The following is a 229459-nucleotide window of genomic DNA, read 5'->3' on the forward strand; positions in this document are numbered from 1 at the left end:
CGGCAGCACGGGCGACATCTTCGTCGAGCCGAGCGCCGAGAAGCGGGCGGAGCTGACGGCGGCCGCCGCCGCGCGGAAGGCCGCGCTGTCCGCGTCGTCCGGGCCGGGGGCGACCTCGGACGGGCACAAGGTTCCGCTGCTCGCCAATATCGGTGGTCCCTCCGATGTGCCGGCGGCCGTCGAGGCGGGTGCCGAGGGGGTGGGGCTGTTCCGTACGGAGTTCCTCTTCCTCGACGACAGCAAGCAGGCGCCGTCGGAGGAGAAGCAGATCGCCGCGTACCGCGCGGTGCTGGAGGCGTTCCCCGAGGGCCGGGTGGTCGTGCGGGTGCTCGACGCCGGAGCCGACAAGCCGCTGGACTTCCTGACGCCCGCCGACGAGCCGAATCCGGCGCTCGGTGTGCGCGGGCTGCGCAGTCTGCTCGACCACCCGGATGTGCTGCGGACCCAGCTGACGGCGCTGGCCAAGGCCGCCGCCGGGCTGCCGGTCTATCTGGAGGTCATGGCGCCGATGGTGGCCGACCGTACCGATGCGAAGGCGTTCGCGGACGCCTGCCGGGAGGCGGGGCTGAGCGCCAAGTTCGGGGCGATGGTGGAGATTCCGTCGGCCGCCCTGCGGGCGCGGTCGATCCTCCAGGAGGTCGAGTTCCTGTCGCTGGGCACCAATGACCTGGCCCAGTACACCTTCGCGGCCGACCGGCAGGTCGGTGCCGTGTCGCGGCTCCAGGACCCGTGGCAGCCGGCGCTGCTGGACCTGGTCGCGCTGTCGGCCGAGAGCGCGAAGGCCGAGGGCAAGAGCTGTGGTGTGTGCGGTGAGGCCGCCGCGGACCCGCTGCTGGCCTGTGTGCTCACCGGACTCGGGGTGACCTCGCTGTCCATGGGCGCGGCGTCGATCCCGTACGTACGGTCGACGCTGGCGAAGCACACGCTGGCGCAGTGTGAGCGTGCCGCTGCCGCCGCGCGGGCCACGGACACGGCGGAGGAGGCCAGGGCCGCCGCCCAGGCCGTGCTCTCCGGCGAGTAGGGGTTCTGTTCCGAGGGGGCTTTCTCCCGCACCTTGTTTCGTGGGTGCGGGAGAAAGCCCCTTCGCCGTTTCCGGTACCGGTCAGTGGTGTGTGCCGGTCTCCTCCTGTCCCAGGTCGAAGCCCGCGCGGTACTCCACGCCGGGCTCGGGGGCGACGGGCTCGCCGGTGTCGGCGTCCGTGCAGTAGGCGCTGAAGACCTCGCCCTCGGTGAGCGCGACCAGGCCGCCGCGTTGGAGGCGCCAGCCGTGCAGCCGGTCGGGGGCGCCGGGGGTGGTCGTACGGAGCACTACTCCCCCGGCGGTTTCGAGGGCGATTCCGGTGGCGAGCACACTGACGAACTCGGCGCACTCCGTCGCGTCCAGCCCGGCCGGTGCCTGTTCGGGGTGGTGGACGAGGAGTACCGCGAGGAGTTGTCCGTCGGCGGCCGGGACGCTGCACACGAGATGGTGGGTGCCGGGTCCGGCCGTGGCCAGCAGCCGGGTGAGCAGGTGGGAGGCGCGGTCGAAGGCGGCGTGTCCGATGTCCTGGCCGCAGTCGGCGCACTCTCCGAGGTCGGCCAGGAGTGTGGTCGCGTACTCCCAGGTGGCTCTGCGGACGGCGGTGTTGATGAGCTGCGGGACCAGGGTGTCGAGGGGCTGGCCGGTGTAGCGGACGGCGGCTCCGGTCGCGGGGAGGGTGGCCGTGTAGCGGGTGCGGCCGGCCGGGGTGTCGGGGTCGAGTCCGGTGTCGGCGCAGAACTCCTCGTACGCCTCGGGGTCGAAGAGGGCGACGGTGGTGTGCAGGCCCCGGGATGCCAGGGATCTCAGCAGCCCGTCGATCTCGCGCAGATACGCCGCGTGGTCGTCGAAGGTGAAGGTGCGGTAGCGCCGCATCGCGTCGAAGTCCCGTTCGTCGGCCAGCAGGCCGACGACGCCGGGGACTTCGCGCCGTAATCTGCCGCGCGCGCTGGTGCGCGGCGGCGGCTGGTCGCGGTGGTCGGTGTGTGCCATGGCTCCCCCTGAGCACGGTCGATCATTGCTCACTCAGAGTAGCCAAGGGGTCTGACAGTGGGGTCGGCAAGGCGGTGGGATCAGCCGTCGGTGCGGGGGTGGGTCCGGGCTCTCGCCAGGTTCTCGTAGAAGGGGAGCAGGCCGAGGTTGTCCACGGATCCGGCGTTGACCGCCCGGTCCAGCGGCGCGCCCTGGAGGAGGCGTTTGACCGGGACTTCGATGCGTTTGCCGGTGAGGGTGTGCGGGATGCCGGGGACTTCGAGGATCTCGTCCGGGACATGGCGCGGGGAGAGCTGTTCGCGGATGGTGCGGCGGACGCGGTCGCGCAGCGCGTCGTCGAGGACGGCGCCTTCCGTGAGCTGGACGAAGAGCGGCATCCAGTAGCCGCCGTCGGGCTCTTCGACGCCGATGACCAGGGATTCCCTGATCTCGGGGAGCCGTTCGACGGCTTCGTAGATGTCGGCGGAGCCCATCCGGACGCCCTGGCGGTTGAGGGTGGAGTCGGAGCGGCCGTGGATGATCACGGAGCCGTGGTCGGTGAGGGTGATCCAGTCGCCGTGGCGCCAGACGCCGGGGAACATCGTGAAGTAGCTGTCGCGGTAGCGGCTGCCGTCGGGGTCGTTCCAGAAGCGGATCGGCATGGACGGCATGGGGTTGGTGACGATCAGTTCGCCGACCTCGCCGATGACGGGTGTGCCCTCCTCGTCCCATGCCTGGAGGTCGGTGCCGAGGCAGGGGGCCTGGAGTTCGCCGATATGGACGGGGAGGGTGGGGACGGCTCCGGCGAAGCAGCTGCACACGTCGGTGCCGCCGCTGACGGAGGCGATCCAGAGGTCCTCGGCGACTTCGTCGTGGAGCCAGCGGAAGCCGTCGGGGGGCAGGGGGGATCCGGTGGTGGCGACGCAGCCGATCCGGGAGAGGTCGTGGTCGCGGCCGGGGTGTACGTCCGCCTTGCGGCAGGCCATCACATACGCGGCCGAGGTGCCGAAGAAGGTGGCGCCGGTGCGTTCCGCGACGCCCCACTGGGCGTCGACGGCGGGGTGGCCGGGGCTGCCGTCGTACAGGATGACGGTGGTGCCGGTGAGCAGGCCGGAGACGAGGAAGTTCCACATCATCCAGCCGGTGGAGGTGTACCAGAAGAAGCGGTCCTCGGGGCCGAGGTCGCAGTGCAGGCCGAGCTGTTTGAGGTGTTCGAGCAGGATGCCGCCCTGGGACTGGACGATCGCCTTGGGCAGGCCGGTGGTGCCGGAGGAGTAGAGGACCCACAGGGGGTGGTCGAAGGGGACCTGTTCGAAGACGGGTCCGGGGTCGTCCTGGCCGGCGCCGGAGGCTTCGGCCGGTTCGGTCAGCCCGGTCCAGGTGAGGGCGCCTTCGGGGGCGGGTGTGCCCAGCAGCGGGATGTGGACGAGGGCGCGCAGGGTGGGCAGTTCGCGGCGGAGTTCGGCGACGGTCTCCGTACGGTCGTGTTCCTTGCCGCCGTAGCGGTAGCCGTCGACGGCGAACAGGACGACCGGTTCGACCTGCTGGAAGCGGTCGAGGACGCTGCGGGCGCCGAAGTCGGGGGCGCAGGAGGTCCAGACGGCGCCGACGGCGGCGGTGGCGAGGAGCGCGGTGACGGCCTGCGGGATGTTGGGGAGGTAGCCGCTGACGCGGTCGCCGGGGCGGACGCCGAGGGCGCGCAGTTCGCGGGCGAGCGCGGCGACCTGACGGCGCAGTTCGTGCCAGCTGACGGGGGTCTGTTCCTGGGTCTCGTCGACGTACAGGAGCGCCGGTTCCTGGGCGCGGGCCGGGTCCTCGGCGGCGCGCAGGGCGTGTTCCGCGTAGTTGAGGGTGGCGCCGGGGAACCAGTGGGCGCCGGGCATGGCGCGGTCGGCGAGGACGCGTTCGTACGGGGTGGTGAACCGGACGTCGAACCAGTCGGCGACGGCGGTCCAGAAGGTCTCCAGCTCGTCGACGGACCAGCGGTGCAGGGCCGGGTAGCCGCCGTCGGCGGGCGCTCCGTACCGCGCGGCGGCCCAGCTCTGGAAGCGGGTGACGCCGGCGGTGGCGATGCGCTCGGGGTCCGGTCGCCAGAGGGGTTCGGGGGTGGCGCTGGTGGGCATGGCGGCGTCTCCCGGACGGCTCGGCTCTGATGCGTGCGGCTGACACGGACGATGCCATGTGATCGTCTCCGGCACCAGAGGTGGCCATCCGGCGGCGCCTGTCTGTCGGGCCGGCGAATTCCGGCTTGCACAGCGGGTGAACGGGAGTTGAACGGTGCTTCGGCGTGCCCGGACGGGTGGCAGGGTGAGCGTCATGGACGGTCGTGAGCTGGTGCGTTCGATGAAAGCGGTCGGTTCGGTGCGGGGGCTGCGGTCCGTACGGTCGGCCTGGCGCGGTCGCCGCGCGGACGCCCTGGGACTGCCGCCGCGCGGTCCTGAGCGGGCGCGGGTGCCGGGTCCGGTGGCCGGTGCGGAGCCGCTGCCCGGGGGCGGGATCGTACGGTTCGCGCGGGCGGAGCTGCGGGTGTGTGTGGCGGTGGGCGGCGCTGTGTTCTGGGGGTGGGACGGGGCCGGGCCGCTGCCGTCGTACGCGCTCGACGTAGACGCGCCCGAGGCGGATCCGCGGGCGGGTCTGGAGCCGGACAAGGGCGGCGGCTGGCGGGTGGTGTCGGAGCGGGTGACGGTGGCGGTGTCGCGGCACGGCGGGGTGGAGGTGCGTACGCCGGGCGGGGTGGTGCTCCGGCGTGAGCTGCCGCCGCGCTGGTGGGAGCCGGTGGGGGGTGGTCCGGCGCGCTGGGTGCAGCGGTCGGAGGTGGCGGCGGACGCGCGGTTCTTTGGACTGGGCGGGCGGGCTTCGGGGCCGCGGCTGCGGGGTGGTACGTACCGGCTGTGGAACACGGATCCGGGCGGTGGGTTCGGTCCGGGTGACGATCCGCTGTACGTGACGATGCCGGTGGAGCTGGTGGTGGCCGACGCGGGGACGCATCTGGCGTTCTACGACAACTCCTGGGACGGCCGGGTCACGCTCGCGGAGGGTGAGGAGGGGGCGGGTTCCGGTCATGACCGGCCCGGTACGGCGGAGCTGCGGATGGAGGGCGGGCCGCTGCGCTGCTGGGTGGTGACGGGGACGCCCGCGCGGGTGCTGCACGGCTGGACGGCGCTGACCGGGGCGCCCGTACCGCCGCCGGCCTGGGCGCTGGGGCCGCAGCACGCGCGGTGGGGGGCCGGTGGGGCGGAGGAGGTGCGGCGGGTCGTGGCGGGGTACCGGGAGCGGGGGCTGCCGCTGTCGGCGGTGCATCTGGACATCGGCCATCTCGACGCGCATCGGGTGTTCACGGTCGACCGGGAGCGTTTTCCCGATCTGCCGGGGCTGGCGGGCGAGTTGCGCGCGGCGGGGGTGCGGCTGGTCTCGGCCGTCGGTCCGGGGGTGCGGGCGGAGCCGGGGGACGCGGTGTACGACGGTGGCCGTGCGGTGGGGGCGGCGGGCGCGTTCGTGCGGGACGCGCGGGGGCGCGAGGTGCGGGGGGTGGGGTGGCCCGGGGAGTGCGTGTATCCGGATTTCACGGATCCGGCGGTACGGGAGTGGTGGGGCGGGCTGTACGGGGAGCGGCTGGCGCAGGGGTTCGCCGGGGTGTGGCACGGCATGAACGAGCCGGTGTCGTTCGCGCCGTTCGGGGAGGCGACGCTGCCGCGGTCGGCCCGGCACGCGCTGGAGGGCGCGGGCGGCGATCATCGCGCGGCGCACAACGTGTACGGGCTGGGGATGGCGCGGGCCGGCTATGAGGGGCTGGCGCGGCTGCGGCCCGGTGAGCGTCCGTTTCTCTTCTCGCGTGCGGGGTGGGCGGGGATGCAGCGGTACGGGGGCACATGGTCGGGCGAGGTGTCGACGGGGTGGCCGGGGCTGCGGGCGTCGCTGTCGCTGGTGCTGGGGCTGGGGTTGTGCGGGGTGCCGTACTCGGGGCCCGAGGTGGGGGGCCACGACGGAAGTCCGTCGGCCGAGCTGTATCTGCGCTGGTTCCAGCTGGGGGCGTATCTGCCGCTGTTCCGTACGCACGCGGCGATCGGGGCGGGGCGGCGGGAGCCGTGGGAGTTCGGGCCCGAGGTGCTGGAGCACGCGCGGGCGGCGCTGGCGGGGCGGGAGCGGCTGGGGCCGTACTTCGTGACGCTGGCGCAGTTGGCGCGGCTGACGGGTGCGCCGTATGTGCGGCCGGTGTGGTGGGGGGCGCCGGAGGACCGGGCGCTGCGTGACTGCGAGGACGTGTTTCTGCTGGGGGACGCGCTGCTGGTGGCGCCGGTGCTGGAGCGGGGGACGGACCGGCGGGCGGTGCGGCTGCCGGCCGGCCGGTGGTACGACACGGTGTCGGAGGTGGCGTACGAGGGTCCGGCGCAGGTGCTGCTGGACGCGCCGGCGTCGCGTATTCCGGTGCTGGCGCGGGCGGGGGCGGTGATTCCGGTGCGGGGCGCGGACGGTGGGCCGGTGCTGGAGGTGTGGGCGCCGGCGGCGGGGCGTACGGGCGGGGGTCTGGTGGTGCGGGATCCGGGCGACGGGTGGGGGCCGGCGGAGGTGGAGCGGTATACGTCGCGGCTGGTGGACGGGGAGGTACGGGTGGAACGGCTGCTGGAGGGCGGGGGTGTGCTGGCGCCGGAGTGGCCGGTACGGGTGCGGGGTGCGGCCCGGTGAGCGCGCTCGGCACCTGGGCGGGGCGGGCGGTCGTGTGCCGTACGTACTACGTACGTACGCGTGGAGCGGTGGGTCAGGTGGGGAGGGCCGGGTCGTAGGCGCCGGCGAACCAGGACCGTACCGCCTGGGTGTGCAGGGGGAACGCCAGCTCGGCGGGGGCGCGCAGCAGGTGCCATCCGGTGGTCTCGTCGGTGCGGACGGAGGGCGGCAGCCGGTCGGCGGGGCGGGCGGGGAGGAGCCCGAAGAGGAGCAGATGGCCGTCCGGTGAGCTGAGCGCGTCGGCGAGCCGGACGTCGTGCTCGGGCGCTTCGATGCCGGTCTCCTCGTACAGTTCCCGTACGACGGCGTGGCGCCAGTCCTCGGTGTGGTCGACGAAGCCGCCGGGGAGGGCGATGCCGCCGTACGCGGGGTGGATGGTGCGGGTGATGACGACGAGTGAGGTGCCGCGGTCGCCGTGGCCGGACCCGTCGCGGTCGCCATCGGCCCCCCGGTCTCCGTCGTCGGCCCGGTCTCCGTCGGTGACCGGCAGCAGGGCGACGGCGACGGGCAGCGGGTTGCGGTAGGCGGTGGCGCCGCAGGCCGCGCAGGTGCGGGGCCAGTCGGCGGGCGCCGGGTAGGGGGTGCCGCAGCTGCCGCAGTGGGAGTGCGGGGCGGATCTCTTCGCGGGGTGCGCGGCGCTCTCGCGCGGGGGCCGGGACACCCGCGGACTGTATCCGATCGCTCTTTCCTCCGGGTCCGGAAGCTGGTAGATGACAGTGCTCATGACAAGATTGAGGTTTCTGCCGCGCGCCCTGGCCGCCGCTGCCACCGCCCTGCTGCTCGCCGTCACCGCCACCGTGACCGCCGCCGTCACCGCGCCCGGCGCCCAGGCGCGGACGCGTCCGGCGGCCCCGGCGGAGTTCGTGGCGCTGCGCACCGTCGCGCCGACGATCATCCAGGAGATGCGCTATCTGACGCCGCACAACTTCCTGGGCAGGCCCGTGGACGGCTACCGGCAGCCGGTCTGCATCGTCACCCGCGCCACGGCGGAGGCTCTGCGCCGGGCCCAGTCGGGGCTGCTGAAGCGGGGCTACTCGCTCAAGGTGTACGACTGCTACCGGCCGCAGCGGGCCGTCGACCACTTCGTGCGGTGGGCGGAGGATCTCGGGGACGAGCGGATGAAGGCGGAGTTCTATCCGCGGGTGGAGAAGTCACGGCTGTTCGAGGACGGTTACATCGCGGAGAAGTCCGGGCACAGCCGCGGCAGTACGGTGGATCTGACGCTGGTGAAGCTGCCCGCCCTGCCGACGCGGCCGTACCGGCCGGGAGAGCGGCTGACGCCCTGTTACGGGCCGAAGGCCGGGCGGTTCCCCGACAACTCGGTGGACATGGGAACGGGCTTCGACTGTTTCGACACGCTGGCGCACACGGACGATCCGCGGATCACCGGGCGGCAGCGGGCGAACCGGGAGCTGCTCAGGTCGGCGCTGGGCGCGGTCGGGTTCACCAATCTGCCCGAGGAGTGGTGGCACTTCACGCACCGGCCGGAGACGTTCCCGGACACCTACTTCGACTTCCCGGTGGCGTGGGACGCGGTGCTCGGCCGCTGACGCACACCGTGCCGTACACCGGTGCCGTACGCCTTGAGCGGCCCTGGCGCGGAAGGGGACGGACGGCCGGGACCACCCCCGTGGGCTCCGGCCGGCCGTCTCCCGATGGGACGCGGCCGGCCCGGATCCGGTTTCGCCCTCGGGCGATTACGGGCCTTTGTTCACGACAAACATCCCGAACGGGGGACATCGGCCGGGTGCGCGTCCGGGCGGCCCGAAGATACGGCCGACCGGACGGGCCGTCAGGTGGGCGCGTGTTCGCGGGCCCGGGCCGCGCGGGTCATGGCGTGTTCGACCACCGACACGAGGACTTCCTTGACGGACTCGCGGTCGCGCGCGTCGCACATCACCAGCGGGACCTCGGGATCGAGGTCGAGCGCCGCGCGTACGGTCTCGCCCGGGAAGCGGTCCGCGCCCTCGAAGCAGTTGACGGCGACGGTGAACGGGATGCCACGCCGTTCGAAGTAGTCGACCGCCGCGAAGGAGTCCGCGAGCCGCCGGGTGTCGGCCAGCACGACGGCGCCCAGGGCGCCCTGGGCCAGCTCGTCCCAGAGGAACCAGAACCGGTCCTGGCCGGGGGTGCCGAAGACGTACAGCACCAGGTCCTCGCGGAGGGTGATCCGGCCGAAGTCCATGGCGACCGTGGTGGTCGTCTTGTTCTCCACGCCGTCGACGTCGTCGACCGGCCGGCCCGCCTCGCTGAGCATCTCCTCGGTGCGCAGCGGCCTGATCTCGCTGACCGCGCCCACCAGAGTGGTCTTGCCCACCCCGAAGCCGCCCGCTACCAGGATCTTCAGCGTTACCGGATCGACCGGACGCGGCCTGTGGCTAGAGCGCCCGAAGACCATTGATCACCTCGCGGAGAATGCTCACGTCCGGCAGCTCGGCCGGCGGAACGGGACGGGTTACGTGGACGATTTCATCCTCGACGAGATCGCCGACGAGGACCCGGACCACCCCGACGGGGAGGTCCAGGCTCGCGGCGAGTTCGGCGATCGACTGGGGGCTCGTGTAGCAACGGTCGACGATCTCCACGTGTTCCGGGGAGAGCGTCTGGTCCCGGCCGGGGTCGCCGGCGGCGGGTTCGCACACGACGAGCGCGATCAGGTCGAGCCGGTGGCGCGTCGCGCTGCTGGTGCGGCCGCGCGTCATCGCGTACGGGCGTACGACCGGTCCGGCTTCGCCGTCGAACCAGTGCTGCTGATCCTGATCAGATTCACTCATGTCCGCCCGCTCACCCTCCGGTGGTCAGGCCGGTCCGGGGTGCCGTGCCGAGATGCACGCCGACCCTCTTGACCATCAGCGTCATCTCGTAGGCGACCTGTCCGACGTCGGAGTCGGAGTCGGACAGTACGGCGAGGCAGCTGCCGTCGCCCGCGGCGGTGACGAACAGGAAGGCGTCGTCCAGCTCGACCACGGTCTGGCGGACCCGGCCGGCGTCGAAGTGGCGGCCCACGCCCTTGGCGAGGCTGTGGAATCCGGAGGCGACGGCCGCCAGGTGCTCGCCGTCCTCGCGGGTGAGGTCCTTGGACGTACCGGTGGCGAGTCCGTCACCGGAGAGGACCACCGCCTTGCGGATGCTGGCGACCCGCTCGACGAGTTCGTCGAGGAGCCAGTTCAGCTCTCCGGCCGCGTTGGGGTCGGTGGAATGGCGTAGTGATGCGTGCGGTGCGGTCATCGACCGTCCCCCTCCGATGTGGTTCCTTGTGTCTCGCCGGAGCCGGTGGTGTCCTCGGCATCGTTCTGCCGGCGACCGCGCTGCCAGCCCCGCTGGAGCGAGGCCATACGGTTGCGGACCGCGTCCGCGTCCCGCTCGCTGTCGTAGGGCGTGGCGGGCGCCGGGTCCGTGGCACCGTCCTGGGTGACGTCCCGCAGCTGGGGGGCGAGGCTGGCCTGCCGGACCCGGCGGGGCAGCCCGTCGAGCAGCGACGGGGTGTCATGGGACGGCGCACGGCGCGAGTTCTGGGTCGGTACGCCCGAGACGGCGCGGCCGGGGGTGCCGGCGGCGGGTTCCCGGTCGGGGCGGGTGCGGGCCCGGTCGTCCACGCGCCGGCCGCGGTCCGCGACGAGGGTCGGGGGCTTGCGGCGGGGCAGCTCCGGGTCGCCGCCGTCGTGCTCGGGTCCGGCGTCGGGGATGCCGCGGCCCGGTGCGGGGCGTACGCGCGGCTCCGGGGCCGGGCGGCCGTCGCGGCGGTCGCGGAGTTCGCGGGCGCTGTCGTCGCGCAGCTCGCGGACGTCGTCGCGGCCGGCCCGGGAGGTGCGGACCTCGTGCGGCTCCTGGCCGCCGGTGTCGCGCAGATGTTCCCGGGCGCGGAAGAGTCCGCCGCGCTCGCTCTCGGTGTCGTCGATGTCGCCGATGCCGTCACCTCCGCCGAGGCCCGGGCCGCTCTCGGTACCGAGGGCGGAGACCGGGGGTTCCAGCTCGACCGGGCCGTCGAGCACGGACGGGCCGGTGCCCAGTCCGGTGGGGACCTGTGCCAGTGCGGTGCGTCTGCCGCCGCCGTTCTCCGGCCGGCTCCGGCCGCGCTCCCGCTGCTCGCGCTCGATGGCGTTCTTGCGGTCGAGCCGGAAGCCGGTGCCCTCGGTCTCGGGGGCGTCGGTGAGCAGGGCGACGGGCAGGAAGACGATGGCCGTCGTTCCGCCGTACGGGGAGGGCTGGAGCGAGACGCGGACGTTCTGCCGCTGGGCGAGCCGGCTGACCACGAAGAGGCCGAGGCGGTCGGTGTCGGACAGCTCGAACTCGGGGGTCTCGGCGAGCCGCAGATTGGCGTCGAGCAGCAGCTCGGGCGCCATGCCGAGGCCGCGGTCGTGGATCTCCAGCGTGAAGCCGTTGGCGACCCGCTCGCCGTGCACCTGGACGGCAGTGTGCGGGGGTGAGAACACGGTGGCGTTCTCGATGAGTTCGGCGATGAGGTGGGTGAGGTCGGCGACGGCCGGTCCGCCCACGCCGATCCTCGGGAGCCTGCGGACCTCGATGCGCTCGTAGTCCTCGACCTCGGCGACGGCGGCGCGGACCACGTCCATGAGCTGGACCGGCTTGCGCCACTGCCGCGACGGCGCGGCGCCGGAGAGGATGACGAGACCCTCGGCGTGCCGGCGCATACGGGTGGTGAGGTGGTCGAGCCGGAAGAGGTCGGCCAGCTCCTCGGTGTCCTCTGTGCGGCGCTCCATGGTGTCGAGGAGCGTGAGCTGGCGGTGGAGCAGGACCTGGTTGCGGCGGGCGAGGTTGACGAAGACCTCGGAGACGCCGCGGCGCAGGTCCGCCTGCTTGACGGCGGCCTCGACGGCGGCGCGCTGGAGCGTGTTGAGCGCCTGGCCGACCTGGCCGACCTCGTCCTTCTCGTAGTCGAGACGGGGCGCCTCGGTCTCCACGTCGACGGGTTCACCGGCGGCGAGGCGGCGCATGACGCTCGGCAGGCGGACGCCGGAGACCTCGTGGGCCTCCTTGCGGAGCTGGGAGAGGTCCCTGATCAGGTCGCGGCCGACGCGTACGGAGATGAAGAGGGAGAGGAGGACGGTGACCAGGCCCAGCGCGGCGGCGATACCGACGCGGACGAAGACGCTCTCGCGGACGGGGTCGATGTGCTTGCGGTAGAGCGTGGCGGCCTGTTCGCTCTCGTTGGTGAGGTCGCCGAGGACGGAGACCGTCATCGCCTGCCAGCTCTCGGCGGTGACCGTCCTGACCTTGTCGGCGGCGCCCGCCGCGATCAGGCGGTCCTCGGCCTCGCGGAGTTCGAGGGTGGCCGGGGTGCGCCAGTACTGCTCCAGCGTGGCGCGGTCGGAGAGCGGCAGGTCGGCGAGGTTCGACTCGTACAGCAGGACGCGGTTGGCGACCAGGTCGGAGGTGCCGCGTACGTCCTCCGCGGTCATCCGGCCGGCGATCAGCGCGGAGGCGACGAGCGCGTCCTCGCGGGAGAGCATCTCCTTGGCGCGGTCGAGACCGATGAGCGCGCGGCCCCAGTTGTCGCCGTCCACGTCCTCGGCGCCGTAGAGGGAGGCGAGGACGTTGTGGCTGGGGTCGACGAGCCGGTTGTAGAACTCCAGCGCGCCTTCCCGGGTGACGGTGCTCTCGTCCACGGAGCTGCGCATGAGCGCGAGGCCCTCCATGGAGTCCATGAGGTGGGTCAGCCGGTCGGAGGTGATGTCGTCCATCCGGTCCCGGACGTCCGATTCGGCGTTGCGCCGGACGCGGTTGAGCGCGCGGTCCGTGTCGCCGCGGCGGCTGCGCAGCTCGGTGAGCGAGTCCGCGGCGCGCGGGTCGGCGAGATAGATCAGCGTCTGTCTGCGCTCGCTCTGGAGGCCCTTGATCGATTCCTCGATGGGGCGGCCGATCCGCTCGATGGCGTTACTGACGTCCATGAGCTGCTTGGCTTCGGAGCCGGCGAGCGTGGTGGCCAGACCCCAGAGGACCGTGAGTCCGATGAGCGGCACGAGCAACAGCGCCACGATCTTCCGGCGGATGGACTTCCCGCGAAAGCGCATGGCCTCCCCCTGGTCGAACCCCGCCCGGGGCGGGAGTTGCGTGGAACCCCGCCCGGTGCGGGGGATACTCCGTCAGCAAACGGCGCGAGCCTACTACTGTCACACCGGCAACTCGAAGACACGTCCGCATGTTTTTCGGCCGCCCTCAGCCGACTTGATCATGTGTTGTCCGGGTTTTCCACCAGTTGGTTTCCGGCGCGGAGAGCCGGAAGATGGGGCAGTACGTACGGTATCGGTCACCGGGGATGGCCGAAATCATTCGATCTTCGGTTCTGTGGGAATCTTTCCGTGCGGTCATTCGTCCTTGTGTGCGGGGATGCGGGGGAAGTTGAGGGCACTGCGGGCGGTTCGGCCATCACATTCGGCTCTATTTCGTTTCTGTGGCCGGCGTTGAAGGGATCGAACCGGGGCAGTCACCCTTGAGTCGGACAGTGGTTGGGGAGTGACGGTCCATGGACACGGACGAACGGCGGGGCGCCCCTGCGGGGAACGGGGCAGCGGGCGGGTTCGAGCGGGTCTCCCGCGGGCTCTGGGTCGAGGAGCCCGCGGCGCGTTACCGGATGCCGGACCCGGTCAGGACGGCCGCGGTACGGGCGGTGATCATCGCGTCGGTGACACTGATTCAGGCCACGATCGCGTTTCTCAGTACGCTCGCGGAATCCTGGCTGGCCTTCCCGATGGTGCTGAGCAGTGTGGCCTCCACCGTGGTGGCGACCTGGGGCGTGCTGGACGTGTGGGTGACCCGCCAGGTGTGGAACCAGCGCCATGGCGTGGTCTCCGTACCCAGCAGCACGGCACGCCGGCTGCGGCGCGAGCGGCGCAGGGCACGGCGCGAGGACCGCGCCGCGGCGCGCCGGGAGACCCGGATACGGCGCGAGGGCGGGACGCCGGGACGCGGCGGCGCCCCGGGGGCGTACGCGGCTCCCGGGGCGCCCTCCGGGGCGTCTGTGGCTTCTGCGGCTTCCGCGGCCTCTGTGGCTTCTGCGGCCTCCGGGGTCTCTGCCGCTCCCGGGGTCTCTGCCGCTCCCGGGGGCTCAGGGATCGAGGGCGCGGGAGCGGGCGGGCAGTCCGGGGTCACTGGCTCGTGGCAGGCTCCGGCGTCCGTTTGAACATCCGTGTCGCGGTGATCTCGCCGTGCACGGTCTCGCCGTCCGGGTCCTGCTGCGGCAGACCGGGCCGCAGATGCTCCTCGACGCTGATGTACTTCAGCCCCGCCCTCAGGTCGGCGTCGTTGCGCAGCCGGATGACGAGGGGGAACTCGGCGAGCGCCGTCGTGTCGAAGAGGCCCGTCGTGTAGAGGAGCTGCACCCCGAGCGCGTCGGAGACCGCGCGCTGGAGTTCCAGCAGATAGGTGGCGTTGGCCCGGCCGATCGGGTTGTCGAGGAAGAGCGTCCCGGCGTGCCGGTGCTTGTCCCGGCCCCGGTCGTTGCTGCGCAGCGCCGCCATCGTGCAGTAGAGCGCGATCGCGGCGGTGAGCAGCTGGCCGCCGGAGAAGACGTCGCCCATCTGCCCGACCGGGACACGCTCGGCGCGCAGGACGGCGTCGGGCTTGAGGATCTCGACGGCGATGCCCTTGGGGCGCAGCGCCGCCTCGACCCCGCGCAGCAGCAGCGACATGCCGTCCCTGCGGAGGTCGGAGTTCCTCTTCAGGGCCGCGCGGGTCGCCTCGTCCACGACCTCGCCGAGCCGCTCGGTCAGCGTGGCCCGGTCCGGCTCCTCGAAGCGGATCCGCAGGAACTCCTGCCCGGACCACTCCCCCAGTCCTTCGGGCAGCCGGGAGAGCCGCTGTGCGGAGCGCAGCGTCGTCAGCGCGGACTCGACCAGCCCGCGCAGCCGGTCGACGATCGATTCGCGGTTGCGCTCCAGCTGTGCCAGCTCGTCCGTGAGGACCCGCAGCCGGGGCGCGAACGCCAGGGCCCAGGGCGCCGCGTGCTCGGGCAGCGCGGCGGCGGGCAGTTCGCGGATCTGCTGCCGGGCCGGGGTGCGGACCTGCTCGTACCGGGTGGAGTTGGCGTGCCGTACGAGTACGTCGCACGCCTCCCGTACGGCGGCCTCCGCCGCGCTGAGGTCGGACGCGCAGCCGCGCAGGGAGCGGCGGGCCTCGGCCGTGGACTGCCGCGCCTCCTCCAGGGTGCCCGGGTAAGGCTCCGGCTCCCGGGCCGCCTCCTCGTCGGCGGTGTCGTCCGCCACGGCGCCGCGCAGCAGGTCGCGCAGCTGGGCGGCGGTCTCCTCGAAGCCGCCGACGGCGTCCTCGGCGGCCCGGTGGGTGTACAGCAGCTCGCTGTGGGCGGCGCGCGCCGTCTCCAGCGCGTCGGTCCGTACGGCCAATTCGGTGGTCGCGGTACGGAGCAGGGCCTGCGCCTGCTCGGCGTCGGCGGGGATCCGCTCCTCGGGCAGCTCGGTGTGCGCCTCGCCGTCCTCGGGGGCGAGCCGCTCGGCCTCGCCGCGGAAGCGGCCCAGCTGCTCGCTGGCGGTGGAGGCCCGGGACTCCAGCATCTGGACGAGCGCCTCGGCGCGGGCGGCGGCGGCCTGCCGGGAGGGGCCGTCGGCGCCGTCGGTGGATTCGAGGAGCTGGGCAGCGCGGGTACGCACCTTGTTGGTGAGCCGGTCCAGCTCGGCCAGCGCGGCGCTCTCGTCGCTCTCCGCGCGGGCCTGTTCGGCGCGCAGGTCGGCGCCGACGCCGACCTTCTCGTACAGCTGCGAGGCCGCGCGGTACGCCTCGCGCAGGGCGGGCAGCGCGGCTCGCGGCGCGGCCGGGTCCGGCTCGGGGAGGGTCTCCGGCGCGCCGGCGATCTCGGCGCGCTCCGCGCGCAGGGCGCGGGCGGTGCGGCGGGCGTCGTCGCCGGCGCGCTGGGCGGCCCTGCGGTCCTCGTCGGCGGCGCGGGCGCGCTCCAGGCAGACGGCGGCGCGGGCCTCGAACTCGGCGGCGTCGTCGGTCAGTTCACGGAGCTTGGCCTGCCAGCCCGCCCGCTCGCGCAGCCGGTGGGCGAGGCCGGACAGGACGTCGGCGGCGCGGCGGGCACGCTGGGCGGTCTCCTGCCGTTCGTCGCGGACGCGGGCGGTCTCGGCGGCGGCCTCCTCGGCCTCGGCCCGTACCGTACGGGCCTCGGTGAGCACCGCCGCGGCGGTACGGGCGGACTCGGCGGCGCTCGCCGCGGCGCCCGCCAGTTCGCCGAGCATGCCGGGCGGGCAGTCGGCGCGCCAGGAGCCGAGGCGGGCGGCGAGCGAGCGGTCGCCGGTGAGCCGGGCGGCGAGGACCCGGATCTCCTCGTCGCGGGCGGCGGCCCGGCTGCGCAGCGCGTGGCGCTCCTCGTCGGCGGCGAGTTCGTCGTGCATCGCGGGGTTCGGCGGTACGAGGAACACGTCGTGGTCAGCGGTGCCGGCCGCCGGTACGGGCGCCAGCAGGGCGGCGGCGGTGCCCACCGCGACCGTGGAGCGCGGCAGCAGGGCGGCGCCGGCGAGGGCCTCGCGGGCGCGGGCGTGCGAGTCGGGGTCGGTGATCACGACACCGTCGACCAGCTCGGGCCGGGCCGCCAGCACGGCGGCGTGGTCGGCGGGGGCGACGGACTGGGCGAGATAGCGCCAGCCGGACAGCGCGGGGATGCCGTGCTCGCCGAGGAACTCCACCGTGGCGAGCACATCGGCGCCCGGCGGCAGCAGCCCGCCGTCACCGAGCGCGCCGAGGATCCGGGAGTCGTCGGCGGCGGCGGTACGCAGCTCGAAGAGCTGCCGCTCGGCGGCGGCGACATTCCGGTCGAGCAGCTCGCGCAGCTCGTCGGCGTACCGGTCGAGATCCTCGGCGCTCAGCGGGCCGTCCGCCCGGCGCCGGGACGCGCGCGCCGGGGGCGCGTCCGTACGGGCGTCCGTCCGGGCGTCCGGGCCGGCGCCGGCGCGCGGGCCGGGGACCGAACCGGCGGGAGCCGCTGGGGCGGGCAGGCTCAGCAGCTCGGCCAGGCGCTCGTTGCCGGCGATCGAGTCGGCGGCGCGCCGCTCCGCCTCGTACGCCTGCTCGGCGGCCCGCTCGGCGTCGGTGGCGCGGGCGGCGGCCAGTTCGGCGCGGGACTCGGCGGAGGCGGTCTCCCTGGCCAGCTCGGCAGCCGTACGGGCGGCTTCGCGCGCCGTGTCCCAGGCCGCGACGGCGCTCTTCTCGGCGTCGCTCGCGGCGAGCGCGGCCCGCGCCGGGTCGGCGTCGGGCGCGGTGTCGTCCAGCCAGCCGGCCCGGACCGCCTCGGCGGTCTCCTGCGCCACCTCCGCGAGCCGCTGGCGCAGATGCCCGGCCTCGCTGCGGGCGCGCTGGGCGTCGGTGGCGGCGGAGGTCGCGTCGCGGTGGGCGGCCTCGCCGGTCTCGTGGAGGAGGGCGGAGCGCTCCTCCTCCTCGTTGGCGAGCCGCTCGCCCTCCTCCGCCGCCGCGTGCAGGGCCCGTACGAGATCGGCGGCGGCGGTCGCGCGCGCGGCCAGCGCCGGGGCGGCGTCCCGCTCCGCCTCGCGGATGGCGACGGCCACGCGCGCGGAGCGGTCGGCGGCGGCGCGGTGGCGCAGCACGTTCTCGGCGGCCTGCCAGGCCGAGTGGAGCGTACGGGCGTCGGTCAGCTCGCGCCGCTGGGCGGCGGCGCGCTTCTCGGCGGCGGTGAGGGCGAGGGAGGCGTGCCGGTAGGCGAGTTCGGCGGCGATCAGGGCCCCTCGGCCACGCTCCCGCTCGGCGTCGGTCACCGTCCCCGCGGCGGCGGTGACCCGCTGCGCGAGGTCGGCGGCGCGGCCCCGCTCCTCGCCGGAGCGGGCCGTCAGCCGCCGTACGAGCGTACGGGCCCGGCGCTCGGCGCCCGCGTGGACATCGCGGGCCCTGGCGCGGGTCGCGGTGGCCTCCACGATCCGGCCGAGGAGGTCGACGGAACCGGCCGTGAAGTCGCGCTCCGCGGTGAGTTCGGCGCGGCGGCCCAGCTTGTTGCCGAAGCCGCCGACGAGGTCGGCCAGCCCGTCCGTGTCGCGGGTGTCGGTCACCGCGCGCAGCAGGAGATCCGTGAAGTCGGAGTCCTTCTTGACCGCGAAGAGCCCCGCCGCCTCGCCCTCGTCCGCGTTCATCTCCCGCTGGTAGCGGAAGAGTTCCGGGTCGAGGCCCAGCTCGGTGAGGTGCTCGTTCCAGCGGTCGTGGATCTCCTCCCAGTGGATGTCCAGATGCGGATAGACCTTGCCGGCCTCGGTGATGGCGTCCCGGAAGCCCTTCATCGTGCGGCGCCGTCCCCGGGCGCCGGAGACGCCCTCCACCGGCGGGCGCACACTCGTCGACTCCGCGACGGGCAGCGAGTCCAGGCTCAGCCCGGGGCCGGGGCGGAAGGAGTACCAGCCCTCGGCGAACTTGCGCGGGTCGTTGGAGACCTGCCGGCCGCGCCACTCGCTGGCCTTGCCGACGACGACGAGTTCCCCGGTCAGCGTGTGCTGCCACTCCAGCGCCACATGGCCGCAGTCGTCCGCCAGCAGGAACTTGCGCAGCACACCGGAGCTGGCGCCGCCCAGCGTGTTGCGGTGGCCCGGCAGCATCACCGAGAAGATCAGCTTGAGCAGAACGGACTTGCCGCCGCCGTTCTCCAGGAACAGCACACCGGCGGGGGCGGGCCGGCGCGGCGGCCCCACCGGTTCCTCCTCGAAGAACTCCGCCTGGGTCGGGGCGGGATGGGGCACGGGCGCGCCCACCCCCCGCAGATCGAGCACGGTGTCGGCGTAGCGCGCACCGGCGGGACCGATGGAGTAGAGGCGGACCCGGGACAGCTCGTACATTTCGGCGGACTCTCGTCGTGAAGGAGTGGGGGAAGGGATGACGGTGGTGCTGGTGGGGGGTGGTGTTCTCAGCCCGCGTGGAACGGCAGGCCGGCGTCGGCGACCAGATCCAGGTCGTCCCCGTCGGGCGGTGGCAGCAGGGTCGCCGAGCCGCTGCCGACGGGCACGACGCCCAGCTCCAGCAGCTCGGCCATGGCGGCGTGCCCGGCCAGGTCGCGCACCTGGAGCTGGTAGCGCGCGGTCGTACGGTACGAGCCGCCCGCGTCGTCGCCGGTCCGCTGGAGGAAGCCGGAGTCCATCAGGAACACGACGGCCTTCCCGATGATCCCCGTGGTCGAACCCGCCAGCCGCCGGGCGTCCTTGGTCGCCCCCGTCGCACTGCGCCGCGCGTACGTCCGCCAGGCGGCCTCCAGCCCCGGCGCGTCCGTCGACGGGTCGGTGTTCTCGCCCTCCGCCTCCGCGCGCTCCTCCAGCCGCCGGCACGCCTGCCGGACGAACGCGTCGACCCCGTTCACCGTGATCCGGCCGATGTAACCGTCGTCGGCGAGATCCTCGGGCCGGGGGAACGCCAGCGCCGCGACCGCGAGATGGGCGAGGCCGTGCAGGAAACGGTCGGCGGAGTCGGGCGCGGCGCGGCGCGCGTAGTCCCCCATCCGTACGGCGAAGACGGAGTCCTCGCCCGCTGTCACCGCCATGCCCGCGCGCGCGGAGACCTCCAGCACGACCAGCCCGAACCCGGTGGCGACGGCGTCGGCGACGCGCGCGAAGGCGGGGTCCTCGCGGTAGCGGCGCAGCAGCTCGGCGTACTCGGCGTCGCGCGCGGGCAGCAGCTTGGGCTGAAGCCCGAACGACACGAGGCGCGCGGCGTCGGCGGCGTCGGCGGGTGTGACGTGGCCACCGGAGGTGGCGGGGTTCGTGGGTACGGCTGGTGTGGCGGCCTCGGCGTGCTCGACGACGCCGGGGTCGTCCCAGGCGTCGGGGGACGCTGCCTGCGGATCACTCACGGGGTGCGGCGCTCCTTGGGGGTTGGGGGGCGTGGTTCGGGGCGGTGCGGGGGCGCCTCCCGGCTGGGGGGCCGTGGGGCTGGCGCGGGCCGGTGCGGCCCGTGCCGGGGGCCGGGGCACTCCGGAGGCGCATCCCCGGATGCATGATTTACGCCGCCGCGCGGCAGAGTTTTTCGACTGCGGGTGCGTTCAGCGGCACAAATCACGCTCTACATCCGGGGACGTCACCTCCTGCGACCCCGGCCCCCTCCGGTCGTGGTCGGCCGACGCCCAGACGTCCCGGGCTGGGGTGGGTGGGTCTGTGCAGGGACGCGTGTCCCCGTAGGGACCCCGGCGACAACCCGCAGGTACTCACCGGGCCCCGCCCACGACATCCGGACCACGGCCCCCGGCAGGGAGACGCATCATGCCGAGTATCAGGTCGGCGCCGCCGAATTCCTCGTCCTCCAGTGTCGTCCCGTCGTCCACCGCGAACACCAGCCGCTCCTCGCCCTGCCGGTACGCCGTGCCGACCGGGGGGCTTGCCGCGTGGATGGCCAGGAGGGCTACGAGGTAGGGGAGTTCGGGGTCGCGGAGGCGGGCTTCGGCGAGGAGGCCCGAGAGGCGGCGGGGGGCGTCGTACTCCAGGTCGAGGAGTTCCTTGGCGTTCGCGAGCTGTTCGTCGGTGAAGCGGCTGTCGTCCGGGGTGGCGATGAGGTCGGGTTCGGGCATCTCCGCGCCGAGGTTCTCGCGTTCGACGAGGGGGGTCAGCAGGAGGTCGACGAGGTCGCCGACGCGGACGGAGGCGGGGGTGCGCAGGCCGGTGCCGTGGGTGAAGAAGGCGTCGGTGACGCGGGTGGCGCGTTCGACGGGGAGCGGGAGGAGGGGGGCGACGAGCTGGCCGTACAGGTCGAGGCCGGTGTGGCCGGTGGGCGGGGCGAACGCCTGCCGGTCCTGTTCGGCGCGGAAGAGCGGGCCCGCTTCGAGCAGGCGGGACTGGAGCTGGGTGTGGCGGCGGATGCAGTCCTTGACGATGTCGACGAGTTCGGCGGCGCGGCGTTTGTGCTCCGCGGTTCTGGGGTCGGTGCCGGTCTCGGCCTCGTCGCGGGCCTTGCGGATGTTGGTGAGGATCGCGTTCTCGTGGCGGTAGCGGTCGGCGACGTGGTCGAGCGCTTCGTCGATCATGTCCGGGACGGCGTTGAGCCAGTCGACCGCGCGGACGTTGCGGCGGGTCGCCTCCAGGGTGCGGCGGAGGGTCTCCGCGTACTGGACGGTGCGGTAGCGGGCCTGTTCGGCGGCGAGTTGGGCGTCGGCGAGGCGGCCTCTGTTGATGAGGACCTCCAGCTTGACCTCGGCGGCGATCTGCGCGCTGGTGACGTCCGTGTCGAGCGCGCCGACCAGGACGTTGACGGCTTCGTCGGTGGTGCGCAGGAAGACGTCACCGCCGTGGCCCGGGACTTCCTCGATGAGCTTGAAGTCGTAGTCCCTGCGGGTGTAGACGCCGTCCGTGCCGAACGTGCCGTAGACCGCGCGGAATCCGCGGTCGACGCTGCCTACGTTGATCAGGTTCTCAAGGACCCAGCGGGCGACGCGTTCGTGTTCCGCGGCGGGGCGCTGGGGGGCCTGGGCGGCGACGCGGGGGAGCAGTCTGGCGACTATCTGCTCGTGGTCGGCGCCGGTGTCGAAGTCCATGTTGAGTGTGACGAGGTCGATGGCGGCGAGGGCGACCTCGGCCATCGCGTACACCGAGTACTCGCCGGCGAGATTCGCCTTGCGGGTGTCCAGATCGTGCAGCGGCGCGGTGCAGGCGAGCGCGCGGAGCCGCCGCGCGAGCCCTTCGTCGGCGGCCGGGCCCTGGGCGGGCCGCGGCCCCGCGCTGAGCTGGGGCGGAACGTATTCCGTCGAGGCTGGCGATGTCACATCGCACAGATTAGGTCCTCGGACTGACAACGGTCGAAACGGTGCTGAACCGGCCGTGGCCGAATCCGGGGTGGCCGGGCGTCAGAGTTCGGTGGCCGGGGCGCCCGGGGAGAGCCGGTCGAGCGCGCCGGAGAGGGCGTGTTCGGCGCGGTGGTCGAGGCGGGCGCCGCTGCCCCGGGCCCAGTGGACGGCCTCGGCGCCCGCCAGCCGCAGCAGTTCGGGCAGCAGGTCCCGGCAGCGGCGCGCCACCCAGCCGGTGCCGGAGACGGCGAGCCAGCGCAGGGAGGCCGCGCGGCCGGGCGGGGGCCGGTCGGGGGCGAGGGCGGGCCGGGGGCCCAGCTGGCGGCCCCGGGCGGCGAGTGCGGTGTGGAAGTGCGCGGCGATCATCCGGTGGCCGCGTTCCGCCGGGTGGAGCCGGTCGACGCTCCAGAGGGAACGGTCCGCGGTCCAGGCCGGGTCGGCCAGGTGCAGATGGACGGTGTCGTAGCGGTCGGACAGGGCGTGGACGACGGCGTTGACGGCGCGCTGGCGGCGGGCCAGCGGGCGGGCCAGCGGCGCGGGGAGGGCGAGCATCGTGCCGGGGTCGGGCAGACAGGCGGTGAGGAGTACGGCGCCGTCACCGGCCAGGGCGCCGCAGACCCGGTCGAGCCGGGTGGCGAGGTCCTGGATGTCGAAGGCCCGGCGGAGGGTGTCGTTGACGCCGACGACGACGGCGGCGAGGTCGGGTGCGAACGCGACGGCGTCCGGCGTCTGTTCGTCCTCGACGTCCCGGGTCAGCGCGCCGCTGACGGCGAAGTTGCGGAAGACGACGCCCGTTCCGTCGCCGGCGAGCAGCGCGGCCCAGCCGCGCCAGCCGCCGTCGACGGGGTCGCCGATCCCGGCGGTGAGCGAGTCGCCGAGCGCGGCGAAGCGGACCGGGTGCGGCGCCGGTGTTCCGTACGCCGGGTCGCCGGTCATCCCAGGGCTCCGTCCCGGTGGTGCGCCGGGTGCGGGATGCCCGGCAGTGAGGCGATGTCGTGGGCGGCCAGGAAGGCGGTCACCGCGCGGTCCCAGCCGAAGAGTTCGGCGCGGGCGCGGGCCGCCGCGCGGCGCTCCGGCTCCGGCCTGCGGAGCAGCCGCTGTACGGCGTCGGCGAAGGCCGGGCCGTGGTCGGCGGCGGCGGCTCCGGCCGAGCCGATCACCTCGGGCAGCGCCGAGGTCGCGCTGACGACGACCGGGGTGCCGCAGGCCAGCGCTTCGAGGGCGGACAGGCCGAAGGTCTCGGCGGGGCCGGGTGCCAGGCAGATGTCGGCGGTCGCCTGGAGGCCGGCCAGGGTGTCGCCGCCGGTGACATGGCCGAGGAAGTGCGCGGGCAGCCGCCGGGCCCGCGCCCGCCGGGTCAGTTCGGCGCGCAGCGGCCCCTCCCCGGCGACGACGAGGGTCGCCTTTACGCCGCGGTCGCGCAGTGCGGCGAGGGTGTCGAGCGCGGTGCCGGGACGTTTCTCCACGGAGAGCCGGGAGGCGAGCAGCAGCAGGACGTCCGCGCCGGCCGCGTACCGCTCCCGTACGGCCGCGTCCCGCCGGCGCGGCGCGTACCGCACGAGGTCGACGCCGAGCGGGGCGCGCACCACGTTGCGGGCGCCGATGCGCCGGAACTCGCGCTCCGCCCACTCGGTGGTGCAGACGATCCGCGCGTACGCCAGCGCGCTGCGCCGGTTGAGCCGGTCCGCGGCCCGCCCGGCCGCCGCGGCGGGGACGCCCCAGGTGCGCAGGACGCCGTCGGCCGTCTCGTGGGAGACCATCACGGCGGGGATCCGGCGGCGTCTGGCCCATTCGCCGGTCCAGCGCAGGGTGGTGCGGTCGGACACTTCGAGCCGGTCGGGCGCGAGCGCGTCGAGGACCTCGGTGAGCTGTCGCCGCGCGGTCAGGACGCGGTAGCCGCCGGTGCCGGGCAGAACGGGCCCGGGCAGGGTGATCACCCGGCCCTGATCGGTCTCCCGGTCGGACGCGTGGGCGCCGGGCACGATCAGCACCGGCCGGTGTCCGGCGGCGAGATAGCCGCGGCCCAGCTCGTGGAGGGCGGTCCGCAGCCCGCCCGAGACCGGGGTGACGAAGTTGGCGAGCCGGACGATCCGCAGGGCGTTCACGCGACCACCGCCGTGCGCGCGCCGAGCACCTCGGCGTAGTGGCCGAGCAGTTGGTCCCCGACGACGGCCCAGGTCCGGCCCTCGACCGTGGCCCGGCCGGCGCGCCCCTGGGCGGCCCGGACATCGGGCGCCTCGGCGAGTCCGGCCACGGCGGCCGTGACGGCGGAGGCGTCGTGCGGGGTGACGAGCAGGCCCGTACGGCCGTGGTCCACGAGGTCGAGCGGTCCGCCCGCGGCGGGCGCGACCACGGGAACGCCGCTGGCCATGGCCTCCTGCACGGTCTGGCAGAACGTCTCGTAGGGGCCGGTGTGCGCGAAGACGTCCAGCGAGGCGAAGGTCCGCGCGAGCGCGTCGCCGGTCGTCCGGCCGAGGAAGACCGCGCCGGGCAGCGCGGCCCGCAGGGACGGCTCGCTGGGGCCGTCCCCGACGATCACCACCCGGACACCGGGCAGCGCGCAGACCCCGGCGAGGAGTTCGACGTGCTTCTCGGGGGCCAGCCGGCCGACGTAACCGACGATCAGCTCGCCGTCCGGCGCGAGCCGCCGGCGCAGCGCCTCGTCCCGCAGCTCGGGCCGGAACCGTACGGTGTCGACGCCGCGCGGCCAGAGCCGTACGCGCGGCACGCCGTGCTCGGCGAGGTCGCGCGCGGCGGCGGCGGACGGCGCGAGGGTCAGATCTGCGGCGGCGTGCACGGCCCGCAGCCGCCGCCAGGCGGCGGCCTCGCCGACGCCGACGTAGGTACGGGCGTAACCGGCCAGATCGGTCTGGTAGACGGCGACGGCGGGGACGCCGAGCCGGGCGGCGGCGGTCATGCCGCGCACCCCGAGCACAAAGGGGCTGGCGAGGTGGACCAGGTCGGCGCGGTGCTCGGCGATGGCCGCCGCGATGCGCCGGCTGGGCAGCGCGACACGGACCTGGGGGTAGCCGGGGAGGGGGAGGGAGGGGACGCGCACCACGGGGCAGGGTGCGTCGGCCGGGTCACCGCCGGACACCGCCGGGGCGATGACGAGCGGGTCGTGGCCGCGCGCGGCGAGATGCCGGGCGGTCTGGAGGGCGCAGTGGGCGACCCCGTTGACATCGGGCGGGAAGGACTCGGTGACGATGACGACACGCATAACCGTGTTGTCGTCCGTCCGGACGTGTCCCCGTCAACGTGGATCTTTCCGCGTGGGGAACGTCCCGTGAGCATTGGACGCGGGCGCTCCGCGGGCCCGCGCCCCCTCCTACCGGGCCGCCGCGTCCGGGCCCATCCGGCTCCGTACGGCGGTCTGCACCTCGGCCTCCTCGGCCGGGTCGGCGGCGAGCCGCCGCAGCCGTTCCGCGACGCGTACGTCGGCGGTCTCGGCGTGCAGCGCGGCGACCTCCCGGGTGGTCTCCTCGCAGTCCCACAGGCATTCGACGGCGAACCCGGTGGCGTAGGAGGGGTCGGTGGCGGCGAGGGCGCGGGCGGCGCGGCCCCGGAGCTGGGAGGAGGCGGTCTCGCGGTAGATGTGGCGCAGGACGGGGGCGGCGCAGACGATGCCGAGGCGGCCGGCGCCGTCGACGAGCGTCCACAGCCGCGCGGCGTCGGGCCCCTCGGACCGTACGGTCTCGCGCAGCGCGCCGAGGACCAGCTCGGTGTCCTTGGTGGTGCCCCGGGTGGCGAGGACGCCGGCCGCGCAGGCGCCGAGGGCGTCGGGCCGGTGCACCCAGCCGCGGGCCCGGTCGACGGCCGCCGCGCCGGTCATCCGTTCGAACGCGGCGACGGCGGCTTCGGCGACGGTACGGTCCGGGCCCGAGGCCGCGCTCTCGATGAGGTCGAGGACGACCGGGTCGCGGACCTCGGCGAGGTAGTGGAGCGAGGCGCAGCGCGCGCCGTCGGGGCCGCCACGGGCCGCCCGGACGATGGTGGCGCGGTCGTCGGGTCCGGCGACGGCGGTGAGGCAGCGCGCGGCGGGGACGTGCAGCGCGGTGCCGCGGTCCAGTGCCTGCTGCGCCCAGTCGAAGACGGCCTGGACGCTCCAGCCGGGGCGCGGGCCGCTCGGCCGCAGCTGGCGCTGCCATCGGTCGAAGGAGCCCTGTTCGCCGGCGGCCCTGATACGGGCGCCGATGGTGGCGCGCGGGTCGTCCGCCCACAGCCGCCAGGGCCGGGGTTCGAAGGCGTCCCGCACGGTGGCGGCCAGCTCGGCGTCGCCCTCGGGGCCGGCGGGGAACCGGGCGAGGACGGGGGCGGCGAGCGCGCGCAGACCGGAGTCGTCGTCGCGCAGCGCCAGCTCGTCCAGCGCCCAGGCCCAGTTGGTGCCGGTGGCGGCGTAGCGCCGGAGGAGTTCGAGCGCGTCGGGCCGGCCGTACGAGGCGAGGTGGCCGAGGACGGCGAGGGCGAGCCCGGTCCGGGACTCCTCGGTGTCGAAGTGGTCCTCGGCGCCGAAGAGGTGCCGCTCGATGCCGTCGAGTCCGCCGTGGATGTCGAGGTAGAGACGGGCGTAGTACAGCGAGCGGTTCTCGACCTGCCAGTCGCGCCGGGGGTCGTTCAGCACGCAGTGGTCGAGGGCGGCGCGCGCCTCCGCCCGGGGCGCGGCGAGCGCGTGCAGGGTGCCGTCGCCGCGGCCCCGCTGCAACAGACCGAGCAGGGTACCGCTCGGCGCTATGACTGGATCGAACATGGGGATAGCCTCACATCAAGCTGTCGACGCGACCGGGGTGTGTGATTCCGGGACCCGCCGGCACCAGGGCCCGTGCGGCACCTGGGACCGGGAACCCGTCCTCCTAGACCGCGCGGCAACATGTGCGGCCGACCGTCGTCTCTCGCTCAGCGCGGACCATCTTCCCTGCCTCTCGTCGGTTGGCACCCTTCCGGGCCCGACGTCATGATGACCCAGCCATTTCGCCACCGCGACCACATTTTGCCGCTGGGCCCTCAGTGGGCCGCGAACAGCTCCAGAAGGTCCGTCTTCCCAAACATGCGCGCGGTATCCACGGCGGAAGGATTTCCTCCGTTTGGATCGGCGCCGCCGGCGAGCAGCGCCCGGATCACCGCGTCCGCGCCCTTGAAGACCGCGCCGGCGAGCGGGGTCTGGCCGCGGTCGTTGGCGCGGGCCGCGTCGGCGCCGCGGGCGACGAGCGCCTCGACCGTCGCGGCGTGGCCGTGGTAGGCGGCGAGCATGAGCAGGGAGTCGCCCCGGTCGTTGGTGAGGTTGGCGGAGACGCCCGCGTCGACGTACGCGGCGAGCGCCTCCGTCTCGCCACGCCGGGCCAGGTCGAAGACCTTCGTGGCCAGTTCGATCACCTCGGGGTCGGGTGTCTCGGGGGCCGGGAGGGTCTCGGGGGTCTCGCTCATCGCTGGGCCGCCTCTCTCATCACGTCACGCGCACGTCGTTTGACCTCGCGAAATCGTACTGCCCGGGCCTCGTCGCGCCAGTGCGCCCGCTCCGCCGCCCGAAGCGCGCCCCCGTATAGGCCAGTTCAGTGAAATAGCTGACATTTAGGCCATTTGCACCTTTTATCGCATAGATACTTCTGGTGATCCTGGAAGAACTCACGGTGACTGTCCCCACAAACCAGGAGAATGCTCATGATTCTGTCCATGTCCGGCGTCGTACTGCTCGGAATCATCGTCTTCCTCTTCTTCCGGAAGGACGGGCTCAAGGCGTCCCACGCCATGGTCTGCGCCCTCTTCGGCTTCTATCTCGCGGGCACCGCCATCGCACCGAGCATCACGGCGGGCGGCGCGAGCCTGGCCGGACTCCTGGGCGGGATCAAGTTCTAGGGCCTTCCGGCAAGAGAGACGGCCCGCCCCTTCCCTTCCCCACCCGCATCAGGAGACACACGTGGCCCGGCGACCACTCCCCCGCATCCTCACCAGCGGCAGCGTCCAGATCGCTCGCGGTCGCGATATGGCCCGCACGGCCGCCGACAGCGCCACCGACGTGCTCCATCCGCTGATCACGGTCACCCGCGGTCTGCGGATGCTCGCCACCGCCGGACGCCGGCGGTGGGCCGGGACGCCCAAGGACCGGCGCGGTCCCGCGCTGTTCCTGGTGGCGGCCTGCGTGCTGATGATCGCGCTCGTCCCGTACGGGCCGCTGCTGGCCCTGATCGGGGTGATGGCCGCGGCGGCCCGGAAGGGGCGGGACCGTACACCCGTGGACACCGGGCCCGACGAAGCGGAGGTACGGCGCCTCCAGTCCCTCTACGAGGCGCTCGTACCGCACTTCTCCGTGCCGGAGGACCCCAGCCCGCTCTTCGCGCACGGCGGCGAGTGGAGTACGGCGTTCGACGGATACGCCTTCGACGACGGGGGCCGGCTCACCCGGCTCCGGCTGACGTACCCCCCGTACTTCCCGGACGGCGAGCCCCGGGCGCGCGCCCGGGTCGAGCAGCTGCTGCACGCCAAGTCCGGGCGGGGCCGCGAGTACCTCTTCGACTGGGACGAGGAGGCCAATCAGCTGGTGATGACGGTGCTGTCCCCGCTCCCCACCACCATCGCGGCCCAGCGTTTCGTGACCGGCCCCGGCGAGTGCGTGCTCGGCTTCACCGACGAGGGCGCCGTACGCCGCACCGTGCCGGTCGTGGCGGACGGCGAGACGCGGGACGCCTCCCCGGTGCTCTGGCGGACCGGCCCGCGCGCCACCGCGCCACATCTGCTGGTCCTGGGCCGGCCGGGCAGCGGCGCCACCGGTCTGCTGCGCTCCCTCGCGCTCCAGGCGCTGCGCCACGGCGACGTACTGATCGTGGAGGGCAGCGGGACCGGCGAGTTCGCCTGTCTGACCGGCCGCGACGGTGTGCTGGCCGTGGAGTGCGGGCTGTCCGGCGCGCGGGCCGGGCTGGAGTGGGCCGCCCACGAGACCCAGCGCCGGCTGATCGCCGCCGACCGGGCCCGGCAGTCCGGCCACCCCGCGCCCCCGGACACCCGCAGACCGCTGTGGATCCTGCTGGACCGGCCGAGCGCCCTCGGCCATCTCGCGGCGGCCGACGGGCGGCCCGATCCGCAGGAGCTGCTCCAGGTCCCGCTGCGGCACGGCGGGGCCGTGCGGGTGACCGTGGTCGTCGCCGACCAGCTGGACGCGCCGGCCGGGAGCGCGGTCGCCGAGACGGTACGGGCGCACACCCACGCCCGGGTCGTGCTCGGCCCCGTCTCCCCCGCGCAGGCGGAGGCGGTCCTCGGGGCGCCACCGCACACCACCCCCACCCCGGACGTCCCGCCCGGGCGGGGATACGCGCGCCTCGGCGGCGGGCCGGTGCTCAGGCTCCAGGTCCCGGCCACACCCGACCCGTACGACGAGACGACGAGCGAGACGCACCGGCGCGCGGTCCTGGAGCTGCTGCCGCCCAGGTCCGCGCCGGCTGCGGCTCCGGCGGAGGCGCAGGATGTACAGGAAGTGCCGGACGTACGGGAAGCACGTGACGTACGGGAAGCACGTGACGTACGGGACGTACCGGACGCGCCCGTGGAGCAGGCGCCCGTGGGAGCCCCGGCCGAGGGCTGATCCGCGCCGTCAGGCGACGAAGGTGCGCGGCGCGTCCGTGCCCGTGGCCGCACCGGTCGCCACCAGCCGCGCCGCCGTCGCCAGCCGGGCCGCCGCCTCGACGGCGACCGGGCCGCCGACGGTGAACGGCAGCCGTACGTACCCCTCGAAGGCCCCGTCCACCCCGAAGCGCGGCCCGGACGGCACCCGGACCCCGGCCCGCTCCCCCACCTCGGCCAGCCGCGAGCCGGACAGCCCGCCCGTGCGCACCCACAGCGTCAGCCCGCCGTGCGGTACGTGGAACTCCCAGTCGGGCAGCCGCTCCCGTACGGCGGCGACCAGCGCGTCCCGGTTCTCGCGCGCCTGCGCCCGGCGCAGCGCGACGGCCTCCTCCCAGCCGCCGGTCCGCATCAGCCAGTTGACGGCGAGCTGTTCGAGGACGGGGGTGCCGAGGTCGGCGTAGGCGCGCGCGGAGATCAGGGAGCGGATCACATCGGGGGCGGCGCGCACCCAGCCGATCCGCATCCCCGCCCAGAACGCCTTGCTGGCCGAACCGACCGTCAGGACCGTGCTGCCCGCCGGGTCGAAGGCGCAGACACGGCGGGGCATCTCGACGTCCGCGTCGAGCCGCAGCTCGGACATGGTCTCGTCGACGACCAGCACGGTGCCCGCCGAGCGCGCCGCGTCGACCAGCTGCCGGCGCTGGTCCTCGTCGGCCAGCGCGCCGGTCGGGTTGTGGAAGTCGGCGACGACATAGGCGAGCCGGGGCGCGGCGTCGCGCAGCACCTGGCGCCAGCGCGGCAGGTCCCAGCCGGTCAGCCCCTCCGCCATGGCGACCGGTACGAGCCGGGCGCCCGCCTCGCGCATCAGCTGGAGGATGTTGGCGTACGAGGGCGACTCGACGGCGATCCGCTCACCCCGGCCCGCGAAGAGATGGCAGATGGCGTCCATCGCGCCCATCGCGCCGGTGGTGACCATGATCTGTTCCGGCATGGTCGGGATGCCGCGCTCGGTGTAGCGGTCGGCGAGCATCCGGCGCAGCGCGGGCAGTCCGGCCGGGTAGTCGCCGTGGGTGTGCGCGTACGGTGCCAGCTCCTCCAGCGCGCCCCGGACGCCCCGGGTGAGCCAGGGTTCGGGGGCGGGCAGGGCGGCGGTGCCGAGGTCGATCATCGAGCCGAGGGATTCGGGCGGCAGCGGTTCGAGGCCGCGCGCGGGCAGCGGGTTCCCCGCCGGGACGGCGGTCCAGCTGCCGGCGCCCCGGCGGGACTCCAGGAATCCCTCGGTGCGCAGTGTCTCGTAGGCGGCGGCGACCGTCGTACGGCTCATGGAGAGCGAGAGCGCGAGTTCGCGTTCGGCGGGCAGTCGGGCGGCGACGGGGACGCGGCCCTCCAGTACGAGCAGCCGGATGCCGTCGGCGAGGGCGCGGTAGGCGGGCGGGCGCCGGGTGCCGGGGCCGGTGGGCGCGGCCCGCTGGGCGTCGAGCTGCCGGGCGAGCTGCGCCGCCCCGACCGCGGAGGTCCACTGGGCCATGGAAATCAGTCCACCTTCCCCGGATTGGCCATGGTTGGCACGGGCGAGCCAGCCACAGAGTGGTTTCTACCAGTCCACCATGGATCGGTCCAGCGGGGATATGTCCGTGAGATCCTCATCCGGCACCCCATCCGGCACCCATACCGTTACGTCACCTCAGGGGGCAGCTCCATGTCCAGCCCACATCTCGCCCGGCGGCTCGCCCAGCTGTACATCGGGCTCTCGCTCTACGGGGCGAGCGCGGCGCTCATCGTGCGCGGCGGGCTCGGGCTCGAACCGTGGGGTGTGCTGGGGCAGGGGCTGGCCAAGCTGACCGGGCTGTCGCTGGGCGTGGTGTCGATCGTCGTGGGCGCGGCCGTGCTGCTGCTCTGGATACCGATGCGGCAGCGGCCGGGGCTGGGCACGGTCTCCAATGTGTTCGTGATCGGCATCACGATGGACGCGACGCTGGCGCTGGTCCCCGGCGGCCACGGCCTGGCCGCCCGGATCCCGCTGCTGGTCGCGGGGATCGTCCTGAACGGGGTGGCGACCGGGCTGTACATCGCGGCCCGGTTCGGCCCGGGGCCGCGCGACGGGCTGATGACCGGGCTGCACCGGCTGACCGGCCGCTCGGTGCGGCTGGTCCGGACGCTGATCGAGGTGACCGTCGTCGCCGTCGGCTTCGCGCTGGGCGGTTCGGTGGGGGTCGGCACGGTCGCGTACGCGCTGGCGATCGGACCGCTGGCCCAGCTCTTCCTGCGGCTGTTCGCCATCCCGGAGCCGGCCGGTGGTGGGGCCGCCGTCGCCACAGGGTCACCGGAAGGCGCGATACTGCCGCGGTGACCCGACTCCACCATCCTCATCTCGACGGTCCGGGCGCCGTCCGGCATCCCTATCTCGACCGGCCGGGCGCCGTCCGGCCGGGGCCGATCGCGTTCGCCCACCGCGGCGGCGCGGCGGACGGCCTGGAGAACACGGCCGCCGCGTTCCGCCGCGCCGCCGCTCTCGGCTACCGCCACTTCGAGACCGATGTGCACGCCACCGCGGACGGCCGGCTGGTCGCCTTCCACGATCCGACCCTGGACCGGGTGACGGACGCGCGCGGCCGGATCGCGGATCTCCCGTGGGCCGCGGTCCGGCGGGCCGCGGTGGCCGGGCGCGAGCCGCTGCCGCTCTTCGAGGAGCTGCTGGAGGAGTTCCCCGAGGCCCGCTGGAACGTGGACATCAAGGCGGCGCCCGCGCTGGTCCCGCTGGTCGAACTGATCCGCCGGACGGACAGCTGGGACCGGGTCTGTGTCGGCTCGTTCTCCGAGGCCAGGGTGGCGCGGGCGGCCCGGCTCGCCGGTCCCCGGCTGGCCACCTCGTACGGCGTACGGGGCGTGCTGGGGCTGCGGCTGCGCGCGTACGGACTCCCCGCGCCGGTCCGGCCCGGCGCGGTGTGCGCCCAGGTCCCCGAGACGCAGAACGGGCTCCGGGTGGTGGACGGGCGCTTCGTCCGGACGGCGCACGCGCGCGGTCTTCAGGTGCATGTCTGGACGGTCAACGACGCGGACCGGATGGAGGCGCTTCTCGATCTCGGCGTCGATGGCATCATGACTGATCAACTGGAGACGCTGCGGGCCGTGTTGACCGCGCGGAACGCCTGGAACTGAGGGTACGGGGAAGGACGCGCGGGTGAGCGCCGACACATTGGAGGCGGCCGGGGAGACGGCCGCCCGCAGACGCGAGCAGCGCGGCTGGTACTTCTACGACTTCGCGTGCTCGGTCTACTCGACGAGTGTGCTGACCGTGTTCCTCGGTCCGTATCTGACCTCGGTGGCGAAGGCCGCGGCGGACGCCGACGGCTATGTCCATCCGCTGGGCGTGCCCATCCGGGCGGGCTCGGTCTTCGCGTACACGGTCTCGCTCTCGCTGGTGGTGGCCATCCTGGCGATGCCGCTGGCGGGCGCGGCGGCGGACCGTACGGGACGGAAGAAGCCGCTGCTGGCGGTCGCCGCGTATCTGGGCGCGAGCGCCACGGCGGGGATGTTCTTCCTGGACGGCGACCGCTATCTGCTGGGCGCGCTGCTGCTGATCGTGGCGAACGCCTCACTGGCGGTCTCGATGGTGCTCTACAACGCCTATCTGCCGCAGATAGCCGGGCCCGACGAGCGGGACGCGGTCTCGTCCCGGGGCTGGGCGTTCGGCTACACGTCGGGCGCGCTGGTGCTGCTGCTCGATCTGGTGCTGTACACCGGCCACGAGTCGTTCGGGGTGTCGGAGTCGGAGGCGGTACGGATCTGTCTGGCCACCGCCGGTCTGTGGTGGGGCGCCTTCACGATCGTCCCGCTGCGCCGGCTGCGCGACCGCCGGGTGGAGCGGACGGCCGGCGAGGGGGCGGTGGGCACCGGGTGGAAGCAGCTGGTGGCCACCTTGCGGGACATGCGCCGCCATCCGCTGACGCTCTCGTTCCTGCTGGCGTATCTCCTCTACAACGACGGCATCCAGACGGTGATCTCCCAGGCGTCGATCTACGGCTCCGAGGAGCTGGGCCTCGACCAGACGACCCTGATCACGGCCGTACTGCTGGTGCAGGTCCTGGCGGTGGCCGGGGCGCTCGGGATGGGCCGGCTGGCCCGGTCGTACGGGGCCAAGCGGACGATTCTGGGCTCGCTGGCGGTGTGGACGCTGATCCTGGCGGCGGCGTACTTCCTGCCCGCCGGCGCGCCGGTCGCGTTCTACGGGATGGCCGCGGCGATCGGGCTGGTGCTGGGCGGCAGCCAGGCGCTGTCGCGCTCGCTGTTCTCGCATCTGGTGCCGCGCGGCAAGGAGGCCGAGTACTTCTCCGCGTACGAGATGAGCGACCGGGGGCTGAGCTGGCTGGGACCGCTCGTCTTCGGGCTGGCTTTTCAGCTCACCGGCAGTTACCGCGACGCGATCATCTCCCTTGTGGTCTTCTTCGCGCTAGGGTTCGGCCTGCTGGCAAGGGTCCCGATCGGACGGGCGATCGCGGCCGCGGGAAACCCCGTACCGGAGCGTATTTAGACGTTGAACTCAAAGGGCGGTAGTGTACGCGTTTGGCCTGCCAGGCGGACCGTTACTGCGTACTCGACAAACGAAATCGCTGGGTGACATCTCCTGTTAGATGTGACAAACCGGGCGCTGGTGGGTACGCAATCCTTGAAATAGCAACGGCACGACGGGCGACGCAGACCCGCAACGGGAATCTTTACCGCCGACCGGACGTTGACCGGATGACGACGACAGCGACACCTGTCCTGTGGGCGACAAGCCCGGGAGGCACGATTCATGAGTGAGCGAGCTCTCCGCGGCACGCGACTCGTGGTTACCAGCTACGAGACGGACCGCGGCATCGATCTGGCCCCGCGCCAGGCGGTGGAGTACGCATGCCAGAACGGTCATCGATTTGAGATGCCCTTCTCGGTAGAGGCAGAGATTCCGCCGGAGTGGGAGTGCAAGGCGTGCGGCGCCCTGGCACTCCTGGTGGACGGGGATGGCCCCGAAGAGAAGAAGGGCAAGCCCGCACGTACGCACTGGGACATGCTCATGGAGCGACGCACCCGTGAGGAGCTGGAGGAGGTGCTGGCCGAGCGGCTGGCCGTCCTGCGCTCCGGCGCCATGAACATCGCCGTGCATCCGCGGGACAGCCGCAAGTCCGCCTGACCGCGTACCCCGCACGGCCAGACAACCGCATACGCACCACAGCTACGCACAACAGCACAGAGCCGCGGGCCGCACCACACCTGATGTGGGCGGCCCGCGGCTCGTGCTTTTCCGCTGCTCTATACCGGTCGCGGCCGCTGGGGGCCGCCTGCCCGGGGCCGCCTGCCCTCGGTCGGGCAGGCGGCCCCCAGCCGGGTCAGGGGGTCAGCGGCGGGCGCGGGCCGTCGTCGCCGGGGCGGGGGCCGCTGCCCCGCTCGTCGTTCTTGATGACCTCGCCCTGGACGACCTTGCCGTCGGGCTGGTGCATCCTGGCCTGCTGGTAGGCGTCGGAGAAGCTGCCGGGCACCGCCGCCGCCCGGACCCGCCGCTCCAGCGACTTCTCCGCGTAGCGGCCGAGCATCGTCCGGACGAACGGGATGAGCAGGAGCAGACCCAGGACGTCGGTGAGCACACCCGGCACGATCATCAGCAGGCCGCCGAGCATGAGGAACCCGTTACCGGTGGTCGGGGTGGCGCCGCCGACCTCCGGGGTGCCCTGCTGCTGGCGCTGCTGGCGCTGGATGGTCTCGGTCAGATTACGGAAGGCACGGCGGCCGGCGCTCTTGATCACGACGGCACCGAGCACGATGGAGCCGGCGATCAGCAACAGGAGGGCGAGGGGGCCGGCGGTGTCGGCCACCACGGTCAGCAGCCAGATCTCCAGCACCAGCCAGGCTGCGATGGCCAGGGGAATCAGGGTGCGGGCGCGGGAGCGCTTCGGACGGGGACTCTGCGGCTGCGCGGTCGTCATACGTCCAGTGTGCCCGCTGCCGGATCCGGACGGCGTAAACGCGGGATCAGGGCAGGCCGGAGGGCCTGGACAGCGGGCCCAGGGTCCGGGGTCCGGGACAGCAGGGCGGTCAGGGGCGGGCGGGGCCGGGCGGGCCCGCGGGTTTGCGGCCCAGGAGGCGGTTGGCCCGGGACTCGACGCCCCAGGCGGTGACCCGCCAGAGCGCCTCGACGAAGATGTCCTTGCTCATCTTCGAGTCGCCCAGCTCGCGCTCGACGAAGGTGATGGGCACCTCGACCACATGGCAGCCCGCCGCCACCGCGCGCCGGGCCAGATCGACCTGGAAGCAGTAGCCCTGGGAGGCGACGGCGTCGAGGCCGAGGTGCTCCAGGGTCTCGCGGCGGAAGGCGCGGTAGCCGCCGGTGACATCGCGGATCGGGACCCCGAGCAGGACCCGGGAGTACGTGGAGCCGCCGCGCGAGATCATCTTGCGGGTGGTGGGCCAGTTGACGACCCGGCCGCCCGGCACCCAGCGCGAGCCGAGGACGAGATCGGCGCCCTTGAGGGCGGTCAGCAGACGGGGCAGCTCCTCCGGCTGGTGCGAGCCGTCCGCGTCCATCTCCACGAGCACGCCGTAGTCGCGCTCGATGCCCCAGCGGAATCCGGCCAGATAGGCGGCGCCGAGCCCTTCCTTGCCCTTCCGGTGCAGCACATTGACCTGGTCGTCCGCGGCGGCCAGCTCGTCGGCGATCTTGCCGGTGCCGTCGGGGCTGTTGTCGTCGGCGACGAGGATGTCGGCGGCCGGCACGGCGGCCCGCACGCGGGAGACGATCGACGCGATGTTCTCGGCCTCGTTGAAGGTCGGGATGATCACCAAGGCCGTGCCGAGGGGGCCGTATCGCCTCTGGTCACCGTCGTTCACTGCTGCCCCTATTGGATCGCCGTACGCAGAGCCGTACGCAGATGCACCAGCTTAGCGAGCACGCCGGGCCCCCCGACCACCTCGGTGACCGGGTGTCGGGCGGGCGGCGGGCCCGGGCCCCGTCCGCCCGAGGGGCATGTCACGAGATGACGGGAGAAACCGGTCGGACCCGCACCCGGAGCTGCGGATCGGGACCCGGCGTCCTTCGGGCCGACCTGGGACCCGCTGGCTGCGGGTCGACCGAAAGCCGTTGTCTACTGAACGCCGGGGCCCCATCCGGGTCGCACCGGCCGGCCGGCCGAATCCTTCCTTCGCCGACGAGACGCGGGCGCTGGACCTGGCTCCCAGTGGCGGTGCGCCGGTGCGGCACACCGTCCCATGACCCAGCGGCGTTCGAGACTGCGGGAAGTTGCCGGACGGACATCCGTGGTGGACGCGGCCGAACCTACCCGCCGGTGGCGGCTCACTGTCAATAGCCGTTTGACCTGCGTTGTTGACCCGAATCACCAGGTCAGCGGGGAAGATCCGCAGGTCGTGGCGGAGGGTGGCGGACATCGATCGGCGGTACGAAATATCCGTACGTCACTCGTTCGGTCCCACAAACACCGTTTGTCCGGCTACTACGGTCCGCAGGGCCTCGGGCAGCGGGCGGCCGGGGGTGAGATCGGGCAGTCCCGGCGTACCGGAGCGCGGATCGGTGGACCAGCGGGCGACCCGGTCGTCCGGCGCCTGGACCACCAGCTCCTCCGTACGCCAGACCGCGTAGTCGGCGGGCGCGCCCGGCACCAGCGTGCCCGCGTCGTCGCGGCCGATGGCGCGCCAGCCGCCGCGGGTGTGCGCGGTGAAGGCGGCGCGGACCGAGATCCGGTGCTCGGGGGTGCGGTGGAAGGCGGCGGCCCGGACCGTGCCCCACGGGTCCAGCGGGGTGACCGGGGCGTCCGAGCCGAAGGCCAGCGGCACTCCGGCGCGCAGCAGCGCGGCGTACGGGTTGAGCGCCGCGGCGCGCCCGGCGCCGAGCCGGCGCGCGTACATGCCGTCGGGGCCGCCCCAGGCCGCGTCGAAGGCGGGCTGGACGGAGGCGGTCAGCCCCAGGTCGGCGAAGGCGGCGAGGGTGGCGGGGGTGAGCAGCTCGGCGTGCTCGACGCGGTGCCGGGCGGCGCGGATACGGGCGATGCCGAGGCGCTCGGCCGCCGCCCGCACCCCGGCGGTGACGGCGGCGGTCGCCGCGTCGCCGATGGCGTGGAAGCCGGCCTGGAGCCCCGCCTCGGTGCAGGCCACGACATGGGCCTCGATCGCGGCGGCGTCCAGGTGGAGGGTGCCGGTACGGTCCGCGGCGGTGTCGGCGCGGTCGGCGTACGGAGCGCACAGGGCGGCCGTGTGGGAGCCCAGCGAGCCGTCGACGAAGAGATCACCCGCGGCGCCCATGGCGCCCAGCCCACGGACGCGCAGGGCGCCCTTCTCGTCGCTGATGTGCTCGGCCCAGTAGCCGTGGATCCGGGGGCCGGGCTCCGCCTTCGCGAGCGCGAGGAGCGCGGTGAAGTCGTCCTCGTCGGAGATGTCGGGGCCCGCGCACTCGTGGAGCGTGCCGATCCCGAGCGAGGCCGCCCGCCGCCGGGCCGCCCGCTGTGCCTCGGTGCGCTGCTCGGGGGAGACCGCGCGGTGGGCTGCGGCGCGTACGGCGTGGTGGGCGGCGTCGGTCAGCGGGGCGTCCGGGCGGTAGCCGGGCAGCGCGGTCACCCCGGGGACCAGGTCGAGCAGGGCGGTGGTCACGACGGCGCTGTGCACGTCGACGCGCGGCAGGTAGAGCGGCCGGCCGCCGGCGGCGTCGTCGAGTTCGGCGCGGGTCGGGGGGCGGCGCTCGGGCCAGCTGTCGGCGTCCCAGCCGTGGCCGAGCAGCACACCGTCCCCGGCGGCCGGGCGGGCCTCGCGGTGGGCCCGTACGAGGGCGAGCGCCTCCGGCAGGCTCCGCGCGGCGGACAGGTCCAGGCCGGTCAGCGCGAGGCCGGTGGCCGTGGTGTGCACATGCGCGTCGGTGAACGCGGGGGTGACCAGGGCGCCTTCGAGGTCCATGACCTCGTCCACCCCCTCGGCGAACGAGTCCGCGGCGCCCTCCGAGCCGACCCAGGCGATATGGCCGCGTTCGACGACCATCGCGGTGGCGAAGGGGTCGGCGGGGCTGTGGACTTCTCCCCCGCGGAGCAGGACGGTGCGGTGGCTGTCGCCGGGGGCGGTGTGCGAGGTCATGGGGACCAGTGTCGTCGGTGCGGGCGCGGCAGCCGGTACCGGGGGCGCCGGAGGCTTCGCGAGGTCAGAAGGACGGGGGCCGGGACTCGTACGGGGTCGAGAGCACCACCGTCGTCCGGGTGGAGACGCCCGCCAGGGAGCGGATGCGGGTCAGCAGGTGCTCCAGCTCCAGGGGGGTCGCGACGCGGACCTTGAGGATGTAGTTCTCGTCCCCCGCGACGCTGTGGCACGCCTCGATCTCGTCCACCACCGCCAGCCGTTCCGCGATGTCGTCCGGGGCGCTCGGGTCGAAGGGCTTCGCCGAGATGAACGCGGTCAGGGGCAGCCCGACCGCCTCCGGGTCGACGACCGCCGCGTACCCCCGGATGACCCCGCGCTGCTCCAGCCGCCGTACCCGCTGGTGCACCGCCGAGGTGGACAGGCCGGTGGCCTTGCCCAGGTCGGTGTAGCTCGTCCGGCCGTCCTTGACGAGCAACGCCACGATCTGTCGATCCAACTCCTCCATGCGGTTCAACCTATTGCCCCGGGTCGCCTCCGGCACAGTCGGCGGGCGTGCGCGGGGGCACCTGCGGCAGGCATGTGACGAAGACCACAAGCCTGTGGCCCGGTCCATCGAGACCCTACGGTTACCTGCCGCGCGCGACGGGAATTGCTTGCTGTGGTCGAGACCACAAGTGCCTGGTCGGCCCACCCGAGGGGGAATGTCTCCATGCAGAGCCTGAAGCACGAGTCCGCCGAACCCGTCGAGTCCCTCGACGGGTTCGAGGCCGACGAGTACGACACATTCGAGATGTACCGGGTCGTCTGCCCGGACTGCGCGCAGCCGATCGCGCTGCTGGCGGACGAGGACACCCTGCCGGAGCACGCGCTGTGCCCGTCCCCGTGGAATCCGTTCGTGCTCTCGGTCTGCGCCGGTACGGGCCGCGCGGCGGCGGAGGCCACGCCCGCCGACGAGGCGCCGGGCGTCCAGGAGCAGGACACCGCGCTGCTTCTGACCCTCCCTCAGGGGCTCGACTGGCGCACCCAGCCGTTCTCCCATGTCGGCGGACCGGGCTCGCGGCCGGTCAAGGCCGCGAGGGTGCCGGCGCAGCGGCGGCACGCGGCCTGACCGGCGCGCCGCCCGGCCGTCGGGCGGCGCGGCGCCCGGGCGGGCCGCCCGGGCGGGCCCGGCCCGTTCGCCGGCCTCAGCGGCTCTCCGGGCCCATCAGATGGCGCGCGATCACCATGCGCTGGATCTGGTTGGTGCCCTCGACGATCTGGAGCACCTTCGCCTCGCGGAGGTAGCGCTCCGCCGGGAAGTCGGCGGTGTAGCCGTAGCCGCCGAGCACCTGGACCGCGTCGACGGTCACCTGCATCGCGGTGTCCGTGCAGAACAGCTTGGCCATGGCGGCCTGCTGGGAGAACGGACGTCCCGCGTCGCGCAGCCGCGCGGCGGCGAGACAGAGCGCGCGGCCCGCCTCGATCCGGGTCGCCATGTCCGCGAGCAGGAAGCGCAGCCCCTGGAAGTCGGCGACGGGCCGGCCGAACTGGCTGCGCCCGGCGGCGTACGCGACGGCCGTGTCCAGCGCCGCGCGGGCCACTCCGACGGCGCAGGCGGCGATCCCGAGGCGTCCCGAGTCCAGTGCGGACAGCGCGATGGCGAAGCCCTGTCCCTCGTCGCCCAGGCGCCGGTCGTCGGCCACCCGTACGCCGTCGAAGTGGAGTTGGGCGGTGGGCGAGCCGTTCATGCCCATCTTCCGCTCGGGCGCGGACGCGCTGAGTCCGGGGGCGTCGCCCGGGACGAGGAAGGCGGTGATGCCGCGCGCGCCGGGGCCGCCGGTGCGGGCGAGCACGGTGAGGAAGTCCGCGATCCCGCCGTGGGTGATCCATGCCTTGGTGCCGGTGATCACCCAGTTGTCACCGTCCCGTACGGCCTTGGTCCGCAGGGAGGCGGCGTCGGAGCCCGAGGCGGGCTCGGAGAGGCAGTACCCGCCGAGGAGGCCCCCGCCCAGCATGGCGGGGAGGTGTTCGGCCCGCTGGGCCTTGGTGCCGTAACCGGCGAGCGCGTGGCAGGCGAGGGAGTGCACACTGACGCCGAGGCCGACGGTGAGCCGGGCGGCGGCCAGCTCCTCCAGCACCTGGAGATAGACCTCGTACGGCTGGTCCCCGCCGCCGTACGCGGAGTCGTAGGGGAGCCCGAGGAGGCCCGACTCCGAGAGCAGGCCGAAGAGTTCGCGCGGGAAGCGGCCCGCTTCCTCCTCCTCGGCGGCCACGGGGACGATCTCCCGGCGGGCGATGTCGTGCACGAGCGCGAGGAGGTCCTCGGACTCTTCGGTGGGCAGCTGACGTTCCACCGGTCGCGGGGCACGGTCGGACATGGCGCTCTCCTCCCTGTCGGGCGCTACGGCGGTCGCGCGCGCAGGGTGAGGCGGCGCCGCCCACTGGAGTCCGGGAGCCTTCCCGGACAGCGATTCTGCCCGTCCGATGCTGCCGTCCCGGATCGCGGGAACGGATGATCGAACAGGCCGTGGCGCGTCGAGTATGCCCGATCGGGGCCGGGGCAACCGGACGGGTCCTGGCCGGCCGTCAGTCACCGTCCGGGAGGCCGGTGAAGGGCTTCCAGTCCGGGTCGGGAGGCGGAGCCGGGCATTCCGGGGCGAACTCCTCGATCGTGTTCAGGGTGTGCCGCAGCATCCGTACCAGCAGGTCACGCGGTATCTCGCGGCGCAGCTCGTCCTGGTGCGCCAGCCATTCGAGGGTGAGCCACTCGACGCTGCTGAGCCAGCCGAGCAGCGCGAGCCGGGCGATCGGCGGGATGTCGTGGTGGCCGTACGCGCCGTCGGCGACGGTCGAGACCAGTCCGGTGCGGACGGCGTCGCGGATCTCCTGCACCTGGGTGTCGAAGCCGACTCCGCCGGTGACGATAGTGCGGTACGCGGCCTCGTTGTACTGGGCGAAGCGCAGATACGCCTCGACGGTGCGCTGTACGCGCTGGGCGCGCGGGAGGTCGGCGCCGGCGGAGGCCAGCGAGACAAGCTCCATGACGGAGTCCTCGACAATGGCGAGGTAGTAGCCGCGCTTGTTCTTGAAGTAGTAGTAAATAAGCCCTTTGGCGACCCCGGCGTGCTGGGCGATGTCATCGACCGACAGCGCGTCGTAGGAGGTGTTGGCGAACAACTTCCGCCCGGTCGCGATGAGTTCGGACCGTCTCACCTGCGATCGTATGGATGAGCCGCGCTGTTGCCCGCTCTTTAAATTCAACGTCCTGGTCTCCGGCCGCAACGGAATTCCGCAAGAATTCCCGCAGTATCGCAGAGACCCGGAGAGCCTTCGCGCGGCGGCTACAGAAGTCCGGCGTGGGACACGAACATGGCGAGCAGGACGACCAGGGTCCAGCCGAGCAGGTGCTCCAGCAGCTGCGGCTCGTCGTCCTTGGGGCCTCCGGTACGGGCCCGGTCGCGGACGCGGTCGAGCGCGCCGGAGACGGTGGTGAGTGCGGCGGTGGCGGTCATGGGTATCCGTTCGCTCGTCGGCGGCCCGGTCTGGTCCGGTCCGGTGCGGTCTGGTCTCCCACGGTGCCAGCGTCCCCGGCCGCCGGGTAGAGACCTAAGTCACCGCGGGGCGGGCCGGGCACGCCGGGGCCGGTGAATACGGGGGTGTACGGCATGAAATGTGCCGCACACCACACCGCGTCCGGCCCGTACCGCGTCGTCCGTACCGCGTCCGGTCAGAGCAGCCCCACGGACCGCAGGGCCCGGCGCTGGGCGGCGGACGGTTCGGCCGGCCAGTAGACGTAACAGACACCGCCCGTGCCCGACACGACCCGGCCCGCGGCGTTGTACCGCTTGGTGCGCAGCCAGACCGTCTCCCACTCGGCCCGGCGGTAGACCCGGCGGACGGCCGGATTGTCGGGCGAGGCGGGGTCGTTGGCGATCACGTCGCCGTCGGCGGTGAAGCCGATCAGTGTCATCAGATGGCCCGCGGTGCCGTATCCGGCGCCGGTCAGCTCCTCCTCGCGGAAGGACTGCGAGGTGATGAGGGGGATGCCGGCGCGGACAAGGGTCTCCGCCTCGGTGAGCGAGCCGAGCCGGGTGACGGCGGCGGACAGGTCCCGGTAGGTCGCGGCGTACGCGGCGCTGAACGGCCAGTTGCCGCATCCCCCGTACTGGTGGTCGTAGCTGAACCGGGCCGCGTGACAGATCTGCGGATCGGCGAAGTCCGGGTTCACCCAGGCGAGTTCGGCGGCGGTGGGCCCGCGCCCCCAGTACTCGACGATCATCTGTGAGGAGGTGGGGCTGCACCACGCCTCGCCGCCGTTGTCGTACTCCGGGTACTGCCCGAGATGGGTGTGCTGCGAGTAGCGAGGCACGGTCAGCTCACGGGCGGGGCCCGGCACGGAGGCCGGGACGGTGAACCGGTCGGGGACGGCGGAGGCCATCGCGCCGATCCGGTACACCGTGGGGGTGAGCCCGCTGCCGGGCCTGCGGTGGAGGGTGAGCCGCAGCCGGTACGAGACGATCCGGGTGCCGCCCGCGGCGTCGTCCACGGCGAGGGTGTCGGTCCAGACGCCGCTGCGGCCGTCGCCCTGGCCGTCGACGGAGGTGCGCCGGATGTCGCCGTCCCCGTCCGCGGCGGTCCAGCGGCCCATCACGTACCAGGGGGTGTCGGTGCCGTCGGCGTAGCGCCCGCGCAGCTCGATCTGGAGCCAGGTGCCGGCCGGGGCGGTGGCGTTCCAGGAGGCGATCAGCTCGGTGGCGGGGACCCGGGAGCGGTGGGCCGGGCCGGTCCAGGTCGCGTACTCCCAGGTGGTGACCGTCCCGGTGTGCGGGTCCCGGTAGTCGGTGGTGCCCGCCGGGGTGCCGATCACCAGCGCGGGCCGGGCGCCGGGGACGGCGAGGGTGCCGCGGCCGGTGCCGGCGCGCCAGTCGGCGTACGAGGCCCAGAAGGCGTTCTCCACGAGGGGCTCCGGGCCGGGCGCGGACGGTGGGGCGGCGGCGGCCGTTCCCTCCCCGGCGCCCGCGCCCGCGGAGACGGCGAGGGCGGCAGCGGCGGCGAGTACGGTCCTGCGCGAAGTGGGACGGGGCATGGGAACCTCCGGATCGACGGTGGGGACAGAAACGGCGGTGGGGGACGGGAACGGGGGTGGGGACGGAAACGGCGGTGGGGAACGGGAACGGCGGCGGGAAGGAGACAGCGGGCGGGGGCGGAAACGGCGGTGCGCGGCAGTCGTCCACTATCGCGGCTTCCGCCCGGCTCCGGCGGGCGATTCGTGCCGCGTCGTCCGGCGGATTCGGGCCTCGTAGGGTGGACGGTATGGACGACCCGACCGATCACCCGGCCGAGCAGGCCGGCCCGGCCGCCGGTCTCGCGGGCCCGGCCGCCGCGCTGCGCGCCCTGCCGCCCTCCTGCGGTCCCGTCCGGCTGGTCGCCGTCGACGGTCACGCGGGCTCGGGCAAGAGCACCTTCGCCCTGCGGCTCGCGGCGGCGCTGGGCGGCGCCCCCGTCCTGCGCATCGACGACCTGGCCAGCCACGAGCAGCTCTTCGCGTGGACACGGCGGCTGACGGAGCAGGTCGTGGAGCCGCTCTCGCGGGGCGCGTGGGCGCATTACGGGGTGTACGACTGGACCGCGCGCCGGTTCAACGCTTCGCGCGCCCTGGAGCCGGCGCCCGTGGTCGTCATGGAGGGGGTGGGGGCCGGCCGGCGGGCGCTGCGGCCCCGTCTCGCCCGGCTGTTCTGGATGGACCGGGGCCCCGAGGAGTCCTGGCAGCGGGGGCGCCGGCGCGACGGGCCCGCCCAGTCGGCGTTCTGGGACGGCTGGACAGTGGCGGAGACTCGCCATTTCGCGGCGGATCCCTCCCGGCCCTTCGCCGACGCTCTGGTACGGGAGGGATCCACGGGGTACGAGTTGCTGCCGGGCCCCCGGATCACCGCCGGAACCGGCCGTTCCATCACCCACGGTGATCACCGGGAATCGACGCGTTGAGCCGAACCGGCCTCCTCCGAGAGAGTGCCCAACTCGGCTTGACCCAGGGGCCGTACAGGTCTTACGTTCTCAATGTGCGGCTTTTCGGAGCCGTAGCGGACGCGAAGCCCCCGATTGTTCCCCCGTGATCGGGGGCTTCGTTCTGCCCTTTTCACCGGTTTTTCGACTGCCCGCGCGTCCACTGCTGATCACGGTGGGTCACTGCCCGAAGCGCCGCATCCGCCCTTAGTCGCACACACTCTGCGCAGGTACGATGCCTCTCAGTGCGGTCAATTCCCGTCCGCGACACAGTGGTTCGGTCCGCCGCCGACGGGCGTCCGCCCGGCGGGACATCGCGGGGCACGGTTTGTGGGGGACCTGATGGAGAGCGGCACGCAGGGTACGGGCGCCCCGGCCGATCTCGCCTGGGCGCGCGGCGTGGACGCGTACACCATGGGGGCGTACCCGCAGGCGGAGGACGAGTTCCGGACGGCCGTCCGGCTCGACCCCGGGATGGCCGACGGCTGGCTCGGGCTGCACGCGCTGCGCGTCGACACCACCGCCGCCCTGCTGCACATGTACCGGCACCGCGACCGCTTCGGCGAGCAGCGCTCCCGTCACCGCCGTACCTTCAACTCCTGGTACTGGCTGGGCTGGTGGGTCCAGCCGGTGCTGGAGAGCGGCCGGGATCTGCTGCTCGCCCACGCCTCGCACTGGCTGGACGGCCGTCATGTCCCGGAACTGGACCGGGCGTTGGCCGGGCTGCCGCCGGTCGACGCGGACCCGCAGGTGCGTTTCCTGCACGCCTGCCGGGCCTATCTGGTCAAGGACTGGGAGCAGTTGGTGCGCCACACCGAGCCTCTCGTGCACGATCCGCTGCTGGGAATCGAGTCGGGTCTCTTCGGCGGGATGGCCCGGGTCCGGCTGGAGATGTACGGGCAGGCCGAGCCGCTGCTCGCGACCTCCCTGATGCGCTGCCGCAGTGAGCAGCCCCAGCGCAAGGAGCTGCGCTACTGGCTGGCGCGCGCCCATGAGGGGACCGGGCGCTCCGCCGCCGCGCTGCCGCTCTACCGGGCGGTCCACCGGCTGGATCCCGCGTTCATGGACACCGCCGCCCGGCTCGCCGCGATCACCGACTCCGACGGGTACGAGGGCCCCGACGACCCGATGGGACTGGCCTCCGCCTCCGTGGCGCCGGCCCGGTTCGGCCAGGATCTCGCCGACGCGGAGGGCGCGCCGCCGCCCGAGCGGAGCGAGAGCGAGGGCCCGCCGCCGGGGCCCGACCCGCTGTTCGGCCGGGAGGCGCCGCCGTATCCGCAGAGCGGCGGCGGCCCGGCGGGAAGTGGCCCTGCGGGAAGCGGCCCGCCCGCCGCCGTACCCGACCCCATCCGGGAGAAGGCCCCCTCGCCCGCGCCGTCCGCCGGGCCGCCGTCCGCGCCGCGCTTCCCCGAGGGGCCGACCGATCCGGCGCTGCTCGCGCAGGCGCTCGCGGAGCTGGAGCGGATGGTCGGCCTGGAACCGGTGAAGCGGCAGGTCAGGGCGGTCTCCGCGCAGCTGAACATGGCCCGGCTGCGGGCCGGCGAGGGGCTGCCCGTACAGCCGCCGAAGCGCCACTTCGTCTTCTCGGGCCCCTCGGGCACCGGCAAGACGACCGTCGCCCGCATCCTGGGACGGATCTTCTACGCGCTGGGGCTGCTCGGCGGCGATCATCTGGTGGAGGCCCAACGGGCCGATCTGGTCGGCGAGTTCCTGGGCCAGACCGCCGTCAAGGCGAATGAGCTGATCGACTCGGCGATCGGCGGGGTGCTCTTCGTCGACGAGGCGTACAGCCTCTCCAACTCCGGTTACAGCAAGGGCGACGCGTACGGCGACGAGGCCCTTCAGGTGCTGCTGAAGCGCGCGGAGGACAACCGCGACCATCTGGTGGTCATACTCGCGGGCTATCCGGAGGGCATGGACCGGCTGCTCGCCACCAATCCGGGGCTCTCCTCGCGCTTCACCAGCCGGGTGGACTTCCCCAGCTACCGGCCGCTCGAACTGACCGCGATCGGCGGGGTGCTGGCCGCCGAGAACGGCGATGTGTGGGACGAGGAGTCCGCCGACGAGCTGCGCTCGATCAGCGGGCATGTGGTCGACCAGGGTTGGATCGACGAGCTGGGCAACGGCCGCTTCGTCCGCACGCTGTACGAGAAGAGCTGCGCCTACCGCGATCTGCGGCTCTCCGGCTACAGCTCCCTGCCGACCCGGGACGATCTCGCGACGCTGCGGCTGCCGGATCTGATGCAGGCGTACGGCGAGGTCCTGTCGGGCCGCGGCCCGGTGGACCGCGGCCCGCAGGAGTAACGACCCGCGGGGGTAAGGGCCGCAGGAGTGACGGCCGTAGGGGGCGACGCTCCGGGAGCGTCGCCCCCGGTGTCAGCGGGCCAGCACCTGGCCCGCCCGGTCGGTGCGCGGTTCGCCCACGAGGGACGCCGGCGCGGTCGCCGCCCGGTGGGAGGGGTCCCGTACCTCTCCGACGAGCATTTCGAGGACGTCCTCCAGCGCGACCAGCCCGAGCACCCGCCCGGACGCGTCCGCGACCTGGGCGAGATGGGTGGCGGCACGCCGCATCACGGTCAGCGCGTCGTCGAGCGGCAGCTCCGCCCGCAGGGTCGCCATCGGCCGCCATACGCGCTGCGGTACGGCCTTCTCGGCGGCCTCCAGATCGAGGACGTCCTTGACGTGCAGGAAGCCCATGAAGGCGCCGCTGCCCTCCGCGCAGACCGGGAAGCGGGAGAAGCCGGTGCGTACGGTCAGCTCCTCGATCTCGCGCGGGGTGACCGCGGGGGTCACCGTGACCAGGGAGGCGCGGGTGAGCAGGACATCGGTGACCGGGCGGCTGCCCAGCTCCAGCGCGTCCTCCAGCCGCTCCTGCGCCTCCGGTTCGAGCAGGCCGGCCTGGCCGGAGTCCTCGACGAGCCGGTTGAGCTGCTCGCTGGTGAAGACCGCCTCCACCTCGTCCTTCGGCTCGACCCGGAAGGCCCGCAGCACCAGCCGGGCACAGGCGCCGAGGCCCGCGGTGACCGGGCGGCAGAGCCGGGCGAAGCCGACCAGCCCGGGGCTGAGCCAGAGCGCGGTCTTCTCCGGGGCGGCCATGGCGAGGTTCTTGGGGACCATCTCGCCGATGACCAGATGGAGGAAGACCACCAGCGCCAGGGCGATGACATAGCCCAGCGGATGGATCAGGCCGTCCGGCAGCCGGACCGCGTGGAAGACGGGCTCCAGCAGACGCGCCACCGTGGGCTCGGCGACGGCGCCGAGCGTCAGGGAGCACATGGTGATGCCGAACTGGGCCGCCGCCATCATCTGCGGCAGGTTCTCCAGCCCGTACAGCGCCTGCCGGGCCCGGGCCGAGCCGCGCGCGGCGTGCGGCTCGATCTGGCTGCGGCGTACGGAGACGAGGGCGAACTCGGCGCCGACGAAGAAGCCGTTGGCGAGGACCAGCAGCAGGGCGAGGGCGAGTTGCAGGACGCTCATCGGACCCCCTCCGCCATCGCCGGGGCGGGCGCCCGGTCCGCGCCGGACAGGGCGCCGGCGGGTACGTCCACCGCCGCGTCGGCCGGAGCATCGGCCGGTACGTCCGCCGGTACGTCCGTGGGCCGCTCCGGCAGGGTGCCCGCCGGGGCGTCGCCGGTGCGGACGAGCCGGACCCGTTCGGCCCGGTAGCGGTCCACCTGGCGTACGGAGAGCCGCCAGCCGGGCAGCTCCGCCCGGTCGCCGGGGGCCGGAATCCGGCCCAGCAGGTCGGCGACGAGGCCGGCCAGGGTCTCGTAGGGCCCCTCTGGCACATCGAGTCCGATCCGCCGCAGGGTGAGCACCCGGCAGCTGCCGTCGGCCTCCCAGGCGGGCCGGCCGTCCTCGGGGGCGACGGGGGCCAGGTCGGGCCGGCCGTCGCCCTCGGCGTCGTGCTCGTCGCGTACCTCGCCGACCAGCTCCTCGATGATGTCCTCCAGGGTCACGACCCCGGCCGTACCGCCGTACTCGTCGACCACGACGGCTATCGGCTGCTCGCTGCGCAGCCGCTCCAGCAGCTGCTGTACGGGCAGCGTCTCGGGGACGAGCAGCGCCGGTACGGCGATCCGTCCGGCGGGGGTGCGCTGCCGCTCGGCCACGGGTACGGCGAGCGCGTCCTTGAGATGCACCATGCCGACGATCTCGTCGATGCGCTCCCGGTAGACGGGGAAGCGCGACAGTCCGGTGGCCCGGGTGAGGTTGAGGACATCGGCGGCGGTCGCGTCGGTCTGGAGGGCGCTGACCTTCACCCGGGGCGTCATCACGTGCTGCGCGGTGAGCCGGCCGAGGGAGAGGGTCCGTACGAAGAGGTCGGCGGTGTCCTGTTCGAGGGCGCCGGCCCGCGCGGAGTGGCGGGCCAGGGAGACGAGTTCGCCGGGGGTACGGGCCGAGGCCAGCTCGTCCGTCGGCTCGACGCCGAAGAGCCGGACGAGCCGGTTGGCCACGGCGTTGAGCAGCGAGATCACCGGCCGGAAGACGGCGGAGAAGCGGTGCTGCGGGCCGGCCACGAAGCGGGCGACCTGGAGCGGCCGGGAGACCGCCCAGTTCTTGGGCACGAGTTCGCCGATCACCATCTGGACGGCGGAGGCGAGCAGCATGCCGATCACCACCGCGACCCCGGAGACGGCCCCCTGGGGCAGCCCGGTCGCTTCGAGCGGCCCGTCGAGCAGCTGGGCGAGCGCGGGCTCGGCGAGCATGCCCACGACGAGCGAGGTGATGGTGATGCCCAGCTGGGTTCCGGAGAGCTGGAAGGAGAGTTCCCGCAGGGCCTTGACGACGGTACGGGCGCGGCGGTCGCCCGCCGCGGCCGCGCGCTCGGCGTCGGGACGGTCCACCGTGATGAGGCCGAACTCGGCGGCCACGAAGAAGCCGTTGGCGAGGATCAGAAGGAACGCTGCGGCCAGCAGCAGAAGGGGGATGATCATGCCGCCGCCTCGTCGAAGGGGGCGGCGCAGGTACTACCGGACGATCCGTCCATTGCTGGAGGGAGTCACTCCTCGGGTCGCAGGATGCCCCGCCGGCCGGACGTGGCCGTCGAGTGCGGGGCGGGGCGCGCTCGGCGCCTCCGCCACAAGAGTAATCACGAGGGGGCGGCGTGGGCAGTGCCGTGGGCCACGGGCGGGGAGCCTCAGGGGCGCGGTCCGCCGTCGACGGCGGTACGGGACTCCGTCAGGGCGCGCAGCGCGCGGGCGTCGCGGAGGGCGTGGTTCCGGGCCACACCGGGCTGGATGCCCAGCACGGGCAGGCTGCTGCCGTCGTTGAGGTCGAGAAAGACCCAGGCGTCGCCGGGGCGCAGATTGACGCGCAGGATCTCGGCCCACTCCAGCCGCCGGGTGCGCGTGATGTTCACGACAGTCACCCCGGTCTCGTCGGCCATGACCTTGGGACGGCTGAGGAGGGCCAGCACGGCGAAGAAGAGCAGCGCCGTGAGGATGAACGTCAGCCGCTCCCCCGTGCCCAGCTGTTCGAGCAGCAGGCCGATGGCCGAGATGACGGCGAACATGACCGCCCCGACGCTCAGCAGGACGGCCCGGGTCCGGGTCGGCCGGAAGGTGACCGGCAGGGCCGGCAGGGCGGGCGGAGCCGGCTGGGGCGCGGGAGCGGCGTCGGACGCGGACATCAGTTCTCGGGCTTCCCGGTGGAGGTGGGCGGGCGCGGGCGGGGCGTCAGAGGCGGCAGGCGTGGATGGCCGTGGTGAGGATGGCGCGGGCGCCCAGCTCGTACAGGTCGTCCATGATCCGCTGCGCCTCCTTGGCGGGGACCATCGCGCGGACGGCGACCCAGCCCTCGTTGTGCAGCGGGGAGATGGTCGGGGACTCCAGGCCGGGGGTGAGGGCGACGGCGCGCTCCAGGTGCTCGGCGCGGCAGTCGTAGTCCATCATCACGTACGTACGGGCGACGAGGACGCCCTGGAGCCGGCGGAGGAACTGGCGCACCTTGGGCTCTTCGGGGTCGGCGCCGGTGCGCCGGATGACGATCGCCTCGGAGGTCATGATCGGCTCGCCGATCACTTCGAGGCCCGCGTTCCGCAGTGAGGTGCCGGTCTCGACCACATCGGCGATGATCTGGGCGACGCCCAGCTCGATGGCGGTCTCGACGGCGCCGTCCAGGTGGACGACGGAGGCGTCGACGCCGTGGTCCGCGAGGTGCTTGGCGACGATGCCCTCGTACGAGGTGGCGACGGTCATGCCGCCGAACTCCTCGACGCCCGCGGCGGTGCCGGGCCTGGTGGCGTACCGGAAGGTGGACCGCGCGAAGCCGAGCGGGAGGATCTCCTCCGCCTTGGCCTGCGAGTCGAGCAGCAGATCGCGGCCGGTGATACCGATGTCGAGCCGGCCGGAGCTGACGTAGATCGCGATGTCCCGGGGGCGGAGGTAGAAGAACTCGACCTGGTTGTCGGGGTCGACGAGGACGAGTTCCTTGCTCTCCTTGCGCTGCTGGTAGCCGGCCTCATGGAGCATCGCCGACGCAGGCCCGGAGAGTGAACCCTTGTTGGGGATGGCGATGCGCAGCATGAGGTCGGCTTCCTTCGTGCGGGTTCTCAACGGTTCGCGTGCGAGGTGGGGATACGTGCTCGTACAGGCTCAGAGATGGGCGTACACGTCGTCAAGGGAGATTCCGCGCGCGACCATCATCACCTGGACGTGGTAGAGGAGCTGCGAGATCTCCTCGGCGGTGGCTTCCTTGCCCTCGTGCTCGGCGGCCATCCAGACCTCGGCGGCCTCTTCGACGACCTTCTTGCCGATGGCATGGACCCCTTTGCCGACCAGTTCGGCGGTGCGGGAGGTGGCGGGATCGCCGTGGGCGGCCTTGTGCTGGAGCTCGGTGAACAGCTCCTCGAACGTCTTCTTCGGCATGGTGGCGCCTACTTTACGCGGCCCGCCGGGGCCTGCCTGCGCCAGGGCTCCGCGACGGTGCGCAGGGTGGTGGCGGTGGCGACGGCGGCGGTGACGGCCTCGTGTCCCTTGTCCTCGTGCGAGCCTTCGAGGCCCGCCCGGTCAAGGGCCTGCTCCTCGGTGTCGCAGGTCAGCACGCCGAAGCCGACCGGGACTCCGGTGTCGACGGAGACCTGGGTGAGGCCCTGGGTGACGCCCTGGCACACATACTCGAAGTGCGGGGTGCCGCCGCGGATGACGACACCGAGGGCCACGACCGCGTCGTACCCCCGGTCCGCGAGGACCTTGGCGACGACCGGCAGCTCGAAGCTGCCGGGGACGCGCAGCAGGGTCGGTTCGTCGATGCCGAGGTCGTGCAGGGCGCGCAGGGCGCCGTTCACCAGGCCGTCCATGATCTTCTCGTGCCACTGCGCGGCGATCACGGCGACCCGGAGGTCTCCGCAGTTCTCCACGCTCAGTACGGGTGCGCCGTTGCCGCTCACGTCGTCTCTTCTCCTCGGGTGTCGTACGGGGTGGGGATGGGGGTCCGGCCGGTCGGGGTCCGGACGGTCACTGGTTGCCGCAGGTGGTGGCCGCGGCCGGGTCGAGCCAGGGCAGGTCGTGGCCCATCCGGTCGCGCTTGGTGCGCAGATAGCGGAGGTTGTGCTCGCCCGCCTGTACGGGCATCGGCTCGCGTCCGAGGACCCGCAGCCCGTGCCGGACCAGTGCGTCGGTCTTCTCCGGGTTGTTGGTCATCAGACGCAGGCTGCGGACCCCGAGGTCGTCGAGGATCCGCGCGCCGGCCGCGTAGTCGCGGGCGTCGGCGGGCAGGCCCAGCTCCAGATTGGCGTCGAGGGTGTCCCGGCCGCGCTCCTGGAGTTCGTACGCGCGCAGCTTGGAGAGCAGGCCGATGCCCCGGCCCTCGTGGCCGCGGAGATAGACGACGATCCCCCGGCCCTCGGCGTGCACCCGGTCCATGGACGCCTGGAGCTGGGGGCCGCAGTCGCAGCGCTGCGAGGAGAAGATATCGCCGGTGAGGCACTCGGAGTGGACCCGTACCAGCAGATCCTCGCCGTCGCCGATCTCGCCGTGGACGAGGGCGACATGCTCGACGCCGTCGACGGTGGAGCGGTAGCCGTACGCGGTGAACTCGCCGTGCGCGGTGGGGAGGCGGACCTCGGCCTCGCGCCGTACGGACGGCTCGGAGCCGCTGCGGTAGGCGATCAGATCTTCGATGGAGATGATCGTCAGGCCGTGCTTGCGGGCGAACGGGATCAGTTCGGGCAGCCGCAGCATCACCCCGTCCTCGCCGGCGATCTCCACGATCGCGCCGGCCGGCCGCAGTCCGGCGAGACGGGCCAGATCGACGGCCGCCTCGGTGTGGCCGTTACGGGCGAGGACACCGCCGGGCTTGGCGCGCAGCGGGAAGACATGGCCCGGCCGGACGAAGTCGCCGGGCCCGGCGTCGCCCGCGGCGAGCAGCCGGAGCGTGGTGGCGCGGTCGGCGGCGGAAATACCGGTGGTGACGCCATGCTCGGCGGAGGCGTCGACGGAGACGGTGAACGCCGTACGCATCGACTCGGTGTTGTTGCCGACCATCTGCGGGAGTTCGAGCCGGTCCAGCTCCGGGCCCTCCATGGGCGCGCAGATCAGTCCGCGGCACTCGCTCATCATGAACGCGATGATCTCGGGGGTGGCCTTCTCGGCGGCGATGACGAGGTCGCCCTCGTTCTCGCGGTCCTCGTCGTCCACGACGACGACGGGGCGGCCGGCGGCGATGTCGCGCACGGCGTGCTCGACCGGGTCGAGGGAGAGATCCTCGGCGTTGTCGGTGGAGTACCACCGGACGGGACGGGGGCTGGTGGTCATGCTGCTGCTCCTTCCAGGGACGGGGCGCCGGCGCGGGAGCGCTGCCACCAGTCGCGCATGCCCCACAGGACGAGGGCGAGGTAGATCACGTACACCAGACCGGAGAAGGCCAGTCCGCTGCTGAAGGCGAGCGGGACGCCCACGAGGTCGACGAGCAGCCAGGCGAACCAGAACTCGACCAGTCCGCGGGCCTGGGCGACCATCGCGGCGAGGGTGCCGACGAAGATGTACGCGTCGGGCCAGGGGTTCCAGGAGAGTTCGGGTACGGCGGTGAACAGCCCGCCGACGGCGAGGGTGCCCACGGCCGTGCCGCCGAGCAGCACCCCGCGCTCGCGCCAGGTGGCGAACCGGACGGCGATCGAGCCGTCCTGCGCCTGCTGCCGGCCGCGCTGCCACTGCCGCCAGCCCCACAGCGCCACGCCGATGACCAGGAGCTGCTTGCCGATCCCGCCGCTGAGGTGGGCGGACGCGTAGGCGCCGACCAGGATGACACCGGAGAGGAACTGGGCGGGCCAGGTCCAGATCGAGCGGCGCCAGCCAAGCGCGAGAGCGGCCAGACCGATGGTGTTGCCGATCATGTCGGACCACAGGATGTGCTGGCCGAAGGCGGCGAACGCCTCGCCGTTCAGCCACGAGAGGGTGCTCACCGTTCGGACTCCTCGGCGGATCGGGCGCCGAGCAGGCGCTCCACGTGCTTCGCGATGATGTCGACTTCGAGGTTGACCGGGTCGCCGGGTCCCTTGAGGCCGAGCGTGGTCAGCGCGAGGGTGGTGGGGATGAGGCTGATGGTGAAGTGGTCGTCGGCCGCGTCGACCACGGTGAGGCTGACGCCGTCCACGGTGATGGAGCCCTTCTCCACGAGGTAGCGGCTCAGACCGGCGGGCAGCGCGATCCGGACGATCTCCCAGTGCTCGGACGGGACGCGTTCGACGATGGTGCCGGTGCCGTCCACATGGCCCTGGACGAGATGTCCGCCGAGCCGGCCGCCGAGGGCCATCGGCCGCTCCAGGTTGACCCGGGAGCCGGGTACGAGGGCGCCGAGGCTGGAGCGCTTGAGGGTCTCGGCCATCACATCGGCGGTGAACTCGCCCCCGGCCAGCTCCACGACCGTGAGACAGACGCCGTTGACGGCGATGGAGTCGCCGTGCTTGGCGCCCTCGGTGACGACGGGGCCGCGCAGCCGGAAGCGGGAGGCGTCGCCGAGGTTCTCGACGGCGGTGACCTCTCCCAGCTCTTCGACGATTCCCGTGAACATTCAGTGCTCCTTGGTGACAGGGGTGGTGACGGGGGCCGTCTCGGGGACCGCGGTGATCCGCAGATCGGGTCCGATCCGTACGGTCTCGGTCAGACGGAGTCGCAACGCCTCGGTGATCGTGGTGATTCCGGCGTCGGTCAGCGCCGCGGGTCCGGCGCCGAGCAGGACGGGGGCGAGATAGCCGATGACACGGTCGACGGCGCCCGCGGCGACGAAGGACCCGGCCAGCGCCGGGCCGCCTTCGAGGAGTACGGAGCGCACCCCGCGCGCGTGCAGGGCGGCCAGCAGCGCGGGGATGTCGAGACCGCGGGCGGCGCGGGGCAGCCGTACGGTCTCGGGCAGCGCGCCGGCGTCCGCGTCGTCGGCGATCGCGATCAGGGTGGGCGCGGCCGCGTCGAGGACGCGGGCGCCGGGCCGTACGGCGGTGCCTTCGGTGTCCACGACGACCCGCAGCGGCTGGACGGCGCCCTCGACGCCGCGCGCGGCGAGGTGCGGATCGTCGGTCCGGGCGGTGCCGGAGCCGACCACGACGGCGTCGGCCTCGGCGCGCAGCCGGTGGACGTCGGCGCGGGCCTCGGCGGAGGTGATCCAGCGGCTGGTGGCGTCGGCGGCGGCGGTGCGGCCGTCGAGGGTGGCCGCGTACTTCCAGGTGACATGGGGGCGGCCGAGCCGTACGGAGGTGAGCCAGGCGGCGTTGCCGGCCGCGGCCTCCTCGGCGAGGAGGCCCTGTTCGACGGCGACCCCGGCGGCCCGCAGGGTGGCGGCGCCGCCCCGGGCCTGCGGGGTCGGGTCGGCGACCGCGTACACGACCCGGGCGATGCCCGCGTCGATGAGCGCGCGGGCGCAGGGGCCGGTGCGGCCGGTGTGGGCGCAGGGTTCGAGGGTGACGTACGCGGTGCCGCCCCTGGCCAGGTCGCCGGCCGCGCGCAGGGCGTGGACCTCGGCGTGCGGGCCGCCGGCGCGGCGGTGGAATCCCTCGCCGGCGGGGCGCCCGGAGGCGTCGAGGACGACACATCCGACGACGGGGTTGGGGCTGGTGGAGCCGAGCCCGCGGGCGGCCAGCGCGATCGCGCGGCGCATGGCGTCCGCGTCGGTGACGGCGTCCGCGGTCCCGGCCGTGCCGGGGTACGCGTGGGCGTCACTGCTGGGTGCGGCTTCGGTGGCCACCGGGTCCTCCTGCCTCTTCGGGCACGGACTCCGGGGCCTGTCGATGACGACAGATGAAGCGGGCACGCACGGAGGAACGCCAGGGCCGGGCATCCGGACGGTCCGCTGAGGGACCGGCGAATCACCGGCATCGACGTGCCCATGAGGACCCGCCGCGCACTGCCTCCCATCCGGACTTTCACCGTCGGTCCAGGAATCTCACCTGGTCAACCGGCCACTGGATGCGGACGGGTCGCGGACTATAACCGCCGGTTCGGAATTGCACCGACCCCGGAGTGCGCTGCTGCTGATACCCGACCAGTGTGCCACGGGCGCCCGTCGGCCATCCGGGTGAGCCCTGTGGCCTCGCTCACAGTGATACGGCCGTCTCGAAGCGTGGACACGGTACGGGGCGCGGCCCTCGGATCAGGGGGTGAGCGACGCGGGGCTCGGGGGTGAGCCGCGCCGGGTTCAGGGGGTGAACAGCTCGTCCTGCGCCGCCTCCCGCGCCGTCAGCAGCGCGCCGCGCAGAACGGCCGCGCCCCCGAGCGAACCGGCCCTGACCTCGGTACGCAGCGGCGACATGACGGCGAGCCGCTCCTCGACCCGGCCGGCCAGGGCGGCGCCGCCCGCGTGGCCGACCTCGCCGGCGAGCACGATCCGGCCGGGGTCCAGGACCGCGGCGACCGCCGCCGTACCCTGGGCCAGCCGGTCGGCGAGAGCATCGAGAAACGCGCCGGAGGCGCCGGGCGTACTGGAGGCGGCCTCGGCCACCGCCGCGCGCACCAGGGCGGCGGCGGGCGGCTCCTGGGGCCCGGCGACGGCCGACAGACCGTGTGCGGCGGCGAGTTCGCACACGGCAGCCGAGCCCACCAGGGAGTGGAAGCCGCCGTCGCAGCCGGTCGCCGAGGGCAGCCGTACGGTGCCGGGCACGGGCAGGAAGCCGATCTCTCCCGCGCCGCCCGAGGCGCCCCTGCGGAGCCGGCCGTCGAGCACGACGGCCGCGCCGACGCCGTGGCCGAGCCAGAGCAGGACGAAGGTCTCATGCCCCCGGGCCGCGCCGAGGCGCTGTTCCGCTAGGGCGGCCAGATTGGTCTCGTTCTCCACCACGACGGTGGCGGGCAGCCGTTCCTGGAGGGCGGCGGCCAGCCGCCGGTGCCAGGCGGGCAGTCCGGTGGTGTCGCGCAGCTCACCGGTGCCGGGGTCGACGAGCCCGGGGGCACCGATCCCGACGCTGTGCAGGGGGACGGCGCCGGCCTCCCGCGCCGTACGGTCGAGCAGCGCGACGGCGCGGTCGACGGCGGCCTCGGTCGCGGTGTCGGCGCCGATGGGCGCGACGGCCTCCGCGAGAGGGGTGCCGAGCAGGTCGGCGACGACGACGGCGACGCTGTGGGTGCGTACGTCGAGGCCCGCGAGATGGGCGCGGTCGGCGGCGATCCCGTACAGCCGGGCGTTGGGGCCCCGGCGCCGGTCGCCGGTCTCACCGACGACACGGACCAGACCGGAGTCCTGGAGCCGCTCCACGAGATCGGCGACCGTCGGCCGGGAGAGCCCGGTGAGCGTCTTCAACTGCCCTGCTGTCAGGGGACCTTCCCGCTGGAGCAGCCCGAGGGCGAGCCGGTCGTTGATGACCCTGGCGGTGCTCGGGGATGCGGCCATGCCGGGATCCTTCCAGATCGGGAGCGCGAGTGGCTCTATTTATCAGGCAGGCTTCCTGATAATTTACGGCGGCGCCGGGCGACGGCGGACCGGCGCGACACGGCGGGACCACGACGGGACACGGCGGGACACCGCGCGACACGAAGGACGGAACGGGATGGCGGCCGAAGTGGACGACGACACAGCGCGGTTGCGGCGGGCCAGGATCGCCGTCGCCACCGTCTTCTGCGCGCACGGAGCGGTCACCGGCAGCTTCGCCACCCGTATCCCCTGGATCCAGGACCACGCGGGGATCAGCGCGGGCCAGCTGGGGCTGGCGCTCGCGTTCCCCGCGCTCGGCGCGTCGCTGACGATGCCGGTGGCCGGGGCCATCAGCCACCGCTTCGGCGCGCGGAACGCGCTGCGCGGGCTGCTCGCGCTGTGGACCCTCTCGCTGACGCTGCCGGCCCTGGCGCCGAATCTCCTCACGCTCTGCGCGGCGCTCTTCGTGTTCGGCGCGACCTCCGGCATGTCGGACGTCGCGATGAACGCGATCGGGGTGGAGACCGAGGAGCGGCTCGGCAAGTCGATCATGTCCAGTCTGCACGGCATGTGGAGCGTGGGCGCGCTGATCGGGTCGGCGGCCGGCACGGTGGCCGCGCATCTGCGCAGCGACGCCCGGCTGCACCACCTGATCGCGGCGCTCGCGCTGACCCTGCTGGGAGTTCTCGCCTGCCGGGGCGTGCTGGACCCGCCCGCCGCGCCCGACGCCCCGGCGCCGCCCGCCTTCGCGCTGCCGCCCAGGTCGGCGCTGCTGATCGGGGCGGTCGGGTTCTGCGCCGTCTTCGCGGAGGGCGCGAGCATGGACTGGTCGGCCGTCTATCTGCGGGACATCCTCGGCACCTCGCCCGGGGTCGCGGCGGCCTCGACCACGGCCTTCGCGCTGACCATGGCCGTGGCGCGGCTGGTGGGCGACAAGGTGGTCGACCGGTTCGGCGGCGTACGGACCGTCCGGGCGGGCGGGGTACTGGCCGGGGCGGGCGGGCTGCTGGTCGTCGTGGCTCCGCATCCGGCGCTCGCGATGGCCGGTTTCGGGCTGATGGGGCTCGGTGTGGCCGTGGTCGTCCCGCTCGCCTTCTCGGCGGCCGGGCGGTCGGGGCCGAACCCGAGCCAGGCGATCGCGGGGGTGGCGACGATCACGTACACCTCGGGTCTGATCGCCCCCTCGGCGATCGGCGCGATCGCCGAGGCGACCTCGCTGGTGGTGTCCTTCGGGCTGGTGACCGTGCTGGCCTGCGGGCTGGTGGCGGGCGCCGGGGTGCTGCGTACGGGCGACCGGCGGGCGGCCTCCGGGGCGTCCTCGGCGGCGAAGTCCGGCGCGGCGGGCCCGGCCTGACGCTCCGTCAGCCCTTCGCCAGCGCGTAGGCGTACTCCGGGGTGAACGAACCGGCCGCGCCCGCGCAGCCGTCCGCCTCCCCCGGCAGCTTGACCCAGAGGTACGCGTCGATACGGGCCTCGCCGGTGTCCGTCGTCGGTGCCCGGCCGAGCGCGCGGCCCGCCGGATCGCACCACTCGCCGTCGGGCGGCGCGCCGTTGCCGTTGCGGCTGGTGTCGATGACGGCGCCGAGCCGGGCCGGACCGCCGAGCGCGCCGAGCACCCGGCGGGCGTAGGCGGCCTCGTCGGCGGTGCGGTGGAAGTTGGAGACGTTGGTGAAGATGCCGTCCCCGCTCTCCGCCGCGCCGGCCGCGCGCAGCAGGGCTGCCTGCTTCGGCGCGGCGTGCCAGCCGGAGTGGCCCGCGTCGAAGTAGACCTTCGCGCCGGGGGCGGCGGCGTGGATCGTACGGCCCGCGCGGGCCAGGGACGCGTACCGCGCGGCGCGCGCCGGGCCGTCGAGGCAGTCGGAGAGCGCGACGGAGTCCGGTTCGAGGATCACGATGGCGGGTCCGTCGCCGAGCCCGGCCGCGAAGTCCCGGATCCAGCCGTCGTACGCGGCGGTGTCGGGCGCCCCGCCCTGCGAGGCGCCGCCGCAGTCCCGGTCGGGGATCGCGTACGGCACGAGCACCGGCACCCGCCCGGCCGCCGCGGCCCCCGCCGTCACCTCGCGGACCTCGCGGGTGACGGTCCCGGGGTTGTACGAGGCGAACCAGACGGCGGCGGGCCGCGCCGCGATCCGGGACTCGATGAGCGGGCGCCGGGGGTCGTCCCGGTGCGCGCCGACCCAGTCGAGCACCTGGGACTCGGGGTGGCGGTAGAGCGGGCCGGCGGCCGGTTCCGTACGGGCCGCGGGCTTGGCCGTACGGGCCGCCGGGGGCGGCGCGGACGCCACCGAGGGGGCCGGGGCCGACCCGGGCGACGGGACCAGGCGCGCCGGTGACGCGGACGCGGCGGAGGACGCGGCGGACGGCTCCGGGGCCGGGTGCGACGGGGTGGCCGCGGGCGCCGGGATCCCGGGCAGCGGAACGAACGACGGCGTCGCCAGAGCGACCTCCGGCGTCTCGGAGCCGCGCGCGGACCGGTCGCCCACCGCCGACATCATGCCGCTGACCGTACCGACCACGACCACGGCCGAGGCGGCGACGGCCATGGCGTTCCGGCGGACCGCACGCCGCCTCTCCCGTCGTTCGGCCCGGCGCCGCGCACGCGTTCCCGCCACGGATGTTCCCCTCCTCGTACCGGCCGCCGCCCGGACACACCCGGACAACACTCCGGTCCGGCGGCACCCGCGAGAGCCTACGTGCGGCGGACCGCCCGGACGGGCCGGGAGCGGAACGCCCGCCCCCATATCGCCCCCGTTCCCCGCACGGGCGCCGATCACGCTGGACATCTGGCGTAGGCGCGCCACCGCATCGCCAGGGGACGCGCCGGAACCGCGCCGGAAACCGCCCCCGCCTGCCGCCCCGGAAGCCCCGCCAATCGGCCTCAGTCCTCCGGGAGTTCGACCGGCGCGAGCGCGTCGTACAGATCGCCCGGCCCGGGGTTGGTCGCGTCCGTGGCGCCCCCGAAGTGCCGCATCACGCCCCACACCGCGTTGAGCGCGGTCTGTACGGCGCCCTCGGCCCAGCCCGCCGTCCACGAGATGTCGTCCCCGGCCAGGAAGATCCCCCGCTTGCCCACGGGCAGCCGGTCCTGCATGAAGTGGGTGAACAGGCGCCGCTGATAGCGGTAGTGGCCGGGCAGGTTCGCCTTGAACGCCCCCATGAACCAGGGCTCGTTCTCCCAGGAGACCGTCACCGGGCCGCCGATCACATGACTGCGGATGTCGACCTTCGGATAGATCTCGCGCAGCGACGCGAGCATGACCTCCATCCGCTCCTCGGCCGACAGCGGCAGCCACTTCAGGCTGTCGTCGCACCAGGTGTACGAGAGACAGATGACGGCCGGCCGGTCCGGTCCGTCGTCCAGCAGATACGTCCCCCGGGTCATCCGGTCGGTGAGCGTCATCGACATCACGTCCCGCCCGGTCTCCGGGTCCGTGTCCCGCCAGAACGGCCGGTCCACCGGCACGAACAGCTTCGTCGACTCCATGTAGTGGGTGCGCTCCATCGCCGTCCAGTGGTCGATCGGGAAGAGCGTGTCGTCGCAGGTGATCCGGGAGAGCAGCAGCCAGGACTGCGCGGTGAAGACGGCGGCCCGGTACGTACGGATCCGCCCCGAGGCGTCCGTCACGGTGATCTGGTCACCGGCCGTGCGGCGCAGCCCGGTGACGGCGGGCAGCGGGACGCCGTCGTGCAGCGAGGACAGCGACGTACCGGCCGGCCAGTGCGTGATCTTCCCGGGCGCCCGCTCCCAGAGCCGCAGCGGGAGCTGCGCGCTGCCGCCGACGATGGAGCGGTGGTGGTCGTCGGCCTCGGTGTAGACGACCCGCAGGATCTCCAGGATGGAGTGCGGGAAGTCGGTGTCCCAGCCGCCGGTGCCGAAGCCGACCTGGCCGAAGATCTCCCGGTGCCGGAACGAGGCGAACGCCGGGGAGTCGCAGAGGAATCCGTAGAAGGTCTGGTTGTCGAGCTTCTCGACGAGCCGCGCCCAGATCTCCCGGATACGCGGCACATTGCGCTCGCGCAGCGCGCGGTTCATGGCGGAGAAGTCGGCGCCCTCCTCCAGACAGGTGTGCCAGGCGTCCATCACTTCGCGGTAGACCGGCGGCAGTTCACCGGCGGTCCGCGCGTAGTGGGACTCGCCCTTCAGGTCCACGACGGTCGACGGGGTGCCCGGGGCCAGCGGGTTGGGGAACGGCCGGGTCTCCAGGCCCACCAGATCGATGTAGTGCTGGAGGGCGGTGGAGGAGGGCGGGAAGCGCATCGCGCCCATCTCGGCGGTGAGCCCGGGGTCGCAGCCGTCGAAGCCGACCGTACGGAGCCGGCCGCCGATGCGGTCGGCCTCGTACACCACGGGCTTGAGCCCCATCTTCATCAGCTCGTACGCGGTGACGATGCCGGAGAGCCCGCCGCCGATGACGGCGACCTCGGCGCCGTGCTCGGTCGCCGGTATCTGGCCGAGCCCGGCGGGATGGGCGAGGAAGTCGTCGTAGGCGTAAGGGAAGTCGGGGCCGGCCATGGTGATGGGCGGCGGCGCGGACGTCATGGGAGGTGCTCCTGGCGGAAGATCGGACGCTACGGGGAGGAGGGAGGTACGCGGAGGACGGTGAGGCCGGCCGAGGAGAACCGGCCGCCGGAAGGGTCAGCCGAGGGAGCCGTACAGCCCCGGGCGCCGGTCCAGGAGGTACGGATTGGCCGCGCGCGAGGCGCTCAGCAGCTCCGGATCGACCTCGCCGAGGAGCAGTTCCTCCCCGCGCCCCGCGCGGACCCGGGTGGCGCCGTCGGGCGCGGCCAGACAGCTCAGCCCGACGAACTCGAACTCGCCTTCCTGGCCGGTCCTGTTGACGTACGCGACATACAGCTGGTTCTCGAAGGCGCGGACCGGGACCATGGATTCGGCGACGAACTGGAACGGATGCATCTGGGCGGTGGGGACGAGCAGCAGATCGGTGCCCGCGAGCGCGTGGGCCCGGACGTTCTCCGGGAACTCGACGTCGTAGCAGATCATGATCCCGATCCGCAGTCCGGCCAGCTCGGCCTGGACGACCGGCTGCTCCCCCGGGGTGAACCACTCCTGCTCGAAGCAGCCGAAGAGATGGGTCTTGCGGTAGTTCGCGAGGCGGGTGCCGTCCGCCGCGACAAGCTGGGCCGCGTTGAAGATCCGCCCGCCGTCCCCCTCGCCCTCCCGCTCGGGGTAGCCGTAGAGCACCGCGAGTCCGTGCCGTACGGCGATCTCGGCGACGGCCGCCGCGCCCGGCCCGTCCGCGGGCTCGGCCAGCCGGGGGACGGCGTCGCCGATGGCATAGCCGGTCAGGAACATCTCGGGGCAGACCAGCAGACCGGCGCCGGCCGCCGCGGCGCGGCCCGCCGCCTCGTCCAGGGCGGCCAGATTCCCGGCGACCGAGCCGGGGCGGCCGGAACTCTGGAGCAGGGCGGTGCGCAACGGCGGCATGGCTGACCTCGGATGGTGCGGAACGGGGGGACACGGGGTCCGGTGGCTGCCTCGACCGTACGGTCCGGGCCGCGCGGCGGACAAGACACGTCTGTTGCGCGCCCGCCGTCGATCCGTTGCGTCTTTCCCGGCCCTCCCGGTGATCCGTTGTCTCAGCTCTCCGACGCCACGTCCGCGGAGATACCCGAGGAGGACCGCCGCAGCAGCGGCGAGAGCACGAGCACGGACTTGGTGCGCTCGACGTATGGCTCCCCTGCGATCCGTTCGAGCACCTGCTCGAAGTGGCGCATGTCGGCGGCGAAGACCTGTACGAGCGCGTCGGCCTCACCGGTCACGGTGGAGGCGGCCACCACCTCCGGCATCCGCTCCAGACCCCGGTGGATGGCCTCCGGCGAGGTGTTGCGGACGCAGTAGATCTCGATGAATCCCTCGGTCGACCAGCCGAGCGCCGCCGGGTCCACCCGTACCGTGAAGCCGGTGATCGCCCCGGCGGCCCGCAGCCGGTCGACGCGCCGCTTCACGGCGGGCGCGGAGAGCCCGATCCGGGAGCCGATGTCGGCGTAGGTGCGGCGGGCGTCCTCGGCGAGGGCGTGGACGATGCGTTCGTCGAGATCGTTGAGTCGCACTGCTGGTGGTTCTCTTCCGCGAGAGCCGGCTACGGAGGGGCCGGCGGGCCGGGGCGGGACGGATGCCGGGGACGGATGCCGGGTCCGGATGTACGGCGCGGACCCGGGCCCGCGCCGTACCCAGTGGACCACACGGGCCCGCTCCCGCCCGGCCCCCGTCCGGTCAGCCCCAGCTGGCGTGCAGCGGCTTGCCCTCGGCGTAGCCCGCGGCGCTCTGGACGCCGACGATCGCGTTCGCCGCGAACTCCTCCAGGGAGTTGGCGCCCGCGTACGTGCACGAGGAGCGCACGCCCGCGATGATCGAGTCGATCAGGTCCTCCACCCCCGGCCTGGCGGGGTCGAGGAACATCCGTGAGGTGGAGATGCCCTCCTCGAACAGCGCCTTGCGCGCCCGGTCGTAGGCCGACTCCTCGCTCGTACGGTTGCGTACGGCGCGGGCCGAGGCCATGCCGAAGGACTCCTTGTAGAGCCGCCCGTCGGACGCCTGCTGGAGATCGCCGGGGGACTCGTACGTACCGGCGAACCAGGAGCCGATCATCACGTTCGACGCGCCGGCGGCGAGCGCCATGGCGACATCGCGCGGGTGCCGCACACCGCCGTCGGCCCAGACGTGCTTGCCGTGCTTCCTCGCCTCGGCGGCGCACTCCAGGACGGCGGAGAACTGCGGCCGGCCGACGCCGGTCATCATCCGGGTGGTGCACATGGCGCCGGGGCCGACCCCGACCTTGATGATGTCCGCGCCGGCCTCGATCAGATCCCGTACGCCCTCGGCGGCGACGACGTTGCCCGCGACGACCGGCACCTTGGGGTCGAGCGCGCGGACCGCCCTGACGGCGGCGATCATCGACTCCTGGTGGCCGTGGGCGGTGTCCACGACAAGGGTGTCGACGCCCGCGTCGAGCAACTGCGCGGCCTTGCCCGCGACATCGCCGTTGACACCGACGGCGGCGGCGGTCCGGAGCCGGCCCGCCGCGTCGGTGGCGGGTGTGTAGAGGGTGGCGCGCAGGGCGCCCTTGCGGGTGAGGACGCCGACCAGCCGGCCGTCCGCGTCCACGGCGGGGGCGAGCTTGCGGTTGGCGTTGTCGAGCGTGGTGAACGCCTCGCCCGGGTCCAGGTCGGCGGAGAGGGACACCAGGTCCTTCGTCATCACCTCGGAGAGCTGGGTGAACCGGTCGACGCCGGTCAGATCGTGCTCCGTGACGATCCCGACCGGCCGGCCCTCGCCGTCCACGACCACGCCCGCGCCGTGCGCCCGCTTGGGCAGCAGGGACAGCGCGTCGCCGACGGTCTGGAGCGGGGTCAGCACGATCGGGGTGTCGAGCACGAGATGGCGCGTCTTGACCCAGGAGATGACGTCGGTGACGACCTCGATCGGGATGTCCTGCGGAATGACGACGAGCCCGCCGCGCCGGGCGACGGTCTCGGCCATCCGGCGGCCGGCTATCGCGGTCATGTTCGCGACCACGAGCGGGATGGTGGTGCCGGTGCCGTCCGGGGCGGAGAGGTCCACCGCCTGGCGGGAGCCCACGGCCGACCGGCTCGGCACCATGAAGACGTCGTCGTACGTGAGGTCGTACGGCGGCTGCTGGTCATTGAGGAAGCGCACGTGCTGAACATCCAGTCGATCGGAGGTACCCCGGTCGGTGGAGCCGGGGAAAACGCACGTACTTGATTCTCCCACGCAGGGGTCCGTAACCGCCCCCGGACGAACATCCAGCGTCGCGGAGCACGCCCTCGTACGATCGACCAGCCCCCGGCTCCACCCGTGCCGGGCCCGCGACGGGCTACTCGGCGTCCGGGTCCACGCGCTCCAGCGCCGGCCGGGGCGCCGGGGTGAACTCCGACAGCAGGAAGTCCGCCGCCGCCGTGTCCGTGACCAGGCTGGTGACCAGCCCGGAGCGGAGTACGGCGCCGATCGCCTCGGCCTTGCGCAGCCCGCCCGCGATCGCCACCACCTCCGGGATCCGGCGCAGCCGGTCGGCCTCGACCGTGATGCACCGCTCGCCCAGATCGCGGCCGACGAGCCGGCCCTCGGCGTCGAAGAGGTGCGCGGACATCTCGGCGGCGACCCCGAGCGTGGAGTAGTGGGTCCGCTCCTCGTCCGTGAGCATGTCGTGGACGGTGGAGATCCCGGGCTCCCAGGAGCCGATGGAGACGGCCGCGACCGTGACCTTGTCGAAGTACGCGAAGGCCCGCGCGATCCCGGGCTGTGCGCGCAGCGCGGCGGCGGTGGCCGGGTCGGGCAGCAGCATCGGCGCGTAGATCGGGTGCGCCTCGCCGCCGGAGACCTGGGCGGCGCGCCGTACGGCCTCGACGGAGCCGCGCTCCGCGGTGCCCGCGTCGTACACGCCGGTGAGCTGGACGACCGTGCAGGGCGGCAGCCGGTCGAGCGCGGCGGCCATATGGATGGTGGAGCGGCCCCAGGCCAGGCCGAGCACATCGCCCTCGACCACCAGTTCGCCGAGGAGTTCGGCGGCGACCTCACCGAGGTTCTCCGGGTCGGGCGACTCGTCCTCGCCCTCGGCGGGCGACTCGACGACCACCGCGTGCCGCAGTCCGTAACGGGCGCGCAGCGCGTCCGAGCGCTCGGCGTCGAGTTCGGCGGGGACCCGGATCTCGATCCGTACGAGATCCCGTTCGAGGGCCGTCTCCAGGACCCGCGCCACCTTGAAGCGGCTGACGCCGAACTCCTCGGCGATCTGGATCTTGGACTTGCCCTCCAGGTAGAAGCGACGCGCCATGGCCGCCGCCTGCACCAGCTCCGCGGGTCCCATCCGCAGGGCCGGCCGACCTGCCGACATACCAGGCACCTCGATCTCCTCACTTCTGTTCGCACTCTGGACTTCGCCGTTCATCCTGTCAGATGGGGCGGTCCTTGATCGGCCCCTGCGGGCCCTGTTCATGTTCCCGTACCCCGGCCGACGCCGCCGGGGCGGGCGGCTCAGTGTCCGCAGGCCCAGGAGGCCGTGCCGGTGGCTTTCGCGGCCTGCTCGCGCAGGGTCCGTACGGCCGCCGCGGGGTCGTCCGCCCCGTACACGGCGGAACCGGCGACGAACACGTCGGCGCCCGCCTCGGCGCACCGTTCGATGGTGGCGGCCGAGACCCCGCCGTCGACCTGGAGCCAGAGTTCGAGGCCGTGCTTGGAGATCAGCTCCCGGGTGCGGCGGATCTTCGGCAGCATGATGTCCAGGAACGCCTGGCCGCCGAAGCCCGGCTCCACCGTCATGATCAGCAGCATGTCCAGCTCGGGCAGCAGATCCTCGTACGGCTCGATGGGCGTCGCCGGCTTCAGCGCCATCGACGCCCGCGCCCCCTTGGCCCGGATCTCGCGCGCCAGCCGTACGGGCGCCGCCGCGGCCTCCACGTGGAAGGTCACGGACCCGGCGCCCGCCTCGACGTACTGCGGGGCCCAGCGGTCCGGGTCCTCGATCATCAGATGGCAGTCCAACGGGGTGTCCGTCGCCCGGCCGAGCGCCTCGACCACGGGGACGCCCAGGGTCAGATTGGGCACGAAATGGTTGTCCATGACATCGACATGGAGCCAGTCGGCGCCTTCGACCGCTTTCGCCTCCTCGGCGAGTCGGGCGAAGTCGGCGGACAGGATGCTGGGGTTGATCTGGGCCATGTGCCAAGCCTGCCATGCTCCGGACGTCCTCCGGACCGCGCGGTGGACGTCCGTGCGAATCCATACCTCGCAATCCGCGCGTCTCGCCGCACACTCCGCGCGGGCTCAGGCGGTACGGCGGAGCACCGCGAGATACATGGCGTCCGTGCCGTGCAGATGCGGCCACAGCTGGACGTCCGGGCCGTCCCCCAGCGCCGGTACGCCGGGCATCAGCGGCCTGGCGTCGATCCACTCGGCCTCGACGGCCGGTCCCCCGCGCCCCTTGAGGACGTCCTCGACGACGGCCCTGGTCTCGGCGAGATGCGGGGAGCAGGTCGCGTAGCCGACGACGCCGCCGACCCGTACCGCCTGGAACGCCTCGCGCAGCAGCCCGCGCTGGAGCGGCGCGAAGCCCTCCAGATCCGCCGGGCGGCGCCGCCAGCGCGCCTCCGGCCTGCGCCGCAGGGCGCCGAGGCCCGAGCAGGGCACATCGACCAGGACCCGGTCGAAGGAGCCGGGCGCCCAGGGCGGCCGGGTGCCGTCCGCCGTGACGACCTGGTACGGACCGGGGTTCCCGGCGAGCGCGCGCTCGACCAGCCGGGCCCGGTGGTGCTGCTTCTCGGCGGCCAGCAGGAAGGCGCCGCGCTCGGCGGCGAGCGCGGCCATCAGCGCCGCCTTGCCGCCCGGTCCCGCGCAGCCGTCGAGCCAGCGCGCGTCGGGGCCGTCCACGGGCGCGTTGGCGACGGCCGCGGCGACCAGCTGGCTGCCCTCGTCCTGGACCCCGGCCCGCCCGTCCCGTACGGCGTCCAGCGCGCCGGGCTCGCCGCCCTCGGCGAGGCGTACGGCATAGGGCGACCAGCGCCCGGGCAGCGCCGAGTCCTCGCCGAGCACCTCCATCAGCTCGTCCACGGTGACCCGTCCCGGCCGGGCGACGAGTGTGACCTCGGGCCGCTCGTTGTCGGCCTCCAGCAGGTCCTCGATCCCGGCGCGCCCGCCGCCCAGCGCGTCCCAGAGCGCTGAGACCACCCAGCGGGGGTGCGAGTGGACGACGGCGAGATGCTCCTCGGCGTCGTCCTCGTACGGCGGGGCGACCCGCTCCACCCAGGTGTCCAGGTCGTCGCGGGAGATCTTCCGCAGGACCGCGTTGACGAACTTGGCGCGGCCGTCCCCGAGCACCACCCGGGCCAGCTCGACACTCGCCGAGACGGCCGCGTGGGTCGGGATCCGGGTCCCGAGCAGCTGGTGCGCGCCGAGGGCGAGCACATCGAGCACCGGCGGGTCGACCTGGCGCAGCGGCCGGTCGATACAGGCCGAGATGATCGCGTCGTACGTGCCCTGGCGGCGCAGTGTGCCGTACACCAGCTCGGTGGCGAGCGCGGCGTCGCGCGCCTCGAACCCGCTCTTCTCGCGGGCCTTCTTGAGCAGCGGCGGCAGGACGAGGTTCGCGTACGCGTCCCGCTCGTCGACCGCCCTGAGCACCTCGAAGGCGAGGAGCCGCACGGGGTCCTTCTTGGGTCGGCGGTACTGCTTGGCGCGAGGGGCCTGCTGGTTCAAAGGTGCTCCGCGGTGAGAAGAGTCGAACCCACCCACCCTACGCCGTCGGACCGACAGCGCCACGCCCCGGCACCGCTGCCCCCGTACCCGCTATCCCACGGTCTCGCCCGGAGCGATCCGCACACCGCGCGCCCAGTCGGCGGCGCGCATCGGCTTCTTGCCCTGGGGCTGGACCCAGAGCAGCTCGACCGCGTGCGACCCGGTGCCCACGTACACCTGGTTCTTGCCCGCGGACAGCTCCCCGGGCGCCAGCTCCGTGCGCTCCGGCACCGGCGCCGCCTGCACCAGCTTGAGCCGCTCCCCGCGGAAGACGGTCCACGCGCCGGGCGCGGGGGTGCAGGCGCGCACCACCCGGTCGACGCGCAGCGCGGGCGCCGCCCAGTCCACGCGCGCGTCCTCGACGCTGAGCTTGGGCGCGAGCGAGACGCCCTCGGCGGGCTGCGGTACGGCCTTGAGGGTGCCGTCCTCGATGCCGTCCATGGTCGCGGCGAGCAGCCCGGAGCCGGCGAACGCCAGCCGGGTCAGCAGGTCACCGCTGGTGTCCGTGGGCCTGACGTGCTCGGTGAGCACCCCGTAGACGGGCCCGGAGTCGAGGCCCTCCTCGATGAGGAACGTGGCCGCGCCGGTCAGCTCATCGCCGTGCAGCACGGCGTGCTGCACGGGCGCGGCGCCGCGCCAGGCGGGCAGCAGCGAGAAGTGCAGATTCACCCAGCCGTGCGCGGGGATGTCCAGTGCTGCCTTCGGCAGCAGCGCGCCGTACGCGACGACCGGGCAGCAGTCCGGGGCGATCTCGCGCAGCCGCGCCAGGAAGTCCTCGTCGCGCGGCTTCGCCGGCCGGAGCACCTCGATGCCCGCCTCCTCGGCACGCTGCGCGACCGGGCTGGCGACGAGCCGGCGCCCGCGCCCCGACGGCGCGTCGGGCCGGGTCACGACGGCGACGACGTCATGCCGGTCGGACGCGATGAGGGCGTCCAGGGCGGGTACGGCGACCTCGGGGGTGCCGGCGAAGACGAGCTTCATCGGTGGCTGACTGCCTCTCGTACGTACTGCGTGCTGACCCGGAACGGCCCACCAGTCTATGGGCCCCGCGCAGGGGGCGTACGACGGCCCGTGCGCCCCGCGCATATGCGCATACGCCTCCGTAGCGTGACCAGATCACCAGGTGGCGCGTTGTCAAGAGAGATTGACCACGCGGACCGCACGGGTGCGGTCCCTCCTTTTCAACGCCGGTTCGAGAGGCTTGTTCATGGCCGACCACGCAACCCACGACGCACAAGCCCGGGCAAGTCTGCACCTGTTGGTGCGGGACATCGAGCGCGTACGTCGGCAGGTGGACGCACTGCGCACGCTCACCGCCCAGTTGGGCAATGTCTACCGCCCGCGCCGTTCGGGCCCATCCACGGGCTTCGTCGTCTACGGCAGGGCGCCCGCCCCGACCGTCCGCCTCGCACAGGAGCTGAGGGACAGTGTCGAGACCCTGGTGACGGCGGCGGTGGACTTCGACCGCTCGCTGGGCTTCTCGTGGGACGCGGTGGGCTCGGCGCTGGGGGTCACCAAGCAGGCGGTGCACCGGCGTTACGGCACCCGGCGGGCCACCCCGCAGCCCACCGTGCCCGACCCGCTGCCCGGCGCGGCCCCGGCGGTCCCGGCCGCCCGCTCCATGCCGCCGCAGCCGACCGCGGCCCTGCGGGAGGAGTCCCGCCCGACGGCCTTCCCGGGCCCCAGAGGAGGCTGACCGGACGCCGGTTCCCCCCTCCCGCCGGACGGCCCCGCCGGCGGGAGGGAGCCCGCCTCAGCCGATGTCCGGCGGATCGATCCGTACGCGGACGGCCGCGACATCCGCAGTCGGCTCCGCGGATCCGCCCGAGCCCTGTGCGCCCCTCGCGCCCCTGGCGCCGCGAGCGCCGCGTGCGCCCCACCCGGCCCGCGCGGCCTTGAGCGCGGCGGCCAGCGCCGCGCCGCTCCCCGGCGGCACCCGCACCAGCGCCCGCTCCCAGGGCTCCCCCGGCGGCGGATCCCCGGGCCGCCGGGCCCGCGCCCGCGCGCCGTCGCCGAGGGGCGGCGCCACCGGCAGCGGTACGGGACCGAGCACCTCCGCGTCCGGGGGAAGCTCCGCCGACGCGAGGAACGGCGCGACCGCGTCCACCGGCCCCGTCACCGCCGCCATCCGCGAGACCGGCGGGAAGCCGAGTTCGGCCCGCTCCGACAGCTCGCGCCGCGCGTGCCCGACGGGATCCCACCGTACGAGCGCCTGTACGGGCCGCAGCGTGGGCTCGGCGACCACGACCACCACCCCGCCCTCGCTCTGCCCGCGCACCAGCGACCCGGCGTGCGTCCAGCGCCGCAGGGCCTCCTCACCGGCGCGCAGATCGGGCCGGCCGAGCATCGCCCAGCCGTCCAGGAGCAGGGCCGCCGCGTATCCGCCCTCGGCGACGGGTTCGGCGCCGGGGGTGCTGACGACGAGCGCGGGGCGGCCGGGCACCGAGTCGAGGACATGGTCCCGGCCGGAGGTGCGCACGGGAACGGCCGGGAAGGCGCGGCCCAGCTCCTCGGCCGTCCGGCGGGCGCCCACGATCTGCGCGCGCAGCCGGAAGCCCCCGCACTCCGCGCAGTGCCACCGGCCGCTCTCCTCCCGCCCGCACCACCCGCACCACAACTCCCCCTCGCGCGGGGCCTCCAGCGGCCCGGCGCACTGCCCGCAGCGGGCAGGGGTGCGGCACCGCTCGCAGGCCAGCCGGGGTACGTAACCGCGCCGGGGCACCTGGACGAGCACGGGCCCCGAACGGAGCCCGTCCCTGACGGCCTGCCAGGCGAGGCTGGGCAGCCGGGCGGCGCGCGCCGCGCCGTCCCGCGCGAGTTCGCCGTCGCCGATCGTCCGGACGAGCGGCGCGGCGGCCCGTACCGTCTCCCGGGACGCGGCCAGCGGCAGCGCCCAGCCGGTGGCGACGAGCTGGGCGGCCTCGACGGTGCACCCCGTACCGCCGACAAGGAAGGCGCACGCGGCGTGCGCGGCGCGCAGCAGCAGCACTTCGCGGGCGTGCGGCTGCGGGGCGTGCGGCTCGCTGTGGCTGCTGTCCCCGTCGTCCCAGATGACGACGAGTCCGAGGTCCCGTACGGGCGCGAACATGGCGGCGCGGGTGCCGACCACGGCCCGGACGGAGCCGCGCCGCACGGCGAGCCACTCCCGGTAGCGCTTCTCGGGCCCGGCGTCCGCCGTGAGAAGCGCGTGCCGGCCGTCCCCGAGCAGTTCGGTGAGCGCGGTGTCGACCCGCGCGGCGGCCCGCCCGTCCGGTACGACGACAAGCGCGCCGCGCCCCGAGGCCAGCGTGGCGGCGACGGCGCGCGCCAGCTCCGCCGCCCAGTGGGGCCCGGGCAGCGCGGTCCATACGGCCCGGGGCGCCCCGCCGGAGGCGAGCGCGCCGAGAAAGGCGGGCCCGTTCACATACCGCTCCCAGGTGCCCGCCTCCGGCGGGTCCGGCGGCGGCAGCGGCTCCGGCGAGGGCTTCGCCTCGGCCCGCGCGTTCCGCGGCGGAACAGCCAGCTGGAGCACATCCGCGAGGCTGCCCGCGTACCGGTCGGCGACGGCCCGCGCGAGCCCGAGCAGCTCGGCACCGAGCACCGGCTCCGGCGACACGACACCGGCGAGCGCGGCGAGCGGCCCGGAGTAGTCCGACTCGGCCCGCCGCTCGACCACGAACCCGTCGATCAGCCGCCCGCCCTCGCGCCGCCCGCCCCGCACCCGGTGCGCCCCGGCCCCGAACCGCACCCGCACCCGCACCCCGGGCCGCGCGGCCTCGTCCAGCTCCTCGGGCACGGCGTAGTCGAAGAACTGATCGAGATGCAGCACCCCCTTGTTCACCACCACCCGCGCCACCGGCAACTCCCCCGCCAGCGCCGCCCCCCGCCATGTCCGCGGCTTGGCCCGCGGCACCTTCGCCTGCCGCACACTCTCCCGAATCAGCGCGAGCTGCTCCGGCCCACCCCCGTCGGGCCCCTCGCCCTGCCTGTCGTCGCCGCTCACAGCCCCATACCTACCAGACCCCTCCGACAACGGCCCCCGCCCACCGGTCCGGCCGTACCCGCCCCGGACGACGGCGTGGGGCCCCGGACACCTCAGCGGTGTCCGGGGCCCCACGGTGTGCCGGGGAACGCCGGGGTGTCAGACCCCCGCGGCCTGTCGCAGCGCGTCCACGCGGTCGCGGCGCTCCCAGGTGAAGTCGGGGAGTTCGCGGCCGAAGTGGCCGTACGCGGCGGTCTGGGCGTAGATCGGGCGGAGGAGTTCGAGGTCGCGGATGATCGCGGCCGGGCGGAGGTCGAAGACCTCGCTGATGGCCTGCTCGATCTTCTCCGTGTCGACCGTGGCGGTGCCGAAGGTCTCGACGAAGAGGCCGACCGGCTCGGCCTTGCCGATCGCGTACGCGACCTGGACCTCGCAGCGCGAGGCGAGGCCCGCGGCGACGACGTTCTTGGCGACCCAGCGCATGGCGTACGCGGCGGAGCGGTCGACCTTGGACGGGTCCTTGCCGGAGAAGGCGCCGCCGCCGTGGCGGGCCATGCCGCCGTACGTGTCGATGATGATCTTGCGGCCGGTGAGGCCGGCGTCGCCCATCGGGCCGCCGATCTCGAAGCGCCCGGTCGGGTTGACCAGCAGGCGGTAGCCCTCGGTGTCGAGCTTGATGCCGTCGTCGATGAGGCCCTTGAGGACATGCTCGACAACGAATTCGCGGACGTCGGGCGCGAGCAGCGAGTCCAGGTCGATGTCGGACGCGTGCTGCGAGGAGACGACGACCGTGTCGAGACGGACCGGCTTGTCGCCGTCGTACTCGATGGTCACCTGGGTCTTGCCGTCGGGGCGCAGATACGGGATGGTGCCGTTCTTGCGGACCTCGGAGAGGCGGCTGGAGAGCCGGTGCGCGAGGTGGATCGGGAGCGGCATCAGCTCGGGCGTCTCGTCGCAGGCGTACCCGAACATCAGGCCCTGGTCGCCGGCGCCCTGCTTGTCCAGCTCGTCCTCATCGCCCTCGACACGGCTCTCGTACGCCGTGTCGACGCCCTGCGCGATGTCGGGCGACTGCGCGCCGATGGACACCGAGACACCGCAGGACGCTCCGTCGAAGCCCTTTTTGGAGGAGTCGTAGCCGATCTCCAGAATCTTGTTCCGGACGAGCTGCGCGATCGGCGCGTACGCCTTGGTGGTCACCTCTCCGGCGACATGCACCAGACCGGTGGTGATCAAGGTCTCCACGGCAACGCGGGAGGAGGGGTCCTCTTCCAGGAGGGCGTCGAGAATGGTGTCGCTGATCTGGTCAGCGATCTTGTCGGGGTGACCTTCGGTCACTGACTCCGAGGTGAAGAGACGGCGGGACACATCGCTCCCTGTGGTTGCAGCGGCTGCTGGCTGATCATTGGCGGACCGGCGGGGGGCTGCGGCCCCAAGACGATCCTCTCGACCACTTTATCGGTCGAATCGGGTCACGGGGGCACGTGTCTCGTTCTGTGGGAGTCACGCTCCGCCCGCGGCACTGCATTATGGTGCACATTCGCCACCCGCGACCAGAGCGTTCCACGCCGTTTTCGGACGTTCCGGCCAATCACCTGCCGGATTTCGCGGAACGTGACGAAGAACGCGTCACAGGGATTCCATACGGACCGCACCGTTTTTCATACGGTCGGATCGGCAGCGGAAGAAGCATCGGCGGAGGCCCCCGCCGGGAGCCGGGGCGCCACCAGATCCCACACCGTGTCGGCGAGGGCCTCCTTCGGTCCGTACGGCACCGGTGTCTCGCCGCCGTCCGCCGCCAGCACGACCGCCTCGCTCTCCTCCGCGCCGAAGGTCTTCCGCTCCCCGACCTCATTGACGACCAGCAGGTCACAGCCCTTGCGGCGGAGCTTGTGCCGGCCGTTGGCGAGCACGTCGTCCGTCTCCGCCGCGAAGCCGACGACGACCTGCCCCGGGCGCGCCCGCTCGGCCGAGATCTCGGCCAGGATGTCCGGGTTACGGACCAGGGCGACCGGCACGGGCTCCTCGCCGTCCTTCTTCTTGATCTTTCCCTCGGCGTAGGAGAGGGGCCGGAAATCAGCCACGGCGGCGGCCATGACGACGGCGTCGGCGTCGGCCGCCGCCTTCAGCACGGCTTCGCGCAGCTGTACGGCGGTCCCCACCCGGACCACGTCGACGCCCGCCGGGTCGGTCATCCCCGTGTTCGCCTCGATGAGGGTGACCCGCGCGCCCCGGGCGGCGGCCGTACGGGCCAGGGCGTACCCCTGCTTCCCCGAGGAGCGGTTCCCGAGGTAGCGCACGGGGTCGAGGGGCTCACGCGTACCGCCCGCGCTGATCACAACATGCCGGCCGGTCAGATCGGGGGCGGCCGCCCCGCGCGCCAGCACCCGGCGGCAGATCTCGAAGATCTCCACCGGGTCGGGCAGCCGGCCCTTGCCCGTGTCGACGCCGGTGAGACGGCCGACGGCGGGCTCGATGACGACGGCGCCCCGGCGGCGCAGCGTCGCCACGTTCTCCCGGGTGGCGGGGTGCTCCCACATCTCGGTGTGCATGGCGGGCGCGAAGACGACCGGACAGCGGGCGGTGAGCAGGGTGTTCGTGAGCAGGTCGTCGGCGAGCCCGTGCGCCGCCCGGGCGAGCAGATCGGCGGTGGCCGGGGCGACCACGACGAGGTCGGCGGCCTGGCCGATCCGTACGTGCGGCACCTCGTGGACGTCCTCCCAGACCTCGGTGGAGACCGGATGGCCGGAGAGCGCCGACCAGGTCGCGGCGCCGACGAAGTGCAGCGCCGCGTCCGTCGGTACGACCCGTACGTCATGGCCGGTCTCGGTCAGCCGGCGCAGCAGCTCGCACGCCTTGTACGCGGCGATGCCGCCCGCGACCCCGAGGACGACCTTCGGCCGGCCGCTCCGCCCCGCCCGCTCCTGTGCCTGCTCCACCACGGCTCCCCTCGACACGTCCTGTCCCTCCCCATGACACACCACAGGCCCGGCGGTCGCGCCGCCGGGCCCGTATGAAGAGTGGTATGTCCTGCTGAGGAGGTCCTACTGAGCCGGGCCCTCGATGGCCTCGGAGGTCAGCAGGCCCGCGTTGATCTCACGCAGGGCGATCGAGAGCGGCTTCTCGTGGACGTGGGTGTCGACCAGCGGACCGACGTACTCCAGCAGGCCCTCACCGAGCTGCGAGTAGTACGCGTTGATCTGGCGCGCGCGCTTGGCCGCGTAGATCACGAGGCTGTACTTCGAGTCCGTGGCTTCGAGCAGCTCGTCGATCGGAGGGTTGATGATGCCCTCGGGCGTGGTGATGGAAGAGGACACTCTCTTGCCTTCCGGAGATAATTCAGGGAAACACAGGGAAATGCGGTGGAACGTGGAGCTGTGGAGCTTGAGAACGGGGATCGCCGTGAGGTGATACCCGATGCGATGCCACAGAAGAGGGCATCATAAATCAAGCAATCGCGACCAAGGCTAGCAGCTCGCGCGCGACGTCCTCGACCGACGTGTTGACCAGCGTCGTATCGAACTCCGACTCGGCGGCCAGTTCCACCTTCGCCGCGGCCAGCCGGCGCTCGATCACCTTGGCCGACTCGGTGCCCCGGCCGGTGAGCCGGCGCACCAGCTCGTCCCAGCTGGGCGGTGCCAGGAAGACCAGCCGTGAATCGGGCAGGGACTCCTTGACCTGCCGGGCGCCCTGGAGATCGATCTCCAGGAGTACGGGTTCGCCCGCCGTCAGCCGGTCGAGGACCGCCTGACGGGGGGTGCCGTACCTGTTGCCCGCGAACTCCGCCCATTCCAGCAGTTCGCCATTGGCGACCAGCTTGTCGAACTCCTCGTCGGAGACGAAGAAGTACTGGACGCCGTGGCGCTCGCCGGGGCGCGGCTTTCTTGTGGTGGCCGACACCGAGAGCCATACCTCGGGGTGGGCCTTGCGCATATGGGCGACGACCGTGCTCTTGCCGACCCCGGAGGGGCCGGAGAGCACGGTCAGCCGCGGTCGTACCTCTGCTGCCATGCAGCGATTATCCAGCTTCCCGGGAGTGCCCGGGAACGTCAGGCCGGCTTACCGCCGAACTCGCGCTCCAGGGAGGCGATCTGGTTGGAACCCAGACCGCGGACGCGGCGGCTTTCGGAGATGCCGAGCCTCTCCATGATCTGCTTGGCGCGGACCTTGCCGACGCCGGGAAGCGATTCCAGCAGTGCGGAGACCTTCATCTTCCCGATGACGTCGTTCTCCTGACCCTGCTTGATCACGTCATGAAGCGACGCGCCGGAGTGCTTGAGTCGATTCTTGACCTCGGCCCGCTCCCGGCGAGCCGCGGCGGCCTTTTCGAGCGCGGCTGCGCGCTGTTCAGGGGTAAGGGGCGGAAGAGCCACGCCTACGTCACCTCGGATGTCGAACTGTCGGATACGGACCGGTGAGGAACTGATCGCCCCACACCTGGGGAGCAACGGGCAACGCACTGCACGTTGGCTCTCGACGGAGACTAGCGGCCAAGGCGGCCCGAGTCAGCGAGAACAGATGAAAAGTCCTGGTCAGCATCGATCGGAGATGACATTTGAGGGATTTTGCCCGAGTTTTTGGGTGAGAACCCGGTCATCGGCCGTCGCCCCGGAACGCCCCGGCGCCGCCGACGGCCGCCCGTACCTCGTCCGCGAAGCGCTCCGCCGCCGACCGCAGGGCGGCCACGTCCGGTCCGTGCCGGAGCACGCCCCGGCTGACGCTGGGCACCACATTGCCGGCCGAGGCGCCGAACACGCCGGGCAGATCGGCGGGGGTCGCGCCCTGCGCGCCGATCCCGGGGGCGAGCAGCGGCCCGTTGACGGCGAGGTCCACACCGGCGTCCCCGAGCGTCGCCCCGACCACCGCGCCGACCGAGCCGAGCGGCTCGGCGCCCGCGTTCTCCGCGGCCATGTGGTCGAGCATCACCTGCGCGAGCGACCGGCCGTCGGCGGCGGTGGCGCGCTGCACCTCGGCGCCCTCCGGGTTGGACGTCAGCGCGAGGACGAAGACCCCCGAGCCGGCCGCGGCGGCGGCGTCCAGCGCCGGACGCAGGGACTCGAAGCCGAGGTACGGGGAGACCGTCACCGCGTCCGAGAAGAGCGGCGCGTCCGGGGCGAGGTAGGCCGCCGCGTACGCGCCCATGGTCGAGCCGATGTCGCCGCGCTTGGCGTCCATCAGGACCAGCGCGCCGGCCGCCCGGGCGTCCGTGACGGCCCGTTCCAGTACGGCGATCCCGCGCGACCCGAAGCGCTCGAAGAACGCCGACTGCGGCTTGAGCACGGCGACCCGGTCGGCCAGCGCCTCCACCACCGTACGGGTGAAGCGCTCCAGGCCCGCGATGTCGTCGGTCAGGCCCCAGTCCGTGAGCAGCGAGCCGTGCGGGTCGATGCCGACGCAGAGCGGGCCGCGGGTGTCCATCGCGTGGCGCAGCCGGGCCCCGAAGGGGGCGGGAAGGGCGGGAGGGGCGGCGGGAGCGGGGGCGGTCATACGGTCACCTTCCGGGTGTCGGCGCCGACGGCCTCGGCGAGGGTCGCGTACGGGCTGACGGCGAGCCGGGCCGCGAGCCCCTTGTGGACGGACCTGCTCCAGAACGGGCCCGCGTAGATGAAGGCGCTGTAGCCCTGGACCAGCGTGGCGCCCGCGAGGATGCGCTGCCAGGCGTCCTCGGCGTTCTCTACGCCGCCGACGCCCACCAGGGTGATCCGGTCGCCCACGCGCGCGTACAGCCGCCGCAGGACCTCCAGGGAGCGTGCCTTGAGGGGCGCTCCCGACAGTCCGCCGGTCTCGGCCGTCAGGGCCGGGTCGGAGACGAGGCCGAGCGTGTCCCGGGCGATGGTGGTGTTGGTGGCGATGATGCCGTCGAGGCCCAGCTCCACGGCGAGGTCGGCGACGGCGTCGATGTCCTCGTCCGCGAGATCGGGCGCGATCTTGACGAGGAGCGGGACGCGCCGCCCGGTGACGGTACGGTCGGCGGCCTCCCGTACGGCGGTGAGCAGCGGCCGGAGCTGGTCGACGGCCTGGAGGCTGCGCAGCCCCGGGGTGTTGGGCGAGCTGACGTTGACGACGAGATAGTCGGCGTGCCGGGCGAGCCGCTCGGTCGACAGCACGTAGTCGCGGACGGCCTCACTCTCCGGGACGACCTTCGTCTTGCCGATGTTGACGCCGACGGTGGTACGGAAGACGGGCCTGCGGGCCGCCAGACGGGCCGCCACGGCCGCCGAGCCCTCGTTGTTGAAGCCCATCCGGTTGATGAGCGCGCGGTCGGGCACGAGCCGGAAGAGCCGCTTCACGGGGTTGCCGGGCTGGGGCTCGCCGGTGACCGTACCGATCTCGACATGGTCGAAGCCGAGCATCGCCATGCCGTCGATCGCCACGGCGTTCTTGTCGAAGCCGGCGGCCAGTCCGAAGGGGCCGTGCATCCGCAGTCCGAACGCCTCGGTGCGCAGCGCGCGGTGGCGGGGGGCCAGGACGGCGGCGGCGAAGGTGCGCAGAACGGGGATCCGGGCGGCCAGCCGGATCCAGCGGAAGGCCAGGTGGTGGGCGCGTTCGGCGTCCATCCGGCGGAAGAACAGCTGGAAGAAGAGCGAGTACATGGGTGATATGTCCTTCGGGACCTCATGAATGAGGGGGACACCGTCCCGGTGTCCCCCTCTGCGAAACGACTAGTCCTGGTCGCGTGCCGCGATGAGATGGTCGGCGTGTTCCTGGAGGGAACGCACGCCCACCTCGCCGTGCTTGAGGGCGTCGATGCCCTGGACGGCGGCGGCCAGCGCCTGGACCGTCGTCAGGCACGGGACGCCGCGCGCCACGGCCGCCGTGCGGATGTCGTAGCCGTCGAGCCGGCCGCCGGTGCCGTACGGCGTGTTGACGATGAGGTCGACGGCGCCCTCGTGGATCAGCTGGACGATGGTCTTCTCGCCGTCCGGGCCCTCGCCCTCGAACTGCTTGCGCACGACGGTCGCCTTGATGCCGTTGCGCTTGAGGACCTCGGCCGTGCCCGAGGTGGCGAGCAGCTCGAAGCCGTGCGCGACCAGCTCGCGCGCCGGGAAGATCATCGAGCGCTTGTCGCGGTTGGCGACGGAGATGAAGGCGCGGCCCTTGGTGGGCAGCGGGCCGTACGCGCCGGCCTGCGACTTCGCGTACGCCGTGCCGAAGGCGGAGTCGATGCCCATGACCTCGCCGGTGGAGCGCATCTCCGGGCCGAGGACGGTGTCCACCCCGCGGCCGTGGATGTCGCGGAAGCGCGACCACGGCATCACGGCCTCCTTGACGGAGATCGGCGCGTCGAGCGGCAGGGTGCCGCCGTCGCCGTGGGCGGGCAGCAGGCCCTCGGCGCGCAGCTCGGCGACGGTCGCGCCGAGGGAGATCCGGGCGGCGGCCTTGGCGAGCGGGACGGCGGTCGCCTTCGAGGTGAAGGGGACCGTACGGGAGGCGCGCGGATTGGCCTCCAGGACGTACAGGATGTCACCGGCCATCGCGAACTGGATGTTGATCAGTCCGCGCACCCCGACCCCACGCGCGATGGCCTCGGTGGAGGCGCGCAGCCGCTTGATGTCGTGTCCGCCGAGCGTGATGGGCGGCAGGGCGCACGCCGAGTCGCCGGAGTGGATCCCGGCCTCCTCGATGTGCTCCATGACGCCGCCGAGGTACAGCTCGGTGCCGTCGTAGAGGGCGTCCACGTCGATCTCGATGGCGTCGTCGAGAAACCTGTCCACCAGGACGGGCCGGCTGGGACTGATCTCGGTGGACTCCGCGATGTACGACGAGAGCCGGGTCTCGTCGTAGACGATCTCCATACCGCGTCCGCCGAGGACGTACGACGGCCGGACGAGGACCGGGTAGCCGATCTCGTCGGCGATGGCCTTGGCCTGGGCGAAGGTGGTGGCGGTGCCGTGCTTGGGCGCGGGGAGTCCGGCCTCGGCGAGCACCCGGCCGAAGGCGCCGCGGTCCTCGGCGGCGTGGATCGCCTCGGGGGGCGTGCCGACGACGGGTACGCCGTTGTCCTTGAGCGCCTGCGCGAGGCCCAGCGGGGTCTGGCCGCCGAGCTGGACGATGACGCCCGCGACCGGCCCGGCCAGTGTCTCGGCGTGCACGATCTCCAGGACGTCCTCCAGGGTGAGCGGCTCGAAGTAGAGCCGGTCGGAGGTGTCGTAGTCGGTGGAGACGGTCTCCGGGTTGCAGTTGACCATCACGGTCTCGTAGCCGCCGACGGGGCTGGGCGCGGCGCTCAGCGCGAAGGAGGCGTGGACGCAGGAGTAGTCGAACTCGATGCCCTGGCCGATCCGGTTGGGGCCCGAGCCGAGGATGATCACGGCGGGCCGCTCGCGCGGGGCGACCTCGCTCTCCTCGTCGTAGGACGAGTAGAAGTACGGGGTCTTCGCGGCGAACTCGGCGGCGCAGGTGTCGACCGTCTTGTAGACGGGGCGGATGCCCAGCGCGTGCCGGACCTCCCGTACGACGTCCTCGCGCAGCCCGCGGATCCCGGCGATCTGCGCGTCGGAGAAGCCGTGGCGCTTGGCGTCGGCGAGCAGCTCGGGGTCGAGCTTGTCGGCGGCGGCCAGCTCGTCCGCGTACTCCTTGATCAGGAACAGCTGGTCGACGAACCACGGGTCGATCTTCGTGGCCTCGAAGACCTCCTCGGGGGTGGCGCCGGCGCGCATGGCCCGCATGACGGTGTTGATCCGGCCGTCGGTGGGGACCTTGGCGGTCTCCAGCAGCGCGGCCTTCTCCTCGGGGCCGCCCGGGTCGCCGGTGAAGTCGAACTGGCTGCCGGCCTTCTCCAGGGAGCGCAGCGCCTTCTGGAGCGCCTCGGTGAAGTTGCGGCCGATGGCCATGGCCTCGCCGACCGACTTCATGGTGGTGGTGAGGCTGGCGTCGGCGGCCGGGAACTTCTCGAAGGCGAAGCGCGGCACCTTGACGACGACGTAGTCGAGGGTGGGCTCGAAGGACGCCGGGGTCTTCTCGGTGATGTCGTTGGGGATCTCGTCCAGCGTGTAGCCGATGGCGAGCCGGGCGGCGATCTTGGCGATCGGGAAGCCGGTGGCCTTGGAGGCGAGCGCGGAGGACCGGGAGACGCGCGGGTTCATCTCGATGACGATGACGCGGCCGTCGTCGGGGTTGATCGCGAACTGGATGTTGCAGCCGCCGGTGTCGACGCCGACCTCGCGGATGACGGCGATGCCGACGTCCCGCAGGATCTGGTACTCGCGGTCGGTGAGCGTCATCGCGGGCGCGACGGTGATCGAGTCGCCGGTGTGCACGCCCATCGGGTCGAAGTTCTCGATGGAGCAGACGACCACGACGTTGTCGTGCTTGTCGCGCATCAGCTCCAGCTCGTACTCCTTCCAGCCGAGGATGGACTCCTCCAGGAGCACCTCGGTGGTCGGGGAGAGCATCAGGCCCTGTCCGGCGATCCGGCGCAGGTCCTCCTCGTTGTGCGCGAAGCCGGAGCCGGCGCCGCCCATGGTGAAGGAGGGGCGGACGACGACGGGGTAGCCGCCGAGCGTCTCGACGCCGCCGATGACGTCGTCCATGGTGTGGCAGATGACCGAGCGGGCGGACTCGCCGTGGCCGATCTTCTCCTTGACGGCGGCGACGACGCCCTTGAAGAGGTCGCGGTCCTCGCCCTTGTTGATCGCCTCCACGTTGGCGCCGATCAGCTCGACGCCGTACTTGTCGAGCGTGCCGGCGTCGTGGAGGGAGATCGCGGTGTTGAGCGCGGTCTGGCCGCCGAGGGTCGGCAGCAGCGCGTCGGGGCGCTCCTTGGCGATGATCTTCTCGACGAACTCGGGGGTGATCGGCTCGACGTAGGTGGCGTCGGCGATCTCCGGGTCGGTCATGATCGTCGCCGGGTTGGAGTTGACCAGGATGACGCGCAGGCCCTCGGCCTTGAGGACGCGGCACGCCTGGGTCCCGGAGTAGTCGAATTCAGCGGCCTGGCCGATGACGATCGGTCCTGAACCGATGACCAGGACGGACTGGATATCGGTGCGCTTAGGCACGCTGGTCCTCCATGAGCTGTACGAAGCGGTCGAACAGGTACGCGGCGTCGTGCGGGCCCGCGGCTGCCTCGGGGTGGTACTGGACGCTGAAGACGGGCCGGTCGAGCAGCCTGAGCCCCTCCACGACGTTGTCGTTGAGGCAGACGTGGGAGACCTCGGCGCGGCCGTAGGGGGTGTCGGAGACGCGGTCGAGCGGGGCGTCGACGGCGAAGCCGTGGTTGTGCGCGGTGACCTCGACCTTGCCCGTGGTGCGGTCCTGGACGGGCTGGTTGATGCCGCGGTGGCCGTACTTCAGCTTGTACGTGCCGAAGCCCAGCGCGCGGCCGAGGAGCTGGTTGCCGAAGCAGATCCCGAAGAGCGGGGTGCCGCGCTCCAGGACGCCCTTGACGACGGTGAGGTCGGCGGTGGCCGGGTCGCCGGGGCCGTTGGAGAGGAAGACGCCGTCCGGGGCGGTGGCGTAGACCTCGTCGAGCGTGGCGGTGGCGGGCAGGACATGCACCTCGATACCGCGCTCGGCCATCCGGTGCGGGGTCATGCCCTTGATGCCGAGGTCGAGGGCGGCGACGGTGAAGCGCTTCTCGCCGATCGCGGGGACCACGTACGCCTCGGTGGCGGAGACCTCGGCGGAGAGGTCGGCGCCGGTCATCTGGGGGGCCTGCTGGACGCGGGCGAGCAGGGTCGCCGGGTCCGCCAGGGACTCCCCGGAGAAGATCCCGACGCGCATCGCGCCGCGCTCGCGCAGATGGCGGGTGAGGGCGCGGGTGTCGATACCGCTGATGCCGACGACGCCCTGGGCGGTCAGCTCGTCATCGAGGGTGCGCCGGGAGCGCCAGTTGGACGGCGTACGGGCGGGGTCGCGGACGACATAGCCGGAGACCCAGATGCGCCGGGACTCGGCGTCCTCGTCGTTGACGCCGGTGTTGCCGATGTGCGGGGCGGTCATGACGACCACCTGGCGGTGGTACGACGGGTCGGTGAGGGTCTCCTGGTAGCCGGTCATACCGGTGGAGAACACGGCCTCGCCGAAGGTCTCCCCCACGGCCCCGTAGGCACGGCCGCGGAAGCTGCGGCCGTCCTCCAGGACGAGTACGGCGGGAGACGCCTGGGCGCGGGCGGTTCCGCGGGCGGTTCCCCTGGTGGAGGTGGTCATCGTGCGGGGCCTTCCGTCGTGATCAAGTGGTTCATGGAGTTGATGGCCTCGACCCAGGCCGGGTGGTCGGCCGAGCGGTCGGAGCGGAAGCCGGAGTCGAGCAGCGTGCCGCCGTGTTCCCACGTGACGACGAGCAGCCCGCCCTCGGCGAGGACCTTGCCGGCGATGCCCTTGTCGAGCCGGGCCTCGCGGAGCTGGTCCGCGGGGACGAAGAAGTCGTCCGCGCCGGGGCGTACGACGTCCAGGCCGGCGTCGGTCAGCGTCAGCTCGACACGGCTGCGGGAGCCGAGCCCGTGGGCGACGATGCGGTCGAGCCACTGTCCGGCGGTGGTGGAGCCGTGGTAGCGGCCGACGAGTACGGGCAGGACCGCCGGGCCGGTGGTCTCCGGCGCGGTGGGCAGCTCCGGCAGCGCGGACTGGAGGGCACCGCGCCACTTCCAGCCCTGCCGCATCAGCCAGTACACCAGCGCGATGAAGAGCAGCAGTCCGACGACCCAGCCGAGCCGTGCGGCCCAGTCCGTCACGTCCGCCGATTTCTGCTCGACGGCCAGCGGAAGGAGGTGCTTCGCGCTGGTCACGCTGGTGATGCCCGTCATGTCCGTCATGCCTGTCACGTCAGATTCCCGTCGACGACCGTGGCGCGGCCCCGCAGGAAGGTGTGGGTGACACGTCCCGGCAGCTCACGGCCCTCGTAGGGGGTGTTGCGGCTGCGGGAGGCGAAGCCCGTGGGGTCCACGGCTCCACGGTATGCCGGATCAACCAGGGTCAGGTTGGCGGGCTCGCCTGCCGAGACGGGACGGCCGTGGCCTTCGAGCCGGCCGATGCGCGCCGGGCGGACCGACATACGGTCGGCGACACCGGCCCAGTCCAGCAGCCCGGTCTCGACCATCGTCTGCTGGACCACCGACAAGGCGGTCTCCAGGCCCACCATGCCCATGGCGGCGGCGGCCCACTCGCAGTCCTTGTCCTCGTGCGGGTGCGGGGCGTGGTCGGTGGCGACGCAGTCGATGGTGCCGTCGGCGAGGGCCGCGCGCAGGGCGAGCACATCGGCCTCGGTGCGCAGCGGCGGGTTCACCTTGTAGACGGGGTTGTACGTCCGGACGAGTTCGTCGGTGAGCAGCAGGTGGTGCGGGGTGACCTCGGCGGTGACGTTCCAGCCCTTGGACTTCGCCCAGCGCACCAGCTCGACGGAGCCGGCGGTGGAGAGATGGCAGATGTGGACGCGGGAGCCGACGTGGGCGGCGAGCAGGACATCGCGGGCGATGATCGACTCCTCGGCCACGGCGGGCCAGCCGCCGAGCCCCAGTTCGGCGGAGACGACGCCCTCGTTCATCTGCGCGCCCTCGGTGAGCCGGGGCTCCTGGGCGTGCTGGGCGATGACCCCGTCGAACGCCTTCACGTACTCCAGCGCCCTGCGCATGATCACCGCGTCGTCGACGCACTTGCCGTCGTCGGAGAAGACGCGCACATTGGCGGCGGAGTCGTGCATGGCGCCCAGCTCGGCGAGGTGCTTGCCCTCCAGACCGACGGTGACGGCGCCGACCGGCTGTACGTCGCAGTAGCCGGACTCCCGGCCGAGCCGCCAGACCTGCTCGACGACGCCGGCGGTGTCGGCCACGGGGAAGGTGTTGGCCATGGCGTGCACGGCGGTGAAGCCGCCCACCGCGGCGGCCTTCGTGCCGGTCAGCACGGTCTCGGAGTCCTCGCGGCCCGGCTCGCGCAGATGGGTGTGGAGGTCGACCAGACCGGGCAGCAGGACCAGCCCGGCCGCCTCGACGACGGTGGCGTCACCGGCGTCGAGTCCGGTGCCGACGGCCGCGACGGTCTCGCCGTCGATCAGTACGTCCTGTACCTCGCCGCCGAGGATCCGCGCGCCCCTGACAAGAGTCTTGCTCATGATTACTTGGTCTCCTCGGTGCGGGCCTCGACGGTGCGGGCCTCGGCGCGGGCTTCGGTACGGATGTCGGTACGGGGTTCGGTGCGGGACGCGGTGACGGCGGGCTCGTTGCCGCCGAGCAGCAGATAGAGCACGGCCATCCGGATCGAGACGCCGTTGGCGACCTGCTCGACGGCGGTGCAGCGGTCGGAGTCGGCGACCTCGGCGGTGATCTCCATGCCGCGGTTCATCGGCCCGGGGTGCATGACGACGGAGTGTCCGGGCATCCGGCCCATCCGGTCGCCGTTCAGCCCGTAGCGGCGCGCGTACTCGCGCTCGGTCGGGAAGAACGCCGCGTTCATCCGCTCGCGCTGGACGCGCAGCATCATCACGGCGTCGGACGTGGGCAGCACCCGGTCCAGGTCGTACGAGACCTCGCAGGGCCAGTGCTCGACGCCGATCGGTACGAGGGTGGGCGGGGCGACCAGCGTGACATGGGCGCCCAGGGTGTGCAGCAGCAGCACGTTCGAGCGGGCGACCCGGCTGTGCAGCACATCGCCGACGACGGTGACCCGGCGCCCTTCGAGGTCGTGCCCGATGCCCGCGTCGGCGCCGACCAGCCGGCGGCGCAGCGTGAAGGCGTCCAGCAGCGCCTGGGTGGGGTGCTCGTGGGTGCCGTCGCCCGCGTTGACGACCGCGCCGTCGATCCACCCGGAGGTGGCGAGCCGGTAGGGGGCGCCCGAGGCGGGGTGCCGGATGACGACGGCGTCGGCGCCCATCGCCTCCAGGGTGAGGGCGGTGTCCTTGAGGGACTCGCCCTTGGAGACGGACGAGCCCTTGGCCGAGAAGTTGATCACATCGGCGGAGAGCCGCTTGGCGGCGGCCTCGAAGGAGATCCGGGTGCGGGTCGAGTCCTCGAAGAAGAGGTTGACGACGGTCCGGCCGCGCAGGGTCGGCAGCTTTTTGATGGGCCGGTCGGCGACCCGGGCCATCTCCTCGGCGGTGTCGAGGATCGAAACGGCCTCGTCGCGGCTGAGGTCGCCGGCGGAGATGAGATGGCCGGGCGTGCGGGGGCTTGCCCCGGGGAGACGCAGCATCGGGAGAGTGCTCCGGTTGTCTGGGGTGTACGGGCGTACGGGTGCGCCGAGGGCGCCTGCGTACCGGGGGCGCGCGGGGACGTCCGTACTCCGTACGGACCTACGGACGTCGACGCGCGCCGGTGACGGTCGGGCGCCCGCTACTGCTCGCCGGACGCGGCGGGGTGCTGGAGGCCGAGCAGCACGGTGTCCCGGCCGTCCTCCTCGGCGAGCTGCACCTTGACCGTCTCCCGCAGGGACGTGGGGAGGTTCTTGCCGACGTAGTCGGCGCGGATCGGCAGCTCGCGGTGGCCCCGGTCGACCAGGACGGCGAGCTGTACGGCCCGGGGGCGTCCGATGTCGCCGAGCGCGTCGAGGGCGGCGCGGATCGTACGGCCGGAGAAGAGCACGTCGTCGACCAGGACAACGAGCCGTCCGTCGACGCCGTCGCCCGGGATGTCGGTGCGGGCCAGCGCGCGGGCGGGCCGCAGCCGCAGGTCGTCGCGGTACATGGTGATGTCGAGGGAGCCGACCGGGATCGAGCGGCCGGTGATCTCGGCCAGTTTTTCGGCCAGTCGCCGGGCGAGGAAGACGCCTCGGGTCGGGATGCCGAGCAGGACGACATCGTCGGCGCCCTTGGCGCGTTCGACGATCTCGTGGGCGATCCGGGTCAGCACCCGCGCGATGTCGGGGGCTTCCAGGACGGCGCGCGCGCCGCTCTCGCCGGTGATGTGGGTGTCCATCGGAAACGGACCTCCTTCTCCGCCTCACGGGACGGCTCTTAAAGGACGTCGGAATTACGCCACCCAGGCTAGCAGCACGTCCGCGCGCCATCCGGCCCCACCCCCGCCCAAAACGCGGTACGGAGGGCGGCGCGGACCCGGTGCGGACCTTGTCACGCCTCCTTCGGCTTGACGCATCCAAGTAACGCTGCGTAACCTCACAGTGAGTTACCAACCACGCGGCGGAGCCGCACAATGTTCCAGCGTCCGGGGAGCTACATGTCCAGCGAATACGCAAAGCAGCTCGGGGCCAAACTCCGCGCCATCCGCACCCAGCAGGGCCTCTCGCTCCATGGCGTGGAGGAGAAGTCCCAGGGCCGCTGGAAGGCAGTGGTGGTCGGTTCGTACGAGCGCGGCGACCGTGCGGTCACGGTGCAGCGCCTCGCCGAGCTGGCGGATTTCTACGGGGTCCCGGTGCAGGAGCTGCTTCCCGGCACCACCCCCGGGGGAGCCGCCGAGCCGCCGCCGAAGCTCGTTCTTGATCTGGAGCGGCTGGCCCACGTCCCGCAGGAGAAGGCGGGACCCCTCCAGCGCTACGCGGCCACGATCCAGAGCCAGCGCGGGGATTACAACGGCAAGGTCCTGTCGATCCGCCAGGACGACCTGCGCACGCTTGCCGTGATCTACGACCAGTCGCCGTCGGTCCTGACCGAGCAGCTCATCAGCTGGGGTGTCCTAGACGCGGACGCGCGGCGCGCGGTCGCCCACGACGAGGGCTGACCGGGCAGAAACGTCACCTCCGGAGGGTGGATCCGTCTCGTACGGATCCACCCTCCGGTGCGTGGAGATCCGGCGCGTGGAGAAGAGACGCGAACGGGCGGCGGGCCCCCGCCGTGGCGGGGGCCCGTCAGGCTCTCAGGCGCGGCGGAGATTCTGCTTGAGGCCCTTGAAGCGGCCGAGCAGGCCGTTGACGAACGCCGGGGAGTCGTCGTTGCAGAACTCCTTGGCGAGCTGGACGGCCTCGTCGATCGCCACCGCGTCCGGGGTCTCGTCCTCCCAGATCAGCTCGTACGCGCCGAGCCGCACGATGTTCCGGTCCGCGACCGGCATCCGGTCCAGCTCCCAGTCCACCGCGTAGGTCGAGATCAGTTCGTCGATACGGGCGACATGCTCCGCGTATCCCTCGACCAACTGCATGGTGTACTCGTTGACCGGCGGCTGGCGGTCGTCGCTCCGGGAGTGCCGTACCCAGTCCGCGAGGACCGTCAGCACGGTTTCCCCGCGCTGGTCCGCCTCGAAGAGGATCTGGAAGGCGCGCTTTCGGGCCTTGCTCCGGGCAGCCACGGTTAGCTGTTCACCCGGCCGAGGTAATCGCCCGTACGAGTGTCGACCTTGATCTTCTCACCGGTGGTGATGAAGAGCGGAACACCGATCTCGTAGCCGGTCTCCAGCGTGGCGGGCTTGGTGCCGCCGGTCGAGCGGTCGCCCTGGACGCCCGGGTCGGTGTGCTGGATCGTCAGCTCGACGGCGGCGGGCAGCTCGACGTAGAGCACCTCGCCCTCGTGCGTGGCGACGCTGGCCTTGAAGCCCTCGATCAGGTAGTTCGCCGAGTCGCCGACCGCCTTGCGGTCGACCATCAGCTGGTCGTACGTCTCCATGTCCATGAAGACGAAGTAGTCGCCGTCCATGTAGGAGAACTGCATGTCGCGGCGGTCGACGGTGGCCGTCTCGACCTTCACGCCGGCGTTGAAGGTCTTGTCGACGACCTTGCCGGAGAGCACGTTCTTCAGCTTGGTGCGCACGAAGGCCGGGCCCTTGCCGGGCTTGACGTGCTGAAACTCGACGACGGACCAGAGCTGGCCCCCGTCGAGCTTGAGCACCAGGCCGTTCTTGAGGTCGTTCGTGGAAGCCACGGTTGCGGAATCTCCTGGACTGGTGGACGACCGAGGGCCCGCGCGGACGCTGCCTTGGTGCCGGGAGGGGCACTAGAGCGCGAGCAGTTCCTTGGTCGTGATGGTGAGTAGCTCGGGTCCGCCGTCCGCCTCGGGGCGGACGACGAGCGTGTCATCGATCCGGACACCGCCCCGGCCCGGGAGGTGGACCCCCGGTCCGACGGTGACCGGCACACAAGCCTCTAGTTTACCCATGGCGGTGGGGGCGAGCTGCGGGTCCTCGTCGATTTCCAGTCCGACCCCGTGCCCCGTCCGGGGCGCGAGCCCGTCCCCGTACCCGGCCGACACCAGCGGCTGCCGGGTCGCGCGGTCCACCGCGCGGCAGGGTACGCCGGGCAACAGCCCCTCCCGACCTGCGCGTTGTGCCGCGAAGACCAGTTCGTACAGATCGATCTGCCAGTCGGCGGGCGAGGTCCCGATGACGAACGTACGGCCGATGAGGCAGCGGTATCCCCGGTATTCGGCGCCGAGGCCGACAAAGAGGAAATCGCCCTCCTCGACCCGTCGGTCCGAGGGCCGGTGGGCCACCCGCCCGGCGTGCGGGCCGGTGGCGACGGTGGTCGGGAAGGCCGGGCCGTCGGCGCCGTGGTCGATGAGCCGCCGCTCCAGCTCCAGCGCGAGATGCCGTTCGGTGCGGCCCACGAGGATCGACTCCAGCAGTTCGCCGAGCGCCTGGTCGGCGATCTCGGCCGCGATCCGCAGACAGCCGATCTCCTCGTCGTCCTTGACGATCCGCTGCTGCTCGACGGCGCCGGCCAGATCCATCAGCCGCAGTCCGGGCGCGACGGAGCCGATCGCCCGGTGCCGGGCGACGGTCAGGTGGTGCTCCTCGACGGCGAGCGAGACGGCGGCCGACGGGACGAGCAGCCCGGCGGCGGCCACCGCCGGATCACCGGTGTCGGTCGGCAGGACGGAGACCCGCACTCCCTCGCCGGCCCGCCCCTCGACGCCGTCCGCGGCGGTACGGGGGCAGAGCAGCGTGTCCGCGTCCGCGTCCGGCCCGAGCAGCAGCACGGCCCCCGGCGGCGCCACGGCCGCGAGATAGCGGACGTTGGCGGGGCGCGAGACCAGGGCCGCCGCGCTGCCCCCCGCGGCGTACCGGTCGCGCAGCCGCGCGCGGCGGGCCGCATACACGTCAGACATGACCCGATCGTATGAGCGCGGCCGTCACCCGGCCGGTTCAGCGCGTCCGGACGGGGGGCACGGGCCCCCGGCGCCGGTAAGCCCCACCCCGTACGCCCGGCTCCGTACGGCCCGGCTCCCGTACGGCCCGGCCGGTCACCAGCTCGGCGGGCTGGCCAGCGCGCGGGCGAGGACATCGTCCAGGGCCCGGGCCGTGGTCTCCACGTCGTAGGTGGAGTTGTCGATGATCGGCAGCCCCGATCCGTACCAGCCCGCCATCCGGCCGTGGATACCGGCCACCTCCTCGTCGGCGAGCCGGCGGTTGCCGCTGCGCTCGGCGTTGCGCTCCAGCACGATCTCCAGGCCGGGGAGCAGGACGACGGGCAGCAGTCCGGGCCCCACATGGCGCTTCCAGCCGCCGAGCCCGACGACCGGGCGGTCGGGGAAGACCGCGTCGTCGAGGATGCAGGAGATGCCGTTGGCGAGGAAGTTGCGCGCGGCGAAGCCGCAGGTGCGGCGGGCCAGCCGGTACTGCGCCTCGGAGTGCTCGTTCCACCCGCTCTGCGGGTCCGCGAAGCCGGCGCAGACCCACTCGCGGACGTCGTCGAGGCTGATGTGGGCCGTGGGTACACGCCGGCTCCGCGCCCAGTGGCGCGCCACGGTGGTCTTGCCCGCGCCGGCCGGGCCGATCAGCAGGACGGCGAGGGTCGCCGCGCCGGTGCCGCTCCCGGCCTGCGGCGGCCCTGCGGGTACGGGGACGGGCCCGCCGGGCGGCAGCGCGACATGGCCGGTGACGTCCTGCGGCGGCCCCGGAGGCGGCGGCGCGACGGGCGGCCGGGGCGGGGACCCCGGCGGCGGCGCGTGCGCGGGAGGCGGCGCGTGCACCGGCGGAGGCGCCTGCCGCGACCCGGGTGTCTGGTACGCGGGACCGGGGGCATGCCCGGGGACCTGGCCGTTGGCCTGCCCCGGCGCCGGGTGGGGATGGGCCCCGGTGGTCCACCCCGGTGTGTACGGCCCCCACCCGCCGGGTCCGGGACTGTGGGGAGGCGGCAGCGGATCCCCCGCTGAATGCTGCATCCGGTGCCACTCCGTCTCGTACGACTGACGCTGGTCGGCGGCCGGGCGGACCTCTCGTCCGAGGGGGCCGGGCCGCGCGCTACCGAACGGTACCGCCCCCCGCCGTCACAGTGGCAACGGACCGGCGCCGCCCAAGGTGCCCGCCGCTCCCGGAGCCGGTCAGGCGGAGACCTCCCCGTACGCCGCGAGCAGCACCGCCGGGTCGGGTCCCTCCAGCACGGTGGGCTTGCCCAGACCGTCCAGCACGATGAAGCGCAGCAGGTCGCCCCGGGACTTCTTGTCGACCTTCATGGTCTCCAGCAGCTTGGGCCACTGGTCGCCCCGGTAGGTCAGCGGCAGCCCGACGGACTCCAGTACGGAGCGGTGCCGGTCGGCGGTCGCGTCGTCCAGCCGGCCCGCCAGCCGGCCCAGTTCGGCGGCGAAGACCATGCCGACCGAAACGGCCGCGCCGTGCCGCCACTTGTAGCGCTCGTTCTTCTCAATGGCGTGCGCCAGGGTGTGCCCGTAGTTGAGGAACTCGCGCGCCCCCGACTCCTTCAGGTCGCTGGAGACGACCTCGGCCTTGACCCGGATCGACCGCTCGATCAGCTCGGCGGTGTGCGGTCCGGTGGGGGTACGGGCGGCCTCGGGGTCCGACTCGACGAGTTCGAGGATGGCCGGGTCGGCGATGAAACCGGCCTTGATGATCTCGGCCAGACCGCTCACGTAGTCGTGGACGCCGAGCGAGTCCAGCGCGGCGAGGTCGCAGAGCACCCCGGCCGGCGGATGGAAGGCGCCGACCAGGTTCTTGCCCTCGGCGGTGTTGATGCCGGTCTTGCCGCCGACCGCCGCGTCGACCATGGCGAGCACGGTCGTCGGTACGGCGATCCAGCGCACCCCGCGCAGCCAGGACGCCGCGACGAACCCGGCGAGATCGGTGGTGGAGCCGCCGCCGACCCCGACGATGACATCGGTACGGGTGAAGCCGGTCTGGCCGAGCGCCTTCCAGCAGTACGCGGCGACCTCGACGGTCTTCGCCTCCTCGGCGTTCGGCACCTGGATGGCGACGGCCTCGTACCCCTGGTCCGCGAGATCCTGCCGCAGCGCCTCGCCGGTCCCGGCGAGCGCCTCCGGGTGGAGGACCGCGACCCGTTTGGCGCGGGGGCCGATCAGGGCGGGCAGCTCCGCCAGCAGCTGCCGACCGACGAGCACCTCGTACGGTTCGTGCCCGGCGCTGCCGCCGACCTGGATCCGGGTGACTGTCTGGTCCGTCATGCCTGCTTCTCCTTGCCGGAACTGCCTGAATCGCCGGAACCGCCGGAACTGCCGGAAATACCGGACTCGGCCGCGTCCTGTGCCGACGACTGCTTCAGTCCCAGCGCTTCGAGGACCGCCTCGGTGACTTCCTCGGCGGTGAGGTCGTCGGTCGGGACGACGACCCGGGCGACATCGGTGTAGTGGTGGCGGCGCGCCTCCATCAACAGCTTCCACTGCTGGCGGGGGTTGACGGCCAGCAGCGGGCGCGCGGTGTTCAGCCCGGACCGCTTGATGGCCTCGCCGACCTCCATCGTCAGATAGACGACGGGCAGACCGGCCAGGAGTTCACGGGTGGTCGCGTCGAGGACCGCGCCGCCGCCGAGCGCCAGCACTCCGTCGTGCCCGGCGAGGGCGGTCCGTACCGCCTCCCGCTCCAGCTCCCGGAAGCGGTCCTCGCCCTCGTCCACGAAGATGTCGGCGATCGTCCGGCCCTGGGCGGCGACGATATCGGCGTCGCTGTCGCGGAAGCGCGTGCCGAGCCGCTCGGCGAGCAGCTCGCCGACGGTGGTCTTGCCGACGCCCATCGGCCCGACCAGCACCACAACGGGCGCGCTCATCGGATCTGGAGATTGTCGAGGTACGAGCGGACGTTGCGGCGCGTCTCGGGGACGCTGTCGCCGCCGAACTTCTCCGCCACCGCGTCCGCGAGGACCAGCGCCACCATCGCCTCGGCGACGATGCCCGCGGCCGGCACGGCACACACGTCGGAGCGCTGGTGGTGCGCCTTGGTGGCCTCACCGGTGACCACGTCGACGGTGGCCAGCGCGCGCGGCACGGTCGCGATGGGCTTCATCGCGGCCCGTACGCGCAGCAGTTCACCGGTGGTCAGCCCGCCCTCGGTGCCGCCGGAGCGGCCCGTCGAGCGGCGGATGCCCTCGGGCGTCGCGACGATCTCGTCGTGCGCCTGCGAGCCCGGCACCCGCGCGAGGCCGAAGCCGTCGCCGACCTCGACGCCCTTGATCGCCTGAATGCCCATCAGCGCGGCGGCCAGCCGCGCGTCCAGCCTGCGGTCCCAGTGGACATGCGAGCCGAGCCCGACCGGCACGCCGTACGCCAGCACCTCCACGACCCCGCCGAGCGTGTCACCGTCCTTGTGGGCCTGGTCGATCTCGGCGACCATCGCCTCGCTCGCGTCCGCGTCCAGGCAGCGCACCGGGTCCGCGTCCAGCCGCGCCACATCGCCCGGCTCGGGGTAGACGCCGTACGGGGCCTTGGCCGCCGCCAGCTCGACCACGTGCGAGACGATCTGGATCCCGGCGGTCTCCTTCAGGTACGAGCGCGCCACGGCGCCGAGCGCGACCCGCGCCGCGGTCTCCCGCGCACTGGCCCGCTCCAGCACCGGCCGGGCCTCGTCGAAGCCGTACTTCTGCATACCGGCGAGGTCCGCGTGGCCGGGCCGGGGGCGGGTCAGCGGCGCGTTGCGGGCCGAGTCGGCCAGTACCGCGGGGTCGACCGGATCGGCCGACATGACCTGCTCCCACTTGGGCCACTCGGTGTTCCCGACCATGATCGCGACAGGTGACCCCATGGTCAGCCCGTGCCGCACCCCGCCGAGGAAGGTCACCTGGTCCTGCTCGAACTTCATCCGCGCACCGCGCCCATAACCGAGGCGCCGCCTGGCCAGGTGGTCGGCCACCATCTCCGTGGTGATCGGCACGCCGGCGGGAAGACCCTCCAGCGTCGCCACGAGTGCGGGGCCGTGCGACTCCCCCGCGGTCAGCCAGCGCAACCTGCTCAACGGTGCTCCTCGATATTCGCGCCCGGATGGATCAACGGCGCGACCGGGTGCGGCCCAGGCCCGCCGTGGCCGATTCTCCCACGTCGGCCCGGGCGTCGGGGAATCAGTCCGCAGGGTGGAGCGCGGCCGTTCCGGCCGCCCGCATCTCGCGCAGCGGCGCGGGCGACAGCCCCGTCATCCGTTCCACCTGGAGGACCGCCTGGTGGACGAGGAGGTCGAGCCCGGAGACGATCGCCCCGCCGCCGCGCGACCACGCGGCGGCCAGCGGGGTCGGCCAGGGCTCGTACAGCACGTCGAAGAGCGTCCCGGGCCGGCCGGGGACGCTCGCGGCGAGGGCGTCGGTGGTGCCCGCCGGGGTGGTCGCGATCACCAGCGGGGCGTCGAAGGCCGCGGGGGCCGCCGCCCAGTCCGCGGTACGGAGGTCCACCCCGAGCCGCTCGCCCCAGCCGCGCATCTCGGCGGCGCGGGCATCGCTGCGGACGTACGCGGTGACCGGGCCCGTACAGATGCGGGAGAGCGCCGCGAGCGCGGACGACGCGGTCGCGCCCGCGCCGAGGATCGCGGCGGAGTCGGCCTTCTCGACGCCGCGCTCGCGCAGCGCCGCGATCATGCCGGGGATATCGGTGTTGTCGCCGGTGCGCCGGCCGTCCGCGCCGATGACGACCGTGTTGACCGTCTCGACCGAGGCCGCCGTGTCCGTGATCGAGTCGAGCAGCGGGATGACGGCGCGCTTGAGCGGCATCGTCAGCGAGAGACCGGCCCAGGAGGCGTCGAGTCCGCCGAGAAAGCCGGGCAGCCCGGCCTCGTCCACCTCGAAACGGTCGTACGACCAGTGGGCGAGGCCGAGTTCGCGGTACGCGGCGCGGTGCAGCGCGGGCGAGAGGGAGTGGGCGATGGGCGACCCGAGCACGGCCGCCCGGCGCGCCTCAGTTCCCCTTGTTCCTGCCATCGAACTTGTCCTTGAGCAGAAGGAATTCGTCGTAGTTCTTGGCGAATTCGGTCTTGTCCTGGCCGTCGGTCGCCACGAAGTAGATCCAGCCGTCCTCGGTGGGATTGAGCACCGCGGCCAGCGCGTCTTCGCCCGGGTTTCCGATGGGGCCCGGGGTGAGTCCCTTGTGCGTGTACGAGTTGTACGGGTCCTGGTTCTTGGTGATCTCGGCCACGCTGATGTCGATCTCGCTCTGGCCCTTGAGGTAGTTGAACGTGGAGTCGAACTGGAGGAACTGGTTCGTCTCCGTGTTGTCGGGCTTGAGACGGTTGTAGATGACTTCCGCCATCTTACGGAAGTCGTCGTGCGTCTTGCCCTCCGCCTGGACGAGGCTGGCGGCCGTGAGCAGTTCCCAGGGACCTGCGAGATCGTGCTTCTTGGCGTTCCCCACCAGGTCGAGCTTGGTGTATTCGGAATTCGCCCGGGCGACCATCTTCTTGAGGACGGCCTCCGGCTTGGTGCCCTTGGCGACCGGATAGCTGGCGGGGAAGAGGAAACCTTCCAGCGGATCCTTTATCGGAGAGCCGTTCTTGGCCCACTTCGGCAGGCCGAGGTTGGCAGTCTCCTTCTTCGCGACCTTCTCCGTGGATCCCTCGGCCAGCCCGAGCTGTTTGTCGATCATCGCGTAGATCTGGACATTCCGCCTGCCCTCGGGAATGATCAGCGCATTGCGGCTGCTCGGGCTGAGCATGGTCTTCACCGCGTTCGCCGCCGACATTTCCTTGCTGAGCGTATAGACACCCGCCTGGAGCGTATTGCCCTTGGGGTTGTTCTTCGTCGCGGAGACAAACGCGCGCTGGCTCTTGACGACGCCGTTCTTGACCAGGATGGCGCCGATCTCGTACCCGCCGGCTCCCTGCGGAATCTCCACCTGCACCGAGCCGGAGCCGACGCCGGAGTAGTCCGGGGGCGGGCCGAATTTGCTCTCCCAGAACTGGTAGCCGACATAGCCGACGCCGCCCGCGCCGCCGAGGAACACCACGGCGACCACCAGACAGGCGACGCCGTTGCGGCCCTTCTTCTGTTTGTTCCGGCGTCCGCCGCGGCCCTCGTCCTCGGTGTCCGCGTCCTTGCCGTCGCCCCCGCCGTCGCCGTCGTCACCGGTGAGGAAGGGGTGGGACTCCTTCTCCGGCCCGTCGGACTCCTTGCCGGCCGCGGCCTGCTCCGCCTCGGGCTCGGGCTCCGGTTCGGCGCGGCGCCGGCCGGGGGGCTGGGGCGGCGGGTAGGCGTCGGGGGTGGCGTAGGGGTCGGGGCTCTCGCCGTAGGTCTCCTGCTGGGCCGTGTACGGGCCGGAGGGGGTGCCCGCGTACGGCATCTCGGCCTGCTGTCCCGCGTCCCAACCGCCGTTGTACTGCGGGTCGTTGTACTGCGGGTCGGCGTACTGGCCCTGCTGGGGCTGCTGCTGGGGCTGCGACTGCTGCTGCTGAGCCTGCTGCTGCTGTTGCTGCGCCTGCTGGTCGAACTGCTGCTGATGCTGGTGCTGGGGCTGCTGCTGAGGCTGCTGCTGCGCGCCGTCGTACTGGCCGTTGCCGTTGCCGTACTGCTGGGCGCCGCCGTACTGCTGAGGGTCGGCGTACTGCTGGGTCGCGTACTGCTGCTGGGCGTACTGCTGCTGGTACGGGTCCTGCCCGCCGCCGTACGAGGGCTGCTGCTGCGGCTGCTGGGCGTACTGCTGCTGATGCTGCTGCTGGTCGAACTGCTGCTGCTGGTGCTGCTGGTGCTGCTGGTGCTGCGGCCCGCCGTAGGGAGCGCCGGCGTCGGTGGCCTGCTGTGCCGCCCACCCCTGGTCCCCGAACAAAGGGTCTTCAGGGTGCCACGGTTCGGAACCGGAGCCCCGGCCATAGTCAGTCATCGTTCCCCTTGAGCCGCGAGGCGAACGGCAGCCGAGCCGGTGGCACCGCGTCCGTTTCGCCTCTCTCTGTGCGGCAGCTGTTCGAACATGCCGCATCGCGCGGAACGTTACCGTATCGCGATCAGATGACCACTTCGACGCCCTCGCCCGGGGCTTTACCCGAGACCCGTTCGGCCTCCAGCGCGCTCTGAAGGATGACAACTGCCGCCACTTGGTCGATAACGGACCGGCCCTTCTTGGATTTAACGCCCGAAGCGCGCAATCCCTGACTCGCCGTCACTGTGCTCATCCGCTCATCGACCAGTCGTACCAACACCGGCGCGATACCCCGCGCGACCTCCTGGGCGAACAGACGTACCTTCGCCGCGGCGGGTCCCTCGCCCCCGTTGAGGGAGCGCGGCAGGCCGATCAGCACCTCGATCGGTTCGTACTCCGTCACGAGCTGCCGGAGCCGCCGGTGGGCGGCCGGGACATCGCGTCCCGGCACGGTCTCCACCGGCGTGGCGAGGATCCCGTCGGGGTCGCACGAGGCGACCCCGATCCGGGCGTCCCCGACATCGATCGCGAGCCGTCGTCCCCGTCTCACGCGAGGTCGGTGACGAGGCGTTCCACGGCGGCCACGGCGTCCCCGATGGCCTCCGGGTGCTGACCGCCGCCCTGGGCGACGTCCGGCTTGCCGCCGCCCCCGCCGCCGAGGGTCTTGGCGGCGGTACGGACCAGCTCACCGGCCTTGAGACCGCGTGCGCGGGCGGCCTCGTTGGTGGCGATGACCGTCAGCGGGCGGCCGTTGGCCGTGGTGAACAGCGCGACGACCACCGGCCGGTCACCACTGATCCGGCTGCGGACATCGAGGACCAGCTTGCGCAGATCGTCGGCCGAGGTGCCGTCCGGGACCTGCCCGGTGACCAGGGCCGTGCCCCGTACGTCCTGGGCGGACTCGGCGAGTCCGGCGGCGGCGGCGAGGACCTTCTCCGCGCGGAACTTCTCGATCTCCTTCTCGGCGTCCTTCAGCTTGCCGAGCATGCCGGCGATCTTCTCGGGCAGCTCCTCGGAGCGGCCCTTGACCAGCTCCTGGAGCTGGGCGACGACGGTGTGCTCCTTGGCGAGGAAGTGGTACGCGTCGACGCCGACCAGGGCCTCGATACGCCGGACCCCGGAGCCGATCGACGACTCCCCGAGCAGCTTCACCAGGCCCAGCTGGGCGGTGTTGCGGACATGCGTGCCGCCGCACAGCTCCTTGGAGAAGTCCCCGATGGTCACGACGCGGACCCGCTCGCCGTACTTCTCGCCGAACTCGGCGATCGCGCCCTGCTTCTTGGCCTCGTCGATGGACATGACCTCGGCCTGGACGTCCAGCTCCCTGGCGAGCACCTCGTTGATCTTCTGCTCGACGTCCAGCAGGACCGTGCCGGGGACGGCGGCGGGCGAGCCGAAGTCGAAGCGGAAGCGGCCCGGCGAGTTCTCGGAGCCGGCCTGGGCGGCCGTCGGGCCGAGCGCGTCACGCAGCGCCTGGTGGGTGAGGTGGGTGGCGCTGTGGGCGCGGGCGATGGCCCGACGGCGCGTCAGATCGATGGCGGCGTGCGCGGAGGCGCCCACCGTCACCTCACCGACCTGCACGGTCCCCTTGTGCACGGAGACGCCGGGGACCGGCTGCTGTACGTCGCGGACGGTGATGACGGCGCCGTTGTCGAGCCGGATCCGGCCCTGGTCCGCGAGCTGCCCGCCGCCCTCGGCGTAGAACGGGGTGCGGTCGAGCACGACCTCGATCTCGTCGCCCTCGGTGGCGGCGGGCGAGGAGACCCCGTCGACGAGAAGGCCGACGACGGTCGACTCGCCCTCGGTGGAGGTGTAGCCGGTGAACTCGGTGGAGCCGCCGGCGTCCGCGACGGCGCGGTAGGCGGAGAGGTCGGCGTGGCCGGACTTCTTGGCGCGGGCGTCGGCCTTGGCGCGGTCCCGCTGCTCCTTCATCAGACGGCGGAAGCCGTCCTCGTCCACGGACAGGCCCTGTTCGGCGGCCATCTCCAGGGTGAGGTCGATGGGGAAGCCCCAGGTGTCGTGGAGCAGGAACGCCTTGTCGCCGTCGAGGACCCGGCCGCCGGCGGCCTTGGTCTCGGTGACGGCGGTGTCGAGGATGTTGGTGCCGCCCTTGAGGGCCTTGAGGAAGGCGGCCTCCTCCGCGAGGGCGACGGTCTCGATGCGCCCGCGGTCGGTCTCCAGCTCCGGGTACTGCTCGCCCATGGTCCTGATGACCACGTCGATCAGCTCCGCGACGACCGGCTCGGTGGCGCCCAGCAGGCGCATGTTGCGGATGGCGCGGCGCATGATGCGGCGCAGTACGTAGCCGCGGCCCTCGTTGCCGGGGGTGACGCCGTCACCGATGAGCATGGCGGACGTACGGATGTGGTCCGCGACGACGCGCAGCGAGACGTCGGAGCCGTGCTCGGCGCCGTAGCGCACCCCGGTCAGCTCGGTGGCCTTGTCCATGACGACGCGCAGGGTGTCGGTCTCGTACATGTTCTGTACGCCCTGGAGGATCATGGCGAGGCGTTCGAGGCCGAGACCGGTGTCGATGTTCTTCGACGGCAGGTCCCCGAGGATCGGGAAGTTCTCCTTGTCCTCGCCGGCACCGCGCTCGTACTGCATGAAGACCAGGTTCCAGATCTCCACGTAGCGCTCGTCGTTGACGGCGGGGCCGCCCTCGACGCCGAACTCGGGGCCCCGGTCGTAGTTGATCTCGGAGCAGGGGCCGCAGGGTCCGGGGACGCCCATGGACCAGAAGTTGTCCTTCTTGCCGAGGCGCTGGATGCGCTCGGCGGGCACGCCGATCTTGTCGCGCCAGATCCGCTCGGCCTCGTCGTCGTCGAGGTAGACGGTGATCCAGAGCTTCTCGGGCTCCAGGCCGTAGCCGCCGTCCGCGACGGGGGTGGTGAGCAGCTCCCAGGCGTAGGTGATGGCACCTTCCTTGAAGTAGTCACCGAAGGAGAAGTTGCCGCACATCTGGAAGAACGTGCCGTGGCGGGTGGTCTTGCCGACCTCTTCGATGTCCGGCGTACGGACGCACTTCTGGACGCTGGTGGCGCGCGGGGCGGGCGGCTTGACCTCGCCGAGGAAGTACGGCTTGAAGGGGACCATGCCCGCCGGGACCAGCAGCAGAGTCGGGTCGTCCGCGATGAGCGACGCCGAAGGGACGACGGTGTGACCGCGCTCCTCGAAGAAGCTCAGCCAGCGGCGACGAATTTCGGCCGACTCCATCAGTGGTCCTCATTCCGGTTGTGCGGCGGGTAGGGGTGTGTGGTGCGGGACGGTGCGGTGCGGGGGTGCTCGATCGCGACGAGGCGCCGGGGCGCGGGCAGTGCCGGGTCGTCGGCCGCCGCTTCCAGGCCGAGCGCCTCGCCGAGTTCGGCTTCGCGCCGGACCATGCCGGAGCGGACGTCGACGGCGAACTCGCGGACCCGGTGTCCCGCGTCGATCGCCTTGTTGGCCGCCTGCGCGGCGAGGCTCTCCGGGGTCAGCTGCTTGAGCTTCTGGTGGGCCTTGGTGGTGGCCCAGACACCGGCCGCGGCGCCCGCGGTGAACCAGAACGTACGGCGGAACATCGCTGTGTCAGCCCTTCTTCTTCCTGCGCCGGGCGGTCGGCAGCGTACGTCCGACGACCACCGGTCCCGGACCGGCGGCCGGCGCGCCCCGGCGGCTCATGGCCTGCCGGACGCCGTAGCCGAACGCCGCGACCTTCACCAGCGGTCCGCCGAAGGTGGTGGCGACGGTGGAGGAGAGAGCGGAGGCGTTGGAGGTGACCTCCTGGACGTCCGTGGCGATGGCGTCGACCCGGTCGAGCTGGGTCTGTGCCGAGCGTACGGTCGCCGAGGCGTCCGCCAGCAGGGGCACCGCCTGTTCGGTGATGTCCGCCACGAGTCTGGTGGTCGCCCTGAGCGTCTGGGCCAGCCGTACCAGCACCACGGCCAGGAAGGAGACCAGGATGGCCCAGAACACGGCCACCAGGATCCCGGCAACCTCTCCACCGGTCACGCCGCACCGCTCCCTGATCGTCGTAGGTCAGCTGGAAAGCGACTGGAAAGTCGTCCCCCGAGCCTATCGCGCCGGTGGTCGCGCCCCGTACCGGATTACAGCGGTGAACGGGTACGGGTGAACGGGTGTGCGGCGGAACGGCGAAGCCCGCCGATCCCCCCGCCCGCGCGGGGCGGAGGGATCGGCGGGCGCGCTCGCCGGTGGATCAGCGGGCGTAGTACTCGACGACGAGCTGCTCGTCGCAGATGACCGGGATTTCCTTGCGGTTCGGGTCACGGTCGAGGCGGAACGCGAGGGCCTTCAGGTTGACCTGGAGGTAGCGCGGGGTCTCGCCGTCCGTGTCGTAGCCACCCTCGCGGGCGACCTGGAACGGGACCTTGTCGCGGCTGCGCTCGCGGACCATCACGACGTCGTCGGGGCGGACGCGGAACGACGGCTTGTCGACCTTGCCACCGTTGACCTCGATGTGGCCGTGGACGACCATCTGACGGGCCTGGTAGATGGTGCGGGCGATGCCCGAACGCAGGACCAGGGCGTCGAGGCGGCGCTCCAGCTCGACGACGAGCGCCTCGCCGGTCTTGCCGCCGGCCTTCTTGGCGCGGTCGTAGGCGCGCGCCATCTGGCGCTCGCTGATGTCGTACTGGGCGCGCAGGCGCTGCTTCTCCAGCAGACGGACCTTGTAGTCACTGTTCTGCTTGCGTCCGCGGCCGTGCTCGCCCGGCGGGTAGGGGCGGGCCTCGAAGTACTTGACAGCCTTCGGCGTCAGCGCGATACCGAGCGCGCGTGACTTCTTGACCTTGGGACGCGACTGGTTAGGCACGTTCTCCAGACCTCCGTTGTAGGTTAGGTTAGGCTCACCTTACTTAAGGAGATCGCATGTCTCGCCCTGGGAACACCACGCGCATCACAGACAGCAGCCTCGACGCCCCCACAGACACGACTGGGAAGGGCGACGATTCGACGGAGGTCCGATCAGCTCATGGTCAGCCGCGTCCCAGCGGGCTTGAAATCGATCGGATGCCGTCAGCAGCCGAGCGCACACGAACTCTCGTACAGAGTACATGCTCGGCCGTACTGATCATTCCGGGCCTGGACGGGGCCCTGCCCCACCAGCTGATGCCGGATCTGCGGTCCGTCGGGCCCGACGGCGAGGTGTTCCTCGTCTTCGCCGCCGACTCCCCCGCGGTGCGCGCCGCCACGCACGCGCAGGACGACGAACTCAACGCGGTGCTGGAGATCACCGATGTCGCGCCCGTCTCCGTACCCCACCGGATCCGCGGCCGGGCCTGGCTCTCCGGCTGGCTCACCCGCGAACCCGAACAGGCCGCGATGGAACCGGGCCGTACGCTGCTGCGGCTGGAGGTCGGCGAAGCCTGCGTGGACGATCTCTGGGGCGCCGACCAGGTCGAGCCCGAGGACTTCGCGTCGGCCGCGGCCGACCCGCTGGTCGAGCACGAGGCGGAGCTGCTCCAGCATCTGCACACGGCCCACAGCGCCGAGGTCCAGTCGCTGCGCGGACTGCTCGGCGAGCGCGGCGAGTCGACCACGGCCGGAACCGCGGCCGTGCCGGTCGCGATCGACCGCTTCGGGCTACGGGTGCGCTTCACCGGGGTGCAGTGCTTCGACGCCCGCTTCGACTTCCCCGAGCCTGTGCGCGATGTGAACGAGCTGCGCTACGCCATGCACACGCTCTTCGACGCGGCGGCCGGCTGAACTCCCGGCCGGGGGCTCTCACCCCGCGTCCCCGCGCAGCCGCTCGCGCACCTTGTCGGCCACATCCGCGTAGCGCGCCTCCGCGCCGTACCGGGTGGGTTCGTAGTAACGGCGGTCCCGCACCGCGTCCGGGGCGTACTGCTGGGCGGCGATCCCGCCGGGCACATCGTGCGGATAGACATACCCCTGGGCGTGCCCCAGCTTGGCCGCGCCCTTGTAGTGGCCGTCGCGCAGATGCGGCGGGATCTGTCCGGCCAGCCCTTTCCGTACGTCCTCCAGCGCCGCCCCGATCGCGGTCGTCGCCGCGTTCGACTTGGGCGCGAGGGCCAGCGCGATGGTCGCGTGGCTGAGGGTCAGCGCGGCCTCCGGGAAGCCGATCATGGCCACGGCCTGGGCCGCGGCGACCGCGAGCGGCAGGGCGGCGGGGTCGGCGAGGCCGATGTCCTCGCTCGCCGAGATCATCAGCCGCCGGGCGATGAACCGGGGGTCCTCGCCCGCGTCGATCATCCGGGCCAGATAGTGCAGCGCGGCGTCCACGTCGGAGCCCCGGATCGACTTGATGAGCGCGCTCGCCACGTCGTAGTGCTGGTCGCCGTCGCGGTCGTAGCGCACGGCCGCCCGGTCGACGGTCTCCTCGACGGTGGCCAGGGAGATGTCCGGCTCCCGTTTGTCGATCGCGGCGCCGGCCGCCGCCTCCAGCGCGGTCAGCGCGCGGCGCGCGTCACCGCCGGCGATCCGCAGCAGATGCGCCTCGGCGTCGTCGGGCAGCGTGACGGCGCCGCCGAGCCCGCGCTCCTCCGTGAGCGCCCGGCGCAGCAGGGCGCTCAGGTCGTCGTCGGTGAGCGGCTCCAGCGTCAGCAGCAGAGAGCGGGAGAGCAGCGGGGAGATGATCGAGAAGTACGGATTCTCGGTGGTGGCGGCGATGAGCGTCACCCAGCGGTTCTCGACCGCGGGCAGCAGGGAGTCCTGCTGGGCCTTGCTGAAGCGGTGGATCTCGTCGAGGAAGAGGACGGTCTCCTTGCCGAACCCGCCGGAGGCCCGGCGCGCCCCGTCGATGACGGCGCGGACCTCCTTGACGCCCGCGGTGATCGCGGACAGCTCGACAAAGCGTTTGTTGGTGGCCTTGGAGACGACATAGGCGAGGGTCGTCTTTCCGGTGCCCGGCGGTCCCCAGAGGATCACCGACGAGGGCCCGGCGGGGCCGCCGCTGCCCTCCCCGACCAGCCGGCGCAGCGGGGACCCCGGCTTCAGCAGATGCCCCTGCCCGACGACCTCGTCCAGGACGCGCGGGCGCATCCGGACGGCCAGGGGGCTGCTGGACGGGTCCTTCTCCTGGCGGTCTTCCGCCGCTGCGGTAAAGAGGTCGGGCTCCACGCGTGAAGCCTATGCCAGACCACTGACAGCGATCGCCCGGCCGGAAAACGCCCGCACTGCCCGGACCGACCGGACTTTCCGGCTCGCGCTCACCCGGTCCAGAAGTCCCACCAGCGGGTCAGGATGAGCATCCCGATGATGCCGATGTGCAGCGCCGGGAGGAGCCAGGTGAACTCGCCGAGGAAGCCGCGCAGCCAGGACGGCGCGGGCAGCACCCCGTTGCGGATGTTGTGGGACGTCACGTACCAGAACATGACGATGGTGCCGACCCAGGCCAGGCAGCACCAGAGGCAGAGCGAGTTGATGCTGTACAGCGACTGGTACTGGAGCCAGGTGCAGAAGCCGACCCCGAAGAGCGTCCCGGCGTTCAGCCCGAGCCAGAACCAGCCCCGGTAGCGCGCCCCGGCCAGCAGCCCCATGCCGATGGCGATGACCACGGAGTAGGTGACGAGCCCCAGCATCGGGTTCGGGAAGCCGAAGACGGACGCCTGCTCGCTCTTCATGATGTTGCCGCAGGAGACGACCGGGTTCAGGCTGCACCCCGGGGTGAAGCCCGGGTCCTCCAGCAGCTTGAACTTGTCGATGGTGATGACCCATGCCGCCAGCAGCCCGGCCGCGCCCGTGATGATCAGCAGGAGCGCGAAGGCCCTGCCGCCGCCCACGGTCCCCGGGTCGCCCTCCTCCCTCCGGGAGGAGGAGACATCGTCCACCGCTGCACTCTTCATATCGCCGTTCCATCACTGTGGGCCTGTGGGGCAGGCTCATTGTGCCGTACGGGACCCCCGCTCCACCGTTCGCGGCGGATAAGACCGACCGTCACATGGGGGGTGGGTGAAGGAGCGGGGGCTGGTGCGTGCAGCTGCAAGGCGGAGGAGGGAGTGATGGCGGAGCCATCGTGACCGACGACAACGCCGCAGATGTGCGTGCCGGCCCCCGTGACGCCGCCCCCCATGTGACGGTCGGTCTAATGGAGAGCGGGCCCGGACCACCCTCGGTCCGGGCCCGCCACCGCACAGGCTCTCAGCCGAGCAGGCGTGTCAGCTCCGTCACCAGGGCGTCGAGCGCGACCGGGGTCTGTTCGCCGGTCTCCATGTCCTTGAGCTGCGCCACGCCCTCGGCGAGGTCGCGCTCGCCGGCCACGACCGTGTACCGGGCGCCGGACCTGTTGGCGTTCTTCATGGCGCCCTTCAGGCCCTTCCCGCCGTACGAGAAGTCGGCGGCGACGCCGGCCCGGCGCAGCTCCGTGACCACGCCGAACAGGGCGCGCCTGGCCTCCTCGCCCAGCGGTACGGCGAAGACGCTGGTCGCGCTCGGCACCTCCAGGGTGATGCCCTCGGCCTCCAGCGCCAGCACCGTACGGTCCACGCCCAGCGCCCAGCCGACCGACGGGAGCGCCGGGCCGCCGATCATCTCGGACAGCCCGTCGTACCGGCCGCCGCCGCCCACCGCGGACTGCGAGCCGAGCCCGTCGTGGACGAACTCGAAGGTGGTGCGCGTGTAGTAGTCGAGGCCGCGCACGAGCTTCTCGTCGTCCTCGTACGCCACACCCGCGGCCGTCAGCAGGTCCCTGACCTCCTCGTGGTACGCCTTGCACGCGTCGCACAGGTAGTCGCGCAGCAGCGGCGCGCCGGTGAGCTGCCTGCGCACGTCGGGGCGCTTGTCGTCGAGGACGCGCAGCGGGTTCAGCTCGATCCGGCGGCGGGTCTCCTCGTCCAGGTCGAGACCGCGCAGGAAGCCCTGGAGCGCGTCGCGGTAGACGGGCCGGCACTCCTTGTCGCCCAGCGAGTTGAGCAGGATACGGAACTGCCGCAGCCCCAGGGAGCGGTACGCCTGGTCGGCCAGGATGATCAGCTCGGCGTCGAGCGCGGGGTCCTCCGCGCCGATCGCCTCGGCGCCGACCTGCGAGAAGTGGCGGTAGCGGCCCTTCTGGGGGCGCTCGTAGCGGTAGTACGAGCCGGAGTACCAGAGCTTGACGGGCAGGTTCCCCGCCTTGTGCAGATTGGCCTCCAGCGCGGCGCGCAGCACGGAGGCGGTGCCCTCGGGGCGCAGCGCGAGCCGGTCGCCGCCCTTGGTCTCGAAGGCGTACATCTCCTTGGAGACGATGTCGGTGGACTCGCCGACGCCGCGCGAGAACAGTTCGACGTTCTCGAAGCCGGGCGTCTCGATGTAGCCGTAGCCGGAGTTGCGCAGGGGCGCGGAGATCGCCTCCCGTACCGCGAGGAAGGTCGCGGAGACGGGCGGGAGCAGATCGTAGGTGCCCTTGGGGGCCTGGAAGGTGCTCATGGGGATCGGTGTGTTCACATTCCTCGTCGCGGAGCGGCGCTCTGGCCGCTTCCATAGCCGGTGGCCACCTCGCGCAGATACGGGTTGGTGGCGCGCTCCCGGCCGATGGTGGTCTGGGGGCCGTGGCCGGAGAGCACCACGGTCGAGTCGTCGAGCGGCAGGCACACACGGCCCAGCGACTCGAGCAGCTCGGCGGGGTCCCCACCCGGCAGATCGGTGCGTCCGACGGAGCCGGCGAACAGCAGGTCGCCCGAGAAGAGCAGCGGCGGCACATCGCCGCCGCCGGCGGACTCGGGCGTCCCGAAGGTCACCGACCCCTTCGTATGGCCGGGCGCGTGCGCGACGGTCAGCTCCAGCCCCGCCAGCGCCAGCGCGGCGCCGTCGGTCAGCTCGTGGACGTCGGACGGCTCCCCCACGGTCAGCTCGCCCATCAGCGGCATCCCGAGCGAGCGGCCGAGGGCCTTCTCGGGGTCGCTCATCATGTAGCGGTCGGCGGGGTGGATCCACGCGGGTACGTCGTGGGCTCCGCAGACCGGGACGACCGAGGCGACATGGTCGATGTGGCCGTGGGTGAGCAGCACGGCGACGGGCTTGAGCCGGTACTTCCTGACCGCGTCCTCGACTCCCCGCGCGGCCTGGTGGCCCGGGTCGATGATCACGCACTCCTCGCCGGCGGCGGGGGCGACCAGATAGCAATTGGTGCCCCAGGCCCCGGCGGGAAACCCGGCAATGAGCACGATCGTCCTTATATGTCGTCGGGCGGGGTGGCCGGCCGGTGGCGGCCGGGTCGGCAAGGCGGCCGTTCGCAGGGTACCGGCGCTGCTCATTCCACAGCCAATCCATATACCGTACGGGGCTGGAGCCTTTCGGTGCCGGGGCGCGCGAGGCCGGCATGATCCAAACGGAGGGCCCCGGGTGCCTGTCTGGTCGGGCGGCACCGATCACACGACATCGAGGAGAAGACCCGGTGGTCAACAGCGATCAGCGGCGGCGGCAGCTCGCCCGGGAAAAGTTCGAGCGGCAGCAGTTGCGCCGGACCGAGGCACGCAAGCGTGCGAAGGTCCGCAACTCGGTCATCGCGGCCGCGCTGGCCGTGGTGGTGATCGGCGGGGCGGGCGCGTACGCGGCGGTGAAGTCGTCCGGCGACGACAAGAAGAGCGACAAGGCCGCGGAGGCCGAGGCGTCGCCGTCGCCCTCGGAGAGCGAGAGCGCCGAGCCCGAGCCGAAGATGACGATCGACAAGTCGGCGAAGTACACGTTCACGCTCAAGACGGACCAGGGCACCTTCGCGATCGCCATGGACGCCAAGAAGACACCGCACACGGTGAACTCCTTCAAGGCGCTCGCGGACAAGGGGTACTTCGACAAGACGAAGTGCCACCGGCTGACCACGGAGGGGATCTTCGTCCTCCAGTGCGGCGACCCGCAGGGCGACGGCACCGGCGGTCCGGGCTACACCATCGAGGACGAGAATCTGGCGTCCCTCGGCAAGGCGGGCGCGGACGGCACCGTCACGTATCCCGCGGGCACGGTGGCGATGGCCAATACCGGCCAGCCGCACAGCGGTGGCAGCCAGTTCTTCCTGGTCTACAAGGACACCAAGCTGGCCCCCAGCTACACGCCCTTCGGGACGCTCGACGAGGCCGGTCTGAAGTCCGTGGAAGCCGTGGGGAAGGCCGGGGTCGAGGGCGGCGGGGGCGACGGTGCGCCCAAGAAGGCGGTCACCGTGGAGAAGGGCACGGTCGACAAGGCGTGACCCCGTGAATTTCGGCCGCGCTGAGTGCGGACAGCCGGGCGGCCGGTCGCCTAGATTGGCCTGGTGCAGGGCGGGCGCGGCCCGCCCCAGGAAACTGTGGATGATGCCCGGGGGCCATTCCCCTCGCGGGTATCAGGTGGAGGAGGCGCTGTGAGCAGCGACCCGTGGGGCCGTGTCGATGAGACGGGCACCGTGTACGTGCGGACGGCCGAGGGCGAGCAGGTCGTCGGATCGTGGCAGGCAGGCTCTCCGGAAGAGGCTCTGGCCTATTTCGAGCGCAAGTACGAGGGCCTGGTTGTCGAGATCGGCCTCCTCGAACGGCGGGTGAAGACCACCGACCTGTCCGCGAAGGACGCGACGGTGGCCATCGACCACCTGCGCGGTCAGGTGGACGAGCACCACGCCGTGGGCGATCTGGAGGCGTTGCGCAAGCGGCTCGACGCGCTGGTCGCCACGGTCGATTCGCGCCGTGAGGAGCGCAAGGCGCAGCGGGCGAAGCAGACCGACGAGGCGCGTAGTGCCAAGGAGGCGCTGGTCGTCGAGGCGGAGGAGCTGGCCGCGAGCGACCAGTGGCGGTCGGCCGGCGAGCGGCTGCGGGCTCTGGTGGACACCTGGAAGGGCCTGCCGAGGCTGGACCGGAAGTCCGACGACGAGCTGTGGCACCGCTTCTCGCACGCGCGCTCCGCGTTCTCCAAGCGCCGCAAGGCCCACTTCGCGGCGCTCGACGCGCAGCGGGAGGAGGCCCGTAAGGCCAAGGAGAAGCTGGTCGCGGAGGCCGAGTCGCTGTCGGGCTCCACCGACTGGGGCGGTACGGCGGCCCGTTACCGCGAGCTGATGACGGACTGGAAGGCGGCGGGCCGCGCTCAGCGCGAGGCCGAGGACGAGCTGTGGAACCGCTTCCGCGGTGCCCAGGACGTCTTCTTCGCGGCGCGCGGTGAGGTGTTCGCCGAGCGGGACGCCGAGCAGACCGAGAACCTCAAGCTCAAGGAGGAGCTGGCGGCCGAGGCCGAGCGGCTGGTGCCGGTCACGGACCTCAAGGCGGCCAGGGCGGCCTTCCGTGCCCTCAACGAGCGCTGGGAGGCCATCGGTCATGTGCCGCGGGACGCCCGGCCGCGGGTCGAGGGCCGGATGCAGGCGGTCGAGCGGGCTCTTCAGGAGTCCGAGGAGACCGAGTGGCGCCGTACCAACCCGGAGGCGCTGGCGCGTGCCGCCGGGCTGACGGGCCAGCTCCAGACCGCCGTGGACAAGCTGCGCGGGCAGATCGACACGGCGCGCGCGGCGGGCAACAACTCCCGGGCGGACAAGCTCGCGCGGGAGCTGGAGGGCCGTCAGGCGCTGCTGGACCAGGCGCTGAAGGGCCTCCACGAGTTCGGCGGCTGATCCGGGCGTCGTTCTTCATGACGGAGGGGCTCCCCGTGCTTCGGTACGGGGAGCCCCTCCGTCATGTGCGGCCGTCACCGCGCGGTCAGGGCCTGCGGGCCGAGGTGACGCGGTAGACGTCGTAGACGCCCTCCACGCCCCGTACCGCCTTCAGGACGTGTCCGAGATGCTTCGGGTCGCCCATCTCGAAGGTGAAGCGGGAGGTGGCGACGCGGTCGCGGGAGGTCTGGACGGCGGCCGACAGGATGTTGACGTGCTGGTCGGACAGGACGCGGGTGACATCCGACAGCAGCCGGGACCGGTCCAGCGCCTCGACCTGGATGGCGACCAGGAAGACGGACGACTGGGTGGGGGCCCACTCGACCTCCTTGATCCGCTCCGGCTGTTGGGAGAGCGCGTCGACGTTGAGGCAGTCGGCGCGGTGTACGGAGATACCGCTGCCGCGGGTGACGAAGCCGATGATCGGGTCGCCCGGGACCGGGGTGCAGCAGCGGGCGAGCTTGACCCAGACGTCGTCGACGCCCTTGACGACCACACCGGGGTCGGCGCTGGAGCGGCGTTTGGAACGGCCGTGGGAGGGCGGGGAGTTCTCCGCGATGTCCTCGTTGGCCGCGTCCTCGCCGCCGAGCGCCTGCACCAGCTTCTGTACGACGCCCTGGGCGGCGACATGGCCCTCGCCGATCGCCGCGTACAGCGACGAGATGTCGGGGTAGCGCATCTCGTGCGCGAGGGTGACCAGCGAGTCCCCGGTGAGGATGCGCTGGATCGGCAGGTTCTGTTTGCGCATGGCCCGCGCGATGGCGTCCTTGCCCTGCTCGATCGCCTCGTCGCGGCGCTCCTTGGAGAACCACGCGCGGATCTTGTTCCGGGCCCGGGGCGACTTGACGAAGCCCAGCCAGTCACGGGAGGGGCCGGCGCCGGACGCCTTGGAGGTGAAGACCTCCACCAGATCGCCGTTGTCCAGGGTCGATTCGAGCGGTACGAGCCGCCCGTTGACCCGGGCCCCTATCGTCCGGTGGCCGACCTCCGTGTGGACGGCGTACGCGAAGTCGACGGGGGTGGCGCCGGCGGGCAGCGCTATGACGTCGCCCTTGGGCGTGAAGACGAAGACCTCGTTGCGCGAGAGGTCGAAGCGGAGCGACTCCAGGAACTCGCTGGGGTCCTCGGTCTCCTTCTGCCAGTCCAGCAGCTGGCGCAGCCACGCCATGTCGTTGACGGTGTCCTGGCCGGCGCCCCGGCCGGAGCTTCTGGGGACGTCGGTGCGGACCTTGGAGGCGCCGGCGACGGCCTCCTGCTTGTACTTCCAGTGCGCGGCGATGCCGTACTCGGCGCGGCGGTGCATGTCGAAGGTGCGGATCTGGAGTTCGACCGGCTTGCCGTTGGGCCCGATGACCGTCGTGTGCAGCGACTGGTACATGTTGAACTTGGGCATCGCGATGTAGTCCTTGAACCGCCCGGGCACCGGATTCCACCGGGCGTGGACGGTGCCGAGCGCCGCGTAGCAGTCGCGGACGGTGTCGACGAGGACACGGATGCCGACCAGGTCGTAGATCTCCGCGAAGTCCCGGCCGCGGACGATCATCTTCTGGTAGACGCTGTAGTAGTGCTTCGGCCGGCCGGTGACGGTGGCCTTGATCCGGGCCGCGCGCAGGTCGGACTGGACCTCGTCGGTCACTATGGCCAGGTATTCGTCGCGCTTGGGGGCGCGCTCCGCGACCAGCCGGACGATCTCGTCGTACATCTTGGGGTAGAGGATCGCGAAGGCGAGGTCCTCCAGCTCCCACTTGATGGTGTTCATGCCCAGCCGGTGGGCCAGGGGCGCGTAGATCTCCAGGGTCTCGCGGGCCTTCTTCTCCTGCTTCTCCCGCTTGAGATAGCGCATGGTGCGCATGTTGTGCAGCCGGTCGGCGAGCTTGATGACCAGGACGCGCGGGTCCTTGGCCATGGCGACGACCATCTTGCGGACGGTCTCGGCCTGCGCGGCCTCGCCGAACTTGACCTTGTCGAGCTTGGTCACGCCGTCCACCAGCAGCGCGACCTGGTCCCCGAAGTCGCGGCGCAGGGTGTCCAGGCCGTACTCGGTGTCCTCGACGGTGTCGTGCAGCAGCCCGGCCATCAGGGTGGCGGGGTCCATGCCCAGCTCGGCGAGGATCGTCGTCACCGCGAGCGGGTGGGTGATGTACGGGTCGCCGCTCTTGCGCTTCTGCCCGCGGTGCCAGCGCTCGGCGACCTGGTAGGCGTTCTCGATCTGCCGGAGCGTCGCCGTCTCGATCTTGGGATCGTTGATCCGTACGGTCCGCAGCAGCGGCTCCAGAACGGGGTTGTACGGGGACGAGCGCTGCACGCCGAGCCGGGCCAGCCGGGCCCGTACGCGATTGGAGGAGCCACCGGAACGCGAGGGGGCCGGGGGCTGCCGGGAGGCGCCGGCGGGGGCCAGGGGGCGCTCGACGGCCGGGACGGGCGCGGGGGTGGCGGGCGGCGCGGGGGGCGTACGCCCGTCGGCGCGGGCGGGTGCGGGGTCCACCGCCGGCTGCGCAGGCTTCCCGTCGGCGGCGACGGCCCTGTCCCGGGGCGCGGCCGACTCCGTCGCGGCGGGGCGGTCGGGCGTCGCGGCGGCCAGTGGCTGGACCTCTTCTGGCAAGGGCGCTCCTCGTGCGGATCCAGGTCCCCCGGTCAGGCCCGGAGGTTCCCATGGTATCGACCTCAGGTGTCCCTCTCGTCCCGGGGACGTAGGCCTTGCGTAACGCGGGACGGGCACCCGGTTGTTCCCGGGTGCCCGTCCTTGTCTGCCGTAATCCGCCGAAGCGCTGCTCAGAGCGTGATCAGGGCCTCCAGCGGAGCCCCGTCGAGCACGGGCTCCAGCCGGGCGCGACCGCCCAGGAAACCCAGCTCCATGAGGACCGCCACACCCACGACCCGGGCACCGGCGCGCCGCACCAGCTCCAGGGACGCCTCGGCGGTGCCGCCGGTGGCCAGGACGTCGTCGATGACGAGGACCCGGTCGCCGCTGTCGAGGTCCTCGGCGTGGATCTCGATCTCGGCGGAGCCGTACTCCAGGTCGTACGACTGCGCGAGCGTGGCTCCGGGGAGCTTGCCCGCCTTCCGTACGGGGATGAATCCGACGCCCGCCCGGACCGCGACGGGGGCGGCCAGGATGAAGCCCCGGGCCTCCAGTCCGACGATCTTGGTCGCGCCGTAACGGGCGCAGAGTTCCGCGAGCGCGTCGGTCAGCGCGGTGAACGCCTTCGGGTCCGCGAGCAGCGGGGTGATGTCCTTGAACACCACACCCGGCTTGGGATAGTCCGCGACATCACGGATGCGGCTGAGCAGCAGCTCCCGTGTGCTGGTGTCGGTCATCGACGCCCCCCCGGTCCCGAGGGACGGCCGCGGCCGCCCCGGGGGCGCTGGCCCGCCGAGGCACCGGCTCCGGCGGGAGCGGGCGTGCCCGGCTCCGTACCGTCGCCGCCGTCCTCGTAACCGCCGTCGCCGCCGTCGGCGTCGTCCGCGGAGCCGTCCGCGGGCTCACCCTTGGCAGCGGCGGCGGCGCGCTTGGCGAGCACGCGCTTCTTCAGGGCCTTTATCTGCGGGTCGCGTTCCTTGAGGTCGGCGACGAGCGGGGTGGCGATGAAGATCGAGGAGTACGCGCCGGCCGCGAGGCCGACGAAGAGCGACAGCGAGATGTCGTTCAGCATGCCGGCGCCGAGGAAGCCGCCGCCGATGAAGAGCAGACCGCCGACCGGGAGCAGCGCGACCACGGTGGTGTTGATGGAGCGCACCAGCGTGCTGTTGATCGACCGGTTGGCGACCTCGCTGTAGGTCCAGCGGGACTGCTTGGTGATCTTCTCGGACCCCTCCTTGAGACTGTCGAAGACGACGACGGTGTCGTAGAGGGAGTAACCGAGGATGGTGAGCAGACCGATCACCGTACCGGGGGTGACCTCGAAGCCCACCAGGGCGTAGACCCCGACGGTGATCGTGAGGTCGTGGATCAGGGCGATCAGGGCCGCGACCGCCATGCGCCATTCGAAGGCGATCGCCAGATAGATCACCACCAGGACCATGAAGATCGCGAGACCGTTCCACGCCTTGTTGGCGATGGTCTCGCCCCAGCTGGGCCCGACGAGATCGGCGGCGATCTTGTTCTCGTCGACGTTCAGGTCCTTGGCGAGCTGGGTCTTCACCTTGGCCGACTGCGCGGTGTCCAGTTCGGTGACCTGGATGCGCATGGTCCCGTTGCCGAGCTTCTGCACGATGGCGTCGTGCCCCGACGCCCGCTCGGCGTCTTCCTGGACCTGGGAGATGGAGGCTTCCGTCTTCGGGATGGTGAAGACGGCACCGCCCTTGAACTCGATACCCATGTTGAGCCCGCGCACCGCCACGGCGACGATGGCCGTGATGGTGATCAGGATCGAGATGGCGTACCAGAACATGCGCTTCCCGATGAAGTCGTATCCGACCTCACCGCGGTAGAGCCGGGCGCCGAGATCGCCGAGCTTCGACATCTCACGCCTCCTTCGGGTCGATGGGGGCGCTGACGCGGACGGCGGTCCTGGAGCGCCGCAGGGGCGGCTTGGCGCCGAGCCGCTGCGGGTCGAGCCCGGACCAGGGGTGGCCGCTGGAGAAGAACTTCGTACGGGCCAGGAGCGTCATCACCGGCTTGGTGAAGAAGAACACGACGACCACGTCGAGGAGCGTGGTCAGGCCGAGGGTGAACGCGAAGCCCTGGACCTTGCCGACGGTGACCACGAAGAGGACCGCGGCGGCGAGGAACGACACGAAGTCGGAGACCAGGATGGTGCGCCGGGCGCGCGGCCAGGCGCGCTCGACGGCCGGGCGGAGCGTGCGGCCCTCACGGATCTCGTCCCGGACGCGTTCGAAGTAGACGATGAACGAGTCCGCGGTGATACCGATGGCGACGATCGCGCCGCAGACGGCGGGCAGGTTCAGCGCGAAGCCGATACCCGGGCCGAGGAGCGACATGATCGTGTACGTCAGGACGCCCGAGGCGCCGAGGCTGATGATGGCGATGCCGGCGAGCCCGCGGTAGTACGCCACCAGGTAGATGATCACCAGGGCGAGGCCGATGGCGCCGGCGATCAGACCGGCCTCCAGCTGCTCGCCGCCGAGCGCGGCGGTGACCGTGGTGACGCTCTGCTCCTGGAAGCTGAGGGGCAGCGCGCCGTAGGACAGGATGTTCGCCAGGTCCTGGGCGGACTGCTGGGTGAAGCTGCCGGAGATCTCGGCGCTGCCGCCGAGGGTCTGGCTCACCGAGGGCGCCGAGACGACGTCACCGTCGAGCACGATGGCGAACTGGTTCATCGGCGCCTGCTGCTGCGAGAGCTTGGCGGTGATGGTCTGGAACTTCTTGGTGCCACCCTTGGTGAAGTCCATGGTGACGATCCACATGCCGCGCTGCGGGTCGAGCACACCCTTGGCGTCGTCGACGTCGGTGCCCTCGATCTCGGCCGGGCCGAGTACGTACTTCTCCCACTCGCCGCCCGAGTTCTTGCCACAGGCCACGATCGTGTCCTCAGGCGCGGCGTCCTGGTTGACCGAGGTGCGCTGGGCCTGCTTGGAGCAGTCGAGGCTGGTGAACTTCTTCTCCAGGGCGGCCGCGGCCGCTTCCTCGGCGGGGTCGGCCGAGGGGCTGGGCGTCGCGGCGTCGCCGGACTTGTCGGCGTCCTTCTTGTCCGCGTCCGAGGCGGCCGAGTCGGTCGGGGTGGGCGTCGTGTCCTTCTTCAGGGCGTCCGTGACGGCCCGGCCCTGAGCGGTGGCACTGGACGTGGGGGTGGCCGACGCCTCGTCGTCACCCGCCTTGCCGTCACCCGCCTTGTCACTGTTGCCGGCCTTGTCCGGACTGGCCGAGGGAGAGGGGGAACCGCTCGGGGAGGCGGAGGGCGCGGCGATCGGAGAACCCGCGGCGACGGTCAGCACGGGCCGGAAGTAGAGCTGTGCCGTGGTGCCGACCTGCTTCTGGGCCTGCTTCTCGTTCGTCCCCTTGGGGATGTTGACGATGATGTTCTTGTCGCCCTGGGTCTGCACCTCCGCCTCGGAGACACCAAGACCGTTCACACGCCGCTCGATGATGCTGACGGCGGTGTCCATATTGGTCTTGTTGATCGCGTTCGGCTTGCCCGGGGTGTTCTTCGCCTCAAGCGTGATGCTCGTACCGCCCGCGAGGTCGATCCCCAGCCGTGGTGTGACATGACCGGACCAGAACATTCCGCCCGTGAGGGCGACCATGGCAATCAGGAACAGTGCCAGGGTACGGCCCGGCCTGCCTGGGGACCCCGCTTGCCTTCGGCCCTTATTAGGTGCTGCCACCTTCTCGTTTCTCCCTGTCCAACCGCCCCACGCCGGGTGTGCGCCGGAGCGGCCACGAAGTGTTGTGGGGACCTGCCCCCGCAGAAATCAGCGCGACCCTGTGCCGTGGAGCCCCGTTGGACGGCCCGTCGGCGAGGACGAGACTACTTCGCGTCGGCCTCGCCGTCGGCCTTGGTGTCCTTGGTCTCGGTCTTGACCTCGGCCTTGGCGCCCTCGGAGCCGGTCTCCGCCGCGGCGTCGGCCTTCGCGTCGGCCTTGTCCTCCGGGGCGGCGTCCTTGCTCTCCGTGACGGCCTTGGTGTCCTCGGCGTCGGCGTCGGCGGCGCTCTCGGGCTTCTTGCCCAGGTCGATACGGGCCTCGTCGGCCGCCAGCTCCCCGGTCAGCGAGGAGGCGTCGTCCGGGACGACCGGAGTGTCCTCGTCGAAGGCGTCCTCGCCGTGCACGATGCGGTTGTACTCGTCGTCGTCCAGCACGGCGCCGATGGCGTTCTTCGCGTAGATCGCGTGAACGCCCGGCGCGACCTCCAGCACGACCATGTCCTCGTGCACCTCCTTGACGGTCGCGTACATACCGCCGATGGTGCGGACGCCCGAGCCGGGCTGCATTTCGTTGCGCATCTGCACAGCGGCCTGCTGCTTCTTCTTGGCGGACCGGGTCATCAGGAACATGGCCCCGATGAGCAGGACGAAGGGGAACAAGGCGGCGAGACTCACGGGAGGGAACTTCCTTCGCACGACCGCGCTGTCGGGCGGCCTGATATACGGGGGTGGGTATGCCGACCTGTAGGTGCGGCATCGGCGGAGTCTAAGCGAGTCCGCATCATTGGAACAACGCCCGGCACCACCCCGGGGTTCCTGGCCCCGCGCACTCCTTCACCGTCACCCCCCGAACAGCCCCGCCTGCCCGCCCGCGCCCCCGGCCGGCGCCGGGGGCACGAGCCCGAGGTGCGTCCAGGCGGCGGGCGTGGCCACCCGGCCGCGCGGGGTGCGGGCGAGCAGTCCCTCCCGTACGAGGAAAGGCTCCGCGACCTCCTCGACGGTCTCGCGCTCCTCCCCCACGGCCACCGCCAGGGTGGACAGCCCCACGGGCCCGCCACCGAAGAGCTTCAGCAGGGCCTGGAGCACGGCCCGGTCGAGCCGGTCGAGGCCCCGGGCGTCGACCTCGTACACCCCGAGCGCCACGGCGGCCACCTCGCGGGTGATGTGGCCGTCGGCCTTGACCTGCGCGTAGTCCCGGACACGGCGCAGCAGCCGGTTGGCGATCCGGGGCGTGCCGCGCGAGCGGCCGGCGATCTCGGAGGCCGCGTCGGCGTCGATCTCCAGGTCGAGGAGCTGGGCCGAACGGTGGATGACACGCTCCAGCTCGGTGCTCGTGTAGAACTCCATGTGGCCGGTGAAGCCGAAGCGGTCGCGGAGCGGGGGCGGCAGCAGCCCGGCCCGGGTGGTGGCGCCGACCAGGGTGAAGGGCGGCAGCTCCAGCGGGATGGCGGTGGCTCCCGGGCCCTTGCCGACGATGACGTCGACCCGGAAGTCCTCCATCGCCATGTAGAGCATTTCCTCGGCGGGCCGGGACATCCGGTGGATCTCGTCGAGGAAGAGGACCTCTCCCTCCTGGAGGGAGGAGAGGATCGCGGCGAGATCCCCGGCGTGCTGGATGGCGGGACCGGAGGTGATCCGGATCGGCGCGTTCATCTCGGCCGCGATGATCATGGAGAGGGTGGTCTTGCCGAGGCCGGGGGCGCCGGAGAGCAGCACATGGTCGGCGGTGGCACCGCGCGCCAGGGCCGCCTTCAGCACCAGGTCGAGCTGCTCGCGCACCCGCTCCTGGCCCACGAACTCGCCCAGCGACTTGGGACGCAGCGCCGCCTCGACGGCCTGGTCCTCACCGTCGGCGGACGCGCCGACGAGCCGTTCGGCCGCGTCGTCCGGCGTCCCGGTCTCGCTGGTGTCGTCCCAGTTCACTCTGATTCACCTCGGGGCGTAGAAACACGGGCGGGCGGAGCGGAAGCCGGTGGCAGGCCGGCTCAGCGCGTCCTGTTCAGGCTCTGGAGCGCGGCGCGCAGCAGCCTCGGCACGGGCGGCTCGGCGCCGTCCGCCAGCGCGGCCTCGGCCTGGGGGGTGACCAGGGCGACCGCCTCGTCGGCCTCCCGGGCGGCGTAGCCGAGCCCGATGAGCGCGGCGTGCAGCTGGTCGTTCCAGGGCGCCGGGCCGTGTGCGCCGGTGCTCTGCCGGCCGACCACGGGGCCGACCGGGGCGCCGAGCCGGTCCTTCAGTTCGAGCAGAAGCTTCTGCGCGCCCTTCTTGCCGATGCCGGGGACGGCGATGAGCGCCTTCTCGTCCCCGGCGGAGACCGCCATCCGCAGCGCGTCCGGGCTGTGTACGGCGAGCATCGCCTGTGCCAGCCGGGGCCCGACCCCGCTGGCGCTCTGGAGCAGCTCGAAGACCTGGCGCTCGTCGTCGTCCGCGAAGCCGTACAGGGTGAGGGATTCCTCCCGGACGACCAGCGAGGTGGCGAGCCGGGCCGGCGCGCCGACACGCAGCCCGGCGAGCGTGCCCGGCGTGCACTGGACGGCCATGCCGACCCCGCCGACCTCGATCACGGCGGTGGTGGGGGCGAGGGCGGCGACCGGGCCGCTGACGAAGGCGATCATCGGGTGACCTTCCGTACGGATGCGGTGCTGGGGATACGGGAGGCGCGCGCCGCGGCCTGCGCCTGCTGGAGGCGGTTCATCGCGGGGGCGCGCCAGATGTGGCAGATGGCGAGCGCCAGGGCGTCCGCCGCGTCCGCGGGCCGGGGCGGCTCGGCGAGCCGCAGCAGCCGGGTCACCATCGCGCCGACCTGCGCCTTGTCCGCGCGCCCGCTGCCGGTGATGGCGGCCTTGACCTCGCTGGGGGTGTGCAGCGTGACGGGGATGCCGCGCCGGGCGGCGCAGAGCATGGCGACCGCGCTGGCCTGGGCGGTGCCCATCACCGTACGGACGTTGTGCTGGGCGAACACGCGCTCCACCGCGACGAGTTCGGGCCGGTGTTCGTCCAGCCAGGCTTCGATGCCGCGCTCGATGGCGACCAGCCGGGGGCCGATCTCGTCGTCGGAGGGGGTACGGACGACGCCGACGCCGAGCATCGTGAGCGGCCGGCCCGCGACGCCCTCGACCACGCCGATCCCGCACCGGGTCAGCCCGGGGTCAACTCCCAGCACCCGCATGGCGCCCCTCCCTCGGTCAGGTGTTCCCGCTGATCAGCACAGTATCGGTCACCTCTGACAACGCGCCGGGCGGACAGGCCGACGGGCCGACGGCAAGCAGCTCCGTCGGCCCGTCGGATGAGGCGGTGTCAGGCGTCGACCTTCTCCATGACGTCGTCGGAGACATCGAAGTTGGCGAAGACGTTCTGCACGTCGTCGCTGTCCTCCAGGGCGTCGATCAGCTTGAAGATCTTGCGCGCGCCCTCCTCGTCCAGCTCGACCTGCATGGTCGGCACGAAGTTGGCGTCGGCCGAGTCGTAGTCGATGCCGGCCTCCTGGAGGGAGGTACGGACCGCGACCAGGTCGGTGGCCTCGCTGAGCACCTCGAACTGCTCGCCGAGGTCGTTGACCTCTTCCGCGCCGGCGTCCAAGACGGCGCCCAGGACGTCGTCCTCGGTCAGCTCGCCCTTGGGGACGATCACCACGCCCTTGCGGTGGAAGAGGTACGAGACGGAACCCGGGTCGGCCATCGAGCCGCCGTTACGGGTCATGGCGACGCGCACGTCGGAGGCGGCGCGGTTGCGGTTGTCGGTGAGGCACTCGATGAGCACCGCGACACCGTTCGGGCCGTATCCCTCGTACATGATCGTCTCGTAGTCGGCGCCGCCGGCCTCAAGACCGGCGCCGCGCTTGACGGCCGAGTCGATGTTCTTGTTCGGCACCGAACTCTTCTTCGCCTTCTGGATGGCGTCGAAAAGGGTCGGGTTGCCGTCGACATCGGCCCCGCCGGTACGGGCCGCGACCTCGATGTTCTTGATCAGCTTCGCGAAGAGCTTGCCGCGCTTGGCGTCGATCACGGCCTTCTTGTGCTTCGTCGTAGCCCATTTAGAGTGGCCGGACATCTGCCTGTCTCCTTCGCGTAACCAATCCTGCTCCGTTCGGCAGCGATCCTACCGGGACCGGGTCACCGTGCGGAGCGCACCATGTCGGTGAAGAAACGGTGCAGCCGATGGTCCCCCGTGAGTTCGGGGTGGAACGACGTCGCGAGCGCGGCGCCCTGCCGTACGGCGACCACATGGCCCCCGTGCTCCGCGAGCACCTCCACGCCCGCGCCCACCGACTCCACCCAGGGCGCCCGGATGAAGACGCCCTCGACGGGACCGCCCGCCACCCCCGCGACCTCCACGGCCGCCTCGAAGGACTCGTTCTGCCGGCCGAAGGCGTTGCGGCGCACGATCATGTCGATCCCGCCGACCGTCTCCTGGCCCGACCTAGGGTCGAGGATCTTCTCCGCGAGCATGATCATCCCGGCGCAGGTGCCGTACACCGGCATTCCGGTCCGTACCCGCGTCCGCAGCGGCTCCAGCATCCCGAAGAGCACGGCGAGCTTGGACATGGTCGTGGACTCGCCGCCGGGGATCACCAGCCCCTCGACGGCGTCCAGTTCCGCGGGCCGCCGTACGGACCTGGCGTCGGCGCCCGCCGCCGTCAGCGCGCCCAGATGCTCCCGGACATCGCCCTGGAGCGCCAGCACTCCGATCACAGGTGCGCTCATGGGTGATTACCAGCCACGGTTCGCGTAGCGCTCGGTCTCGGGCAGGGTGTCGCAGTTGATGCCGACCATCGCCTCGCCGAGGTTCCGGGACGCCTCCGCGATGATCTTCGGGTCGTCGTAGAACGTGGTGGCCTTCACGATCGCGGCGGCGCGCTTGGCCGGGTCGCCCGACTTGAAGATGCCCGAGCCAACGAAGACGCCCTCGGCGCCGAGCTGGCGCATCAGCGCGGCGTCCGCCGGGGTGGCGACCCCGCCCGCGGAGAAGAGCACCACGGGCAGCTTGCCGAGCGCGGCGACCTCCTTGACGATCTCGTACGGGGCGCGCAGCTCCTTGGCCGCCGCGTACAGCTCGTTGTTGTCGTACCCGCGCAGCCGGGCGATCTCGTTCTTGATCTGCCGCAGATGCCGTACGGCCTCCACGACGTTGCCCGTCCCGGCCTCGCCCTTCGACCGGATCATCGCGGCGCCCTCGGCGATCCGGCGCAGCGCCTCACCGAGGTTGGTGGCACCACAGACGAACGGCGTGGTGAACGCCCACTTGTCCGAGTGGTTCACCTCGTCCGCCGGGGTCAGCACCTCCGACTCGTCGATGTAGTCGACCCCGAGCGACTGAAGGACCTGCGCCTCCACGAAGTGGCCGATCCGCGACTTGGCCATCACCGGGATCGAGACCGCGCCGATGATCCCCTCGATCATGTCCGGGTCCGACATCCGCGCCACGCCGCCGTCCTTGCGGATGTCCGCCGGCACCCGCTCCAGCGCCATCACGGCGACCGCCCCCGCGTCCTCGGCGATCTTCGCCTGCTCCGGGGTGACGACGTCCATGATCACGCCGCCCTTCAGCTGCTCGGCCATCCCGCGCTTGACGCGCGCGGTGCCCGTCGCGGCGGTGTCGACGGGCTGGGCGGGGGTGGGAAGCGTAGTGGACACGGAGCGACCTCACTGGCTGAAAACGACAGGGATTACGGCTCCTCAAGGGAACGCCGCGCGCCCGGTCCACTGCAAGGGCCAATGGTTACGCGGTGGCTCGTTCTCCCCCGGCTCAGCCCCCCGGCCGGGCCGCCAGCGCCACCGGGGGCACATCGTCCATCTCGAACGCCAGCGGGAACGGCGCGTGTCCGGCGAGCCGGAACCAGCGCACCTTCCGGTGCCGGCGCAGGGCGCGGGCGGCCCGTACGGCGTCGTTGTGGAACCGCCGCGCCATCGGCACGCGCCGCACCGCCGCGGCCAGCTCCTCGGCGGCCTCCACACCCCCCGGCGCCTCCCTTACCGCCTCCACCTGAGCCGCCTCCCCGAACACGGCCCGCAACGCCTGGCTCAGCTCACTCTCCGCCACCTCCCGCTGCTCCTCCTCCGCCTGCCGCGCGGCATGCGCGGCCTGATACAGCACGATCGACGCGGCCGGATCGAGCACCCCCGACGACGCCAGCTCCTGCGTCACGGACGCCCGCCGCAACAACTGCGCGTCGAGCGCGGCGCGGGCGGCATCAATCCGCGTGTGCAGCCGGTCGAGCCGCCCAGCGGTCCAACTGAGATAGAGCCCCACAGCGATAACGACAACAACAATCCACACAAGAGAGGTCACGCCCGGCAGGCTAGCCGCTAGCCGCCTCCCGGCTAAGAGGCCGTGGGTTTGTCTTTGGGCGGGGCCCGGTGCACACGTGCGGGTTGTCGCCGGGTGCCCCTCCGGTGGCACGCGTCCGGACTGCACGACTTACGCCGCGTGCGGGCCGGACCGTACCCGCAGGTTTCGCTCAGCGGCACAAATCGCGCTTTACGTCCGGACACGCACCCCCTGCGGTGCCCCCTTCAGGACCCGCACAGACCACCGGGCCCGGCCCGGAGGGTTCGTGGCCCGGCCGTCCACCTACCGGAGGGGGCCGGGGTCGCAGGAGGTGACGTCCCCGGATGTAGAGCGTGATTTGTGCCGCTGAACGGTCCGCAGTCGAAGAACCGGCCCGCACGCGGCGTAAATCATGCATCCGGGGATGCGCCTCCGGAGTGCCCCGACCCCCGGCACGGGCGCACCTGCCGCACCCCGTACAACCACAAACCACGGCCCCCTAGCCGGGAGGCGACCCCGCGTTAACGACCGAACCGCGCCCGAAACCCCGTACGTTCGTCCGTCGCCACCGACGCCGCGCCGTCCGTCACCGTCTCGTACACCGCCAAGATGTCCGCGCCGACCGTCGACCAGTCGAAGCGCCGTACATGCGCGCTCCCGCGCCCCCGCAGGGCCGCGCGGCGGGCCGGGTCGGCGAGGAGGCGGGTGGCCGCGCGGGCTAGGGCGGAGGCGTCCTCGTTGGTGAAGAGTTCGCCCGCGGCGCCGTGGTCGAGGACCTGGGCGAACGCGTCGAGGTCGCTGGCCAGGACCGCCGCCCCGGCGGACAGCGCCTCGACGAGGATGATGCCGAAGCTCTCGCCGCCGGTGTTGGGCGCGACGTACAGGTCGACGCTGCGCAGCAGCCTCGCTTTGTCGGTGTCGCTGATCATGCCGAGGAACTCGACGCGTTCGCGCATGTCCTTGGGGAGGCGGGCCACCGCCTCCCGTTCGTCGCCGCGGCCCGCCACCAGCAGACGGGTGCCGGGGCGGGCGGCGAGGATCTCCGGGAGGGCCTCCATCAGGACGGGCAGGCCCTTGCGCGGTTCGTCGATGCGGCCGATGAAGCCGATGGTGCCGCCCTGCCAGGCGGGGTTGACGTCGGCGTCGGCGAAGAAGCCGACGTCGACGCCGTTGGGGATGACGACGGCGTCGCCGCCCAGGTGTTCGACGAGGGTGCGGCGCGCGTACTCGCTGACGGCGATACGGGCGCTGATCTTCTCCAGCGCGGGCTGGAGGATCGGGTACGCCGCGATCATGGCGCGGGAGCGCGGGTTGGAGGTGTGGAAGGTGGCGACGATGGGGCCCTGCGCGGCCCAGCAGGCGAGCAGGCCGAGCGAGGGCGAGGCCGGTTCGTGGATGTGGATGACGTCGAAGGTGCCGTCGTGCAGCCAGCGGCGGACCCGCGCGGCCGACAGGAAGCCGAAGTTGAGGCGGGCGACGGAGCCGTTGTACGGGACGGGGACGGCGCGGCCGGCGGAGACGACGTAGGGCGGCAGGGGGGTCTCGTCGTCCGCGGGGGCGAGGACGGAGACCTCGTGGCCGAGCCGGATGAGATGTTCGGCCAGGTCTCTGATGTGGAACTGGACGCCGCCCGGTACGTCCCAGGAGTACGGGCAGACGATTCCGATCCTCACCGGGGACCCCCGCCCGGGTCGAGATCCGCGAGCCACAGACGTTGCAGCATGTGCCAGTCCTCCGGGTGCTCGGCGATTCCGGTGGCGAAGACGTCGGCCACCGCCTGTGTCATCACAGACGTCTTCTCGGCGCGGGTACCTGTTCCGGGGACCTCGACGGCGGGAAACACCTGGCCGCGCAGGACGGGGGTGTCGTCGAACCACAGGACGGTGGGCAGCAGCAGCGCGCCCGTCCGCTGGGCCAGCAGCGCGGGGCCCGCCGGCATTCTGGCCCGGTCGCCGAAGAAGTCGACCTCGACGCCGGACTCGGAGAGGTCGCGGTCGGCGACGAGGCAGACCAGGCCGCCGGCGCGGAGCCGGCGGGCGAGCGTGCCGAAGGCGGTGCCGCCGGTGTGCGGGACGACCTCCATGCCCAGGCTCTCGCGGTAGGCGACGAACCGGTCGTACAGCTTCTCGGGCTTGAGCCGCTCGGCGACGGTGGTGAAGGGCACGTCGTGGGCGCGGGTGAGCCAGGCGCCCGCGAGGTCCCAGTTGGCCATGTGCGGCAGGGCGAGGATGACGCCCCGGCCGGTGGTGAGGCCGTCGAAGAGGAGGCCGATGTCCTTGATCTCGACACCGTCGCGCACGCGCTCCTTGCTCCAGGCGGGCAGCCGGAACGACTCCATCCAGTACCGCGTGTACGAGCGCATCCCGGCCTTGGAGAGCGCGGCGAGCCGTTCGGGGCCCGCGTCGGGGACCACGCGGGCGAGGTTGGCCTCCAGGCGCCGCACACTGGGGCCGTGCCGCTTCCAGGCGGTGTCCGCGACGGTCCGGCCCAGCGCGTTCGCGAGGGGCTCGGGGAGCGTCTTGACGGCGCTCCAGCCGATCCCGTACAGGGCGTCGGTCACCCGGTCGCCGACGGCGCTCATGAGGCGGCCCCACTCTCCCGGGTGGGACTCTCGGCCGTCTCCGCCGCGGCGTCGGCCTCGGCGGACTCGCGCCGTACGGTGACGACGCGCTGCCCGAGGGTCACGAGACTGCCGGCCGCGACGACCCACAGGGCGATCGGCAGCAGGATGTCGATCCCGGGCACGCCGAAGGCGTGCAGGCCGGCGAGCCCGGCGGCGACGAGGGAGATGACGAGCCGCTCGGCGCGCTCGATGAGCCCGTTGACGGCCACCGGCAGCCCGATGGACTCGCCGCGCGCCTTGGTGTACGAGACGACCTGGCCGCTGGCGAGGCAGAAGATGGCGACGGCGCAGAGGGTGATGCTGTCCCCGTCGCCCGCGTACCAGAGCGCGAAGCCGGCGAAGATCGCGCCGTCCGCGACACGGTCGAGCGTGGAGTCGAGGAAGGCGCCCCAGCGGCTGGTGATCCCGGCCTGTCGCGCCATGTTGCCGTCGACGAGGTCGGAGAAGACGAAAACGGTGATGACGATGGTGCCCCAGAAGAACTCCCCGCGGGGGAAGAAGGCCAGCGCGCCCGCCATCACCCCGGCCGTGCCGATCAGGGTGACCGCGTCAGGACTGACTCCGCGTCGGAGCAGAAATGCGGCGAACGGCGTGAGGACACGCGTGAAGAATGCACGCGCGTACTTGTTCAGCATGGCCTTCCCGAGGTTCGGTTGGCCGCGCGGCCCCGACGGCCACCGGCTGGCCCATCGTAGTCACGACGGCCGCGCGACACCGCCGGGTCCCCGCGCGGGCCGTCCTGTGCCCCGTATGGACGCGCCCCGGGCGGAGTACGGGGTGCGGGAGGACCGGAGCCCGGCCCCGCCGCGGGCCTCGGCGGGGCCCTTTCCGGGCGGGGCGGCAACGGACGGCGGAGAGCGCCTGGTTGGCCGCGCGGCCCGGTTCATGCGCGAGTGGCGAAGACACGCCAGTGTCCTGACGCGGACGGCATGACGCGGTTACGCTGGGGTGACCAGGCCCTGGGTTGCGGGGCACGCGGGCCGGGAAGTAGTCGCGGCAGCGGAACCGTGCGGCGAGGGGCGGCAAGTGGCAAACGACGTATTCGACTTCAGCCCTGGGGCGCAGATCCCGCTCCAGGGCTCGGCGGGGCAGACGGCGGCCACCCAGGCCCTCGCCTCGGCCGCCTATCGGGACAGCCCGATGGAGGACATCCTCAAGGCCGACAACGACTGGCACAAGTCGAAGGTCACCAAGGGCAAGTTCTCGCTCTTCGAGCCCAATCTCGGCGAGGCGTTCGCCCGCGCCGTGCAGTCGCGGACGCTGGGCCCCGGCCGGGGCGCGCTGATCCAGTCGTTCGGCATGGCGCCCCAGACGGTCGTCGAGCACTGCCTGGACGCGACCCATATCCGCCGGGAGCGCGACAAGAAGCTCACGGTGGTGACGGCGGTCGCCGGGGTGGTCTTCCTGCCCGGTGTGCTGATCTGGCTGGGCGTGTTCCAGCTGCGCCGCACCCTGGCGGGGGCGAAGGACCGCCGGGCGGGCGCGGTGGGCACCGCGGCGCTGGTGGCGGTCGCGGTGCTGGCGGTGCTGCTCCTGGTCAAGCTGCCGTTCGACGGGGTGCTCGGCTGGTATCTGCGCGGAGTGATCGTCGCACCGGTCATCGGCTGGTATCTGGCGAAGCGCATCTGCGAGCAGGCGGCGCAGGATCTGCGCGACCACTGGAACGGTCTGCTGTCCGGCGGCGGCACCAGCGTCAAGATCCCCGAGGCGGTCCCCGGCACCCCGGGCGACGCGACCCGGGAGGAGATGCGTCTGGGGCTGGAGAAGCTCAGCGCCGAGCAGCAGTCCAACATGGTCTTCTACGCGGGCCCGAAGGGCATACTCGGGATGGGCACGCGCTGGGGCAGCTGGCAGCTCGCCGAGGAGCTGGTCCCGAAGGATCCCGACAAGGAGATCCACCAGTTCCGCAGTTACGACGTGATACGCGCGATCCACGACCAGATGAAGCTGCTGGAGCGCGGCCCGCTCAACTCCGGTGGGTTCCCGACCCCTTCGGTCAAGCACTGGGTCGTGGCGCCGATCGGTGAAGGCGCGTCCTCGGTCTCCTGGCCGGACGGCGCGGACGTCGAGGCGTATCAGATCAAGAGCCACGAGATACAGCGCATCTGCAACCACCAGCAGTTCGGCAGTGGCAACCGGCACTATCTCGGAGTGCAGTTCACGCTCTGGGACAGCCAGTTGGTCATCACGATGATGATCTCGGTGACCGTTCTGCACGAGACGCTCCGTATCGAGGTCTCGGGCTACGCGCTGGGTCCGGTGCACTCGTTCTTCTTCGCGAAGCCGGCGGCGAAGACCGTGTCCCGCGCCAAGACGGTCCGGTTCTGGGAGACGACCTCGCGGAATCTGCCGCTGGTGGAGCCCAAGGAGGCGGTCCGGCTCGCGGTGCGGGCGCCGTTCACCTGGTATCCGCACATCCTCGACTTCCTCGGCGGCAAGCTGTCGCTGCCGGAGCCGTTCGGTATGCGGCATGTCTGGGCCGAGCAGCCGTGGCGCCACCGCTTCATGGCGGACGACGCGATGCGCGCCGCCACCCCGGTGCTGCGGGTCGCGCACAACGCGGCGATGCGGGTGCTGGACGAGCACGGCGTGAGCACGGCGGGCTTCAGCAGCCGCTCGTCCTCGCTGATAGGAGCCGTGCAGGACCCGTCGCCGAAGAAGATCGACGCGTACGACGCGTAACGCGACCGCCGCTGTGCCCAGGGCCGGGCCCCGGACACAGCGGCGGTGGCGGCGGCGCTCAGCTCAGGAGCCGTCCGGCCAGGTGTCCGCGAGCATCTGGCGGGTGTCGGCGAGCAGCTGCGGCAGCACCTTCGTGTGGCCGACGACCGGCATGAAGTTGGTGTCGCCGCCCCAGCGCGGCACCACATGCTGGTGCAGATGCGCGGCGATCCCCGCGCCGGCGACCGCGCCCTGATTCATCCCGATATTGAAGCCGTGCGCGCCGGACGCCCGGCGCAGCGCCGTCATGGCGTGCTTGGTGAACAGCCCCAGCTCGGCGGTCTCCGCCTCGTCCAGCTCCGTGTAGTCGGCGACATGCCGGAACGGCACCACCATCAGATGTCCGCCGTTGTACGGGTAGAGGTTGAGCACCGCGTACACCTGCTCGCCGCGGGCGATGATCAGCCCGTCCACATCGGATTTGGCGGGGATGGAGCAGAAGGGACAGCCGTCGCCGGCGCCCGGCCCGGTGGGCTTGTTCTCGCCCTGGATATAGGCCATCCGGTGAGGTGTCCACAGACGCTGGAACGCGTCCTGGGTCCCCACGCCGATCTGCTGCTCCGGCTCACTCGTCATGCTGTGCAGCATATGACTTCGTCCCGGAAGCGTGTCGCCGGGCCCGTAACGGCCGCCCGTCGGGATGCTGGGGCGATGCATGTCCGCAACGGCCCGGCCCGGCAGCGGGCCTGGGAGCGGCGCACGGAGCTGCCGCTGCTCGTGGCCTCGCTCCTCTTCCTCGCCTGCTACACGGTCCGGGTGCTCGCCCGCGCCGCCCCGGTCTGGCACGGCCTGGCGCTGGCCGGCACGGTGCTGATCTGGGCGGTCTTCGCGGTGGACTACGGCGTACGGCTGGTGCTGAGCGGCCGGGGGCTGCGCTTCGTACGGTCGCACTGGCTGGACACGGTCGTGCTGGCGCTGCCCCTGCTGCGCCCGCTGCGGATCGTCAACGCGTATGTGGCCCTGCGACACCGCCGGGGCCGCCCGCGGTTCAGTCTGTACGGGCGGGTGATGGCGTACGCCGGAACGGCCTCGGCGCTGCTCAGCTTCGCCGCCTCGCTCGCGGTCTACCAGCAGGAGCGGGACTCGCCGGGCGCCACGATCAGGACCTTCGGCGACGCCGTGTGGTGGGCCTGTTCGGCGATCACCACGGTCGGCTACGGCGATGTCACACCGGTGACCCCGCTGGGGCGGCTGTGCGCGGTGTTTCTGATGGTGTGCGGCCTGGCGCTGCTGGGGGCGGTGACGGGGTCGTTCTCGTCCTGGCTGATCCAGGTCTTCGGCCGCGAGGACCGGGACGGGCGAACGGACCGGGAGGACAGGTAGGCAGGACGGAGAGGACATGGAACGGCCCCCGGGCCGCCCCTGAAGGGCGCCCGGGGGCCGTCCGCCGTCCGGTCGTCAGACCTGGACGCGGTCCTCGACGGCCTTCGCGATCTTCGCGATGGCCTCGTCGACCGGGATGCCGTTCTCCTGCGAACCGTCGCGGTAGCGGAAGGACACCGCGCCGTTGGCCATGTCCTCGTCGCCCGCGATGATCATGAACGGAACCTTCTGCTTCTGCTGGTTCCTGATCTTCTTCTGCATCCGGTCCGACGACGCGTCGACGTCGACCCGCAGGCCCTGCTTCCTGGCCTTGGCCGCGAACTCCTGGAGGTACGGGATGTGCGTGTCACCGATCGGGATCCCGACGGCCTGCACCGGCGCCAGCCACACCGGGAACGCGCCCGCGTAGTGCTCCAGCAGGACCGCGAAGAACCGCTCGATGGAGCCGAACAGCGCCCGGTGGATCATGACGGGCCGCTGCTTGGAGCCGTCCGGCGAGGTGTACTCCAGGTCGAAGCGCTCCGGCAGGTTGAAGTCGAGCTGGACGGTGGACATCTGCCAGGTACGGCCGATGGCGTCCCGCGCCTGTACGGAGATCTTCGGCCCGTAGAACGCGGCGCCGCCCGGGTCGGGGACCAGCGGCAGCCCCTGCTTCTCGGCGACCTTGCGCAGCGTCTCGGTGGCCTCCTCCCACGCCTCGTCGGTGCCGACGAACTTCTCGGGGTCCTTGGTGGACAGCTCCAGATAGAAGTCGGTCAGCCCGTAGTCGCGGAGCAGGTTGAGCACGAAGGTCAGCGTCGAGTCCAGCTCGTCCGCCATCTGCTCCTTGGTGCAGTAGATGTGCGCGTCGTCCTGGGTGAAGCCGCGGGCCCGGGTCAGCCCGTGCACGACACCGGACTTCTCGTACCGGTAGACGGTCCCGAACTCGAACAGCCGCAGGGGCAGTTCACGGTACGACCGGCCCCGGGCGTCGAAGATCAGGTTGTGCATCGGGCAGTTCATGGGCTTGAGGTAGTAGTCGACGCCCTCGTCGAGCTGCATGGGCGGGTACATGCCGTCGGCGTACCAGTCCAGGTGCCCGGACTTCTCGAAGAGCTTCCCCTTGGTGGCGTGGGGGGTGTAGACGAACTCGTACCCCTCCTCCTCGTGCCGGCGGCGCGAGTAGTCCTCCATGGCGCGGCGGATGACGCCGCCCTTGGGGTGGAAGACGGCGAGGCCCGAACCGACCTCGTCGGGGAAGGAGAAGAGGTCCAGCTCGTTGCCGAGCTTGCGGTGGTCGCGCTTCTCGGCCTCGGCGAGGAACTCCAGATGTGCCTTCAGCTCGTCCTTCGAGGGCCAGGCGGTGCCGTAGATGCGCTGGAGCATCGGGTTCTTCTCGCTGCCGCGCCAGTAGGCGGCGGCGTTGCGCATCAGCTTGAACGCCGGGATGTTCCGGGTGGTGGGCAGGTGCGGGCCCCGGCAGAGGTCCTTCCAGCACAGCTCGCCGGTCTTCGCGTCGAGGTTGTCGTAGATGGTCAGCTCGCCGCCGCCCACCTCGACATCCGCGCCGTCGTCGGTGGAGGCGGAGCCCTTGATGCCGATCAGTTCGAGCTTGTACGGCTCGTCGGCCAGCTCCTCGCGGGCGGCCTCGTCCGTGACGACGCGGCGCGCGAAGCGCTGTCCGCGCTTCTGGATCTCCTGCATCTTCTTCTCGATGGCCTTGAGGTCATCGGGGGTGAAGGGGGTCGCGACGTCGAAGTCGTAGTAGAAGCCGTCCTTGACGGGCGGGCCGATGCCGAGCTTGGCGTCGGGGTGCAGTTCCTGCACGGCCTGGGCCATGACATGCGCGGTGGAGTGGCGCAGGATGTTCAGGCCGTCCTCGGAGGAGATCTCCACGGGCTCGACGACCTCGCCCTCGGCGACGCCGTACGCGAGGTCCTTCAGCTCGCCGTTCACGCGCGCGGCGACAACGGTGCGCTCGCCGGGGAACAGCTCGGCCGCCGTAGTGCCCGTCGTCACCACGCGCTCTTCCCGCTCGGAATCGCGTTGGATGATCACACGGACATCTGACACCGGTCTCTCCTGACCTACGGGGTACGACAGCGGACACTGCGCGTGTCGAATCGTACCGAGCCCACCGGGCCCGCCGCGAAACGGTTTCCCGTCGCCGTAAACGAGGCATACCGCACGACCTGTCCGGGTAGCACCGATTCGGGCAGTGCGTGAGCGCCATCTGCCGTCAACGCGCGAGGAGTTCGGGGATGACGTGGTTCGAGGGGCCGCTGGCCGCCTTCGGTACGGCGACCACGGGGGCGGACGCCGAGGAGGACCGGATCGTGGTGGCCTCGCTGGTGGTCCAGGATCTGGCGGGGACGCGGCCCCGGGTGACCCGCTGGCTGGTGGACCCGGGGGTGCCGGTGCCGGCGGCGGTCGTCGGGGGGCTCGGGCTCACCCACGACTGCCTGCACCGCACCGGGCGGTGGCCGGCGCCGGTGGTGGCGGAGGTGGCCGGGGCGCTCGGCGGGCAGTGCACGGCGGGCCGGCCGCTGGTGGTGATGGACGCGCCGTTCGGTCTGACGGTGCTCGACCGGGAGCTGCGGCGGCACCGGGCCACCTCGCTCTCCCGGCTGCTGACGGGGATGCCGTTCCATGTGCTGGACCCGCGCGTCCTGGACGGGCATCTCGACCGCTACCGCAAGGGGCCGCGCGCGCTCACGGACCTCTCCGAGCACTACAAGGCCGAGCGGGCCGATCCGGCGGACGGGACACGCGGCGGGCCGACCACACTGGCCGCGCTGACGGCGATGGAGGTGGTGCGGGCCATCGGGCGCCGGTTCGCCGGGCGGCTGGAGCGGCTCGGGGCGGCGGAGCTGCACGGGCTCCAGACCGGCTGGCACGCGGAGCTGGTGCGGGGGCAGCAGTCCTGGTTCTCGCGGGCCGGCGAGGAGGCGGCCGGGGCGGGCTGGCCGCTGCGCCCCGAGCGGCCGGCCGAGGCGGCCTGACCCGGGCCCGTAACGCGCGAAGGCCGGTCCGTCGATGACGGACCGGCCTTTCCCGGTGGGCGATACTGGGTTCGAACCAGTGACCTCTTCGGTGTGAACGAAGCGCTCTCCCACTGAGCTAATCGCCCGGGAACGCCTGAACCATACAGGCCCCGGCGCCGTTCCTTCAAACCGGATTCCGGCGGCGGATTCCCGTACGGCCACAGGGAAACGCCCGGGGGAACGAGGGGAAACGGACGGGGCCCCGAAAACCTGTCGGTAGGTCTTCGGGGCCCCGATCCGGGTGGGCGATACTGGGTTCGAACCAGTGACCTCTTCGGTGTGAACGAAGCGCTCTCCCACTGAGCTAATCGCCCGGACGCACCGCATACGTTACCCCATGTCAGGGGGTGGCCGATCACCTCCTGGTCACCGGCCGGTCACCTGCGGACGCCGCACAGGGCAAAGATTGACCGCTCAAGCAATCTTCGGCGCCTTGTCCGCGTCACCGCAATGGCGGTATGACCCGAAGTAGTACACCGCCATACGAGCTACCCGAAGGATCACAAAACAGACAGAGGGGTTTACAACGGCACCGTAGGTGGCATGTCGATTTCGCCGACGTGCGAATCCCCGAGCGCACACTGAGCGAAAGGCCCTGGCGCTTATGAACACCACGGTCAGCTGCGAGCTGCACCTGCGCCTCGTTGTATCGAGCGAGTCCTCACTGCCTGTACCCGCGGGCCTGCGGTATGACACGGCCGATCCTTACGCCGTGCACGCCACCTTCCACACCGGAGCCGAGGAGACGGTCGAGTGGGTCTTCGCCCGCGACCTTCTCGCCGAGGGGCTGCACCGGCCCACCGGCACCGGCGACGTCCGAGTCTGGCCGTCCCGCAGCCACGGTCAGGGCGTCGTCTGCATCGCGCTCAGCTCCCCGGAGGGCGAAGCCCTTCTGGAGGCCCCGGCGCGGGCCCTGGAGTCGTTCCTCAAGCGGACCGACGCCGCGGTGCCACCCGGCACCGAGCATCGTCACTTCGATCTCGACACCGAGCTGTCGCACATCCTGGCCGAGAGCTGAGCCAGGCAGCAGACTGCTCGGCGCCGTCCGACTCGGGGAGACGGCGCCGCGCGGACAATCGCATACGGCAGGACATCGGCGCCGGCGCCGCGGAAACCACCGCGACGGCGGCGCCGATGCGTTCCGGGCGGGTCCAACGGCTAAAGTCGGCGGGATTGGCGGGCACCGGCCCGCCGGGCCTGCCAGGGAGCCGACCGTGCTGATTCCACACGACACCCGGATCGCCCTCGACACCGTCGTGGATCTGGTGAACACCGCGCCCGAATCCGGCACGAGCGACGAGACAGGCGACCGGCTCGCCAGCGTCGAGGACCTGTACGGCTTCGTACGGGACCACAACATCAGCGGGGTGAACGCCCTCGGCGACCCGGATCTCCGGGCCGTGCTGCGGGTACGGAGCCGCTTCGCGGACGTGTTCGCGGCGCCGGACACACGGGCCGCGGCCGATCTGATCAACCGGCTGGTGGCCGCCGCGGGAACGACCCCGCAGCTGACCGACCACGACGGCTACGACTGGCATGTCCACTACTTCGCGCCGGGCGCCTCGGTCGCCGACCATCTCGCGGCGGACTGCGGCATGGCGCTCGCCTTCATGGTCGTGGCCGGTGAGCAGGAGCGGCTGCGCCGCTGCGAGGCCCCGGACTGCGGGCACGCGTTCGTCGACCTGTCGCGCAACCGGTCACGGCGCTACTGCGACAGCCGCACCTGCGGCAACCGGCTGCATGTGGCCGCGTACCGGGCACGCCGCAAGGAAGCGGCCGGCTGACCCGCACCGGGCCGCCCACACCTCCGGGCACACCGCGGGTCGCACCGCCGGTCACAGCAGGAACAGATCGTGCAGCGCCGCCATCAGCAGCAGAGCGCCGATCACCGTCAGGAAGATCATCAACGGTGGCTGGGAGAGCGCGAAAAGACAGCCGCGCGGCTCCTCGGTGGGTGCGGGGGCTTCCCCCCGGGTGGTATCCAACATCTCGGGGCGATCATGACGCACCCCGGGACCCGACCCCGCCCCAACCAGGGTGATCAGCCGGGGAGTTCATCATTTCCCGTGGTTTGATCCCCGGAATGCCAGCCGAATCGGGACCGGCCTGGCATGCTGCCGGGCCTCCGCGGTCGGCCCGAAGACCGGGACCGCCGGAAGACCGGGCCGCCGGAAGACCGGGGTCGTCAGGAGGACCCGGGCCGTCAGATGCCGTGCTTCTTGAGAATGGCCTCGATGTCGCTGAAGTCCTCCCCCGCCCGCTCCTCGCGCGCCGCCGGCCTCGGCTGCGCGGCGGGCCTGGTGCCGGGGCCCAGCGAGGGCGCGGACGCGGCGGGCTCCACCGGACCGGCGCCCCGCTCCGCCGCCGCCCGGGCGGCGGCTCTGCGCTCCTTGCGCGTGCCACCGGTGCGCCGCTCGATCGTGCGCGTCGTCATGAAGAGCAGCCACGCCAACGCGAGCACACCGAAGCCGGCCCACGAGGTCAGGCTGAAGGCCATGTGGGAGATCCACTTCACCGCGCCGATCATCACCAGCCCGGCCGGGACCAGCGCGTACGCGGCGATCCTCGTCGCGGCCAGGAAACGCTTGCGGTAGGCCGTGACGGCGGCGATGCCGAGGCCCGCCGCCGACACCGCCGCGCAGATGGTCTCGGCAATCATCAGGTCCTCCAGGCAGTCACTCGTCGTGGGCCGAACACATCGTCCCCTCCATCCTGCACCTGACCAGGGGGTCGAGGCCATGGCCCGGGGCCCCGGGCGGCGGATCTGGGGGAGATCTCGGGGGTGCGCTCCTCCCCAGGTGCCGGTCCGGGGCCCGCGCACCGCGCCGGGCGGGAGCACTCGGGGTTCTCCCGTACTGGGAGACTGACCCCATGAGCGACTCCACCACCACGAGCCCCGCCGTCCTCGACGTCTGGTGCGAACTCCAGTGCCCCGACTGCCGGACCGCGCTGGACGACATCCGCGCGCTGCGCGCCCGCTACGGGGACCGGCTGGAGATCCGGCTGCGGCACTTCCCCCTCGAAAAGAACCGGCACGCCTACGCCGCCGCCCAGGCCGCCGAGGAGGCCGCCGCGCAGGGCGCGCTCTGGCCGTACGTGGAGGCCGTCCTGGCCAGGACCGAGGAGCTGGCGGCCCGGGGCGAGCCCGTCCTGATCGAGGTCGCGCGCGAACTCGGCCTGGACGCCGAGGAGTTCGACACCGCGCTGATCGACGGCCGGCACTTCCTGACCGTCGACGCCGACCAGGCCGAGGGGAAGGCGATCGGCGTGACCGGCACCCCCACGTACGAGATCGCCGGCCGGCGGCTCGACGGCGGCAAGAGCCAGGACGGGCTGCGGGCGCGGATCGAGGAGATCGTGGACGCTCCCCCGGCAGCGGACGCGTAGCGCCCGCGTACCCCGAGTCCTAGAGCAGCCGTTTGGCGAAGTTGCGGGATGTCGTGCGGTAGCCGAGCGACTCGTAGAGCCGGACCGCCGGGGTGTTGTCCGCGAAGACATGCAGCCCGAGCAGCGCCGAGCCGGACTCCAGGGCGACCCGCTCCGCGACCAGCATGAGGGCCCGGCCGAAACCCCGGCCGCGCCGGTTCTCGGCCACCTCCACGTCGTACACGTACGCGGCCCACTCGCCGGGCCGGATCTCGCGGCGCCCGGTCCAGACATGGCCGACGGCGGATCCCTCGTGGAGCAGGACATGGAAGGCCGTGTCGGGGGTGGCGAGGCCCTCGGGCAGGTTCTGCCGGTGGCTCAGCTCCGACTTGGCCCTGGCCGCCGCCGGCTCGGTGCCGCGGTCGATCCAGATCTGAGCGAAGGAGTCGACGGCCGCCGCCAGCCATACGTCGTACTCCGCGCCGGTCATCGGGCGGGCCTCGACACCGGCGGGGAGCGCCGGGGGCGCGGACGGCGGCTCCTTGTCCATGTTGCGGCTGCGCTCGGTGTAGCCGAGCGAGTCCAGCAGGGACAGCGCGGCGGTGGCGTCCGGCGGTACGGAGGCCATCACCTGCTCGCAGCCCCAGCCGCGCAGCACCTCCTCGGCGGCGAGCACGGCGACGGTGGCCCGGCCCCGGCGGCGGTCGGGCTCGTCGACGCGGAGCCCGTCGAGAATGCCGGCGGTGTGGCCGAAGGCGGCGTCCGTGGCGAGGCCGATCGCGCCGACGGGCCTGCTGTTGACGCAGATCTCGTAGGAGCGTGACGTGCCGCCGTCGCGGGTCTGCTGGAGCGGTCCGGTGGGCCGCAGGGTGGTGGTCATCGGGAGAGTTCTACCCGCCGCGCGCCCGGGAGTCATCCGGATTACGGATCGGGCCGGCCTTACGGATCCGGATCGGTCTTACGGATCCGGGTCTGCGCCCGCCCGCTCGGTGAAGACGCGGGCCGCCTCGGCGGTCACCGGGCCGGGGGCGGACGGCAGGGCGCGGTCGTCGATCCGGTGGACCGCCTGGATGTCGCGGAGTGTCGAGGTCAGGAAGATCTCGTCCGCGTACTCCAGTACCGCCAGCGGCAGTTCGGTCTCGCGGGCGCCGCTCCACTCGATGACGAGGGCGCGGGTGATACCGGCGAGGCAGCCGGACGCGAGGGGCGGGGTGTGCGGTTCGCCGTCGAGGACGACGAAGACATTGGAGCCCGTGCCCTCGCAGAGCGCGCCGACGGTGTTCGCGAAGATCGCCTCGGTGGCGCCCCGCCCGGTCGCGCGGGCGAGCGCGACGACGTTCTCCGCGTACGACGTGGTCTTGATCCCGGCCACCGCGCCGCGCTCGTTCCGGGGCCAGGGGACGGTGACGGCCGCGGTGGTGTCGGGGCGGCGCGGGGACGGGTCGGCGGCGACGATCAGGGTGGGGGCCGCGTCGCCGCGGTCGGAGCCGAGCGGGGCGGGTCCGCCGGTGTAGGTGATCCGCAGCCGGGCCGGCTCCGGCGGACCGGCGTCGAGGACGGCCGCGCAGGCCCGGCGTATCTCGTCGGCGTCCGGCTCGGGCAGTCCGAGGCCGCGGGCGGAGCGGGCCAGCCGGTCGAGATGGCGGGTGAGGGCGAAGGGCCGCCCCCGGACGGCCTTGACGGTCTCGAAGACGCCGTCGCCCACGGTCAGTCCGTGGTCGAACACGGACACCCGGGCGTCATCCGCCGTACGCAGTGCGCCGTCGGCCCAGATCAGCATCGCGCGGTCCTTCCGATCGGTTCGCGGGCGTCCGGGCCCGCCGGATCCGTTCCTTGCGTCTCCGGCGTCTCGCGCGCCTTTCCGTACGCTCCCGACGCTATGGCCAGCAGCCGGGACGCCTTCAGCTCGGTCTCGCGCCACTCCCCCTCCGGGTCGGAGCCCCAGGTGATCCCGGCGCCCGCGCCGAAGCGCAGGACGGGACCGGCGGGGGTGGCGCGGTCGATCCAGAACGTACGGATCCCGACGGCCAGCTCGGCGGTGCCCCGGTCGGCGTCGACCCAGCCGATGCCGCCGCAGTAGGGGCCGCGCGGGGCGGTCTCCAGCTCGTCGATGATCCTGAGGGCGCTGGACTTGGGCGCGCCGGTGACCGAGCCGGGCGGGAAGGTCGCCGCCAGCAGCTCCGGCCAGCCCGCCGCCGCGGCGAGTTCGCCCCGTACCGTCGAGACGAGATGGACGAGACCGGGGTGCGGCTCCAGCGCGCAGAGCGCCGGGACGGTGACGGTGCCGGGGGCGCAGACCCGGCCGAGGTCGTTGCGGACGAGGTCCACGATCATCACGTTCTCGGTGCGGTCCTTCTCCAGCAGCTCCCCGGCGGTGCGGGCGGTGCCCTTGATGGGGCCCGACTCGACGGTGCGGCCGGTGCGGCGCAGATACAGCTCGGGGGAGGCGGTGGCGATCTCCACGCCGTGCGCGGGCAGCCGGACCGTCCCCGCGTACGGCGCCGGGTTGTCGCGCGCGAGCAGCGCCGTCAGGGCGTCGATGTCGGCGCCGCCGGTGCCGGTGTCCGGCAGCGGGGCGGAGAGCACCCGGCAGAGGTTGGCCTGGTACACGTCCCCCGCCGCGATGTACGCGCGGATCCGGCGGACCCCCGCCGTGTACGCGGCGTGGTCGAGCGACGACGTCCAGTCCCCGGGCCGGGGTCCGCGCCACCGCCCCGGCACCGGTACGGGGACCGGCTCGCGCCGTACGTCCGCGAACCGTGCGCAGGTGAGACGGCCTTCGAAGTCCGCGGCGACGGCCCAGAACCCGGCGGAGTCGAGTGCCTCCGGATCATGGGTGACATCCCGCAGATCCGAGGCGACGAGGCCGCCGAAGCGGGCCAGTGGAGCGCGATCGTGCACAGTTGCGAGTCTAGAACAGGGGTCATGGAGCCGCTCGGGACCGAACGCGTGGTGAACGCACGCCAGCACGCTGCGGAAACGCGTTTTTGTGCTGGCCCGGTAATCCGCTAGAGTTCAACACGTCGCAAGGCCGCGCAGACGGCCGGAAACGACACGCGGACGTAGCTCAGTTGGTAGAGCGCAACCTTGCCAAGGTTGAGGTCGCCAGTTCGAACCTGGTCGTCCGCTCGATTGTCGGGGATCCCTCACCGGTTCCCCGCACTCCTGGTGGAGTGGCCGAGAGGCGAGGCAACGGCCTGCAAAGCCGTCTACACGGGTTCAAATCCCGTCTCCACCTCTGCGGACGATTAGCTCAGCGGGAGAGCGCTTCCCTGACACGGAAGAGGTCACTGGTTCAATCCCAGTATCGTCCACTGGACCCGATGAGGGTTCCCGCGCGATTAGCTCAGCGGGAGAGCGCTTCCCTGACACGGAAGAGGTCACTGGTTCAATCCCAGTATCGCGCACGCAGTATCGTACGAAACGCAGGTCCCACCCGCGCGATTAGCTCAGCGGGAGAGCGCTTCCCTGACACGGAAGAGGTCACTGGTTCAATCCCAGTATCGCGCACCCTCATCGAAACCCCGGTCGCTTCGGCGGCCGGGGTTTTGTCGTACAACCGGCTGGTCTCAGGGGCCACGGGCCGGGCCCGGACAGCACGATGGCCGGTCAGCTCCCCAGCTGACCGGCCAACCGCTGCCGTCCGCCGCACCCCCGTCCCCACGGGGTTGTTGGCCGGATGTCCCCGACCCGGGCCGCTCTCCCGGGTCCGGAGCGCCGTGTCAGCGCCCCAGCATCACGCCCACGGACGACGCTTGTGTGAGCACCGCTTCCCAGCCGCCGAAGGCGACCGTCAGCAGTACCGCGAGGGGAAGGACCATGGCCGTCGCCACCAGTGGATGGCGCGTGCCCGACCGGCGTCCGCCGAACGCCGCGAAGGCTCTGCGCCCCCGCGTACGGATCGCTGTCCGCGCTGCCGTCCCTGTCATGGTCCCTCTCCTGTCACATCTGACAGCGGCGAGTGTCTGACCTCGGGGGACGAGTGCTGCACCCGCCGCTTGAACTCAACACTAGGGACGCGTGGACGCCCGGGCGTCATGCCGGCGTACCGATTGCCGGGCCTCCCGGAGGATGAGCGGGGGCCGGCTGTGTACACCCCTGGTTGGAGAGGCGGGGCAGGGAAGTCTGAGGGTCTTCCCGGAGAGCACGCGATACGCGCGCGGCGGCGGGCCCGTACGCCGGTACGGGCCCGGCCCGCGGGACCGCCGGCGAGGCGCCCGGAAGCCGGGCCGGCCGGCCGCCCTTCGCGGTGACTTCTCTCACTTCCGCCCCTTTTCCGAAGCGGCGCGGGGGCCTCGGACGGACCGCCGGGACCGCCGCCGGGCCGGGCCGGCGCCACCCGGCCCCGCCGGTCCCGGACCTCGTCTCGGGGTTACCCCTGAGGATCCAACACCCTTTCTGTGCGGGAGCTTTGAGATCTTGCCCGAGCCGGGGTGCGCAGCGGCCGCCGGTCTCCTGACCGCTCCTCAAGTTTGTGCCCCGCACGGACAATCGGTCGCTGCGCGAGGGCGCGGCCTCTGAGCGCGCCGGGGCCCGGGTACGTAAGCTGTGCCACGTCATACGGACGACCGGGCAGCGGGGATGGACATGGCGATGATGCGGCTCCGGCGGGAGGACCCGCGTGTCGTCGGTTCGTTCAAGCTCCACCGGCGGCTGGGCGCGGGCGGGATGGGCGTCGTCTATCTGGGCTCGGACCGGCGTGGCCAGCGGGTCGCGCTGAAGGTGATCCGGCCGGATCTCGCCGAGGACCAGGAGTTCCGGTCGCGGTTCGCCCGCGAGGTCTCGGCGGCGCGGCGGATCAGGGGCGGCTGCACGGCCCGGCTGGTGGCCGCCGATCTCGACGCCGAGCGGCCCTGGTTCGCCACCCAGTACGTACCGGGCCCGTCGCTGCACGACAAGGTCAACGAGGAGGGCCCGCTCTCCGCCGCCGAGGTCGCCTCGGTCGGCGCGGCGCTCTCCGAGGGGCTGGTGGCCGTGCACGAGGCCGGGGTCGTCCACCGCGATCTCAAGCCGTCGAACATCCTGCTCTCCCCCAAGGGCCCCCGCATCATCGACTTCGGTATCGCCTGGGCGACCGGCGCGAGCACGCTCACGCATGTCGGCACAGCCGTGGGGTCGCCGGGCTTCCTCGCCCCCGAACAGGTACGGGGAGCGGCCGTCACGCCCGCCACCGACGTGTTCTCGCTGGGCGCCACCCTGGCGTACGCGGCGACCGCCGACTCGCCCTTCGGGCACGGCAGTTCCGAGGTCATGCTCTACCGGGTGGTCCACGAGGAGGCGCATCTGCACGGGGTGCCCGACGCGCTGGCGCCGCTGGTGCGCGCCTGCCTCGCCAAGGATCCGGAGGAACGTCCCAGCACGCTCCAACTCTCGATGCGGCTCAAGGAGATCGCCGCGCGCGAGGTGCAGGGGCTCATCGACAGCCGGCCGCCCACGCAGCGGAACCGCGGCGGCCAGGAACTGCCCACAGGCCGGCTCCCCGAGCGGTACACGGAGCGCAACGCGGAGCGGGCGGCGTCGGCCTCCGGGCCGCGGCAGGGGCCGGGTCCCGGTCCGGGTCCGGGCGGCGGGTCGCAGTCCGGTCCCGACCGGGCGCCGGGGAACCGTACGGCGGGCGGCCCGGCCTCCCGCTCCGGCCGCTCCTCGCGGGGCGCCGGAGCGCCGTCGTCCCGTACCACCGGCGCACGTCCGCCGCGCCCCCGCGACACGTCCCGTACCGGCGGCGGCGCGCGCAAGCAGGGCGCGCGCACGACCTCGTCCAAGCTGCGTCCCGCGAACCCCCGGCTGCTGCGGCAGCGGCTGATCGTCTTCGTCGTGGTGACGCTCATCGTCGCCCTGGGCATCGCGGCAGCGCAGCAGCTCTGACGGGCCGCGCGCCGTCCGGTCGGGCGGACGGGCGGAGGACGGACGGGTCAGCGGAGCTGGGTGGGCCGTGGGCGCGTCGCGTAGAAGGCCACGGCCGACGCCGCCGCCACATTGAGCGAGTCGACACCGGCGTCCATCGGGATACGGACATGCTCATCGGCCTCGGCGAGCACCCCGGGGGTGAGACCGGCCCCCTCGGTGCCGAAGACCAGGGCGAGCCTGGCGTCGTCCCGCGCGGCCAGCTCGTCCAGGGTGATCGCCCGGTCGCTCAGACAGAGCGCGGCGACCGTGAAGCCCGCCGAGCGCAGCGTGCCCACCTCCCCGGGCCAGGACTCCAGCCGGGTCCACGGCACCTGGAACACCGCGCCCATCGAGACCTTCACGGAGCGCCGGTAGAACGGATCGGCACAGCGCGGCGAGAGAAGGACGGCGTCGACGCCCAGGGCGGCGGCGTTCCTGAAGGCCGCGCCCAGGTTGGCGTGGTCGACGATGTCCTCGAACACCGCGACCCGCCGCGCCGGGCGCAGCACCCCGTCCACCGCCGGCAGCGGCTTGCGCGCCATCGAGGCGAGGGCGCCGCGGTGCACGTGATAGCCCGTGACACGCTCCGCCAGTTCCGGGTCGACTACAAAGACCGGCGCGCTCGCCGCGTCGATGACATCCCGCAGCGGACCGATCCACTTCGCCGACAGCAGCATCGACCGCATCGTGTAACCCGCCTGTGCCGCGCGGCGGATGACCTTCTCCCCCTCGGCGATGAACAGCCCCTCGGCGGGTTCGCGGCGGCGGCGCAGCTCGACATCGGTCAGACCGGTGTAGTCGCGCAGCCGCGGGTCCTCGGGGTCCTCGACGGTGATGAGTTCGGCCACGGGTTGCTCTGCCTCGGGGGTGGTTGGTGGGGTGGGGGTGGGGGGCGTTTTCGGGTGGGCGTCGGTGTCAGCCGCCGTCTCCCAGCGCTACCACCTCGCCGATCACGATGACCGCCGGCGGCCGTACCCCCTCCGCCCGTACCACCTCCGCGACCGTCGCGAGCGTGGCGTCCACACGGCGCTGCGCCGCCGTCGTCCCCTCCTGGATCAGCGCGACCGGCGTCCCGGGCGCCTTGCCGTGCTCGACCAGCGCCCGCGCGATCGGGCCGATCTTGTCGACCCCCATCAGCACGACGAGTGTGCCGCGCAGCCGCGCGAGCGCCGCCCAGTCCACGAGCGAACGGGCGTCGTCCGGCGCGACATGGCCGCTGACCACGGTGAACTCGTGCGCCACCCCCCGGTGTGTGACCGGAATCCCCACGGCGCCCGGCACACTGATCGAGCTGGAGATCCCCGGCACGACCGTGCACGCGATCCCCGCCGCCGCGAGCGCGTGCGCCTCCTCCATACCCCGGCCGAACACGAACGGGTCCCCGCCCTTGAGCCGGACCACGGCCTTGCCCGCCCTGGCATGCTCGATCAGCGCCTCATTGATCGCCTCCTGCGCCATCGCCCGGCCGTACGGGATCTTCGCCGCGTCGATCACCTCGACGTGCGGCGGCAGTTCATCGAGCAGATCGCGCGGGCCGAGACGGTCCGCGATGACCACATCCGCCTGGGCGAGGAGCCTGCGGCCGCGGACCGTGATCAGATCCGGGTCGCCGGGGCCTCCGCCGACGAGGGCGACCGTGGGGGGCTGGGGGTTCTCGGGGGCCTCCCCGGCGCCGGTGCGGGTGTTGGTGGGAGTGGGGGCGCGGTGGCGCGGTGCCGCGAGCGTGCCGTCCCGCAGGCCCTCCACGACGGCGTCCCGCACCGCGGCGGAGCGGCGCGGGTCGCGGCCGGTGAGCACGGCGACGGTCACACCGTCGCTGCGGCCCGTCGCCGGGGTCCACGCCGTCGCGGCCTCCGCGTCGTCACTCCGTACGCACCAGACCCTCGCGCGCTCGGCCTCGGCGGAGGCGGTGCGGTTCGCGTCGGGGTCGCTGGACGCGACGAGCACGTACCACGCGCCGTCGAGGTCGCCCTCCTCGTAACGCCGCCGCTCCCAGCGGATCTCGCCGGCCGTCGCCATGGCCTCGACGGAGGGCTTCGCGGACGGCGACACCAGCACGATGTCGGCGCCGGCCGCGATGAGCGCCGGAAGCCTGCGCTGCGCGACCTGACCCCCGCCGACGACAACGACGCGCCGCCCGGCCAGACGGAGTCCTACGGGGTAGGCGGGGTGCGGGTCACGCGTGGGCGCGGTCTGGACGTGCTCGGCCATGTCGGCGGGGGCTCCTTGGGGGCGGGTCTGTTGGGGTCACTTTACGGTGGGGGGTCGCGTCTTGCGCCTCCCGGCTGGGGCCGTGGGTGCGGTGGTACCGGGGTGCGGCCGGTCGTTTCGTGCCGGGGGCCGGGGCGGGGTCGCCTCCCGGCTACGGGGCCGTGGTTTGTGGTTGTACGGGGTCCGGGCCGGCACGTCTGGTGCCGGGGGCCGGGGCACTCCGGAGGCGCATCCCCGGATGCATGATTTACGCCGCGTGCGGGCCGGTTCTTCGGCTGCGGACCGTACAGCGGCACAAATCACGCTCTACATCCGGGGACGTCACCTCCTGCGACCCCGGCCCCCTCCCGCCGGTGGGGGCGGGCGCCCAGACGTCCCGGGCTCGGCCCGAGGGGTCTGTGCGGGTCGTGAAGGGGGCACCGCAGGGGGTGCGTGTCCGGACGTAAAGCGCGATTTGTGCCGCTGAGCGAAACCCGCGGGTACGGTCCGGCCCGCACGCGGCGTAAATCGTGCAGTCCGGGCATGTGCCACCGGAGGGGACCCCGGCAACAACCCGCAGATTCCCCGCCGAGCCCCGCCCAAGACGTCCGAACCACGGCCCCTCGCCGGAAGGCGGCCCCGTGCAGTCCGGGCGCGTGCCACCGGAGGGGCACCCGGCGACAACCCGCACGTGTGCACCGGGCCCCGCCCAAAGACAAACCCCACGGCCCCGACCGGAGGTTATTTCTCTGTGACGCCTGCCGAGTCGAACGTCGCCACCTCGTGCATTGCGCGGGCCGCGCTCTGGATGACCGGGAGTGCCAGCAGCGCGCCCGTGCCCTCGCCCAGGCGGAGGTCCAGGTCGACCAGGGGGCGGAGGCCGAGTTTGTTGAGGGCTGCCACGTGGCCGGGTTCGGCGCTGCGGTGGCCCGCGATGCAGGCGGCAAGGGCCTCGGGGGCGATCGCCCGGGCGACCAGGGCCGCCGCGCCCGCGCTCACGCCGTCCAGCAGGACCGGCGTACGCATGGACGCGCCGCCGAGGAGGAAGCCGACCAGCGCGGCGTGCTCCAGGCCGCCGAGCGCGGCGAGGACGCCGATGGGGTCGGCCGGGTCCGGCTGGTGGAGGTCGAGGCCGCGGCGGACGACGTCGACCTTGCGCGCGTGCATCTCGTCGTTGATGCCGGTCCCCCGGCCGGTGACCTCCGCCGGGTCCTGGCCGGTGTAGACGCAGATCAGCGCGGCGGACACGGTGGTGTTGGCGATGCCCATCTCACCGGTGAGGAGCGCCTTGTTGCCGGCGGTCACCAGGTCGCGGGCGGTCTCGATGCCGACCTCGATCGCGGCGAGGACCTCCTCGCGGGTCAGCGCGGGGCCCGTCGTGAAGTCGGCGGTGCCGGCGCGGACCTTGCGCGGCAGCAGGCCGGACGTGGCCGGGAGGTCGCCCGCGACGCCGACGTCGACGACGCAGACCTCCGCGCCCACCTGGTTCGCGAAGGCGTTGCACACCGCGCCGCCGCCGAGGAAGTTGGCGACCATCTGGGCCGTGACCTCCTGGGGCCACGGGGTGACGCCCTGGGCGTGCACACCGTGGTCGCCGGCGAAGATCGCGACGGCCGCGGGCTCCGGGATGGGCGGCGGGCAGGTCCGGGAGAGGCCGCTGAGCTGTGCGGAGATGATTTCCAGCATGCCGAGCGCGCCGGCGGGTTTCGTCATGCGCTTCTGCCGCTCCCACGCCTCCCCCAGCGCCTTGGCGTCCAGCGGGCGGATCCCGGCGACCGTCTCGTTGAGCAGGTCGTGCGGGTCCTCGCCGGGCAGGGCACGGCGGCCGTACGTCTCCTCGTGGACAACCCAGGACAGCGGGCGCCGCTTGGACCAGCCGGCCTGCACCAGCTCGGGGTCCTCGGGGAATTCGTCGACGTAGCCGATGCACAGGTACGCCACGACGTCGAGGTGTTCGGGCAGTCCGAGGGCGCGGACCATCTCGCGCTCGTCGAAGAAGCTGACCCAGCCGACGCCGAGTCCTTCGGCGCGGGCCGCGAGCCAGAGGTTCTCGACGGCGAGCGCGGAGGAGTACGGGGCCATCTGCGGCTGGGTGTGCCGGCCGAGGGTGTGCCGGCCGCCGCGGGTCGGGTCGGCGGTCACGACGATGTTCACCGGCGTGTCGACGATCGCCTCGATCTTCAGTTCCTTGAACTGCTTGGCCCGCCCCTTGGGCAGCGACTTGGCGTACGCCTCGCGCTGCCGCTGCGCCAGTTCGTGCATGGACCGCCGGGTCTCGGCGGACCGGATGACGACGAAGTCCCAGGGCTGCGAGTGGCCCACGCTGGGGGCGGTGTGCGCGGCCTCCAGGACGCGCAGCAGCACCTCGTGCGGGATCGGGTCGGGGCGGAAGCCGTTCCGGATGTCCCGGCGCTCGCGCATCACCCGCAGGACCGCCTCGCGGTCGGCGTCGTCGTAGCCGGGCGCGGCGGCCGGGCGGGGTGCGGGGGCTTCCGCCTCCGCCTCCGCCTCGGGCTGGGGTTCAGTCTCGGGCTCGGCTTCGGGCTCGGCCGCAGGCTGTGCTTCCGCTTCCGGCTGCTCCTCGGCTACGGGCTCGGGGTCCGCGGGGGCGGCGAGTTGCTGTACGGGCTCGGGAGCGGGTTCCGGAGTGGCGGGCTGCTCCGGCTCGGGCGCGGGCGCGGCTTCCTGCGCGGGCTCGGGCTCGGGCTCGGGGGCCGGTTCGGGTACGGGCTCGGGCTCTGGGGCGGGCTCAGGGGCCGGTTCTGCCACGGCCGCGGGCTGCTCGGGCTCGGGGGCGGGCTCCTGCGCGGGCTCAGGGGCGGGTTCCGGCTCCGGCGCGGACTCGGCCTCGGGCGCCGGGGCGGGGGTCGGCTCGGGTTCCGGGGTCGGTTCCGGTTCCGGCTCGGGCTCGGGGGCCGGGGTCTCCTGTACGGGGGCCGGCTCCTCCGCCGGGGTCGGCTCCTCGGGTGCGGCTTCCGGTACGAGCACGGCTTCCGGCTCGGGGGCGGCTTCCGGCTCCGGCGTCGGGGCGGGCTCGGGCTCCGGGGCGGGCGCTTCGGCCGGGGTTTCCTGTACCGGCTCGGGTACGGGCTCCGGCTCGGGCTCGGGTTCGGGGGCCGCCGGGGGTGCCACCCGTACCGCCTGGGTCGGGGCGTCCGCCGGGCCGCGGTCGGCCAGCGAGCGCACCACGCCGCCCGTCGGGTCGGGCAGCGGCGGGCCGAGGTGCAGCGGCCTGCGGGCCGGGGCCGGTGTCTGCGGGGCCACCGGTGCCGGTGCCGGGGGCGGGATTCGGACGCCGGTGAGGTCCACCGAGCCGGTGTCCCGGCCGCCGGCCTCGTGCGCGTCCTGCTGCTGCTCCGCGACGGGCTCCGGGGCCGCCACGGGCTCCGGCGCGGGCACGGCCTCCGGGGCCGGTACGGGCTCGGGCGGCGCCACGGGGGCGGGCTCGGGCTGGGCCGCGTACTCGGGCTGGGCCTGGAACGCCTGCGGCGCCTCGTACATCTCCGGCGCCTGTTCCGCCGGCTGTTCTATTACTTCCGCCGCGGGCTGTTCGGGGACCGCGTACGCCTCGGGGGGCGCGTAGGCCGCCGGAGCCGGCGCGTATCCGTCCGGGGTTCCGTAGCCGGCCGGCGCGGCGTAGGCGGGTGCCTCGGCGGGGACGACCTGGGGGTCGTTCCAGCCGCCCTGCGCGCTCGGCATCAGCAGGATGTCCTCGTGCTCGGTCGTGGGCTCGGAGGGGTCGAGGTAGGTGTACGCGCCGGCGGCCGGGATGCCCGGCTGCTCCACCATGCCTGCGTTCTCCGGCAGTCCCTCGCCCGGGACCTGGCCGGTGTCAGTCATGCGTACCCCTCGCCCATGTGGTTGTGCTCCTTCGGCCCTTCAACCGGGGCGCCCGATCCGCGACGCTTCCGGCGCCCGTCATCAACAACGAGCGTGGGCGCCGCGCGGCACGCATGACGGCCTGCTGTGGGCCGCGCCACGTCGCGCGTCCCCCCGGTTACCGCTGTATCACATCAGCGGCCAAAACGGGCCCCTTTTCCGGACATTGACGAACGAAGCGACGAACGCCCGGCTGCGGTACAACGACGGGCCAGCCTACCTCGCGCGGCCCGGCGGCGGGGTCAGGGGCCGCTGTCCGGTCGTTGGCCGGAGACCAGGAAGACCACGGAGCGCTCGCGTTCGGACCAGGCGCCGGTGTCCAGCGCGACGGACTGGAGCAGGGCGCACTCCACGGTGTAACCGCCCTCCGCGAGGGCTCGTCCGACGGCCTCCGCCTCGTCCCTGGTGGCCGCGTGGGTGACGATGCGTTCGGGCCGGCGGTCGGCGCAGGCGATGACGACGTCGATGCCGCCGCCGCCGATCCGTACGACATCCGGCTCGGGCAGCCGCTCCAGTACGTGCGGCGCCCGGCCCTGGACCACCTGGAGCTGGACCCCGGCGCGGCGGGCCGCGGCGGCGGTGCTGGCGCAGGCGCCCGGTTCCTCGTCGACGGCGATGACGGCCGCGCCGAAGCGGGCGGCCTCGGCGGCGAGCGCGCCGCTGCCGGAGCCGATGTCCCAGATCAGGTCGCCGGTCCTGGCGCCGATCCGGGCGAGCTGGGCGGCGCGCAGCCAGGTGGACTCGCCCTCGTCGAGGGCGATGCCGTACTCCTCGGTGGGCAGGGCCCAGCCGCGCGCGGCCGGCGGGTAGCCGGGGTCGTGGCCCGCGATCCAGCCACCGGTCGGGGAGACGACCGTACCGACGCCGCCGATGACGATGACCACGTTGGGGTCGCGCCAGACGTGGTCGGCGACCTTGTCGGAGGTGAGGACGGCGACCTTCTCGCGCTCGGTGCCCAGCTCCTGGCAGATGACGAAGGTGCGGTGGATCCCGTCGAGGAGCAGCGCGAGTTCGGCGGGGCCGGCGCCCGGGGAGGTGAGGACGGCGACCTTGGTGTGCGCGCGGCACACGTTGACGACACGGCGGAGCGTACGGCGGTGGGCGACGACGACCTGGGCGTCGTCCCAGGCCATGCCGGCCCGGGCGAAGGCGCTGGCCACGGAGGAGACCGCGGGGACGACTTCGACCTCCAGGCCGTGTTCAGGGGCGCGCAGGGTCCGTACGACGCCGAAGAAGCCGGGGTCGCCGTCGGCGAGGACGACGGCGCTGCCGCGGTGGCCGGCGATCCGGCGGGCGGCGAGGCCGATCGAGCCGAGGCGTACGCGCTCCGCGTCGGCGGGTACGTCGGCCAGGGCGAGGTGGTGTCCGGCCCCGGCCACCAGGGTGGCTGCCGCGAGGGCGGACCTGGCGGCGGCGCCGAGGGGCGAGCCGTCCCAGCCGATCACCGTGACGCGGTCGGCCATGGTTGTCGGTCTCCTGGAGTCGCGGGCGGGTCGTCGCTGGTGAGAGTACCCGGCGACGGACGGGTAAGTCCGACGTAACGGCGTCCGTCCCTCGGCGCTTCCCCGCGGACGGGACTTCGGGCGTGTCCGTCCAGGAAAGTGCGGGTCAGTTCCAGTCGGTGAAGGAGGCGTAGCCGCCGGCGTCGGCCATCTGTTCGGCGATGCCTTCGAGGTCCTCGGGCAGCAGGCTCCAGACGATCAGGTCGGTGCGGATGTCGGTCCAGCCGCCGTCCTCGGTCTGGGTGCGCGCTATCCAGGCGTTGCGCAGGACGCCCTCGCTGATGCAGCCGATCTTCTGGGCGACCTGCTGGGAGGCGGTGTTGTCGGCGGCGGTGCGCACTTCGATGCGTTCGAACTTCTGGTCGCGGAAGAGCCATTGGGCGACGGCGAGCGCGGATTCGGTGGCGTAGCCCTCGCCGCGGGCCCAGGGGGCGGTGACGTAGGCGGCCTCGGTGGCGAGCGCGTGCCAGTTGGTGTTGCGCAGCCGGACGACGCCGACGAGGCGCTGGGTGAGGAACTCGGTGACGGCCCAGGCGATGCCGTGGCCGCTGAGCCGTTCGGCGGGGGCGATGGTGTCGACCCATGCCTCGGCGTGCCGCTGGGTGTACGGGTGGGGCACGGGGGTCCAGGCGGTGACCATCTCGTCGTTCATCATCTCGATGTGCGCCGGGATGTCCGCCGCTTCGAAGGGGCGCAGCACCAACCGCTCCGTACTGATGGAGATGTTGGGGAAGGTGCCAGCCATGCGCCGCTCCGTAACCTCGGGATCGTTCGGGCCCGCGCAGTTCCTTCGGGCCTGCTGAACTGCCCAGCATGGCAGTACGCGTGAGCCGGACGTGCCACGGGGTCCGCACCGGGTGAGGGCGCGGACCCCGTACGGTGACAAAGGTGGTCAGCCTGTGCGGGTCAGCCCGAAGTGACCGGCAGGACCGAGCCCTTGTAGGTGTCCTGGATGAACTTCTTGACCTCGGGCGAGGTGAGGAGCTTCACGAGTTTCGCGACGCGCGGGTCGTTCTCGTTCCCCTTCTTGACGGCGAGGACGTTCGCGTAGGGGTTGTTCTTCGGGGACTCCACCAGGATGGCGTCCTTGGCGGGGCTGAGTCCGGCGTCCTGCGCGTAGTTGTTGTTGATGACGGCGGCGTCCACGTCGTCGAGGGAGCGCGGCAGCTGGGCGGGTTCCAGCTCCTTGAACTTCAGCTTCTTGGGGTTGGCCGTGATGTCCGCGGGGGACGCGGTCGTGCCCGCGCCGTCCTTGAGCGTGATGAGGCCCTTGGCGGCGAGGAGTTTGAGGGCCCGGCCCTCGTTGGTGGTCTCGTTGGGTACGGCGACGGTGGCCCCGTCCGCGAGCCGGGCGATGTCGGTGATCTTCTTCGAGTACAGGCCCATGGGCGGCAGATACGCCTGGACGACCGGCACCAGGTCGGTGCCCTTGGAGCTGTTGAACTCGTCGAGGAAGGGCTCGTTCTGGTAGAGGTTCGCGTCGAGCGAGCCCTCCTGGAGCGCGGTGTTCGGCAGGACGTAGTCCGTGAACTCCTTGATCTCCAGCTTGAGTCCCGCCTTCTCGGCGAGGTCCTTCTTGATGTACGAGAGGACCTCGCCGGCCGGCACGGCGGTGGCACCGACGACGAGGGTGTCGCTGTCACCGCCGCCCGCTCCGGAGCCGGAGTCCGAACCGCAGGCGGTCAGGCCGAGGCCGAGGGCCAGGGCGGCGGCTGCCGCCGGGATGACGGACTTGCTGCGCATGGTGGGCCTTTCTCCGGAGTCGGCGGGGTGGGTCAGAAGGACGGGATGACGGAGCCGTCGTACTTGTCCTCGATGAACTTCTTGACCTCGGGCGAGGTGAGGAGCTTGGCGAGCTTCTCGACGCGCGGGTCCTTCTCGTTGCCCTCCTTGACGGCCAGGAAGTTGCCGTAGGGGTTGTCCTTCGGGGACTCCAGGACGAGGGCGTCCTCGGCGGGCTTGAGGTCGGCGGAGATGGCGTAGTTGCCGTTGATCACCGCGGCGTCCACGTCGTCCAGGGAGCGCGGGGTCTGGGCCGCCTCCAGCTCCTTGAACTTGAGGTTCTTGTCGTTCTTCGCGATGTCCTTGATGGTCGCGTCGTTGCCCGCGCCGTCCTTGAGGGTGATGATCCCGTTGGCGGCGAGGAGCTTGAGCGCGCGGGCCTCGTTGACCGTGTCGTTCGGGACGGCGATGGTGGCGCCGCTCTTCAGCTCGTCCACACTCTTGATCTTGCTGGAGTAGAGGCCGAGCGGCTCCAGGTGGACCGTGACGACGGGCACGATGTGGGTGCCGTTCTTCTTGTTGAAGTCGTCGAGGTACGGCTGGTTCTGGAAGTAGTTGGCGCCGACGGAGCCGTCCTCGGTGGCGGTGTTCGGGAGGACGTAGTCGCTGAACTCCTTGACCTCCAGATCGAGTCCGGCCTTCTCCGCCAGGTTCTTCTTGACGAAGTTCAGGATCTCGGCGTGCGGGGTGGGGCTCGCGGCGACGATGAGCGGGCCGCTGCTGTCGGAGGCGGAGCCGGAATCCTTGTCCGAGCCGCAGGCGGTGAGGCCGAAGGTCAGGGCCCCGGCGGCGAGAACGGCTGTGGTGATCTTGGCAGCATTACGCACGAAAAGTGCCTTTCCTGAGGATGTGTCGGCCCAGCGCTCGGCGGGACCCGGCGCGGCGCGCCGTCGTGGAAGGTGTGAGAGGTGGGGGGTGGGGGCGGGGAGGGAGGAGGGAAGAGGTGGGAGGTGTGAGGGGCCGGGCGGCGGTCAGGCCGCCTTGCCGGCGTCCGCCGTGGCCGGCTCCCCGGCCTTGAGCGGCCGGAGCTTCGGCGCCTTCCCGGCGTGTCCGCCGCGTCGGCGCAGCCTGCGGGCGGCGTAGTCCCCGGCGAACTGGATGAGGGAGATGACCACGGCGAGGATCGCCACGGTGATCCACATCATTCCGGTCTCGAACCGCTGGTAGCCGTAGCGGATGGCGATGTCGCCGAGTCCGCCCGCGCCGACGGTGCCCGCCATCGCCGAGTAGCCGATGAGGGCGACGACGGTGGTGGTGGCGGAGGAGATCAGCGAGGGCAGCGATTCCGGTACGAGGACCTTGCGGACGATGGTCCAGGTGCTGCCGCCCATGGACTGCACGGCCTCGACGAGCCCGCCGTCCACTTCGTGGACAGCCGTCTCGACCAGGCGCGCGAAGAACGGGATGGCGCCGACCGCGAGGGGGACGATGGCGGCCTCGCGGCCGATCGTGGTCCCGGTGATCAGCCGGGTGAAGCCCATCAGCGCGACCATCAGGATGATGAAGGGCATCGAGCGGGCGACGTTCACGATCTGCCCGATGATCCGGTTGGTCACGGTGTTCTGGAGCAGTCCGCCGCGGTCGGTGAGGACGAGCAGGATGCCGAGCGGCAGTCCGCCGACGACCGCGATGACGGTGGACCAGCCGACCATGTAGAGCGTGTCCCAACACGCCTGCGTGAGCAGGGGCTGCATCTCGGACCAGGTCACTGGGCACCGTCCTTCACGGGTTCGGGCGCCTGGCCCGGGACTTCGATCTGGAGCCCCTGCTCGCGCAGGAATCCGATCGGCACGACGTTCTCCTCGAAGCGGCCGGGCAGCTCGATGCGCATCCGGCCGATCTGCTTGCCACCGACGGTGTCCATCGCGGCGCCGAGGATCGAGATGTCGATGTTGTAGACGCGCGCGAGCTGTGAGATCACGGGCTGGGTCGCGGCGTCGCCGTGGAAGGTCACATCGACGACGGTGCGGTCGTCGCCGGATGCCTCGCCGCTGACCGGGAAGAGCGCCGCGGCCAGCGCGGAGCCGGGGGTGGCGAGCAGTTCGGCGACCGTGCCCGACTCGACGATCCGGCCCTGCTCCATGAGCGCGGCGGAGTCGCAGATGGTCTTGACGACGTCCATCTCGTGCGTGATGAGCAGCACGGTCAGGCCCAGCTGCCGGTTGAGGTCGCGCAGCAGCTGGAGGATCGAGCGGGTGGTCTCGGGGTCGAGGGCGCTGGTCGCCTCGTCGGAGAGAAGCACCTTGGGGTCGCCGGCCAGGGCGCGGGCGATACCGACGCGCTGCTTCTGGCCGCCGGAGAGCTGGGCGGGGTAGGCCCCGGCCTTGTCGGCGAGGCCGACCAGGTCGAGCAGTTCGAGGGCGCGGCGGGAGCGCTCCTGGCCGGAGATGCCGAGGATCTCCAGCGGGAGTTCGATATTGCCCTTGACCGTGCGCGAGGACAGCAGGTTGAAGTGCTGGAAGACCATGCCGATCGAGCTGCGGGCGCGGCGCAGCTCCTTGCCGGCCCGGCGGCCCCGGCCGGCGAGGGCGGTGAGGTCCTGGCCGGCCACGGTCACCGTGCCCGAGGTGGGGCGTTCGAGGAGGTTGACGCAGCGGATGAGCGAGGACTTCCCGGCGCCGCTCTGTCCGACGACGCCGAAGACCTCGCCCTCGCGGACGTGCAGGTCGACTCCGTCGAGGGCGATGACCTCACGGTCGCGCGCGGCGGACCGGTAGACCTTTGTCAGGCCCGTAGTGGTGATCACAGGGTTTCCGTCACTGTCGAGTGCGCGGCGAGGGGTGTGCCGGGCACGGGGCATTCGTCATGGCCACGTCGCACGCTGATGCGGTGGGTGACCGTGGGCAGCGGTACGCGGGTCGGGCCGGTTCGCGGGCGGCCGGGCGCGGAAGCGCGGCCGGGCCCTCGACGCGTACGGGCCGACGCGACCGCGGGGGCGGCGTCGGGCGGCTCGCTTCGGGGCGCGAGGCTCAGGCGGGGGCCCTCAGCGGGCGCACATTCGACACAGACAACGAGCACCGGGCGTGGTGATCGCCTCGGTCGCGGAAGCGCGGTAGCTCGTCGTGGTCATGGGGTAAGTAAATCAGACATCAGGACCGCCGATCGAGGGTTGTCCATATACCGGGACCATTTGTCGCGGTATATGGACAGGGGCTGGGGTCGCCGGCCTCGGCGGGCGCGTTCAGCCGGCCGTTCGGATCTCCACTCCCCCGGCGGTGACCCGCACCGACAGGGCGGAGAGGTCGGGGACGACCAGATCGGCGAGCAGCTCGGCGCGCTCGTGCGTTGTGGTCAAGGCCACGCTCCTCATTCCGGCCGCGCGCGCCGAGGCCAGCCCCGCCGGGGCGTCCTCGAAGACCACACAGCGGGCCGGGTCCACACCGAGCCGCGCGGCCCCGAGCAGATACGGCTCCGGGTCGGGCTTGCCGCGGGTGATGTCGTCGGCGGTGATCAGCGTCTTGGGCCGGATACCGGCCTCGGCGAGCCGTGCCTCGGCCAGCCGCCGGCCCGCGGAGGTGACCACGGCCCAGCGCTCGGCGGGCAGGGCGGCGAGCAGCTCGGCGGTGCCGGGGAGCAGCTCCACACCGCCCGCGACATCGTCGACCTCCAGCTGCTCGATCCGGGCCACGGCCGCCGCGACCCCGGCGGCGGGCACCAGATCGGCGACTATCTCGGCGGCGGGCCGGCCGTGCAGCCCGACCCGGGCGAAGTCCTCGGGCGTGACGCCGTACTCCTGTGCCCACCGGCTCCAGCAGCGCGTCACCGAGGCCAGGGAGGAGACCAGCGTTCCGTCGTTGTCGAACAGCAGGGCTTCGGCGTGGATCGTCATGTGCACCGACCTTACGGGGACGGGCCCGGCAGAAAACGCGCGGACGGGACCTAATACCCTCGGGGGCATGCTTGTCGCTCTGACGGTCACGCTCTCCGTGGCCGCGCTCGCCCTCGCCGCCTGGTGCGGTCACGCCGCCTACCGCGACCAGGCCACCAAGGACTGGCACTTCATCGGAATGGCCGTCGTGACACTGCTGGCGCTGGTCCAGCTGGTGGTCGGGATCGTGGCGCTGGCCCGGGGCGAGCAGGCGCACGACGGATCGGTGATCTTCGTGTCGTATCTGCTCGGCGCGCTGCTCGCGGTGCCCGCCGCGGGCTTTCTGTCCCTCTCCGAGCGGACCCGCTGGGGCTCCATCACGGTGGCGGCGGGGGCGGTCGTCCTGGCCGTCCTCGAAGTACGGCTCCACGACATCTGGAAGGGCTGACCCATGACGACCGAGGTGCCCGGATCCCGGGATTCCCGGCTGGTCAAGGGGCCGGGCCTGCTGCTGGTCTGGCTGTACGGCGTGATGTCGGTCGGCGCGGTCTCCCGTTCGGCGTACCAGATCGCCACCGAGTTCGACCGCGCGCCGCTGGCCTACACGCTCTCCGCGGTCGCGGCCGTCGTCTACGTGTTCATCACGTACACCGTCGTCCGGGGCGGCGAGACCGCGCGCCGGATCGCGCTGGCGTGCTGCGGCGCCGAGCTGGTGGGGGTGGTGAGCGTCGGTACGTGGACGCTGGTCGAGCCCTCGGCGTTCTCCGACGCGACCGTCTGGTCGACGTACGGGATGGACTACCTCTTCATTCCGGTGCTGCTGCCCGTCACCGGCATCCTGTGGCTGCGGCGGCGGGTGACCGCGCCGGTCCGGTAAGGAGTGCGGGCCCGGGAGGCCGGGCTGTCCGGTGGCGGAATCCCCTGCGCCGTACGGTGGCGTTTACGCCGCCGTGACGCGGGGATTCCGCCCGCACCTCAGGCGCTGGCCGCGTACGCCCCGGCGCCGGCCTGCTTCTCCAGCGTGACGAGGCGCAGCCGCGCCCCCGTCTCCTCGGTCGCCACGGGCGCGTAGCCCCGGCTGCGGTAGAGCCGGAGGTTGCCCTCGTTGCGGTGGCCGGTGAAGAGCTGGAAGCGCTGCGCGGCCGGGTCGTCCGCGAACCGCGCCTCTATGGCGTCGAGGAGCCGCCCGCCGAGGCCGTGCCGGCGGAGCCGGGGATGGACGATGAGTTTGGCGATCCGGGCGGTGCCGGCCGCGTCGACCGAGCCGCGCACCGAGGCCACCACTTCGTCGCCGAGGCGCGCCACCAGGGCGTGCCCGCGGTCGAGTTCGGCCCGTAGGTCGTCGAGGGTCTGTGTCAGCGGCTCGATGGTGTAGTCGCCGTACAGCTCTGCCTCGTTCTGGTAGCACAGGTACTGGAGCTTGAGGATCTGTTCCGCGTCCTGCGCACTCGCCGCTGAGATGGTCACGCTCATGCCCATGTGTGCATGCCTCCCGCTCACTTGTCCGCCGATTGTCTACCGCTCCTTTCCCCCGGGTTCAGGAGCCGCAACCTCGGCCGCGAGCATTCTGCGGAGGCATCCCAGACATCTGGAGCGCAACGGCCCCAAACTCCCCTGTGACATACCCAACTCGCCGGCCATCTCGCGGTAGGTGGGGTCCCTCGGCGAGAGCATCGCGGTCAGGACCAGCGGGCAGCGGCCGGGCGTACGGTCGACCGCCGCGCGCAGGGCGCGGCGCCGGTCGGTGCGCAGCGCGGCGCGTTCGGGGTCGGAGTCCGGTCCGGCGGCGGGTTCGTCGCGGCGGCGCAGCAGCCGCTCCCGGGCGGCGGTACGGCGGGCGCGGCGCGCCTCGGCCCGTACGACGTCCCGGACCCAGCGCGCGGGGTCGCCGGGCGCGCCCGCGGCGGCCGGGCGCTCCAGCAGCCGGAGCCAGACGCCCTGTTCGAGGTCGCCCGGCTCGATCCCGGCCGACGGCGCCTCGGCCGCCGCCTCCGCCCGTACGAGCGGAAGCAGCGCGCTGACGAGGTCGGGCAGCCCGGGCGCTTCAGGGACGTCGGGCGCTGCTGGGGCGTCGGGTACGGGCGGGCGGGACGGGGTGGCGCGTACGGGCGTCATGCCCGGCGGGACGACAGGGACCGCCGGGCGGTTGCTCCCCGGCCGGACAGTCACCCGACCGGGGCACCCGCGCTCAGCGGCTGACGAAGTCCGCGCGGGCCAGCAGCGCGGTGTCCGGGTGGTCGGCGAAGATGCCGTCGATGCCCTGTTCGAAGTACGCGCGGAACGCGCCGAAGGCGTCGCCGTACGCGTTCGGGTCCGTACCGCGCCGGAAGTCGGCGGGCAGGAAGGCGTTCTCGTTGCGCAGGGTGTACGGGTGGAGGACGAGCTTCTTCGCGTGGGCGTCGCGGACCAGCGTGGTGGGCGTGGCGAGCCGGCCGGCCGCGTCCTTCGGGATGATCAGGTCGAGCGTGGGGCCGATGCCCTGCGCGAAGGACGCGATCCACTTCAGGCCCTCGGGGGTGACGAGGTCGGCGACCGTGCGCGGGTCGCCGCTCGCGACGAAGTCCCAGGGCCGGCTGCCGGCGCCGCCGAGCAGGACGACGCGCGGCGAGGAGACCAGCTGGGCCATCCGCCGCATGCTGGTGGGCTCGAAGGACTGGAGGAAGATCGCGGAGTCGGCGCGGTCGCGTCCGTACCGGCGCAGCAGCCTGGCGAAGGGCTCTTCCAGGCCGAGGCCGAGGGAGCGGAAGTAGGTGGGGTGCTTGGTCTCGGTGTAGAGCCAGACGCGGCGGCCCAGCCGGCGGCCCTGCTCGTCCGCCCAGCGCAGCACCTCCTCGAAGGTGGGGATGGTCCAGCGGCCGTCGTAGAGGGTGTTGTGCGGGCGGATGCCGGGGATGCGCTCGGTGGCGCGGAGCGTCTTCAGCTCGGCGAGGGTGAAGTCCTCGGTGAACCAGCCGGTGAGGGCCGTGCCGTCGATGGTTTTGGTGGTCCTGCGGCCGGCGAACTCGGGGTGGTCGGCGACATCCGTGGTGGCGGTGATGTCGTTCTCGTGGCGGCAGACGAGATGGCCGTCCTTGGTGGGTACGAGGTCCTGCTCGATGACATGCGCGCCGAGGTCCAGCGCGTGCTGGTACGAGCCGAGGGTGTGCTCCGGTCGGTAGCCGCTGGCGCCGCGGTGGCCGATGACCGTCGGCACGGGCAGGTCCCGGCGCGCCGGGCCGCCGGCGCCGCGGCCGGTGGCGGCGGTGACGGCGGTCGCGCTGCCGGGAGCGGCCTCCGCGGCCCGCGCCGCCGCGGCGGGCAGTGCCAGTGCGGCGGCCGGGCCGAGCACCGCCGCGCCGAGGACGGTCCGCCGGCCGGGCGTGTTCCGCGCACCCTGTGTCATGAACTCTCCTTGGTCCCGTGGTCCGTTGACATCGCGTGGTTCCTTGATCGGGGCCCGAGCGTAGGCGGCTCCGCCGTCCGTCCGGGAGATCTCCGACGAACGCGGCGGTAACAGAGGTCAACAGCGCGTATCCACTCCGTGAACCCGATGTGCGCCGGCCCCGCGCCGCGAGTACCGTACTCACCTGCGTGGATTTAGTAGGCCATCCAACAACCGCCCGACCATCGCCCCATCGACACGGAGGACCCGTTGTCCCGCTTCGCGCTCATCAAGGCAGTGCTCGCACCGGTCATGCGCTTGATGTTCCGCACCCGAGTGGAGGGCGCCGAGAACATTCCGGGGGACGGTCCGGTGATCCTCGCCGGGAACCATCTGACGTTCATCGACTCGATGATCCTTCCGCTGGTCTGCCACCGTCAGGTGTTCTTCATCGGCAAGGACGAGTACGTCACGGGCAAGGGGCTCAAGGGCAAGTTCATGGCCTGGTTCTTCACCGGCGTCGGCATGATCCCGGTGGACCGCGACGGCGGCCGGGGCGGGGTCGCGGCGCTGATGACGGGCCGCCGGGTGCTGGAGAAGGGGAATGTCTTCGGGATCTACCCGGAGGGCACCCGCTCCCCCGACGGCCGGCTCTACCGGGGCCGTACGGGCATCGCGCGGCTGACGCTGATGACGGGCGCGCCGGTGGTGCCGTTCGCGATGATCGGTACGGACAAGCTCCAGCCGACCGGTGCGGGCATGCCGCGCTTCGGCAAGGTGACGGTCCGGTTCGGCAAGCCGATGGAGTTCTCCCGCTACGAGGGCATGGACCGGGACCGGTATGTGCTGCGCGCGGTGACGGACTCGGTGATGACCGAGGTGATGGGGCTGTCGGGGCAGGAGTACGTGGACATGTACGCCACGAAGGCGAAGGCGGCGTAACACCGCTGACGGGAGCGGGGCGGCGTACCCGGGTGGTATGCCGCCCCGCTCCCGTCGTACGTCTCGCGCTCAATGCTGGACGCCCTCCTCCAGCCGCTGGCCGCGCAGCAGGAACCAGGCCGCGACCGCCGTGGCCAGCAGGACCACCGCGCCGATGCCCGAGGCGAGGCGCAGTCCGTCGACGAACGCGTCCTGGGCCGCCGCCATCAGCTCCGCGCCGCTGTGGCCGGGGAGTCCGGACGCCGCGTCGACGGCGCCGCCGAGGGATTCATGGGCGGCCGCGGCCGCGTCGGCCGGGATGCCGGGCGGGGTGGGGAAGTCCCGGTAGACGCCGGTGACGATCGAGCCGAGCAGCGCGATCCCGAGGGCCGCGCCGAGTTCGTACGCCGTCTCCGAGACCGCGGAGGCGGCGCCGGCCTGTTCCTTGGGGACGCTGGAGAGGATCACATCGGCGGTGACGGTGAAGGAGAAGCCCGCGCCGACGCCGACGGTCAGCAGGACCGCGCCGAGCAGCGGATAGCCGGTCTGCTGGCTGATGCCGGTCAGGACGGCGAGGGACAGCCCGATCGCCCCGAGACCGCCGGCCACCACGGCCCGTACGGAGAACCGGCGCGCGGCCCGCCCGGCGAGCAGCCCGGTCACCACCGCGCCGACCGCGGCGGGCAGTTCGGCGAGACCGGCCTCCAACGGGCCGCGGCCCTGGACCAGTTGCAGATACTGTGACAGGAAGAAGACCAGTCCGGAGAGTCCGAGGATGGTCAGCAGGTCGGCCAGGACCGCGCCGGAGAAGCCCCGGTGGTGGAAGAGCCGTACGTCCAGCAGCGGGGACGGCAGGGTGAGCTGGCGCCGTACGAACCAGTACAGCGCGCCCGCGCCCAGCAGCCCGGTGACGGCGACGTCCCAGCGGACCCCGTGCGCGGCGCCCTCCTTGATCGCGTACACCACGCCGACGATGCCGATGAGGGAGAGCAAGACGCTGACGAGGTCCCAGGGGCCGGGGGCGGGGTCCTTGGACTCGGGCAGGGTCTTGTGTCCGACGATGACCAGCACCGCCATCACGGGCAGGTTGATCAGGAAGACCGAGCCCCACCAGAAGTGCTCCAGCAGGAACCCGCCGACGACCGGGCCGACCGCCGCGCCCGCGGAGGCCGCCGCGCCCCAGATGCCGATGGCGAGACTGCGTTCCCTGGGGTCGTGGAAGAGGTTGCGGATCAGCGCGAGGGTGGCGGGCATCAGGGTCGCGCCCGCGACACCCAGCAGCGCCCGGGCGACGATCATCATCTCGGCGCTGGTCGCGTAGGCGTTGAGCACGGAGAGCCCGCCGAACGCGACGGCGCCCGTCAGCAGGAGCTTCTTGCGGCCGATACGGTCGCCGAGGCTGCCCATGGAGACCAGGAGTCCGGCGATGACGAAGGAGTAGATGTCGCCGATCCAGAGCAGCTGGGTGCCCGACGGCTTGAGGTCCTCGCTGAGGAACGGGGTCGCCAGGCCCAGGACCGTGGCGTCCACGGCCACCAGCAGCACGGCGAGCACCAGCACGGACAGCGCGATCCACCGCCCGGGGCGGGGGGTCTGTTCGCTCTCCGCCGCGGTCCGGTAGGTGCTGGTCATCACTTCACACTCCGGTGTACTCCGCCGAGCAGCAACTCGACGATCATGTGCTGGAAGTCCTTGCGGGCGACCCGGCCGTCCTGGATCGACCAGGAGGCGGAGCTGATCAGCCCGTAGAGGGCGTCGGTGAGCCAGACATGGCTGAGGTCGATACGGAAGACGCCCTCCTCCTGGCCACGCTGGAAGAGCGCGGAGAAGCGGGCGTCGATCCGGGCCCAGCCGTCGTAGACCTCGCCCTCGAAGAGCTGGTTCTCGGTGAGCAGGAAGCTGAGCAGCCCGGCGGCGGGCTCCACACACGCGACGAGCCGCCGCAGCGCCTCGTCCGCCGAGCCCTCGTCGAGCCGGGCGGCGTCCAGCGCGGTCTCCATCTCCTGGATGCCGAGCCTCTCCAGCGCCCTGATCAGCGCCTCCCGCCCGGCGAAGTGCCGGTGCAACGTCGCCCGCCCCATCCCGGCGGCCCGCGCGACCTCGTCCATCGTCGCGGTGGGCCTACGGGTGAGCAGCGCGGCGGCGGTGCGCAGTATCTGTTCACGGTCGAGCGTCATGAGCCGACCATAACCCAAATGAGACATCAATGTCTCATCCCATACGAGCCCGCTTCCCTCAGGAGCCCTGGTGAAACCCCTTCTCCTCATCGACGTCGACGGCCCGCTCAACCCGTACGAGGCCCTGTCCTCGGTCCACCCGCCGGCCGGCTACGCGCGGCACCTGATGCGGCCGGCGGCCTGGACCGGGCCGGGGCCCCTGCCCGTACTCCTGGCTCCGGCGCACGGCGCCGCGCTGCGCGCGCTCAGCCGCCGGTACGACCTGGTCTGGGCGACCACCTGGGAGGCCGACGCCAACGTGTGGATCGGGCCCCGGCTCGGACTGCCGGAGCTGCCCTGCATCGCCTGGCCCCCGATACGCGAAAAGGCCCCTCGCGGGACCTTCTGGAAGACGCGGTACGTCCTGGAGTACGCGGCCGGGCGGCCGTTCGCGTGGGTCGACGACGAGATCACCGCGCACGACCGCGAGTGGGTCGCCCAACGGCATCTCGCCGCCGCCCACTTGGTGCGGGTCGATCCCGGGACCGGGTTGGTCCGGCGGGACTTCGACGCGCTCGCGCGGTGGGCGGCGGCGCTGTAGCCGTGGGGGTGCGTCCGGGGACGTTACTTCTTGGCGTCGGCCCAGGCGTGCTGTATCACCAGGTCGGCCTTGACCTCGGAGAGCTGGACGGCGACGGCGGAGGGGGCGGTGCCGCCGCGGCCGTTGCGGGAGGCCAGGGCTCCGGGGACGTTGAGGACCGAGCGGACGTCGGGGGTGAGGTGCGCGGAGATCTTGGCGAACTGCGCGTCCGTCAGCTCGTTCAGCTCGATGCCGAGCGCCTCGCACTCCTTGACGCACTCGCCCGCGACCTCGTGCGCGACCCGGAACGGCACCCCCTGCCGGACCAGCCACTCGGCGATGTCCGTGGCGAGCGAGAAGCCGGCCGGGGCCAGCGCCTCCATGCGCTCGCGGTGGACGGTGAGGGTCGCCATCATGCCGGTGAAGGCGGGCAGCAGGACCTCCAGCTGGTCGCAGGAGTCGAAGACCGGCTCCTTGTCCTCCTGGAGGTCGCGGTTGTACGCGAGCGGCAGCGCCTTCAGCGTGGCCAGCAGCCCGGTCAGATTGCCGATCAGCCGGCCGGACTTGCCGCGCGCCAGCTCCGCGATGTCCGGGTTCTTCTTCTGCGGCATGATCGACGAGCCGGTGGAGAACGCGTCGTGGAGGGTGACGAAGGAGAACTCCTTCGTGTTCCAGAGGATGATCTCCTCCGCGATCCGCGACAGGTTGACGCCGATCATCGCCGTGACGAAGGCGAACTCCGCGACGAAGTCGCGCGAGGCCGTGCCGTCGATGGAGTTGCCCACCGAGCCGCGCTCGAAGCCGAGGTCCGCGGCGACCGCCTCCGGGTCGAGACCGAGCGAGGACCCGGCCAGCGCCCCGGAGCCGTACGGCGAGACCGCGGTGCGCTTGTCCCACTGCCGCAGCCGCTCGGCGTCCCGGGAGAGCGACTGGACGTGCGCCAGCGTGTGGTGGGCGAAGAGCACGGGCTGCGCGTGCTGGAGGTGCGTACGGCCCGGCATGGCGACGTCCGCGTGCGCCTCGGCGAGGCCGACCAGCGCGTCCTGGAGGTCGGCGATCAGACCGCCGATGATCCGGGCGTGGTCACGCAGATACATCCGGAAGAGCGTGGCGACCTGGTCGTTGCGGGACCGGCCGGCCCGCAGCTTGCCACCGAGGTCGGCGCCGAGCCGCTCCAGCAGCCCGCGCTCCAGCGCCGTGTGGACGTCCTCGTCCGCGACCGTACCCACGAAGGAGCCGTCGGCGACATCCGCCTCCAGCCGGTCGAGCCCGGCCAGCATGCGGGTCAGTTCGTCGGCGGTGAGCAGCCCCGCCTTGTGCAGCACCCGCGCGTGCGCGCGGGAGCCGGCGATGTCGTACGGCGCGAGCCGCCAGTCGAAGTGGACCGAGGCCGAGAGGGCCGCCAGCGCGTCCGACGGGCCGTCGGCGAACCGGCCGCCCCACAGCCGGACATCACCGTTGTTGCTGCTCACTGCTGCTCCTTGGAGAGGTCGGGGACATGCGACCGCCTCCCCGCCGTGCGGGACGGGGAGGCGGACTGTCGAACGAGTGGGGATCAGCTGAGGTCACGCCGGGCGGCGATCTTGGCCGAGAGGCCGAAGATCTCGATGAAGCCCTGCGCCTTGGACTGGTCGAAGGTGTCGCCCGAGTCGTACGTGGCGAGGTTGAAGTCGTACAGCGACTGCTCGGACTTCCGGCCGGTGACAACGGCCCGGCCGCCGTGCAGGGTCATCCGGATGTCGCCGGTGACGTGCTGGTTGGCCTCGTTGATGAAGCCGTCCAGGGCCCGCTTGAGCGGCGAGAACCACAGGCCGTCGTAGACGATCTCGCCCCAGCGCTGCTCGACCTGCCGCTTGTAGCGGGCCAGCTCGCGCTCGACCGTGACGTTCTCCAGCTCCTGGTGCGCGGTGATCAGCGCGATGGCGCCGGGCGCCTCGTAGATCTCGCGGGACTTGATGCCGACGAGCCGGTCCTCGACCATGTCGATCCGGCCGATGCCCTGGGCGCCAGCCCGCTCGTTGAGCTGCTGGATCGCCTGGAGGACGGTGACAGGCCTGCCGTCGATGGCGACCGGGACGCCGGCCTCGAAGGAGATGACGACCTCGTCGGCCTCGCGCGGGGTGGCGGGGTTGGAGGTGTACTCGTACACGTCCTCGATCGGGCCGTTCCAGATGTCCTCCAGGAAGCCCGTCTCGACGGCGCGCCCGAAGACGTTCTGGTCGATGGAGTACGGGGACTTCTTGGTGGTCGCGATCGGGAGGTTCTTCTCCTCGCAGAAGGCGATCGCCTTGTCGCGGGTCATCGCGTAGTCACGGACCGGGGCGATGCACTTCAGGTCGGGGCCGAGCGCGGTGATACCGGCCTCGAAGCGCACCTGGTCGTTGCCCTTGCCCGTGCAGCCGTGGGCGACGATGCCGGCGCCGTGCTTCTGCGCGGCGGCGACGAGGTGCTTGACGATCGTCGGCCGGGAGAGGGCGGAGACCAGGGGGTAACGGTCCATGTAGAGGGCGTTGGCCTTGATCGCGGGGAGGCAGTACTCCTCGGCGAACTCGTCCTTGGCGTCCGCGACCTCGGCCTCGACGGCACCGCAGGCGAGCGCGCGCTTGCGGATGACGTCCAGGTCCTCGCCGCCCTGGCCGACGTCCACGGCAACGGCGATGACCTCGGCGCCCGTCTCCTCGGCGATCCAGCCGATGGCGACGGAGGTGTCCAGGCCGCCCGAATAGGCGAGTACGACGCGCTCGGTCACGGGTTTCTCCTTACGATGCATTCGCTGATGAGCATAACTATGCACCCCTCCGTATGATTCGTCAATCCAGCCGGAACTTGATCTTCCAAAAGATGTTTAAGAGATGTTGGGAAAACATTGAACGCGGGGCCCAGCCGCCTCGTACCCCTCACCGAACGCAGGCGCCGCGTTGATCACCCGAGGAGCACCGCCCGGTCACCACCGGGCGGATCCTCTCCCACCTTCTTGAATCCGAGTGAGGTTTCCGCATGTCCAGGGGTCTTGCGAAGTACAACAAGCGCCGTGTCCTCATCGCGGGCGGTGCCGCTGCGGTCGTCCTGTCCGGAGCCGTGATCGCGACCAACGCGATGGCAGGCGAGGAGTCCAACGGGACGAATGCGGCCACGCTCGGCACGGTGAACTGCCCCGCGGTCGCGCCGGCCCTGCCCGCCGCGATCCCCGCCTCGGCCCAGGCCGAGGTGGACCAGAACCTCACCCTGCTCAACACCCAGATCGCCGAGGCGAACCAGCGCCTCGCCACCTCGGTCGGCCAGGGCGGTCCCAACTTCGCGCAGAACGCGATCGTCGGCCCGCTGAAGGACAAGCGCGTCGCCACGATCAACCGCATCGCCACCGCCATCGGCCGTACCGCCGCGAAGCCCGAACTGGCCGTCGACGCCCTCGCCACCTGCACCCTGAACGCGGGAGGCGCGGCCAACCAGCCGGCCGCGGGCTCCCAGACGCCCGCCGCGGGCAACGCCGGGAACGCCGGCAACGGCAACACGGGCAACAGCACCAACGCCGCCGGTACGGTCAACTGCCCCGCGGTCGCGCCGGCCCTGCCCGCGATCCCCGCCTCCGCGCAGGCCGAGGTGGACCAGAACCTCACCCTGCTCAACACCCAGATCGCCGAGGCCAACCAGCGCCTGATCAACACGGTCGGCCAGGGCGGCGCCAACTTCGTCCAGAACGCGATCCTCGGCCCGCTGAAGGACAAGCGCGTCGCGACCATCAACCGCATGGCCACCGCCATCGGCCGCGCCGCCGCCCGGCCCGAGCTGCCGGTCGACGCCCTCGCCACCTGCACCCTGAACGCGGGAGGCGCGGCCGAGCAGCCCGCCTCCGCCGCTCCGGTCACCGGCAACAACGGCAACGCGGGGAACGCCGGGAACAACGGCAACGCCGGTAACGCGGGCAACGGCAACAACGCCAACGCCGGCGCGGCCGGTACGGTCAACTGCCCCGCCGTCGCCCCGAGCCTGCCCGCGATCCCCGCCTCCGCGCAGGCCGAGATCGACCGGAACCTCGCCCTCCTCGACACCCAGATCGCCGAGGCCAACCAGCGCCTGATCAACACCGTCGGCCAGGGCGGCCCGAACTTCGTCCAGAACGCGATCCTCGGCCCGCTGAAGGACAAGCGCGTCGCCACCATCAACCGCATGGCCACCGCCATCGGCCGCACCGCCGCCAAGCCCGAGCTGCCGGTCGACACCCTCGCCACCTGCACCCTGAACAGCTGAACCACCACGGGCCGCTGAGCGGCTGAGCCACCCGCGCAAGGGGGCCGTCTCCGGAGCTTCTCCGGGGACGGCCCCCTTCGCGCACCCGAATGCCGCGCCCGAATGCCGTGCGCCCGGCGGCCCTGTTCCTTGCCGCCGCCCGTACGGACCGATCTCGCCGCGTTCGGCGCAGCGCGCGGGGCCGCCGGGAGGCCGCCGCCGGAAACGGCGCTTACGGTCCGGACCATGCGCACCGCTCTCGCCTTCGCCGCCGCCCTGCTGACCCTCGCCACCGCCGCCACCTCCACCGCCGCTGCCACCACCGCCGTCACCGCCGCCGAGGACACCGAGTACACCCAGCTGATCACCGCCGAGGCCCCCGCCACCACGTCCACCACCGGCGTGCTGACCTGGTGGGACCGGCGCGACGGCGGCTGGGTGGCGGTGGGCTCGGCGCCCGCCCGGTTCGGTGCGGGCGGGCTCGTGGACGGCCCGTCCCGTGTCCAGGGCACCTCCACCACCCCGACCGGGGTGTACGACCTGCCGTACGCGTTCGGCATCGAGCCGAGGCCCGCCGGGACGCGCTACGGCTACCGCCCGGTGACCGGCGCGTCCTGGTGGTGCCAGGACAACGCGTCGCGCTCGTACAACCGCTGGGTGGAGGGCCTGCCCAAGGACTGCCGGGCGGCCGAGGCCGAGCGGCTCGCCGACTATCCGGGGCAGTACGACTTCGGTCTGGTGATCGGCTTCAACTACCGGCAGCCGGTGCGCGGCCGGGGCGCCGGGATCTTCCTTCATGTCAACGGCCGGGGCGCGACCGCCGGTTGTGTCTCCGTATCGGCCGACGCGATGCGCGCCGTGCTGGCCTGGGCGGACCCGGAGCGGCACCCGCGGATCGCGATCTCGGTGGGAGACACCGCCCTGGGCTGATCAGCGCCCCTCCCTCCGTTCCCGGACGAACCACGGATATGGCCCGCATTTGAACCCGCGAGCACTCAAATCCGTATCGCCGGGCACGGAGGAAGAGTTGAGGTGCGGTTCCCGTGGCGATGATGCACAACGGCAGGGCGGCCAGAAGGCAGACCCTGCGCGCGATACGCCCGCAGCGGTCGGGCGCGCTGCCCCTGCTGGTGGCGTGCTGGGCAGGAGCGGCGGCCGTCATGGCGCTGTGGTGGGAGAACACCGCGGTCGTCCATATGGACCTGGCGGAGTGGCTGACCGGGGCGGGCCGGCTGACCGGCCTGCTCGCGGGCTACGGCATCGCCATCGTGGTGCTGCTGATGGCGCGGGTGCCCGCGCTGGAACGGCGGGTGGGCTCCGACCGGGTGGCGCGGTGGCACGCGATGAGCGGACGGTACGCGATCAGCCTGATGATCGCGCACGCGCTGCTGATCACCGGGGGGTACGCGACCCAGGCGAACTCGGGGTTCCTGCCCCAGCTCATCGATGTCGTGACCGACTTCCCCCGGATGATCGAGGCGACGATCGGCACCGTGCTCTTCCTGGTGATCGGCTTCGTCTCGGCGGGGATGGTGCGGCGGAAGCTGTCGTACGAGACCTGGTACTACCTGCATCTGCTGACCTATGTCGCGGTCTATCTGACGTTCTGGCACCAGCTCGCCACCGGTACCGAGTTCGTCGCCAACGCGGCGGCCCGCACGGCCTGGTACGTGCTGTACGGCGGGGCGGGCGCGCTGCTGGTCTGGTACCGGATGCTGACGCCGATCCGGCTGAACCTGCGCCACCGGATGCGGGTCGAGTCGACCGTGCACGAGGCGCCGGGAGTCGTCTCCGTACTGATCACGGGACGCCGGCTGCACCGGCTGGGCGCGGAGCCCGGTCAGTTCTTCCGCTGGCGGTTCCTCACCGACGGGCTCCGCTGGAGTTCCAACCCGTACTCCCTGTCGGCGCCGCCCCGGCCCGATCTGCTGCGGATCACCGTCAAGGCGAACGGCGAGCACAGCGAGGCCCTGTCCCGTCTTGAGCCCGGCACCCCGGTCTGGGCCGAGGGGCCGTACGGCGCGATGACGGCGGCCCGGCGCAGTCAGGAGAAGGTGCTGATGATCGCGGGCGGGGCCGGTATCACCCCGATGCGGGCGCTGTTCGAGACGCTGCCCGGGGAGCCGGGCGATCTGACGCTGCTCTACCGGGCCAACAAGACCGAGGATCTGGCGCTCTGGCGCGAGCTGCGCGAGATCGCCTCGGCGCGCGGGGCACGGCTGCTGTACGCGGTCAACGGCCCGGACGGGGTGCGCCCCGAGATCACCCCGGAGCGGCTGCGCGAGCTGCTCCCGGACATCGGCGAGCACGACGTCTACGTCTGCGGGCCGACCGGGCTGGCCCGCCAGTCGTACGAGGCGCTGCGCGAGGCGGGCGTGCCGACGCGCCATATCCACCACGAGTCCTTCGAGATGTGAGGCAGACGATGAAGAGGAAGCACCCGCTGCGGCGGATCATGATCGGTGTCGCCGCGACCGCGTCGGGCGTCGTTCTGCTGCTCGCCCTGAAGCAGCCCGGCGGCACTCCGCTGGCCGGGGCCGGGACCGGGACACAGGCCGGTACGGGGGTCGCCGCCGCGGTGGGCGGCGCGGCCGGCGCGACGGGCGGCCAGACCGTGCTGGGGAACGCGGTGGACACGCAGTACGGCCCGGTGCAGGTGCAGATCACCCTGGAGGGCGGGAAGATCATCAAGGCGGAGGCGGTGCAGGCGCCGAACTCCGACGCCCGCAGCCAGTCCGTCACAGCGGACGCGGTGCCCAAGCTGAACCAGGCGGCGGTGGCCGCGCAGAGCGCCCAGGTCGACACCGTCTCCGGCGCCAGCTACACCAGCAAGGGCTACCAGGAATCGCTCCAGAGCGCCCTGGACAAGGCCGGCACGGGCGGTGGCGCGGATACGGAGACGCCGCCCGCGCAGGGCGACGGCGCGAACGGGGACGCGACCGGGGGCGCGGAGGCGGGAGCCGACGCGGACGCGGGAGCGGGCGCGGGCACCGACGCCGGTGGCGCGACCGGCGGTTCGACGGGCGACGCGTCGGGCGACGCCCCGGCGACCCCGCCGGAGACCGGCCCGCGGACGGTGCTGGGGAACGCCGTGAACACGCAGTACGGCACCGTGCAGGTGCAGATCACGGTGGAGGGCGGCCGGATCACCAAGGCGGACGCGGTCCAGGCGCCGAACGGCGACGCCCGCAGCCAGTCCGTCTCCGCCGACGCGGTGCCCAAGCTGAACCAGGCCGCCGTGACCGCGCAGAGCGCCCAGGTCGACACCGTCTCCGGCGCCAGCTACACCAGCAAGGGCTATCAGGAATCGCTCCAGAGCGCCCTGGACAAGGCGGGCAACTGATGGCGCCGGAGGCCGTGGACCGGCTGCGCCATGTCGAGGAGTCGATGGGCACGGTCTTCTCGTTCGACATCCGCGGGATACGGGACGAGGCCCGGGTGCACGCCGGGCTCCAGGCGGCCGTGGCCTCCCTGCACCGCGCGGACGAGGTCTTCTCCACCTTCCGGCCCGACAGCCAGATCATGCGGCTGGGCCGGGGGGAGCTGGCCCTCTCCGACTGTGTGACCGAGGTGCCCGAGGTGCTGGACCTGTGCGCGGCGGCGGAGCGGGAGAGCGACGGGTGGTTCACCACCGGGTACGCGGGCGGGCTGGACCCGACGGGCCTGGTCAAGGGCTGGGCGGTGGAGCGGGCCGTCCGGATGATCACCTCGTCCGGCGCGTCCTCGGTCTGCCTCAACGGCGGCGGTGACATCCAGCTGACCGGCGGCCCCTGGCGGGTGGGCATCGCCGATCCGCTGAACCCCGGCGCCCTGGCCCTGGTCGTGGAGAGCCTCGACGGCGGTCTGGGCGTGGCCACCTCGGGCCCGGCCGAGCGCGGCTGCCACATCGTCGACCCGCACACCGGCGAGGCACCGGCCGACGGGCTCGCCTCCGTCACCGTCGTCTGCGGAGCGGGCCTGACCACGGCGGACGTACGGGCGACGGCCGCGTACGCGATGGGCGGGCAGGCCCGGGACTGGCTGGAGTCCCTGCCGGACACGGAGGGCTTCGCGATCGCCACCGACGGCACCACCTGGACGACAAGCGGCTTCCACCGCCACACGGCGACGACGACGGGTGCGCGCGCGTAGCGGTTCGGGCGGCGGCACGTACCGTACGTACGCGGCGCCGTTGCACGCGGCGTCCTGGGCCGCAGCCGGCCGGGCGGCGGCCGACGCCGTACCGCGCGGGCCCGCGCGTCTGCACGCGGCCAGGCCAGTACGTACGGCCCCGAGGCCACCCGGCGGCGTACCGTACGGGCCCGCGCTTCCGGACCGGCGTCCGGCCCGGAGGGCGGTACGCCCCGCACCCGCGCCGCGCCCGGCGGCGTACCGCCCCGAGATCGCCCGCCGGCGCCGGCGGGCACAACGTTCGGCCCGTGGGCCGACGTTCGCGCGTACGGCGCGGACCGGCGACGGGCGGACGGCCCGCGCCGGACCCGCCGCCCGCCGCCCGCCGCCCAAGGCGATCAGCGGTCGTTCTGGGCCAGTTTCAGCATGTGGTCCGCGAGCGCCTGGCCGCCCGCCGGGTCGCGGCTGATCAGCATCAGTGTGTCGTCGCCCGCGATCGTGCCGAGGATGTCGCTCAGCTCGGCCTGGTCGATGGCCGAGGCCAGGAACTGGGCCGCGCCCGGCGGGGTGCGCAGGACCACCAGGTTGGCGGACGCCTCGGCGGAGATGAGGAGTTCACCGGCGAGCCGGCGCATGCGCTCCTCCTTCGCCGACTCGCCCAGCGGCGCGTGCGGGGTGCGGTAGCCGCCCTCGCTGGGGACCGCGTAGATCAACTCCCCGCCGGTGTTACGGATCTTGACCGCGCCCAGTTCGTCCAGGTCGCGGGAGAGCGTCGCCTGAGTGACGCTCAGCCCGTCGTCGGCGAGCAGCTTGGCCAGTTGGCTCTGTGAGCGCACCGGCTGCCGGTTCAGGATGTCAACGATCCGGCGGTGGCGGGCGGTTCTGGTCTGCGGCACGGACTGCCCGCCGTGCTCGTTCCCCTGGGCCTCGGTCATCGTCGTCTCATTCTCCTGATCGTCCGTTCCCCCGCGCGTCGTCGAGGATGCCGGGCAGCGCCCGGAGCAGCGCGTCCACCTCACGGTCACCGGCGATCAGCGGAGGCATCAGCCGTACGACGTCGGGGGCGGGCGCGTTCACCAGGAACCCGGCCTCCTGAGCCGCCTGTTGCACGCGGGGTGCGAGTGGCTCGGTGAGCACGATACCCAGGAGCAGCCCCGCGCCACGGACATGGGAGACCAGCGGGTGGCCGAGGGCCTCGGCTCCGTCCCGTACCTTCTCGCCGAGCCGCTTGACCTCGTCGAGGAGTCCGCCGGCGGCGAGCACGTCCAGTACGGCGAGTCCGGCGGCGGAGGCGACGGGGTTGCCGCCGAACGTCGTTCCGTGCTGGCCGGGCCCGAGCAGGTCGGCGGCCGGGCCGAAGGCGAGGGTCGCGCCGAGGGGCAGTCCGCCGCCGAGGCCCTTGGCGAGGGTGACGACATCGGGCTCGATGCCCTGGTGGGCCTGGTACGCGAACCAGTGCCCCGTCCGGCCGACGCCCGTCTGGACCTCGTCCAGCACGAGCAGGGTGCCGGTCGCGCGGGTGATCGCGCGGGCGGCCTCCAGATAGCCCTTGGGCGGCACGACGACACCGTTCTCGCCCTGGATCGGCTCGATGATCACAAGGGCCGTCTCCTCGGTGACGGCGGCGCGCAGCGCCTCGGCGTCCCCGTACGGCACATGGGTCACCTCGCCGGGCAGCGGCAGGAAGGGGTCCCGCTTGCCGGGCTGGCCGGTGAGGGCGAGCGCGCCCATGGTGCGGCCGTGGAAGCCGCCCGTGGTCGCGACCATGTGCTGACGGCCCGTCAGGCGGCCGATCTTGAAGGCGGCTTCGTTGGCCTCGGCGCCCGAGTTGCAGAAGTAGACGCGGCCCGGCCGGCCGGAGAGCTGGATCAGCCGCTCGGCGAGGGCGATGGGCGGCTCGGCGAGGTAGAGGTTGGAGACATGCCCGAGGGAGGCGATCTGCCGGGAGACGGCCTCGACGACGGCCGGGTGGGCGTGGCCGAGCGCGTTCACCGCGATCCCGCCGACGAAGTCGGTGTACGCGGTCCCGTCGGCGTCCCAGACGGTGGTGCCCTCGCCGCGTACGAGGGAGAGCGCGGGCGTGCCGTAGTTGTCGGCCATGACGCTCCGCCAGCGCCGCGCGAGATCCTGGTTGCCGGTCATTTCGCGCCCCTTTCGTCGGGTGAGCTGTCCTGTACGCCTGTATCCGCGTCCGCGTCCGCGTCGATGTCTGCGTCTTGTCCGTCCGGCACGACCATCGTGCCGATGCCGTCGTTGGTGAAGATCTCCAGCAGGATCGAGTGCTGGACCCGGCCGTCGAGCACGCGCGCGGTGGTGACCCCGTTGCGCACGGCGAAGAGACAGCCCTCCATCTTCGGCACCATGCCGCTGGAGAGTTCGGGCAGCAGCTTCTCCAGCTGGCCGGCGGTGAGCCGGCTGATGACGTCGTCGCTGTGGGGCCAGTCCTCGTAGAGGCCCTCGACATCGGTGAGGACCATCAGGGTCTCGGCGCCGAGGGCGGCGGCGAGCGCGGCGGCGGCCGTGTCGGCGTTGACGTTGTAGATGTACCCGTCGTCGGCGCTGCGCGCGATGGAGGAGATGACGGGGATCCGGCCGTCGGCGAGGAGCGCCTCGATGGCGCCGGTGTCTATGGCGGTGATCTCACCGACCCGGCCGATGTCGACCGCTTCGCCGTCGATGAGCGGCCGGTGCCGGACGGCGGTGATGGTGTGGGCGTCCTCGCCGGTCATACCGACGGCGAGCGGCCCGTGCTGGTTGAGCAGCCCGACCAGCTCGCGCTGGACCTGGCCGGCCAGCACCATCCGTACGACGTCCATCGCCTCGGGGGTGGTGACGCGCAGTCCGGCCTTGAACTCGCTGACCAGGCCGTGCCGGTCGAGCTGGGCGTTGATCTGGGGGCCGCCGCCGTGCACGACGACCGGCTTGAGGCCGGCCTGCCGCAGAAAGACGACATCCTGGGCGAAGGCGGCCTTGAGGTCCTCGTCGATCATGGCGTTGCCGCCGAACTTGATGACGACGGTCTTGCCGTTGTGGCGGGTGAGCCAGGGCAGCGCCTCGATGAGGATCTGGGCCTTGGGCAGCGCGGTGTGCTTGCGGGCCGTCATGAGCTGTACGCGCTGTTCTCGTGGACGTAGTCGGCGGTCAGGTCGTTGGCCCAGATGACCGCGGAGTCCTGGCCGGCGGCGAGGTCGGCGGTGATCCGTACCTCCCGGTACCGCATGTCGACCAGATCGCGGTCCTCGCCCACCGAGCCGTTCCGGCAGACCCAGACGTCGTTGATGGCCACGTTGAGCAGGTCGGGGTCGAAGGCGGCCGAGGTGGTGCCGATGGCGGAGAGCACCCGGCCCCAGTTGGGGTCCTCGCCGTGGAGGGCGCACTTGAGGAGGTTGTTACGGGCGATGGAGCGGCCCACCTCGACGGCGTCGTCCTCGGTCGCGGCGTTGATCACCTCGATACGGATGTCCTTGGAGGCGCCCTCGGCGTCGCCGATCAGCTGGCGGGCCAGGTCGGCGCAGACCGTACGGACGGCCTCGGCGAAGGCGTCGTACTCCGGGACCGCGCCGGACGCGCCGGAGGCGAGGAGCAGCACGGTGTCGTTGGTCGACATGCAGCCGTCGGAGTCGACCCGGTCGAAGGTGGTACGGGTGGCGGCGCGCAGCGCGGTGTCCAGCGCGGGGGCGTCGAGGTCGGCGTCGGTGGTGAGGACGACGAGCATGGTGGCGAGACCGGGGGCGAGCATGCCCGCGCCCTTGGCCATGCCGCCGACGGTCCAGGCCGTGCCGTCGGCGGTGGTGCCGCCCGCGACGGCGGTCTTGTGGACGGTGTCGGTGGTCTTGATGGCGATCGCGGCCTTCTCGCCGCCGTGCGGGGAGAGTTCGGCCGCGGCCTTCTCGATGCCGGGGAGGAGCTTGTCCATGGGGAGGAGCAGCCCGATGAGGCCGGTGGAGGCGACGGCGATCTCCCCGGCGCTGTGTCCGGCCAGCACCTCGGCGGTCTTCTCGGCGGTGGCGTGGGTGTCCTGGAAGCCCTGAGGGCCGGTACAGGCGTTGGCGCCACCGGAGTTGAGGACGACGGCAGTGACGGCGCCGCCCTTGAGGACCTGCTCGGACCAGCGGACGGGGGCGGCCTTGACGCGGTTGGAGGTGAAGACTCCGGCGGCGGCGCGGCGCGGGCCCTCGTTGACCACGAGCGCCAGGTCGGGGCCGCCGTTCTCCTTGATTCCGGCGGCGATGCCCGCCGCCGTGAATCCCTGCGCTGCGGTGACGCTCAAGGTGCCACTCCGATCGTGGAAAGTCCGGTGTCCTCGGGGATTCCGAGGGCGATGTTCATGCTCTGCACCGCGCCGCCGGCGGTGCCCTTGGTGAGGTTGTCGATGGCGCTGATCGCGATGATCCGGCGGGCGGTCCCGTCGTACGCGACCTGGATCTGGGCCGCGTTCGAGCCGTACACGGAGGCGGTGGCGGGCCACTGCCCCTCCGGCAGCAGCCGGACGAACGGCTCGTCGTCGAACGCCTTCTCGTACGCGGCCCGGACGTCCTGGGCGGTCGTGCCGGGGCGCGCCTTGACCGAGCAGGTGGCGAGGATGCCGCGGGCCATGGGGGCGAGGGTGGGGGTGAAGGAGACGGTGACCGGCTCCCCGGCGGCGGCGCTGAGGTTCTGGATCATCTCGGGGGTGTGCCGGTGGCCGCCGCCGACTCCGTACGGGCTCATGGAGCCCATGACCTCGGAGCCGAGCAGATGCGGCTTGGCGGCCTTGCCCGCGCCGGAGGTGCCGGAGGCCGCGGTGATGACGGCCTCGGGCTCGGCCAGCCCGGCCGCGTACGCGGGGAAGAGCGCGAGCGAGACGGCGGTCGGGTAGCAGCCGGGCACCGCGATCCGCTTGCTCCCGGCCAGCGCCGCGCGCCCGCCCGGCAGCTCGGGCAGCCCGTACGGCCAGGTCCCGGCGTGCGCGGAACCGTAGAACCGCTCCCAGTCACCGGCGTCCTTCAGCCGGAAGTCGGCCCCCATGTCGACAACGAGCACCTCGTCCCCGAGCTGCTCCGCGACGGCCGCGGACTGCCCGTGCGGCAGCGCGAGGAACACGACGTCATGCCCGGCGAGCGCCTCGGCGGTGGTCTCCGCGAGCACCCGGTCGGCCAGCGGCACCAGATGCGGCTGAAGCCCCCCGAGCCGCTGTCCCGCGCTGGAGTTCCCCGTGAGAACGCCGACCTCGATCCCGGGATGCCCGAGCAGCAGCCGGAGGACTTCCCCACCCGCGTATCCGCTCGCCCCGGCCACCGCGGCGCGTAGAGCACGTACAGCCATCGAAAAACCCTCCTCAGCGATGGCATGACTATACGTATCAATGCAGTTTTATGCAATGTATTCGGTGGAGGCAGCGGATGGAGGTTGTGACCGAGGATTTTAGTTTGCGGACGAGATAGTTAGTTTGCGGATCTTGATCCCATAACGCTGTGTTGCGATCAGTTCCGAAGTATGGCCCCCGTGGCTGGGCGGGGGGGGTGCTGTGGTTGGCGAGTGGACGAGGTAGCGAGGGCGAAGATCCCGTCGGATTCAAGTCACCTGGATCAGCTGATCGCGGAGTACAAGGGGGATGCCGGGCTGCGGGATCGGCTGCGGCTCGGGGACGGCTGGCCGCGTCGGTGGAGTTCGACGTGGCGGGTGGGTGTTGGCGAGGTCTGCTGGCCGATCCGGGATATGGCTCACGTGCCGGTGCTGTCGTCCCGGCCGATGCGGGGGTTCACGTGGCGGGCAAAGCAGGGGCATCGCCCCGGGCTTGAGGGGATGGCGTCGACGGACAGGCAGCACGGTTTCGAGTCGTTGGAGGAGGTACGGCTGCTGGTCGCGCTGGACTTCCTGGGAGCCTCGGAGGTGCTGTCGCAGCCGTTCCGGCTGGACTTTGAGCACATGGCGCGGACAGTCCTGGCACATCCCGGACTACCTGGCCGTATTCGGCGGCAGCATGTGGCTGCTGGACGTACGCCCGATGGAACTGGTCAAAGACGACGACGCGCTCAAGTTCGCGGCGGCCAGGGAGGTGGCGGCGGCATGCGGCTGGCGATACTCGGTGGTCGCAGGCTGGGGCCTGCACGTCTGGAGCGTCCTTGACCACTTGTCCTCGCGCCGACGGCCGTCGAGGGATCTGTTGGGCATGCGGGATCAGTTGCTCACCGCGATCGGCGGCCGGGAGGGGCGGGTGATGACGTTCTCCGAGCTGGCGGACGCGACCAGCGTGCCTTCAGTTGGCCGGGCGAACATCGTTCGGCTGCTCTGGCACCGCGAGCTCGGTGTTGATCTGGGTAGTCCCCTGCGCCACAACTCGCTGATCTGGGAGGCGTAATGGCGGTGAGGGGGTTCTTGCAGATCGCGCCAGGCAGGCAAGTCTCGCTTAACGGCGTCGAGTGGACGATCAAGGATGTCCACGGCCAGCTCGGCCGGCTCGTTCTCGTGGATGGTGACGGCCGCGCGGAGACCCGATCGTTCCGCTGGCTCATCAACCATGCCGACCTGCGGCTCTTGCCGAGGGGTGAAGCATCGGGGCGGCCTTCGGCGGTCTCCCTGCAGCCGAGGACAATGGCTGATCTGACCGAGGACCAGCGGGAGCGGGCCCGGCTGAGGGCTGCACATGTATTGGAAGCCGAGACGGGGTTCCGGGAGGGCCACCCTGCTCGGGCCCTGCCGAGTAACTGTGTACGCCGACATCTGATGCCGTGGCGGGTACGGAATGATGTGTAGGTGACGGGTGTTCAGCCCGGATCCACCGGTGAATCTTTCGGGGGTCTGATTCCTTGCCGGGGGCCGTTGGCCGTGTGAGGTGCGGACATGAGGGCACGGGGTGCCCGCCGTGCTCGGGTCGCGGCCTGTCCGGGGTTCTCGGGTTGGGGTGGTGCGGGGGCGGTGTCGCCCAGGGCCGTTGAGGCCGTCCGTGGTGCTTGCGCTCTGCGTGGCGGTCAGCCCGGTGCGGGCGGGTGGTGGACGGCCTCGGACAGACCCTGGTAGGCGTCGCGCCAGGGCCAGTTGACGGGCAGGTGGGCGGTGAGTTTGACGCGGGCGGTGCGGGCCAGGCGGGCGGGGACGTGGACCAGGTGGGCGCGGAGGGTGGCGGTGGTGGCCTTGGCATGGAAGACCGAGGCAAGGGAGCCGGCGGCCCGCAGCAGGTTGTGCGACATGGCCCACAGGGTCAGCCAGGCGGCGTTGGCCTGGAAGTCGCCGGAGGGCAGGTGCGCGAGGGCCGAGGACTTCCCGTCGGCGATCGCCTGCTCGATGATCGCGTGTTGCCGGTGGTGGAGTTCGGCCTGAAGCATGCCGAAGGGGCTGTTGGTGAAGACGGGGTGGTAGCGCCAGGAGTCGAACAACTCCCCCTGTCCGGCGGCTGCTTCGGCGTTCAGGCGCCGGACGCGCCGCACGATCAGGCGGGCGGTGACCTGTTCGTTCTTCTTGCGGCCGGTGAAGGCGGTGTACTCGGTCTCGGCGACCTCGGCGTCGGAGACCATTTCGCCGGTGTCGGGGTCCACGAAGGCGTCGGGGTAGCGGATCGGGACCCAGGCGTCGTCGTCGATGCGGCCGATCGCGGCGGCGATGGAAGGGTTCATGCCGGTGGTCAGGGAGAAGTACGCGCCGGCGGTGCGGCAGGCGGCGACCACGTCGGCGGTGTAGAACTTGCTGTCCGCCCGGACCATCCGGATCCCCGCCCCGCCGGACTCGGCCGCGATGGTCAGGGCCCCACGCACGAAGCTTTTCGCGCCGCGGACGTCGGCGGCCTTGCCGCGGCGCAGGCGGACCGCGCCGATCACGGGCCGGGCGAGCGGGGTGGACAGGGTGGCCACGATCGGGTGCAGGGTGCGCTGGCCCTTGAGGCGGCCGTGCTCGGCGCCCTGCTTGGCGCGGTCGTAGACCCGGCGGTGGGTGGGGTCGATGTCGATGAACATCAGCTCGCTGGCTCCGGGCAGCAGCGGGGTGTGCGCCGCGAGGCGGGTCAGGAAGTCGCGGTGCACCCGGTGCGGTTGACGGTTGTGGCCGTGGGTGAAGGACCGCAGGAAGGTGCCCAGCGTGGACGGGGCGCGTATCCCGGCGAAGGCCCGGTCCATCGCGCCGTGCCGCAGCCGGCCGGCATCGTCGATGGAGTCGGCCCCGGCGCACATCGCGCCCAGCAGCGACATCACCTTGGCCCCCGGATGGGTGCCGCCGCTGTTGTCGGCCGCCTCGATGCGGACCTGGGTTGCCAGAGCGGGCAGGCCGACCCGTTCGGCGAGCGCGACCAGCGGCAGCAGCCCCGCATCCGCGATCAGATTCGGCTCATCGAAGACCGCGGAGACATGGACGGCGGCATGGGAAGATTGCATCTCGGAAGTGCCTTGTCGATCGTGCGTGCTGGAAGCCTGAAGAACTCCCATCATCGCAGGTCACAAGGCACTTCCTCGTTTCCGGAAGGACTATCCACAGGCGTCAGCCGGTGGATTCGGGCTGAACGACGCGGCCCTGGCAGCTCACCTGGAAATCGGCATTGCTGGGCAGAGGAACTTTCTGCTTTCCTGACCAACCGTCGGACAGCCCACTTCGCGAAAGCGCGAGGTTAACGAACCCCCAGTTCACCGAGTCGACGGTTCAGGAGATTTCCTTCTGCAACGAAATTTTCGAGTCTTTTAATGGTCCGCGTGAGAAGAGTACTCCTGTCTTTACTGTTTGCCGTGCTCCACGTGGCGTAATCATTTCTGGCGTTTTTTACATCTGTCTGCAATGCGGCCGCCTGATCCCTGGCATTCCTCAGCTCCACCAGGAGCTGGTCATCCCTCGCAGACCACCTCGCCCTGGGGTCCTTCGCTCGATACACCATAGCGCGGTAGGCCGCATCCGCGTCCCGGTACAGCGCTTCCGTATCGCGCGCGATCGCATCGAGCTTTCCCGCCGGACGCTGTGGGTCCAGCATCGCCTTGGATTCATACGGTCGCGTAATGTTGTAATGCACTCCGAAGTTGTGGGCGATGTCCATGACTTCGTGGAGAGTATGGTAGGCGAACGTGGTGGTGTGGTCGAAGTCTGTTCTCCAGAACGCAAAGATTCCCCACGCCATTGCGGCGATCTCCTCCGGAGTGGCACCTGCCGTTTCTGCCATCTTGAACATTCTGGCAGCAGTGAAGGACTGGCCCGCCCAGACGGGCATGTTGAACTGCCGTGCCAGTTTAGTGGAGTGAGAGTTTTCGTTGCGAGTCGATGGATGGGTTTTCTGGATCCCGTGTCGGTCGAATTGCCCGTCCAGGGGGTTTTGAGCTCGATCCGTCGAAGCGCCGGCCCTCTCGCCATTCGGATAGACGTGAGTGGTGCTCAACGATTCACGTTCACCGATTTCACCGACAGCCCTCTTGCCCTGGGTTTCAGGCGTGTGGCGAGAGTGCCCAAAGTACTCCGAAAGGTCATGCAGCGCGATCATCTTCTCGCGCAAATTGTATTTGACGGGATCGGCCATGACCTGATGGAGACCACCTCGCGCCACGATCCGCGCGTCAAGGTGGTCTTTCCCTTCTCTGCGCCATTTCGGGTTGAACTCGCCGTCGAAGTAGTCGATGTAAGCTCCGATGGCCTTCCCGGCTTTCCGCTCAGGGTCCCCGGCCAGCTGCGACTCGACATGAGCTCTGCCTGTCTTGAGCTCGCTGGTCATGATCTTTACTTGCCTGGAATCCAGATGGTTTATCTTTGGAACTTTCTTGTCCGCAAATCCATGCAGTCGCCTCAGCAGCACGTTGAGATACGTGTCGAGATTCCTGTCCTGATGCAGCTGTACTGCCTGCCTCTTTTCTTCATGCCTGTTCTGCTTCGCCCGGACCCAGCCGTTCATGTTCCGGGCAAGTTCGACAAAGTTGTTCACCTGAATATCGCGATTCTTTGCACCGAAATCAGGATGATTGCCAACGTACTGATTCAGAACCGGATTAATGTCTTGCTCTCCGACCGGGTCCACGATCGCCCTGGCAATCTGACTCCTGATTTTGATGCCGAAGCCCTGTATGGATTGCGCCTCCGGTATTGAGAGGTGCCCCGTGTTGATCGAAGCCTGAAACCCTTCCTCAATCTCCATAACAAGCTTTTGTAGAATTTGGGCGTGGTGCCGGGAGTCGTATTTAATGGTTTCATTCTTGTAAACCGCGGTGTAATCCTTTGGGCCGACCTTGAGCGCACGCTGAACCCCAGCCCCCGAACGGGGAGCGCTCCGGACACCGAATTTCGGACGCCGGGAAACGGCTTCGGTCTTCGGTGATTCCACAGCATCCGGTATCGGGGAATTCATCACGCGGCGAGCCGTGTTCTCGGCTGAGACCTCCGAAGAACCACCCGGATCGGAAACACTGACCCCGTCGCCATAGTCATGTGAGACGAATGACCGCCCCTCCATATTGTCGACTACATGCGCCAGCTCGTGCGCGACGACATGCTTGTTCCGTTCGAACCCGCTGTTGAACACCACGTGGTTGTCCATGGTGTATGCCTGTGCTTGAAGCTCTTCAGCCGACTCGGACGCTTCACCTCCGGTGTGAAAGCGCACCGACTCAAAGTTCGCTCCGCCGAACCGCTGCTCCATCTCCTGTCGCAGACCCGTCTCCATCGGCTGCCCTGGAGACCTAAGCACCCCGTGGATAGCCATACGCTGCACCTCAGCCCCGCCGGATGCCTCCAAGGACTCGGCCACAGCCGCGGCGTCGTGGTGACCTTTCCCAGAGCAATCAGCATGACGTTGGACTGCTGCCGCCGCCTGCGCCGGCACGGCGCCCGAGTCCCCGCCCACCGCAGCACCACCGCGCCCTATCCCCAAGCTGCGCCGCACACTGTCGGCATGCCCCGGGCGAGCGCGCCCCTCCAACCACGCCGATACGGCGGCGTTCCCCGCGCTTGCTTGCAAGGCCAACAACCCTGCTGCAGCGAGCGGCCCGCCCTGGGGGGCCGAGGAGCCACCGGCCCGCTTCTTGTTATGACTGTGATAATTCACGATGGATCCCTTTTGCCTGCGCTGACACACCTGACACTTGGTGTTCTAGCTCAGCAGCGCAGCCGGCCCCAGAGCCTCCAGGGCACACTGCAAGGAAGAGTTCGCTGACACGCGGGGCAAACACCACAGGGCCGCGTGTGGAACATGCCGGCGCCACACGATATTCGTCATAAACAGCCGCAAACCAGATCAGACCGCTAAACTACCCCACCGGCCCGGCCAGGGCGGTTGCAAGTTCCGGGATCGGGTAGATCGTCCGCGTCCGGCGGGAGTTGACGCGGCAACAGCACAGGCACGAGACCGGTGATCATCAGGGTGTCTACGCCAGCTGATCACATCGAGGTCCCGTGCCTGCCGCTCCACCCTCCCCGATCCCTGCCGCCCTGGCGAAACCGAGTCCTCTCCACCCGCAGGACACCGGCCGCCTGCGCGCCCACCTCCAGCGCGCACCCGACCCGCGTGCACGTCGCGGGCGGTGATACCCCCTGATCAGCCTGCCGCTGATCCGCACCTGCACGGTCATCTCCGACGCCCGGACCATCACCAAGATCACCGAGTGGGGCAGCGCGCCACCACCACGGTGCTGGAACACCTCGGCATCCGCCGCCACCTGCCCGGACGCCGACGCGCCCCGTCCCATACCACCCTCACCCGGCTCCGGGCCGCCCTCGACAGCGATGCCCTGGACACCGCGATCGGCGACTACCCGGCCGAACACGGCCACACCGACGTCACCACCACCGACTCGACGCCACGCCCGGCGATCGCGGTGGACGGCAAGGCGCTGTCCGGCTCCGCACACCGAACCCAGCGCCACCAGCACCTGCTGTCCGCCGCCACCCACGCCCCCCCCCGTTATGTTCTTCGCGGTCCTGCAAGAGGGCCGCTGGCCTCCGGGCCCGGCATGACTGTGTCCCCCTGTCGAAGGCATGACAATGCCGTTGCTTTTGCGGGGTCCGGGCGGTTGAAGCGGTGTGCTGATATCGCGGCTGGAGCGACTGGGGTTGGGAGTACTGACCCGGTCGTGTCCGCCTGATGTGGTGGACCGGGTGGTGGGTGAAGCGGGGCGTTCGGAGAAGCGCCGGCGTCTGTTGTCCGCCCGGTTCACGGTGTACTTCGTGCTGGCGATGTGCTTGTTCCCGCAGGCCGACTACCTGGAGGTCCTCCGGCTGGTGAAGACCGGCGACAAGGGGTTGCGGTCCTGGTCCGGGGTGAACAAGTCGTCGCTGACCAGGGCTCGGCAGCGGCTCGGCTGGCCGGTAATGCGGGAACTGTTCCGGTCCGTGGCCCGGCCTCTCGGCGCGGACGGCGAGTTGTTCCGAGGGCTGCGGGTGCTGGCTCTGGACGGGATGCTGCTGGCCGTGCCCGACTCCGTGGGCAACAACGACGCCTTCGGCAAGTCCGGCTCCCAGCGCAGCCCGATGGGTTATCCGCAGGCCAGAGTGGTCGCGGTGGCCGAGTGTTCCTCTCACGCCGTCCTGGACGCCGCGATCGGCGGGTTCAAGGATTCCGAACGCATCGTCTCCGACGCTCTGGACGCCCATCTCGGGACCGGCACGCTGTTACTGGCCGACCGGGGACTGTGGGGTCTGGCCCGCTGGCACCGGCTCCGGGAGCAGGGCACGCACCTTCTGTGGAGGATCGAGCGACGCAAGGCCCGCCGGGTCCAGGACGTTCTGCCCGACGGCAGCTACCTGGCCCGGATCGAGGCGAACAAGCACAGCAAGGCGGCTGGAACCGTCAAGGCGCCGCCGGCGCTGGTCCGGGTCGTCGAGTACCGCGTCGACGGGCAGGCCGACATCGTCCGGCTCATCACCAGCCTGACCGACCACGAGAAGTACCCCGCCGAAGAACTCGCCGTCCTCTACGCCCGGCGCTGGGAGATCGAGCTCGTCTTCGACGAGATCAAGACCCATCAACGCGGCCGGCCGGTCCTCAGGTCACAGACACCGGACGGCGTGCGGCAGGAGATCTACGCTCACTTGATCGTGCACCATGCCACCCGGGAACTGCTGGACGAGGCCGCTCGCCTGCACCGCAGCATCGCAGAGCGGACCTCGTTCACCAGGGCTCTGCACGTCGTCCGCCGCTCGGTGATCTCACCGAGCGGCTTTTCCCCCCTCAGCACGCAAGCGGGATCGACGCCTCGGACTCTCGGAAATCGGCCGCAGTCTGCTGCCCCGCCGAAGATCCCGTGACTGCCCTCGCAAGATCCGCTCCTGCATCACCGGCTATGCCAGCAAAGCCCCCGGCGAACCCTCCAGCAGCCGTCGCCCACCGGTTGCCGTGGTCTTGAACAGCCGATGGCACGACCACTAAAGCAACGGCATGACTCTGTTGGCGATCTTGCGAGGGGTGCTGACAGGTCGTCTGTTCGGCGGTTTGCTGGAGTGAGGCGGGGTGGTTTCGGGGAGAGGGTCGAAGATGTCCTTGCGTGCCAGGAGTTACCAGCGGATTCCGACGTGAACGGTGTTGACGGCGTGGGCGGCGTGCCCGAAGGGCACGCCGGCGATGCTGATGCGGGATCGGCTGGATGTGGTGTTCGAGGACGAGGAGTTCGCGGACCTGTACCCCACGGACGGGCGGCCGGGCTTGTCGCCGGGGCAGTTGGCGCTGGTGTCGGTGCTGCAATTCGCGGAGAACCTGTCCGACCGGGCGGCCGCGAACGCGGTCCGCACCAGGATCGACTGGAAATACGCGTTGGGACTGGAGTTGGACGATCCGGGCTTCGACCACTCGGTGCTGTGCGAGTTCCGGGCCCGGCTGGCCGAGACCGACGCCACGGACCGGCTGCTGCCGGTGATGCTGTACCGGCTGACCGAGGCCGGACTGCTCAAATCCGGCGGACGGCAGCGCACCGACGCGACCCACGTGCTCTCGGCGGTGCGCACGCTCAGCCGACTGGAGTTGGTGGGCGAGAGCCTGCGGGCCGCCCTGGAACAGCTCGCCCAGACGGCCCCGGACTGGCTGCTTCCGTTGGTCGAGCCGGAGTGGAACAAGCGCTACGGGCGCAAGGTGGAGATCGGCAAGGTACCCGGCGGGAAAGCCGGGGTCACAGCCCTGGCCGAGGCCTTCGGCCGGGACGGGCAGAAGATCCTGGCCGCCGCGTGGGCGGCCGACGCCACGCCCAGGCTCCGGACGCTGACGCAGGTGGAGATCCTGCGCCGGGTCTGGGTACACCACTATTACCGGGACTCCGGAGGGCGGCTGCGCTGGCGCGATGGCCACGCGCTGCCACCCGCGTCGTTGCGGTTCGATTCCCCTTACGACACCGATGCGCACTACTGCGTCAAACGGGACACAGCCTGGTCCGGCTACCGCACCCACTTCACCGAAACATGCACGTCAGAACTGCCTGAGGTGGTCGTGCACGTGGCCACCACGATCGCCCCGGTCCAGGACGGCCAACTCACCGCCCAGATCCACGACGACCTCGCAGCGATCAACTTGACCCCGGCCGAGCACGCGGTCGACGCCGCCTACGTCAGCCCGGCGCAGATCGAACGCGCCCAGCGGATACACAGCATCACCCTGCTCGGCCCGGTCGTGCCCGACCACAGCCACCAGGCCAGAAGCGGGGCCGGCTTCGACAAGGCCGCCTTCACCATCTACTGGGACCACCGCCGGGCCACCTGCCCCCAAGGCAACCTCAGCCGTGAGTGGCGGCCCCTGCGCATCAGCGGACACGACTACACCCAGATCAAGTTCGACAAGCCCACCTGCCTGGCCTGCCCCGTCCGCCCGCAATGCACCAACGCAGTCAGCGGTCCGCGCTCGCTCGCACTGCTGCCCACCCGCAAACTGCACGAGATTCAGCAGCACAACCGGCTCGACCAGCGCACTGAGGACTGGCAGCGCCGTTACGCGATCCGTGCGGGCATCGAAGCCACCCTCTCCCAGAACGTCCGCACCTGCGGCCTGCGACGAACCCACTACCGAGGACTGCCAAAGACACACGTCCAGCACGTACTGACCGCGCTGGCCTGCAATGTCACCCGCATCGCCGACTGGATCGCCGACCCGACCCGACCCCAGCGGGCACCCAGCCACTTCCGCGCCCTCTGCACCACCCTTAACTGACCCCGACAAGATCGCCAACAGAGTCACGGTGTTCGTTTCAACTTGGAAGATTACAAGATCCGGGCGGCTTTCACGTTCGCACCAGTGTGGTGTGCGCACGCGAAGTACAAAACGGAAGACGGCGACCCGATCCCTCGCACCTTTGGAAGGCATCCGACCACGCATGCCGTCTCGCGCGCTCAGTACAGCCGGATCAACGCGGTGATGGGGCTCATGCTGGTCACCTCGGTCATTAAGTTCTTCGATACGGAGATGGAGTGGCCGATCAAGCGGGTGAAGCGATCGTGATTATGGGGCGCATAGTGAGCCTTCGCAACCAACCGCATCACCAAGATCGTGAAGGCTGTCCTCGTCCTTCGATTCGCCTCAACCTGAGGTTGAAAAATCCTCACCGAGGCAGGACCACTGCCGGGGCACTCGCCGCACTGCCGCTACCCGTGACTAAGTGTTATCGGCGCAGGGGGGCACATTCTGGCCTCACGGCCATCTCGCCAAGGCCCGCTTCGACGTGTACGCCGATACCTAACGACCAGGGCAGCAACAGCCTTGTTGCTGCTGCGACGTAGGAACACCTCGCCACGACGGTTACGCATAGTGAAAGTCTGTCGTCATGATCCGCTAACTATCTCTCTCAAGATCCGCAAACAAGCATTCTCGACGCGCTTCCGACCTGCACGGTTCAGATCATGATCCGCAAACTAAGATCCTCGGTCACAGAGGTGAGCCCGGCTCCGCGGCCTCCGTCACTGTCTGACCGGCCCGGGTGCGGGCGTACAGGACCTGTCTGCCCGCGCGGTGGGCGCTGACCAGTCCGGCGTTCCGCAGTGCGGTGAGGTGCTGGGAGACGCCGCCGGGGGTCAGTCCGGTGCGGCGGGCGAGTTCGGTGGTGGACGCGGGGGCGGTCAGCTCGGTCAGGATCATCGCGCGGGAGCGGCCCAGCACCCCGGCCAGGGCGTGGGGGACGGTCGCGGGCGGGGTGTGCCAGAGCGTGCCGACGGCGCGGGGAGGATAGCGCAGCGACGGCTGCCACGGTTCGTCGAGCACGGAGAAGACGCGTGGCCAGACGAAGGCGGAGGGCACCAGCAGCAGGCCCCGGCCGTCGAGCCGGCGCGCTCCGCGCACGGTGCGGTGTTCCAGGTGCAGGGTGCCCCGGGCCCAGTTGACCCGCGGGTCGAGGTCGGTGAACAGGTGCTGCGCGCCGCCGGCGACCAGGCGGCCGGCGCGGTAGCGGATGTCGCCCTCCAGCAGGGTGAGGATGCGCGGCCAGTACGGGGCCAGCGCCAGCTCCCAGTACGCCTCGATCACGTCCGCCAGCCGCGCCAGCTCGGCGGCCGGATCGCCGCGCAGCGCCGCCATCCGCGCTTCCGGCACCCGGGCCGTGGTGCGCAGCAGCGTCGGCGGCATGGCCCGCACCGTGGCCAGCTCAAGGTCCAGCGACGGCAGCGGCGTTGTGGGCGGCGGGCAGATGAACCCCGGTACGCGGCCGGCCCAGGGCGAGGGCCCGGGCATCGGGACGAGGTCGAACAGCGGGCTCAGGTCGAGGCCGGCCGCCGCCAGCCGCGGGCGCACCTGGTCGGCCCAGGAGCGGTGCAGGCCCTGTGCGTCCGCCCCTTTGAGCACCCGGACGCTGGTCACCACCTCCCACAGCGGGGAGATCGCGAAGCGGGTGCGGGCCACGTCCTCCGGGGCGAATTCGATCTCGATCATTCAGCTCAGCGTAAATCTCTGTGGAGAGCCGCGCGGCGTCCCGCACCGTACGCCGCATGACCGTAGTCCCGGATTCCCCGTGGCGCATGGGCGCCTTCCGCACGCTCTTCGCCGCCAGCGCCCTCAGTCACCTCGGCAGCAACATCGGTTATGTGGCGATACCGCTGCTCGCCGTCACCACGCTCGACGCCGGCCCTGGCCAGGCCGGGGCGCTGGCCGCGCTGTCCACCGCCGCCTTCCTACTGATCGGGCTGCCCGCGGGCGCGTGGGTGGACCGGCTGCCCGGGCGCCGCCTGCTGGTGGCCGCCGACGCCGCTCGCGCGGCCCTGCTCGCCTCGATTCCGCTGGCCTGGTGGCTGGGCGTGCTGTCGCTGCCGCAGCTGTACGCGGTGGTGCTGCTGACCGGCTGTGCCACCGTGTTCTTCGACGTCGGCTCGCAGAGCGTCCTGCCCGAACTGGTCGGCCGCGAGCGCCTGGTGCCGGCGAACGCCGCCGTCGTCAGCCTGATGGCCGGCGCCAACATCGCCGGCCGCGGCGCCGGCGGCTTCATGGTCCAGCTCCTCACAGCACCCCTGGCAATCCTCTGCGGTGCCCTCGCGTACCTCGCCTCCGCCTGCGGGCTCACCCGTATCGCCCGCCACCGCGCCCGCCCGGAGCCCGCGACCGCCGGGCGACGGCTGCGGACCGAGATCACGGAAGGGCTGCGCCATGTCCTCGGCACGCGCGAGCTGCGGCCCCTGGCGCTCGCCGCGACCCTCACCAACCTCGGCGCACAGATGATCAACGCCATGCTGCCGGTGCTGTTCACCCGCGAACTGGACCTGCCCGCCGGAGCGCTGGGCCTGTACTGGGCAGCCGGCGGCCTGGGCATCCTGCTCGGTGCCCGCCTCGCCCGCCCCCTCGCCGCCCGCCTCGGCCACGGCCGCGCCATGGCCCTGGCCGGGCTGTGGTGCGCACCCGCCGCGCCGGCCATCGCGCTGGTCGGCACCGGCCCGTGGCTGTGGGTGGCGGGCGCCGCGTGGCTGGTCACCATGACCAGGACAGGCATCGACAACGTCCTCGGCGTCACCTTGCGCCAGCACCTGACCCCGGACCCGCTGCTCGGCCGTATGAACGCCACCTTCCGCTTCCTGCTCACCGGCGCCCTGGCCATCGGGTCCGCCCTGGGCGGCCTCATCGGTGAGGCCGCGAACGTACGCATCGTCGTGTGGGCAGGCGCGATGTGCCTGGCCGGCGCCTTCCTCCCGGTCTTCTGCTCCCCCATCCGCGCGCTCCGGGAACTGCCGTCCGCTCCGGCAGGGGCCAACCGGAGCGCTCAGTGACTCTGGTCAGTGGTTCGCAGGGGCGGGATGCTCGGGACAGCATCGCCCACCAGGGAGGGACAACCGCCATGAAGGCCATCGCCCAGGACCCGTACGGCACCGCTGACGGTCTGGAATTACGGGACATCGACCGGCCCGTACCGCGGGACGACGAAGTACTGATCCAGGTGCGCGCCGCCGGGGTGGATCCGAGCATTCTGCATCTGATGACGGGCAAGCCCTACATCGCCCGCCTCGCCCTGGGACTCCGCAGGCCCAAGAACCCGGTGCGCGGCTGGGACGTCGCCGGAGTGGTCGAGACGGTCGGCGCGAAGGTGACGGGGTTCGCGCCGGGTGACGAGGTCTTCGGCAGCGGCGACGGCTCGCTCGCCGAGTACACCCGCGCCCGGGCCGACAAGCTCGCGCCCAAGCCCGGCAACCTCAGCTTCGAACAGGCCGCCGCCCTCCCCGTCTCCGGGGTCACCGCCTACCAGGCCTTCAGCGGCAAGGCGCGCCCGCGGCCGGGGCAGCGGGTCCTCGTCATCGGCGCCTCCGGTGGCGTCGGGAGCTACGCCGTCCAGCTCGCCGTCTCGTACGGGGCCGAGGTCACCGCCGTCTGCGGGCCCGGCGCGGCGGACTTCGTACGGTCCCTGGGCGCGAGCGGCGTCATCGACTACACCAGCCAGGAGATCACCGACAGCGAGCACCGGTTCGACGTCGTTCTCGACACCGCCGGGAACCGCCCGCTGTCCCTGCTGCGCCGCGTACTCACCCCGAAGGGGATCCTGCTCATGGCCGGTGGCGAGGACGCCGGCGACTGGGTGGGGGGCCTGGGCCGTCAGCTGCGCGGCTACGCGCTCTCGCCGTTCCTCGCGCAGACGCTGAGCAGTGTGATCGCGGTGGTGCGCGCCGAGGATCTGCTGGCCCTCAAGGGCCTCGCCGAGGACGGCACGATCACCCCGGCCGTCGACCGTGTCTATCCGCTCTCCGAAGGCGTCGCCGCGATTCGGCACCTGGAGACGGGCCATCCCCGGGGCAAGATCGTCGTGACCGTATGAGCTGAGGAGGCGGCGCGCGCGGGTGGACACTGGAAGGAGGAGGTGTGAGCGATGCGCAAAGTAGCCGACTGCCGGGACTTCCCCAGCGAGACGCAGTGCACCCTCGCCATCACCGGCGAGGAGGACGAGGTCGTCCGCGCCGCGGGTGAACACGCCGCTTCCGTGCACGGGCACGAGAACACCGCGGAGCTGCGGGACCGGATCAGGACCATGCTCAAGGACGAGGCTCCGCAGCACGCCTGACCCGGCACCCGCGGGATGCCGTGGCCATCACCCGCGCGAAACCCCCGGCCGCCCGGCGAGTCCCACCGGGCGGCCGGCGCGTGCCCGGTTCGTACGGGTTCAGCTCTGCGCGGCCCGTGTCGCGTCGCCCACCTCGAAGACGGTGCCGAACGGGTCGGTGAGGGTCACCATCCGGGCGTAGAACGTGTCGTGCGGTGTGCCCGCGGCGCCGCCGGCCGCGACCGCCCGCTCCGCCGCCGCGTCGGCGTCCGCCACGGCGAACAGGGTCCCCCAGGCGGCGGCCGGTGCGGCCGGGTCGCCCAGGATGCCGCCGATCTCGTGGCCGTCCGGGCGGCGCAGGAAGGTGAAGTCGGTGCCGGGGAGGTCGTCGTTGCCGTCCAGCGTGTAGTCGAAGACCGCCGGGTAGAAGGCGCGCGCCGGGGCCGGGTCGGGGGTGACGAGATCGTTCCGTACGAGACTGCCGGGTTCGAAGACGATCTCGTAGCCGAGCCGGGCCCGCCCCTGCCACAGCGCGAACTCGGCGCCGGAGGGGTCCAGCACCCGGGCCGACCGGCCCCGGTCGCCGATGTCCGCCGGCGGCTGGAGCAGGGTGCCGCCCGCGCCGGTGACACGCTTCGCGGTGGCGTCGCAGTCGTCGGTGGCCAGATACACCCGCCACAGCCGGGGTCCCGAAGCGTCGGGTACGGGGTTGAGGCCCGCGACCGGCCGGCCGCGCAGCAGGCACAGGGTGTACGGCTCCGGGCCGGCCGGCGCCGAGCCGCCACCGTTGTCGCCGTCGCCGTCGCCTGCACCGTCGGCGTCACCGGCCGTCGGTGATCCGGCCGCGTACTCCCAGCCGAACAGCGCGCCGTAGAACTCCTTCGCCCGCGCCAGGTCGGGGACGTCCAGGTCGGTCCAGGTGGGGGTGCCGGTCGGCGGATTGCTCGTCACGTAGCTCACGGGGAGGCTCCTCTGTTCGGGCCGTACGGTCGACTTTGGCCGTGTGTTCGACGCTAGAACCCCTACAGGTCAGGGCCTGTCCTAGTTCACGCATCGGCCGCCCCGGGCGCCTCCCCCGCCTCGTAGACTCGACGGATGAGCGCTCCCGATGCCGACACCCGTGCCGTAGACGATCCCGCTGATGCCGCAAACGGTCCCGATGTCCTCGCCGACCTCCCCGCGGACCTCCCCTCCGGGACGGCGGCGGCCGAGCCCGACGAGGCGCTGGCCGTCCTGCGGCGCGTCTTCGGCTACGACTCCTTCCGCGGGAGCCAGGCGGAGATCATCGCGCAGGTGGTCGACGGCGGCGACGCCCTCGTGCTCATGCCGACCGGCGGCGGGAAGTCGCTCTGCTACCAGATCCCCTCGCTGGTCCGCAAAGGCGTCGGGGTCGTCGTCTCCCCGCTCATCGCGCTCATGCAGGACCAGGTCGACGCCCTGCGGGCGCTCGGGGTGCGGGCCGGGTTCCTGAACTCCACGCAGGACTTCGAGGAACGGCGGCTCGTGGAGAGCGAGTTCCTCGCCGGTGAGCTGGATCTGCTCTATCTGGCGCCGGAGCGGCTGCGCGTCGAGTCGACCGTACGGCTGCTGGAGCGCGGCACGATCGCGCTGTTCGCCATCGACGAGGCGCACTGTGTGGCGCAGTGGGGCCACGACTTCCGCCCCGACTATCTCGCCCTGTCCTCGCTGCACGAGCGCTGGCCCGATGTGCCGCGGATCGCGCTGACCGCGACCGCCACCGAGGCCACGCACCAGGAGATCGCGTCCCGGCTGAAGCTTCAGGACGCCCGGCACTTCGTGGCGAGCTTCGACCGGCCCAACATCCAGTACCGCATCGCGCCCAAGGACGACCCCAAGCGCCAACTGCTCCAGCTGCTGCGCGCCGAGCACCCCGGCGACGCGGGCATCGTCTACTGCCTCTCGCGGGCCTCGGTGGAGAAGACCGCCGAATTCCTCGTGAAGAACGGGGTCGACGCGCTGCCGTACCACGCGGGGCTCGACGCGCGCGTACGGGCGGCGAACCAGTCGCGCTTCCTGCGGGAGGACGGCATGGTGATGGTCGCGACGATCGCGTTCGGCATGGGCATCGACAAGCCGGACGTGCGCTTCGTCGCCCATCTCGATCTGCCGAAGTCCGTCGAGGGGTACTACCAGGAGACGGGCCGCGCCGGGCGCGACGGGCTGCCGTCCACCGCCTGGCTCGCGTACGGGCTCCAGGACGTCGTCCAGCAGCGCAAGATGATCGACACCTCCGAGGGCGACGAGGCGCACCGGCGGCGGCTGGGCCAGCATGTCGACGCGATGCTGGCGCTCTGCGAGACGGTCGAGTGCCGGCGGGTCCAGCTCCTCGCGTACTTCGGGCAGCCGAGCACCGCGTGCGGCAACTGCGACACGTGTCTGACGCCCGCCGAGTCGTGGGACGGCACCGTCCCGGCGCAGAAGCTGCTGTCGACGGTGGTACGGCTGAAGCGTGAACGGAACCAGAAGTTCGGCGCCGGGCAGATCACGGACATCCTGCTGGGCAAGAAGACCGCGAAGGTCATCCAGTTCGACCATGACGCGCTCAGTGTGTTCGGCATCGGTACGGAGCTGCGCGAGGCCGAATGGCGCGGTGTGGCAAGGCAGTTGCTGGCCCAGGGGCTGATCGCGGTCGAGGGCGACTACGGCACGCTGGTCCTGACGGAGGGCAGCCGCGAGGTCCTGGGCGGGCGGCGGCCGGTCGTGCTGCGGCGAGAGCCGGAGAAGGCCGCGCGGGCGGCGAAGGCGCCGCGCGAGAAGACGTCGAAGGGGCGCGCGGCGCCCGTCGATCTGCCGGCCGAGGCGCTGCCGGTCTTCGAGTCGCTGCGCGCCTGGCGCGGGGCGACGGCGAAGGAGCAGGGCGTGCCCGCGTACGTCATCTTCCATGACGCGACGCTGCGGGCGATCGCGCTGCTGGGGCCGTCGACGCTGGCGGAACTGGGCACGGTGACGGGGGTCGGCGAGAACAAGCTGGCGAAGTACGGGGAGCAGATCCTGGAGACGCTGGGGGGCCAGGACATGGGCGAGGACCCGCGCCCGGCCCAGGTCCCGGCCCAGGCCCAGGCCCCGGGCCCGGAGCAGGCCGCGGGCGGTCGGCGTGCCGCGGCCCCGGACCCGGACTCGGCCTGGGGCGACGACTGGGACATGGAGCCGGACCCGGACATGGAGTGACCGGCTTGGATACGGGGTGGTCCGACCCGGGCACGGAATGATCCGACCCGGGTACGGAGTGATCCGCAGGCCCGCGAACCCGCCGGTCAGGCCGTCGCCACTGCCTCCGGCGGGGCCGGCCGCGGGGACGACGGCGCGGTCAGCCGTACGACCGTCCCGCTGACCCGCGCCTCCTCCGCCGCCCACACCACCCGGTGCGTCGCCAGGCTCTCCGCCGCGTCCGAGCGCAGCACGGAGGCGTCACCGGTGGCGACGGCGGTGAGGAACGCCTCCGTCAGCGCCTCGTCGCCACCGCCGTGGCCGTCCCCGGCGGACGGACCGGCCCCCGGGTCGGCGGCGACGGTCCGCTCCTCGCCGGTGCGGAAGTCGACGACGCGCAGGGTGCTGCCGTCGCCGTCGATGAAGCCGTGGGTGCCCATCAGCCGGGTGCGGCGGTGCTCCATGGGGGTGAAGGCGCTCATGGTGAAGGAGCAGCTGGCGCCGGAGGGGAACTCCATGGTGACCACCTGGTGGTCGACCACGTCGTTGTCGCCCGCGTAGACGCACCGGCCGTACGGTCCGGTGCGCAGCGCGTCGAGCACGGCCGGTTCCGTGTGCTCCTCGGTGACCGCCGACAGCGGCCAGAACTCCTTGTCGGGATCGCCGAGGCAGCCGAGGTAGAGCCGCTTCGCCGAGTACGGGCAGCTGGGCTCCAGCGGGCAGTCCAGACAGCGGTCGGCGGCCCCGGCCGGGCGGTCCTCGGCGCGGAAGTGGGTGAGCCCGCCGAACGAGGCGACCCGGTCGGGGAGTTCACCGAAGAGATGGATCAACCAGTCGATGTCGTGGCAGGACTTGGTGAGCAGCATGGGCGCCGAGGTGTCCTCGCGGCGCCAGTTGCCGCGTACGAACGAGTGGGCGTGGTGCCACCAGCCGACCGGTTCCAGATGCTGGACGCTGACGAGACGGCCGATGGCGCCGCTCTCCAGGAGCTTTCGCAGGGTCCGGGTGTACGGGGTGTAGCGCAGCACATGGCAGACGGCCAGCAGGATCCCGTTGCGCTCGGCGGCCTCCGTGATGGCGGTCGCGTCGCGCTCGCTGGTGGCCATCGGCTTCTCCAGCAGGATGTGGTAGCCGAGGTCGGCCAGCCGTACGGCGGGGCCGATGTGCAGTTGGTCCTGGGTGGCGACGATCGCCGCGGTGGCCGGCCGCCGGTCCGCCGCCGCCAGCTCGGTCCAGTCCGCGTAGACATGCTCGGGCGGTACGCCGAACTCGCGGGCGGCGGCGGCGCGCCGGTACGGATCGGGTTCGGCCACCGCGGTCACGCGCCCCAGACCGGACGCCACCGCGTGCCGCGCGTACGACTGCCCGCGCAGGCCGGAACCGACGAGAGCTAGAGTCACCGGGGACATGGGATCCCTTCAGAGTTCCACAGGAGTCCCTCATTATTAGCCGTAGTGCGGTCGACCTCAAGGGTGTGCCATGACCGAAATCCCCGGGGGCGGAGATCTGTCCCAGCTCCGCAGGCTCAACGCGCTGGCCGCGATCGGCGCGCTGCGCGGCGAACCGGCGCTCACACTGACCGAGATCGCCGGGCGTACGGGGCTCTCCCGCGCGTCCACCGAGGACGTGGTGCGCGAACTGCTGGAGCGGGGCTGGGTGGAGGAGGTCGCGCCCGCGACGGGCACCGTGGGCCGGCCCGCCCGCCGCTACCGCTTCCGCGCGGACGCGGGCCGGGTGCTCGGTGTCGACATCGGCGGTCACAAGGTGCTGGCGCTGGTGGGCGATCTGGACGGCGAGGTCCAGCACAGCGCCCGGGTGGCGGTCACCCCGTCGATGGGGCGCACCGCGCGGCTGGCCGCCGTGGACCGGGCCGTACGGGAGGCGCTGGCCGGCTCCGGCACCCCCGCCGCCGGGGTGTGGGTGACCGGGGTGGCCACGACGGGGCTGGTCGACGGGGTGGGCCGGGTGATGCTCTCGGAGGCGCTGCCCGAGTGGACCGGGCTCGATGTGGCGGCCCATGTCGGAGGGCTGGTGGCGGGCCCTGTCCTGGTCGAGAACGACAGCAAGCTGGCGGCGCTGGCCGAGTCGTGGCGGGGGGTCGCGCGGCACGCGAAGGACGTGGTGTTCCTGCTGGCCGGGCTGCGTACGGGCACCGGTCTGATCATCGACGGCAAGCTCCACCGGGGGTTCGGGAACGCCGCCGGGGAGATCGGCGCGCTGCCCGCGGCGGGCTGGACGCGCGCCCCCGGCCATCTGCGGTCCTGGCCCGGCGGCGGCACCGAGGAAGGCACCCGCGGCACCGGCAGCGGCACCGGCAGCGGCACCAGGGGGCCGGACGCGGGCGGGGATCCCGACACCGCGATGGAGGAGGTCTTCCGGGCGGCCCGCGCCGGGGACCGCAAGGCCCTGACGGCGGTCCGGCGTTACGTACGCGACCTGGCGGTCGGCACCTCGGCCCTGGTGCTCACGCTCGACCCCGAAGTGGTCGTGGTCGGGGGCGGGTTCTCCCGCTCCGCCGATCTCATCGTGGAGCCGCTCCGCCGCGAGCTGGACCGCTGGTGCATCCGTACGCCCGAGGTCCGGGTCTCGGCCTTCGCCGACGAGGGCGTGGCGCTGGGCGCGCTCCGGCTGGCGCTGGACCATGTCGAGCGGGGACTGCACAACCCGGGCGAAATCGCCGCCCCGGAAAGCTTTCTGACGGGCGGTCAGTTCAAGGCCCGCTGACCGGCCGGACCGTCACCGAGCCACCGCCGAGCCACCGCCGGACCGTCACCGGGCCGCCGCCGGTGGCTCGTTCCGTAACCCAATCGAGTCTTGACTTACTTTCCCTGGTCTCCATGATTAGTACAACTTTTCGCCTCGCGGTACATGAGGAGGTCCGAGCATGGGGAAGTCGGCACGGTTCTGTACGGCTCTGCTGGGGGTGGTCCTGTCGCTCTCCGTCTCGGCCTGCGGGGGCGGCGGAGGCTCCGGCAGCGACGACGGGGAGATCACCCTCTCCTACGCGGTCTGGGACAAGAACCAGAAGGCCGTGATGGAGAAGCTGGGCCGCGAGTTCAGCGCGAGCCACCCGGGGGTGACGGTCAAGGTCCAGCTCACGCCCTGGGCCGACTACTGGTCCAAGCTCAAGACGGTGGCCACCGGCGGTTCCGCGCCGGACGTCTTCTGGATGAACGGCCCCAACTTCCAGCTCTACGCCTCCAACGGAGTGATCCGGCCGCTGGACAAGGAGATCGCGGCGGACAAGGTCAATCTCTCCGTCTATCCCCAGGCCCTGGTCGATCTGTACACCTACGAGAACAAGGTGTACGGGCTGCCGAAGGACATGGACACCATCGGTGTCTGGTACAACAAGAAGCTCTTCGACGCCGCCGGGGTCAAACCGCCCGCCGACGACTGGACCTGGGCCGACTTCCGGACCGCGGCCGGCAAGCTGACCGACCCGGCGAAAGGTATCTACGGAGCGGCGGCCCAGCTGACCAGCTTCCAGGAGTACCAGTACAACACCATTGCCCAGGCGGGCGGTTACGTCATCTCCCCCGACGGCAGGAAGTCCGGGTACGACGACCCGAGGACCGTCGAGGGCCTGCGCTTCTGGACCGATCTGATCGAGAAGAATCAGTCGCCCGATCTGAAGACCATGACCGACACGGCTCCCCTCCAGCTCTTCGAGGCGGGCAAGATCGCCATGTACTGGGGCGGCTCCTGGAACGCGGGCGAGTTCTCCGCGAACGAGTACACCAAGGACAAGGTCGAGGTGGCGCCGCTGCCCAAGGGGGAGAAACGCGCCACGATCATCCACGGTGTGGCCAACGTCGTATCGGCGAAGACCGCCCACCCCAAGGAGGCGTGGCAGTTCGTCGAGTTCCTCGGCTCCAAGAAGGCCGCTCTCGCCCTCGGCAAAAGCGGCCCGCTCCCCGCGCATGACGGTACGCAGCAGGCGTGGCTGGACACGTATCCGCAGTTCCGTCTCCAGACCTTCCTGGACTCGCTCGACTACGCGGTGCCCTTCCCGGTGTCGAAGAACACCGCCGCCTGGAACGAGGCGGAGCTGACCCATCTCACCAAGGCGTGGACGGGCGAACAGCCCGTCGGCGAGGCGTCCGCGGCGCTCGCCTCGGCGATGAACGACCTGCTCGCCAAGGAGTAGCCGTGACGCTCACCAGCCGGCCCGGCGGGCGGCCACGCCGCCGTCCGCGCCGGGACCGGGTCACCGAAGCCCTGTGGGGGTACGCGTTCATCGCGCCCGCCGGGCTCGGCCTCGCGGTCTTCTACCTCTGGCCCGTCGTCAGGACCGGCTACTTCTCGTTCACCGAGTGGGGCGCGTTCGGCGGCCACACCTGGTCCGGGCTCGACAACTACCACCGGCTCCTGAGCGATCCGGAGGTCGGCCGGTCGCTGGTCAACACCCTCGCGTACACCGCGCTGGGGCTGATCGCGATCCCGCTCGCCGTCGTCTTCGCCGCGCTCCTCAACCGGGACGGGCTGCGCGGGGCCGGAATCTACCGGACGCTGTTCTTCCTGCCGGTGGTCACCATGCCGGTGGCCGTCGCGATGATCTGGCGGTGGCTGTACAACGGCGACTACGGGCTGATCAACCATGTGCTCGCCCAGGTCGGCATCGACGGCCCCAACTGGATCGCCGACCCGGACACGGCGCTGTTCGCCCTGGTCGTGGTGGGGATCTGGAGCAGCCTCGGCTACAACCTCGTCATCTTCCTGGCGGGAATGCAGGCGATCCCCAAGGAGTACTACGACGCCGCCGCCATCGACGGCGCGGGCCCGGTCCGGCAGTTCTTCCGGATCACACTCCCGCTGCTGTCCCCGACCGCGTTCTTCGTCTCGATCATCTCGGTGATCGGGTCGCTGCAACTCTTCGACCTCGTGTACGTACTGGCCGGCTCGGGCCAGACCGCCCGGGCCAACCCCGCCTTCCCCCGGATGGAGACGGTCGTCCAGCTCTTCCACGACCGGGCGTTCGCGACCAATGACCGGGGCTACGGGGCCGCGATCGTGATGATGCTGCTCGTTCTCATCATCGCGCTGACGGCCCTTCAGTTCAGGCTCCAGAAAAGGTGGGTGCACTATGGCTGAGGCCCGCTCCAGCGCCGTCCCGCCACAGCCCGACCGGTCCGGGCCACGCCCCGGGCGCCGCCGGTCGCGGTCGCACCTCGGTGTGCACGCCGTGCTGATCCCCGCCTCCCTGGTGATGGTCGCGCCGTTCGTCTGGCAGCTCATCACCTCGCTGAAGACCCTCTCCAGCGCGACCCGGGTACCGCCGTCCCTGCTGCCCGAGGGCCGCTGGGAGAACTACCGCCAGGTGTTCCAACTGCTGCCGTTCGGCGACCAGTTCCTCAACACCACCCTGATGGCGGCGGGCCGTACGGCCGGGCAGGTGCTGCTCTGCCCGCTGGCCGCCTACGCCTTCGCCCGGCTGCGCTTCCCGGGCCGCGAGGTGCTGTTCGGGCTGTTCCTGTCCGTACTGATGGTGCCGCCGCAGCTGTTCATCATCCCGCAGTACCAGATCATGGCGTCGCTCGGCTGGCTCAACACCCTTCAGGCACTGATCGTGCCGGGCATGTTCAGCGCGTTCGGAGTCTTCCTGCTGCGGCAGTTCTTCCTCGGTCTGCCACCCGAACTGGAGGAGGCGGCGCGCCTCGACGGTGCCGGGCCGCTGCGGATCTACTGGTTCATCATGCTGCCCCTGGCCCGGCCCGGGGTGATCGCGCTGTCCGTTCTCGCACTGCTCTGGTCCTGGAACGATCTTTTCTGGCCACTGGTGGTCAACACCGATCCGGAGCAGATGACACTGTCGGCGGGGCTGTCCGCCCTCCAGGGGCAGTTCCAGACCGACTACCCGGTGCTGATGGCGGGCTCCCTGCTCGCGTCCCTGCCCGTGATCGCCGCCTTCGCGCTCCTCCAGCGTCAGTTCATCCAGGGGATCGCGCACACCGGCGTCAAGGGCTGACCGACGCCACCGACGTCCCCCCACGTACGTGACGTCCTCGACGTTCCGTCACACCGTCAGAAAGGAACCCCCGCGATGAAGAGAACCCCCCGTCGCTCCGGCCTCCTCAAGGGTCTAGCCCTGATGGGGCTGCTGGGCACACTGCTCGTCGGCGCCCCGCCCGTCTCGGCGCAGGACACACAGGCCGCGCAGGCCGCACAGGACGCCCAAGCCAGCGCGGGCGCGAGCGCGGACGCCGTCGCCGCGTCGGTCACGTACCCGCAGACCACCGACAGCTTCGCCAACCCCGAGCGCGGCTTCTACCGCCACACCAGCAGCTGCGACCAGAGCGACTTCAGCGCGGCCACCCTCCAGGGCTACCGCGTCAACGACGGCGCCACCCTCGTGATGTGCATCTTCTACCTCTCCGAGTTCAGGACCAGCGCCATCAGCCAGACCGCGCTCAACCGCCTCCAGCGCCAGTTCGACGCCGTACGGACCGCCGGGCTCAAGACCATCGTCCGGTTCGCCTACACGGACTCCGCTGACGGCGCCGACGCCACCAAGGACCGGGTCGTCGCCCATCTCGACCAGCTCGCGCCGTATCTGAGCGCCAACAGCGATGTCATCCACGTCGTCCAGGCGGGCTTCGTCGGCGCTTGGGGCGAGGGCTACTACACCCAGAACTTCGGCAACGCGGGCAGCGTCACCACCGCCGACTGGGCCAACCGCAAGGCCGTCGTCGACAAGACCCTCAGCGTCCTGCCCTCGACCCGCATGGTGCAGCTGCGGACTCCCAAGTACAAGCGGACGATGTACGGCACGACCGCGCTGCCCGCCGCCCAGGCGTACAGCGGCACCTCGCTCGCCCGCCTCGGCCACCACAACGACTGCTTCCTCGCCGGCGCCGACGACTACGGCACGTACGAGAACCCCGCCGTCGAGTACCCGTATCTGGCCGCCGAGACCGCCTCGCTCGCCATGGGCGGCGAGACCTGCGCCGTCAACACCCCCCGTACCAGCTGCCCGACCACGCTCTCCGAGCTGAAGATGTTCCACTGGTCGTATCTGAACGCCGACTACGAGACGAACGTCATCAACGGCTGGCGCACCGGCGGCTGTCTGCCCGAGATCACCCGGAACCTCGGCTACCGCTTCGCCCTCCAGAGCGGGACCTTCCCCACCACGGCGAGCCCGGGCGGCCCGCTCGCGGTGAACCTCACGGTCAGGAACGACGGGTACGCGGCGCCGTTCAACCCGCGCGGTCTGGAACTGGTGCTGCGCAACACCGCCACCTCGCAGGTGTACAAGCTGCCGCTGACCGGTGACCCGCGCACCTGGGCCGCCGGCGCCACGACCACGATCGACCGGAGCGTGACCCTGCCGGCGAATCTGCCCGCGGGCAGCTACAGCCTGCTGCTGAACCTCCCGGACCCGCAGCTGCCGTCGCGGCCCGAGTACTCCATCAGGCTGGCCAACCAGGGCACTTGGGAGGCGGCCACGGGCTACAACAGCCTCCTCCAGACGGTCACCGTGAGCTGAACCGCCCATCCGGCCCCTCAGGCCGCCGCGTCCAGCCGCAGGCTCCAGCGGCCCGGCGTACCCGTCAGGGTGACGGTCGAGAGGGGCCGGACATCCACGTACCAGTACATACGGGGTGGCGCCTTCATCGCGTAGAGCAGGGCCGCCCGGACGACCGCGGGCTCGGCGACGGCCGCGATGGCGACGATGCCGTCGGCGGGCCGGGTGTCGAGCCAGCCCCCTATCCGGGTGATGAAGGCCAGCAGGGGTTCACCGCCGTACGGCGCGGCGCGCGGGTCCGCGATCCAGGCGTCCACGGCGGCCGGCTCGCGGGCCGCCACCTCCGCCAGGGTGTGCCCGCGCCAGCGGCCCATGTCGCAGTCGCGCAGGGCCGGCTGGATCAGCGGCGCGAAGCCGAGGGCCTCCCCCGTGGCCCGGCTGCGCGGGGTCGGCGAGCAGTAGCGGAGATCGGCGGCACAGAGCGGGAGCAGGGCGTGCGCGACGAGCCGCGTCGCGTACCAGCCGTCCCGGTCCAGCGGACGGTCGTCCTCGAAGCGCTCGTCGTACGGGTCCGACCCGCGCGCGGCGGCGACCAGGGTGAGCCGAACAGTCATGGCCGTGAGCGTGGGGCCGAAACCACCCCCGGTCAAGGGCCCGCCCCCGGGCCCGGATTCAACCGAGGGAACCGAGCGCCTCGTCGCACGCCGTACGCAGCCGCCGTACGCCCTCGGTGATCTCCCCGGCGCCCGCCACCGCCGCGAAGCTCAGCCGCAGATGGGCGGCGGGCGGCTCGGCGCTGAAGTACGGCCGGCCCGGCGCCACGGCGACGCCCGCGCGCAGGGCGGCGGAGACGACGGCCTGTTCGTCGGCGCCGTCCGGCAGCCGCAGCCACAGGTGGTAGCCGCCCGCCGGGACGTACGGCAGGGCCAGCTCGGGCAGCGCGGTCCGCAGCGCCGCGGTCATGGCCGTCCGCCGGGACCTCAACTCGGCTGACAGGGAACGCAGATGACGGTTCCAGGCGGCCGAGCCGACCAGCTCCAGCGCGGCTTCCTGGAACGGGCGCGGTACGAAGAAGGTGTCGACGACATGGATGGCGCGCAGCCGCTCCAGCACCGGCCCGCGCGCGGCGAGCGCGGCGACCCGCAGGCTCGGGGAGGTCGCCTTGGTGAGCGAGCAGACGTGCACGACGACGCCGTCCGGGTCGTCGGCGGCCAGCGGCCGGGGCGGCGGGCCCGCGTCCTCGTGCACCAGGCGCCGTACGAAGTCGTCCTCCACGACGAACGCCCCGGCCGCCCGGGCGATCCGCAGCACCTCGGGCCGGCGGGCCGCCGAGAGCACCGCGCCGGTGGGGTTCTGGAACAGCGGCTGGCAGACGAACACCTTGGCGCCGGAGGCGCGGAACGCGGCGGCGAGCAGCTCGGGCCGTACCCCGTCCGCGTCCACCGGTACGGGTACGGGCCGCAGCCCGGCGGCGCGGGCGATGGCCAGCATCCCGGGGTAGGTGGGCGATTCGACGAGGACGGGCGCGCCGGGCGGGGCGAGCGCGCGCAGCGCGGTGGTCAGCGCGCTCTGGCCGCCCGCCGTGACGAGCACCTCGGCGGCCGTGCAGGTGTCGGCGATCCCCCGGGCGAACCAGTCGCGCAGCTCGGGCAGACCGTCGACGGGCGGCCGGCCCCAGGCGCCGGGGCGCCGGCCCGCGCGGGCGAGGGCGGCGGCCATCGCCTGTTCGGGCTGGAGGGCGGGGTGCAGATAGCCGCCGTTGAACTCGATGACGCCCGGCGGCGGCGCGGCGAGTGTGACGAGCACGCCGGAGGCGTCGACGGCGCGCGGGACGGGTTCGGCGGCGGTGTCGGCGCTGAGGGTGACCTCCTGCCAGGAGGTGTCGCCGGGCGCGGGCTGGCCGGTCCGGGCGGTCGCGCGGAAGGCGCCGGCGCCGGGCCGGGTGGTGACAAGCCCTTCGGCGGTGAGGCGGGCGAGGGCGCGGGAGACGGTCACCGGGGAGACCCGGTACCGCTCGACCAGGGTCCGGCTGGACGGCAGCTTTCCACCGGGTGAGTAGCGGTTCAGGTCGGCCCGCAGGGCATTCGCCAGCTCTGTCACACTGCTACGCTCATGCATGACAGCACAGAATAGCGCTACTGCCGCTGATGCGATAGCGGTCAGGCGGTCGGAAAGCACCGCCGAGAACACAGCCGACGGTGGGGGCTTCTCCCTCGGCACCCTGCTCGCCGCGCTCGGTGTCGTCGCCTTCTCCCTCACCTTCCCGTCCACCGTGTGGGGCCTGGAGAGCTTCGGCCCCTGGTCCCTCGTCGCGCTCCGCGGCACGCTCGCCGCGCTGATCGCGGGCGGCTTCCTGCTGGCCCTGCGCGTGCCGCTCCCCCACCGCCGTCATCTGGGCGGGCTGGCCGTGGTCGCCGGGGGCGTCGTGGTGGGGTTCCCGCTGCTGACCACACTGGCGCTGGAGACGTCCACCACCTCGCACGCGGCGGTGGTGGTCGGGCTGCTGCCGCTCACCACGGCCGCGTTGGCCGCCGTCCGTACCGGCCGCCGTCCCTCGCGTACGTTCTGGATCGCGGCGGGCGCCGGCGCGGCCGTGGTGCTCGCCTTCGCCGTCCAGCAGAGCGGCGGCGCCCTGTCCGCCGGCGATCTGTACCTCTTCGGCGCGCTGCTGGTCTGCGCGGCCGGCTATACGGAGGGCGGCAGGCTGGCCCGGGAGATGCCGGGCTGGCACGTGGTCGGCTGGGCGCTGATCGGCTGTCTGCCGCTCTCGCTGGCGGGCGCGGCGGTGGCGCTCTCCTTCGAGCCGGTGCGGCTGACGGCGCACGGGGTGATCGGGCTGGTGTGGGTGGCCGCGGGCTCGACGTTCTTCGGGCTCTACGTCTGGTACCGGGGCATGGCGGCGATCGGGATCCCGCGGGCCAGCCAGCTCCAGCTGGCCCAGCCGGTGCTGACGCTGGTCTGGTCGGTGCTCCTGCTGGGCGAACACCTCACACCGGCGGCGCCGCTGGCGGCCGTGGCGGTGCTGGTCTGTATCGCGGTGACCCAGCGGTCGGCGGCATGAGAGGACCCGGGCGGCCCGGGGAGGGACAGCCCGGCCCTTCCGGGGTCAGACCCCCGGCCGCGCCCGCTTCCCGTAGTGGTCCGCCACCACCCGGGTCATGGCGCCGATCGGATCGGCGCCGACCTCCTTCGCAGAGAAGAAGCAGTGGCCGCGTACCCCCGCGTACTCCCGGGCGAGGGTGAGATGCCGGGACAGCTCGGCCGGGTCCTGCCAGGCGGCGGGCTGGGCCTGGTCGCCCGCCTTGTAGAGAGCCTCACCGATGTAGAGGTCGACGCCCGTGCCCCGTACGGTCGCGTCCCACCAGCGCAGCAGCTTCGCGTAGTCGCAGGCGGTGTAGCCGATGTGCCAGTAGAGCTGCGGGACGATGTAGTCGATCCACCCGTTCCTGACCCAGGCGCGGGTGTCGGCGTACAGATCGTCGTACGTCTGGACGCCGCCCCGGGTGTCCGAGCCGAGCGGGTCGGTGGTGGCGTTGCGCCAGACGCCGAACGGGCTGATGCCGAAGCGTACGTCCGGCTTGATCTCCTTGATCCGCGCGCCCGTCTCCCGTACCAGCAGATCGATGTTGCCCCGCCGCCAGGCGGCCTTGGAGGCGGAGCCCGCGCCGTGGCGGCGGTACGCGTCGGCGTCGTCGAAGGTCTCACCGGCGACCGGGTACGGATAGAAGTAGTCGTCCCAGTGGACGGCGTCGACCTCGTAGCGCTCGACGGCGTCGAGCATCGCGTCCTGGACGAACCTCCTGACCTCGGGCAGACCCGGGTTGTAGTAGAGCTTCCCGCCGTACGGGACGATCCACTCCGGGTGGAGCCGCGCCGGGTGGGTCGCGATCAGCCGGGTGGGGTCGGTGTGGTTGGCGACGCGGTACGGGTTGAACCAGGCGTGCAGTTCGAGCCCGCGCGCGTGCGCCTCCCGTACGGCCGTGCCCAGCGGGTCCCAGCCGGGGTCCTGGCCCTGGGTGCCGGAGAGGTACTGCGCCCACGGCTCGTACGGCGAGGGCCACAGGGCGTCGGCGGTCGGCCGGACCTGGAGGACGACGGCGTTGAGACCGCGCTTGACGGCGGTGTCCAGATGCCGGATCAGCTCACTGCGCTGGGCGGCGGCCGTCAGCCCGGGCTTGGAGGGCCAGTCGCGGTTGGTGACGGTGGCGATCCACATGCCGCGCAGCGCGGGCCGGGGGACGCCCGGCGCGCCGGGGGCTGCTTCCGCCCCCGCTCCCGCCGCGAAGGCCGAGTCCCCGGCGGTGAGCAGCGCGGCGACCATCGCGGCCCCGGCCCCGACGAACTCCCTTCTGCCCAGGGGGCCCGCGCCCCGATGTGTGCCCCGGCTCGTACCGTGTTCCATGCTTGTCCTGTTCCTGTGTCCGTGCCCGGTAGGTCGGTCGTTCCTCACAGCGTGATGCCCGCCCCGGCGCACCGGCCACACCCGCCGTCGGAGTAACGTCCTGTTCCCTGGCGGGCGCCGGAATCACACGGGGGACCCGCCGGGACACGGACCAGTGAAAGGCACGATGTGACCGACACCCTGACCGATATCGTCCGCGTCGGAGTGGTGGGCTGCGGCCAGATGGGCGCAGGCATCGCGGAGGTCGCCGCCCGCAGCGGCCTGGAGGTCAAGGTCGCCGAGACCACCGGCGAGGCGCTGGAGATCGGCCGGACCCGGCTGACGAACTCCCTCGCCAAGGCCGCCGAACGCGGCAAGATCACCGAGGCGGAGCGGGACGCGGCGCTCGGCAGGCTCAGCTTCACCACGGACCTCGGGGAGTTCGCCGACCGCGATCTCGTCATCGAGGCGGTGGTCGAGAACGAGCAGATCAAGACCGAGATCTTCCAGGTGCTCGACCAGGTGGTGACCCGTCCCGACGCGATTCTCGCCTCCAACACCTCCTCGATCCCCCTGGTCAAGCTCGCCGTCGCGACCTCCCGCCCCGACCAGGTCATCGGCATCCACTTCTTCAACCCGGCCCCCGTACAGCAGCTCGTCGAACTGATCCCCGCCCTGACCACCTCGGACAAGACGGTCGAACGCGCCCAGGCCGTCGTCGAGGGCATGCTCGGCAAACACGCCATCCGCGCCCAGGACCGCTCGGGCTTCGTGGTGAACGCGCTGCTCATCCCGTATCTGCTGGCCGCGATCCGGATGTACGAGTCGGGCATCGCGAGCCGGGAGGACATCGACAACGGCATGGAACTGGGCTGCGCCCACCCGATGGGCCCGCTGAAACTCGCGGACCTGATCGGCCTGGACACGGTCGCGTCGGTCGCCGACTCCATGTACGCCGAATACAAGGAACCGCTCTACGCCGCGTCCCCCCTCCTCCAACGCATGGTCGACGCGGGCCGCCTGGGCCGCAAAACGGGCGCGGGTTTCTACCCGTACCACTGAGATGGCTGCCTCCGGCTGGGTGTGGGACGAGACGTTGTTCTCCGGGGCGGCCGTTCACTACGCGCGGGGGCGGCTCCCCTACGCGCCTGGGCTGGTGGAGGTGCTCGCCGGGGTGTTGGGGCTGGACGGGCGGGGGCGGCTTCTTGATGTGGGTTGTGGGCCGGGGACTCTCGCGCTGGGGCTGGCGCACTTGTTCCGTGAGGTGGTCGGGGTGGACCCGGACCGCGGGATGATCGCCGAGGCCCGGCGCGGGGCCGCGGTGGCGGGGGTGGGCGGGAAGACGCGGTGGGTGCGGTGCCGGGCCGAGGAACTGCCCGCGGGGCTCGGCACGTTCACCGTGGCGACGTTCGGCCAGTCCTTCCACTGGATGGACCGCGATGCGGTGGCCACGACGGTGAAGGGCATGCTGCGGCCCGGCGGGGCGTGGGTGCACGTCGCGGATGTGAAGACGGACTCCCCGTCCACCGAGGGCCTTCCGCACCCGGCCGTGCCCTACGCCGCGATGGCCGAGCTGGTCAGGCGGTATCTGGGGCCGGTCCGGCGGGCCGGGCGGGGCGTGCTGCCGGACGGGACGCCCGGAGGTGAGGCCGCGGTGCTCGCCCGGGCGGGCTTCCGCGGTCCGGAGCGCCATGTCGTCCCCGGCGGGCAGGCCCTGGAACGTCACTCCGACGACGTCGTCGCCTGGGTGTTCTCGATGTCGTCCTCGGCGCCGCACCTGTTCGGGACCGACCGGGCGGCCTTCGAGGCGGACCTCCGCCAACTGCTGCGGACGGCTTCCCCGTCAGGCCGGTTCTCCGAGCGGCAGCCCGGCACCGAAGTCGTCATCTGGCGGCCGGGCCCCGCCGGACGGTGAGTGCTACGAGCCCTCGGCCGTCAGCGGCGGCACTTCCAGCAGGCCCAGGCGAAACAGGCGAGCAGCGCGGTGACCGCCAGGTCTCCGACGCCGATCGGCGCGCCGGACTCCTTCGAGGCGACGCTGCCGACGGCGAGCGCCGCGAAGAGTACGGCGAGCACGGTCCAGATGCGTGTCATGTCGGCCCCCACCTCCCGATGGGCGGCCACCGTCGCGGGCCGCCCGACTCCGTACGGTCTCAGCTCCGTACGGTCTCAGCTCCGTCCGCGCCGCCTGAGCCCGGAGCCGCTCCCGGGACGCAGGGGGAATGTGTACAGGCCCTGGGCGACCAGCCGGCGCTGCCGCAGGCGTTCCGCATACGCGGTGCCCCCGAAGACCGCGCCGAGGGCGGCGGAGGACCCCACAAAGAAAAGCGCGTCAGCGATGCCGTCGCCCGGCCGTACGGTCACGAGCGAGACGAGAATGAGCGGCACGGCGACGGCGAACCCCACCGCCACCGGGTGGCGCGCGACAAGGCGCTGGAACCGGGTCGGCGGCTCCAGGCCGCCCAAGAGCCGGTCCACCGCCACCAGGGCGTCCTTCGACTTGCGTCCCATCGATGCCATGAGGCGAGAGTACCGGCCCCGGGCACCGGAAAACTCTCGGGGCTACCCTGCGTCACACCTCTTCGCACGAGGTGTGCGCGGGGTGCGCGCATATGCCATGCGCACACCTTGATGCCCTTCGCCCAGGGGGAGTTGACTCGCTCCCAAGAGGACGCACCCACCTCGAACAGGAGCGGAAACGTGACCCCCGACCCCGACCACACCCTGATCGCCGGCCTGTCCCGCCAGGCCGACCCGGCTCAGAAGACCCACCCTCACACCCACACCTACGCCGACTTACGCCACGGCCTCGATGTCGGCCTGGCGAGGACCGACGGCAGAATGGCGCTGCTCGCCCAGCGCAGCGACCAGACCGACAAGGACGTGACCGATCTGGCCGCGCGCGTCGCGGCGCTGGAGCACGCCAGGTGGCCGCTGCCCGCCGTGGCGTCGCTCTGCGCGCTCGGCGCGCTGGCCACCACGGTCTGGCAGGCCGTCGGCCGCTGAGCGCGTCCCGCCCGGGCGGTACGTCACGGACCCGTACGAGCCGTGCGAGCCGTACCCGCCGCACCCGCGTGGACGCCGCACCGCCCGCCGTGGACGCCTACCCCAGCCGCAGATGGTGGAGCATCAGCAGCCCGGCCGTCATATTGGCGGCCGGGATCTCGCCCCGGGCGATCATGTCCGGGATCAGCTTCAGCGGTACCCACTCCCGGCGCGAGGACTCGAAGTCGTCCTCGGGATGGCCGATGTAGGTCGCCTCATCGGCCCAGTAGAGATGGTGCCGGGCATCGCTCAGTCCGTTGGACGGCTCGACCGTCAGCAGATGCCGCAGCGGGCCGGGGCGCCACCCGGTCTCCTCCTCCATCTCCCGCGCCGCCGCGGTCTCGATGTCCTCGCCGTCCTCGACGACGCCGGCGGCCAGCTCCCAGCCCCAGCTGTCGGTGATGAAGCGGTGCCGCCAGAGCATCAGCACCTCGTTCGCGGAGTTGACCGCGGTCGCCACGGCGACCGGGCGGAGCCGGATGAGGAAGTGGTCCAGATGCCGGCCGTCGGGGAGTTCGACATCGGCCAGATTGACGCTGAACCAGCGGTTCTCATAGACGGTTTGCTCACTTAGTTTCGTCCACTGCACGTTTCTGCCACCTTCCGACAAGTTGATGGCAATATCGCAGCAGCGAAAAGCGACAGGCAGGAACGCACGAGGGGCTCACAGAGGGACGGATTCACAGGACGGCGCGCGGCAGGCGCGGAGGCGGGCGCGCGAACCGGCGCGCGAGCAGCACGAAGGCACGGGGCCCGGCCGGGACCGGACAGCAGGCGGCCGGCACCAAAGAGCCGGCACCAAAGAGCGGCCACCAGACAGCGAGGGCTACAGCGGAACCCGCAGCGCCCCCTCGATCAGCTCCGCCGTCTCCTCCGCCACCGTGGACCCGCTCGCCACCAGCTGCTCCCGTACCGCCCGCAGCCGGTCCCGCAGCCGCTGCGACTCCATGCCCCTGGCCCGCTCCGCCATCTCCGCCGCCGTCCGCGCCGCCCGGTCCGGCTCGCCCTGCCGCAGCTCGATATGGCTGAGCATGGCGAGCCGGTGGACCCGCCCCCGGTCGTGCGCCGGGCTGTCCACCGCCGCCGTGGCGTGCGCCCGGGCCGCGGGCAGATCACCGAGGCTCAGCAGCGCCTCGGCCACCTGCACGTTCACCAGCCCCGGCTGTACGTAACCGGTCTCGTCCGGCTCACGGCCCGGCCGGATCCGCTCCGCCTCCGACTCCGCGCGCCGGATGCAGCCGAGCGCCGCGCCCGCGTCTCCGAGATGCGCGTACGACTTGGCCTGCATCGCGTAGAGATCGGCGGCGAGCGCGGGGGTGATCCGGCTGCCCGCCGTACGCAGCGCGGCCTCCGCGAAGGCGACCGCCTGCCGGTGCTCCCCCATGTACAGCGACTGGTTGACCAGCAGCGCGATGGCGTACGCGCCGAGCCCCCGGTCGCCACTGGCCTTGGCCAGCCGCAGCGCCTGGTGGAAGTAGCGCTGCGCGAGGCCGTGCGCGTCCGAGTCGTACGCGCAGATGCCGGCCACCGCGACCAGCCCCCCGGTGGCCCGGTGCAGCTGACGGCCCATCGCGTCGGTGTACCCGCCGCGCAGCAGCGGGGCGGCCTCGGCGTTGAGGAAGCGGACGATCCGGGTCCGGGTCGCCACACCGCCCGCCCGGCGGTACATCAGCTCGTAGTGCGCCCGGGCGGAGCGCAGCAGTTCGATGTCGGCGGGGCCGACCCGGTTGCCGCCGGTACGGGAGACATCCGCGTCGTCCGGCGGGTTCTCCCACTCCCAGACGGGCATGACGGCGGGCGTGCCGGTGACCGCGGGGGCGCCCACTATGTGCGGCCGCTGCTGCTCGTCGCTGCGCCACAGCGCGGTGGCCCGCTCCACGAACCCGGCGAGCGGGGTGCCGTGCGGTACGGGCGCCTCGCCGGGCACGCCGAGCCCGATGTCGTCGAGGGTGAGCGGCCGCCGCAGCCGGTCGCCGAGCACCGCGCAGATCAGGTCGGGCACCTGGCCGCGTGGCCGCTGGCCCTTCAGCCAGCGCGATACGGCGGTGTGTTCGTACCGCAGGGCGAGGCCCCTGGTACGGCCCGCCTGGTTGACGCGGGCGGCGAGGCCGGCGTGGGAGATGCCCGCCTCGTCCAGCAGGGAATCGAGCAGTGAATTGGGCTGCATGTGCCCCTCCGATGGCTCGGCCGCACCAGCGTAGTGGAACGGGAAACGCACGGGGTGTGAACGTAGTGCCCGGGCCCGGGGCGCGTGCGCCCTGCCGCGGGCCGTACCGGGACGGTTGACTGACATCGCCTCACCGAAGAGGAAGAGGCGGGCCGGGCCGTGGCTCCCCCCTCGTACCGTGCGGCGGCCCGCACCCCGCACCGTCCGCCCCGCCGCGACCTGCCCGACGCCCCGACGGCGGGGCGGACGACGCCCCCACCGACGGGCCCGTCCGAAGACCACCCGTCGCCCTCACCCGTCACCCCTCACTCGTCCAGCGGAAGGAGAAGACCGGCCTGACGGGTCGGTCCATGCGCCGGTCCCCGAGCCGACTCATGGTCCGGCCCGTGAGTCGAGCCCAGCTCCGGCCCGTGCGTCGGTGCGAGATCAGGTCCATGAGCCGGTCCCGGGTCCGGCCCGTGAGCCGGTGCGAGATCCGGCCCGTGCGTCGGGCCGCGCGCCGGTTCGCCGGACTGTGCCGGGACCCGCTCGTGCTCCTCCACCGGGACGCGGTCGTTGCGCAGGACCAGCAGCGCCGTGTCGTCCCTGATCTGGCCGGCGGTGTGGCGCAGCAGCGCCAGGTGGATCCGGCGCACCAGGGCCGCGGGCGGCAGCGGCTGGTGTCCGCCCGACGGCAGGATGCGCGCCAGCTCCTCCGGGAGGCGGAAGAAGCGGCCCTCGGGGTCGCGCGCGTCCTCCGCGCCGTCGGTGTGCAGGAGGATCGCCTCGCCGGGCAGCAGCCGCCCGCAGCGCTGTGCCGGAAGATCGGCGGGGAGCGGCGCGGCGCCCAGCGGCGGCAGCGGTTCACCGGCGGCCAGCCGGGTGACGCACCGGCCGAGCAGATACGGCCACGGGTGGCCGCAGTTGAGGACCTGCACCTCGGCGTCCGGGCCGATCTCCAGCAGCAGTACGGTCACGAACTCCTCGGCCGACAGGCACTCCTGCTCCAGCCCGTCGATACCGCCACCCGCACCACCGCCGGCCCCCGTACCGCCCCCGCCCCCGGAGTCCCGCGCCTGGTCCCGGACATGGCGCTGGTGCGCCCGGTCCAGCCGGCGGAGCACCCCGTCGAGCCCGCTCTCGTCGTGCGCGGCCTCCCGGAAGCTGCCGAGGACCGCGGCCACCGTGCTGATGACCGGTAACCCGTGGCCGCGCACATCCCCGATGACGACACGGACGCCGTAGGGGGTGGCCAGGGCCTCGTACAGATCGCCGCCGACGTCGGCGCCCCGGGACACGGAGAGCTGCCGGGCGGCCAGCGCCAGCCCGTCGAGCTGGGAGGGCAGCGGCCGGATCAGCGTCTCCTGGGCCGCGCGCGCCACCGCCCGGACCTCGCCCAGCTCCCGCGCCGCCCGGCGCCGTACCCGCACCACGAGGTAGGCCATCAGCAGCAGGAAGGCCACACAGGTCACGATGCGCGGGAGCAGGTTCTCCCGGGGTGTGGTCGGGCGGGTCAGCTCCCAGGTGATGATCAGCGCGAGGAGTCCGCCGGGCACCGCGCACTCCATGAACCCCCAGGAGGCGGACGCCTCTTCGAGCGCTTCCAGCTCGGCCTGCGCTTCCCGTGACTCCCGCTCGTCCCGCGCGTTCCGCGCATCCCGTTCGTCCCGCTTGTCCTGTGCGTCCTCGGACGTGGTGTCGTCCGAGGAGGACGCCCCGTCCGCCGCTCTGGTGCGATTCATCCGCCGGCCCCCGCTCCCTGATCCGGCCTGATCCGAGCGGAAGACCCCCTGAGCCTCTGGGCGCACTCGACCGTCGTGGCCGGATCGATTGTGTCGATCACTGGGGTCCGAATGCGAACCACGCCCGGCTTCCTCACTCGAACGAGTGAGGGGCGCGTCCAGAATCCGGACGCGCCCCTCAAAAACCGCTCAAAAAAGCTCAAAAACCATCGGGAACATCGGACGAGCAAGTCCGCGCGTCCGGCCGGCCGGGCCCGGCACACGAGACTCCCGGCACACGAGGCCCTCGGCACGCGGGGGCCCGGCAACCCGGGCCCCCGCGTCAGACCTTGTGTCAGGCCCCCCGCAGGACCGCCCCGGTCCGCTCCCCGGCCAGCGCCACCGCCGCGTCCCGCGCGGCCGTGGCCTCGTCGACCGTCAGGGTGCGGTCCGCGGCGCGGAAGCGCAGGGCGTACGCGAGGGACTTGTGGCCCTCGCCGATCTGCTCGCCGGCGAAGACGTCGAACAGCCGCAGGGACTCCAGGAGTTCACCCGCGCCCTCGTACAGCGCCCGCTCCACCTCGGCGGCCGGCACGTCCACGGGGACGACCAGCGCGACGTCCTGTGTGGCGACCGGGTAGGTGGAGATCCGCGGCGCCTGGAGGGCGCCGGTGCCGGCCCGCTCCAGCAGATCGAGATCGATCTCCATGGCGCAGGTGCGCTCCGGCACGCCGAGCGCCTTGACGACGCGCGGGTGCAGCTCCCCGGCGTGGCCGACGAGCGTCTCCTCGCCGTCGATCACGGCGGACAGCGCGGCGCAGCGGCCCGGGTGCCACGGCTCGTGGCGGTCGGCCCGTACGGTCAGCTCGACACCGGCCTCGCGGGCGACGGTGCGGGCCGCCTCGACGGCGTCCGCCCAGCGCGCGGGACCGCCCTTGCCCCACCAGCCGGCCTGCTCGCGCGCCCCGGCCAGCACGACCGCCGCGTGGCGCGGCTGGCGCGGCAGGGCCGTGTCGAGCGCGGCGATCTCCTCGGTGGTCGGCCGCCGGTCGACGGGCAGCCGTACGGGGACGGTCTCCTCGCCGGTGGGCCGGAAGACCAGGCCGGTCTCGAAGAGCGCCAGATCGTGCGAGCCGCGGCCGTCGTTGCGGCGCAGCGCGGTGAGCAGGCCCGGCAGCAGCGTGGTGCGCAGCGCCGGTTCCTCGTCGGAGAGCGGGTTGACGAGGGTGACCGTGCGGCGCCGCGCGTCGTCGGCGGCCAGCCCGAAGGCGTCGAGCACGGCCTCGCCGGTGAACGGGTAGTTCAGCGCCTCGACATAGCCCGCGCCGGCCAGCGCGCGGCCGACCCTGCGGTGCAGCCGCTGGCGCTCGGTGAGCCCGCGGCCGGAGGGCGGGGTGGGCAGCGTGGAGGGCAGGTTCTCGTACCCCTCCAGCCGGATGACCTCCTCGGCGAGGTCGTTGGGCGCGCCGAGGTCGGGGCGCCAGGACGGCACGGTGACGACCAGGTCGTCCTGCCCGTACACGTCGCAGCCGATCTCCTGGAGCCGGCGTACGACGGTCTCGCGGCCGTACGTGACCCCGGCGACCCGGTCGGGGTGGTCGGCGGGCATGGCGATGGTGTGCGGCGCGGACGGCGCGATGACCTCGGTGACGCCGGCCTCGGCGGAGCCGCCCGCGAGCAGCACCAGCAGGTCGACGGTCCGCTGTGCGGCGGCGGCGGTGGCCCCGGGGTCGGTGCCGCGCTCGAAGCGCTTGGACGCCTCGGAGGCCAGCTTGTGGCGGCGCGCGGTACGGGCGATGGAGATCGCGTCGAAGTGCGCGGCCTCGATGACAACCTCGGTCGTGCCGCTGACCTCGCCGGTCTCGGGGTCGGTCGTGGTGTCGGCGATCTCGGTGTGCGCGCCGCCCATCACCCCGGCCAGGCCGATCGGCCCGCGGTTGTCGGTGATGACCAGGTCCCCGGCGTCCAGGACGCGCTTGGTGCCGTCGAGCGTGGTGATCTTCTCGCCGGGCTCGGCGCGGCGGACACCGATCGGCCCGTCGAGCCGGGTGCGGTCGTACGCGTGCAGGGGCTGGCCCAGCTCCAGCATCACGTAGTTGGTGATGTCGACGGCGAGCGAGATCGGCCGCATACCGGCCTTCTGGAGCCGGCGCCGGAGCCAGATCGGGCTGCGGGCCTCGGGGTCGAGACCGGTGACCGTACGGGCGGTGAAGCGGTCGCAGCCGCGCGGGTCGGCGATCTTCACCGGGTGGCCGTACGAGTTCGGCGCGGGGACGTCGAGCAGCGCCGGGTCGCGCAGCGGCAGCCCGTACGCGATGGCCGTCTCGCGGGCGACGCCGCGCAGCGACAGGCAGTAGCCGCGGTCGGGGGTGACGGCGATGTCGAGGACCTCGTCGACCAGCTCCAGCAGGGCGATGGCGTCGGCGCCGATCTCGCACTCGGGCGGCAGCACGATGATGCCGCCGGTGCCGTCGTCGCCCATGCCCAGCTCGTCGCCGGAGCAGATCATGCCGTGGGACGTCCTGCCGTACGTCTTGCGCGCGGCGATCGCGAAGTCGCCGGGCAGCACGGCGCCGGGCAGTACGACGACGACCTTGTCGCCGACGGCGAAGTTGCGCGCGCCGCAGACGATCTCCTGCGGCTCGCCGGTGCCGTTGGCCGTGCCGACGTCGACGGTGCAGAAGCGGATGGGCTTCTTGAAGCCCTCCAGCTCCTCGATGGTGAGGACCTTGCCCACGACGAGCGGGCCCTTGAGGCCGGCGCCGAGCTGCTCGACCGTCTCGACCTCAAGGCCGGCGGAGACGAGCTTGGCCTGCACGTCACGGCCGGTCTCGGTCGCCGGCAGGTCGACGTACTCCCGCAGCCAGGAAAGCGGGACCCGCATCAGATCTCCATCCCGAACGGCCGGGTGAACCGGACGTCACCCTCGACCATGTCTCGCATGTCTTCGACGTTGTGGCGGAACATCAGCATCCGTTCGATGCCGAACCCGAAGGCGAATCCGCTGTACTTCTTGGGGTCGACCCCGCAGGCGGTGAGCACCTTGGGGTTGACCATGCCGCAGCCGCCCAGCTCGATCCAGCCCTCGCTGCCGCAGGTGCGGCAGGGGCGGTCGGGGTTGCCGACGGACTCGCCGCGGCAGACGTAGCAGACCATGTCCATCTCGGCGGACGGCTCGGTGAACGGGAAGAAGTTCGGCCGCAGCCGGGTCTTCATGTCCGGGCCGAAGAGCGCCTGCACCATGTGGTCCAGGGTGCCCTTGAGGTCGGCCATGGTGAGGCCCTCGTCGACCGCGATCAGCTCGATCTGGTGGAAGACCGGGGTGTGCGTCGCGTCCAGCTCGTCCGTGCGGTAGACCCGCCCGGGGCAGACGACGTACACGGGCAGCTCGCGCGAGAGCAGCGAGCGGGCCTGCACGGGCGAGGTGTGCGTACGGAGCACCACGCCGGACTCGTCGCCCGTGGTGCCCTCGGGCCCCTGGACGAAGAAGGTGTCCTGCATCTGCCGGGCCGGGTGGTCCGGGACGAAGTTGAGCGCGTCGAAGTTGAACCACTCGGCCTCGGCCTCGGGGCCCTCGGCGACCTCGTAGCCCATGGCCACGAAGACATCCGTGACCCGCTCCATGATGGTGGTCAGCGGGTGGCGGGCGCCGGCCGGGGTCCGGTCGTACGGCAGCGTGACATCCACCGCCTCCTCGACCAGGACCCGGGCGTCGCGCTCGGCCTCCAGCTCGGTCTGCCGGCCGGCGAGCGCCTTGTTGACGGCGCCGCGCGCCTGGCCGACACGCTTGCCGGCCTCGGCCTTGGCCTGCGGCGGCAGCGCGCCGATCTCCCGGTTGGCGAGGGCGAGCGGCGACGTGCCTCCGGTGTGCGCGGTCTTCGCGTGGGCGAGCGCGTCGAGGTCGCCGGCGGCGGCGAAGGCGGCGAGCGCCTCGTCCCGCATGCGCTCGATCTCTTCCGGTTTCAGTGCCTCGACCTCGACCGGGTCGTACGACTTGTTCGGTGCGGACATCTCTTCCCGTACTTCCGATTGGCTGGCGAAACGACCCTGCTCGATCACTGGGGGCGCGAAGGTGCCAAAGGTCGAGTCTAAAGGCCGTACGTACGTGACGGAGCCCGTGGTGCCCGCCCGGGTCCGCTATATGAGATGGGCGGGCGTACCGACGGGCAGGACAAAGCGGAACTCGGCGCCACCGCCCGGCCCGCGCCCGACCGTGATCGTCCCGCCGTGGGCCTCGACGATGCCTTTGACGATGTACAGCCCCAGTCCGGTGCCGCCGCGCTTGCTGCCCCGCCAGAAGCGGGTGAAGACACGGTTCATCGACTCCTCCGGAATGCCGGGCCCCTCGTCGCACACGGTGACGGCCGTCCCCTTCTCTGTCCCGGCCGCGTGCTGGACCTCGGCGGCCGCCACATCGATGGTGACGGTTCCCTCGCCGTGGCGCACCGCGTTTTCCAGCAGGTTGCCCAGGACCTGGTCGATCTTGTCGGGGTCTGCCCACAGATCGGGCAGCGGCTGCTGGATACGGACCAGGAAGCGGTCGGGCGACTGGCCGGAGGCCGTGTGCGACTGGACGTGGCGTGCGACGGCCTGCCCGATGTCGACGGGCTGCCGGCGCAGCTCCAGCCGTCCGGAGTCGATACGGGAGATGTCGAGCAGCTCGGTGATCAGCCGGGTGACCCGGTTCGCGTCGGCGTCGACGGTCTCCAGCATCAGCCGCTTCTGGTCGTCGGTGAACCGCTCCCACTTGGCGAGCAGGGTGGCGGTGAACCCCTTGACGGAGGTCAGCGGCGAGCGCAGCTCATGGGCGACGGTCGCGATCAGCTCGGCGTGGCTGAGTTCGGTACGGCGGCGCGCCTCGGTGCCCCGGACGGAGACGACCAGCCGGCGGACGGGCCCGGTGGGGCGCTCGCGTACGTACCGGGCGGAGACGAGCACCTCACGGCCGCCGGGCAGCAGCAGATTGCGCTCGGGCTGGCCGACCCGGGTGGCGAGGCCGCCGTACGGGTCGGTCAGCGTCCACCAGCGGCGGCCCTTGAGGTCCTCCAGCGGCAGCGCCCGCTCCAGCGGGTGGCCGAGGGCGGCGGAGGGCGGTATGGCGGTGATCCGGGCGGCGGCGGTGTTGAAGCAGATGACCCGGCCGGTCTCGTCGGCGATGATCAGCCCGTCGGGGAGGTCGTCGGGATCGATACCGCACGGGCCGGATCCCGCCCCGCCGTCCGCCGGTCCGCCGATCGAGGCGCTCCGGGCCGCGTCGGATCCGCTCGCACCGACAGTCATGCCCGCACCCCACCTCTTCCGCGGTTGCTCAGTGGGTCCCCGAAAACGCAACAGTACTAGTCACGCCTGCCGGTACGGACCCCCTCAGCACGTACGCGGACGCGCTGGGCGCGTGCTGAGGCGTAGAGACATACGGCCGCGGCGGTCGCGAGGTTCAGGCTCTCGGCCTTTCCGTGGATCGGCACCCGGACGACTGCGTCCGCGAGGGCGCGCGTCTCGGCGGGCAGACCCCATGCCTCGTTGCCGAAGACCCAGGCGGTGGGCCCGCCCATGGTGTCCGCGTCCAGCTCGTCGTCGAGGTCGTGGTCGCCCGCGCCGTCGGCGGCGAGGATCCGTACGCCCGCCTCGCGCAGCCCCCGGACGGCCTGCTCCACGGGGACACCGACGGCGACCGGCAGATGGAAGAGCGAACCGGCCGACGCCCGTACGGACTTGGGGTTGTACAGGTCGACGGAGGCGTCGGTGAGGACGACGGCGTCGGCCCCCGCCGCGTCCGCGCAGCGCAGCACCGTTCCCGCGTTCCCGGGGTCGCGGACATGCGCGAGGACGGCGACGAGCCGGGGCCGGGCCCGCAGCACGGACTCGAACGGAGAGTCGAGGAAGCGGCAGATCCCCAGCAGCCCCTGCGGGGTGACGGTCCCGGAGAGGTCGGCGAGCACCTCGTCGGGCGCGGCGTGCACCCGGGCGCCGGTGGCCCGCGCCGCGTCGATCAGCTCCGGGTACCGCTCGGCGGCCTCGACGGTGGTGAACAGCTCGGTGAGGGTGGGCGCCCCGTCCTCGCCCCGGTGGGCCACCGCCTCCCGTACGGCCTGGGGGCCCTCGGCGATGAACCGGCGCTCCTTGCCGCGGAAGGCGCGCTTGGCGAGCCGCCGGGCGGCCGTGACACGCGCGGAGCGCGGGGAGATCAGCTCGGGGGTGCCCATCGGCGGCGGTACTCACTTCTCGTGGCGGGGGTACGGGTGGAACGCGCCGGACCCGCAGGCGCGATGCCTACGGGTCCGGCGGAGGAACGGGTACCGCTGAGGGCCGGAAGGCGATCAGGCGGCGGCCTTCGGAGCGTTGACGTCGCTCGGAAGGGCCTTCTGGGCGACCTCGACCAGCGCGGCGAACGCGTTGGCGTCGTTGACGGCCAGCTCGGCGAGGATCTTGCGGTCGACCTCGACGTTGGCGGCCTTCAGACCCTGGATGAAGCGGTTGTAGGTGATGCCGTTGGCGCGGGCGGCGGCGTTGATCCGCTGGATCCACAGCTGACGGAAGTCGCCCTTGCGCTTCTTGCGGTCGTTGTAGTTGTAAACGAGGGAGTGGGTGACCTGCTCCTTCGCCTTCCGGTACAGGCGCGAACGCTGGCCGCGGTAACCGCTGGCCGCTTCGAGGATTGCCCGGCGCTTCTTGTGGGCGTTGACTGCCCGCTTGACGCGTGCCACGTGTTGACTCCTTGTAGCGGGGCCGTGGGTGGACTCACACGACCCGAAAACGAATAGGTCCCGGTGCTGACAGCCGTCGCCCCCGGTCACCCGGGGGCGGTGGCGTCACTTGCCGAGAAGCTTCTTGATCTTCTTGGCGTCGCCGGGGGCCATCTCGGCGGTGCCGGTGAGACGCCGCGTCACCCGAGACGACTTGTGCTCAAGCAGGTGGCGCTTGCCGGCCCGCTCGCGCAGCACCTTGCCCGAGCCGGTGATCTTGAAGCGCTTGCTGGCACCGCTGTGCGTCTTGTTCTTCGGCATGGCGCCGCTCTCTCCTCGTCAGTGGCGCTCCCTGCCGGCCGGTTTCCCGACCGGCGCGCGGGAGCGTCAGATCTCTGGTATGTGGTTCCGGACGGAACCGGGGGCCGCCTGGACGGCACCCCCGCGGCTCACGCCTCGGACGAAGCCTCGGCGGGGGCCTGGGCGTCGCCCGTCGCGTCCGCCGACTCCTCGGTCGCGTAACCCTGACGCTCGGCCTTGCGGGCGGCCTGCGCCTCGCGGGCCTCGGCCATGGCCTCGGTCTTCTTCTTGTGCGGGCCCAGAACCATGATCATGTTCCGGCCGTCCTGCTTCGGGTTCGATTCGATGAAGCCGAGTTCCTCGACGTCCGAAGCGAGCCGCTGAAGCAGTCGGAAGCCCAGTTCGGGGCGGGACTGCTCACGACCACGGAACATGATCGTGATCTTGACCTTGTCACCCTGCTTGAGGAACCGGACGACGTGACCCTTCTTGGTGTCATAGTCGTGCGGGTCGATCTTCGGCCGGAGCTTCATTTCCTTGATGACCGTGTGCGCCTGGTTCTTGCGCGCCTCACGGGCCTTCATGGCCGACTCGTACTTGAACTTCCCGTAGTCCATGAGCTTGCACACGGGCGGACGGGCTGTCGCCGCGACCTCGACCAGGTCCAGGTCGTACTCCTGTGCGAGTTCCAGGGCCTTGGCGAGCGGGACGATGCCCACCTGCTCGCCACTGGGACCGACAAGTCGCACTTCGGGAACGCGAATCCGGTCGTTGATGCGGGGCTCGGCGCTGATGGATCCTCCTCGGTAGCACCACACGACTGTCTGGCAGACAGCCGCGTAACGTCTGTGTACGGACCAACCGCGGCGGAACATCAAAAATGCCCCGGACGGCACACAGGCAGCAGCTCCTTGAATACCGGAGCACCGCCGCGTATGAGCCACGGGGCGCGCATCGGGCAGTTCCATCGTCCGTACGGAACGATGGGCACCACCTGACCGGTGACCCGCCGCCCGGAAAGGGCAGCCAGGTGGGAGATCGGAGCCTCCACTTGTGGGCCGGGCACACACGTGTCCGGCCGGTCGTCACTCCAGGTTAGCAGCTCCCCGCGGCACGCGCTAACCGCCCGTGCGCCTATCGTGTGACCCATGAGCGACACGACGACACCCGAAGCAACCCCCGGCTACGACGCCATGGCCCGCGACATCGCGGAGGTCCCCGCCGTCGAGGTGATCGTCACGGTCGCGGTGAACCTGATGAGCGCGGCGGCCGTCAAGCTCGGACTCACCGACGAGGGCGACGCCCACAAGGACCTCGACGAGGCGCGCAAGCTGATCCACGCGCTGGCCGGCCTCATGGACGGCAGCACCACGGAGATCAGCTCCTTCCACGCCGCCCCGCTGCGCGACGGCCTCAAGTCCCTCCAGCTGGCCTTCCGCGAGGCGTCCGTCGTCCCGGACGCCCCGGGCCAGGGCCCCGGCGAGAAGTACACGGGCCCGGTCTACGGCTGACGTACGAACAAGGGCTCGCCCGGCGGCGGGGCATCGGCCGGCAGCAGCGCCAGGTCCAGCCCGCGCACCAGGCGGGCCCGCAGCACCTCGTCCGCCGCGAGCGCCCGCGCGACCCGCCGGGCCGCCTCCGCCGGCGGCTCGGCCGGGTCCAGTACGAGCGCGACGATGCCGTCCGCGCTCCCCGGCCCCAGATACGCCCGCCGCACCGCCCCCTCCCCCGCCACGACCGCCCGTACCGCCTCCGTGACGGCGGGATCCGCCAGCGGCTCGGCACTGGTCCGCCCCTCGGCGAGCGCGCGCAGCGCGGACCCGGTGAGCTGATACGTCACGGGCCCGGCCAGATCCAGCACCACGGTGTCCGCCTTCTCGTGCGCGGCGGCCTGCAACGCCTGCCCCAACGGCACGGCCACCGGCCTCGCCTCCGCGTCCCACCGCGCCAGCGCCTCCACCGACGTGAACGCCGGCAACGCCCGCCGGTCCCCCGCCCGGAGCGTCGGCACCGCCATGTCGCTCGTCTTCTCCCGGCGCAACCCGTCCGCGCCCTCCTCCACCTCCCCGAGCACGGCGACGATGGGCACCAGCAACCGCGCACCCCGCAACGCCGCCAGCACCCGCCCCTCCGCCCCCCGATCCACGGCCCAGGCGGCAAGCGCCTCGGCGAGAACGGGATCGGCGGCGCCGTCGTCGTCGGAAAACCCGGATTCCGGAATGTTCTTGAGCACGAGTTGACCCTACCGGGCGGGGATGTTGGGACGGCCTGAGCCCAGTACGCACCTGCGGGTACGTGGCCGGGGCCGCGGGCTGTTCGGGCTGAGCCCGGGGAGTTCGTGGCTCGGCCGACCACCTACCGGAGGGGGCCGGGGTCGCAGGAGGTGACGTCCCCGGATGTAGAGCGTGATTTGTGCCGCTGAACGGTCCGCAGTCGAAGAACCGGCCCGCACGCGGCGTAAATCATGCATCCGGGGATGCGCCTCCGGAGTGCCCCGGCCCCCGGCACCGAAACAACCGACCCGCACCCCGCAACCGCCCCAGCCCACGGCCCCCTAGCCGGAAGGCGACCCCGCCCCGGCCCCCGGCACCAGACGTGACGGCCGCACCCCCGCAACGTCAGAGACCACGGCCCCCCGCCGGGAGGCGACGGGCGCCGCCGCGCCACAGCAGCACCGCCCCCGCCAGCAGCGCCGCTCCCACCCCGCCCGCCGTCGGCGCGAGCCACGCCGCCGGTTCCGGGTCGGGGCGGGCCACGGTGGGGCCCGCCCCGAAGTACCGCTTGCGGTAGGTCGCGGCGTCGGCGGCCACGTCCGTACCAACGCCCCCCGCGCCGGCGGCGCGCAACGCCGCGGCCGGGTCCACGAACCCGTAGCCGCGCGCGTCATCGCGGCCGTCCTTCGGCGCGTCACGCGCCGTCTCCGCGAGCAGCCGCTTGATCTGGGCGGGGGTGAGGTCGGGGTGGGCCGAGCGGATGAGCGCGACCGCGCCCGAGACGAACGCGGCGGCCGCGCTCGTACCCCAGCCCTCGTAGTAGCGCTGGTCGGGGTCGGCGATGACGACGTCGACGCCGGGCGCGCTGACCGTGGCGTACCAGCGGCGGGTGGAGAACGCCGCGTGGGTGCCGTAGCGGTCGACGGCGGTCACGGCGATCACGCCGGGGTAGGCCGCCGGGTACGAGATGTGGTCGCCCTTCTCGCCGCCGTTGCCGGCGGAGGCGACGACGACGGCGCCCTTGGCGAGGGCGTACTGGACGGCTTCGTCCTCGCCCGCCTCCGGGTGGGCGGACTCGCTGTCGTCGCCGAGGGAGAGGTTGATGACGTCGGCGCCGTTGTCGGCGGCCCACCGGATGCCCTCCGCGAGGGCGCCGCCCTTGGAGGAGCGGGCCTTGGTCCGCTCGGGGTCGGTGCCTTCGAGGATGACCCGTACGGGCAGGATCTTCGCCTCGGGCGCGATGCCGAGGACCCCGTCGGAGCGGTCGGGGCCATGGCCGTGGCCCGCGATGATCCCGGCCATGGCGGTGCCGTGGCGGGCCCAGGACCGGTCGCCGCGTACCGCGCCGAAGCCGATGAGGTCCTTGCCGGGCAGTACGTGGCCTTCGAGGTCGGGGTGGCGGTCGTCGACGCCGGTGTCGAGGACGGCGACGGTCACGCCGGTGCCCTGCGCGCTGCGCCACGCCTCGGCGGTGTGCATGGCGTCCAGCGCCCACTGCCGGTCGCGGATGGCGTCGGCGTGCGCGGCGGGGACGGCGGGGGCGAGGAGGAAGGCCGAGGCGGCGAGGACCGCGGCGGCACGCTGCCGACGGCGGCGGCGCACGGCGGGCGCGGGCGCAGACGTGGGCGCGGGACCGGTCGCGGGCGGGGTCATCGTGGCCTCCGGGGTTCCGTCGTGCGCGCGCTGACGGCCTCGCGCAGTCCTCGTTCGACGCGGTCCGCGATGCCCTTGGCCTCGTGGCCGAGGCCCGACTGCGCGGGGGCGGTGGTGGCTTTGGGGACCATCGCGGCCGCCGCGGGCTGGGGCGCGGTGACTTCGCGTCCGTCGGTGAAGCCGGAGACGCCGTACACGACGACGGGGGCGTCGGTGAGGACGTTCACGGTCCAGCTGGCCCGCTGCGCGTCACCGAACTTGGCGGCGGAGGTGCCCTTGACGGCGAAGGCGCGGGGTATCAGATCGGCGCGGTCGGCGAGTTTCTCTTCGCGGAAACGGGCGCGCAGGGCGCTCATCGCGGCGGCGTCGGCCTGGGTGAAGACGAGCCCGACGGTGGTGACGTTGCTGGAGGTGGCGTCGACGTAGGTGGCGCGGAGCACGCGTTCACAGCCGACCGGGGCGATCGTCTTGACGAGCAGCGGGTCGAGGGCGGCGGCGCAGCCGCTGTCGGGGGCGACGCCGACCCTGGTCCAGTCACGGGCGGCGTTGCCGGGCCCGGCGCCGTCGCCCTTGAGCGTACGGGGGAAGAGGGTGTCGACGGGGACGCTGTGCCAGAGGGCGCGGGCCGTGGTGAAGCCGTCCTCGGTGGCGGGTTCGGCGGCGGAGTCGCCGGTGAGCCAGCTGCCGGTGACGGCGCCGCCGATCAGTCCGAGCCCGAGCACCCCGCAGACGAGCGCGGCGGCGGTACGACCGGGATGACGCGCGGGTACGGGCACCAGCCGCGCGTGCTCGTCGAGCGGCGGCGCGGGCGCCGGCGCGGGCCAGGCGCAGCCGGGAGGCGGCGGCACGGACGGCGGAGCGAACGAGGGAACCGGGGGCGCGGCGGGCGCCGTCGCCGGGGGCGCGGGCGACACCGGAGAGGGCGCAGCCGGAGCGGCGGCGGTGCGCGCCGTCGCCGGATTCGGAGCCCCGGGCGGCACAGAAGGCGCGACAGGCGGCGCATACGGCGGCACCAAAGAAGACGCAGCCTGAGCCGCAGCGGCCCGCGCCGTCGTCGGAGCCTCCGAAGCCGGAGCACCGGCGCTCCGCGCCACCGTCGGGCCCGGGCCAGGGCCCGGGCCAGGAGCCGAATCCCCCGGCGCCACGGACGGCGCGTACGACGGTGCCGGAGGTGTCGGAGGCGGCGGAGGCGTCGCCGGAGCGCCGCCCTCGCGGCCCGTGCGGCGGTCGCCGCCCGGCGGTGGCCCGTACACGGGCCGGCGGCCCGTGGTGACGGGCGGCGGGCCGAACGCGGTGCGCGGGCGCGGCGGGACGGTGGCGGTGCGGGGGTCGGCGGGCCCCGGCGGGCGCGGGGCCTCGGTGGCCGGTTTGCGCGCGCCCGGCACCGGCGTGACGGCGGGCGGGTGGGCCGGTTTGCGCGCGCCCGGCGCCGGCGCGACGGGCGCCCCGGGTGAGGCGGGCGGCCCGGGCGGGAGGGACGAGGCGGGGGCGGGCGGCTGCGCGGGGAGGGTGGCGCGCGGACCGGTGACCGGAGGGTGCGCGGGCCGGGGAGGTACGGCGGCGCGTGGTGCTTCGGTACTCATCCGCCCCCCTGTGCCGCTGCCTTGACCGGTCGGTCCACCGCATGACCGATCACCTTACGGAGCAGGCCCGTTCGACGCGGCGTGTGCGTCACTCTACGGGCTGGAGAGGGCCCGGCGGGAACGACCGCGAAGGCCGGGGTGATCTGCCCAGATCATCCCCTACCCGGGCGACGGTCATGTCTGGCAAGCTGCGGGCCATGAATCCGCGTGCCAGTGACCGGGTCCGGTACGACCGGGCCACCGCCCATCTCGACGCGCCGGTCGCCATCGTCGATCTCGACGCGTTCGACGCCAATGCCGACGATCTGGTGCGGCGGGCGGGGGGCAAGCCGATCCGGGTGGCGAGCAAGTCCGTACGGTGTCTGGCGCTGCTGGAGCGTGTGCTGGCCCGGGACGGGTTCGCGGGGATCATGTCCTTCACGCTGGCCGAGTCGCTGTGGCTGGCCCGGGCCGGGTTCGGCGATGTGCTGCTGGCCTATCCGTCGGTGGACCGGGCGGCGTACGCGGAGCTGACGGCCGATCCCAAGCTCGCCGCCGCGGTGACGGTGATGATCGACGATCCGGCGCAGCTCGATCTCATTGACGCGGCGCGCGACGGTGGCCGGGAGGAGGTCAGGGTCTGTCTGGAGCTGGACACGTCGCTGCGGCTGCTGGGCGGGCGGATCCGGTACGGCGCGCTGCGCTCGCCGCTGCGGGAGCCGGCCCAACTGGCGGATCTGGCCAGGTCGGTGGCGCGTCGTCAGGGATTCCGGCTGGTGGGGATCATGGCGTACGAGGGTCATGTGGCCGGGGTCGGGGACTCCCTGGTGGGGCGTCCGGTGCGGTCGCGGGCGATCCGGCTGATGCAGGCGGCGGCCCGGCGGGAACTGGTGGAGCGGCGGGCGGCGGTGGTGCGCGCGGTGCGGGCCGTCACACCGGATCTGGAGTTCGTCAACGGGGGCGGGACGGGCAGCGTCCAGCACACGGCGGCGGAGGAGGCGGTGACGGAGATCGCGGCGGGCTCGGGGCTGTATGTGCCGCGGCTGTTCGACAACTACACGTCGTTCACGGGCCGTCCGGCGGCGCTCTTTGCCCAGCCCGTGGTGCGGCGGCCCGGGGTCGGGGTGGTGACGGTGCTCGGCGGCGGCTATCCGGCGTCGGGGGCGGCGGGCCGTGACCGGCTGCCCGTGCCGTATCTGCCGCGCGGGCTGCGGTACGACGCGCAGGAGGGCCCGGGCGAGGTGCAGACCCCGCTGCTGGGCCCGGCGGCGGACGATCTGCTGATCGGTGACAAGGTGTGGTTCCGGCATGCCAAGGCCGGTGAGCTGTGCGAGCGGTTCGACACGCTCCACCTGGTCGCGGGCGACCGGGTGGTGGCGTCCGTACCGACGTACCGGGGCGAGGGCCGTACGTTCCTCTGACCCTCCGCCCCGGTCGCGGTCCGGCTGGCCGGCCGGCTACACGGGGGTGACGTAGGCGCCCGCGATGCCGCCGTCGACGAGGAAGTCGGTGGCGTTCACGAAGGACGAGTCGTCGCTCGCGAGGAACGCGACGGCCGCCGCGATCTCCTCGGCGTCGGCGAACCGGCCGACCGGGATGTGCACCAGGCGGCGCGCGGCGCGCTCCGGGTCCTTGGCGAACAGCTCCTGGAGCAGCGGGGTGTTGACGGGGCCCGGGCACAGCGCGTTGACGCGGATGCCCTCGCGGGCGAACTGGACGCCCAGCTCCCGGGACATCGCGAGTACGCCGCCCTTGGAGGCGGTGTAGGAGATCTGCGAGGTCGCCGCGCCCATGCGGGCCACGAAGGAGGCGGTGTTGATGATGGAGCCCCGGCCCTGGCGCCGCATGTAGGGGATCGCGGCCTTGCAGCAGAGGTAGACGGAGGTGAGGTTGACCTCCTGGACCCGGCGCCAGGCGTCGAGTCCGGTGGTGAGGATCGAGTCGTCGTCGGGGGGCGAGATACCGGCGTTGTTGAAGGCGATGTCGACGCTGCCGTAGGTGTCGAACGCGGTCTTGAACAGGGCCTCGACCTGGTCGGCGTCGGTGACGTCGACCTTGACGAAGGTCCCGCCGACCTCCTCGGCGGCGGCCTTGCCGGCGGTCTCGTCGATGTCGCCGCAGACGATGTGCGCGCCCTCGGAGGCGAGCCGGCGGGCGGTGGCGAGGCCGATGCCGCTGCCGGCACCGGTGATGACCGCCGTACGGCCCACGAGCCGGCGGCAGACGATGTCGTTCTGGGGAGCGGTCATGGGTCAGACCTCCGTGCTGAGGAAGACGTTTTTGGTTTCGGTGAAGGCGGTGAGGGCGTCCGGGCCGAGTTCTCGGCCGAGTCCGGACTGTTTGTAGCCGCCGAACGGGGTTCCGTAGCGGACGGCGCTGTGCGAGTTGACGGAGAGGTTCCCGGCGGCGACGGCGCGCGAGACGCGCAGGGCGCGGCCCACGTCCCGGGTCCAAAGGGAGCCGGCGAGGCCGTACGCGGTGGCGTTGGCCAGCCGGACGGCGTCCTCCTCGTCGTCGAAGGGCAGGACGACGGCGACGGGGCCGAAGACCTCCTCGGTGGCGACCGGGGAGTCGGCCGCCGCGTCGGTGAGGACGGTCGGGGGGAACCAGAAGCCGGGTCCGTCGGGCGCGGTGCCACGGATGGCGGGGGTGCCGTCGGGGACGTAGGACCGTACGCGGTCGAGCTGGAGCGCCGAGATGAGCGGGCCCATCTGGGTCTTCTCGTCGGCGGGGTCGCCGACGACGACGTTCGCGACGGCGGTGGTGAGCAGTTCCAGGAAGCGGTCGTGGACCTCGCGCTGGACGAGGATGCGGGTACGGGCGCAGCAGTCCTGGCCGGCGTTGTCGAGGAAGGCCATCGGGGCGCCGGCGGCGGCCTGTTCGAGGTCGGAGTCGGCGAAGACGATGTTGGGGCTCTTGCCGCCGAGTTCGAGGGTCACGCGCTTGAGGAGGGCGCTGCTCTTGGCCATGATCTGTTTGCCGACCCGGGTGGAGCCGGTGAAGACGATCTTGGCGACGCCGGGGTGCTCGACGAGGGCGTCGCCCGCGACGGCGCCGGCGCCGGGCAGGACCTGGAAGAGGTCCTCGGGGAGTCCGGCGTCGAGGGCGAGTGCGGCGAGCCGGAGCGCGGTGAGCGGGGTGGTCTCGGCGGGCTTGAGCAGGACGGCGTTGCCGGCCGCGAGCGCGGGCGCGGTGGCCCAGGCGGCGATGGGCATCGGGAAGTTCCAGGGGGCGATCACCCCGATGACGCCGAGCGGTTCGAGGAGGGTGATGTCGAGTCCGCCGGCGACCGGGATCTGACGGCCGGTGAGCCGTTCCACTCCGCCGGCGGAGTAGTCGAGCAGATCGCGGACGTTGCCCGCCTCCCAGCGGGCGTTGCCGATGGTGTGGCCGGCCTCGGTGACCTCCAGCCGGGCGAGTTCCTCGATGTGCTCGTCGACGACGACGGCGAACCGGCGCAGGGCCCTGGCCCGGTCGGCGGGGGCGAGCGCGGCCCACCGGAGCTGGGCCGCGGCGGCCCGCCGGACCGCGGCGTCGACCTGGGCGCGGGTGGTCGCCGGGACGGTGGCGACCGTCTCCCCGGTGGCCGGGTTGAGCACCAGGTGTGCGGCGGGGTGTTGTTCCTGCACGTCGTTCCTCACAGACGTTCGAAGGAGCGGCGAAGCTCCCAGTCGGTCACCGCGGCGTCGAATGCCTCCACTTCGACGCGCGCCATGTTGCGGTAGTGCGCGACCACTTCGTCGCCGAAGGCGGCGCGGGCGATGGGGCTGTTCTCCCAGAGGGCGGCGGCCTCGTGGAGGGTGGTGGGGACCTGCTCGTAGCCGGCGCTGTAGGCGTTTCCGGCGCACTCCTCGGGGAGTTCGAGCTGGTGCTCGATGCCGTACAGTCCGGCGGCGATCAGGCCGGCGACGGCGAGGTGCGGGTTGACGTCCCCGCCGGGCAGCCGGTTCTCGAAGCGCAGGGAGCGGCCGTGGCCGACGACGCGCAGCGAGCAGGTGCGGTTGTCGTAGCCCCAGGCGACGGCGGTGGGCGCGAAGGAGCCGGGCTGGAAGCGTTTGTACGAGTTGATGGTGGGCGCGTAGAGCAGCGAGAAGTCGCGGAGCGCGGCGAGCTGGCCGGCGAGGAAGTGGCGCATCACGGGCGACATGCCGCCGGGTCCGTCACCGGCCATGACGTTGGTGCCGGCCGCGTCCTGGAGCGAGAGGTGGATATGACAGGAGTTGCCCTCGCGCTCGTTGAACTTGGCCATGAAGGTGAGCGAGACGCCCTCCTGCGAGGCGATCTCCTTGGCGCCGGTCTTGTAGATGGCGTGCTGGTCGCAGGTGACGAGGGCCTCGTCGTACTTGAAGGCGATCTCGTGCTGGCCGGGGTTGCACTCGCCCTTGGCGGACTCGACGGTCAGTCCGGCGGTGGCCATCTCGTTGCGGATCCGGCGCAGCAGGGGTTCAACGCGTCCGGTGCCGAGGACGGAGTAGTCGACGTTGTACTGGTTGGCGGGGGTCAGGCCGCGGTAGTGGCTGTCCCATGCCTGTTCGTAGGTGTCCTTGAAGACGATGAACTCCAGCTCCGTGCCGACGTGGGCGGTGAAGCCGTGTTCGGCGAGGCGCTCCAGCTGGCGGCGGAGGATCTGCCGGGGGGCGGCGACCACGGGCGAGCCGTCGTGCCAGGCGAGGTCGGCGACGAGCATCGCCGTGCCCTCGTTCCAGGGGACGCGGCGCAGGGTGGAGAGGTCGGGGCGCATCGCGAAGTCGCCGTAGCCGCGGTCCCAGGAGGACATCTCGTAGCCGTCGACGGTGTTCATGTCGGTGTCGACGGCGAGCAGGTAGTTGCAGCCCTCGGTGCCGTTCTCCAGAACGTCGTCGAGGAAGAACGGTGCGGCGAACCGCTTGCCCTGGAGGCGGCCCTGCATGTCGGGGAAGGCAAGGACGACGGTGTCGATCTCGCCGCTCTCGACGAGGACACGCAGTTCCTCGACGCTGAGCGGGGGTGTGCGGTCTGCCACGGGGTGCTCCTCCTTCGGTCAGCCGGAAGCCATAAGGTATGCCTGTAGACCATTGATTGGGAAGGGGGGACGGCCACGTGGCGAAGAAGAGCGAGCCGATGGACCCGACGGAAGCGGACCGTCTGGCTCCGGTTCTGCGGCCCGTCCGGGCGGGGAACGGTTTCGAGGAGGCGCTGGAGCAGATCCTCCGGGTCGTCCGGCTCGGACTGGTCGCCAGCGGCGAACGTCTGCCCGCCGAAAGGGAGTTGGCGGACCGGCTGCGGATCAGCCGGGTGACCCTGCGCGAAGTGCTCAAGGTCCTCCAGGACCAGGGGCTGCTGGAGAGCCGGCGCGGCAGATACGGCGGCACCTTCGTCCGGCCGCGGCCGGACGCGGCGGCGCCCGGCGCCGAGGAGGAGCTGCGGCGCCGGGGGGCGAGCGTGGACATCGAGGACGTGCTGCGCTTCCGCGAGGTGCTGGAGGTCGGCGCCGCGGGGCTGTGCGCGGCGGAGGGGCTGACCGGCGAGCGGGCGGACCGGCTGCGCTCCGCGCTGGCCGCAACCCGCGACGCTCCGCTGGCGGAGTACCGGCGGCTGGACACGCTGCTCCACCTGACCCTCGCCGAGCTGGCCGGCTCGGCGACCCTGACCGAGCAGTACGCGGCCGTCCGGGCATCGGTCAACGACCTGCTGGACTGCATCCCGCTGCTCGTGCGGAACCTGGAGCACTCGCAGCGGCAGCACGCGGCGCTCGTCGAGGCGGTGCTCGACGGGGACGCGGACGGCGCGCGCGAGATCGCCCGCGAGCACTGCGGCGGTACGGCGGCGCTGCTGCGCGGGTTCCTGACCTGAGCGGCACGGCCGGGCGGGGCGGCCTTTTCCGATCCGTAACAACCGTTTAACGCGCGGGCCTTGCGCGCGGCCTTTCCGGGAGTAAAGGTATGGCCTCACACCTTTACTCCGAGTACCGCGAGCACCGCGGGTCTCCCGAGTAACCCGAGGCAGGAGCTGCTCATGTCCGACGGCACCGAAGCGCTCACCCCACCGGCCCCCGCGGCCGACGGCGCCGAGCAGCGGGACACCGACTATCTGAAACGCCGGGCGCTGCGGCGCGGCAGCGCGGGCTGGCTGCTGCTCACCGGCCTCGGTGTCGCCTACGTCGTCTCCGGAGACTTCTCGGGC

202 protein-coding genes, 7 tRNA genes, 1 pseudogene and 1 riboswitch (2 of these 211 cut by a window edge) are annotated in these 229459 nt (G+C 72.2%); of the genes and pseudogenes, 61 read left to right on the forward strand and 149 right to left on the reverse strand.

From position 1 onward, the window contains the following. On the forward strand, positions 1-1021 hold the 3' portion of the coding sequence (ptsP, locus tag DVK44_RS02915; RefSeq protein ID WP_114658176.1) for a phosphoenolpyruvate--protein phosphotransferase. It extends 650 nt beyond the left edge of the window; 1021 of the gene's 1671 nt are visible here — the last part of the coding sequence; its start codon lies off the left edge, out of view; the stop codon is at positions 1019-1021. Between the two features lie 81 nt (positions 1022-1102). Here ptsP and DVK44_RS02920 read toward each other — a convergent pair whose 3' ends face one another. Beyond that, positions 1103-2011 (reverse strand): hypothetical protein, encoded by a 909-nt coding sequence (locus DVK44_RS02920; RefSeq protein WP_114658177.1) that lies wholly within the window; start codon positions 2009-2011, stop codon positions 1103-1105. 80 nt (positions 2012-2091) lie between these two features. Then, complete coding sequence (locus tag DVK44_RS02925; protein WP_114658178.1) at positions 2092-4113, reverse strand: acetoacetate--CoA ligase; 2022 nt, start codon at positions 4111-4113, stop codon at positions 2092-2094. Between the two features lie 193 nt (positions 4114-4306). Here DVK44_RS02925 and DVK44_RS02930 point away from each other — a divergent pair, with 193 nt between their 5' ends. Next, positions 4307-6673: a glycoside hydrolase family 31 protein gene (locus DVK44_RS02930; RefSeq protein WP_114658179.1), complete on the forward strand. Its 2367-nt coding sequence runs from the start codon at positions 4307-4309 to the stop codon at positions 6671-6673. Between the two features lie 73 nt (positions 6674-6746). Here DVK44_RS02930 and DVK44_RS02935 read toward each other — a convergent pair whose 3' ends face one another. Beyond that, on the reverse strand, positions 6747-7373 hold the full coding sequence (locus DVK44_RS02935) for an NUDIX domain-containing protein (protein ID WP_228446966.1): 627 nt from the start codon (positions 7371-7373) through the stop codon (positions 6747-6749). Between the two features lie 61 nt (positions 7374-7434). Between DVK44_RS02935 and DVK44_RS02940 the strand changes: the two genes are divergently transcribed. Continuing rightward, positions 7435-8262 (forward strand): M15 family metallopeptidase, encoded by an 828-nt coding sequence (locus tag DVK44_RS02940; protein WP_114658181.1) that lies wholly within the window; start codon positions 7435-7437, stop codon positions 8260-8262. 242 nt (positions 8263-8504) lie between these two features. On the opposite strand, the gene DVK44_RS02945 is transcribed toward DVK44_RS02940, so the two are convergent. From DVK44_RS02945 to DVK44_RS02960, 4 genes are read right to left on the reverse strand one after another with little or no spacing between them, the layout of a single operon-like run. Next, positions 8505-9110 carry a GTP-binding protein gene (locus tag DVK44_RS02945; RefSeq protein ID WP_114658182.1) on the reverse strand — a complete coding sequence of 202 codons (606 nt, stop codon included), beginning with the start codon at positions 9108-9110 and terminating at the stop codon, positions 8505-8507. Continuing rightward, a complete protein-coding gene (locus DVK44_RS02950) occupies positions 9091-9486 on the reverse strand; it encodes a DUF742 domain-containing protein (protein ID WP_114658183.1) in 396 nt (131 codons plus the stop codon). The genes DVK44_RS02945 and DVK44_RS02950 overlap by 20 nt, the downstream gene beginning before the upstream one ends. Positions 9487-9496: 10 nt before the next feature. Next, positions 9497-9940 (reverse strand): roadblock/LC7 domain-containing protein, encoded by a 444-nt coding sequence (locus tag DVK44_RS02955; protein ID WP_114658184.1) that lies wholly within the window; start codon positions 9938-9940, stop codon positions 9497-9499. Then, positions 9937-12744 (reverse strand): sensor histidine kinase, encoded by a 2808-nt coding sequence (locus tag DVK44_RS02960; RefSeq protein ID WP_114658185.1) that lies wholly within the window; start codon positions 12742-12744, stop codon positions 9937-9939. The genes DVK44_RS02955 and DVK44_RS02960 overlap by 4 nt, the downstream gene beginning before the upstream one ends. Before the next feature lie 452 nt (positions 12745-13196). On the opposite strand from DVK44_RS02960, the pseudogene DVK44_RS02965 reads away from it, so the two are divergent. Further along, positions 13197-13628, forward strand: a pseudogene (locus DVK44_RS02965) (hypothetical protein); the annotation flags it as partial. Positions 13629-13818: 190 nt separating this feature from the next. Here the strand turns inward: DVK44_RS02965 and DVK44_RS02970 are convergent. From DVK44_RS02970 to DVK44_RS03005, 8 genes are all read right to left on the reverse strand, one after another. After that, a complete protein-coding gene (locus DVK44_RS02970; protein WP_114658187.1) occupies positions 13819-18516 on the reverse strand; it encodes a hypothetical protein in 4698 nt (1565 codons plus the stop codon). A 68-nt stretch (positions 18517-18584) separates the two neighbouring features. Next, positions 18585-19520: a hypothetical protein gene (locus tag DVK44_RS02975; protein ID WP_114658188.1), complete on the reverse strand. Its 936-nt coding sequence runs from the start codon at positions 19518-19520 to the stop codon at positions 18585-18587. A 351-nt stretch (positions 19521-19871) separates the two neighbouring features. After that, entirely contained in the window at positions 19872-21419 is a 1548-nt protein-coding gene (locus DVK44_RS02980) for a hypothetical protein (RefSeq protein WP_114658189.1), read from the reverse strand. Positions 21420-21500: 81 nt separating this feature from the next. Further along, entirely contained in the window at positions 21501-22376 is an 876-nt protein-coding gene (locus DVK44_RS02985) for an SGNH/GDSL hydrolase family protein (protein WP_114658190.1), read from the reverse strand. Continuing rightward, the gene (locus DVK44_RS02990) at positions 22373-23545 is read right to left on the reverse strand and encodes a glycosyltransferase (RefSeq protein WP_114658191.1); all 1173 of its coding nucleotides are present in this window, start codon (positions 23543-23545) and stop codon (positions 22373-22375) included. Before DVK44_RS02990 ends, DVK44_RS02985 begins: the two co-directional genes overlap by 4 nt. Continuing rightward, complete coding sequence (locus DVK44_RS02995; RefSeq protein WP_114658192.1) at positions 23542-24660, reverse strand: glycosyltransferase family 4 protein; 1119 nt, start codon at positions 24658-24660, stop codon at positions 23542-23544. Before DVK44_RS02995 ends, DVK44_RS02990 begins: the two co-directional genes overlap by 4 nt. 108 nt (positions 24661-24768) lie before the next feature. Continuing rightward, the gene (locus DVK44_RS03000) at positions 24769-26187 is read right to left on the reverse strand and encodes a HEAT repeat domain-containing protein (RefSeq protein WP_114658193.1); all 1419 of its coding nucleotides are present in this window, start codon (positions 26185-26187) and stop codon (positions 24769-24771) included. A gap of 254 nt (positions 26188-26441) precedes the next feature. Next, positions 26442-26861 carry an ankyrin repeat domain-containing protein gene (locus DVK44_RS03005; protein ID WP_114658194.1) on the reverse strand — a complete coding sequence of 140 codons (420 nt, stop codon included), beginning with the start codon at positions 26859-26861 and terminating at the stop codon, positions 26442-26444. A 234-nt stretch (positions 26862-27095) separates the two neighbouring features. Here DVK44_RS03005 and DVK44_RS03010 point away from each other — a divergent pair, with 234 nt between their 5' ends. Both DVK44_RS03010 and DVK44_RS03015 read left to right on the forward strand, forming a co-directional pair. Next, entirely contained in the window at positions 27096-27290 is a 195-nt protein-coding gene (locus DVK44_RS03010; protein WP_114658195.1) for a hypothetical protein, read from the forward strand. Between the two features lie 61 nt (positions 27291-27351). Then, positions 27352-29010 (forward strand): hypothetical protein, encoded by a 1659-nt coding sequence (locus DVK44_RS03015; RefSeq protein ID WP_114658196.1) that lies wholly within the window; start codon positions 27352-27354, stop codon positions 29008-29010. Positions 29011-29019: 9 nt separating this feature from the next. Here DVK44_RS03015 and DVK44_RS03020 read toward each other — a convergent pair whose 3' ends face one another. Continuing rightward, the gene (locus tag DVK44_RS03020) at positions 29020-30519 is read right to left on the reverse strand and encodes an SCO1417 family PLP biosynthesis transcription factor (protein ID WP_114658197.1); all 1500 of its coding nucleotides are present in this window, start codon (positions 30517-30519) and stop codon (positions 29020-29022) included. 171 nt (positions 30520-30690) lie between these two features. Between DVK44_RS03020 and yczE the strand changes: the two genes are divergently transcribed. The 4 genes from yczE to DVK44_RS03040 all read left to right on the forward strand — a co-directional run bounded on the left by yczE (position 30691) and on the right by DVK44_RS03040 (position 34161). Continuing rightward, the gene (gene yczE, locus DVK44_RS03025) at positions 30691-31341 is read left to right on the forward strand and encodes a membrane protein YczE (protein WP_114658198.1); all 651 of its coding nucleotides are present in this window, start codon (positions 30691-30693) and stop codon (positions 31339-31341) included. Then, positions 31338-32150, forward strand: coding sequence for a glycerophosphodiester phosphodiesterase family protein (locus DVK44_RS03030; RefSeq protein ID WP_114658199.1), 813 nt, complete (start codon positions 31338-31340; stop codon positions 32148-32150). Before yczE ends, DVK44_RS03030 begins: the two co-directional genes overlap by 4 nt. Positions 32151-32172: 22 nt before the next feature. Continuing rightward, positions 32173-33522, forward strand: a complete 1350-nt coding sequence (locus DVK44_RS03035; protein WP_114658200.1) for an MFS transporter — start codon at positions 32173-32175, stop codon at positions 33520-33522. 264 nt (positions 33523-33786) lie between these two features. Beyond that, positions 33787-34161, forward strand: coding sequence for an RNA polymerase-binding protein RbpA (locus DVK44_RS03040; RefSeq protein WP_114627560.1), 375 nt, complete (start codon positions 33787-33789; stop codon positions 34159-34161). A gap of 196 nt (positions 34162-34357) precedes the next feature. Here DVK44_RS03040 and fxsA read toward each other — a convergent pair whose 3' ends face one another. The 4 genes from fxsA to DVK44_RS03060 all read right to left on the reverse strand — a co-directional run bounded on the left by fxsA (position 34358) and on the right by DVK44_RS03060 (position 38601). Then, the gene (gene fxsA, locus DVK44_RS03045; protein WP_114658201.1) at positions 34358-34951 is read right to left on the reverse strand and encodes an FxsA family membrane protein; all 594 of its coding nucleotides are present in this window, start codon (positions 34949-34951) and stop codon (positions 34358-34360) included. Between the two features lie 109 nt (positions 34952-35060). Then, positions 35061-35852, reverse strand: coding sequence for a polyprenol monophosphomannose synthase (locus DVK44_RS03050; protein ID WP_114658202.1), 792 nt, complete (start codon positions 35850-35852; stop codon positions 35061-35063). A gap of 582 nt (positions 35853-36434) precedes the next feature. Next, positions 36435-38096, reverse strand: coding sequence for an amidohydrolase (locus DVK44_RS03055; RefSeq protein ID WP_114658203.1), 1662 nt, complete (start codon positions 38094-38096; stop codon positions 36435-36437). A gap of 64 nt (positions 38097-38160) precedes the next feature. Further along, entirely contained in the window at positions 38161-38601 is a 441-nt protein-coding gene (locus DVK44_RS03060; RefSeq protein WP_114658204.1) for an Lrp/AsnC family transcriptional regulator, read from the reverse strand. Between the two features lie 204 nt (positions 38602-38805). On the opposite strand from DVK44_RS03060, the gene DVK44_RS03065 reads away from it, so the two are divergent. Next, complete coding sequence (locus DVK44_RS03065; RefSeq protein WP_114658205.1) at positions 38806-39204, forward strand: hypothetical protein; 399 nt, start codon at positions 38806-38808, stop codon at positions 39202-39204. Between the two features lie 76 nt (positions 39205-39280). Here DVK44_RS03065 and DVK44_RS03070 read toward each other — a convergent pair whose 3' ends face one another. The 4 genes from DVK44_RS03070 to DVK44_RS03085 all read right to left on the reverse strand — a co-directional run bounded on the left by DVK44_RS03070 (position 39281) and on the right by DVK44_RS03085 (position 43161). Further along, the gene (locus DVK44_RS03070) at positions 39281-40453 is read right to left on the reverse strand and encodes an acyl-CoA dehydrogenase family protein (RefSeq protein ID WP_114658206.1); all 1173 of its coding nucleotides are present in this window, start codon (positions 40451-40453) and stop codon (positions 39281-39283) included. 208 nt (positions 40454-40661) lie between these two features. Continuing rightward, positions 40662-41288, reverse strand: coding sequence for a TetR/AcrR family transcriptional regulator (locus DVK44_RS03075; protein ID WP_228446967.1), 627 nt, complete (start codon positions 41286-41288; stop codon positions 40662-40664). 128 nt (positions 41289-41416) lie between these two features. Continuing rightward, positions 41417-41587, reverse strand: coding sequence for an SCO1431 family membrane protein (locus DVK44_RS03080; protein ID WP_114658208.1), 171 nt, complete (start codon positions 41585-41587; stop codon positions 41417-41419). 215 nt (positions 41588-41802) lie between these two features. Then, complete coding sequence (locus DVK44_RS03085) at positions 41803-43161, reverse strand: peptidase C39 family protein (protein WP_114658209.1); 1359 nt, start codon at positions 43159-43161, stop codon at positions 41803-41805. A 227-nt stretch (positions 43162-43388) separates the two neighbouring features. Between DVK44_RS03085 and DVK44_RS03090 the strand changes: the two genes are divergently transcribed. Both DVK44_RS03090 and DVK44_RS03095 read left to right on the forward strand, forming a co-directional pair. Next, the gene (locus DVK44_RS03090) at positions 43389-44060 is read left to right on the forward strand and encodes a uridine kinase family protein (protein WP_228446968.1); all 672 of its coding nucleotides are present in this window, start codon (positions 43389-43391) and stop codon (positions 44058-44060) included. A 360-nt stretch (positions 44061-44420) separates the two neighbouring features. Next, a complete protein-coding gene (locus DVK44_RS03095; protein ID WP_114658210.1) occupies positions 44421-46382 on the forward strand; it encodes an AAA family ATPase in 1962 nt (653 codons plus the stop codon). A 72-nt stretch (positions 46383-46454) separates the two neighbouring features. On the opposite strand, the gene DVK44_RS03100 is transcribed toward DVK44_RS03095, so the two are convergent. The 11 genes from DVK44_RS03100 to DVK44_RS03150 all read right to left on the reverse strand — a co-directional run bounded on the left by DVK44_RS03100 (position 46455) and on the right by DVK44_RS03150 (position 56894). Further along, positions 46455-47555, reverse strand: a complete 1101-nt coding sequence (locus DVK44_RS03100) for a hemolysin family protein (RefSeq protein ID WP_114658211.1) — start codon at positions 47553-47555, stop codon at positions 46455-46457. Continuing rightward, positions 47552-49015 (reverse strand): hemolysin family protein, encoded by a 1464-nt coding sequence (locus tag DVK44_RS03105; protein WP_114658212.1) that lies wholly within the window; start codon positions 49013-49015, stop codon positions 47552-47554. The genes DVK44_RS03100 and DVK44_RS03105 overlap by 4 nt, the downstream gene beginning before the upstream one ends. A gap of 203 nt (positions 49016-49218) precedes the next feature. Continuing rightward, positions 49219-49710 carry a PH domain-containing protein gene (locus tag DVK44_RS03110; protein WP_114658213.1) on the reverse strand — a complete coding sequence of 164 codons (492 nt, stop codon included), beginning with the start codon at positions 49708-49710 and terminating at the stop codon, positions 49219-49221. A 46-nt stretch (positions 49711-49756) separates the two neighbouring features. Next, positions 49757-50605 carry an ATP phosphoribosyltransferase gene (gene hisG, locus DVK44_RS03115; protein WP_114658214.1) on the reverse strand — a complete coding sequence of 283 codons (849 nt, stop codon included), beginning with the start codon at positions 50603-50605 and terminating at the stop codon, positions 49757-49759. A gap of 69 nt (positions 50606-50674) precedes the next feature. Beyond that, positions 50675-50947 (reverse strand): phosphoribosyl-ATP diphosphatase, encoded by a 273-nt coding sequence (locus DVK44_RS03120; RefSeq protein WP_114658215.1) that lies wholly within the window; start codon positions 50945-50947, stop codon positions 50675-50677. An 8-nt stretch (positions 50948-50955) separates the two neighbouring features. Continuing rightward, complete coding sequence (gene ribH, locus DVK44_RS03125; RefSeq protein ID WP_114658216.1) at positions 50956-51468, reverse strand: 6,7-dimethyl-8-ribityllumazine synthase; 513 nt, start codon at positions 51466-51468, stop codon at positions 50956-50958. Positions 51469-51535: 67 nt separating this feature from the next. Continuing rightward, on the reverse strand, positions 51536-52834 hold the full coding sequence (locus DVK44_RS03130; protein WP_114658217.1) for a bifunctional 3,4-dihydroxy-2-butanone-4-phosphate synthase/GTP cyclohydrolase II: 1299 nt from the start codon (positions 52832-52834) through the stop codon (positions 51536-51538). After that, on the reverse strand, positions 52831-53481 hold the full coding sequence (locus DVK44_RS03135; RefSeq protein ID WP_114658218.1) for a nicotinamide mononucleotide transporter family protein: 651 nt from the start codon (positions 53479-53481) through the stop codon (positions 52831-52833). Before DVK44_RS03135 ends, DVK44_RS03130 begins: the two co-directional genes overlap by 4 nt. Then, the gene (locus DVK44_RS03140) at positions 53478-54089 is read right to left on the reverse strand and encodes a riboflavin synthase (RefSeq protein WP_114658219.1); all 612 of its coding nucleotides are present in this window, start codon (positions 54087-54089) and stop codon (positions 53478-53480) included. Before DVK44_RS03140 ends, DVK44_RS03135 begins: the two co-directional genes overlap by 4 nt. Beyond that, complete coding sequence (gene ribD, locus DVK44_RS03145; RefSeq protein WP_114664864.1) at positions 54090-55169, reverse strand: bifunctional diaminohydroxyphosphoribosylaminopyrimidine deaminase/5-amino-6-(5-phosphoribosylamino)uracil reductase RibD; 1080 nt, start codon at positions 55167-55169, stop codon at positions 54090-54092. Positions 55170-55408: 239 nt separating this feature from the next. Then, a riboswitch (FMN riboswitch) is annotated at positions 55409-55539 on the reverse strand. Between the two features lie 167 nt (positions 55540-55706). Continuing rightward, complete coding sequence (locus tag DVK44_RS03150) at positions 55707-56894, reverse strand: ROK family transcriptional regulator (RefSeq protein WP_114658220.1); 1188 nt, start codon at positions 56892-56894, stop codon at positions 55707-55709. Between the two features lie 157 nt (positions 56895-57051). On the opposite strand from DVK44_RS03150, the gene DVK44_RS03155 reads away from it, so the two are divergent. After that, complete coding sequence (locus DVK44_RS03155) at positions 57052-58269, forward strand: MFS transporter (RefSeq protein ID WP_114658221.1); 1218 nt, start codon at positions 57052-57054, stop codon at positions 58267-58269. Positions 58270-58276: 7 nt separating this feature from the next. Here DVK44_RS03155 and DVK44_RS03160 read toward each other — a convergent pair whose 3' ends face one another. The 9 genes from DVK44_RS03160 to fmt all read right to left on the reverse strand — a co-directional run bounded on the left by DVK44_RS03160 (position 58277) and on the right by fmt (position 69165). Then, a complete protein-coding gene (locus DVK44_RS03160; RefSeq protein WP_228446969.1) occupies positions 58277-59527 on the reverse strand; it encodes a glycoside hydrolase family 6 protein in 1251 nt (416 codons plus the stop codon). A 266-nt stretch (positions 59528-59793) separates the two neighbouring features. After that, positions 59794-61455 carry a flavin monoamine oxidase family protein gene (locus DVK44_RS03165; protein WP_114658223.1) on the reverse strand — a complete coding sequence of 554 codons (1662 nt, stop codon included), beginning with the start codon at positions 61453-61455 and terminating at the stop codon, positions 59794-59796. A gap of 96 nt (positions 61456-61551) precedes the next feature. Further along, a complete protein-coding gene (locus DVK44_RS03170) occupies positions 61552-62361 on the reverse strand; it encodes a carbon-nitrogen hydrolase family protein (RefSeq protein ID WP_114658224.1) in 810 nt (269 codons plus the stop codon). A 152-nt stretch (positions 62362-62513) separates the two neighbouring features. Continuing rightward, positions 62514-62987: an Lrp/AsnC family transcriptional regulator gene (locus DVK44_RS03175; protein ID WP_114658225.1), complete on the reverse strand. Its 474-nt coding sequence runs from the start codon at positions 62985-62987 to the stop codon at positions 62514-62516. Positions 62988-63150: 163 nt separating this feature from the next. Beyond that, positions 63151-64608, reverse strand: coding sequence for a GuaB1 family IMP dehydrogenase-related protein (locus DVK44_RS03180; RefSeq protein ID WP_114664865.1), 1458 nt, complete (start codon positions 64606-64608; stop codon positions 63151-63153). A 163-nt stretch (positions 64609-64771) separates the two neighbouring features. Continuing rightward, on the reverse strand, positions 64772-65788 hold the full coding sequence (locus DVK44_RS03185; RefSeq protein WP_114658226.1) for a sugar-binding transcriptional regulator: 1017 nt from the start codon (positions 65786-65788) through the stop codon (positions 64772-64774). A gap of 140 nt (positions 65789-65928) precedes the next feature. Then, positions 65929-66612, reverse strand: coding sequence for a ribulose-phosphate 3-epimerase (gene rpe / locus DVK44_RS03190; protein ID WP_114658227.1), 684 nt, complete (start codon positions 66610-66612; stop codon positions 65929-65931). A gap of 105 nt (positions 66613-66717) precedes the next feature. Next, the gene (locus DVK44_RS03195; protein WP_114658228.1) at positions 66718-68145 is read right to left on the reverse strand and encodes an RsmB/NOP family class I SAM-dependent RNA methyltransferase; all 1428 of its coding nucleotides are present in this window, start codon (positions 68143-68145) and stop codon (positions 66718-66720) included. Between the two features lie 90 nt (positions 68146-68235). Beyond that, entirely contained in the window at positions 68236-69165 is a 930-nt protein-coding gene (gene fmt, locus DVK44_RS03200; RefSeq protein WP_114658229.1) for a methionyl-tRNA formyltransferase, read from the reverse strand. Between the two features lie 226 nt (positions 69166-69391). Between fmt and DVK44_RS03205 the strand changes: the two genes are divergently transcribed. Beyond that, positions 69392-69880, forward strand: coding sequence for a hypothetical protein (locus DVK44_RS03205; RefSeq protein ID WP_114658230.1), 489 nt, complete (start codon positions 69392-69394; stop codon positions 69878-69880). Positions 69881-69937: 57 nt separating this feature from the next. Here the strand turns inward: DVK44_RS03205 and DVK44_RS03210 are convergent, their stop codons facing one another. The 14 genes from DVK44_RS03210 to pyrR all read right to left on the reverse strand — a co-directional run bounded on the left by DVK44_RS03210 (position 69938) and on the right by pyrR (position 86991). Beyond that, complete coding sequence (locus tag DVK44_RS03210; protein ID WP_114658231.1) at positions 69938-72166, reverse strand: primosomal protein N'; 2229 nt, start codon at positions 72164-72166, stop codon at positions 69938-69940. A gap of 138 nt (positions 72167-72304) precedes the next feature. Beyond that, positions 72305-73513, reverse strand: coding sequence for a methionine adenosyltransferase (metK, locus tag DVK44_RS03215; RefSeq protein ID WP_114658232.1), 1209 nt, complete (start codon positions 73511-73513; stop codon positions 72305-72307). 293 nt (positions 73514-73806) lie between these two features. Beyond that, a complete protein-coding gene (gene coaBC, locus DVK44_RS03220; protein ID WP_228446971.1) occupies positions 73807-75102 on the reverse strand; it encodes a bifunctional phosphopantothenoylcysteine decarboxylase/phosphopantothenate--cysteine ligase CoaBC in 1296 nt (431 codons plus the stop codon). 87 nt (positions 75103-75189) lie between these two features. Next, the gene (gene rpoZ, locus DVK44_RS03225) at positions 75190-75462 is read right to left on the reverse strand and encodes a DNA-directed RNA polymerase subunit omega (RefSeq protein WP_003970369.1); all 273 of its coding nucleotides are present in this window, start codon (positions 75460-75462) and stop codon (positions 75190-75192) included. Positions 75463-75592: 130 nt separating this feature from the next. Further along, the gene (gmk, locus tag DVK44_RS03230; protein ID WP_114658233.1) at positions 75593-76156 is read right to left on the reverse strand and encodes a guanylate kinase; all 564 of its coding nucleotides are present in this window, start codon (positions 76154-76156) and stop codon (positions 75593-75595) included. Between the two features lie 38 nt (positions 76157-76194). Next, on the reverse strand, positions 76195-76518 hold the full coding sequence (locus DVK44_RS03235; protein ID WP_114621852.1) for an integration host factor: 324 nt from the start codon (positions 76516-76518) through the stop codon (positions 76195-76197). 220 nt (positions 76519-76738) lie between these two features. Further along, positions 76739-77632 (reverse strand): orotidine-5'-phosphate decarboxylase, encoded by an 894-nt coding sequence (gene pyrF / locus DVK44_RS03240; protein ID WP_114658234.1) that lies wholly within the window; start codon positions 77630-77632, stop codon positions 76739-76741. Beyond that, the gene (locus tag DVK44_RS03245; RefSeq protein WP_114658235.1) at positions 77629-78738 is read right to left on the reverse strand and encodes a quinone-dependent dihydroorotate dehydrogenase; all 1110 of its coding nucleotides are present in this window, start codon (positions 78736-78738) and stop codon (positions 77629-77631) included. Before DVK44_RS03245 ends, pyrF begins: the two co-directional genes overlap by 4 nt. A 69-nt stretch (positions 78739-78807) precedes the next feature. Then, positions 78808-82146, reverse strand: a complete 3339-nt coding sequence (gene carB / locus DVK44_RS03250) for a carbamoyl-phosphate synthase large subunit (RefSeq protein WP_114658236.1) — start codon at positions 82144-82146, stop codon at positions 78808-78810. Next, positions 82139-83296, reverse strand: a complete 1158-nt coding sequence (gene carA / locus DVK44_RS03255; RefSeq protein ID WP_114658237.1) for a glutamine-hydrolyzing carbamoyl-phosphate synthase small subunit — start codon at positions 83294-83296, stop codon at positions 82139-82141. The genes carB and carA overlap by 8 nt, the downstream gene beginning before the upstream one ends. Further along, positions 83293-83901 (reverse strand): PH-like domain-containing protein, encoded by a 609-nt coding sequence (locus tag DVK44_RS03260; protein ID WP_408055281.1) that lies wholly within the window; start codon positions 83899-83901, stop codon positions 83293-83295. The genes carA and DVK44_RS03260 overlap by 4 nt, the downstream gene beginning before the upstream one ends. Before the next feature lie 5 nt (positions 83902-83906). Beyond that, positions 83907-85193, reverse strand: a complete 1287-nt coding sequence (locus DVK44_RS03265; protein WP_114658238.1) for a dihydroorotase — start codon at positions 85191-85193, stop codon at positions 83907-83909. A 2-nt stretch (positions 85194-85195) separates the two neighbouring features. After that, positions 85196-86269 (reverse strand): aspartate carbamoyltransferase catalytic subunit, encoded by a 1074-nt coding sequence (locus DVK44_RS03270; RefSeq protein WP_114658239.1) that lies wholly within the window; start codon positions 86267-86269, stop codon positions 85196-85198. Positions 86270-86409: 140 nt separating this feature from the next. Continuing rightward, a complete protein-coding gene (gene pyrR, locus DVK44_RS03275; protein WP_114658240.1) occupies positions 86410-86991 on the reverse strand; it encodes a bifunctional pyr operon transcriptional regulator/uracil phosphoribosyltransferase PyrR in 582 nt (193 codons plus the stop codon). 258 nt (positions 86992-87249) lie between these two features. Here pyrR and bldD point away from each other — a divergent pair, with 258 nt between their 5' ends. Beyond that, entirely contained in the window at positions 87250-87750 is a 501-nt protein-coding gene (gene bldD, locus DVK44_RS03280) for a transcriptional regulator BldD (protein WP_023542978.1), read from the forward strand. Between the two features lie 135 nt (positions 87751-87885). Here bldD and nusB read toward each other — a convergent pair whose 3' ends face one another. The 14 genes from nusB to rpsD all read right to left on the reverse strand — a co-directional run bounded on the left by nusB (position 87886) and on the right by rpsD (position 101841). Next, complete coding sequence (gene nusB / locus DVK44_RS03285) at positions 87886-88314, reverse strand: transcription antitermination factor NusB (protein ID WP_114658241.1); 429 nt, start codon at positions 88312-88314, stop codon at positions 87886-87888. Between the two features lie 2 nt (positions 88315-88316). After that, positions 88317-88883 (reverse strand): elongation factor P, encoded by a 567-nt coding sequence (gene efp / locus DVK44_RS03290; protein WP_114658242.1) that lies wholly within the window; start codon positions 88881-88883, stop codon positions 88317-88319. Positions 88884-88955: 72 nt separating this feature from the next. After that, complete coding sequence (locus DVK44_RS03295) at positions 88956-90065, reverse strand: M24 family metallopeptidase (protein ID WP_114658243.1); 1110 nt, start codon at positions 90063-90065, stop codon at positions 88956-88958. A gap of 135 nt (positions 90066-90200) precedes the next feature. Beyond that, positions 90201-91121, reverse strand: coding sequence for an AAA family ATPase (locus DVK44_RS03300; RefSeq protein WP_114658244.1), 921 nt, complete (start codon positions 91119-91121; stop codon positions 90201-90203). 159 nt (positions 91122-91280) lie between these two features. After that, positions 91281-92375 carry a 3-dehydroquinate synthase gene (gene aroB / locus DVK44_RS03305; RefSeq protein ID WP_114658245.1) on the reverse strand — a complete coding sequence of 365 codons (1095 nt, stop codon included), beginning with the start codon at positions 92373-92375 and terminating at the stop codon, positions 91281-91283. After that, a complete protein-coding gene (locus DVK44_RS03310; RefSeq protein WP_114658246.1) occupies positions 92372-92974 on the reverse strand; it encodes a shikimate kinase in 603 nt (200 codons plus the stop codon). The genes aroB and DVK44_RS03310 overlap by 4 nt, the downstream gene beginning before the upstream one ends. Beyond that, the gene (aroC, locus tag DVK44_RS03315; protein ID WP_114658247.1) at positions 92971-94155 is read right to left on the reverse strand and encodes a chorismate synthase; all 1185 of its coding nucleotides are present in this window, start codon (positions 94153-94155) and stop codon (positions 92971-92973) included. The genes DVK44_RS03310 and aroC overlap by 4 nt, the downstream gene beginning before the upstream one ends. A gap of 103 nt (positions 94156-94258) precedes the next feature. Then, on the reverse strand, positions 94259-95104 hold the full coding sequence (locus DVK44_RS03320) for a shikimate dehydrogenase (RefSeq protein WP_114658248.1): 846 nt from the start codon (positions 95102-95104) through the stop codon (positions 94259-94261). Beyond that, on the reverse strand, positions 95082-96995 hold the full coding sequence (mltG, locus tag DVK44_RS03325) for an endolytic transglycosylase MltG (protein WP_114658249.1): 1914 nt from the start codon (positions 96993-96995) through the stop codon (positions 95082-95084). The genes DVK44_RS03320 and mltG overlap by 23 nt, the downstream gene beginning before the upstream one ends. Before the next feature lie 121 nt (positions 96996-97116). Beyond that, positions 97117-97581 (reverse strand): Holliday junction resolvase RuvX, encoded by a 465-nt coding sequence (gene ruvX / locus DVK44_RS03330; RefSeq protein WP_114658250.1) that lies wholly within the window; start codon positions 97579-97581, stop codon positions 97117-97119. Continuing rightward, on the reverse strand, positions 97578-100247 hold the full coding sequence (gene alaS, locus DVK44_RS03335; RefSeq protein WP_114658251.1) for an alanine--tRNA ligase: 2670 nt from the start codon (positions 100245-100247) through the stop codon (positions 97578-97580). The genes ruvX and alaS overlap by 4 nt, the downstream gene beginning before the upstream one ends. After that, entirely contained in the window at positions 100247-100591 is a 345-nt protein-coding gene (locus tag DVK44_RS03340) for a DUF6167 family protein (RefSeq protein ID WP_114658252.1), read from the reverse strand. Before DVK44_RS03340 ends, alaS begins: the two co-directional genes overlap by 1 nt. Positions 100592-100598: 7 nt before the next feature. Continuing rightward, positions 100599-101021 (reverse strand): DUF948 domain-containing protein, encoded by a 423-nt coding sequence (locus DVK44_RS03345; protein ID WP_114658253.1) that lies wholly within the window; start codon positions 101019-101021, stop codon positions 100599-100601. A 205-nt stretch (positions 101022-101226) separates the two neighbouring features. Continuing rightward, positions 101227-101841: a 30S ribosomal protein S4 gene (gene rpsD / locus DVK44_RS03350; protein WP_114622954.1), complete on the reverse strand. Its 615-nt coding sequence runs from the start codon at positions 101839-101841 to the stop codon at positions 101227-101229. Between the two features lie 197 nt (positions 101842-102038). On the opposite strand from rpsD, the gene DVK44_RS03355 reads away from it, so the two are divergent. Beyond that, positions 102039-102734 (forward strand): DUF2470 domain-containing protein, encoded by a 696-nt coding sequence (locus DVK44_RS03355; RefSeq protein WP_114658254.1) that lies wholly within the window; start codon positions 102039-102041, stop codon positions 102732-102734. A gap of 18 nt (positions 102735-102752) precedes the next feature. Here the strand turns inward: DVK44_RS03355 and DVK44_RS03360 are convergent, their stop codons facing one another. From DVK44_RS03360 to DVK44_RS03380, 4 genes are all read right to left on the reverse strand, one after another. Next, positions 102753-104108, reverse strand: a complete 1356-nt coding sequence (locus tag DVK44_RS03360) for a replication-associated recombination protein A (RefSeq protein ID WP_114658255.1) — start codon at positions 104106-104108, stop codon at positions 102753-102755. Positions 104109-104197: 89 nt separating this feature from the next. Then, the gene (locus DVK44_RS03365) at positions 104198-104833 is read right to left on the reverse strand and encodes a vitamin K epoxide reductase family protein (RefSeq protein ID WP_114658256.1); all 636 of its coding nucleotides are present in this window, start codon (positions 104831-104833) and stop codon (positions 104198-104200) included. Between the two features lie 295 nt (positions 104834-105128). Next, the gene (hisS, locus tag DVK44_RS03375; RefSeq protein ID WP_114664868.1) at positions 105129-106391 is read right to left on the reverse strand and encodes a histidine--tRNA ligase; all 1263 of its coding nucleotides are present in this window, start codon (positions 106389-106391) and stop codon (positions 105129-105131) included. A gap of 14 nt (positions 106392-106405) precedes the next feature. Then, a complete protein-coding gene (locus DVK44_RS03380; RefSeq protein ID WP_114658257.1) occupies positions 106406-107128 on the reverse strand; it encodes an MBL fold metallo-hydrolase in 723 nt (240 codons plus the stop codon). A gap of 230 nt (positions 107129-107358) precedes the next feature. Between DVK44_RS03380 and DVK44_RS03385 the strand changes: the two genes are divergently transcribed. Both DVK44_RS03385 and DVK44_RS03390 read left to right on the forward strand, forming a co-directional pair. Continuing rightward, complete coding sequence (locus DVK44_RS03385) at positions 107359-108147, forward strand: peptidylprolyl isomerase (RefSeq protein WP_114658258.1); 789 nt, start codon at positions 107359-107361, stop codon at positions 108145-108147. A 150-nt stretch (positions 108148-108297) separates the two neighbouring features. Further along, on the forward strand, positions 108298-109527 hold the full coding sequence (locus tag DVK44_RS03390; RefSeq protein ID WP_114658259.1) for a DUF349 domain-containing protein: 1230 nt from the start codon (positions 108298-108300) through the stop codon (positions 109525-109527). A gap of 85 nt (positions 109528-109612) precedes the next feature. Here the strand turns inward: DVK44_RS03390 and DVK44_RS03395 are convergent, their stop codons facing one another. From DVK44_RS03395 to pgsA, 15 genes are all read right to left on the reverse strand, one after another. After that, positions 109613-112168, reverse strand: coding sequence for a RelA/SpoT family protein (locus DVK44_RS03395; protein WP_114658260.1), 2556 nt, complete (start codon positions 112166-112168; stop codon positions 109613-109615). 170 nt (positions 112169-112338) lie between these two features. Next, the gene (locus DVK44_RS03400; RefSeq protein WP_114658261.1) at positions 112339-112884 is read right to left on the reverse strand and encodes an adenine phosphoribosyltransferase; all 546 of its coding nucleotides are present in this window, start codon (positions 112882-112884) and stop codon (positions 112339-112341) included. Further along, positions 112881-114029, reverse strand: coding sequence for a protein translocase subunit SecF (gene secF, locus DVK44_RS03405; protein WP_114658262.1), 1149 nt, complete (start codon positions 114027-114029; stop codon positions 112881-112883). The genes DVK44_RS03400 and secF overlap by 4 nt, the downstream gene beginning before the upstream one ends. Position 114030: 1 nt before the next feature. Continuing rightward, positions 114031-115851, reverse strand: coding sequence for a protein translocase subunit SecD (secD, locus tag DVK44_RS03410; protein WP_114658263.1), 1821 nt, complete (start codon positions 115849-115851; stop codon positions 114031-114033). Between the two features lie 143 nt (positions 115852-115994). Continuing rightward, positions 115995-116564: a preprotein translocase subunit YajC gene (gene yajC, locus DVK44_RS03415; RefSeq protein ID WP_114658264.1), complete on the reverse strand. Its 570-nt coding sequence runs from the start codon at positions 116562-116564 to the stop codon at positions 115995-115997. A gap of 165 nt (positions 116565-116729) precedes the next feature. Continuing rightward, entirely contained in the window at positions 116730-117812 is a 1083-nt protein-coding gene (gene ruvB, locus DVK44_RS03420; protein ID WP_114658265.1) for a Holliday junction branch migration DNA helicase RuvB, read from the reverse strand. Positions 117813-117874: 62 nt separating this feature from the next. Beyond that, positions 117875-118501 carry a Holliday junction branch migration protein RuvA gene (ruvA, locus tag DVK44_RS03425; protein WP_114658266.1) on the reverse strand — a complete coding sequence of 209 codons (627 nt, stop codon included), beginning with the start codon at positions 118499-118501 and terminating at the stop codon, positions 117875-117877. After that, positions 118498-119055, reverse strand: a complete 558-nt coding sequence (gene ruvC, locus DVK44_RS03430) for a crossover junction endodeoxyribonuclease RuvC (protein ID WP_114658267.1) — start codon at positions 119053-119055, stop codon at positions 118498-118500. Before ruvC ends, ruvA begins: the two co-directional genes overlap by 4 nt. Positions 119056-119183: 128 nt before the next feature. Then, positions 119184-119936: a YebC/PmpR family DNA-binding transcriptional regulator gene (locus tag DVK44_RS03435; RefSeq protein ID WP_114658268.1), complete on the reverse strand. Its 753-nt coding sequence runs from the start codon at positions 119934-119936 to the stop codon at positions 119184-119186. Positions 119937-119998: 62 nt separating this feature from the next. Further along, a complete protein-coding gene (gene pdxT, locus DVK44_RS03440) occupies positions 119999-120589 on the reverse strand; it encodes a pyridoxal 5'-phosphate synthase glutaminase subunit PdxT (RefSeq protein WP_114658269.1) in 591 nt (196 codons plus the stop codon). Between the two features lie 6 nt (positions 120590-120595). Next, positions 120596-121444, reverse strand: coding sequence for a pyridoxal 5'-phosphate synthase lyase subunit PdxS (gene pdxS / locus DVK44_RS03445; RefSeq protein ID WP_231717308.1), 849 nt, complete (start codon positions 121442-121444; stop codon positions 120596-120598). Positions 121445-121631: 187 nt separating this feature from the next. Next, a complete protein-coding gene (locus DVK44_RS03450) occupies positions 121632-122183 on the reverse strand; it encodes a hypothetical protein (RefSeq protein WP_114664869.1) in 552 nt (183 codons plus the stop codon). Between the two features lie 491 nt (positions 122184-122674). Continuing rightward, entirely contained in the window at positions 122675-123826 is a 1152-nt protein-coding gene (locus DVK44_RS03455) for a glycosyltransferase family 4 protein (protein ID WP_114658271.1), read from the reverse strand. Continuing rightward, positions 123823-124734: a phosphatidylinositol mannoside acyltransferase gene (locus DVK44_RS03460; RefSeq protein ID WP_114658272.1), complete on the reverse strand. Its 912-nt coding sequence runs from the start codon at positions 124732-124734 to the stop codon at positions 123823-123825. Before DVK44_RS03460 ends, DVK44_RS03455 begins: the two co-directional genes overlap by 4 nt. Continuing rightward, positions 124731-125411: a phosphatidylinositol phosphate synthase gene (gene pgsA / locus DVK44_RS03465; protein ID WP_114658273.1), complete on the reverse strand. Its 681-nt coding sequence runs from the start codon at positions 125409-125411 to the stop codon at positions 124731-124733. Before pgsA ends, DVK44_RS03460 begins: the two co-directional genes overlap by 4 nt. A 391-nt stretch (positions 125412-125802) precedes the next feature. Here pgsA and DVK44_RS03470 point away from each other — a divergent pair, with 391 nt between their 5' ends. Further along, positions 125803-127458 (forward strand): hypothetical protein, encoded by a 1656-nt coding sequence (locus DVK44_RS03470; RefSeq protein WP_114658274.1) that lies wholly within the window; start codon positions 125803-125805, stop codon positions 127456-127458. A gap of 63 nt (positions 127459-127521) precedes the next feature. Here DVK44_RS03470 and DVK44_RS03475 read toward each other — a convergent pair whose 3' ends face one another. Then, positions 127522-128085 (reverse strand): HIT family protein, encoded by a 564-nt coding sequence (locus tag DVK44_RS03475; protein ID WP_114658275.1) that lies wholly within the window; start codon positions 128083-128085, stop codon positions 127522-127524. Positions 128086-128148: 63 nt separating this feature from the next. Here DVK44_RS03475 and DVK44_RS03480 point away from each other — a divergent pair, with 63 nt between their 5' ends. Continuing rightward, positions 128149-128820 carry a potassium channel family protein gene (locus DVK44_RS03480; RefSeq protein ID WP_228446972.1) on the forward strand — a complete coding sequence of 224 codons (672 nt, stop codon included), beginning with the start codon at positions 128149-128151 and terminating at the stop codon, positions 128818-128820. A 75-nt stretch (positions 128821-128895) separates the two neighbouring features. On the opposite strand, the gene thrS is transcribed toward DVK44_RS03480, so the two are convergent. After that, positions 128896-130872 (reverse strand): threonine--tRNA ligase, encoded by a 1977-nt coding sequence (gene thrS / locus DVK44_RS03485; RefSeq protein ID WP_114658277.1) that lies wholly within the window; start codon positions 130870-130872, stop codon positions 128896-128898. 188 nt (positions 130873-131060) lie between these two features. On the opposite strand from thrS, the gene DVK44_RS03490 reads away from it, so the two are divergent. Then, complete coding sequence (locus DVK44_RS03490; RefSeq protein WP_114658278.1) at positions 131061-131801, forward strand: 3'-5' exonuclease family protein; 741 nt, start codon at positions 131061-131063, stop codon at positions 131799-131801. 56 nt (positions 131802-131857) lie between these two features. Here the strand turns inward: DVK44_RS03490 and DVK44_RS03495 are convergent. Continuing rightward, positions 131858-131929: transfer RNA gene (locus tag DVK44_RS03495), tRNA-Val, on the reverse strand. A gap of 156 nt (positions 131930-132085) precedes the next feature. Continuing rightward, positions 132086-132157 (reverse strand) — tRNA-Val (locus DVK44_RS03500). Between the two features lie 290 nt (positions 132158-132447). On the opposite strand from DVK44_RS03500, the gene DVK44_RS03505 reads away from it, so the two are divergent. Together DVK44_RS03505 and DVK44_RS03510 are read left to right on the forward strand one after the other, a co-directional pair. Next, entirely contained in the window at positions 132448-132861 is a 414-nt protein-coding gene (locus DVK44_RS03505) for an SsgA family sporulation/cell division regulator (RefSeq protein WP_003959770.1), read from the forward strand. 196 nt (positions 132862-133057) lie between these two features. Next, entirely contained in the window at positions 133058-133627 is a 570-nt protein-coding gene (locus DVK44_RS03510) for a CGNR zinc finger domain-containing protein (RefSeq protein WP_114658279.1), read from the forward strand. A gap of 51 nt (positions 133628-133678) precedes the next feature. Here DVK44_RS03510 and DVK44_RS36665 read toward each other — a convergent pair whose 3' ends face one another. Next, on the reverse strand, positions 133679-133831 hold the full coding sequence (locus DVK44_RS36665) for a hypothetical protein (RefSeq protein ID WP_181957394.1): 153 nt from the start codon (positions 133829-133831) through the stop codon (positions 133679-133681). Between the two features lie 215 nt (positions 133832-134046). Further along, positions 134047-134502, reverse strand: coding sequence for a hypothetical protein (locus DVK44_RS03515; RefSeq protein WP_114658280.1), 456 nt, complete (start codon positions 134500-134502; stop codon positions 134047-134049). Positions 134503-134714: 212 nt separating this feature from the next. Between DVK44_RS03515 and DVK44_RS03520 the strand changes: the two genes are divergently transcribed. Continuing rightward, complete coding sequence (locus DVK44_RS03520; RefSeq protein WP_114658281.1) at positions 134715-135230, forward strand: DsbA family protein; 516 nt, start codon at positions 134715-134717, stop codon at positions 135228-135230. A 19-nt stretch (positions 135231-135249) separates the two neighbouring features. Here DVK44_RS03520 and DVK44_RS03525 read toward each other — a convergent pair whose 3' ends face one another. The 3 genes from DVK44_RS03525 to DVK44_RS03535 all read right to left on the reverse strand — a co-directional run bounded on the left by DVK44_RS03525 (position 135250) and on the right by DVK44_RS03535 (position 138110). Next, complete coding sequence (locus DVK44_RS03525; protein ID WP_114658282.1) at positions 135250-136089, reverse strand: GNAT family N-acetyltransferase; 840 nt, start codon at positions 136087-136089, stop codon at positions 135250-135252. Between the two features lie 78 nt (positions 136090-136167). Continuing rightward, positions 136168-136989: an aminotransferase class IV gene (locus DVK44_RS03530; RefSeq protein ID WP_114658283.1), complete on the reverse strand. Its 822-nt coding sequence runs from the start codon at positions 136987-136989 to the stop codon at positions 136168-136170. Further along, the gene (locus DVK44_RS03535; protein ID WP_114658284.1) at positions 136983-138110 is read right to left on the reverse strand and encodes a chorismate-binding protein; all 1128 of its coding nucleotides are present in this window, start codon (positions 138108-138110) and stop codon (positions 136983-136985) included. Before DVK44_RS03535 ends, DVK44_RS03530 begins: the two co-directional genes overlap by 7 nt. Positions 138111-138265: 155 nt before the next feature. Between DVK44_RS03535 and DVK44_RS03540 the strand changes: the two genes are divergently transcribed. From DVK44_RS03540 to DVK44_RS03560, 5 genes are all read left to right on the forward strand, one after another. Beyond that, positions 138266-138338, forward strand: a tRNA-Gly gene (locus DVK44_RS03540). A 38-nt stretch (positions 138339-138376) separates the two neighbouring features. After that, positions 138377-138447: transfer RNA gene (locus DVK44_RS03545), tRNA-Cys, on the forward strand. Between the two features lie 4 nt (positions 138448-138451). Beyond that, positions 138452-138523: transfer RNA gene (locus DVK44_RS03550), tRNA-Val, on the forward strand. 21 nt (positions 138524-138544) lie between these two features. Next, positions 138545-138616: transfer RNA gene (locus tag DVK44_RS03555), tRNA-Val, on the forward strand. A gap of 31 nt (positions 138617-138647) precedes the next feature. Continuing rightward, positions 138648-138719, forward strand: a tRNA-Val gene (locus DVK44_RS03560). A 212-nt stretch (positions 138720-138931) separates the two neighbouring features. Here DVK44_RS03560 and DVK44_RS03565 read toward each other — a convergent pair. Further along, positions 138932-139138, reverse strand: a complete 207-nt coding sequence (locus DVK44_RS03565; RefSeq protein WP_114658285.1) for a hypothetical protein — start codon at positions 139136-139138, stop codon at positions 138932-138934. Positions 139139-139790: 652 nt separating this feature from the next. Here DVK44_RS03565 and DVK44_RS03570 point away from each other — a divergent pair. Continuing rightward, positions 139791-141074, forward strand: coding sequence for a serine/threonine-protein kinase (locus tag DVK44_RS03570; protein WP_181957607.1), 1284 nt, complete (start codon positions 139791-139793; stop codon positions 141072-141074). A 47-nt stretch (positions 141075-141121) separates the two neighbouring features. Here DVK44_RS03570 and DVK44_RS03575 read toward each other — a convergent pair whose 3' ends face one another. From DVK44_RS03575 to DVK44_RS03620, 10 genes are all read right to left on the reverse strand, one after another. After that, positions 141122-141943, reverse strand: a complete 822-nt coding sequence (locus tag DVK44_RS03575) for a TrmH family RNA methyltransferase (protein WP_114658287.1) — start codon at positions 141941-141943, stop codon at positions 141122-141124. 67 nt (positions 141944-142010) lie between these two features. After that, the gene (gene cobA / locus DVK44_RS03580) at positions 142011-143306 is read right to left on the reverse strand and encodes a uroporphyrinogen-III C-methyltransferase (RefSeq protein ID WP_114658288.1); all 1296 of its coding nucleotides are present in this window, start codon (positions 143304-143306) and stop codon (positions 142011-142013) included. 720 nt (positions 143307-144026) lie between these two features. After that, entirely contained in the window at positions 144027-147125 is a 3099-nt protein-coding gene (gene cobT, locus DVK44_RS03585) for a nicotinate-nucleotide--dimethylbenzimidazole phosphoribosyltransferase (protein WP_114658289.1), read from the reverse strand. A 281-nt stretch (positions 147126-147406) separates the two neighbouring features. Beyond that, positions 147407-148627, reverse strand: a complete 1221-nt coding sequence (gene cbiE / locus DVK44_RS03590) for a precorrin-6y C5,15-methyltransferase (decarboxylating) subunit CbiE (protein WP_114658290.1) — start codon at positions 148625-148627, stop codon at positions 147407-147409. 145 nt (positions 148628-148772) lie between these two features. After that, positions 148773-149411 (reverse strand): GNAT family N-acetyltransferase, encoded by a 639-nt coding sequence (locus DVK44_RS03595; RefSeq protein WP_114658291.1) that lies wholly within the window; start codon positions 149409-149411, stop codon positions 148773-148775. A 161-nt stretch (positions 149412-149572) separates the two neighbouring features. Further along, positions 149573-150409, reverse strand: coding sequence for a MetQ/NlpA family ABC transporter substrate-binding protein (locus DVK44_RS03600; RefSeq protein WP_114658292.1), 837 nt, complete (start codon positions 150407-150409; stop codon positions 149573-149575). Between the two features lie 32 nt (positions 150410-150441). Beyond that, the gene (locus DVK44_RS03605) at positions 150442-151275 is read right to left on the reverse strand and encodes a MetQ/NlpA family ABC transporter substrate-binding protein (RefSeq protein ID WP_114658293.1); all 834 of its coding nucleotides are present in this window, start codon (positions 151273-151275) and stop codon (positions 150442-150444) included. 144 nt (positions 151276-151419) lie between these two features. Then, positions 151420-152157, reverse strand: coding sequence for a methionine ABC transporter permease (locus tag DVK44_RS03610; RefSeq protein ID WP_114658294.1), 738 nt, complete (start codon positions 152155-152157; stop codon positions 151420-151422). Next, on the reverse strand, positions 152154-153194 hold the full coding sequence (locus DVK44_RS03615) for a methionine ABC transporter ATP-binding protein (protein ID WP_114658295.1): 1041 nt from the start codon (positions 153192-153194) through the stop codon (positions 152154-152156). Before DVK44_RS03615 ends, DVK44_RS03610 begins: the two co-directional genes overlap by 4 nt. Positions 153195-153629: 435 nt before the next feature. Then, complete coding sequence (locus tag DVK44_RS03620) at positions 153630-154277, reverse strand: HAD family hydrolase (RefSeq protein WP_114658296.1); 648 nt, start codon at positions 154275-154277, stop codon at positions 153630-153632. Positions 154278-154344: 67 nt separating this feature from the next. Here DVK44_RS03620 and DVK44_RS03625 point away from each other — a divergent pair, with 67 nt between their 5' ends. Next, a complete protein-coding gene (locus DVK44_RS03625; RefSeq protein WP_114658297.1) occupies positions 154345-154704 on the forward strand; it encodes a hypothetical protein in 360 nt (119 codons plus the stop codon). 3 nt (positions 154705-154707) lie between these two features. Further along, positions 154708-155133, forward strand: coding sequence for a hypothetical protein (locus tag DVK44_RS03630; RefSeq protein ID WP_114658298.1), 426 nt, complete (start codon positions 154708-154710; stop codon positions 155131-155133). 98 nt (positions 155134-155231) lie between these two features. Here the strand turns inward: DVK44_RS03630 and DVK44_RS03635 are convergent, their stop codons facing one another. The 3 genes from DVK44_RS03635 to DVK44_RS03645 all read right to left on the reverse strand — a co-directional run bounded on the left by DVK44_RS03635 (position 155232) and on the right by DVK44_RS03645 (position 157638). Then, positions 155232-155735 (reverse strand): GNAT family N-acetyltransferase, encoded by a 504-nt coding sequence (locus DVK44_RS03635; protein WP_114658299.1) that lies wholly within the window; start codon positions 155733-155735, stop codon positions 155232-155234. Between the two features lie 36 nt (positions 155736-155771). Next, positions 155772-156371, reverse strand: coding sequence for a sigma-70 RNA polymerase sigma factor region 4 domain-containing protein (locus tag DVK44_RS03640; RefSeq protein WP_228446973.1), 600 nt, complete (start codon positions 156369-156371; stop codon positions 155772-155774). A 73-nt stretch (positions 156372-156444) separates the two neighbouring features. Then, the gene (locus DVK44_RS03645; RefSeq protein WP_114658300.1) at positions 156445-157638 is read right to left on the reverse strand and encodes a glycerophosphodiester phosphodiesterase; all 1194 of its coding nucleotides are present in this window, start codon (positions 157636-157638) and stop codon (positions 156445-156447) included. 204 nt (positions 157639-157842) lie between these two features. On the opposite strand from DVK44_RS03645, the gene DVK44_RS03650 reads away from it, so the two are divergent. Continuing rightward, positions 157843-158559 (forward strand): lysophospholipid acyltransferase family protein, encoded by a 717-nt coding sequence (locus tag DVK44_RS03650; protein WP_408055386.1) that lies wholly within the window; start codon positions 157843-157845, stop codon positions 158557-158559. Positions 158560-158628: 69 nt separating this feature from the next. Here the strand turns inward: DVK44_RS03650 and DVK44_RS03655 are convergent, their stop codons facing one another. Both DVK44_RS03655 and DVK44_RS03660 read right to left on the reverse strand, forming a co-directional pair. Further along, entirely contained in the window at positions 158629-160170 is a 1542-nt protein-coding gene (locus tag DVK44_RS03655) for an MFS transporter (protein WP_114658302.1), read from the reverse strand. Next, a complete protein-coding gene (locus DVK44_RS03660; RefSeq protein WP_114658303.1) occupies positions 160170-160715 on the reverse strand; it encodes a TetR/AcrR family transcriptional regulator in 546 nt (181 codons plus the stop codon). Before DVK44_RS03660 ends, DVK44_RS03655 begins: the two co-directional genes overlap by 1 nt. A 70-nt stretch (positions 160716-160785) precedes the next feature. Here DVK44_RS03660 and DVK44_RS03665 point away from each other — a divergent pair, with 70 nt between their 5' ends. Next, complete coding sequence (locus DVK44_RS03665; RefSeq protein ID WP_114658304.1) at positions 160786-161295, forward strand: HAD domain-containing protein; 510 nt, start codon at positions 160786-160788, stop codon at positions 161293-161295. A gap of 23 nt (positions 161296-161318) precedes the next feature. On the opposite strand, the gene argH is transcribed toward DVK44_RS03665, so the two are convergent. Both argH and DVK44_RS03675 read right to left on the reverse strand, forming a co-directional pair. Beyond that, complete coding sequence (gene argH / locus DVK44_RS03670) at positions 161319-162746, reverse strand: argininosuccinate lyase (RefSeq protein ID WP_114658305.1); 1428 nt, start codon at positions 162744-162746, stop codon at positions 161319-161321. Positions 162747-162829: 83 nt separating this feature from the next. After that, the gene (locus DVK44_RS03675) at positions 162830-164023 is read right to left on the reverse strand and encodes an argininosuccinate synthase (RefSeq protein WP_114658306.1); all 1194 of its coding nucleotides are present in this window, start codon (positions 164021-164023) and stop codon (positions 162830-162832) included. 248 nt (positions 164024-164271) lie between these two features. Between DVK44_RS03675 and DVK44_RS03680 the strand changes: the two genes are divergently transcribed. The 5 genes from DVK44_RS03680 to DVK44_RS03705 all read left to right on the forward strand — a co-directional run bounded on the left by DVK44_RS03680 (position 164272) and on the right by DVK44_RS03705 (position 169632). Continuing rightward, positions 164272-165522 (forward strand): hypothetical protein, encoded by a 1251-nt coding sequence (locus DVK44_RS03680; RefSeq protein ID WP_114658307.1) that lies wholly within the window; start codon positions 164272-164274, stop codon positions 165520-165522. A gap of 225 nt (positions 165523-165747) precedes the next feature. After that, positions 165748-166431, forward strand: a complete 684-nt coding sequence (locus DVK44_RS03690) for a L,D-transpeptidase family protein (protein WP_269439571.1) — start codon at positions 165748-165750, stop codon at positions 166429-166431. Between the two features lie 119 nt (positions 166432-166550). After that, complete coding sequence (locus DVK44_RS03695) at positions 166551-167918, forward strand: ferredoxin reductase family protein (RefSeq protein WP_114658308.1); 1368 nt, start codon at positions 166551-166553, stop codon at positions 167916-167918. A gap of 8 nt (positions 167919-167926) precedes the next feature. Continuing rightward, positions 167927-168844, forward strand: a complete 918-nt coding sequence (locus DVK44_RS03700) for an FMN-binding protein (RefSeq protein ID WP_114664871.1) — start codon at positions 167927-167929, stop codon at positions 168842-168844. Further along, complete coding sequence (locus DVK44_RS03705; protein WP_228446974.1) at positions 168844-169632, forward strand: FAD:protein FMN transferase; 789 nt, start codon at positions 168844-168846, stop codon at positions 169630-169632. The genes DVK44_RS03700 and DVK44_RS03705 overlap by 1 nt, the downstream gene beginning before the upstream one ends. Positions 169633-170009: 377 nt before the next feature. Here the strand turns inward: DVK44_RS03705 and DVK44_RS03710 are convergent, their stop codons facing one another. From DVK44_RS03710 to argC, 5 genes are read right to left on the reverse strand one after another with little or no spacing between them, the layout of a single operon-like run. Continuing rightward, positions 170010-170546, reverse strand: coding sequence for an arginine repressor (locus DVK44_RS03710; protein ID WP_114658309.1), 537 nt, complete (start codon positions 170544-170546; stop codon positions 170010-170012). A gap of 7 nt (positions 170547-170553) precedes the next feature. Continuing rightward, positions 170554-171753, reverse strand: coding sequence for an acetylornithine transaminase (locus DVK44_RS03715; protein WP_114658310.1), 1200 nt, complete (start codon positions 171751-171753; stop codon positions 170554-170556). Next, positions 171750-172715, reverse strand: coding sequence for an acetylglutamate kinase (argB, locus tag DVK44_RS03720; RefSeq protein WP_228446975.1), 966 nt, complete (start codon positions 172713-172715; stop codon positions 171750-171752). Before argB ends, DVK44_RS03715 begins: the two co-directional genes overlap by 4 nt. Beyond that, the gene (argJ, locus tag DVK44_RS03725; protein ID WP_114658311.1) at positions 172712-173881 is read right to left on the reverse strand and encodes a bifunctional glutamate N-acetyltransferase/amino-acid acetyltransferase ArgJ; all 1170 of its coding nucleotides are present in this window, start codon (positions 173879-173881) and stop codon (positions 172712-172714) included. Before argJ ends, argB begins: the two co-directional genes overlap by 4 nt. Beyond that, positions 173878-174915 carry an N-acetyl-gamma-glutamyl-phosphate reductase gene (gene argC, locus DVK44_RS03730; protein ID WP_114658312.1) on the reverse strand — a complete coding sequence of 346 codons (1038 nt, stop codon included), beginning with the start codon at positions 174913-174915 and terminating at the stop codon, positions 173878-173880. Before argC ends, argJ begins: the two co-directional genes overlap by 4 nt. Positions 174916-175510: 595 nt before the next feature. Here argC and DVK44_RS36935 point away from each other — a divergent pair. Further along, the gene (locus DVK44_RS36935; protein WP_228446976.1) at positions 175511-175951 is read left to right on the forward strand and encodes a hypothetical protein; all 441 of its coding nucleotides are present in this window, start codon (positions 175511-175513) and stop codon (positions 175949-175951) included. Between the two features lie 610 nt (positions 175952-176561). On the opposite strand, the gene DVK44_RS03745 is transcribed toward DVK44_RS36935, so the two are convergent. Continuing rightward, a complete protein-coding gene (locus DVK44_RS03745; RefSeq protein ID WP_114658313.1) occupies positions 176562-177953 on the reverse strand; it encodes an IS1380 family transposase in 1392 nt (463 codons plus the stop codon). A 230-nt stretch (positions 177954-178183) separates the two neighbouring features. Continuing rightward, positions 178184-180589 (reverse strand): eCIS core domain-containing protein, encoded by a 2406-nt coding sequence (locus DVK44_RS03750; protein ID WP_162793650.1) that lies wholly within the window; start codon positions 180587-180589, stop codon positions 178184-178186. 1040 nt (positions 180590-181629) lie between these two features. On the opposite strand from DVK44_RS03750, the gene DVK44_RS03755 reads away from it, so the two are divergent. The 3 genes from DVK44_RS03755 (at position 181630) to DVK44_RS36245 (ending at position 184957) form a co-directional block, all read left to right on the forward strand. After that, the gene (locus tag DVK44_RS03755; RefSeq protein ID WP_231717276.1) at positions 181630-182787 is read left to right on the forward strand and encodes an IS4 family transposase; all 1158 of its coding nucleotides are present in this window, start codon (positions 181630-181632) and stop codon (positions 182785-182787) included. 271 nt (positions 182788-183058) lie between these two features. Further along, positions 183059-184669: an IS1182 family transposase gene (locus DVK44_RS03760; RefSeq protein WP_228446978.1), complete on the forward strand. Its 1611-nt coding sequence runs from the start codon at positions 183059-183061 to the stop codon at positions 184667-184669. A 42-nt stretch (positions 184670-184711) separates the two neighbouring features. Beyond that, the gene (locus DVK44_RS36245; RefSeq protein WP_162793652.1) at positions 184712-184957 is read left to right on the forward strand and encodes a hypothetical protein; all 246 of its coding nucleotides are present in this window, start codon (positions 184712-184714) and stop codon (positions 184955-184957) included. Between the two features lie 423 nt (positions 184958-185380). Here DVK44_RS36245 and DVK44_RS03765 read toward each other — a convergent pair whose 3' ends face one another. Further along, positions 185381-186376 carry an ArsR/SmtB family transcription factor gene (locus tag DVK44_RS03765; protein ID WP_114658315.1) on the reverse strand — a complete coding sequence of 332 codons (996 nt, stop codon included), beginning with the start codon at positions 186374-186376 and terminating at the stop codon, positions 185381-185383. A gap of 56 nt (positions 186377-186432) precedes the next feature. On the opposite strand from DVK44_RS03765, the gene DVK44_RS03770 reads away from it, so the two are divergent. The 3 genes from DVK44_RS03770 (at position 186433) to DVK44_RS03780 (ending at position 188978) form a co-directional block, all read left to right on the forward strand. Beyond that, entirely contained in the window at positions 186433-187698 is a 1266-nt protein-coding gene (locus DVK44_RS03770; protein WP_114658316.1) for an MFS transporter, read from the forward strand. Between the two features lie 68 nt (positions 187699-187766). Continuing rightward, positions 187767-188735 carry an NAD(P)-dependent alcohol dehydrogenase gene (locus tag DVK44_RS03775; RefSeq protein ID WP_114658317.1) on the forward strand — a complete coding sequence of 323 codons (969 nt, stop codon included), beginning with the start codon at positions 187767-187769 and terminating at the stop codon, positions 188733-188735. A gap of 51 nt (positions 188736-188786) precedes the next feature. Further along, entirely contained in the window at positions 188787-188978 is a 192-nt protein-coding gene (locus DVK44_RS03780) for a DUF1059 domain-containing protein (protein WP_114658318.1), read from the forward strand. Positions 188979-189077: 99 nt separating this feature from the next. Here the strand turns inward: DVK44_RS03780 and DVK44_RS03785 are convergent, their stop codons facing one another. Next, positions 189078-189917, reverse strand: coding sequence for a VOC family protein (locus tag DVK44_RS03785; RefSeq protein WP_114658319.1), 840 nt, complete (start codon positions 189915-189917; stop codon positions 189078-189080). Positions 189918-190052: 135 nt separating this feature from the next. On the opposite strand from DVK44_RS03785, the gene recQ reads away from it, so the two are divergent. Then, complete coding sequence (gene recQ, locus DVK44_RS03790; protein ID WP_114658320.1) at positions 190053-192146, forward strand: DNA helicase RecQ; 2094 nt, start codon at positions 190053-190055, stop codon at positions 192144-192146. A gap of 86 nt (positions 192147-192232) precedes the next feature. Here the strand turns inward: recQ and DVK44_RS03795 are convergent, their stop codons facing one another. Beyond that, the gene (locus DVK44_RS03795; protein WP_114658321.1) at positions 192233-193534 is read right to left on the reverse strand and encodes a Gfo/Idh/MocA family protein; all 1302 of its coding nucleotides are present in this window, start codon (positions 193532-193534) and stop codon (positions 192233-192235) included. Positions 193535-193604: 70 nt separating this feature from the next. Here DVK44_RS03795 and DVK44_RS03800 point away from each other — a divergent pair, with 70 nt between their 5' ends. From DVK44_RS03800 to DVK44_RS03820, 5 genes are all read left to right on the forward strand, one after another. After that, complete coding sequence (locus tag DVK44_RS03800) at positions 193605-194849, forward strand: ROK family transcriptional regulator (RefSeq protein WP_114658322.1); 1245 nt, start codon at positions 193605-193607, stop codon at positions 194847-194849. 160 nt (positions 194850-195009) lie between these two features. Beyond that, a complete protein-coding gene (locus DVK44_RS03805) occupies positions 195010-196275 on the forward strand; it encodes an ABC transporter substrate-binding protein (protein WP_114658323.1) in 1266 nt (421 codons plus the stop codon). Positions 196276-196277: 2 nt separating this feature from the next. Then, positions 196278-197219 (forward strand): carbohydrate ABC transporter permease, encoded by a 942-nt coding sequence (locus DVK44_RS03810; protein ID WP_228446979.1) that lies wholly within the window; start codon positions 196278-196280, stop codon positions 197217-197219. After that, positions 197212-198093: a carbohydrate ABC transporter permease gene (locus DVK44_RS03815; RefSeq protein ID WP_114658324.1), complete on the forward strand. Its 882-nt coding sequence runs from the start codon at positions 197212-197214 to the stop codon at positions 198091-198093. Before DVK44_RS03810 ends, DVK44_RS03815 begins: the two co-directional genes overlap by 8 nt. Positions 198094-198168: 75 nt before the next feature. After that, on the forward strand, positions 198169-199614 hold the full coding sequence (locus DVK44_RS03820) for a DUF4832 domain-containing protein (protein WP_114658325.1): 1446 nt from the start codon (positions 198169-198171) through the stop codon (positions 199612-199614). Positions 199615-199631: 17 nt separating this feature from the next. On the opposite strand, the gene DVK44_RS03825 is transcribed toward DVK44_RS03820, so the two are convergent. Then, a complete protein-coding gene (locus DVK44_RS03825) occupies positions 199632-200207 on the reverse strand; it encodes a histidine phosphatase family protein (protein WP_114658326.1) in 576 nt (191 codons plus the stop codon). Positions 200208-200265: 58 nt separating this feature from the next. Then, positions 200266-201783: an aminotransferase-like domain-containing protein gene (locus tag DVK44_RS03830; protein ID WP_408055282.1), complete on the reverse strand. Its 1518-nt coding sequence runs from the start codon at positions 201781-201783 to the stop codon at positions 200266-200268. Here DVK44_RS03830 and DVK44_RS03835 point away from each other — a divergent pair. Beyond that, positions 201710-202654, forward strand: coding sequence for a DMT family transporter (locus tag DVK44_RS03835; protein WP_114658328.1), 945 nt, complete (start codon positions 201710-201712; stop codon positions 202652-202654). The genes DVK44_RS03830 and DVK44_RS03835 overlap by 74 nt on opposite strands. A gap of 45 nt (positions 202655-202699) precedes the next feature. Here the strand turns inward: DVK44_RS03835 and DVK44_RS03840 are convergent, their stop codons facing one another. After that, the gene (locus DVK44_RS03840) at positions 202700-203995 is read right to left on the reverse strand and encodes a glycoside hydrolase family 10 protein (protein WP_408055283.1); all 1296 of its coding nucleotides are present in this window, start codon (positions 203993-203995) and stop codon (positions 202700-202702) included. Between the two features lie 180 nt (positions 203996-204175). Between DVK44_RS03840 and DVK44_RS03845 the strand changes: the two genes are divergently transcribed. Together DVK44_RS03845 and DVK44_RS03850 are read left to right on the forward strand one after the other, a co-directional pair. Then, positions 204176-205036 carry a 3-hydroxybutyryl-CoA dehydrogenase gene (locus DVK44_RS03845; protein WP_114664875.1) on the forward strand — a complete coding sequence of 287 codons (861 nt, stop codon included), beginning with the start codon at positions 204176-204178 and terminating at the stop codon, positions 205034-205036. Position 205037: 1 nt separating this feature from the next. Continuing rightward, positions 205038-205889: a class I SAM-dependent methyltransferase gene (locus DVK44_RS03850; RefSeq protein WP_114658329.1), complete on the forward strand. Its 852-nt coding sequence runs from the start codon at positions 205038-205040 to the stop codon at positions 205887-205889. Positions 205890-205909: 20 nt separating this feature from the next. Here the strand turns inward: DVK44_RS03850 and DVK44_RS03855 are convergent, their stop codons facing one another. After that, a complete protein-coding gene (locus DVK44_RS03855; protein ID WP_162793654.1) occupies positions 205910-206068 on the reverse strand; it encodes a hypothetical protein in 159 nt (52 codons plus the stop codon). A gap of 75 nt (positions 206069-206143) precedes the next feature. Beyond that, positions 206144-206494, reverse strand: coding sequence for a hypothetical protein (locus tag DVK44_RS03860; protein WP_162793656.1), 351 nt, complete (start codon positions 206492-206494; stop codon positions 206144-206146). A gap of 216 nt (positions 206495-206710) precedes the next feature. Here DVK44_RS03860 and DVK44_RS03865 point away from each other — a divergent pair, with 216 nt between their 5' ends. Beyond that, positions 206711-206980 (forward strand): hypothetical protein, encoded by a 270-nt coding sequence (locus DVK44_RS03865; protein WP_114664876.1) that lies wholly within the window; start codon positions 206711-206713, stop codon positions 206978-206980. Between the two features lie 97 nt (positions 206981-207077). Here DVK44_RS03865 and DVK44_RS03870 read toward each other — a convergent pair whose 3' ends face one another. The 10 genes from DVK44_RS03870 to infC all read right to left on the reverse strand — a co-directional run bounded on the left by DVK44_RS03870 (position 207078) and on the right by infC (position 218687). Continuing rightward, entirely contained in the window at positions 207078-207608 is a 531-nt protein-coding gene (locus DVK44_RS03870) for an NUDIX hydrolase (RefSeq protein ID WP_114658332.1), read from the reverse strand. Positions 207609-207845: 237 nt separating this feature from the next. Next, positions 207846-209186 carry a transcriptional regulator gene (locus tag DVK44_RS03875; RefSeq protein WP_114658333.1) on the reverse strand — a complete coding sequence of 447 codons (1341 nt, stop codon included), beginning with the start codon at positions 209184-209186 and terminating at the stop codon, positions 207846-207848. Between the two features lie 305 nt (positions 209187-209491). Continuing rightward, on the reverse strand, positions 209492-210907 hold the full coding sequence (locus DVK44_RS03880) for a PP2C family protein-serine/threonine phosphatase (protein ID WP_228446980.1): 1416 nt from the start codon (positions 210905-210907) through the stop codon (positions 209492-209494). Positions 210908-211241: 334 nt separating this feature from the next. Then, complete coding sequence (gene pheT / locus DVK44_RS03885) at positions 211242-213770, reverse strand: phenylalanine--tRNA ligase subunit beta (RefSeq protein ID WP_114658334.1); 2529 nt, start codon at positions 213768-213770, stop codon at positions 211242-211244. Next, a complete protein-coding gene (gene pheS, locus DVK44_RS03890) occupies positions 213770-214897 on the reverse strand; it encodes a phenylalanine--tRNA ligase subunit alpha (protein WP_114658335.1) in 1128 nt (375 codons plus the stop codon). Before pheS ends, pheT begins: the two co-directional genes overlap by 1 nt. A gap of 126 nt (positions 214898-215023) precedes the next feature. Then, complete coding sequence (locus DVK44_RS03895) at positions 215024-216166, reverse strand: sensor histidine kinase (RefSeq protein WP_114658336.1); 1143 nt, start codon at positions 216164-216166, stop codon at positions 215024-215026. 56 nt (positions 216167-216222) lie between these two features. Continuing rightward, entirely contained in the window at positions 216223-217089 is an 867-nt protein-coding gene (locus tag DVK44_RS03900) for a TrmH family RNA methyltransferase (protein ID WP_114658337.1), read from the reverse strand. A gap of 114 nt (positions 217090-217203) precedes the next feature. Next, complete coding sequence (gene rplT / locus DVK44_RS03905) at positions 217204-217590, reverse strand: 50S ribosomal protein L20 (RefSeq protein ID WP_114626556.1); 387 nt, start codon at positions 217588-217590, stop codon at positions 217204-217206. A gap of 105 nt (positions 217591-217695) precedes the next feature. Further along, positions 217696-217890, reverse strand: a complete 195-nt coding sequence (gene rpmI, locus DVK44_RS03910; RefSeq protein WP_114658338.1) for a 50S ribosomal protein L35 — start codon at positions 217888-217890, stop codon at positions 217696-217698. A 128-nt stretch (positions 217891-218018) separates the two neighbouring features. Further along, a complete protein-coding gene (infC, locus tag DVK44_RS03915; RefSeq protein ID WP_114664878.1) occupies positions 218019-218687 on the reverse strand; it encodes a translation initiation factor IF-3 in 669 nt (222 codons plus the stop codon). A 330-nt stretch (positions 218688-219017) separates the two neighbouring features. Here infC and DVK44_RS03920 point away from each other — a divergent pair, with 330 nt between their 5' ends. Then, complete coding sequence (locus DVK44_RS03920) at positions 219018-219380, forward strand: DUF1844 domain-containing protein (RefSeq protein WP_114658339.1); 363 nt, start codon at positions 219018-219020, stop codon at positions 219378-219380. Here DVK44_RS03920 and DVK44_RS03925 read toward each other — a convergent pair. The 3 genes from DVK44_RS03925 to DVK44_RS03935 form a co-directional block, all read right to left on the reverse strand. Then, entirely contained in the window at positions 219371-220102 is a 732-nt protein-coding gene (locus DVK44_RS03925) for an SseB family protein (protein ID WP_114658340.1), read from the reverse strand. The two genes, DVK44_RS03920 and DVK44_RS03925, sit on opposite strands and share 10 nt — an antisense overlap. Positions 220103-220487: 385 nt before the next feature. Next, complete coding sequence (gene mycP / locus DVK44_RS03930; RefSeq protein WP_114658341.1) at positions 220488-221735, reverse strand: type VII secretion-associated serine protease mycosin; 1248 nt, start codon at positions 221733-221735, stop codon at positions 220488-220490. Then, entirely contained in the window at positions 221732-222583 is an 852-nt protein-coding gene (locus DVK44_RS03935) for a hypothetical protein (protein WP_331461570.1), read from the reverse strand. The genes mycP and DVK44_RS03935 overlap by 4 nt, the downstream gene beginning before the upstream one ends. 932 nt (positions 222584-223515) lie before the next feature. On the opposite strand from DVK44_RS03935, the gene DVK44_RS03940 reads away from it, so the two are divergent. Beyond that, positions 223516-224718: an amino acid deaminase/aldolase gene (locus DVK44_RS03940; protein WP_114664879.1), complete on the forward strand. Its 1203-nt coding sequence runs from the start codon at positions 223516-223518 to the stop codon at positions 224716-224718. A 36-nt stretch (positions 224719-224754) separates the two neighbouring features. On the opposite strand, the gene DVK44_RS03945 is transcribed toward DVK44_RS03940, so the two are convergent. The 3 genes from DVK44_RS03945 to DVK44_RS03955 are packed head-to-tail and all read right to left on the reverse strand — an operon-like array spanning position 224755 to position 228299. Continuing rightward, positions 224755-225546 (reverse strand): 3-oxoacyl-ACP reductase, encoded by a 792-nt coding sequence (locus tag DVK44_RS03945; protein WP_114658343.1) that lies wholly within the window; start codon positions 225544-225546, stop codon positions 224755-224757. A gap of 3 nt (positions 225547-225549) precedes the next feature. Then, the gene (locus DVK44_RS03950; RefSeq protein ID WP_228446981.1) at positions 225550-226926 is read right to left on the reverse strand and encodes an aldehyde dehydrogenase family protein; all 1377 of its coding nucleotides are present in this window, start codon (positions 226924-226926) and stop codon (positions 225550-225552) included. Between the two features lie 8 nt (positions 226927-226934). Further along, positions 226935-228299 (reverse strand): glutamine synthetase family protein, encoded by a 1365-nt coding sequence (locus tag DVK44_RS03955; RefSeq protein WP_114658344.1) that lies wholly within the window; start codon positions 228297-228299, stop codon positions 226935-226937. 98 nt (positions 228300-228397) lie between these two features. Between DVK44_RS03955 and DVK44_RS03960 the strand changes: the two genes are divergently transcribed. Both DVK44_RS03960 and eat read left to right on the forward strand, forming a co-directional pair. Continuing rightward, on the forward strand, positions 228398-229129 hold the full coding sequence (locus DVK44_RS03960; RefSeq protein ID WP_114664881.1) for a FadR/GntR family transcriptional regulator: 732 nt from the start codon (positions 228398-228400) through the stop codon (positions 229127-229129). 162 nt (positions 229130-229291) lie between these two features. Then, positions 229292-229459, forward strand: the 5' portion of a protein-coding gene (gene eat, locus DVK44_RS03965; RefSeq protein WP_181957396.1) for an ethanolamine permease. Its footprint extends 1305 nt past the window's final position; the window shows 168 of its 1473 coding nt (coding positions 1-168); the start codon lies at positions 229292-229294; the stop codon falls past the right edge of the window.

It is taken from the genome of Streptomyces paludis (assembly GCF_003344965.1).
GTDB lineage: Bacteria > Actinomycetota > Actinomycetes > Streptomycetales > Streptomycetaceae > Streptomyces > Streptomyces paludis.

Coding starts and splice junctions, on each gene's coding strand:
- DVK44_RS02920 (WP_114658177.1), bottom strand. CDS start 2,011: ATGGCACACACCGACCACCGCGACCAGCCGCCGCCGCGCACCAGCGCG.
- DVK44_RS02925 (WP_114658178.1), bottom strand. CDS start 4,113: ATGCCCACCAGCGCCACCCCCGAACCCCTCTGGCGACCGGACCCCGAG.
- DVK44_RS02930 (WP_114658179.1), top strand. CDS start 4,307: ATGGACGGTCGTGAGCTGGTGCGTTCGATGAAAGCGGTCGGTTCGGTG.
- DVK44_RS02940 (WP_114658181.1), top strand. CDS start 7,435: ATGACAAGATTGAGGTTTCTGCCGCGCGCCCTGGCCGCCGCTGCCACC.
- DVK44_RS02945 (WP_114658182.1), bottom strand. CDS start 9,110: ATGGTCTTCGGGCGCTCTAGCCACAGGCCGCGTCCGGTCGATCCGGTA.
- DVK44_RS02950 (WP_114658183.1), bottom strand. CDS start 9,486: ATGAGTGAATCTGATCAGGATCAGCAGCACTGGTTCGACGGCGAAGCC.
- DVK44_RS02955 (WP_114658184.1), bottom strand. CDS start 9,940: ATGACCGCACCGCACGCATCACTACGCCATTCCACCGACCCCAACGCG.
- DVK44_RS02960 (WP_114658185.1), bottom strand. CDS start 12,744: ATGCGCTTTCGCGGGAAGTCCATCCGCCGGAAGATCGTGGCGCTGTTG.
- DVK44_RS02970 (WP_114658187.1), bottom strand. CDS start 18,516: ATGTACGAGCTGTCCCGGGTCCGCCTCTACTCCATCGGTCCCGCCGGT.
- DVK44_RS02985 (WP_114658190.1), bottom strand. CDS start 22,376: ATGACCGGCGACCCGGCGTACGGAACACCGGCGCCGCACCCGGTCCGC.
- DVK44_RS02995 (WP_114658192.1), bottom strand. CDS start 24,660: ATGCGTGTCGTCATCGTCACCGAGTCCTTCCCGCCCGATGTCAACGGG.
- DVK44_RS03000 (WP_114658193.1), bottom strand. CDS start 26,187: ATGTTCGATCCAGTCATAGCGCCGAGCGGTACCCTGCTCGGTCTGTTG.
- DVK44_RS03005 (WP_114658194.1), bottom strand. CDS start 26,861: ATGAGCGAGACCCCCGAGACCCTCCCGGCCCCCGAGACACCCGACCCC.
- DVK44_RS03010 (WP_114658195.1), top strand. CDS start 27,096: ATGATTCTGTCCATGTCCGGCGTCGTACTGCTCGGAATCATCGTCTTC.
- DVK44_RS03020 (WP_114658197.1), bottom strand. CDS start 30,519: ATGGCCCAGTGGACCTCCGCGGTCGGGGCGGCGCAGCTCGCCCGGCAG.
- yczE (WP_114658198.1), top strand. CDS start 30,691: ATGTCCAGCCCACATCTCGCCCGGCGGCTCGCCCAGCTGTACATCGGG.
- DVK44_RS03040 (WP_114627560.1), top strand. CDS start 33,787: ATGAGTGAGCGAGCTCTCCGCGGCACGCGACTCGTGGTTACCAGCTAC.
- fxsA (WP_114658201.1), bottom strand. CDS start 34,951: ATGACGACCGCGCAGCCGCAGAGTCCCCGTCCGAAGCGCTCCCGCGCC.
- DVK44_RS03055 (WP_114658203.1), bottom strand. CDS start 38,096: ATGACCTCGCACACCGCCCCCGGCGACAGCCACCGCACCGTCCTGCTC.
- DVK44_RS03060 (WP_114658204.1), bottom strand. CDS start 38,601: ATGGAGGAGTTGGATCGACAGATCGTGGCGTTGCTCGTCAAGGACGGC.
- DVK44_RS03065 (WP_114658205.1), top strand. CDS start 38,806: ATGCAGAGCCTGAAGCACGAGTCCGCCGAACCCGTCGAGTCCCTCGAC.
- DVK44_RS03070 (WP_114658206.1), bottom strand. CDS start 40,453: ATGTCCGACCGTGCCCCGCGACCGGTGGAACGTCAGCTGCCCACCGAA.
- DVK44_RS03080 (WP_114658208.1), bottom strand. CDS start 41,587: ATGACCGCCACCGCCGCACTCACCACCGTCTCCGGCGCGCTCGACCGC.
- DVK44_RS03085 (WP_114658209.1), bottom strand. CDS start 43,161: ATGCCCCGTCCCACTTCGCGCAGGACCGTACTCGCCGCCGCTGCCGCC.
- DVK44_RS03090 (WP_228446968.1), top strand. CDS start 43,389: ATGGACGACCCGACCGATCACCCGGCCGAGCAGGCCGGCCCGGCCGCC.
- DVK44_RS03095 (WP_114658210.1), top strand. CDS start 44,421: ATGGAGAGCGGCACGCAGGGTACGGGCGCCCCGGCCGATCTCGCCTGG.
- DVK44_RS03100 (WP_114658211.1), bottom strand. CDS start 47,555: ATGAGCGTCCTGCAACTCGCCCTCGCCCTGCTGCTGGTCCTCGCCAAC.
- DVK44_RS03105 (WP_114658212.1), bottom strand. CDS start 49,015: ATGATCATCCCCCTTCTGCTGCTGGCCGCAGCGTTCCTTCTGATCCTC.
- DVK44_RS03110 (WP_114658213.1), bottom strand. CDS start 49,710: ATGTCCGCGTCCGACGCCGCTCCCGCGCCCCAGCCGGCTCCGCCCGCC.
- hisG (WP_114658214.1), bottom strand. CDS start 50,605: ATGCTGCGCATCGCCATCCCCAACAAGGGTTCACTCTCCGGGCCTGCG.
- DVK44_RS03120 (WP_114658215.1), bottom strand. CDS start 50,947: ATGCCGAAGAAGACGTTCGAGGAGCTGTTCACCGAGCTCCAGCACAAG.
- DVK44_RS03130 (WP_114658217.1), bottom strand. CDS start 52,834: ATGACCACCAGCCCCCGTCCCGTCCGGTGGTACTCCACCGACAACGCC.
- DVK44_RS03140 (WP_114658219.1), bottom strand. CDS start 54,089: ATGTTCACGGGAATCGTCGAAGAGCTGGGAGAGGTCACCGCCGTCGAG.
- ribD (WP_114664864.1), bottom strand. CDS start 55,169: ATGCGCCGCGCGATCGCGCTGGCCGCCCGCGGGCTCGGCTCCACCAGC.
- DVK44_RS03150 (WP_114658220.1), bottom strand. CDS start 56,894: ATGGCCGCATCCCCGAGCACCGCCAGGGTCATCAACGACCGGCTCGCC.
- DVK44_RS03155 (WP_114658221.1), top strand. CDS start 57,052: ATGGCGGCCGAAGTGGACGACGACACAGCGCGGTTGCGGCGGGCCAGG.
- DVK44_RS03165 (WP_114658223.1), bottom strand. CDS start 61,455: ATGACGTCCGCGCCGCCGCCCATCACCATGGCCGGCCCCGACTTCCCT.
- DVK44_RS03170 (WP_114658224.1), bottom strand. CDS start 62,361: ATGCCGCCGTTGCGCACCGCCCTGCTCCAGAGTTCCGGCCGCCCCGGC.
- DVK44_RS03185 (WP_114658226.1), bottom strand. CDS start 65,788: ATGTCGGCAGGTCGGCCGGCCCTGCGGATGGGACCCGCGGAGCTGGTG.
- rpe (WP_114658227.1), bottom strand. CDS start 66,612: ATGGCCCAGATCAACCCCAGCATCCTGTCCGCCGACTTCGCCCGACTC.
- fmt (WP_114658229.1), bottom strand. CDS start 69,165: ATGAAGCTCGTCTTCGCCGGCACCCCCGAGGTCGCCGTACCCGCCCTG.
- DVK44_RS03205 (WP_114658230.1), top strand. CDS start 69,392: ATGGCCGACCACGCAACCCACGACGCACAAGCCCGGGCAAGTCTGCAC.
- gmk (WP_114658233.1), bottom strand. CDS start 76,156: ATGGCAGCAGAGGTACGACCGCGGCTGACCGTGCTCTCCGGCCCCTCC.
- pyrF (WP_114658234.1), bottom strand. CDS start 77,632: ATGACCGCCCCCGCTCCCGCCGCCCCTCCCGCCCTTCCCGCCCCCTTC.
- DVK44_RS03245 (WP_114658235.1), bottom strand. CDS start 78,738: ATGTACTCGCTCTTCTTCCAGCTGTTCTTCCGCCGGATGGACGCCGAA.
- carA (WP_114658237.1), bottom strand. CDS start 83,296: ATGACCACCTCCACCAGGGGAACCGCCCGCGGAACCGCCCGCGCCCAG.
- DVK44_RS03260 (WP_408055281.1), bottom strand. CDS start 83,901: ATGACGGACATGACGGGCATCACCAGCGTGACCAGCGCGAAGCACCTC.
- DVK44_RS03265 (WP_114658238.1), bottom strand. CDS start 85,193: ATGAGCAAGACTCTTGTCAGGGGCGCGCGGATCCTCGGCGGCGAGGTA.
- DVK44_RS03270 (WP_114658239.1), bottom strand. CDS start 86,269: ATGCTGCGTCTCCCCGGGGCAAGCCCCCGCACGCCCGGCCATCTCATC.
- pyrR (WP_114658240.1), bottom strand. CDS start 86,991: ATGGACACCCACATCACCGGCGAGAGCGGCGCGCGCGCCGTCCTGGAA.
- bldD (WP_023542978.1), top strand. CDS start 87,250: ATGTCCAGCGAATACGCAAAGCAGCTCGGGGCCAAACTCCGCGCCATC.
- DVK44_RS03295 (WP_114658243.1), bottom strand. CDS start 90,065: ATGTCTGACGTGTATGCGGCCCGCCGCGCGCGGCTGCGCGACCGGTAC.
- DVK44_RS03300 (WP_114658244.1), bottom strand. CDS start 91,121: ATGCAGCATTCAGCGGGGGATCCGCTGCCGCCTCCCCACAGTCCCGGA.
- aroB (WP_114658245.1), bottom strand. CDS start 92,375: ATGACGGACCAGACAGTCACCCGGATCCAGGTCGGCGGCAGCGCCGGG.
- DVK44_RS03310 (WP_114658246.1), bottom strand. CDS start 92,974: ATGAGCGCGCCCGTTGTGGTGCTGGTCGGGCCGATGGGCGTCGGCAAG.
- DVK44_RS03320 (WP_114658248.1), bottom strand. CDS start 95,104: ATGGCAGGAACAAGGGGAACTGAGGCGCGCCGGGCGGCCGTGCTCGGG.
- mltG (WP_114658249.1), bottom strand. CDS start 96,995: ATGACTGACTATGGCCGGGGCTCCGGTTCCGAACCGTGGCACCCTGAA.
- alaS (WP_114658251.1), bottom strand. CDS start 100,247: ATGGAGTCGGCCGAAATTCGTCGCCGCTGGCTGAGCTTCTTCGAGGAG.
- DVK44_RS03340 (WP_114658252.1), bottom strand. CDS start 100,591: ATGTTCCGCCGTACGTTCTGGTTCACCGCGGGCGCCGCGGCCGGTGTC.
- DVK44_RS03355 (WP_114658254.1), top strand. CDS start 102,039: ATGCCGTCAGCAGCCGAGCGCACACGAACTCTCGTACAGAGTACATGC.
- DVK44_RS03365 (WP_114658256.1), bottom strand. CDS start 104,833: ATGAAGAGTGCAGCGGTGGACGATGTCTCCTCCTCCCGGAGGGAGGAG.
- hisS (WP_114664868.1), bottom strand. CDS start 106,391: ATGAGCACCTTCCAGGCCCCCAAGGGCACCTACGATCTGCTCCCGCCC.
- DVK44_RS03400 (WP_114658261.1), bottom strand. CDS start 112,884: ATGACCGACACCAGCACACGGGAGCTGCTGCTCAGCCGCATCCGTGAT.
- secF (WP_114658262.1), bottom strand. CDS start 114,029: ATGTCGAAGCTCGGCGATCTCGGCGCCCGGCTCTACCGCGGTGAGGTC.
- ruvA (WP_114658266.1), bottom strand. CDS start 118,501: ATGATCGCCTTCGTCAGCGGCCCGGTCGCCGCCCTCGCCCCCACCACC.
- ruvC (WP_114658267.1), bottom strand. CDS start 119,055: ATGCGGGTGCTGGGAGTTGACCCCGGGCTGACCCGGTGCGGGATCGGC.
- DVK44_RS03435 (WP_114658268.1), bottom strand. CDS start 119,936: ATGTCCGGCCACTCTAAATGGGCTACGACGAAGCACAAGAAGGCCGTG.
- pdxT (WP_114658269.1), bottom strand. CDS start 120,589: ATGAGCGCACCTGTGATCGGAGTGCTGGCGCTCCAGGGCGATGTCCGG.
- pdxS (WP_231717308.1), bottom strand. CDS start 121,444: ATGGCCGAGCAGCTGAAGGGCGGCGTGATCATGGACGTCGTCACCCCG.
- DVK44_RS03460 (WP_114658272.1), bottom strand. CDS start 124,734: ATGAGCGCCGTCGGCGACCGGGTGACCGACGCCCTGTACGGGATCGGC.
- pgsA (WP_114658273.1), bottom strand. CDS start 125,411: ATGCTGAACAAGTACGCGCGTGCATTCTTCACGCGTGTCCTCACGCCG.
- DVK44_RS03475 (WP_114658275.1), bottom strand. CDS start 128,085: ATGCTGCACAGCATGACGAGTGAGCCGGAGCAGCAGATCGGCGTGGGG.
- DVK44_RS03480 (WP_228446972.1), top strand. CDS start 128,149: ATGCATGTCCGCAACGGCCCGGCCCGGCAGCGGGCCTGGGAGCGGCGC.
- DVK44_RS03490 (WP_114658278.1), top strand. CDS start 131,061: ATGACGTGGTTCGAGGGGCCGCTGGCCGCCTTCGGTACGGCGACCACG.
- DVK44_RS03505 (WP_003959770.1), top strand. CDS start 132,448: ATGAACACCACGGTCAGCTGCGAGCTGCACCTGCGCCTCGTTGTATCG.
- DVK44_RS36665 (WP_181957394.1), bottom strand. CDS start 133,831: ATGTTGGATACCACCCGGGGGGAAGCCCCCGCACCCACCGAGGAGCCG.
- DVK44_RS03515 (WP_114658280.1), bottom strand. CDS start 134,502: ATGATTGCCGAGACCATCTGCGCGGCGGTGTCGGCGGCGGGCCTCGGC.
- DVK44_RS03520 (WP_114658281.1), top strand. CDS start 134,715: ATGAGCGACTCCACCACCACGAGCCCCGCCGTCCTCGACGTCTGGTGC.
- DVK44_RS03525 (WP_114658282.1), bottom strand. CDS start 136,089: ATGACCACCACCCTGCGGCCCACCGGACCGCTCCAGCAGACCCGCGAC.
- DVK44_RS03530 (WP_114658283.1), bottom strand. CDS start 136,989: ATGCTGATCTGGGCCGACGGCGCACTGCGTACGGCGGATGACGCCCGG.
- DVK44_RS03565 (WP_114658285.1), bottom strand. CDS start 139,138: ATGACAGGGACGGCAGCGCGGACAGCGATCCGTACGCGGGGGCGCAGA.
- DVK44_RS03570 (WP_181957607.1), top strand. CDS start 139,791: ATGGACATGGCGATGATGCGGCTCCGGCGGGAGGACCCGCGTGTCGTC.
- cobA (WP_114658288.1), bottom strand. CDS start 143,306: ATGGCCGAGCACGTCCAGACCGCGCCCACGCGTGACCCGCACCCCGCC.
- cobT (WP_114658289.1), bottom strand. CDS start 147,125: ATGACTGACACCGGCCAGGTCCCGGGCGAGGGACTGCCGGAGAACGCA.
- cbiE (WP_114658290.1), bottom strand. CDS start 148,627: ATGGCCGACCGCGTCACGGTGATCGGCTGGGACGGCTCGCCCCTCGGC.
- DVK44_RS03595 (WP_114658291.1), bottom strand. CDS start 149,411: ATGGCTGGCACCTTCCCCAACATCTCCATCAGTACGGAGCGGTTGGTG.
- DVK44_RS03600 (WP_114658292.1), bottom strand. CDS start 150,409: ATGCGCAGCAAGTCCGTCATCCCGGCGGCAGCCGCCGCCCTGGCCCTC.
- DVK44_RS03620 (WP_114658296.1), bottom strand. CDS start 154,277: ATGACGATCCACGCCGAAGCCCTGCTGTTCGACAACGACGGAACGCTG.
- DVK44_RS03625 (WP_114658297.1), top strand. CDS start 154,345: ATGCTTGTCGCTCTGACGGTCACGCTCTCCGTGGCCGCGCTCGCCCTC.
- DVK44_RS03630 (WP_114658298.1), top strand. CDS start 154,708: ATGACGACCGAGGTGCCCGGATCCCGGGATTCCCGGCTGGTCAAGGGG.
- DVK44_RS03635 (WP_114658299.1), bottom strand. CDS start 155,735: ATGGGCATGAGCGTGACCATCTCAGCGGCGAGTGCGCAGGACGCGGAA.
- DVK44_RS03640 (WP_228446973.1), bottom strand. CDS start 156,371: ATGACGCCCGTACGCGCCACCCCGTCCCGCCCGCCCGTACCCGACGCC.
- DVK44_RS03645 (WP_114658300.1), bottom strand. CDS start 157,638: ATGACACAGGGTGCGCGGAACACGCCCGGCCGGCGGACCGTCCTCGGC.
- DVK44_RS03655 (WP_114658302.1), bottom strand. CDS start 160,170: ATGACCAGCACCTACCGGACCGCGGCGGAGAGCGAACAGACCCCCCGC.
- DVK44_RS03660 (WP_114658303.1), bottom strand. CDS start 160,715: ATGACGCTCGACCGTGAACAGATACTGCGCACCGCCGCCGCGCTGCTC.
- DVK44_RS03680 (WP_114658307.1), top strand. CDS start 164,272: ATGTCCAGGGGTCTTGCGAAGTACAACAAGCGCCGTGTCCTCATCGCG.
- DVK44_RS03690 (WP_269439571.1), top strand. CDS start 165,748: ATGCGCACCGCTCTCGCCTTCGCCGCCGCCCTGCTGACCCTCGCCACC.
- DVK44_RS03695 (WP_114658308.1), top strand. CDS start 166,551: ATGATGCACAACGGCAGGGCGGCCAGAAGGCAGACCCTGCGCGCGATA.
- DVK44_RS03700 (WP_114664871.1), top strand. CDS start 167,927: ATGAAGAGGAAGCACCCGCTGCGGCGGATCATGATCGGTGTCGCCGCG.
- DVK44_RS03705 (WP_228446974.1), top strand. CDS start 168,844: ATGGCGCCGGAGGCCGTGGACCGGCTGCGCCATGTCGAGGAGTCGATG.
- DVK44_RS03710 (WP_114658309.1), bottom strand. CDS start 170,546: ATGACCGAGGCCCAGGGGAACGAGCACGGCGGGCAGTCCGTGCCGCAG.
- DVK44_RS03715 (WP_114658310.1), bottom strand. CDS start 171,753: ATGACCGGCAACCAGGATCTCGCGCGGCGCTGGCGGAGCGTCATGGCC.
- argB (WP_228446975.1), bottom strand. CDS start 172,715: ATGACGGCCCGCAAGCACACCGCGCTGCCCAAGGCCCAGATCCTCATC.
- argC (WP_114658312.1), bottom strand. CDS start 174,915: ATGGCTGTACGTGCTCTACGCGCCGCGGTGGCCGGGGCGAGCGGATAC.
- DVK44_RS03745 (WP_114658313.1), bottom strand. CDS start 177,953: ATGCAATCTTCCCATGCCGCCGTCCATGTCTCCGCGGTCTTCGATGAG.
- DVK44_RS03765 (WP_114658315.1), bottom strand. CDS start 186,376: ATGATCGAGATCGAATTCGCCCCGGAGGACGTGGCCCGCACCCGCTTC.
- DVK44_RS03770 (WP_114658316.1), top strand. CDS start 186,433: ATGACCGTAGTCCCGGATTCCCCGTGGCGCATGGGCGCCTTCCGCACG.
- DVK44_RS03775 (WP_114658317.1), top strand. CDS start 187,767: ATGAAGGCCATCGCCCAGGACCCGTACGGCACCGCTGACGGTCTGGAA.
- DVK44_RS03780 (WP_114658318.1), top strand. CDS start 188,787: ATGCGCAAAGTAGCCGACTGCCGGGACTTCCCCAGCGAGACGCAGTGC.
- recQ (WP_114658320.1), top strand. CDS start 190,053: ATGAGCGCTCCCGATGCCGACACCCGTGCCGTAGACGATCCCGCTGAT.
- DVK44_RS03795 (WP_114658321.1), bottom strand. CDS start 193,534: ATGTCCCCGGTGACTCTAGCTCTCGTCGGTTCCGGCCTGCGCGGGCAG.
- DVK44_RS03800 (WP_114658322.1), top strand. CDS start 193,605: ATGACCGAAATCCCCGGGGGCGGAGATCTGTCCCAGCTCCGCAGGCTC.
- DVK44_RS03805 (WP_114658323.1), top strand. CDS start 195,010: ATGGGGAAGTCGGCACGGTTCTGTACGGCTCTGCTGGGGGTGGTCCTG.
- DVK44_RS03815 (WP_114658324.1), top strand. CDS start 197,212: ATGGCTGAGGCCCGCTCCAGCGCCGTCCCGCCACAGCCCGACCGGTCC.
- DVK44_RS03820 (WP_114658325.1), top strand. CDS start 198,169: ATGAAGAGAACCCCCCGTCGCTCCGGCCTCCTCAAGGGTCTAGCCCTG.
- DVK44_RS03825 (WP_114658326.1), bottom strand. CDS start 200,207: ATGACTGTTCGGCTCACCCTGGTCGCCGCCGCGCGCGGGTCGGACCCG.
- DVK44_RS03835 (WP_114658328.1), top strand. CDS start 201,710: ATGACAGCACAGAATAGCGCTACTGCCGCTGATGCGATAGCGGTCAGG.
- DVK44_RS03840 (WP_408055283.1), bottom strand. CDS start 203,995: ATGGAACACGGTACGAGCCGGGGCACACATCGGGGCGCGGGCCCCCTG.
- DVK44_RS03850 (WP_114658329.1), top strand. CDS start 205,038: ATGGCTGCCTCCGGCTGGGTGTGGGACGAGACGTTGTTCTCCGGGGCG.
- DVK44_RS03855 (WP_162793654.1), bottom strand. CDS start 206,068: ATGACACGCATCTGGACCGTGCTCGCCGTACTCTTCGCGGCGCTCGCC.
- DVK44_RS03860 (WP_162793656.1), bottom strand. CDS start 206,494: ATGGCATCGATGGGACGCAAGTCGAAGGACGCCCTGGTGGCGGTGGAC.
- DVK44_RS03875 (WP_114658333.1), bottom strand. CDS start 209,186: ATGCAGCCCAATTCACTGCTCGATTCCCTGCTGGACGAGGCGGGCATC.
- DVK44_RS03880 (WP_228446980.1), bottom strand. CDS start 210,907: ATGAATCGCACCAGAGCGGCGGACGGGGCGTCCTCCTCGGACGACACC.
- pheT (WP_114658334.1), bottom strand. CDS start 213,770: ATGCGGGTCCCGCTTTCCTGGCTGCGGGAGTACGTCGACCTGCCGGCG.
- pheS (WP_114658335.1), bottom strand. CDS start 214,897: ATGTCCGCACCGAACAAGTCGTACGACCCGGTCGAGGTCGAGGCACTG.
- DVK44_RS03895 (WP_114658336.1), bottom strand. CDS start 216,166: ATGACTGTCGGTGCGAGCGGATCCGACGCGGCCCGGAGCGCCTCGATC.
- DVK44_RS03900 (WP_114658337.1), bottom strand. CDS start 217,089: ATGGGCACCCCCGAGCTGATCTCCCCGCGCTCCGCGCGTGTCACGGCC.
- rpmI (WP_114658338.1), bottom strand. CDS start 217,890: ATGCCGAAGAACAAGACGCACAGCGGTGCCAGCAAGCGCTTCAAGATC.
- DVK44_RS03920 (WP_114658339.1), top strand. CDS start 219,018: ATGAGCGACACGACGACACCCGAAGCAACCCCCGGCTACGACGCCATG.
- mycP (WP_114658341.1), bottom strand. CDS start 221,735: ATGACCCCGCCCGCGACCGGTCCCGCGCCCACGTCTGCGCCCGCGCCC.
- DVK44_RS03940 (WP_114664879.1), top strand. CDS start 223,516: ATGAATCCGCGTGCCAGTGACCGGGTCCGGTACGACCGGGCCACCGCC.
- DVK44_RS03945 (WP_114658343.1), bottom strand. CDS start 225,546: ATGACCGCTCCCCAGAACGACATCGTCTGCCGCCGGCTCGTGGGCCGT.
- DVK44_RS03960 (WP_114664881.1), top strand. CDS start 228,398: ATGGACCCGACGGAAGCGGACCGTCTGGCTCCGGTTCTGCGGCCCGTC.